Below are 230686 nucleotides of genomic sequence, written 5' to 3'. Positions count from 1 at the left end.
CCCGGCCCGCCGCCCCGGGCGTCCGGCGAAGCTTGATGCGGACGGGGATAATCAGCGTCAGGCGCTGCTGCAGGTCGCTTCGGCGCATTTCGCCCGGGCCGGCTTCGACGGCGCCTCGCTGCGCGCGATCGCCGACGAGGCCGCGCTCGCCCACGGATTGATCCGGCATTATTTCGGCAGCAAGGATGCGCTGTGGGAGGCGGCGGCCGACTTCCTATTCGGACAGGTGCACGCGGCCATGGCGGAAGCCATCGCCGAGGTCGATCTCAACGATGCCGTCGCCCGGCTGGACGCCCAGGTCCGCGCCACCGTGCGGACAGCAGCGCGGATACCCCACCTGGCCGGTTTCGTTATGCAGGCTGGGATCGCCGGCGGCCCGCGCTATGAGTGGATTGTCGAAAAGCATCTGCGCCCGGCCTACGCCTTCGCGCTGGAGCCTTTTCACCAGCTGACCCGGGAAAATCGGGCCGCGGGCATCGACGCGCATTTCGCCTTCATCCTGTCGACCAACGCCGCGCTGGGCCCGTTCGCGCAAAGCGCCAATTCGCGTGCGCTGGCAGGCATGGACATGGCCGATCCAGATATCGCCGACGCTTACGCCGACACCCTCATCGCCATCCTCAAGCACGGCGTGCTGCGCCAAAGCTGAAGCTCAAGACACAAGAGGCCTGCCATGCTGCCTGGCAACTATCGGATCTACGGCTGCGATCCGTCCTACTACACACGCATGGTGGAGGCGGCGATGCGCTATATGCGCGTGCCGCATCAGGCGCTGCAGAAATCACCGGACGTGCGTGATCGTTTGGAAGCGCGCGCCGGCACCCATCTCATGCCGGTGGTGGAGACGCCTGAAGGCTGGGTGATCCACGATTCCACCTACATCACCCAGCTGCTGGACATGCGCTTTCCCGGCCAGAGCGTGATCCCGCGCAGCCCGGTCCAGCGCATTCTGTGCCGCGTGCTGGACGACTGGATCGACGAGTGGTTCGTGCGCGCCGCCCTGCACCTGCGCTGGATCGACGACGCCGCGGCGCACGAAGCCGCACAGATGATCAGCCATGACATGGCCGGCGCACCCAAAGGCCGGAGCCCGAACGCCGAGGAGCAGGCCATGGTCGATGCGGTCGCCGGCATGGTGCTGCCCTGGGGCCGCAAGGCCATGGGCGTCATGGCCGCCGGAGCAGAGCATCAGGACGCAATCCGAGGCGAGTTCGCCCGCTTCATCAAAGCACTGGAGGCGCACTTCGCCCAAATGCCCGCCCTGTTCGGAGACCGTCTGAGCCTGGCCGATCTGAGCCTGCTGGGCGCCATGAAAGCCCATTTCGCCACGGACAGCCTGGCCCGCGACTTTGTTGCCAGCCACGCGCCGGGCCTGCTGACCTGGACCGAGACCAGCTGGGAGCGCCAGTGCGGGGACGAGACCTGGCTGGCCGACGACGCCATCCCCGCCAGCCTTGAGCCGCTGTTTGCGCTGATGCGGGAGGGGTATGGTCATTTCCTACCCGCCAATCGCAAAGCGGTGCAGGCGGACGAGAAATGGGTAGTGTTCACCGCCTATGATCAGGAGGTGCGCATGCTGGCGCGCAAGGGCGCCGAGCAAAGCCGGCAGGCGCTGCTGGCCGAGATCGCCGCCATGACGCCATCAGACGGCGACGCCGCCCGTCAGGCTTTGTCGGATCGCGGCCTGCTCACCGCTTATGAGGACTGAGACCATGATCGATCTCTATACCGCGCCCACGCCCAATGGCTGGAAAATCTCCATTGCTTTGGAGGAGCTTGGCCTGCCCTATACTGTTCATGTGCTGGATCTGCAGGCAGGCGGCCAGAAGGCCGCTGACTATCTGAAGATCAATCCCAACGGACGGATTCCGGCCATTATCGACCACGAGGCTGGCGGCCGGGCGGTGTTCGAATCCGGGGCGATCCTCTTGTATCTCGCCGAGAAGACCGGCCGGCTGATCGCCTCTGATGAGGACGGGCGCTGGCGCGCCATCCAGTGGCTGTTCTGGCAGGTGGGCGGGCTGGGGCCGATGCAGGGCCAGGCCAACGTGTTCTTCCGCTACCTGCCTGAAAAGATCGAACTGGCGATCCAGCGCTACCAGGGCGAGACACGCCGGCTTTACGAGGTGATGGACGCGCGCCTGAAAGAGACGCCCTATCTGGCGGGGGATGAGTATTCGGTCGCCGACATCGCCTGTTTTCCCTGGGTATTTGCTCACTTTTGGGCCGGCGTGCCGCTCGACGGGCTGGACGCGCTGAATGACTGGAAGTCGCGCCTGGAGCAGCGCCCGGCCGTGCTGAAAGGCCTCGGCATCCCACCCCTGCCAGACCTCTCCAAACTCGCCAGCGCCGGACGCAAGATGGTGACATGAAGCCCTCTGCGCGCAGCCTGATCCCGGCCCTGATCGCAAGCCGCCGCCTGCGCGCGGCGCAACGCGGGCTGTCCGGCCTGCGCCGGCGCCTGTCCGGGGCGAGGCCTGTGGTGCGCTATTTCCATCAATGCGATGACCCGTATTCATGGCTGGCGGCGCGCGCGCTGGGCCATCTGGCCGATTGCTACGGCGTCACCGTGCGCCCGTATCTGGTTCCACCACCTGACGCCGCCGCAGCGCCTGATCGCCAACGCCTGCAGGCCTGGTCCTTGCGCGATGCGCAAACGCTGGCCGCCGGTCTGCGCCTGGCGCCACCGCCCGCCACCGCCCTGACGCAGGACCGGATTCGCGCCGCCGAGGGCGCTCTGGCTGGAATAGTGGACCCGCATGCTTTCACGTCCGCTGCGGGTTCAATCGAACACGCGTGGGGTACATCGTCTGCCCTGCACGGTACGTCGGGCGACGCGGAGGCTACGCTCGCGCGCGGCGCGGCGGAGCGACAGCGCCTGGGCCATTATCTCGGTGCGACCTTCCATTTCGAGGGCGAATGGTATTGGGGGCCGGACCGGCTGGGGTATCTCGAGGCACGCCTCGCCAGGATTGCAGGCGTGGAAGACACGCCCTTCTTTCCGCGCCTCGAAGCCGGCCTAATCCCCCCTTCAAGACAGGCCCTGTCCACGCGCCCGCGTCTGGATGCCTTCGTGTCGCTGCGCAGCCCTTACACATGGCTCGCCATGGACCGCCTGACGGCGCTGGCGGAGGCGTACAACGCCGATCTGCACCTGCGGCCGGTCCTGCCCATGGTGATGCGCGGCCTGCCCGTGCCGCGCGCCAAGCGCCTCTACATCGTGCGCGACACCAAGCGCGAGGCCGAGCGGCTGGGCCTGCCCTTCGGACGCATTGCCGACCCGGTGGGACGCCCTGCCGAGCGGGGTCTGGCGGTCTTGTTTCACGCCATAACACTCGGACGCGGACCGGATTTTGCGCGCGCCTTCCTGAAGGGCGTGTTCGCCGACGGGATCGATGCCGGTACGGCGCGCGGCCTTGATCATCTGGGCGCGCAGGCTGGCCTGACCCCTGCCGACGTGCGGGCAGGTTTGAGCGATGACGCATGGCGCACGCAGGCTGAAGCCAATCGCGAAGCGATGCTGGCGCTCGGAATCTGGGGCGTGCCCGCCTTCCAGGTCAACGACCGGCCTGCCCATTGGGGCCAGGACAGGCTGTGGGCGGTGGAGGCCGATCTGCAGGCGGCGCACGGCGCGGCCAAGGGCGCCTGACCATGCAGCGAGGCCACGCACGCGCGCGCCTGTACACGGCGGCCTGTTGGGCCACGATGCTCATCGCGCTCGCCGCCTGCGGCGCGCCTGAAACCGAAGCGCCGCGCGCCTGCCTCGAAATCGCGAGGCCGGACCCGGACGCGCCGCAAGACGGCATGGTCTGGATCGCGCCGGGCGAGGTGGTGCTGGGTTCGCAGGACTTCTACCCCGAAGAGCGCCCGGTGCGCACGGTTGCTGTGGACGGGTTCTGGATCGCCGCCCATGCGGTGACCAATGGTGAGTTCATGGCGTTTGTGGCGGCCACCGGCTATGTCACGCTGGCCGAGCGCGCCGGGCCCCTTACGGGCGGCGGCGCGGTGTTCGGACCGGGGGTGCAGGTGCGCGACTGGTCGGATATCCGCGCCTGGTGGCGCTATGAGCCCGAGGCCAATTGGCGCCAGCCCACCGGCCCCGGAAGCTCGATCGATGGGCGCAGCGCCTTTCCGGTGGTGCAGATCGCTTATGAAGATGCGCTGGCCTATGCGCGCTGGCGCGGCCACGATCTGCCCAATGAATCCGAATGGGAGCGCGCGGCCCGCGGCGGGCTGGAGGGCGCGGCCTATGTCTGGGGCGACGAGACCCGCCCCGGCGGAGACTTCCGCGCCAATCACTGGCAGGGCGCATTTCCGTTCGAGAACAGCGGCGCAGACGGCTTCACCGGACTGGCGCCCGTGGGCTGCTACCCGCCCAATGATTTCGGCCTGTACGACATGGCGGGCAATGTCTGGGAATGGACCAGCAGCACGTGGGAGCGCGATGGCTTTCGCGTGATCAAGGGCGGGTCCTTCCTGTGTTCGGACACCTATTGCCACCGCTATCGCCCTGCGGCGCGCCAACCCGGCGACGAAACTTTCTCGACCGAGCATCTGGGCTTTCGCACAGTCTGGCGCGGACCGCCGCAGGAATAGGCCGGGCCGGCGGAGATCTAGGTGTCGAGGACCGCGTGAGGCGGCGTTCCGCTCACCGCGATCGGGGTCATCTCCCGCCATCGGTTCAGAGCTTTGGCGTCCCGGGCGGCGAGATGAATTTCGTCCGAGATCGACATGAGCGCCGCGCCTGCGTCTTGCAGCGTTCTGGTGAGGCTGGCCGTTGTGTGGAACGAGATGTGGCCGTTGCGCGCAGAGGCGTACCACCAGTCCGGCGCAAGGCTGGGCGGCTGCAGGAGGGTGGAGAAGATCAGGATCCCGCCCGGCTTCAGCAGGTCCAGCATGGCCGTAAACAATGCCCGTTGATCAGGCACGTGTTCGACGACTTCGAACGCGGTGACCCCATCGGCCCGCCAGTGCGGCAGGGTCTCATCCCCATAGAAGGGATCAAAGGATACAGCCTCAACACCTTGATCGCGCAGCCTTTGAGCCGTTCGTCCGTTGCCGCCGCCATAGTCGATCAGCCGTCTGCCCTGAAAATGAGGCGCCAGCCAGCGGGCGAGTCTTGCCGGCCGCTCGTCTTCAAATGGCGGATCGCAGCGTTGATAATCCTCATTGTAAATGCGCGCCTGAAACGTCTCCGGCGGCCAGGCGTGCATCTCAGGAAAGCGCGCAAAACCACACCCGCCGCACTGGGCCAGCGGGGTTTGGCCGGCGTCTTCCTTGTAGAGGCGCGCGCCTTCGAAATAGTCGGCGCAGGATATGTTTAGTTCTTTCTGGAGGACCACCGTCTCGCGGCAGCCGCATACCGGACATGTCGAGTCTTCCGGCGCCGGCATGAACACTCCATGTCATCTGGCTCTGCAGCCCGTTGGCGCGGCAGCCGCGGATCAGGCAATCAGGCCTTTGAGGTATCTTCCGTATTTGGATTTGCCCAGCCGCTTGGCTGCGTCCGCGAGTTGGCGTTCGTCAATCCACTGTTTCCTGAAGGCGATCTCCTCAAGGCAGGCGATCTGCAAGCCTTGGCGCGCTTCGAGCGTGGCCACAAACTGTGCCGCATCAATCAGCGCATCGGGCGTCCCGGTATCCAGCCACGCAAAGCCGCGGCCCAGCCGCTGCACCGTGAGGGCGCCGCGCTCAAGATAGGTCTGGTTGATGCTGGTGACTTCCAGCTCCCCTCGCCCAGAGGGGCTGACTGACGCCGCGATGTCGACAACACTATTGTCGTAGAAATACAGCCCGGTGACCGCGTAATGCGATTTGGGCCGTTTGGGCTTTTCTTCAATGGACACGGCATTGCCGGCCTCATCAAACTCCACCACGCCATATCGTTCAGGATCGTGAACCCGGTAGCCGAAGACCGTCGCGCCCGATGTACGCCTGACCGCCTCGGTGAGCATGGCCTCAAGGCCGTCCCCGTAGAAAATATTGTCCCCGAGGACCAGGCAAACACTGTCGGACCCGATGAAGTCGCGCCCGATGATGAAAGCTTCAGCCAGGCCTCGCGGCTCGGCTTGGACGGCGTAGGTGATCGAAATCCCCCACTGGCCGCCATCGCTCAGCAGCCTGCGGAATGCCGACTGATCTTCCGGAGTCGTGATTATGAGGATCTCGCGCAGGCCCGCCAGCATCAGCGTGGACAGCGGGTAATAGATCATGGGCTTGTCGTAGACCGGCAATAGCTGCTTGGAGGTCGCCAGCGTCATGGGCTGCAGCCGAGTGCCGTTGCCGCCCGCCAGAATGATGCCTTTCAAGCCCGTCCCCTTCGACTGCAGCCGCTGAGATTGTGCAGCATTCAGCCGCTCTGGAACCCGCCAGACCCCTTAGCTTACCTGTACGCAGGCCTGCAAGGGCACGGCGCCGGGCGCTGCAGCCGAACGTCCACCGCCTCCGGGCCTGGTTACGCGCGGCAAATGCCATGCCGCGTCACCTGTGCCCTTGTGGTCAGCAGCGTTCAGCGGAGGACTGGTCCTCAAATCAGCGCCCGGTTCTGGCCAGCAGGCGCGCGGCGGCTTCCGCGACGGCGTCCACCGTCAGATCCGTCATCAAACTCTTGGGGCGCCGCCGCCAGGATTTGACACCGCTTGTGATCTCCAGATGGCCGGCTGGGCCGCGCACCGCAGCACAATCGAGCCCGAACGGCCCGCGGCGCAGCTCGTCGGTCGGCCCGAACAGGCCAAGCGCCGGCGCACCCATAGCCGCCGCTACATGCAGCGGTCCGCAATCATTGCCGATGAAGAGGCGCAGGCGCGCCATGCAGGCGGCGATCTCGCTGAGGTTCGTCATATCCGTCAGGTCAAGTGCGCCGCCTTCCTTCAGCGTCTGCAGCATGGGCGCCCGATCGTGATCGCAGCCGGAGGGGCCAAACACGGCGATCACAGCGCCGTCCATAGGCCCGCCGGGCGAAGTCAGCCGCCGGGCCAGCTCGGCAAACCGGTCTTCGGGCCAGGCCGCGGCAGGATATCGCGCGGCCAGAGACACCCCCAGAATCGGGACGCCGGGTGGAAGCCGTGCATCGGCGCTATCGTGGGCGCCTCCCGGTATGTAGAGGCGCGGGGCGGGCGGAGGCTCCAGATGCAGCACGCCGGCGGCCTCGCGCACGGCGTGCGCGACAATTTTGCTGGCGCGCCGCCTTTCAACCTGCCGGGCCGGAATCATGCGGGTCAGAGGTAACCTCGCAAGGTCCACCATCAGATCCCAATGGCGAAACATGACACGGCGCAACAGGCCTGGCGCATGAAGCCCGAAAGGGCGCGGCCGCACGACAATCAGCCGTTCCAGCCGCGGCGTCTGCGCCATCAGCCCCTGCGCCTGCGGGCCGCAGACAAGGGTGAAGCGGGCTTCAGGGCGGGTGCGCACCAGGTGGTCCAGCACGCCGGAATTGAATACCGCGTGATCCAGTCTTGCGCCTGTGATGAACAGGATGCTCTCCATGCCGGTGGCATAGTCGAAAGCGTTGCGGTTGCCCAGAAGGCTGAGGCACAGCAGCCAGGCTCGCCAACCTGCGCTCCCGGGCTGCGCGCGCTGTCTCTGGACGCGCCGATATCCGGCATGCGCATTCGTTTCTCCTTTCAATTGCCCTGGGCGCGCGGTAGCACTGCCGCACACTAGGGGAATCTTCCGAAAACAACTTAGCGAAGGTGCGTCATGACCTCATCACGTGGGTTTGTCCGTGCAGCCATACTGGCCCTCATTGCTTCAGTGCTGTCGATTGGCAGCGCACTTGCTGCGCCGATCGAACTTTCTGAACAGACCGAGAGCCGGCTTGAACGAGGCGAGCGGATCCACGTGATCGTGATGTTCGACTTTTCCATGCCGCCGATGATTGATGGCAATCTGGCGCGCTACGAAGATGAGATCGGCGACCTGGCGCAATTTCGTGATGAGGCGATACGCGAGACCTTCGGCGTCTCTGCATCCGATCTGGCCAAGAATGCCGACGGCTCCGACGCGCCCCGCATCCTGCCGGGATATGACGGCAACCCTGGTTTCGTGATGACACCCGGCGCGGCGATGGTCCTCAACCGCGAAGAGATCGAACGCCTTGCCGCGTCTCCGCGCGTGGCCCGCATCATCGAAGACGAGCTGTCTGATCCGATCATGGCGGAATCTCTGCCCCTGACAGGCGCTACGGTTTTGCACAACGCCGGCACGACAGGCACAGGGGTCGGGGTCGCGATTCTCGATACAGGCGTGGATCACCAGCACCCCGCCTTCGCCGACCGCATCACGGGCTCGGTCTGCTTTTCGGTCACCAGTGCCGGCCAGAACGCAACGAGCTTCTGCCCGAATGGCGGTCCGATTGACACCGAAAGCGTCGATGCGGGTGACAATTGCGAGAACGAGGCTGATGCGCCGGGCGAAGGCGCCGCAGGCTGCTTCCACGGCACTCACGTGGCTGGCATCGCGTCTGGCGCCACATTCGAAGCCTCGAACGCCCCCGGCCTAAACCTGACCGGCATGGCGCCCGACTCCGACATCATCGCCGTGCAGGTGTTTACACGTTTCGACGATGCAGACATTTGCGGCTCCACGACCCCGCCCTGCACCCGGTCTTTCACCTCCAGCCAGGTCTCGGCGCTGGAATGGCTGTTCTCCAATCACGTCGCGCTGAACCTGCGGGTCATCAATATGAGCCTGGGTGGCGGCCGCTTCTATGACGCTTGTCCGGGCGACTCGCGAGCGACCGTGATCAATAATCTCAGAGACGCCGGGGTCGCGACTGTGATCGCATCTGGCAATGACGGTTTCTCCGACTCCATCGGCGCGCCGGCCTGTATCCCGGGGGCGATCGCAACAGGGTCGACGACCAAGACCGACAGCCTGTCCAGTTTCTCCAATTCGTCGCCTCTGGTCGCCTTGCTGGCGCCGGGGCAATCGATTGATGCGGCGACCCACAGCATCAACGATTCCGGCGAGGCGCGCGCCACGCGCGCCTCCGGGACGTCCATGGCCGCGCCGCATGCCGCGGGCGCCTTCGCGCTCCTGTTCGACGCCTTCCCTAGCGCCTCAGTGGGCGACGCGCTGGCCGCCCTGCAGGCGACCGGCACGCCGGTGACCAACCCGAGCAACAACATCACCCAACCGCGGATCCGGGTCGATCTGGCCGCCCAGATGCTGGAAGGCGGCGGGAACGCCGGGGTGATGGGCGTGACGCCGACAGACTTCTTCGTAACTGAAGGCGCGTTGGATGAACCAGGAAGTTTCGGGACCCGGACATACACCCTTCGCAATAATGGCGGTTCGACCCTGAACTGGACCGTCAGCAGCGATGCGGCCTTCCTGCAGTTCACCAGCCCGGCGCCCGCATCCGCATCCGGACTGGATGCGGCCCTGACCGCGAATGGCAGCCTGGCGCCCGGCGCTACCACCACGGTGCAAGTGTCCGTGAACGCAGCAGCCTTTGGCTCCGCAGGCGAGTATTTCGGCAATATTAACTTCACCACCGGTGGAGGCGACACGACTTCGCGCGCCGCGTACGTGACCGTCACGGCTCCGCCTCCCCCGCCTGTTCCGAATGATGACTTCGAAAACGCTTTCCACCTGAGCGGGCTGATGGTGCAGACGTCATTCAGTAATGAAGGCGCCAGCAAGGAACCAGGCGAGCCCAATCACGCAAACAATGCGGGCGGAGCGTCGGTCTGGTGGAGCTGGCGCGCGCCTGCAGACGGGACGATCCGCGTGGATACAGCGCGAGACCAGGTCGCCGACAATGATTTTGACACCACGCTTGCCGTCTATACAGGCTCAGACGTGGGCGGTCTGACGATGGTCGCACAGAATGACGACTGTCCGGATGCGGGTTCTGGTTTGTTTAGCTGCGTCCAGTTCACCGCCGAGGCAGGTGAAACCTATGCCATCGCTGTGGACGGGTATAACGGGGACACTGGCAATGCCGTTCTGAACCTCCTCCAGATGAGCGCACCGGCGAATGATAACATTGCTGACGCGGTCGAGGTGGTGATCAGCGCTGACGACCCGCTCGGCGGATCGTCGCTTTGGACCACTATCGGCGCCACAGCGGAATCGGGCGAACCGGCTCACGCCGGCTCGGCCGCATTTGCGTCCGTGTGGTTCCGCCTGAACTTCGAGATCAACTCCAGCGCCGTGATTGACACGACCGGGTCTCAGATACCCACGCGGATAGCCGTGTATTCAGGCGCCCCGGGCAATCTGACAGAAGTGGTTTCCGATGCGTCTGAGGAGGATTTCTCCGCTACCGACATGTCACCGCACCCACCGGCAGTGGTGCGTTTCGAGGGCCAGGCCGGGCAGACCTACTTCGTCGCATTTGACGGAGCCCAGGGCATGCTCCGGGCCAACTTCATGCTGGACGCGGTCGAAAACCACCGCCTGCGCGCCGCCGTGCTCCCAAATGCAAGATCCATTCGTATTGGAGACCAGGCGACGGCTTTCGCCACCATCATCAATCCGGCGAGCGCCAATCATGCAGGCGTCGACTGTCTTATTGCGCCTCCGTCAGGCTTCCCTGGCCTGTTCACCTATCGCGAGACAAACCCGTCGACAAACGAACCGGTTGGTCCAAATGATCCTGAGGTGCCGATCGCTCCGGGCGCCGCAAGAAGCTTTGTATTCGCTTTCGATCCGGGCGTGACCTTCAATGGCGAAGTGTTTGCCCCGGTGTTCACCTGCGCCAATATCGCGCCGGCTCTCACGGTCGAAGGCGTCAACACCATGGTGCTGACATCTGCCGCTGATGAAGTCCCCGATCTGATCTCGGTTGCCGCGACCATTGGCAGCCAACCCGGCGTCTCTGTGCTGCCTGCCGGTGGCGCGACGGCGTTTGCGGTTTCCGCGATCAATATCGGGGCGCCGTCGACCGCGGTTCAGGTCTCGCCGGAAGCCACTGTTAACGGCCTTCCGGTGAACCTGTCGATCTGCGAAACCAATCCGGACACGGGCGTCTGCCTCTCGCCCAGAACGGCCAGCGTGACTGCGCCCTTCGATCAAAATGCGATCCGAACCTTCTCTATCCGGGTCGAAGGCCAGGGTCAGGCCATCGCTTTCGCCCCGGCCACAAACCGGATCGAGGTCCGCTTCGTCGATACGGGTGGCAGCGGCGTCCTCGTCGGTGGCTCAAGCGTCGCGGTCCGTACGTCGGAGTAACTTTTCCGACTGACGCGGCCAGCGTCTCGCGTGTCAGCACAACCCGAAGCCCGTGGCCAAGGGTTGTGCTGGTCTCCGCGGACGCGCAACGGTCAGACGGACGACAGGCGGAACGGCGGGACATGGCCACAGGCTTGGCCGCTCGCGCCGGTTCGTTCAGGATAAGCGTCCATACTCAACGGGCGCCGAATTTGGTCAGTCACGTATCTGCTTGCGGGCTTTGGCTCCCTGCAGATCCAGTCGAGGGACTTGCACATGCTCAATTCAATCGCGACTGCCGGTGTGGTGCTGCTGCTGGCGGCTGCGCCGGCCCATGACGATATCCGCATTGAGCAGGCTGACGGCGTCTGGCGCGTGTCTGCAGACGATCAGCGCCTGGGTGACGTCCTGCATGGGTTGGGCGCTCAGGCCGGTTTCACGCTCACAGGCGCGGAGCGGTTTGCGAGCGAGCGGGTCTTCAATGTCGCTCTTGAAGGCTCCTTGGAACACGTGCTGCAGGCCCTGCTGCGTGATCGTGACTACGTGCTCGTCTATGACGAGACGGCCGCAGCGGACACGTCCGGTCAACGCCTGGTGCTTCTGTCCGGCCGCATGGGCGCGGACCCCACCCCGAGCCAGCGGCCCGAGCCCCAGCGCCTCGCCGACTCGTTCGAGGCCTCGCCTGAAGACACGGCCCGTCTGGCGGCCATGCTCCAAAATCAGGTCCAGCCCTATCTGTTCGCAGAGCAGGACGACACGCAGGATCGTGGCGCGGGGGCGCCTGTATCCGCCACCGGCGGTGCGGCCGGGGCGGCAGCGCCTGACCGCGGCCCCGCTGGCGACGCGGCCCAGCCCGAAGCGGCATCAGACGCACAAATGGCTGAAGCAACCCGACGCGCGCAGGCCGATCTCAGGGCGCTTGTGAACGCCCTGCGCCAGCACGAAAGCCAGTCCAGCGAAGGCTGACTGCCGCCCTTCCTGCGCCGGAGGGGGTTGGAACTGAAGACCCCTGCCAGGGCGGCCAGCCAGGCCTGAAGCCCTGTCTGAATACAAACAGGCTCGACGAGCGCGTCGACTGCGCCTTAATCGCTTTGCCCCACCGGCAAGCGCCATCGCGAATTGCCTTGGGTCACGATCACACTGTCTGCATTCACGCTGTCGATCCGCCAGCCATTGAAGGTTTCGCCGGCATAAATGCGGCGGCTTTCGCCCCCTTCGCGCACCAGCACCACCGTCAGGCCATCGGGACCGGAGATCACACCGGAAATCAGGAAGGACGGACGGACATCGTCCTGCGCACGCATCACCGGCGCAGGCATGGACGGCTCTTGCAGGGTCCGGGGCGGCGGACGGCGCGACGCCGCAAACAGCGGACGCTGATCGATCACATCAAAGGCCTCAAAGTCTGGAAGAAACGGGCCGGCGTCAGCCACCGGGGCGCCGTCGACGCGCGACGAAACAGCCGGCTGCTCCGGCTGCTCCCAGTACGACCGCCGCGCATAGTCCAGAGCGACGAGCACGGCGAGCAAGCCTGCAACGCCGAACAGAATGACCTGGCGGCGATTCATGGCGAAACCTGCGGGTATCGGCGTGCTTCCACCTGAGCGGTGAGGACGAGCCGGCCCCCCTCACCCGATGAGGCCAGCCGCATACGTGTGACGCCCACCGCAGGAGGCGCCGCCTCTACGGCGTGGATAAAGCGCGCCAGTTCGCCCAGCCCCCCTTCGGCTTCAACCTCCAGCGAAATGCGGATCGGCTCGCCGGCGTCCTCGGCGGAGAACCGCACCCGCGTCAGCGATGCGCCTGCCGACCGGGCGGCCACGGCCAGCCGGTCCTGGAGCTCCGCGCTGGCCTCGGCCCGCGTTGCGCCGCTGGCGAGAAAACGGGACGGGTCGGCCGATGCGGCTGATTGAGCACGTTGTTCGGTCGCCGAAAGCGCCGCCCTCGTCCCCATCCAGGCGCCCGCCGTAGCCCCGGCTGAACCCAGTGCGGCCACCACGATCACCGCGCAGGCGGTGACGGATAGCATCCGGCGCGTTGCAGGGGTCATGATTCTGCTCCGTCGCCGGGCCGATGAGACAGGACGATCTCGAACCGCTCCAGCCCATTGCCATCGTCGCGCACCGTGGCGCCGGCAAAGGCGGCGCCGTCAAACTCCGGCGATGCATCCAGCGCCCGCAACGCCGCCGCCGCGTCGGCGGCGAAGCCGTTGATCCGCAATACGCCATCGCGATAGTCGAGCGCGGTCAGATAGGCGCCGTCGGGCAGGCGGCGCGACAGGTCGGCAATCGCCGCGGTCGCCGATCCGGCTGACGCCTTGACCTGCGCCTGCGCATTGGCCGCCTCGGAGACAGGGCCGGCGATCAGACTGCCTCGCCGCTCATCCAGCTGCGGCTGCAGGCGCAGAGCCGTATCCGCCCAGCCTGCCGCCGACACGATCAAGGCCAGCGCGGCGATCCCCATGGCCCAACGGAACACGGACCGGTGGCCGCCCGCGCCTCTTTTGCCTGTCCGCAAATCATAATTGGGCGCCCCAAGCGGCGCGGCGCCCTCCAGATCGGTGGCAACCGGAGCCAATCCCAGCGAAGCTGCGCGTTGGAGCGAGGTTTCAAGCACATCCTTGCGCACGATGGCCAATTGCACCTGCAACCAGTTTTCGTTGTCGGGGTCGGACTGATGATGTTCGATGGCCAGCACCACATTGGCAGGCGGCAGCGGCGACAGGCGCGGCAAGGCCAGGCGGGCGGCGGCGTCGAGATGCGAGGCTGCGGCGACGGGGAACTTCGTCACCGTACGAAATCCGAGCGGCTGGGCGAAGCGAAGGACAAGGGGCCCGGACCGGGACAGGGCTGCGATGTGCGCCCGCGCTTCGCTGTCCGGCAGGTCATTGGGGATTTCCGCCTCAGCGCCGTGCGTATCGAGATAGCGCATGCCGCCGACTTCGACCCGCAAGATGCGCCACCGCCGTTCAAGGACCGTGCGAACCCGCGGCATGGCGAAGGCCGCCGAATCCACATCCTCCCGCCAGGCGGACAGCATCGAGGCCAATGGGGTCCCCAGCGTCGTCATAGGTCTGCATCCGCCTCCAGAACGCCCCCGGCCTCGCCCAACTTCATGGGCCTGCGCCAGGTTATCTGAAACTCCCCGTTCGCTCCCATCAAGGCAAGCCCGATTTCCCGGGCCATGGCGGCGCCCGACGGCGCCCGCGCCTCTGCGAACACAGCCACTTGCCCCCCGGTCACCGGCGTCTCGCCTTGGCTGGCGAGCCCGCCGCCCCCGCGCCGCGCCGCCAGAATTTGCCGCGTCCGGGACACAGGCAGATCGAGGGCCAGCAGCAGTTCGGGCGGCGCGAAGGCCGGCTCGGGCGCCGGGGCGCCAATCACAGTCAGATAAGGACGGGCAGCCTCGTAGAGCGCTCCGTCCACGCCGATAATGCGGCGGAATTCCTCTGGCGCCAGCAGAGGCCGGCGGCCGGGCTGCGCGAGGCCGGCGGCGGCATAGGCGGGATCAAAGCGCGCAACGGTGTCGAGCGATGGCGTGCGCCACGCCTGGAGCCCCTGAGCCACGCGAGACGCCTGGCGAAACTCGACCCCGAGCCGAACCAGCAAGGCCTGTAACACGCCGGGATCGCCCTGATTGAGATCAAACCGGCCGGTCTCGGCGATGACCCGGACTGTCACGTCTACATCGTCGATCCGGACCGTGTAGGCCCGTCCGTCAGGGACCCAGCGAGCGGCGTCATCTTCAAGCGTCAGGCCGACAGCCGCACGCGCCGCTGCGCTTTCCAGCGCCAGACGCAGCCGCGCCTGCTCATGATCGGCCAGCGAGCCGCGCAACGACACCTGCCCCGCCATCGCGGCCAGCGCTGCAACCACGGACAGTCCGCCCAGCAGGGCGACAATCGCCACCAGGATGACGCCGCGCCGCGCGGTCATTGCGGCCCCTCCGCTTCGGGTGGCGGCGGCGGCTGTTCAGCGTCACCGGCCTCGGCGGGCGCAGGCTCCGGCTGCGAGGGGGCGGCCGGCAGGCGGGCGATCATGATCGAGCCGTCCATGGTAATCCGCACAAGAGCCGGCAGAACCGGCTCATCACGCCATTCCTCACGCCAGGCGAGATCCGGTCCGGCGTACGCAAAGCGGGCCGCTGAATGGATGACGGCCAGCGGCCAGGTCTCGCGATCGCTGCCGTCTTCGTTGAACCCGGCCACATCGAGCAGAGGACGGCGCGTCAGGGTGAGCGTCAGCAGCCCGTCGGCGGACTCAACGGTGATGCGGTACTCATACAGCCCGGCGGTGGATGGATAGCCCGGGTCCGCCGCGACAAAAATCAGCCCATCAGCCACGCCATGAAACAGCGCCAGACGCGATGAATCAGCTGCCGGGCCTGGCCCCGTCAACGGCACAGCCCGCTCCAGCCGCTCGCGCGCCGCGCCCAGCCCGGCGGAAACCGCCTCGCGCTCAATACGGCCACGTTCAATGGCGCCATGCATCGTGAGCGCCCGGCGCACGCCCTCAGCGCAGATGCCCAGAGCAAGCGCGCTGACAAACAGCGCAACCAGCAGCTCGGCCAGTGTCAGGCCCGCACGCGTTGAGCCAGGATGCGCTTTTATCATTGCGGCGCCTGCGTGGTGGCGGCGCGCTCCACGGCCAGTGAAATCCGGCGTCCCGATGGCGCCAGCACCTCGGCCTCCAGGTTCAGCAGTTGGCGCTCATAGGGAGCCGGAGCCGGCGATGCATGGACCCGCCAGCGCCAGCCATCGGTCTCTCCGTCTTGAGCGTCTCCGGCGGCGAGCTGGACCTGCGCCAGCAACGCTTCGGCCAGACGCACGCCCTGAGCCACCTCGGTGGCGGCGCGCTCGCTGCGCGCGGCATTGGCATAGATCTGATAGATGGCCACGAATCCGGCCGCCGCGACGAGCATCGCCACCAGCGCTTCAACCAGCGTGAAGCCGGACCTATTGCGTCTGCTCAGCGGGCGCATGTCCAACCTTTCCGGTGATCCAGTCGACATTCACCGAGCCGCGCATGCGCCCGTGCTCGATGTCGAAACGGCCGCCGGTGGCGCCGCCGTCCGGCAGGAACCGCACCGCTGCCCGCCTGCCAACCAGTTCTGAATCGGCGACCCGGGCCTCGATTTCGACGGCGCCAGGCAAGGCCCTGACCTGTCCGCGCGGGGCGACTTCTACGGTGTGCGCGTCCAGATCGATGATTACGAGGGCGTCACGGCCGCTCATGCGCGCGTCGGCCCGGGCCATACGCGCCGCGGTGTCGATCATTGATGCCGCCTTGCGTATCTCGGCCGCGCTGGACGGCATGAAAAGTCTGGGCGCGACCAGCGCGACGATGAGCGCGACAATCGCCAGCACCACCGTCAGCTCGATCAGGGTATAGCCGCTGCGGCGGTGCTCCCTAGCAGGCGCTGCGCGCGATATCTTCATCTTCTCCCGTTCCGCCAGCGACGCCGTCGCGCCCGTAGGAGCGGATGACGAAGCAGTCCATCGAGGCGCGCTCGTAAACATAGGGGTTCCCCCAAGGATCATCCGGAATGCGCCCGCCGGGAAGATATGGTCCGGCCCAGTTACGCGCATCCGACGGAGCGGAAATCAGCGCCCCCAGTCCGGCGGCGGCGTTGGGATATTGCCCGACCTCCAGGCGGTACATTTCCAGGGCGCTGGCGAAATTGGCCATCTGCGCCTCGGCGGCCTGGACCCGGGCGCGGCCGACATAGCGAATGATGTTGGGCGTCACCAGGGCGATCAGGAGCGCCAGGATAAGCAACACAACCATAAGCTCGGTCAGCGTGAAGCCGGCTCGTGCGCGCCGGGCGCGCCGGCGATGATGCTTGTTCATGTCGGCTCCTTCAGAAGCTCACGGCGCTGACACTCACCAACGCCAGCAGAATCGATACGATAACGGCGCCGATGACAAGACCGGCCAGGATGATGACCAGAGGTCCGATCAGTTGTGCGGCGCGGCGCGCATCATTCTGAACGCGTGTTTCATAGAAGCGCGCAAGGCGTTCCGCAGCCGGCGCGAGATCACCCACCTCCTCGCCCACCGATAGCAGTTCGGCGGCGAGCATGGGCAGCACATCGCTGGCCTCGATCCGCTCGGCGAACCCGCGCCCTGCCCGCACCTCTGCGAGAGCCTCGGTGAGGCGATGGACCGCCCAGGTATTGCCGGCCGCCCGCGCAGCCAGCCGCAGCGCAGGTGCGGCGGACAACCCATTGCGCAGCAAAAGCGCGAGCACCCGGCAGAACTGGGCAGCCACCATCATGCGCGTGGCCAGCCGAATGACCGGCGTAGTGATCAGCCAGCGATCGAGCGCCAGGCGCACCCGCGGCCGGGACAGGCCAGCACGCAGCGCCAGGACGCCAAGGACCGCCGCCGCCAGCAAGACGGGCGCATAGGCCGTCAATCCGCCAGCGATGGCGAACACGGTGGCCGCTAGAGGCGGGACCGGAGCGCCCATATCGATGAACAGGCGCTCGAACGGTGGCAGGATGAAGACAATCAGGGCCGTCACAGACAGGCCGGTGAACACCAGCAGGAAGGCCGGGTAGATCAGCGAACCGCGAATCGAAGCGGACACCGCCTCCATCTCCTCGCGCGAATCTGCGAGCTCGCCCAGCGCCCGGCCCAATGCCCCGCCCGCCTCTCCGGCTTCCGCAATTTCGGGAAAGGGCGGGGGGAACAGCCCGGGACGCGCGCTGAACGCCTCGGACAGGGCCGCACCGCCGCGCACATCGTCCAAGAGACCTGTCGCAGCGGCTTTAAGCCGCCGGTCCCCGGCATGGCGCGTCAACGCCGCAAGCGCCGGCTCCACGCTGAGTCCCGCAGCTGTCAGAACAGATAATTCGCGCGCGACCCGGGTGGCGAGCTTGCGGTCGCGAGACGTCGTACGCGCCACGGGCCTCGCGGTGGCGAGGGCGACATTGAACGGCGTCAGACCGGCTGACGCCGCGGCGGCGACCGCCGCCGCTTCATCAGCCGCCTCGATCCGGGCGGTTTCCTCGGTTCCGTCCGGCCTCACCGCCTTGACCGCATAAACCGGCATCGCGATCAAACCTCGCCCAGAACGCGGAAAACTTCGGCTGGACTGGTGATTCCAGCCTCGATCTTGGCCCGCGCATCATCCAGTATCGAGCTTGCGCCGGCCGCCCTGGCCGCACGCTCAATCTCGCCCGCCGAAACGCCATCACGCAAAAGCTCGCGGACGTCGGCGCCCGTCTCTATGAATTCAAATACGCCGACCCGTCCGCGATAGCCGGTCTGCGAGCAGGACGGACAGCCCGCAGCGTCGAAAGCGCGCCTCAATCCCTTGGGCGGCTCCACCTCGACTTTGCACGACGTGCACAGCACGCGGACCAGACGCTGGGCGATCAGCAGGCGCAAGGTCGAGCGCAGAAGCGACGGATCCACGCCCATATCGATAAGACGCGGCCCCGCGCCAGCCGCTGTGTTCGCGTGGATCGTGGCGAGCACGAGATGTCCTGTGAGCGCGGCGTTGACAGCGATCTCTGCCGTCTCGCGGTCGCGCAGCTCCCCCACCACAATGACATCCGGGTCATGGCGCAGCACCGAGCGCAGCGCCGTGGCGAAGGTCAGCCCGATCACGGGATTGACGGCGATCTGGTTGACCCCGTCGATCTGGTACTCGACCGGGTCTTCAATCGAAACCAGTTTGCGGCCGGGAACATTCAGCCGGTCCAGCGCCGCAGCCAGCGTTGTGGTCTTGCCCGATCCGGTCGGTCCGGACACAAGGATCAGGCCATAGGGCGCATCAAGCTGCCGCTCGAACACCGGCCGGTGTCCTGGCGTGAGGCCGAGATCATCCAGCTTCACTTCACTGTCGCGGTCTTCCAAAAGGCGGATAACGACACTTTCGCCATGGGCGGTCGGAGCCGTGGCGACGCGCAGGTCGATCGCCCGCCCGCCCAGGGTCAGGCGCGCGCGGCCATCCTGAGGACGGCGGCGTTCGGCGATGTCCAACCCGGCCAGAATCTTGATCCGGCTGGCGACCAGTCGCGCCAGACCGGGAGGCGGCGCAGGCCGGTCATGCAGGACGCCGTCAATTCTGAAGCGCAGGCGCAACCGGTCCCGGAACGGTTCGATATGGATGTCGGAAGCGCGCCGTTCCTGGGCCTCGGCAACAATGTCCGACACCAGACGCACCACGGGCGCCTGGCTGGCGATATCCTTGAGCTGGTCGGTATCCGCCTCGCTCTCGCCGGCTGCGGCCGCAATGGCCGATTGCAGCCCGCCGCCCGGATCGGCGCCGCGCCAGCGGGCATGAGCCGCTTCAATATCGGCGACGCTGGCGACTTTGAGCAGGACCTGCTTGCCCGACGCCAACCGGACCCCGTCGGCGCCGGCCGGATCGGTCGGGTCTGCGACGGCCAGGGTGATCGTCGTCTCGTCCTCCAGGATCGGCGCCGCCAGCACCTCGGCCAGAAAGCGCGGCGCGGCGCCGCCTGCGGGCGGCGGTGAGGGCGGAAAGGCCTCAGCGTGCACGCGTTCAAGCCCGCAATGGGCCGCCAGCGCGTCCGCGATCGCAGCATCGGACGCCGCGCCCAGACGCCGCAGCGCGCGGGACAGGCGTTCCCCGGATTCAGCCGCCAGACGCCGCGCGCGCGCCTGATCCGCGACCGACAAGCCGAGCACGCGCTCCAGCCAATCGCGGGAATCGGGGGCGCCCGCCATCAGATCACACCACCCGATGCTTCAGAATGGCGCGCAGGTGGCGATCAACCAGCCCGGTGTCGTAGTCGCTCACCGAGCGCACGAAACGCTCCCATTCAAACAGGCGGGGCATGCCGATCGGGTTGGACGCCAGCACCTCTCTTTTGAGAAAGGGAAATCCGTCCAGGATCAGCCGGTCCCAGAAATAGTGGGTCGGGTTCATCGGCGCGCTGACATTGGCCAGATTGAGCATGGAATCGATCAGATTGCGCTCGGTTTGCGTCAGGCGGCTTTTTTTCATAGCCAGCACTTCAGCGGCCTCGCTGGCAAAGCCCTGCACGAGATCCCGGTAAGGGAAAAGCGCGGCGCAATTTAAGCCTGCCTTGTGGAGCACCGCCGTCAAACCGATCTCCCGGTTTCGGATCACCCAGGACTTCGAGTTCACGTGCTTCCACTGGCGCCACATGGTGCGGACATCGGGATGCTGCAGGGCGCGCCGGTGATACAGGATGAAATAGCTCTGCAGGTGCCAGCGCGTATCCCAACTATCCGTTAGCCCCCATACATCCGCCTCGTCCGGCTTCATCCGGTCCAGCATGGGCTTGAGCGGCTGGAACGGGCCATACACGCTGTCATTGGCGAAGATCACGCTGTCGAGACGATCATAGTCGGGGGCGAGCATCAGTCCGTCGCGCCAGGCGCCGAAATCGTAGCCATGGTTGTGACGCCACGCGACCAGTGCGCAATGCCTGGCCGCCTTCTCCTGCTCACGTACCGGGAAGACCGGGCTGTTGGAGACGAGGATCACCGTGCGCCCTGCCCGGGTGAGCGCATCCATCTGATGGATGAGGTAATCGTGCACCCGCCCTGTCTTGTCGAATGTCACCAGAATGGCAAGATCGGCTGCACCCTCAAGGGGGTGCGCACCGGGCAGCAAGGACCGTATGGTGGGACGGCCGCTGCGCAGCGCCGCAAGCCACCAGGAGAATGCCTGAGCGACATAGTCCTCCCGCCGGCGCTGAGCAAACAGCAGCCGGTACGGCCAGGCCAGTTTGCGTACCAATTTCGTCATCATTCTGAACGGTCCCCGGTCAGCGTCAGATCATCAATGAAATGCGGCCCACTTGTGAAAGAACGCATCAAGTCAAAACAACCCGCTCACAGCCACTAATCTGGTGCATCTTCACCCTGGAAAAAGGTTTGCCCGGCCTGTTTCAGCGCCAGTTTTTCATGTTCGCGCGCGACACCCGCTTCGGCATCGTCGCAAGCTAGCTCTGCCGCGCGCGCAAACCAAGCGGCCGCTGCGTCCGCCTGGCCCAGCGCATTCAGCATCCACAGCCCCATGGCGAAAGCGCTGGGCTGGGAGATCGCCGGATGATGATGGCCCGCAAGGCCCAGCCGCCGCGCCGGGCCGGCGCCCGCAACCATATCGTCCGACTGCATGGCCGCAATCAGCGCGGCGCCATCTTCGTCAATGCGGGACGTTTGAGCCTGTTGCGCGGCGGCGGCCCTGAACGCCTCGAACGCCGCCTGCTGATCGGGATCGGTCATCGCATCGCGCGCGGCGGCGAAGCGTCTTTCGGCCTCCTCCGGTGCGCCGTTTTGAAGCGAGAGCATGCCCATCGCCCCGATCGCCAGCCCATCGGTGACGCTGAGCGGATGCGCAGTCCGGATCGTGGCGTCCAACAGGGCGTGAACGTAAATCTCCAGCGGCGCTGCAGCGCTGTAGGAGCCCGTCAGCACGCTGCCGGAGAACACCCTCAGCACCGCCTCGCGCCATAGATCCTCGGGCAGGTGTGCGGCTTCGGGGACCAGTCCCAGGAGGTCGGCGCAGGCCTGGTCGGGCCGGCGCGGCGCCGCGAGGATCGCCGCATGCAAGATCGCGCGGCGCACGCAATCCTCGGTCTCCCGGCAGGGCGCAGCCAGCTCCTTGAACACCAGACCCGCCGACCGCCCGACGCGTACGCAGGCGCGATAGCAGATTTCAGCGTCGCCGGCGCGCCCCTGATGCTCGCGCAGACGCGCTGTGTAGAACAGCGCGATGGCCAGATTGAGCGGGTATTCGCTGGCGTAGCGGCGCACCGCACGGCGCGTCTTGCGCCATCCGGTCTCGAAGACCGGATGCAGCTGGGACGGATTGTTGAGATCGATCGCATATTCACGCCGCCAGCGCAGGGTCAGGGCCTCCTGCGCCTCGGCGGCGTCCTCGAAATCACCAGCATGAATGCATTCCTTGAGCAGGCGCACCGCGAAGCCGGCATAGAGCGCGGGATCGTCCGCCAGATCATCGCGGCGCGTGCGCAGATACTGGCGGAACAGGGCGCGCGGCGGGCGGGCGTCGAAATCCACCTCCACCGGCCGGCGCGCGGCGACCGCGAGCAAAGTCTGGTCCCGGCTCGTGACGTGAATATGCGTCAGCCCGGCCCGCACGAGCGCCGCCTTCAACCCTTCAGCGGTAAAGATGACGATGTGATGGCCGGCCACGACAATCTGGAGCAGGGCGATGTCCGGCAGGTCGGAAGACACTGCGGCGGCGTCAGGGGTTGTGAGCATCAGCACCCCGTCCTCGCTCGCCGCAGAAACCATGGCGGCCAGAAACGGGTCCGGGTCGCGAACATGCTCGATCACTTCGGAACTCAGCACGCAATCAAACGGGGCGCCCGGCGCCGGCTCGCTTGCCGACAGATAGCCACGCGTCAGATCGTAGCCGAGATCGGCCGCACCGACAGCGGCGATACTGGACGGGTCCATCCCTCTGGCCCGCCAGCCCAGGGCCCGCGCCGCAAAATCGACGGAAAACCCGTACCCGCCGCCCACTTCGAGATACGCCGTGGCATCCTCGTGGCTCACCCAGGCCAACGGCGCGAGCATGGCGTCGAGGCCGGCCCCGATTTCCAGATAGAATTTGCGCGACAGATCGGCGTCGCGCCGGGACTCGTACGCGATGGGTTGCGCATCGGGGTAATGCAGGCTGCCGCAGGCATCGCAGCGATACAGCGCATAACGCTTGCGAGGCTCGAACGGCGGGCTGGCGTCGATCACCTTGTCCATGACCGAGCGGGTCCGGCAGGCCGGGCAGACAAGATCGCGATAGCCGTCACCGCGCCACACGACCCAGGGCTCCGTCCAGAGATGTTCCTTCCTGGACCGCCGGAACGCGGTGCGTCTCGGCTTCAGAGACGCGCCAGGCAGCGCCATCATGACGGCCACACAATCAGGCCCGGCCATACGCCGGCCTGAACCGAGACGACAAGATGCGCTGCGAACGCAGCAAGTGCGAGACCCGGCCCGAACGGAACGGCCATATCCGCCGGGATGCGGGTCCCGGCCAGCCTGGCGATCCCAAGACCCAGCAAAGTCGCCGCCGCGGCGCCGGCGATGATCCACGGCAAGGCCAATGGCGCGGTCCACGCCCCTGCCGCCGCCAGCAGTTTGGCGTCGCCCATCCCCAGCCCTTCGCGCCCGCGGGTCCGCCGGTACAGCCAAGCCACGGCCCCAAGCGCGGCAAATCCCAGGACAGCGGCGGCCGCCCCCTGCACCGCCGCGTCAGGTCCGCCGCGCAGCAGCGCCGCGCCAAGGCCGGCCGGTATCAAACCAAGGGTCACCACGTCAGGCAGCTCCAGTGTGCGAATGTCGGCGAGCGCCGCAAACAGCAGCGCCCATCCGAACAGGGCGGCCAGCCAAGCGCCCGCACCGCTGGCGACGGTCACGCAAGCCGCCGCAATACCGATCGCCAGCAGCTCCCCGACAGGGTGCAGCGGCCAGATTGCGTGCGTTCCGCACCGGCAACGGCCACGCTGGGCGACATAGCCGATGACCGGGATCAGTTCACCGGCGGTCAGGATGCGGCCACACCCGTCGCAGGCGGAGCGGGCGGCCATCACACGGCTCCAGTCCGGCCAGGCGCGCGCGGCCATCGTGATGAAACTGCCAACGAAGGGACTCGCCGCAAGAAGAAAAATCTCTACCGGCAGGATATCCATATTACCCAATCAGCCTTCCGGACGCAGCAATTCCATCCGCCGGCGCAGGTCCTCCGTCGCCGAGGCGACGTCGTCGTCATTATAAATGACCCGGGGCGTCAGAAAGATCACCAGCTCGGTCCGGCTGGTCACGACCTCGGTTGAACTCAAGGCGTCACGCAGGCCCGGAATGCGATTGATCAGCGGAAGGCCGCGCCGGCCCGCGTCGCGATTTTCATCAATCAGACCGGCCAGCACGATGGTCTGACCGGAGTTTACGGACACGGTCGTGTCGACATTGCGCGTGGAAATCGTCGGTGTAAGGCCGGCGCCCGCAGCGGCGCGCGAGACGTTGGACACCTCCTGCGTCACGGTCAGCGTCACGCGCCCGGTGGAGCTTACCCGGGGTGAGACCACCAGGATGACGCCGGTATCTCGATACTCCACGGTGCTGACCAGGGGCGAGTCCGGATTGATGACGCTGGACGATGTGCGCGTGACCACCGGCACCTGATCGCCGACGCGGAACGAGGCCGTCTGGTTATCCAGCACCATCACCGACGGAGACGAGACGACGGTCAGGTCGGTGATGCGCGACAACGCGTCGAGCGTGAAGCGCGGGCCCCCTGCGCTTTCGATGACGAAGTTGAATCCCGGAAAGGTCGGGCTCGGCTGGAAGCTGTCGCCGGTCGAGAACCCGCCCCGGCTGGTGTCGCCCACGCGGTCAAGGCCGCCGCTCTCGAAATAGAACTGGACGCCGTATCTCAATGTATCGTTCAGCGTGACTTCCGCGATCACCGCATCGATCAACACCTGGGCGGGCGTCCGGTCGAGGGCCATCAGGGCGCGCTCGACCATGGCGTGGCCAGGCGCATCGGCGAGCACCAGAAGCGCGTTGTTGATGGGGTCGGCGATCACCCGGTAACCGCCCTCGCCCGCGGCGCCGGAGCTGGCGCGCGCCGGAGCGGTCCGGGCCGTCGCCTCGCCCAGATCAGGGGAGACGCCGCTGCTTATGGGCGCCCCGGCGCCCAGCAATTGATTGAGCAGGTCGGCCGTCTCCACAGCTTTCCCGTTTTCGAGAAAGTAAGACCGCAGAGTTGATCCCGACGCGCCACCCATATCGAGGCGCGCGGCCCACTCGCGCGCCCGGTCCAGCAATTGCGGGCTCGCCGCAACGGCCAGCACGGCGTTCAGCCTGTCAACCGACTGCAGGCGGAGCGAGCCGGCGCTGGCGCCGTCGCCGGACGACTGGAAGATCGCGTCCATTTCCGCAATCACGGTGTCCGGCGTGGCGTTGACCAGCGGAATGAGCGCAATGGACATGCCTGCCATCCAGTCGACATCAAACGCCGCAATGGCGTTGGCGGCGTTGCTGCGCTCCCCCGAACTGCCCACAATCAGGATGAGATTGCGCGCCGTGTCGGCCCGAACGGCGCCCGAACGGGTCACCACCGAGTCCAGCAATTGGCGCATATTGGACGCAGACACATAGCGCAACGGCACGACGCTGACGCCCCATCCCGGCCGACCGGGATCAGACAGCCGGCCAAGCCCGGAGGCCTGGGCCTCTCCCGCCGGCAAAATCCGGTAAACGCCGTCAGCGCGCACCAGAGAGGCGTTGTTCATCGCCAGCGTGGCCTCGAACAGCGCCAGCAGCGCGTCGCGCGACACTGGGCGCGGCGTGGACGCCGTAATCCTGCCCGTGACGCGAGGGTCGACCAGATAGGGCTCGTCGAGCAAATCCCCCAGAATGATCTGGGCGACCTCCTCAAGTTGCGCCTCTGAAAAGTTAATTGTGTAAGCGCCGCCCTCTACACGTTCTGCGTCAGGGCGAATGGCGCCGACGCGCGGCATGCGCCCGTAGCTGACCTGTTCTTGTACACTATCGGCCGCCGAAGCGCTCTCGGCGGCAGGCCTGACCGGCGGCGTCTGGATACGCGTCTGTTGGCTTTGAGCCGGGGGAAGCCTGGCCAGTGGATCAATCACGACATCGCGCGGGCCGGGGCTTTCGCAACCGGCCAGGGTCACAATGGCTGCGGCGATGACCAGCCGAGTTACAGGCACCATCGATTCGATCCCGTTGGTCGGAAATTTCCCCTCACGCGCCAATTAAGCACATGTGGCGCAGCGGCCCAAGCGGTTGGGTGCGGACGGCGAATCCGCCGGATTGGCGCCGCCGCCCACCGGACCGGCGCAACTGCGGATTCCAACCTTCTTGGCAGCGGCCAATCTCTGAATTTCGACCCGCCCTCTGTATAGTCGGATTTCAAGGCGGCGGGCCGCAGACTGCGTGTCACGCGCGACGTTCGCCGATCCCGCCGCTCGCGAGCAGATCTGGAGTTTTGAGAGATGTACGAGCGCACTGACCCCCTTGTGATCATCGGGCCGGAACCGGCGGGTCCCGGACGGGGGATACTGGTGTTCGGCGCGCCGCGCGGGGGCACCTCGATGACGGCGGGCGTCATGCGCATCATCGGCGTGGATATGGGCGCCCGGCAGAGCGAGGCCAATAACGAGGATCTCGATATCCAGGAGGCGCGCGGTCCGGTCGAGTGGCTGGCCGATCCGGCCTCGCTCGACTACGCCGCAGCCTTGGCTCACATGCGCCCGGTGATCGAGCGGCGGGCCCGCGGCGGCAATGTGTGGGGCTGGAAAGATCCGCACGGCGCGCTGTACGCCCGCGACGTTGTGCCCATGCTGCCCACCGCCAGAATGGTCATCGTGATGCGCGACCCGGCGGCGGCGGCGATGCGCACGTCGATGCTGACCGGTACGCCGGTGACCACAGCGCTGACCGACGTGCTGGCGCTCCTGACGCGGGCGCTGGATGTCCTTGCCGACCCGCCCTGCCCGGTCGCGCTGGTGAGCTACGAAAAAGCCCTTGTGCGTCCCGAACGGTTCGTGGAGCAGATCGCCGCGTTCTGCGGGCTGGAGCCCGGCCCGGAGCAGGCGCGTGAAGCGCAGGCGTTCATTTCACCTGAACGCGGACATGGCGCAACCAAGCTCCCCGGGTGGCCGCGCCAGGGCGCGCTATAGGCCAGACAGCACAAGGGGCCCGCTTGCGCGGGCCCCTCGGCAGGTCTGGACTGGAAGCGATCAGTCGTCGTGTTCAGGCAAGGCTTCCAGCTCGGCGCGCGCCATGGGGACCTGGACACGACCTATGCGCCAGTGATCGCGCTGTTTTCGCTGGCTGCGCTGATGGCGCTGGCGGTGGGCTGGAGCACGGGCGGGCCGCTTTTGCATGTGCTGACCGTGGAGCGCTTCATCGCCATCTCCATGGTGCTGCTCGGCCTGCAGAAGCTGACCAATGTCGACGCCTTCGCCACCATGTTTCTCAATTACGATCTGCTGGCGCGGCGCTGGGTCCCCTATGGGCGGATCTATCCGTTCGCCGAGGCCGGGGCGGGCGTGCTGATGCTGGCAGGCTCCCTCATCTGGATCGCCTCGCCCGTGGCGCTGTTTATCGGGACCATCGGCGCAGTCTCGGTGTTCAAGGCCGTCTATATCGACAGGCGCGAGCTGAAATGCGCCTGCATGGGCGGCGACAGCCGGGTGCCGCTGGGCTTCATCTCGCTGACTGAAAACCTGATCATGATCGCCATGGCGATCTGGATGCCGCTGCGCATGTATGGGTTGATGTGACGGGTGGCGGAGGGGATGGCGCCGCTTTGAGTTCGCGGTGAATTTGCCTATCCTCACCGGCACGACGGATCATCAGGAAAGCGACAGACATGGCCAGACAGGGTGTGAGCAGGCGCGACTGGCTTCGCGGATCGGCGGCCGCCATCGGCGCCGCGGGCGCCATGGGCGCGGGCGCGCAGGCGCTGGGCCAGGAGGGCGGGTCCGAGCCGTCGCTGGCGGGCCAGACCATCCTGATCACAGGGTCATCCTCCGGCTTCGGGCGGCTAGGTCGTGGACTCATAAGCTCTGATCCAGAGTCTTGCTGATGCGAGTGCGATGGCGGCCAGGAAGTTTCTGGCCAGCTTTTCGAATCGTGTGGCGCATCGTCTGAAGTGCTTGAGTTTGCAGAAGTAGCGCTCGACGAGATTGCGTTGGCGATAGATGTGCGGCGCGACCGATCGCTGGACCTTGCAGTTTTTCTGGGTCGGGATGTGAGCTGTGGCGCCCATGGCTTCGATCTGCTCCACAAGGGCGCGGGCGTCGTAGCCGCGGTCGGCCACCACATGGCGGGCGCGGCGCAGGGTGGATATCAGCTCGGCGCCGGCGCTCTTGTCACCAGCCTGGCCTTGAGACAGGGCCAGGCGGATGGGCAGACCCTGATCGTCCACGATGGCGTGGATCTTGGTGCTCAGTCCCCCGCGAGAGAGACCGATGGCGTGATCCGGACCCCCTTTTTTCCGCCTGCGGCGTGCTGGTGGGCGCGGATGATGGAGCTGTCGATAAAGGTCATCGACTCTGGAGACTGGTCGGCCAGAGCATTGAAAACACTCACCCATACCCCCGCCTTGGCCCACCGGTTGAAGCGGTTGTAGACCGTCGTGTACGGGCCGTAGCGCTCCGGCAGATCGCGCCAGGGCGATCCCGTCCGCAATATATAGAAAATCCCGTTCAGCACACGCCGGTCGTCCGTGCGCGGCACACCGCGCGGCTTGTTCGGCAGGAGCGGCGCGATGATCGACCACTCCGCATCACTCAAATCAAATCGGGCCATGACCAAACTCCCTTCAAGGAGCTTGAATCACGACCCAGCTGATTTGGGAATCCCGTTTATGGGTACAGAACCTAGGGGCGGAGCATTATGCGCGCCTTGGCGCGCGGGTGTTCGCCACCATGCGCCATCTGCCCCGGCCCGAGGCCGATGAGCTGACAGCTCTGGCCGAGGATGAAGGGCTCGCCATCGAAGTGGTGGAGATCGACGTCACGTCCGAGGACAGCGTGGCGCGCGGCGTCGCGGCGGTGCTGGAGCGCACGGGCGGCACGCTGGACGTGCTGATCAACAATGCCGGCATTGCGGTGAGCGGGCCCATCGAACTTCAGGACATGGAGGCCACGCGCCTCATGTTCGAGACCAACACCTATGGCCCCCACCGCATGGCGCGCGCGGTGCTGCCCGCCATGCGCGCGGCGGGTCACGGCCTGATCGTGCAGATATCCTCGCAGCTCGGCCGGGCGATCGCGCCGGGCCTGGGCCATTACTCGCCCACCAAGTTCGCGCTGGAAGCCATGAGCGAGGGCATGGCCTATGAGCTGGCGCCCCATGGCATCGACGTGACGATCATCCAGCCGGGCGGCTATCCCACGCAGATATGGGAAAATTCGAGCGTGCTGACCGGCGCGCTGCGCGAGCGGACGCCGGACGCGCTGATCGCGGCCTATCCCGAGCTGACCGCCGGCATGGGCGAAGTTCGCGGCGGGGGCGGCAGCACCGATCCCATGGATATCCCGGTCGCCATTGCGCGTGTCATCGCCAGCCCGCGCGGCGCCCGGCCCCTGCGCCTGGCGGTGCATCCGGGCGCCCGGCCCCAGCTCGCCATAAATGACGCAAGCCGCGACGCCCAGCTGGCCATGCTGGGCGCCTCGCCCTTCGGGCCCTGGGTGCGCGACGTGCTGGAGCGCTGAGGCGCCGCTTCTCTCCCATCAGAACGCCAGCGCGCTGACGATCCCTGACAGATCTTTCCCTATCCGTCCGTTCCGTCCGCGCCGGGGGTGCAATACGCGCCTGTGAACTTTGCGCTTGCGCGCCTGTGTGGCACACAGTACTGTGTCGCGCATGGTGAAATCTGATGACCCGTATCTGAAGCTTGAGCTGGAATTGCGCCGGGGCGCGATCGTGCTGGCCGCCTTGTCGCAACTGAGGCAGGCCCAGTACGGCTATTCCCTGCGTCAGGCGCTGGCGGCGCGGGGCATGGAGATCGAGGAAGGCACGCTCTACCCGCTGCTGCGGCGGCTGGAGACCCAGGGCCTGCTCACCAGCGAATGGCGCACACAGGACGGGTCGCACCGGCGCTATTACGTGCTGAGCCCGGATGGCGCGCAGCTCTACGCAAAGCTTTCAAACTCGTGGCGCGCGCTCAGCGCCGTCATGGATGGTCTGGTCAAGGACGGAGCGGGACAATGAACGCCCATGAGATGATTGCACGCTATGCCCACGCGGTGGCCCGGCGCCTGCCCCGGGCCATGCGCGCCGATGTCTGTGCGGAGCTGGAAGCGCTGCTGATCGACGAGCTGGAGGGCCGATCCGGCGGCGGCGAGCCGGATGAGGCGGCCGCGCGCGCCCTGCTGAGCGATTTCGGCGATCCCGCGACGGTGGCGCTGACCTATCACACGCCCGCCCCGGTGATTGACCCGCGCGATGCGCAGCTGTTCGGGAAAATCACGCTCGCCGGCCTGACCGCGCTGGCCGTCCTGGCGTTCAGTGTCGCCCTGTCCGATCCGGGCGCCGCCAGTGATCCCGGCGCATCCTCGCGCATCGCCGACGAGGCGGCGATGCTGGCGCTGCAGGGTCTGGGCGCTCTGCTCGCTGTGTTCTGGATCGTCGGCGCAGTGCGCCGGTGCATGCTGGAGCGCGCCTGGTCGCCGCGCACGCTGGCGCCGGTGCGTGACCCGGACGCGGTCAACCGGCCCCTGATGGCGCTCGCCGTCGGTTTCTGGAGCGCCGGGCTCGCCGTCCTGATCGCGGGGCCGGCGCAAGTCTTCGACCTGGCAACGGGCGGGGCGGCGCCGGCGGCGCTCATCGAGGCTTTCACCTATGATGCGGCGTTCGTAGCGGAGCGCGCGCCATTCCTGTGGTCGATGCTCGCCGCCGCCATCATTTTCACCGCCTGGCAGATTTTCGGCGGGCGCCGCACGCCCCTGTGGCGCCGCGTCGAAGCGGTGATCACAGTCTTGCTGTCCCTCATGCTGTTCCAGATCGTGCTGGCGGGCGACATCTTCGCCGCAGAACCGGCCAACCAGTACATGAAGCTTGCCATGGCGCTGTTTGGCGGCTGGGGGCTTATCGACGGAATCAGCGCCCTGCTGCGCGACTGGCGCGAGCGCCGCACAGGCGCTGGCGGCCCGGTCCCGTTCTGAGGCGGCCGCCTACCCCACTGACCGGTCGGCCTGCAGCACCAGCTTGCGGTAATCGTTCAGGTCGCCGTCATAGCGCGAGGCCTTGCCGTCCTTGACCAGCCAGAGCTGATCGGCGGTGCCTTCGGCCAGATAGACGTCGTGAGTGATCAGGACGACCGCGCCGTTATAGTCATTGAGCGCGTAGATCAGCGCTTCGCGGCTGTCGATGTCCAGGTGCGAGGTCGGCTCGTCCAGGATCAATATGTGCGGCTTCTCCATGGCCATCAGGCCCAGCAGCAGCCGCACCTTCTCGCCGCCCGACAGCTTCTCGATCTTGGTCTCCACCTTCTCGTGAGAGAAGCCCATGGCGGCGGCGGCAGCGCGCTGCCTGGCCGGCGGCGTGTCCTTGGGCAGGGCGTCGCGCACATGCTCCAGCACCGTTTCGCCCGGGTGCAGCTCATCCATCTGGTCTTGCGAGAAATAGCCGATGCGCAGCGAGCGCGGCGCCACCCGGTCGCCTGACAACAGCTCCAGCCGCTTGGCGATGGATTTGACCAAAGTGGTCTTGCCCTGACCATTGGCGCCGACAATGGCGATGCGGTCTTCGGGGTCGAGGCGCAGATCAATGCCCCTCAGGATCACCGCATCCTCGCCATAGCCCACGGACGCATCGCGCAGCTGCAGGAGCGGCGGGGACAGCTTGTCGGTGGAAGTGGGGAAGGAGAACGGCGTCGTGCGCTCTTCCAGCGGCACGGTGATCTCCTGCATTTTTTCCAGCATTTTGACGCGCGACTGGGCCTGGGTGGCCTTGGAGGCCTTGGCGCGGAAGCGGTCGATGAAGGCCTGCAGATGGGCGCGGTCGGCGTCCTGCTTGGCGCGCTGGCTCTCCAGCAAGGCCGTCTTGGCCGCGCGCAGCCTCAGCCAGGCGTCATAGCCGCCGGGCGAGACCGACAACTGCCTGTGCTCCAGCGCCATGGTGTGGGTGACGCAGCGATTGAGCATCTCCCGGTCGTGGGACACCATCAGCACGGTGTAGGGATATTTCTTCAGATAGGCCTCAAGCCAGGCCGCGCCTTCCAGATCGAGATAGTTGGTGGGCTCGTCCAGCAAAAGCAGGTCGGGTTCGGAGAACAATACGCCGGCAATGGCCGCGCGCATGCGCCAGCCGCCGGAAAACTCGCGCGTCGGGCGGTAGAGGTCGGCATTGGTGAAGCCCAGCCCCATCAGCACGTCGGCGGCGCGCGCCTCTGCGGACCAGGCGTCGATATCGGCCAGGCGCATATGGATCTCGCCGATCCGGTCGGGATCCATGGCCGTTTCGGCTTCCTGCATCAGGGCGTGGCGCTCGGCGTCGGTGGCCAGAACCACCTCCAGGATCGTGTCGTCGGACGGCTCGACCTCCTGCGCGACCCAGCCCATGCGCGCGCCCTTGTTGAGGCGGATCGCGGAATCGGGCGACGGGGTCTCGATCTCCTCGCGGATCAGTTTGAGCAGCGTGGACTTGCCCGTACCGTTGCGGCCGACCAGGCCGACCTTCCAGCCGCTGGAAATCTGCGCGGACGCATTCTCGAACAGAGAGCGCGCTCCAATGCGGTAATCGAGATTTGTGATCGTGAGCATGGGTGCGGTTTAGCCATGCCAGCGCGCGGCGCAATGGGGCGGCGCGGGCGCAGTGCACCTGACAGGCGGCGGAGGCGGCTTTTTCGCCAGCCCGCAACATTTATGTTGCGCTTTTCGCACCGGCCCGCCAACATGCAACTTATTTGTTGCATAATGGAGGCGTTCATGGACGATTCGATCATCAAGCAGATTCACCTGGCCGCCCCGCCTGAGCGCGTATGGCGCGCTTTGAGCGATGCTGCCGAGTTCGGCCAGTGGTTCCGCGCCGAGGTGACCGGCGAGATGCGTGAGGGCGCCACGGTCCGTTGCCGCGGCCTCTATCCGGGTACGGAGCATATGCATTGGGACATGCGCATCATCACGATGGAGCCTTTGCGGCGTCTGGTCTGGGAGTGGCCGGCCTTCTATCCTGCAGACTTTCCCGACGATCCGGAGAGCGATGCGATGCTGACGGTGGAGATCGCCCTTGCGCCGTCCGGCGCGGGCACGCAGCTGACGCTCACCGAAAGCGGATTCGCCGGACTGCCCGGTGATCACCGCATGACGGCGTGGCGGCGCAATGAGGATGGCTGGGGGGTGCAGATGACCAATATTGCTGACCATGTTGCGCGCTGACCCCCGATCCGGCGCTGTCGCGCCCCTGTTCGCGGCGCTGGGCGATCCCACGCGGGCGGCCATTATCGGGCGTCTGGCGCGCGAGGGCAGCCTGTCGCTCACCGATCTGGCGCGCGGCGCCCCGATCAGCCGCCAGGCGGTCAGCCGCCATGTCGGCGTGCTCAGCGAGGCCGGTCTGGTAAGCGCCCAGAAACAGGGCCGCGAGCTGCGCCTGTCTGTGCGGCGCGAGGCGCTGGACCCGGCGGCGGCCTGGCTGTCAGACATCTCGGCGGCCTGGGACGACACGCTGGCGCGCCTGGCGGCCCATATCGAGGAGAAGCCCTGAGGGGCGGCGATTGCAGAACCGCAACAGGATCTATGGCCGCCAAGCCAGTCAGACGAGCGCGACTGTCGAGGCGGGTTCGACCGCGTGCAGCTGGCCGAGGTGATCCGGGTCTGCCGGACCAGCGCATCCATGAGCGCCAGCGGCAGCGCCCTGTGCGCCGCCTCGCGCTCGAGGAAGCAGGGCGCCAACAATGCTGACCGTTTGCGCAAATATCTCGACCGGTTCGGACTGAACTGGATCGATCTGACCGGCCCGGATCGGTCTGGCGGTGAGTCCGGCCGGAACGCACTGGCGGCGCGCGGCGTTGGACATTCGAGGCGCGCCACGACCGCCGCGCCGAGCAGGCAACGCCAGAGAGTTCATGGATGAAGGACGCACCCGAGAGCCGAGGCGATATGGCTGCGGGGCATGCGCCGTCCGGCGGCGCGAGGGCAGCCGGATTGCAGCCATTCGTGATCCGGGTCGCGGTGGTCGCTGGCGCCATCGCGCTCCTGTTCCTGGCGTGGCAAGGGCGCCAGGCCTTGATGCTCACCTTCGCTGCCGTGGTGGTCGCGGTCATCTTCCACGCCGCCGCCTGGCCGTTCGAGAACTGGGCCCGCCTGCCCCGGCGCTGGGCGCTGGCCGCTGGCGCGCTCGCCATCGCCCTGGCCATGGGATTGATCGGCTGGCTGGTCGGATCGCGCATCTCAGAGCAGTTCGGCGAGCTCGGCTCGGCCTTGCGCAACGCCGAGCCGACGATCCGCGGCTGGATCGGCCTTGATGCGTCCGGCGGCGGCGGTGGCGATGACGGATCGGGCCAGAACGGGGGAAACAGCGGAGGGGTAGCGCTTGAGCCCTATATCGATTGGGCAATCAATGCGACCTCATGGGGTATCGGCGCGGCGGGCGCGCTGGCCCTGCTCGTCCTGGTGATCGTGGCGGGCTATTTTCTGGCCTCCGAACCCGGCCTCTATCAGCGCGGGACGGCGCTGATGTTTCCCAAGGGCCAGCAGGACCGGGTCGAAGACGCGCTTGAACTCAGCGGCATCGGCCTGTTCCGGTGGGTGCAGGGTCAGGTCATCTCCATGACCATTGTCGGGATGCTGATCGGTCTGGGCGCCTGGGCCATCGGCCTGCCGGCGCCCATTGCGCTGGGCCTGTTCGCCGGGCTCGCCGCCTTTGTGCCCATGATCGGACCCGTTGTGGGCGCGGCGCCGGCGCTCGCCCTCGCCGCGACAGAAGGCGGCGCGGCATTGCTGTGGGCCGCAGGGCTGATCCTGGTGGTGCAGCAGGTTGAATCCAACATGATCATGCCGATGGTCGAGCGCCGCACCGTGCATATCCCGCCCGCCCTGCTGTTGCTGAACGTGTTTTTGTTCGGCGCAGTGTTCGGCGGCGTGGGCGTGATCGTGGCCGCGCCGCTGACGGTGGTGGTCTTCGTACTTGTCAAAAAGCTCTACGTGACCGACGCGCTTGGACATAGCGTCGAGCTGCCTGATCGGCCATAAGCCTGCACTATCCCACTGAGTGGTCACGGCAACCAATGGCGCCCCGGCGCGTTGTTCAGGCTATGCCTCAGGCTGACGGAGTGACCATGGCGCGCGCGCTGCACCTTCTTGTGAACCGGAATGCAGGCGCGTTCACCCGCGGCCTCACGATCGAAGAGGTCGTGACGGGGCTTGAAAGCGCGGGCTGGTCCCCGGTCACCGCCGCTGACATCACCGGCGATGTCGGGGCGGGAATCGAGATCGCAATCAAGGCAAATCACGACTACCTGGCCATTGCCGCAGGCGACGGCTCGGTCGCGGCTCTCGCCACGGCGCTGTGCGCCCTCGATGATCCACCGCCTCTGCTTGTGCTGCCCGCCGGCACCGCCAATCTGCTCGCCCGGCGGCTGTGCGGCGAGGCGGACATGGCCTCGGTCGTCGCCGCATCGGCGGACTGGACGCCGCGCCGGATTCCGTTTGGCCGCGTGGATGGCCGTGTCTTCATGATCGCTGCCGCCGTCGGCATCACGCCCGCCTTCGCCCGCGCGCGCGAACTGCTGCGCGAGCCGCCCCATGATGGCCGCCTGACCGCCATCTGGCGCCAGGTGCAGGCGGGGATGCGCACCCTGTCCACGCGCTATATCGGCTTTCTGATCAATGATGAAACGCAATACCGCCCGGCCAAGGCGGCCTATATTTCGGTGGGGCGCATGGGCGACGCCCATGCGCGCGACGGCCAGTCGGAGTTTGAGCCGATGCTGGAGATCTATGCCGGGCGGCCGTTCGGCGTGATCGACATGACGGTCATGGTGGCGCGGGCCGCCTTCAATGATTTTGAAAACCAGCCCCGCGCCTGGCGCACCAGCGCGATGAGGATCGAAGCCCACGCCAAGCGGCGCATCCCGCTCATCGTGGACGGCGAGCCGATCCACGCCCGGGCGCCGGTGGTGTTCGAGTTGATCGAAGATGGCCTGTGTGTCATGTCCCCCAAGGTATGACCCGTCTCCTGCACATGGCCGATTTGCATTTCGGCGACGAAAGCCAGCCTCTGGTCGATTCCCTGAGGGAATACTGCCAGGCTGATCCGCCCGACGCGGTAATCGCCACAGGCGACTTCACCCAGGCCGGGCGCCGCGTCGAGTTCGACAAGGCGCGCGGCTTCTTTGAGTCCCTCAATGTCCCTGTTGTCGGCGCGCCGGGCAATCACGATGTGCCGGTCTACGCGCTCGATCACCGCTTCATGACGCCCTGGCAGCGCTTTCACCGCCTGGTGGGGCCGGTCGTCTCGCCGCGTCTGAAGACGGACGCTTTCCATGTGGAGACCCTGCACACGGCGCGGCGCGCACAATCGCGCCTGGACTGGTCGCTGGGGCGCGTGGCGCATCGTGACGTGAAAGCGCTGGTCGACCGGTTCGATCCGCAGGACGGCGCGATCCGCATCGCCGCCTGTCATCACCCGCTGATCACACCGGAGGAGTCAGGCCGCGGGCGCACCCGCCGCGGGCCGGAAACGGCGACCGAACTAGCGCGCCATTGCAGCCTCGTGCTGACGGGGCATCTGCACCGCACATTCGCCGTCCCGATTGAGCATGACGGAAGCAATTGCTGGTTTGTGGGCGCCTCCACCGCCTTTTCCGGGCGCACCCGGATTGAACCGGCGGGGTTCAACGAGATTGTCCTTGAGGCTGATACAATCCGCCTGGTCCACTACGAAGCGGATCAGGCCGGCCGGTTTCATCCCGCCCGCGAGCAGGTTCTTCCACGAACACGCTAGTGATGGCGCAGGGCGTGGATCAGCTCGGCCTTGGTCATGCCGGAGCGTCCGTCAATGCCGATCTCTTTGGCGCGGTCATAGAGCGCATCCTTGGACCAGTCTTCATAGGGGGAGGCCTGACCGCCCTTTATCGACGGCTCGCCGCCGGCCGCCCGGGCGTTGGCGATGCGCGCGGCCTTCTCTTTGCTCGCGCCGTCCTCGCGCAAGGCTTTGTAAGTCGCTTCGTCCTTGATGGAATTGCGTTCCTTGCCAGCCATGGTCAGCCTCCTTCGTCAGCGTGATCAGACGCCGGGCGCACGGGCGGAGCAGCCATGGCGCGCCGTTCGAGGTGGCGGCGGAGCAGCGCCACATTGCGGTTATTGGCCTTGAAGCCGACGTCAAAAAGGTCGCCCACCAACGGGATCGCTCCGATCAGAAAATCGATGGCGATATTGACGATCATCCGTATCCGCAGCGACACCGGAACGCCCATGCGGCGGGCCTCGAACAGAATGTACAGCGCGGGCAGCGCGGCGGCCGCGTCACCAAGGCCGGGCACGAGGCCAAGAATGGGATCGAGCCCGAAGCGGATGCCGGTGCCCGGAATGCGGAACCGGCTGTCCATCAGCCGCGCCAGCTGCTCCAGCCGCTCCAGCGCCCGCATGTGTTCCATAGGAGCCTAGCGCCGCGCGATGATCCAGACCGCATGCACGATGCCGGGGATATAGCCCAGCAGCGTCAGCAGAATGTTGATCCAGAACTGAACGCCGATGCCGACCTGCAGGAACACGCCCAGCGGCGGCAACAGAATGGCGGCGATGATGCGGACAATATCCATGAAAATTCCTCTTTGGCGTGGCGGCGCGGTGCGCGCCTTCGCGCAGGACTAACGTCTGGCCGGCGGGGCAGTTCCGCCACTGCCTGCCGAAGGCGGCGCCCGGCGGGTGCGATCCGGACCCGGGACCGGGCTCGAAACCGGCGGTCAGGCGGCGCGCCTCAGCGGTCCCGGCTCCCCGCGTCTGTCTCGCGCAACGGGCGGGCGATGCAATCGGGCGCCTTGTCTTCTATCGCGCACAGCCACCGATCAAGCTTTGGATTCTTGACACGCCGCCGGTGAAGCCAGTGCCTGGTGCTTTGCGACGCCGTCACGATCATCGCGGCGCCCAGAGCGATCAACACAATCCCGAACGGAATGGGGGTCCATGACAGAGCCAGCCCCGTCAGCATGATGATAATGGCGAGCGTCTTGATGAAAACTGACATGGCAAGTCATGGCGGCTGCGCTGATATCCAGCGGACTCAACCCGCCCCGGCGCCGCCGGTTCCGGTCTTGCCGGTGGCGCGGCCGATGGTGTCGGCCATGGTCGCGCCCCGCCGTCCCATGGGGCGGTCAGGGGGCGCGGTGGAATCGCGGGCCGTCTGGTGCTCCAGCTCGGCGTTCAGCTGGGCGCCCAGCAGGACGATGATGGATGAAATCCACAGCCAGATCATGAGGCCGATGCCGGCCCCGAACGATCCATAAGTGACATCATACCGGCCAAAATTTTCGACATACCAGGACACGCTGAACGCTGCGATCATCCACAAAAGCGTGGCCAGAAACCCGCCCGGCGTCACCCAGCGCCAGCGCGCCCGGCGCCGGCTCGGCCCCCAGCGGTAGGCGATGGACAGGCCCAGCGCCAAGATCACGAAGAGTGCGGGCCATCGCGCCAGCAAGAGCCAGCCTTCCCACGCGCCCAGACCGAGGAATCCCAGAATGATGGGCAGGATGATGATCAGCGCAATGACGATTCCGGCGAACATCAGCAAGCAGACGGTGAAGGCGAGCGACACGAGGGTCATGCGGATGATGCCGCGTGTTTCCTTTTCCTCGTAGACGATGTTCAGGGCGTTGAAGAGATTGCGCATCCCGGCATTGGCCGTCCACAGGGCGATCGCAAGACCCGTCGCCAGTCCGAGTGTCAGCGCCCCGTCGCTGCGCGAGGCGATGGCGGTCATCTGGGAGGAGAGCATGTCAAGGGCGCCGCCCGGCAGGAACCCCTCAAGCAAGGAGATCTGCTCTGCAATGCTGGCCGGGTCTGTGAACAGTCCGTATACCGAGACAATGGCGGCCAGCGCCGGGAAAATGCCCAGAAGCGCGAAGAAGGTCAGACCCGCCGCGATCAGCATCAGCCGGTGGCCCAGAAAATTCTCCCCTGCCCGCTGCAGAATATCCCGCCATCCGCGCACAGGCATGTCTGTTGGCGCCGCTGCATCGCGCCCGCGCCCTGTTTGGCGGGCCTGTTTCCGGTCCGGGTGCAACAGTCTGCAGCGCGGGCGGGAGCTGGCGATGCGTGAGGCCAGCGTACCTGGCGTCTTGCGCAGGTACGGCGGAGGTTGGCGGCGGGTCAGGACAGGGCTCCGTCAACGGCTATGACAGGCAAACGCCTGCGCAGGCCGGTCTGTTCCTACTATCGCCCGGGGCCCTGATGCAAATCTGCGCGGGCCGGGCCCGGCCAGGCGGGACGCGGATTATTCAGCTCGTCCGGCCTGGCGGGACACATCGGCGTCCGGGGCTTGCGGCGCGGCCATCTCTTCATCCTGGCGCTGCAGGAAGCCGACCAGGTCGATGAGACTGATCGGACGGCACAGGCCAAAGCCCTGCGCGCTGTCGCAGCCGAGCAGTTTGAGGACATTGAGCGTCTGGTTGTCTTCGACCCCTTCGGCCGTCAGGCGCAGCCCCAGATTATGCGCCAGGTCGACCGTGGACCGGACCAGCGTGCGGTCCTTGCTGCTATTGGCCACATCCTTGACGAAAGCCCGGTCCAGCTTCAGCTCCTGCACCGGCAGGCGTTTCAGATAAACCAGCGAGGACTGGCCCGTGCCGTAATCGTCAATCGCCACCTTGGCGCCGGCCTTGGACCAGAGCTCAAGCGAGCGGATCGCCTTATCGATATCGTGCATCACCGCGCTTTCGGTCACTTCGTAGATCAGGCCGGAGGAGGACTGGCCCGCAAACCTGACCGCCTTGGCGACAAAATCATCGTCCGTGCACAGAACGCTGGAGATATTGACCGCAATCGACATTGGAAAGCCGGCCTTGCTCAGCGCCATCTGATCGACCAGCGCGCGCATCAGGGACCATTCGGTCAGCTCGCGGATATGGCCTGTCTGCTCGGCGAACGGAATATAGGCGTCCGGCGGAACATAGCCGCGCTCGGGGTCGGTCCAGCGCATCAGCGCCTCGGCGCTGTCATAGCGGCCTGTGCGCAGATTGAGCTTGGGCTGGTAATGCAGCGTCACATCCCCGCTCGAGATCGCCGAGTGCAGGCGGCTCATCAAGGTGAGGTTCTGCGCCGGATCGCCGAAGAGGATCGGATCATACATGGCGAAGGGCCGGCGCGCCGTCTGAGCCTGGTCCAGGGCAATCACAGCGCGGCGGAAGGCGGACTCTTCGTGCTTGTCCAGGCTGTGAAGCGCCGCACCACAGGTCGTCGTGACATCCACATCGATCTCGCCGACCCGCACCGGCGCGGCCAGGCGGGTTCTGAGCCGTTCGACCAGCGCCCCCAGCGTGTCGCCGCCGGCATCGTCGTTCGCGTCGTGAATCGCGTCGGCGTCGAGCAGCACGCCCAGAACACCCGGCGCGATGATGCCGACATGACCGGGTATGTACTCCTTGCGCAGGTGTTCGGCGAGTGATCGCAGAAGCGTCGCAAACGCGGCGAAGCCAAGGGCGGCGCGCAGGTGCTCGTGGCGGTTCACCTCGATGGCCAGCACATAGCTGGGCCGGCCTTCGGCCTCGAGCTGCTCGACGGCGCGCTCAAGGGCGGTGCGCGACGGCAGCTGGGTTTCTGCGTCATTGTAGAGCGCCGCCGCCAGCGATTGCTTGCGGGCGCGCTCGGCGCGAAAGCGCGTGTACCCCATCCGGCCATGAAGGGAATGGCTTGAAAGCCAACCCGATCCGCTAATAAAGCGACGGGTGTATGGCGGAGGGAGAGGAACATGCACCCAACCCTCTCTGAGTAGGGAAGCTATTTCCAAAGCAAGCGTGAGCGACCGGCAGCGAATGTGCGCTCCTGCAGAGTTTCGCGCCGCCTGCCAGTTCGCGCGTGCCTGACAGTATCGACGGCTTGCCTCGCCTGCGCGATCACCCTCGCAAGTCCGCCCTGACATCAGGCAGGCGTCAGGACCGCAAACGGGCTTGGGTGGCCGGCAGGCGATTGTCGCAAAACGATACACGGCAGGCGGGCATGTGCCAGATCGCAGCTGAAAAGTCCGGCCGCGCAGTAAGACTAATTGCCAATTTACGCTCGGTTTTCCTTTGTGTAAGCATTTACTTTTATTTAATAATTAATTACGTTGAGCCAATATTTGGCTTTCAAATTGCGACGTCTCCTCTGTCCGCCATGTCCGGCGGCGTGACGAACAAGAGGAGACAACCATGTATCGTCAGATGATGACCGCGGGCCTTCTGGCTTCGGTGTCCATGCTGGGTCTCGCCGCCACTGCGGAAGCCCAGACCAACAATGTGCGCAACAACCAGAACAACTGGGCCCAGACGCGCGCGCAGCTCAATGCCGACATCAACTCGGTGAGCGAGTCGGTGAGCCTGACCTCGGCGGCGATCAGCAACTCGTTCAGCGCCGAGCTGGGTGGTGTGACCACGCTGAACAATGTCCAGCGCGCCGACAACAACGCCTCGGCCAGTGCCTATATCAACGCTCATGACGCTCTGGGCGGGCTTAACGCCACGGTGGCCACCATCGGCAACTCGGCGTCCATCGAGGTCGATGCCCTGGGCGCCTCGGGCCTGAGCACCGTCAACAACGACCAGCGCGCGGTGTGGAACCGTCAGTTCCATTCCGACCTGACCATTGACGCCTCCGACATCCAGGCCCCCGACGCCAGCGATGTAGCCATCGACGGCACGGTGGCGTCCATCGCCAACTCGCTCTCGGTCACCGGGAGCGGCAATATGGAGGCCACCAACTTCCAGCACTTCCACGGCGATGTTCAGTCCTTCCTGAACGCCGACCTTAACAATGTCACCGGCTCGGTGAACTTCACCTCCGCCGCCATCGCCAACTCGGCGTCCTATGATATCGGCGATTCATCCCAGTTCAGCCTGACCAACACCCAGTGGGCCAATTATGACCCGCAGGCCTGGTCGAATGTGAACGTGGGCGACATCAACGGCGATTTCAGCTCGACCACGGCGGCGATCTCCAACTCGCTGAGCGTGTCTACCCTGCCGGAAACCGCCTCGCTGAACATCAACAGCCAGCAGATGAACAACGCCTATACCGGCGCCACCGCCAATATCCAGCTGGGCGATGTGACCGGAGCCGTGTCGCTGACCACCGCGGCCATCGGCAACTCGGTGAGCATCAACAACCTGCCGCGCTAAGCGGAACCGGAAACCGGGCGGCGCATCAAGTCCGTCGCCCGGCTTTCCCCAAACCTGACAATCGGATGCGGAGACGGGCTGTGATCTCGCTGAAAAGGTCAGAGGTTTTCACCTGCCACCACGCCTGGTTCGGGGACCTGCCAGCGTGTGCGGGGGTGGTCCGTTTGCTCGCTGAAGCCCGCGAGGGTGCGCCGTTGCTCAAATATGTCGCCTGCCGCTGCATTCGATCCGAGATCGAGCTGGCTCAGATGGAGATTGAAGAGAGCGGCGTCATCGTCATGGGCGCACAGTACAGCATCAGCCTGATCCCGCATGAGCTGACACATCAGCTGATCGAGCAGCAAAGGCACGGCTTCAGCCGCCCGCCCCGCTTCAACACGCAATGGAAAGCTTTTTGTCCTAAATGGGACCCGTCGGATGCAAGGGAATGACCAAGATGAACATTCGCAGCTCAACGCGACGCGCCAAATCGGCATTCGGTTCAGCGCTCGCAGCATTGAGCCTGTCGGCCTGCGCCACATCTGGTATGTCTGAGCCTGTCCAGCCACTGCGGGGGCCGGCGGAAGTTGTGCTTGAGACGCAATACACCGATGCCCTGCAGTGCCTTGCGGTCCATGCCCGCACGCAAGCCTTCCCGCCCCCGCGCATCGCGGTCGGTCACATCACGGATTTCACGGGAGCGAACGACTATTTTTCCGGGCGCCGGCTGACCCAGGGCGCCGCCCTGATGGCCATGACCGCGCTCGCGGACGCCGGCATGAGGGTCGTAGAACGCTTCGATATGGGCGTGATTCAAGCCGAGCTAGGATACACCCAGAGCGGGCTTGTCCGGGACAGCGAGACACAGTTGCGTGAGGTTCAACTCGGGCAGATGCAGGGCGCTGACCTCTACATCGTGGGCGGTTTGACCGAGTTCAACCCCAATATCCGCTCGCGGGGCGCGAACGTTTTTGTGGGTAGCGATTCCGCCGCGGGCGGCGCAGGAGCCCTTGGGGTCAATAACTTCGTTATCGATGTCGGCATAGATCTGCGGCTTATCGACGTGCGCTCAAGTGATGTGCTGTCCGTGCGCGCCTTCCGAAAACAGATTGTTGGCCGGGAGGTGGAGAGCGGCGTCTTCCAGTTCCTCACCGGGGGCGTGATCGACATCAATGCCGGCGGCCGCTCCCTTGAGCCCGTCCAGACCGCAGTCAGGAGCATGATTGATCGCGCCGTGTTCGAGTTCGTGGCCGCTCTCTACAATCTCGATCCGGTCGACTGTCTGGGTGAAGAGGTCGCCCGCGCCATCGCCGCCAGCGGCACGTTCGAGCGGCGCGGCGCAGACGCCCAGGCCATGACCGCCCAGGCCGCCCCACCAGTCAGCGCGCCGCCGGCCCAAACTCCGGCCGAAGCCCAGCCCACGGCTGCGGTGAACGCGCAGACACCTGCCCCGGCGGCACCAGCGACCCATCTCTATTCGGTGCACCTGGAATCCTATCGCCGCCGTGAGCAGATGGGCGCGGGCTGGGCCGCCCTGATGCAGGCGTATGGGCCCTTGCTTGCGGGTTTGAGCCCCGGGGTAGACGAGGTGGAATTACGCGGTGCCAGTTCCCAGGGGCAGTTCTTCCGCCTGATTGCAGGCCCGTTGCCCGATGAGCACGCCGCGCGCGAGTTGTGTGAGCAGCTATCGGCCCGCGATCAGTATTGCCGCCCGTACAGGCTGGCGGTATCGCGCTGACCAGCGCCCGCCTATCCGCAACCGGCCGACGCGCGGCAAGGCAGGACCCGGTGCCTTCCGGACCAAGAGGCGCGCCCGACTTGCAGCGGCACCGCGCCAGCGCCCGGGCCGCGGGGTGGTGAGGGTTCTGAAAGATTCATGCGGCATGATGACTGAACCCGGGCGCGCCGCCCGACGGTGACAGGTCCGCAGCCATCATCTTCAAGTGTCAGCCATGAATGCACCTGCACTCTCTAGCCGCTGCCCTGAGTGCACGCGGCGCAACCCGCGCTTATCCTGCGCACACCCTCTGCGAACCTCGGCAGACACCCGGTGCCCGGCCCGAAGGCCGCAGCCGTGCGCCCGCATCCGCCCCGTTGGCTTGACGACAGTGCAGGCGTCACAGTCCCGCCTTGGCCGGGAGGCATGGTTTCAATGAGTGGCTTTCGCAATCCCGGCGTCCGGTCCCTGTTGCATGCGCGTCTGTATGGCTCGACCAGCCGCATTCTGGATATTCCGCGCCTGATCGAGCGCTTCCAGGAGACTGGCCAGAATCCATCTGCGTCCGCAGGCATTTTCCAGACACGCATGCTCAACCGCGCCTTCATCATAAAGCACTCGATCCGCGCCTATGAGCGCGATATTTTTGATCATCAGAATGGCTCATCAACCAAACTGGTGTTTCCTTTTGCGGCATCTGATCTTAACCAGGGCGGCGCATCGATTTTCGTGGACGAGCGCTATTTTACAGAGAAAATAACGAAGTTTATCGGACTGAGCTCAATAGACGATGCCTATGCCCGCGATGAGAAACTTCTGTTCATCCTCAATGACATTCCCTCCTTCGATCCGTTCCTGATCTCCGAGCGCGCGCGATTTGACGGCATCGAGCTGCCGGTGGGTCTGGTCGACCTTTCCGATCGCGACCTGAGGGAATTGCGCGAAATGGTCGCCAAATCTCTCTCCCAGATCACCGCCCTGGCCCTGCCAGAAGGAGCAGCCGAAGCGTCGTCACGGCTTGCCAGCGCTTTCCTGGCCAGCCGTGACGACAAGCGGCTCGACCCGCTGCGCGAGGCGATGAGCATGAGCAAGGGCGATTTCCAGGAAGCCATCTTCGCCTGGAAGGGCATATTGTACTATCAGTGGAAGCTGGAGGAATCCTCCGGCTTTTTCTCCGACATCGTGTCCACCCTGTCCCAGATCAAGCCCATCGACCGGGGTCCCGATATCATGCGCACGGTTCGCCTGCGCTCACACCACATCGTGCGCACCCTTAATCATTCGATGATCGCGCTGGCTGAGGCTTTGATGGGCTATCAAGAGGTGATCCGCAAACTCACCGAAGACCGCGATCCAAGGCATCTGGGAAACTTCCTCAGGAACGCCCAGTCCATGTTCGTCCAGGTCGGCGAGAACGCCAGCATCATCAATCACTGCACGGACTTCTGGGCCTATGCCATGCGCGGCGTCAACTGGAGCCTGCTACCATCAGAAAAAGCCCTCGAAATCCTCAACTCGCTGGCCGCAAGCCTGCCCGAGGACGAGGTGAAGGTTTAGCTTTGAGCATTTGATCCGGAGCGCCGCTTGTCCGAAGACCGGTGCCCGGTTTCTGGATTGCGCTCTTGCCGCCCTGCGGTGCAGCGCGCGCGTGCAGGCGCGCGCATCCGGCTCAAGGGGCTGTGCCAAAAACACTCACCTATTGAGCGCCCGCACCACGACGATTAATTCTGGCAATCCCGCCCGTTATCATTAAAGCCGCATTAAGAACATAATTAATTGAAAAATATTATTATAATATTATAAATGATTAATATCCAACCATTGCAAACTGGCTGCTATCTTGCGGCGTCTCCTCTGCCCGCCATCTCCGGCGGTGTGACGAACAAGAGGAGACAACCATGTATCGTCAGATGATGACCGCGGGCCTTCTGGCTTCGGTGTCCATGCTGGGTCTCGCCGCAGCTGCGGAAGCCCAGACCAACAACGTGCGTAACGAGCAGCGCAACTGGGCCCAGACCCGCGCCCAGCTCAATGCCGACATCAACTCGGTGAGCGAGACTGTAAGCCTGACCTCGGCGGCGATCGGCAACTCGTTCAGCGCCGAGCTAGGCGGCGTGACCTCGTTGCAGAACATTCAGCGCAACGACGTCAATGTTCAGGCCAGCGCCTATATCAATGCCCATGATGCCCTGGGCGGGCTGAACGCCACGGTTGCGGCGATAGGCAACTCGGCTTCAGTGGAGGTCGATGCGCTGGGTGCCAGCGGCGTGAGCCGGCTGAACAACCAGCAGGACATTTTCGGCAATCGCCAAGTCTATTCCTACCTGACGATTGACGCGTCCGACATCCAGGCCCCCGACGCCAGCGATGTGGCGATCGATGGCACCGTAGCCTCCATCGCCAACTCGCTCTCGGTCACAGGAAGCGGCAATATCGAGGCGAGAAACCTGCAGCGTTTCCGCGGGGACTCCCAGTCCTTTCTGAACGCTGATCTCAATGACGTCACCGGCTCGGTGAACTTCACCTCGGCGGCCATGGGCAACTCTGCGTCCTACGATATTTCGGACTCGGCGCGCTTCGGCCTGAACAACACCCAGTTTGCTGACTGGGATCCGCAGGCCTGGTCGAATGTGGGCGTCGGCGACATCAATGGCGATTTCAGCTCGACCACGGCGGCGATCTCCAACTCGCTGAGCGTGTCTACCCTGCCGGAAACGGCCTCTCTGAACATCAACAGCAACCAGGTCAACAACGCCTATACCGGCGCAACCGCCAACATCAGCATGGGCAATGTCACCGGTGCGGTCGCCATCACGACCGCTGCCATCAGCAACTCGGTGAGCATCAACAACCTGCCGCGTTAAGCGGGCACGGAAACCGGGCGGTGCGCCACACGCGCCGCCCGGTATTTTTCCTTACCTTCCATTAGACCAAATTTAACCCGCCTAGCCTAATCTGCACCAGTGAGCACGCAGGCGCACCGCTTTGCAGGGATGGGCCATGACGATCGAGCTTTATCGCAGCGATAGCGCTGGTGGCGCTACGCCGGCTGAACCCACCCCGAAATCCCCGCCATTGATCGGCCTAAGGGTGCTGCTGGCCGAGGATGATCCGCTAAATGCCATGGTCGTGAGGCTGATCCTCACGCGCAATGGCGCCAGCGTGCACCATGTCCCCGATGGTGCCCAGGCTGTCCGGCTTGCGGCCGAGGCCCGCTTCGACTGTGCTGTTTTTGACGTGCGCATGCCGCACCTGACCGGTCCGCAGGCAGCGGCGGCGATCAGGCGCAACCCAGCCGCGCCCGACGACCTGCCCATCATCGCCCTCACAGCCAATAACAGCCCTGCAGACCGCGACCACTGCCTCGCTGCGGGCATGGATGTGTTCCTCACCAAGCCGGTGTGCGAAACCACACTGCTCGAGGCGATCGTGCAGTTATGTGCCGCAACGGCACACCGGTCTAGCGTCAGCGGGCGGGGCACGGACCTTTCCAGTACAGGCTGATCGTCTAGAAGCAACTGTCCGCGCCAGGGGCCGGTCGCCTCAGGGACCCGGCACTGGCCGGCCTGATTGCCACAGTGTGCCTCCCCGGCCCGGCCTTGGCACACGGCTTGCGAGCACTTCCTCTATCAAAGAGGATAACTCGCATGCGAATGTTCACAGCCCTTTCTGCAATCGCCCTCGCGCTGGTATCGGCCAGCGTCAGCCATGCGCAACAGGGCGACCCGATGCTCCAGCCCTACGGGATGGCACCCGGCAGCATGAGCACCCATTATACCCCGCCGGCGCGCGACCAGCAGGGTAATCGCGTCGTCGTCAACGGGCAGATTGTGGACATGAGCGGGCGGCGCGCAGCGCCCTCGAGCTCGGCGGCGAGTTTCTCTGGCGGCGTTGCGGCCATGGGCCCCTCCTCCTTGCGCCAGACCACGCTCAATGCCGTAGCGATCGGCAACTTCGTCGAGATTTCCGGCGCGCGCAACTCAACCTTTGTCATCAACCAGCGCAATTATGGTCGCCAAATCGCCACGGCCAGCGTTGGCGGCTCGGGAGGGACGGCTTCGGCTGGCACCGCGCCACAGCAAGCCAACGGATGGCCGCTCCTCGATACCCAAGACGGGCAGCCTCCTGGGCCGCATTCGTCGTCGATCAATCAGCGTAACTCCGGCACGCAGGCTGCTTTGACCCACGGGCGTTAGGGCATATGTTTTGCTCTGGTGCCTTTTCAGTAAATGTAGGCGTTGTCTCGCGTCTCAAAACGGCAACAATTTAGATAACTTGACCCAGCCCCGTGAATTCCGGCCATTGAATGGTAGAGTCCATCGAGGAGAGGATGGACCATGCGAAAGAGCCGTTATTCGGAAGAGCAGATTATCGGCATGCTGCGCGAGCACGACGCCGGTGTGAGCACGAAGGAGGTCTGCCGCAAGTACGGCATCTCCGACGCAACCTTTTACAAATACAAGGCCAAGTTCGGCGGGATGTCGGTGTCCGATGCCCAGCGTCTGAAGGTGCTGGAGCTGGAGAACAGCCGGCTGAAGCGGCTTCTGGCCGATGCCATGCTGGACAATGCAGCACTGAAGGACATCGCAGCAAAAAACTTCTGACGCCCGACGTTAAGCGCCAGGCCGTGCACCACATGGTGACCCGGCACGGTCTGAGCGAACGTCGGGCCTGCGCCCTTGCAGAGCTGGACCGATCGACCTTCCAGTATCAGAAGCGCTCAAGCGACGATGACGTCTTGCGCACGCGCCTGCGAGATATCGCCGGCGAGCGTCGCCGGTTCGGCTATCGCCGGCTGGGCATACTGCTCGAGCGCGAGGGCCTTTATGCGAACCACAAGAAGATCTACCGGCTCTACCGAGAGGAAGGGCTGGCGGTCCGGCGGCGGCGTGGCCGCAAGCGGGCCGTGGGAACCCGGCGCCCGATCCTGTTGCCCGTGGCGGCGAACCATCGCTGGAGCCTGGACTTCGTCTCTGACGCGCTGTCAGACGGGCGGCGCTTCCGGACGCTATGCGTGGTCGACGACTTTACGCGGGAGGCCTTGGCCGTCGTGGTCGATACCTCGCTGTCTGGGATGCGCGTGGCCCGTGAGCTTGATCGTCTGATCGAGCAGCGAGGAACGCCGCGCATGATCGTGAGCGACAACGGCACCGAACTGACCAGTCACGCGCTTCTGCGCTGGCAGAAAGAGAGCGGCGTGGAATGGCACTATATCGCACCTGGAAAGCCTACCCAGAATGCCTTCGTGGAGAGCTTCAACGGTCGGTTCCGCGATGAGTGCCTGAACGAGCACCTGTTCTCGTCGCTACACGAAGCACGCGGCCTGATCGAGGCGTGGAGGATCGACTACAACACCCAGCGTCCGCACACCGCGCTTGGTGGGCTTGCGCCCTGTGTCTACGCCGAGCGAACCCGTCACCCCCGGCCCGGCTCGCTTGAGCTACGCGCAAGCTCCGCTCACCGGGCCTTGACCAACCACATCAACCCAGAAAGAAAGGCGAACAGACTCTACTAACTCACGGCCCGGATCAGGGGGCTGGGTCATTTGCTCTGGTGCCTTTTCAGTAAATGTAGGCGTTGTCTCGCGTCTCAAAACGGCAACAATTTAGATAACTAACTCTGGAAACGCGGCAGACCGGATTGCGATCAGGGTTCCTGTGAACCCAGGGTCACTACCGAGTGGCCACCAAGTTGCAAACGCTTTGCACCAGAAAATCGGCGATGACAGGCTTCGTTATAAAAGCATCCATACCCGCCGCCACGCACATCTTCCGTTCGATTTCTGCCTGATTGGCGGTCAGCCCGATGATCGGCACCCGGCCCGCCGGCCCGTCATGAGCACGCACACGCCGCGCCGCCTCCACGCCGCCCATGACAGGCATCTTCATGTCGAATATGGCGCAATCTACCACCAGCAATGGATTGCCGATAATGTCGAGGGCGGCCTTGCCGTTCTCAACTATCAAGACCTCCGCACCATGCCGACGCAGGATAAAGCCGATGATCTTGGCATTAACCGGGTCATCTTCGGCGACGAGAATTCTCATCCCCTTCAGCAGAGTCTCCGCGCCAGTCTGGATTCGGACGGCCAGACCGGGTTCGCCCGGCGACACCGCCAGCAGCACTTTGCTCAGCGATGTTGGCCTCAGAGGCGACGTTAGCCACTTGAAAGCGCCTCCGGCCGCCTCTGATTTGATGTTACCCTTACTATGGGTAATGATCATGAAGCGACTGAGCCGATCGGCAAAGTCATCCTTGATTGACTCCATATAGATTTCTGAAGCGATGACGGAGGCGTTCTCCTGCGACAGCGCTTCATCGAGGGATTTGAAATTGATGATCTTGGCACGCCCGTTCATTTGTTCGATCGTTCTTTGCAGCGCATAGCCCTGCAGGTGATTGGCCGGCAGGATCACGCACCCCATCTGGCTTAGGGCCGCATCTTCCTGCATCAGCTCCTGTGCCGGGGCGGGAAGGGTAATCTGAAACTCGGCCCCTTTCCCGAGCGAAGATCGGACATTGATCGTGCCGCCCGCACCTGTCACCAGACGCTGCACAATGGCCAGACCCAGTCCAGATCCGGGGACCGCCGACCGCTCGGCAGCGCCACGTTCAAACGGGATGAACAGCCGAGCCTGGTCTGTTGGTGAAATACCCGGCCCCGTATCGATAATGGAGAATTTCAGCTCGCCCGTGTCATAGGTCACATGGATCAGCACGCCACCATCTTCGGTAAACTTGACGGCGTTGCCGGCGACATTGAAGAGGATTTGCTTGAGTCGCTTTTCGTCCGACTCGATGATTTTAGGCACCGATGTTTCAACGACATAATCTAGGGTCAGTCGCTTGTCCGAGGCTTTAAATCCAAGGATCTCGATCGTGCTCTCGATTAACCCGCGGATGTCGACTGGCTCTTTCAGAAAGCCGATCTCACCCGCTTCAATGCGGGCCAGATCCAGAATATCATCAATGATACCCAACGCGTGCTCTGAAGCCTTTTGGATTAACTCAACATAATTTTTTTGGTCACTGGCAAGAGAAGTTTCCATTAACAGGTTTGATGCACCAATCAGCCCCGACAACGGTGTGCGCAACTCATGCGTTACCGAGGCAAGGATGATTTCACGGGCGCGAACGAGGCTCGGATCGCTCAATTCTGATTCGGACATGTCTGGGTTTGGGACGAAGCGTTTGACGCAAATGCCCGCTTCATCATGGCAGGTCTCCCATGTCATCTCCTGTTTGCTCAGGCTTTCCGTGTTGCGCCGGCCAAGGGCCAATGCGAGCTCGCCAGCGAAGGGCTCAAACTTGCCCCCACGGAACTCATGCACCCGCTCCCCCAGAAATCTATCGAAATAATCGCAGATATATATAATGCGACCGTGGTTTAATAGAACAATTCCGCCAGCATCAGAGTTTTTCATTTAATAGTTTCACTTTATTATTCCAAATTCTGGATAGCGCCAAATGATTGATTTTTGATAAATGGCGCATTGAGACCAGGCGCTGAATCGCCAGACTTGATCGGTGCCCTTCGCGAGGAGGGCGCAGCCGCATGTGGGATTGCGGCGGTCACGGCGGCCGGCGCGTTCGACCCGCTCCGGGCGGCCCTCTCGAATTGGGAGCCGAGGGTCGCAGCGCTGGCGCAGGCGCCGCGCGGGGCGCTGCCATTGAGCACCCTTGGGTGGAGCGGAACCTGAACGCGAACTTCACCCTGGCCTGCCACTCTCCGGCATAAGGCTCGTCGATCACCTTGCCGCGTGTCGTATGGGCGCGGAGGAGATCGGGATGGCCAAGTTGATGGATAAGTTGAGCGTCAGCTAAGTTTCAGCTGAAAGACTGGCTGGGGATAAAGGCCTCAGCCGCCCCGGCGTGAACCCGCTGATATTGATGGAGTCAAAGAGCGCCAGGCTGTTGGACAGGAGACCGACCTGAGCGTTCATGATGCCGGTCTGCGTCTGCATCATGGCCTGGGCCAGCTGGGTGCGTACCTGGGACGCCACCTGGAGCGCCCCCACCCGCTCGATATCGCGATTGACCAGCCGCGCCACGCCTGCGTCGATGATGTCGGTCATGCGCTGCTGCATACCCAGCCGGGCCGTGATGGAGCGCGATGCGCCGCCATATTGCTGCGCGACCTGCCGGGCATTGCCCAGCGACTGGTCAAGGGCTGCCATCTTTGAGGCCCAATCCGCCGTGGTGATCTCTGGGCGCCAGTTATGCACCCCCCGCTTCATGGCATTTGCTGCCTGCGCCACCTCCTGACCATCCAGAACCCGGTCCCACACTGCGAGATCGCTAAAGCGGCCATTGTGCAGCCTGATGACTCCATCCTCTATTTGGGTTGGAAGCGGTGCATTGATGCTCGCAATCAGCGCCCCATCAAAGTAGAGCTTTAGATCTCCACGCGTTTCACCCTCACCACTTTGGGTGAAGGTGAGATTGGCCCAATCACCAGGCTTGAGTGTGCCACCTGTTGAAAAGACGAACTCTTGCGCCCCCACCATTAGTAAAATATGGCCGGTCTTTTTTTGCGTCATTAATCCAACGTATCTAGCAGATCCATCTGTCCAATTATACCTAGAATAAATAAAATTTGTTATATCCGATTCATCGTCTATTAAATCAATCGTTAAATTGACCGACATAGTTCGATTTAAATAATGAGGAATCGAATAAGAATTATTTGCATAAATTAATGGCCCTTCTGTATTGGCGGACTGATCTTTATTTGGCCCGTCAAAAGAAAAATTAGCGCTTCCATTCAAGGGCTGCAAAACCGCGCCGCCAAAACCACTCGTCCAGGCCACAGGGTTAAGGCTGCCTTCGAAGTCAAAGGCAGCGCGCAGGTTTTCCAGCGCAGGCGGGACCAGAATATCGATATCGCTGATCGCGCCTGTAATACCTGGCCGCAAATCCACAGCGTTGATGCTCATCCCGCCTTGCACGATGACATCGCCTGACTGGCTGGCCGCTTGCGGGTTGAGGAGATTGCGCCCGCCGAATGTCGCCATTTCGGTGATCTGGTTGATGCGCGGGATGAGCGCGCCATACTCCTGTGCCAGCTTGGCGCGATGATCCTCTGACAGGCTTGCGTCCTGCAGGCGCACCGACAGCGCCTTCATCTCCATGAGCGTGTCCTCGATGGCCTCTACGGCGGCGAGGGATACGTTGACGAGACCGTCAGCGCGTTCCAGCGCACGGATCTGGTTGAGATGGTTGAGGCGCTGGCTGAGCGCGTTGGTCACCTGGATGGCCGAAACGGCATCCATGGAAAAGGACAGGCGCTGGCCATAGGAGGTCGATGCCGCAACCGCGGACGATTGCGAGGCCTGTGCACTCGACACGGCACCAAGAGGCGCGGCATAGGCCGACACCGAGGTCATGACCGCTCCCTTCTAGAGCCATTGCGCAAAGGAGCGCTTCATTTAACTGTTTAGCTTTACTGGCAATTTCCTAAGAAGCAGTGTCTATAAACGGGCTCCGGCACCCTCATGGGTCAAGCGCTCCACTAGAGCTAGCGCGCGTATCCGGCCTATCAAAAAAGCGAAGAGGTTGGCCTGCGAGCCTAAGCCAGCGCGCCCGATGTCCGCGCCAGGACCGGCCGATATCTGGCCCTCTATTGCAGCCGGTGCCAGCACTCATCGCTTGACTAGAAAACCCGCGATCAGGCCCACTTCAACCAGTCGATGCTCGAAGCGATTACAGCGCGACCCAGGCGGGCAAACACTTTGGAAACGCCCGGGAACTGTTCAGATCAACCGAGCGACCTCTAGCAGCGCACAAGTTTTCCAGCGCAGACGGCACTAGGACATCAATATCGCCGATGTTCCTGGCGCAGGATTGAGAGGCTGAGGCACCGGCACAGCGGCTGGTCGCCCGGCCGCCTGATACCTCCACCAATCAATAGGACGCAGCCGCCTTACTTGGGCACCGTTATCGAAGGGTTGGAGCCACAGGCAGCCCCTGGGCGAGATCGCAGAGGCCTAGATGGCTGCCGGACAGAACCATGCACGACCATCATCGCCGACGATCTAATAGCCTTCGCGGTTGGTGCGTTAATGCCTCCGGGTCGCGACGCCACATTTCGTGCGCCCGAAACTCCGTCCGGGTACCAGCTCATGCCGCCCGTGGACATGCCGCAATCGCGAGCGCCAGCCGTATCATCCATTACTTTATCGCATAGCCAGGTGGAGAGGGGGCTTGCACCCGACTTTCACTGAGCGGGGCAACTGCTTCCCGAGCGCGCGCGAGCAACCGGGAGCGAAACTGCGCTTGAGCGGAGTTGCGCCCCCCGGCCCGTTCGCGCTGAGCCGACACAATCTACGGCTTGCCCGGCCAGAGGGCGATTGTCGCAAGATGAGACAAAACCGGGGGGCATGCGCCAGATTGCATCGGGGAATTCAGGCGGTGAAATAAGACTAATCGCCAATTTACTCTCGGTCTCCTTTGGTGCTAACATTAGTTTTTCTTTTACCATTAATTATGCCATGAAAATCACTGGCTTCGATATTGCGGCGTTTTCCTTACCCACCGCGTCCGGCGGCGTGACAGACAAGAGGAAACAACAATGTATATTCAAATGATGTCCGCAGGCCCGATGAAGTCCGGGTGCCGCGTCCACTTCAGACGATCAAGCTGTCAGGCTATGAAAGGAGCATGGGTTTCGGGGAAGCGGCATCGCTTCATCCCGCAGATAGCCGTCACCATGGCTCTGGTGCCATGGGACACCCCAAAACCGGCTCGCTCAGTCAGAACGCCCTTCCGGAGACAAAAACCGGATAATGCATCACTTGAGCCACAAATGCTTTCTTCACCCACAAATATTTTATGGCTGATCCGAATATGGTGCCTTTTCGTAACAACATTCGCGAAGAGGAGGCGGCATGCGAACGACTGTCATTCACTGAAAAATTTTTGGGCAAACCAATACGTGCCCCTATATTTCAAATACAATGACAGACGACAAGTTTATTTTTGAAGCATTTTAGGAAATTCGAGATGGACCTGAAAAAACTCCGGCATTTTAATAGCGCTGTCAAAGCCGGCTCGATATCCGCTGCTGCGCAGGCCGTCGGCGTCACGCAGCAGGCCCTGTCCCGGTCGATCACCCTCCTCGAAGAGGAAGTGGGTGTGGAGCTGCTAGAAAGAACGAGGACAGGCGTTAGCCCGACGCCTCGCGGCAATGACTTTTACAAGCTTTCCAGCCGCCTGGTGAGCGAGTTTGATAATGAAATGGCGAACTTCCTTGGATCGGTTTCGCTCCGCAAGGTCATTGAGTTCGGCATTTCAGACGCGTGCATGATCGGACCTGGCATCACACCCTTCCTGAAAGCCCTCGAGCGGGTCGGCATCAGAGGCGCAAACCACAGCATGGTATTGAACTCAAAGATTGGACAGAAACTCCACTCGGCGCAATTTGACTTTGCTGTTGCGGCATATCATGAAAGTGAAATCCAAAAAAATCTTTTTACAAAAATTGGAAATCTTAGACTGTTTGTTGTTTCGTATTGCAGCGAAATTTCCAGTCAGATCGCAGCTAGCGCCGTTTTGAGATCGGGCGTTACAATAATTGGAAATCAAGAATACTCCGTTGCCGACAGGATTCTTTATGAGAGCTTTATTGATGCAACTGCAACATATCCGGATATTGGCTACAGGAGCAACTGTGCGGCATCAATCCGCGATGTTTTAAAGAGTATTAAATCTGCTTACTTTTTTCTCTGCACTGACGCCAAGGTTGCTGAAGATTTTTGGGGTGGCCATTGTCGTGAGGTTAGCTGGGCAAAGGAAACAGTGCCATACGGCCTTCTGACCAATCGGACATCGCCTGTATCGCTGGACTGGCCCACATTCAGCGAATACAGCGCTCGATATTGCGGGCAAATACATACTCGATAGGCGGTTTCATCGCGTACTTCTGCATCCTGTTCTCCGGCGATCGCACACGGAAAGGCTCAATCCCATGCCTTGCGCCGCTCCGGCTCATGACCCCACGGGCATTGGGGTTCCGCAGCAGCCCGCAAGGGCCAAGCGCTGCGGAGCGCGCATTCGGGCCTGCCGGTGCGCTTCAGTCGACACAGCCGGCTGCACAGCCTTGAACAGCCGGACTCCTGATGTCATGATCTTCACTGATCGCGGCTGGAAGCGGGGGCGACCCGGTGCGGATAATCATTAGAGACGGGTGTAGCGTGGGGTTGTAGGCAGGTGCCGCTAAAAACAGGGGGGCCATCGCTTTGAGAATTTTATTTAAAGGCTTTTCGTGTTCAACCGGCTTTAGGCGCGAAGAGGCCAGCTTGATTTAATTTGGTTCACAAAGGTAACATGCATCTTTGATCATTGATAGCGGGGCTCATTTGGATATCAATTGCATTCAAGGACTTATCGATATTCTGCCACAGGGCGCTGTTGTGCACGCGCCGGATGGGCAGATCGTAGCGGCCAACACATCTGCCTGCGATTTGCTTGGCTTGAGTCATGACGTTTTGCTGGGTCGTGATTCCATGGACCCCAGATGGCAGGCGCTGCATCCGGATGGGACCGCGTTCGCTGGTCCCCGCCACCCAGCCATGCTGGCGATTGAAACCGGGCTTCCGGTTCCGCCCACCCCTATGGGCGTATCCATTCCTGATGCAGGCATAACCTGGCTTTCAGTGTCTGCGGCGCCCTTGAAGTGGTCAGACGGGGCAACTGAATTAGGCAGCATCGCGCTGTTTGTGCGCCAAAGCAGCGCTCTTCATCAGTTTGATCCGAACAAGCTCGATGAGATCCCGAGATTGAATATTTATCAGTTCATGAAGCTGCACTTTACGCGCCTTCGCGTCGCTGTCATGGCTCTCGAACGAGCCGCTCCAATGGAGAATCTGGGCGAAATTGTTGCCACCAGCCAAGTCTCCCTGCAAGCGCTGCATCAGATTGATCGCTGGGTCAGGGCGTACGAGGCCGCGACAATAGCCAATGAGGCCCCTGCCACAACACAAGGTGAGCTTGTCGCCCGCATGACACGCGCGCACGCTCAGAGCACGCAGATATCCTTCGGCCTTAGAGCGTCCGATCATCCGAATGTCATTGGTCAGCTTTCATTCGCAGCGACGATGATCGACATCATGAGCGCGCTGCTCGGCCCCGCAGACAGCATTGCCATATCGGACCATTCCTCTGGAAACGGGCCCGTGACCGCGATCAAGGTGACGACGTCCTACAATTATGTCCATTGTGAAAACTATTTTAAGGGCAACCTCAATGAAATCGCCGCAGGCTTGAGAACAGCATTCAGAGAACAGCTTTGTCTGAAAGAGATTTTGTCTTATTTGATGAGTCGTTATAATTCCAGTATTTACTTTGAGACCAATAACCAGTTATTTTCAATAATAATCCTACAGAACGAGCAAGCGGGCGGCTCCTGATTTGCGATATAGGAATAAATTCTATTACAGGGAGTTCATCCGCCTAAAATTATTAACAGCGCAATGATCACGCATACAACAAAAAATATTTTTCCAGCTTGGTCTCTCATTGCCAAACTCCAAAAATGAATATTTTGTTTGTATATTTTATGCTGCGAAAATCACGGCGTTAAACATAATCAATTTGTATGAACAAGCGCTTCGGGCCACCAGACAATTGGACCAGGAGATGCCGCCGGGGTGGGGCCTGGCGGGCTCGGTAGTGCAGGGTCAATCAGCCTGTCAGGCCTGCGCTCAATGCGGTGCCTTGCGGCCAGTGGCACCGGGAGCAAGGCCGTCGTGGCGCTGCAGGAAGCCAACCAGATTAATCGACTGCACAGGGCGGCACAGTCCGTAACCCTGAGCGTGGTCTGCGCCGAGCAATCTGACGATCTTGAGCGTCTCCTCATCCTCAATGCCCTCGGTGGTCAATTTGAGGCCAAGGTGGTGAGCCAGATCTATCGTTGACTTGACCAGCAAGCGGTCTCGGGGTTGCGTATGCAGATCTTTGACAAAGGCTCTGTCAAGTTTGAGTTCATCGGCGGGGATGCGCTTGAGATAGGCAAGAGAGGATTGCCCCGTCCCATAATCGTCAATCGAAATTTTTGCACCCGATTGGCGCCATGTTTCAATCGATTCCAACGCAGCTTCCAGATCATGCATAATCGCACTTTCGGTAACTTCAAATATGAGGCCTCCGGACGATTGCTTTGCTATTTTGGCAGCAAAGTTGACAAAATTCGGATCATTGCAAAGAGCGCCTGAGATATTGACTGCGATTGCAATAGGGTGCCCCGCATCCCTGAAATTTGCTTGATCGTTGAGGGCTTGTTTCAGAGACCATTCTGTCAGCTTGCGAATCTGTCCGGTTTCTTCGCAGAGCGGGATGTAGACGTCAGGAGAAATATAGCCATGGCTCGGGTCGGTCCAGCGCATGAGCGCTTCTGCGCTATCGAAGCGCCCCGTGTGCAGATTAAACTTTGGCTGATAGTGAAGCTTTATGTCTCCGCTCGAGAGGCTGGAGCCCAGGCGGCTCAGAATAGTGAGGTTCTGCAAGGAGGCGTGCTGGCCGACCGGATCATGGATCACAAACAAGCGGCGCTCTTGCTCTGCCTTTGTAGCAGCGGCTAGCGCATGCCGGAAATCCCCTACCGATAGAGTACCCGCAGTGTTTGCGGCCGCGCCGAACGTCAAGTTGATATCAATCACGATACCGGCAACTTCGACCGCGTCGCTCAGGAGGTTCTTGATCCTGGCTATGTCAGCATTCAGCGTTTGATGATCGACCGCACCGCCGTGCCCGCCATCCAGGATCACACACAGTGTCCCCGGGGCGATCACACCGATTTGATCACGCCTGTAATGCGTCCACAAACGCTCGCTCAAGATCGGGAGCAGGCCAGCTGCAGGCAGAGTGCCGAGTGCAGACTGTCCCCCGTCAGCACCTATGGCACAGGTTTGGGGTTGTGATTTAAGGAGGATTTGGGTCTCGTCGCAGTGACGAAGGAACGAAGATGAGATCCAAATCCACAAAGCCCAAAGCCCCTGCTGCAACCGTTGTGAAGGACATTCGCCGAGCGACCCGGCGACACTTCTCGGCTGAAGACAAGATCCGCATTGTTCTGGAAGGCCTGCGCGGTGACGACAGCATCGCCGAGCTGTGCCGCAAGGAAGGCATAGCCCAGAGCCTTTATTATACTTGGTCGAAGGAGTTCATGGAGGCTGGCAAGCGCCGACTGGCGGGCGACACGGCACGTGCTGCCACCAGTGACGAGGTCAAGAACCTGCGCCATCAGGCGCGTGACCTGAAAGAATGCGTGGCTGATCTGACCTTGGAGAACCGTCTGCTCAAAAAAAGCATGATCGCGGATGGGGAGGACGACGCATGAGGCACCCCGCATCCGAGAAGCTCGAGATCATCAGGATCGTCGAGCAGTCGCACCTGCCTGCCAAGGTCACGCTCGACAAGCTGGGTATAGCCCGTCGGACCTTTTATCGCTGGTATGACCGGTATCTGGAAGGCGGACCTGAAGCGCTAGAGGACCGGCCATCAGCGCCAAGCAGGGTGTGGAACCGCATCCCCGCCGAGGTGCATGACCAGATTATCGAACTGGCGCTGGAGCAGTCCGAGCTGAGCCCGCGCGAGCTGGCTGTGCGGTTCACCGACGAGACGCGTTACTTCGTGTCGGAGGCGACGGTCTATCGCCTTCTGAAGGCCCATGATCTGATCACCAGCCCGGCCTATGTCGTGATCAAGGCCGCCGACCAGTTCCACACCAAGACCACCCGGCCGAACGAGATGTGGCAGACCGACTTTACCTACTTCAAGATCATCGGCTGGGGCTGGATGTATCTGTCAACCGTGCTCGACGACTTCTCGCGCTACATCATCGCCTGGAAGCTTTGCACCAATATGCGGGCCGAGGACGTGACCGACACGCTGGACCTCGCTCTCGCGGCTTCCGGCTGCGACCAGGTGAACGTCCATCACAAGCCGCGCCTGCTGTCGGATAATGGCCCTTGTTACATCGCCGGCGAGCTCGCCGAATACATCGAGGCCCAGCGTATGAGCCATGTGCGCGGTGCGCCGTTCCATCCCCAGACGCAGGGCAAGATCGAGCGCTGGCACCAGACCATGAAGAACCGCATCCTGCTGGAAAACTACTTCCTGCCCGGCGATCTTGAGACCCAGATCGAAGCGTTCGTCGAACATTACAATCACCAACGCTACCACGAGAGCCTGAACAACGTGACGCCCGCCGACGCCTACTTCGGCAGGGCCCCAGCCATCATCAAAGAGCGTGAAAAGATCAAGCGACAGACCATCGAACATCGACGCTTGCAACACCGAAAGCACGCCGCCTAATATCAACCAACCAGACGAGGCCGATGCTCCACTAATCTACGATGCCATCTGTGCCAAATGTTCTGACGACGGACACTCGGCGATCATGCGCGCGGAGTCCCTTTTGAACTGCGTCAAAGGGGTGATGTCCTTGGTGATGTTCATACGCAAGCTCCCGACGCGCACCGAATTAGGTGCTAACGTAATGCCATATTCAATGCGCGTCGAGAGGCCCCTACGTCAGGCGATGTGATAGCAGCGCCCGCGTCCCTCAACCTTCTGCGACGTGATCGTCAGGCCGAGCTTCTTCTTGAGCGCGCCAGACATCGCTCCGCGCACAATGTGCGGCTGCCATCCGGTGGCGGCTACGATCTCCCCGATGGTTGCGCCCGCCGGTGCGCGCAGCATGGCGATCAGCGTGGCCTGCTTGATACCCTCACTCAGCTTGGATGGCCCAGGAGCCACATGCGCTGCTTCGGGTCCATTCGCCACCTGGATGCCTTCGAATGGGGCGCTGGCGCGCTTTGCGCCGCCCATATAGGTAGCCGTCATGCGCCGCAGGCAATCGGCCATTGGCGGTGCTGTGAGACTTTGGTGCTTTGCTTCCGACTTGAGAATCACGGCGTGCATGCTGGATAGCTCGTTCACGGGTCGCCTCCTTATCGGGACGGTCACACGTTTTTCAGCCAACGAGGCTCTGCCCAATAGACATTTTACGACACCATCTTGGCGTGGCGTGATCAGCGTGGCCTCTGGCAATGAGATGCCTCAGTTTGATCAAGCGACGCCGATGCGAGGTGGTCCGCCCCTATGGGATGCCGAAGGGCCAAAGGCCCGGTTCAGCGTCTGGGTGGAGTCCGCCGCCAGATCGATGGCGCCGGTCAGATGGTCAAGTATCTTGATGTTGTTGGCGAGTACGTGGAGCGCCTCAGGACGCATGTCACCGGTAAGCTTGGCGCACCGCGTAATGACCTCGGAGCGCAGCGCTGTGAGTATCTCCTCAGGCTTGAGGCCGGCGGGATTGTCTTCGGAAGCCAGAAAACGTGTCATGGTCATGCCTCTGAAACTCAAACAGGCCTCAAGCATGGCATGCAATGCTGATGATGGTGTAAACACCAGCTCCTTCTAGCTCACTATCTGCGCCATGCCCTTTTGTGGCGCTTCGGATACGCCGTGTCCAGAAATCAACCTACGCCAGCGCGACGGTTGGCGGCCTTGACCATTTCCGGCCGCATTGCGTCAGCCTCCCCTGGGACGTAGACCCGCCCGGCCTGTCAATCTGCACTGTCGTGATCGTCAGGCAGGGCGTCGTCTTCGGCGCTCCAGGCTTGGGCCGCGCCCGGTGTCGGACTGCCAGCCGGTTCAGGGCATCAATTTCTGCCCGCCCGCATGGGCTTCGATCCGGAGCCTGGTCCCTTTGCCCTTGTTGTGGGCACACAAATTTTCTGAACCAGACCACCGATTGCGAGCGCGGCGAACAAGCGTACCACCGGATTAACCATACAAGAATGCCGCACCCGTCCGATCCGCGGATCGCATTCGCTGCACAATGCGTTGGATGGGGCGCGTCGGTTCCGCCCCGGAGGCATGGTTTCAATGAGTGGCTTTCGCAATCCCGGCGTCCGGTCCCTGTTGCATGCGCGTCTGTATGGCTCGACCAGCCGCATTCTGGATATTCCGCGCCTGATCGAGCGCTTCCAGGAGACTGGCCAGAATCCATCTGCGTCCGCAGGCATTTTCCAGACACGCATGCTCAACCGCGCCTTCATCATAAAGCACTCGATCCGCGCCTATGAGCGCGATATTTTTGATCATCAGAATGCGTCCTCGACCAAAATGATCTTTCCGTTCGCCGCCTCTGACCTGAACCAGGGCGGCGCATCCCTTTTTGTGGACGAGCGCTATTTCACGGAAAAGATGCTCAAGTTCTGCGGGCTGAACATGATCGACGACGCCTATGCGCGCGATGAGAAGCTCCTGTTCATCCTCAATGACATTCCCTCATTCGATCCGTTCCTGATTTCCGAGCGTGCGCGATTTGACGGCATCGAGCTGCCGGTGGGCCTGATCGACCTGTCCGATCACGATCTGACGCAATTGCGCGAAATGGTCGCCAAATCCCTCTCCCAGATCACCGCCCTGGCCCTGCCAGAAGGAGCAGCCGAAGCGTCGTCACGGCTTGCCAGCGCCTTCCTGGCCAGCCGTGACGACAAGCGGCTCGACCCGCTGCGCGAGGCGATGAGCATGAGCAAGGGCGATTTTCAGGAAGCCATCTTCGCCTGGAAGGGCATATTGTACTACCAGTGGAAGCTGGAGGAATCCTCCGGCTTTTTCTCCGACATCGTCTCCACCCTGTCCCAGATCAAGCCCATCGACCGGGGGCCTGACATCATGCGCACGGTCCGCCTGCGCTCGCACCACATCGTGCGCGCCCTTAATCATTCAATGATCGCGCTGGCTGAGGCTTTGATGGGCTATCAGGAGGTGATCCGAAAACTCACCGAAGACCGCGATCCAAGGCATCTGGGAAACTTCCTCAGGGACGCCAAGTCCATGTTCGCCCAGGTCGGCGAAAATTCCAGCATCATCAGTCACTGCACCGACTTCTGGTCCTATGCCATGCGCGGCGTCAACTGGAACCTGCTGCCATCGGAAAAGGCCCTCGAAATCCTCAACTCCCTGTCTGCCAGCCTGCCCGCAGACGGCGATCCCAAAAACGCCGCGGCCCGTTAGAGTGCAGTCCAAACCCCGGTCTGCGTCTTCGCCGATGCCTCCTTTGAGGTGGGGGCCCGTGCGAATGGCGGCCGTCGACGGTCTGTCACGCAAATATCGTGGTCCCAGCCTGATCAATTCTCATCAGCATCGCGTTCCCAGATGAATATGACCGGATACAATAGGATGATCAACAAACCGATTACGCCCCAGGGGCCAAATTCAAAATCGAGAATGCCGTCTTGTGTCTTGAACAGGCCGATCCAGGAGCCAAGTATATTTACAATAAGGCCCCTTTCGTCTACGAACAAATCGCGCTCCCCAATCCCCCATAATATGAGAGATTGGGCGTGATCGGTGTCTAAAACAACAAAATCCATGCCGAACAGATATCGTCCCAACAGGTAGACCGAGAAGAGAATGATCAATTGGGGCAGTTTGCTTGTGATCAGCATAACGCGCGTCCGAACGTGATTCCAATGCTTGTGGTTTTTGGCTTCTGTGGCGCACATTGGCGCTGTCCGCCTGGCGGGTTCTGGAGGCTGGCCCGGATCCGTACCGGCGAGACAGGTATTATACGACGCCCACATCTGACGCTGATTTCTCTTGCGGCATAAAGGGGGCAGTCTTGCGCTGGTGTGCGCGCCAGGCTGGGCACGACCGTGTCAAGGTCAGGCCCGCCCTCGCTTGCGGCGCACGCTCGTGGCAAGGCTGAAACAAGCTTGAATGCAGCCGGCATTCAGACCTCCTCGTACTCGGGAAGGCAGTCTGTTAAACCGTTCAGCATGTTGATCGTATGATCGATCTTCATTGAACGAAATTCCGAGCTCTTAAACGCGAATTTCATGTAATCATGCGCATGACTCAATATTCCCGAGTGCTCACCGAGGACCGAAAAAAGCGCGTTTGATTTTTTCAAAAATTTTATGATAATAGCTGGCTCTTTGACAGAAATGAATTGCTCTATTGTTGAATCATGCTCTTCAAGTGCCATTTTTAATTGAAAAAGCGATACGTTCACGGATTTTATTACGTGTCGGCACCTTTGTTTAATTATATAGTCGGTGTTTGGATCAACAAACGACGGCTTTATTTGCTTAACGATGTCAACAATGTCTTCATATGAGCTCTGGGCAGAGCGCATCTTCCATCTGTAGAACAAGATACCTTTCCACGCATAAATCGCCTCGCGAAACTCCGCCCGGTCCATGCGCAGGGCGCTGCGCAGGGGCGCGAGGCTTTCGTCATCGCCACCACTGAGAAAGGCGGCTGCGAACCGTTGGGTCGCCGCGACTGAAGCGTTACCCTCCATCATCAAAGACGTGATCTGTGACAGCGAGTCTGACGTGGAACGCTTGAGCTGGAGCAGGTCAAATGCAGATATATCAACGATGCCCTTCGGCAACAAGAAGCCATCTAATGCAGCGCGCTCGGAAATCAAAAACGGATCAAAAGACGGAATCGAGTTCAATAGCGATATAAATTTGAGATCCCGTTGTATAAGCTCATTTCCATCTTTCGATTCGATATACCTAAATAAACGATCTTCAAAATATTTCTCTCCAAGCATTAATGATACGCCGCCTTTAGAAAGGTCGCCACCAGAAAATGGGAAGACAATTTTCACTGTCGATATCGGAGGCCTTTCAAAGTACATCGCCTCATGCGCTCGTATTGCGTGCTTTATAATAATCGATCTATTGAGCATGGAGTTCGCGAAGATGCGCTCGGCTGAATCACCATGGGACGCATTGTAGCGCTGGATCAATGTTGGGATATCGATGATGCGGCTGGTTGCGCCATATTGTCTGGCGTGCATCAGGGAGCGAATGCCAAGTTGATTGGAGCTGCTCATCAATGTCTCTTCGCGGTCCCGGGGAATCGGCTTGAAGGCGGGCCTGTTCATGTTTTTGGAGCAGATTGTCACGGCGCGTCGCGCCCACGAGGGTCGCGCAGGGCGAACCGCCCGCCTGTCATGTACTGGTAGCTGGGTGAACAGGATGAGGCGGCCCCTTCTCGTTACGGAGCGTTAAAAGCGGGATAAGGTATTGAGTTTCCCTGAACAAAAGAAGAAAAGTAATTGTAGATACAAGCCCCTATTGTTGGCTCGGTCAGTGATGGCGCGCAATAGCCTAGATTAGGTATATGCTCTCCCCTGGGGTCCGGATGTGTGGGTGATCCAGATTGTGGCACCCGGGTCACCCGTCTTTGCGCAGAACCCTTTTGATGAAAGTAGCGCGCTCGCCGAGACTTTCCGCCCGGTGAGCCCGATCAGAAGCATGGGCCCCGGTGCGAAAGAGTTTTGTCACGCGGGTCCGTAAGCCGGGGCGTGTGCCCGACGCGCGCTCGAGGGATGCGCTTTGCGTTCAAGACCCTCGCCGGTTCCTTGATTTAGGCCTTTGACGGCATTTACGTCTTTATCAACAATTCATGTCATGCTGCTCAACTCTGTATAAATAAAAGGGACTTTCATGACTCGTTTTCTGGCTTCCGAAGACAACCCCGCCGGCCTCAGGCCTGAGGACATACTCACAGCGCTGCGCTCCGAGGTCATTACGCGGTGCGTCAAGCTAACAAGCGATGCGCGCCCAGAGGCGCTCCATGTGCTCGCCAATAACATCAAGATCCTTGATCATCTGACAGCCGCAATCGATCTGGCGATGGACTCCACTCAGACACTGAACCGCGCATTTGGCCCCTCCGCATCCCATAAGGGCGGACCGCCTCGCATCGGCGTCGCCTGATCAAACCCGGATACCTCAATATCAGACGCCGCGTCGATTGGGCACCTTGCGGTGGGTTGCCGATGCCCATGGAGAATGCGAGCGATGGCGCAGACACCACAATACCCAGCGTCCGTACAGCGCCATCGCCGACCGAACGCCTGCGGAGGGACGAAAAGCGCCAGGACTCATGCCGCCCGCCATTGCACCGTGACGCGTGGATCTTCCAACTCCCCGTGGTCCGAAAACGGGTTCAGGCGCACTGTGGCGATCCCTGAGTATGAGTGCGTTTACCTGCATGCCCGGGAGACCGGTTTGCAGGCGAAGGCGTGCGTGGGGGCATGGATGAACTTCTACAATCACCGGCACCTGCACACCGCTCATGCCCCCCGCCATAATCTACTGGCAGTTGGGCCAAACCTATCAACCTGATCAGAGGGAGCTCAGAGTAGCTTAAAAACCGTCAGAAACTGCCCAACGAATAGGGAGCATCCCACAGATTTGGCGATTTCGGGTGAGGAAGCGAAATATTCCCTACTCTATATTAACAAATCACCCCGAGGCCGAACAGCTGATTTAGAGGCATTGCGTTACATATGCCATTTGTGGCTACAACAATAAAATCTTAAATCAATAATAGTTTATTCATTATTTAATCCGATGTTCAGTTATATATTAATCTCTTGTTTTGGTCGGCCGATATAATAGCGTCAGAGTAATTTTATGTAGAATGCAAAATGGTGGAGCAATGATATTTCTGGAAATAAATAACCAGGGGCAATGATCTCCCAGCGGAGCCGAAATCATGTTCATAACCGCATGAATTCCGGGTTCAACCTCGCATCAGCCAAAGATAATGGCGGCATGTTCGCCATCGCTCAGAATATGCGCTCCGAGGTAAGTGGCCCGCGCGCCGTCAACGAATGGGTGGATCTGGCTCAATCGGTCCCCGACGTGACCGCCGCCGCTGGCTCGGCAATCTCTACTCTACCGATCGAAATGAAAGAAAAGACGCTCGCTGCGTCAGACAGGCTCTCGGCCTCAACAGCATTGTGAGGGAGAAAAAATGTATCAACCGTCGCAAAGCCTTCACAGACTTGTCGCCCTGTCACAGGAAACATCACCTGAATCCAGGCGACAGGTACTCAGAGACGTAACAGACCTCTTCCTTGAAGAACCCCCGTCTCAAAATTCTACTGTGTATGCCGAGTTCGACGCGCTCTTGCAGTCTCTTGCCAAAAAGGTCACCGAGCATGCCCGAGCGACGCTATCCGAACGCTTGGCCGATTGCGCCCAAGCGCCACATGAACTTATTTCGCAACTGGCAATGGATGCCATTGAGGTGGCGGGACCAATACTGCTTCGGTCTCCAGTTATAAATGATGTCGATCTTGTTAATATCGTTGAAAGCCAAACTCAGGAGCACATTCGCGCCATTGCCGAGCGCAAAAGCGTATCCGAGAAGGTTTCAAGAGCAATCGCTGTCAAAGGCGATGATACAAGTCTGGCTCGCCTCATACTGAATGAGGGCGCAAAAGTTGACCGGGTCACCTTCGAAATAGCGACGGAGCGCGCCGAGCGCAGCCCCATGATCCAGGGCTCATTGGTGCGCCGCTCCAATACGCCTGCCGATCTTCTGGCGGACCTCATTACCATCGTGGAAAGCACTTTGCGCGAGCAGATCATTGCACGCTTTGAAGGTCTTAACCCGGTAGTCCTCGAAGCTGCCCTGGCGGCGTCACACGAGCGCCTGGCCAAGCGTCTCCTCGTGGAATCTGAGACGGAAGCCGCGCGCAAGCATCTTGATGTCACTCGGGTACGCCACGCGCTTAACGCCTCACTTTTGATATCACTGTTGAAAAAAGACAAGATTATTGAATTTCAGGTTGCTTTTGCGGAACTGGCCAATGTCAGCACACATGTCGTGAAGCGAGCCATGAACCACGAAAGTCCTGATGGATTGTTATTGTTATGCATGGCCACCGGAATTAAGAAAGCGGATTTCCTCATGATTGTCGGCCTGACGAAACAGGCTGCGCCCGTCAAAAATGCTGTACATGAGGACCTGAACTCAAGATTCAACGCAATCAGAGACATGGCGCGCGTTTATGATAATATGACCGTTGAATCTGCTCAACGCGCCATTCGATTTATGAAAGTTCGTGGTCATGTTGCTCATCATGCAGACAAAGGCGCAGTAGCTTTATTATAATTAAATAATGACGTATTTTAGTAATCGCATGCGATAAATCAAAACCAGAAAAAATTTTGTCGACGTTAAGCTGCTTGCATCCGCAATCAGTAAATTATCAGGTTTTCAATAGATCCGCACTCATGACAGCACTCTACCTATCGCCGAGGGTAGCTGATGCTGTCATGGGCAGACTGATCGAGCACATCGGCGAGGCACACCACAAGCCCAACGCAGTCAACGCCGCAGCGAGTGCTTCCCTGGTGGCCCCAGGGCACGCCCAGCCAGCCGCGTGCCTCGGCGATGATGCCCTCAGAGGTGACGATCTCATCGGGCATGGGAATAGCTCATCAGGGCGTCCCGCCTCGGCACGTACGGCTCACCGTGGAAGTTCAGAACATTGATGAAGCGGGTGATAGGTCTCGAGACCCTTGTCGCAGCCGAGATGTATAGCGAACGCCTCGCGAGGTTCGATCGCGTAGCCCATGGGCAGGAACAGCTCGATCGCGCCGTTCGACTGCGCACAGGCTTCGACCTTGATGGAGCCCCCGGCATTCGAGCCCGCCCTACCAGGTGAGCACGCGTCCCGCGACCGGTCGTTCGCGGCGTCCGGAGCGTCCACCTGCACGATAACCTGCGAGCGCGAGGTGACAGCAAGAACGGTTCCAGGCTGCGTCCTTGCCGAGCCGGTGATCGCCAAGGCCTGCCCGGCATTGGGCTTTCTCACGAATAGGAGCTTCGGAAAATGCTGGGGCGGTTCAAGGGGTCAAATTTGACTGCGGATTCACACGCTACATTTGGTTGAGCGAAAACAATTTTGCCAATACAAAATGTGAATTTGTCTCTACAAATATTATTCTCAATCTGTTCAGCAAAATTCAGTGTTCTGCCCTCACTCTGAGCTTCTGCCAGCACCGATAAGGACGCCATTTTTGATCCCAATCTCAGCGCGTGCCAAGCTTAAGCGTAGCAGGAGCCGACCCGCGCGGGCGGAGCGCGATGCACCCCTGTACCATGACTGCGTGAACTGGCGTCCTTCCGAACCAGCATCAGCCCACCCATCCCGCAACAAACAATTCAAGATTTGATCTGATGGCCGCAGTTCCAGCCCGCTTTCGATCACTTATTCACTTCGTTCGTGACCGGTGTGGCGTGTCTGCAGTCGAGTTCGCACTAATCGCGCCGATGATGATTGCTATGTACATTGGTATCGCTCATCTCAGTTTGGTGCTGAGCGCCGACCGCAAGGTCTCCAGTGCCGCGCTTGTGGTGGCTGACCTGACCACCCAACAAGCTACAGTGACCCGGGCTGATCTCGCCGATTTTCTTGCGGCTGGGCGAATCATGACTGCGCCCCTCAACGGCGCCGACATGGGGTTACGCGTGAGATCGGTACGCATGTGCGAAAACGGGACGACATATGTCAGCTGGAGCGAAGCTGACGCCATGAGCGCCGAAAACGGTGTTCCCGAACTGCCAGAGGGGCTTCTGACGCCGGGCGGATCGGTGATTTTGGTTGATACTGAAATGCCCTTGGTCACCTCGTTCAGCGACCTGTTCGGAGGACCGGTGACATCGCGAGGCACTGCAATCATGCGGCCTCGCCGCTCAAATGAAGTCTCCCTATCTCCTGCATTGCCTCGAGCACGAACTGCAGGTCGCCCTCCCCCGCCATACCCGCCTAGGTGCTGTTGACAAAGTACCGGAACCACAGGCGGATTGAAGCGAGATGGATGAAGCCGAGATAGCTGTCGGCGGTCTTGTCGTAGCGTGTGGCGAGGCGGCGTGAGCAGCGCAGCTTGTTGAAGCACCGCTCGATGCGGTTTCTCAGCCCATAGACGAAGTCGTCGATCTGGACGGGGTTCTTGCGGTTTCGGCGCGCCGGGATCATCGGCACGGCGCCGGCGGCTTCCAGCGATGTTCGGATATTGTCGCTGTCATAGCCTTTGTCGGCCAGCAGGACGCGCGGGACTGGGCCATGCGCGGCCATCACCGCCTCATAACCTTTGTAGTCGGAGACTTCACCGCCGGTGATCTCAGCGGCTATGGGCAGCCCTTCAGCGTTGGTGCGAAGGTGTATTTTGGTCGTGAAGCCACCTTTTGAGCGCCCAAAACCCTGTTTTTGAGTCCCCCTTTAGCGCCCGCAGCCTGATGGTGCGCGCGAACGATAGTGGAATCGACCATTTGAAGACTGTCGGGTACGGCCCCGCTCTCGCCCAGCGCTTCCAACATCACCTCCCACACGCCTGACAGCGTCCAGCGGCGGAACTGGCGGTAGACCCGCGTCCACGGACCGAAATAGTCGTGAAGATCACGCCAGGGCGCGCCGGTGCGCGCGATCCAGAACACGCCGTCCAGCACGCGGCGATGATCAGAAGGCGGGCGGCCCCGCTTGCCTCCGGTCGCCACCACGAAAGGCGCAAAGAACGCCCACTCCTCGTCCGTCATCAAACCGCGAACCAAGACCACCTCCCAAAAGCCAGTCTTGAATCACGCTTCGGGCGGGTTGGGAATCCACTTCGTCAACAGGTCCTAATCATCCCTGCGCACCTCCGCCCCCACCCCCCCCTACCAGCCCGATCGAGAGGCCGAATTGAATTTTTTGAGCAAGGCGAATGGCTCCGGGCTTTCCCGAAGCTCCTACTTGTGAGAAGGAGCTGTTGGGGGCCAGCCTTATTCGTATCCAAAAGGCGACGAGGATGGCGAGGGCTGAGCCACTCTCTGATAACCCGGAAACCCTCACGCCGGTCCGCGCTGACCTCCTTATCAGCGGGCCTCCCGCACAGTCAGGCCGAGCAGATCGGCACCGCTGGAGCCTTCAGGCCCACTGTGAGTTATAGCGCGAAACGGGACACGATCGGACGTTCGTCAAAGTCGCTTGAGTCCCAACCCATTTGACCGTTTAATATAAGCAAATTTCATTCTAAAAGGAGTATGCATGAAGCGTTTTTTCCAGATGCGACCCGTGAAATTGGTTGGTTTTTTAGCGTCAGTCCTGTCACTTGCTTGCACAACGATCATCCCGGCATCCGCATGCACTGGCATCTCGCTTCGGGCGTCAGACGGCAGCCGGATTGTCGCCCGTACCGTCGAGTGGGCTCTTAGCGATGCAGACCACGACACGCTTGTCCTGTTTCCGCGCGATCATCAGTTTACAGCCCAGACCCCGGAGGGTTTTAACGGACTCTCCTGGACGGGGCGCTACGGTTTCATTTCGCTGGGCGCTTATGGGGAGCCGTACGGGCCTGACGGCATGAACGAAGCCGGTCTGTACGTGGGAATGTACTATTTTCCTGAGTACGCGAGTTTTGCGCCTTACGAGTCATCACAGGCAGCGCGATCCCTCAGCGTCGGCGACCTGATGCGGTGGATTCTATCGTCCTTCGCGACTGTTGACGAGGTGCGCGTCAATATTGAGGCGGTGCGCGTTGTAAATGTCGAAGATCCGCGTTTCGGCGGTGCCCCTTTGCCCTTCCATTGGAAAATTGAAGACCCGAGTGGTGCCAGCATTGTTATCGAGATTGTCAATGGAGGGAATGTGCAAATCCATGAAAGCTTCATGGGTGTTATAACCAACTCCCCCGATTACGGCTGGCATTTGACTAATTTGCGAAACTATCTTGGCCTGTCACCTGTGGCGGAGCTTCCGGTCGAAATCGCTGGGGAGACCTTTGCGCCGTTTGGGGCGGGCACCGGGCTTCGGGGCCTGCCCGGTGATTTTACCCCCCCTTCCAGATTTGTGCGCGCGGTAGCGCTAAGCGCCTCTGCCAGACCACTTGAGACCGGCAATGAAGCGGTTTTCGAGGCGTTTCGCATCCTAGACAGCTTCAACATCCCCGTCGGTGCAACGGGGCCGACCGACACCATCGCCGCCGACATTGAGAGCGCCACCCAGATAACGACCGCATGGGATCTAACCGCCCGCAGAATGTTCTTTCACACGATGTCTGATCGCGAGGTTCGCACCATCGACCTGAACCGTATCGACTTCGACACTCCGGGCATGCGGATAATCACTGAGGGGGCAAGCGCACGTCAGACAGTACGGGACATCACGCCTTGATCTACGGCAGCCGTCCAATCTCCATGTGGCGATTCCTGCCATTAGAGCGTGATCCAGCCTGATTGAACCGGATTTGGGATCCACGTGAGGTGCGAACTCTGAATCACACTGTCTGCCGGGGCGGGAGGCCGGAGGACATGTCCAAGGCTTTATCTGCTGACCTTCGCAGCGGTGACGGCGGAAACGAACCACCGCGAGGCGGCTGAGCAATTTAGTGCCAGCGCAGCCGGTGTCAGCCGCTGGCGCGGGCTGGATCGCAATAAACGCATTTGGGTGGGCGGCTATGTGCCGCTCGGCTACGACGTGCGCGAGCGCAAGCTGGTGATCAACCAGGCCGAAGCCGCGTCGGTCCACGCGGTCTTCGAGCGCTTCGTCGAGACCAGTTCTGCAACCGTGCTGGCGCGCGAGCTGCGGCGCCAGGATTTCCGAAGCAAGCAGGGCAGCCTGATCGACAAGGGCTATGTCTACCGCCTCCTGCACAACCGGGTCTATCGCGGCGAGGCCGTCCACACCGGCCATGATCTGCGAGCCTGAGCCGCAGAACGGCTCGTAGCAGAGACCGCCGCGGGCCACGTGCTGGCGCATCGGGATCCCGAACGCGTCCAGGGGTTTCGGGGTCGGATGGTCCGGGCGGTCGTCCTTGGCGAAGCTCGCCAGCGGCCATGTGGAGGGCAGCGTCTCCTCGGCAACTTTTGGCGGACGGTTCGGACGGCGCCACCCCATGAAGCAGGGCTCGTGCTTCCACAGGTAATGGGAGCGGGTCAGGACACCGCGGTCCTTTACCCAGATGATCTGCTGGTGAACGAACGCGCCGGCTTTTTCCCAGCAGGCCTCCAGCATCGCCTGGCGGCGCGAGGCGTGCCAGCAATACCAGGCCGCATCCTCGGTAATGGCTTCAGCCACAGCCGCGGCGATGAACCCGTCATAGAGCTCGGCGCCCTGCGAGCTGTCGTCCCAGGTAACGCCGTAGGATTGGCTCCAGTCCTTGTTGCGCGTCGGGTGGTTCGAGCCGTCATAGTCCACGAGATACGGCGGATCGGTTGCGAACAGGATCGCCCGCTCGCCATTCATCAGACGGCGGACATCGGCATGGTTCGTGCTGTCGCCGCAGAGCAGCCGATGGTCACCGAGTATCCACAGATCGCCGGTGCGCGAGGCCGGGTTGCGGGGAGGTTCGGGGATGGTCACCGGCGGCACGCAGCCGCCGCCACCGCCCTCACCCTCCGGCACGAAGGCCAGCAGCTTGTCCAGCTCCCCGTCGGAGAACCCGACCAGCGACAGTTCGAACTCCTCTGCCAGGAGGTCATTCAGTTCGGCCGAGAGCAGCGCCTCGTCCCAGGTTCCGAGCTCCGTCAGCTTGTTGTCGGCGATGCGGTAGGCCCGTCGCTGCGCTTCCGTCAGATGCCCCAGCACGATCACCGGAGCCTCGGTCAGTCCGAGCTGGGCAGCCGCCAGCACCCGGCCATGACCTGCGATCAGTTCGCCGTCCTCGGCTACGAGGCAGGGCACGGTCCAGCCGAACTCGGCCATGCTGGCGGCGATCCTGGCGACCTGGTCGGCGCCATGGACCTTGGCGTTCCTCGCATAGGGCTGCAGGCGCGCAAGCGGCCAGTGCTCGATCCGCTCGGGCGCGAAGGCGAGGGTCATGACGGTGATCCTGTGGGCTGGCGGGGGTGGATTCCGGCAGGTGGATTCCAGTGGCTTCCCGGGTGGACTCCGTTCGGGGTCCAGCGGTCACCATTGGTGTCCAGATGAAAAGGCTCGTGTTTTCTGGGGATTAGGCAGGATGCGGGTGGATCCGGCTTCCGGGTGGCTTCCCAGAAATCCGGCCCTGTCGCTAGCGATATGGCGCGCTTGGCCCCCCAGCATACGATTTCGGCCAGGAAGGAACCGGAAACTCGTCTGAAAGCGGGACAAAGACCGCGACGCGCGCCTCTCCCGAGGATAGGCAGAAACTACCCGAGAACCGGGCTTTTCGTCTCTTCGAAAAATGTCCGGCGGACGGTTTTCGCCTTGTTTCGCCAGATTGCGGTCACTCCCCGAGGAGCGCCCGCAGATCTTTCATCAACAGGAACAGATGATAGGCGTCGGTCGGACTCGGTTCGAAGTCGAATTGCTCGTACCAGGCGCGCGCTTCATCGTCCTTGGCATGAACGAGCAGTGCCCGGATGCCCGCGATGTCGGCCGCCTGGGCCGTGGGCAGCAGTGCATCCTTGAGCAAAGCCCTGCCGAGCCCCTTTCCCTGCTCGGACCGGTCGATGGCAAGACGGGCAAGGAGCATTACCGGGATCGGATGGCGGGCAAGCCCTTTGCCGACACGACCCGGAGCGTCGGCATGTTCGACGGCGCCGACCGCGAGGCTGTAATAGCCTACGATACGCAGGTCCCCGCGGCAGACGACATAGGTCTGAGCGCTGCCCGCTTTCTGGTTGACCAGAGCGTGGCGTTGCAGGAAACGGTCGAGGGGTTCCTTGCCACAATCAAACGCGTCGACGTCGTGGGAGGCATCGAGCTTTCGCACGGCAGAGAACGCCTGGTTCTCCGCCGTCACTCAAGCACGCTCTTCTCGGCGAGCAGTCGGGCGAGGCGCGGCTTGCTCTGGACGGGACGGTCGAGAACATCCTGGAAGGCTTGCCACTGGGCGTCGTCCAGCCGGAACATGCGTCGATCAACGAGCGCTTCCTCAGCGGCATGGATGCCCGCCTCAAGCAGGAACTCCGTCACGTTCTTGTGCGAAAACGCGGCTGCACGCTGCAGCAGCGCCTTCATCGTCGGCGTGGTGCGCACTTCGATACGTTCGGACTTGGCTTCGGCTACGGGCATGGCTGTTCTCCTATCCCAGCCTCCATATCATACGGACAACGTACGGACAAGGAGTTAACTGGTATGGCTGGCCGGGTCCTCGCAAGCGCCCTTGACCATTTCAATCACATAGCGCCGCGATCGGAGCCGGGGGACTTTACGGCGGTTCAGCCGCCACGCGATGACGCAGAGCGCGTAGAGCCAGTGCTCGTGAGCGGCGGAGCGCTGCAAGCCGACCGTCCAGCAGATCGTTTTCCAGCGCGCTCCATGGGCGCGCATCCAGATGATCTTGCCGTCTACGGGATCGAGCCCCACCGTCCAGCCTAGCGTCTCCTCCATCCGGCTGATGGCGGCGGGAGACGGCAGCACCCGCATGGGCCTCGCTTCCTGCTCGGCCTTGTCAGCGAAGCTGTGGACGATCTCGGGCCAGGTGTTGAAGTAGCCCTGGCGCCGGGGCGCGGGCAGGCGATCGAGCACGAGAGCGGCTTCGGCAAAACGTTCCTCGACGAGGCTGGGTGTCCAATGGGTCATCGGCGCATATCCCTGTTCTGGGGGCCATAGAGCTTCTCGCCCAGCTGGCGCACGAGCTCGCGCTCGGGCCAGGTCAGGCGATCATCATCGAGTGAGACCGCGAGGACGCGTTGCTCGCGCCAGCCCTCGCGCTTGACCTCTTCGGGGCTGCGGCGCTGGCCGCCGTATCCGCGCGGCGCCCACCTCACAGCACACCTCCCCGGGTCTCGATGGCCCACAGAAGGATGGCGATGGCGTCGGCCTCATTGTCATCGGCGGGTGAGAACCCGCGCGCGCGAACCGCTGCGATCATGGCGTCCTTGGGCGCATTGCCCTTGCCGGTGGCGAAGCGCTTGATCGTGCCCACCGGAACGCCCTGATAGGCGACGCTCTCGCGCTCGCACCATGCGGTCAGTGTCGCCAGGAAGCCGCCATAGATGTGGGCGGCGTCGGTACCGGCGTGGCGGCGCACCTCCTCGAACCAGATGGCCGAGATGGGACCGGAGAACCGGTCGAGCTCGGCGAGCCAGCCCGAGAAGCGGAGATATCGCATGCCCCCACCGTCATAGCGGCTGGGCCGCAGCGAGAGCGTGCCGCTGGTAATCAGACCATCCGCGGTGCGCAGCGCCCAGCCGGTGGATGTGCCCAGATCGAGCGCCAGCATGGTGCGGTGCGCACCTGCGCCCGGCGGCAGTTGCGGGGTTGCGCCACGCGCGGCGCTGGACACAGTCAGGTCAGCCATGAGCGGTCTCCTTTGTGGTGGCTGGTCTTGGTGGAAGGCGGCGGCGGCCTGGTGCTTGGCGGTACGGGGCCGCCGCCGTCGGATCGGGGTGTGTGCGCCTCATGGATCGAGCTCGCGCAGCCAGTCGGGCAGGTGTGAGCCTTGGGAACCTGCGTTTGGAGGTTCCCCCGGAGGTTCCCCTGCACAACCGGCTGATTTATTTGGGATTTGGGAACCTGGGGAACCTGGGGAACCTTTTGCGGTATTCTCTATCGCATGCGCGCGCGTGCGCGTGTGCGTAAGGGTGGGGAGAGGTTCCCCAGGTTCCCCAGGTTCCCCTTTTCCATTTTTTTCAATAGGTTGCTGAGGGGAACCTTCTCTTTGGAGGTTCCCCTTACTTGCTGGAGGTTCCCCAACCTTGGGCTGATCCAGAGAGAACATGCTCGTTTTCTTATCATTGAGCTTCAGCTGCCAGCGTGCGGCCTTGTGCTCGACTCCTGCATGGACCAGTCGAACCTCGACTTCGCCGAACCCCGGCGTCGGAGCATAGAGAAGCCGCGCATCGGGATGATAGCCCGGCGTGGTCAGCAGCGTGCCCGCCCGGCCAAAGACCGGCGTATTGACGATCCCCACCAGAACAGGCAGCGCCGGGTCGGGCGTGGCCAGCACGGATTTGACGACGGCGACCGGGGGCGGGGCTGCAACCAGCTCGCCCCTGGCGTTCAGCTTCTTCCAGTGGGCCAGGCGCGCCAGCATGTGCCGCAGACGCTCTTCAGTGATCCCGGCGGCGACCGGGCGGCCCTCGTCGTCGGGGACCACCCATGTGGGCTGACCTGCAAAACGGAACACCCACGGCGTGCTGTTGGAGGCCATGAGGAGGCTCCAGACCCGCTCGACCGAGCGTGCCAGATCGCCCTCATCGGCGCGCAGTGTGGGGACGGCCTCGCCGCTGCCGCGATAGTTGACCGGGCGGTGCTGGCCGATCTGCATCACGGTCCCTGTCTCGACAACCGATTGCGCCGCGCCGATCACGCGCTCCACGGCCTCAGGCCCCTCGCCCAGCAGGAGGTCGTTGAAGTCCTGGCCTTCTTCGGGGGGCACGGCGATGGCGACATCGCGCCCCTGCGCGCGCAGGCGCCGGGCGGCGGCGTCCGCGGCGCGCAGACCGGCCCCCGAGGCGTCATTATCGGCCAGGATGAGCACGCGCCGGGCTGCGGCCGGCAGATCGACCTGCTCGAGCCCGGACGTGGACAGCGTCGCCCAGACCGGCAGGCCGGGGCAGGCCGTCATCACCGCAAGCCCGGTCTCGACGCCTTCCGATAGCGCCAGCCTGTCGTCATCGCCGAGCGGCCCAAGGCGCACCGCGCCGCCAGCGATGCGGCCAAGCATCATTTTCGGCTTGGCGACCGGCGCCTTGCGCACCTGGCCGCCGTCTTCAACGAGATAGGTGCGGTGGAGCCCGATCACCTCCCCTTGGCGATCACGCACCTGGCCCAGAAGCGCTGGATAGCCGGTTCTGGTCTCCCAGTGCGTGAGGTCGCGATGGAAGAGCAGATCGGCCTCGGCGGCGATTGCGAGACCGCGGCCCGTAAGGTAGCGCGCCGCTTGCGTGCCCGCGAGCGGCTCGCCAATGCGGCTGGCGCCGAGATAATCGCGCGGCCGCTGGCTCTCGCGCTCGGCCACGAGCGCGTCATCGATGAGCGTGTTGATCCGCGCGCCCGGCGGTGCGGGGGCGTCGGCACGGCCATAGACGAAGCCCGAGCGATGGTTGAGGTCGATCATGGGTGCGCGCCTATCAGAACGGCAGATCGCCGGCGTCTGACTGGCGCTGCATGGAGGCCTGGAACCCGTCCACGCATGCCTCGATCACCCGGTCGATGTCTGCAGCCGGGCGCGCAAAAAAGGGCTCCATCAGCCCCAGCTCGCTCAGCGTCTCGGCCAGCGCGCGGCGCGCCTCGCGAATGGCGCGCGCTTCCATCTCCGTCCTGTCGATCATGGCGTCATGCTCCTGGAAGAGGCGCACGCCCGCGTCCTGACAGACGCGCGAGCAGAAGCGCCAGCGTGGATGAAGATCGGGGCGAAGGTCGCGGCAGAAGCCGTATCCGCGCTCCTGACGGCCGCACACGGCGCACAGGCCTACCCCTTCAGGAAACCGTCCAGGGCCCCGCGCGCGCTCGAACAGGCCCCCTCGCTCATGTCCTGCGGGTCCAGACCGAGCGCGCTGTCGATCATGGCGCGAAACACCCCCTTGGAGATCTTCCAGCCGATGGACTGGCCCTGCTCGTCGAGCTTGCCGCCCTGGACGGTGAAATTCTGCCAGAACTTGCGCCTCGCGAACGGGCCTTCGGCCACGGTGAACTCGGCATCAAGCATCAAGACGTCACTGCCGGGCTGGTTGGAGGGCTTGAGGAGCCCGCGATCCACCTCGCCTGCCCCGTCCGCGCCGCCCTTGCGGATGGACATGGTCACCCTGGCGAACGTGCCGTCCGCAATGAGATCGCCCGACTGCTGGGGCTCCACATCATTCATGTCGAAGGTCATCTGGGTTATCCTTTTGCGGGTTGATTGATCTTGGAGAGGAGCGCGCCGAGATCGGCTGGCTCGGTCAGGTCGAGGCGGCCTGAACGGTCCTTGGCCGGCAGGCCCCAGGGGTTGCCCGAACGGCACACGAGGCGGCGCTGGTCGCCCTTGTCGGGGTCATGGCGCCACGCGCTGGCGCCCTCCTGGCCGGTCTCGGGGCTAAACAGGCTCAGCGTGAGCACCTGATCGACAATGCCAGGCAGCTCGCGCGCGACCTTGCCCCCGTCCATCTGGGGCTGCCAGGTCACCCGGTTCATGTCGTCGACGACCTTTTCCAGGATGCCCACGAAAATGACCGTGCGCCCGGGCGCATGCTGGAGGTGCTTCAACAGCCCGATCACCTCGCGCGCCAGAAGCCCGTAGGCGCCGCGCGTGTCCGGCTTGCCGGTGCGCTCCGACAGCGCCTCGGGCCGGGTCTTGGCCCATGCCATGGCCTGACGGGTGAGATCGGTAATGCTGTCGACAAAGATGATGCGCTTGGCGTCGATCTTCGTCGCCAGCTCGGGGTGCTGGGCGCGCAGATGCGCGTTATGGGCCTGCGAGAAATGTTCGTCGGGCTGGGCGGCCGGATTGGCGCCGCCGATCAGGCAAGCGACGATGACGTCTTGCGCACGCGCCTGCGAGATATCGCCGGCGAGCGTCGCCGGTTCGGCTATCGCCGGCTGGGCATACTGCTCGAGCGCGAGGGCCTTTATGCGAACCACAAGAAGATCTACCGGCTCTACCGAGAGGAAGGGCTGGCGGTCCGGCGGCGGCGTGGCCGCAAGCGGGCCGTGGGAACCCGGCGCCCGATCCTGTTGCCCGTGGCGGCGAACCATCGCTGGAGCCTGGACTTCGTCTCTGACGCGCTGTCAGACGGGCGGCGCTTCCGGACGCTATGCGTGGTCGACGACTTTACGCGGGAGGCCTTGGCCGTCGTGGTCGATACCTCGCTGTCTGGGATGCGCGTGGCCCGTGAGCTTGATCGTCTGATCGAGMARCGAGGAAMGCCGCGCATGATCGTKAGCGACAACGGCACCGAACTGACCAGTCACGCGCTTCTGCGCTGGCAGAAAGAGAGCGGCGTGGAATGGCACTATATCGCACCTGGAAAGCCTACCCAGAAYGCCTTCGTGGAGAGCTTCAACGGTCGGTTCCGCGATGAGTGCCTGAACGAGCACCTGTTCTCGTCGCTRCAYGAAGCRCGCGGCCTGATCGAGGCGTGGAGGATCGACTACAACACCCAGCGTCCGCACACCGCGCTTGGTGGGCTTGCGCCCTGTGTCTACGCCGAGCGAACCCGTCACCCCCGGCCCGGCTCGCTTGAGCTACGCGCAAGCTCCGCTCACCGGGCCTTGACCAACCACATCAACCCAGAAAGAAAGGCGAACAGACTCTACTAACTCACGGCCCGGATCAGGGGGCTGGGTCAACTCGCTCGCGATAAAGTCTTGTTGAAGAGAGGCTTGGCGCATAGGGTGTGGCACCGTAGCGCTTTCAGGCCCCTCTAACCCGTTCAGAATGAAGGCCAGACACGCTGCCCCAAACAGCTGTATCTGGCCTCGCCGCCTCCCCGACTGGTCCAGCTATCCTGCCAGCACTCAGCGCATGTGAAATAGTGCGCTTAGCTGATTAGGCAAACTGAGATGGCGATCGCCTGATACGATTTATAGTTGTTAGCAAAGATTATATTTGTGCCATCACGATTCAGCCGCACCTTCGGGATTGGGAGTTACTGCAGATGGATGTGGCGGCTTCATGCCGGTCTTGTCATCAGCGCTTAAAGGAACTGGCTGAGTTCGAGAGCGTCTTTGATTGGCGCCACTGCCTGAAGCGTCAACCACCATCGCCTCAATGTCAGCCTCGTTAAACTCAGTCATCACAGCCTCTATCGCCCCTGGCGGCGTCTCAATGCTGAATGTGGTGACCGGCTCTGGAATTGGGTCTGGCTGGACCGCGGAATATCCGCTCGAGCTGGTTTCCAGAGAGGCAAATCGACTGTCCCCATCCGAAACACGCCGGCAGCGCCCCTCAAGGAAAGCACCCATTTCGACCTTTAACGCCGCATGGACGATCTCACCTTGGACTGACGCGCTCGATGCGAGTGCCACGGTTTGTGATTTCAACTGGCCCTCGAGACGGCCGCGCACCAAGGCTTCTTTAAGCGCTAAGGCTTCACCTTTGATAAAACCGTCTGGACCAATGTCTAACAATCCAGCCTGCACTCTCCCCTCCACCCTTCCATCGATCTGCACATCACCATGTGAAGAGATCGAGCCGACAACCACCATGTCAGCGGCGAGGATAGAAAGCATCTTGCTGGATTTCATCGTTCTGCCTCAACTTGCTCTGAATCGACTACGTAGCATAGTTTAATCTGACGCTTTATAAATCTAAGAACCTCAAGCTGCATTAAAATGCTGTATATATGAGATTCAGTTTAAATAATTTAATGATGAAGGGCAATACAATTACAAACATCATATCAATACGCACTGTGGGCTCATTCGTCTGCTGCTCGCCGCTGAAGCGGTGCTTGGCAGTCGGCAAGGAAGCTCTCCAGGACGGGGTCATTGGGTTTGGTTGGCGAGCGCTTCAGGACACGTATGTAAAAATGCGTCAGCGCAGCGCGCCAGGCTGCCATTGGCTCCTCGCCCGGCCCCTCGCAGACCTCAAGCGCATGATCATACAGGCGAGCGAGCCATGCGAGCGTGCTGTAAACCTCATCGAGACGGCCACCAGCAGGCGCACGCATTCCAGATCTCTGCCCGCCCTCGCGCAAAGCAGCCAAGTGGAAGCGGCTGATGTTAACACTGGCCTGGTCTGCAGCGACCTGGCCAGGCTTTGGCGTTGCCTCGATGAGAGCAGCAATTAGGTTTCTAGCTTGGCGCAAATCTCGCCGAGTTCGCGGCAACATCCCCGGCTGAAAGTGCAGCCTGCGACGATCCAGATATGTTCTGCCAGCGTCCTCAATAACATTTGTAAGTGTAAGTCTTTCAGAAACTGGTATTTCATATTTCTGACATAGACAATCTATGTCACTATTTTCATAAAGCCCGCTCTCATCAATATAGATCAGATTCATGAGCTGCGATCAATATGCTGCCAAGATGCCAAGTGACTTTCAGAGTATCTGACCTTACGGGCTTATGGTTAATATCACCTACAAAAAAATTAATGCTCTTTATACGGATTGTTGTAGGCTGCGTGCAAAATCAAATAGCATTTCTCTTGAACGGCCATGATTTCTCTATAACGATGTATTTACAATAAAAGTCGCCTTGCAAGGCTATTTTGATAGCCGCGAGGCGTCGTTATAAACTGTCCGTCGTCAGAACATTTGGCACAGATGGCATCGTAGATTAGTGGAGCATCGGCCTCGTCTGGTTGGTTGATATTAGGCGGCGTGCTTTCGGTGTTGCAAGCGTCGATGTTCGATGGTCTGTCGCTTGATCTTTTCACGCTCTTTGATGATGGCTGGGGCCCTGCCGAAGTAGGCGTCGGCGGGCGTCACGTTGTTCAGGCTCTCGTGGTAGCGTTGGTGATTGTAATGTTCGACGAACGCTTCGATACTTCTCGGCTGAAGACAAGATCCGCATTGTTCTGGAAGGCCTGCGCGGTGACGACAGCATCGCCGAGCTGTGCCGCAAGGAAGGCATAGACCAGAGCCTTTATTATACTTGGTCGAAGGAGTTCATGGAGGCTGGCAAGCGCCGACTGGCGGGCGACACGGCACGTGCTGCCACCAGTGACGAGGTCAAGAACCTGCGCCATCAGGCGCGTGACCTGAAAGAATGCGTGGCTGATCTGACCTTGGAGAACCGTCTGCTCAAAAAAAGCATGATCGCGGATGGGGAGGACGACGCATGAGGCACCCCGCATCCGAGAAGCTCGAGATCATCAGGATCGTCGAGCAGTCGCACCTGCCTGCCAAGGTCACGCTCGACAAGCTGGGTATAGCCCGTCGGACCTTTTATCGCTGGTATGACCGGTATCTGGAAGGCGGACCTGAAGCGCTAGAGGACCGGCCATCAGCGCCAAGCAGGGTGTGGAACCGCATCCCCGCCGAGGTGCATGACCAGATTATCGAACTGGCGCTGGAGCAGTCCGAGCTGAGCCCGCGCGAGCTGGCTGTGCGGTTCACCGACGAGACGCGTTACTTCGTGTCGGAGGCGACGGTCTATCGCCTTCTGAAGGCCCATGATCTGATCACCAGCCCGGCCTATGTCGTGATCAAGGCCGCCGACCAGTTCCACACCAAGACCACCCGGCCGAACGAGATGTGGCAGACCGACTTTACCTACTTCAAGATCATCGGCTGGGGCTGGATGTATCTGTCAACCGTGCTCGACGACTTCTCGCGCTACATCATCGCCTGGAAGCTTTGCACCAATATGCGGGCCGAGGACGTGACCGACACGCTGGACCTCGCTCTCGCGGCTTCCGGCTGCGACCAGGTGAACGTCCATCACAAGCCGCGCCTGCTGTCGGATAATGGCCCTTGTTACATCGCCGGCGAGCTCGCCGAATACATCGAGGCCCAGCGTATGAGCCATGTGCGCGGTGCGCCGTTCCATCCCCAGACGCAGGGCAAGATCGAGCGCTGGCACCAGACCATGAAGAACCGCATCCTGCTGGAAAACTACTTCCTGCCCGGCGATCTTGAGACCCAGATCGAAGCGTTCGTCGAACATTACAATCACCAACGCTACCACGAGAGCCTGAACAACGTGACGCCCGCCGACGCCTACTTCGGCAGGGCCCCAGCCATCATCAAAGAGCGTGAAAAGATCAAGCGACAGACCATCGAACATCGACGCTTGCAACACCGAAAGCACGCCGCCTAATATCAACCAACCAGACGAGGCCGATGCTCCACTAATCTACGATGCCATCTGTGCCAAATGTTCTGACGACGGACATTCGGCCGTGATGCGCTGGGGCAGGTGAACAGCCCTGACGCATAACCCTCGAAAACAACGGGAAAATCCGGCCGCAGCGGGATGGGGAGACACGATTCCCCAAGGGCTGTGGCGGTGAGGGTGGGATTCGAACCCACGAGACAGTTTCCCGCCTACACGCTTTCCAAGCGTGCGCCATCGACCACTCGGCCACCTCACCCATAAGGGCGCGGAACCTAGCCGATCTGGCGGGCCGGTCAAGCGGGTGAGCCATGGCCAAATGCGCGGCTGCAGGCGGGGTCCCGCGCCCTTGTGCAGTCCGGCGCCCGTGACGTAGACGCCAGGCGCGCCTATCTTGGCTGCAACGGCGCAGTCACGCGCCTTGACCCGAGCTTTGGAGACCGTCCATGCGCCTGCGCAGCGACAGCCAATTCAAGACCAATCTGGTGCCCGCCGATCAGGCTCTGCCCGGGCGCTTCCAGTCGGTTCCCACCGCCGAAACCCATTTCACACTGGGCGGCGCGCTGAAAGCCGAAGTCCCCGCCGGCGCGCAAGAGATCATCCTGGCCATGGGCTGTTTCTGGGGCGTGGAGCGGGTGTTCTGGCGCCTGCCGGGCGTGATCAGCACAGCGGCGGGCTATGCGGGCGGCATCACCCCCAATCCCACCTATGAGGAAGTGTGCTCAGGGCGCACCGGCCATACCGAAGTGGTGCGGGTGGTGTTCGACCCGGCACAGATCAGCCTGGATGAGATCCTCAAAGCCTTCTGGGAAGGTCATGACCCGACGCAGGGCATGCGCCAGGGCAATGATGTGGGCACGCAATACCGCTCCGCCATCTACTGGACCAGCGAAGCCCAGCGCGAGGCCGTCGAGGCGAGCGAGGCCGTCTATGGCGAAGCGCTGCGCGCAGCAGGCCGCGGCGCCATCACCACCGAGATCCGCGAGGCCGGGCCGTTCTATTTTGCCGAAGCCTATCACCAGCAATATCTGGCCAAGAACCGGGACGGGTATTGCGGCATTGGCGGCACCGGCGTGACCTGTCCCATCGGGACGGGGATCAGCGCGGCGAGTTGAGGCGGGGCGTGACCCGGCTTGTCGTCTTTGACGTGGATTCCACGCTGCTGGCTGTGGAGAGCCTGGATTTCGCCGTGGCGCGCGCGCTGCTGTCCACACCCGACGGGGCGGAGCGCGCCGCGCGCCTGTCGGCGATCACCGATCAGGGCATGGCCGGCACGCTGGATTTTCGCGCTTCGCTCGAGCAGCGCATCGCCATCGCCGGCCTGACCCGGCGGACGGTTGACGCGGCCAGCAAGGCGCTGCGTGAGAAGCTGACTCCGGGCATGGCCGGACTGCTGGAGCGCTTGCGCGCGCGCGCCCCGGTGGCGGCGGTGTCGGGCGGGTTTGTGGATCTGATCGCGCCGGCGCTGTTCGATCTGGGGTTTGCGGAAAGCGATATTCGCGCCAATCAATTCACCTTCGACGGCTCCGGACCGGATGCGGCCGTCAACGGCTTTGACCGGGACAATCCGCTGTCGCGCTCGGGCGGCAAGGCGGTGGTGGTGCGCGCCCTGAAAGGCGACACCGGCGCGGCGGAAGCGGTTATGGTCGGCGACGGCATGACCGACTATGAAGCCTATGCGGCAGGCGCCGCTGACAGCTTCATCGGGTTTGGCGGGGTGACCGAGCGGGCGCCTGTGCGCGAGAAAGCGCCGGCCTGGGCGGGCGATGTGGAGACGCTGGCGCGCCTGCTGCAGGCATGACAGGAGGCCGGCCATGCTGCTGATCGCGATCCCGAAAAGCGCCAGCACCGCGCTGATGGAGACGCTGGCGCGCGCCCATGGCCTGCGCTGCGACATGTGGCGCAAATGGCCTGGCGAATGCTCACGCGAGTTTCCTGACTTCCATATGCAGCACAGCTATGGCTGGGAACTCGATGCAGAGACCGCACGCGAGTTGGTGCAGTCGTCAACGCTGTTCAAGCTGCACGTCCTGCCCAGCACGAACAACCAGGCTCTGCTGCACGCCCTGCCCAAGGTGATCCTGCTGCGCCATGCCGATGACATAGTGCGCGCCTACAGGCGGGGTCAGGAGACCGGCGTCTACCGCCAGAAGACGGCGGCGTTTGACGGCTGCGTCACCGATGATGACTGGATCGCGCGCGCCAAAGAGGTCGGCCTGCATCAGGATCTGACCGCGTTCCGGGACCGCTGGGTGGCCCATCCGGGCGACAAGCACATCGTCCATTATGAGGATCTGGTGCGCGATCCGGCCGGCGTGCTGGCCGGCGTGGAGCGCTACTGGTCCCTGCCGGCCAGCGGCGTGACGGAGCTGCTCAAACGTAAATATACCCGTCTGGGCGATCAGTCGCTGGCCGAGCACGAGGCCACCAAGGCGTTGTGGAAAGAGACCGGGCGAGACGGGGACTAAATTGGGGAGCGAAGCGCTCAACGACCCATGCGCCGGGCGCGCCGCGCCGCATATGACCAGCGCCGCGCCCACAGGATGAACCCGCCCGCCGTGACAAACATCAGCAATCCATAGACGGCGGCCGGGACAGCGTAGGCGAGATCGCCCAGCAGCGACACCGACACCACGATGGCGAGCGTTGCATTCTGCAAGCCGCACTCCAGCGTCAGGGCGATGCGCTGGCGCATGCGCAGGGCCAGCACGCTGGTTACCGCGAAGGCGAGCCCCATGGCGGCGAGATTGAGCGCCAGCGAGACCAGTCCGGCTTCGGCGAAACGCTGAACTGTGACCGCGATTCCATCCGCCATCACCGTGGCGGCGACCACGGCGATGAACACGGCGCCCGACAGGAAACGCGAGCGCTTTTCGATTGCTGCCGCCAGTTTTGGCGCCACACGGCGAACGCCCATGCCGATCAAGACCGGGATCACGGTCAGGGCGAAGATCACAAGCCCCGTGGTCACCAGCCCGACATCGGGCGCATCCGGTCCCATGAACAGCGCCAGCGCGATCATCAGCACCAGCGGCACGGTCACAACGGACAACAGACTGGCCAGCGCCGTCAGGGAGATCGACAGCGCCACATCGCCGCGCGCCATGTGGGTGAGGAGGTTGGAGGTGGTCCCGCCCGGACAGGCGGCCAGCAGCACGATGCCCACTTTGAGCGCGGGCGGCGCCGGAATCAGCGCCACAATGGCGATGGCCAGCACTGGCAGGGTGACGAATTGCAGCACCGCGCCGGTTAGGAAGGCCTTGGGCTGGGCGAAGATCCGCCGGAAATCGGCCGGCGTCAGCCCCACGCCCAGCGCCAGCATGATGAAGGCCAGCGCGAGCGGCAGAAGTATCTGGGCGAAGATTGAATCCATGATGCCCGATCACGTCAGGGATTCGAATGCTGCCGCAACCGTCCTGCCGGGAGAATTGCGGCGCCGCGTGCTTGACCGATAGACACCCGTGGGGCGGAGTGACGCCCATCGCAGACCCGGGAATGGACATGGATAGGCGCGCCTTCTTGACCCTCGCAGCCGCAGGGGGCGGCGCACTGGCCCTGCCCCCGGCTTCATGGGCGCGGTCCGGACCGCCGGTTCTGGAGCGCCTCAACACCGATCCCACCCGCATCATCCGCACGGAGGCGGGCCTGCGCCCTTTCCGGCCCACGGGCTATGTGGTGCAGGCCGAGCGCTTCAGCCGGCGCCAGACGCTGGTGCATCATTATGGCCATGGCGGCGCCGGCGTGACCACGAGCTGGGGCACCACAGCCGAGGCGGTGCAGGCGCTGGAGACGGCGACGAACGAACGCAGCTGCGCGGTGATCGGCAGCGGGGTCATCGGCCTGACCACCGGGCTGGAGCTGGTGCGGCGCGGGCATGACGTCACGATCTATGCCGACGCTCTGCCGCCCTACACCACCTCCAACATCGCGGGCGCCTATTGGGGCATCGCCGGATTGTACCGGCGCACCGATGTGGACGCGCCCTTCCTGGAGCGCATGAGCGTTGCAGCACTGCGCTCGCACCGGGCTTTTCAGCATTTGGCCAATGATCCGCGCTATGGCGTGTATTGGGTGCGCGCGTTCGATCTGTTCCACCGGCCGCCGAGCGATCCCACAGGGACGCCGGACATGCCCTGGCTTTATCCCGGCTTCCGGCGGCGCGCCGGCGCGGATGCGTGGTGGGGCTATCAGGGCGTCGACCAGTTCCACCAGCTGATGATCGATCCGGACATTTATCTGCGCGCGCTGACAGCCGATTTTGAACGGGCGGGCGGACGCATCCGCATGGCGCGGTTCGAGACCCAGCGCGACCTGTCGCGCCTGCGCGAGCGGGTGATCGTCAACTGCACCGGGCTGGGTGCACGCGCCCTGTTCGGCGATGAGGCGCTGGAGCCGGTGCGCGGCCAGCTCACCATCCTCCTGCCCCAGCCGGGCATCGACTACGCCTACACCACCAGTTTCGAGGGCGCGTCGCTCTACATGTTCCCGCGCCGCGGGGCGATCGTGCTGGGCGGATCGCACGGGCGCGGGGATTGGTCGCTGGATATCGATTCCACCGAGCAGGACCGACAGCTACGCGGTCACGCCGAGCTGGCGCAGCGCATCGCGGGAGAGATTTAGGTCAGGGCCTCGAAACAGGCCGCGACCCGGTCCGGATTGGTCATGAAGCCGTTGCGCGCCACGTCCAGTTCAATGAAATTCCAGCCCGGCCCCCGGCCCGGCCCGATCATCGCTTCGGAGCTTGGCGCAAAGACCTGACCCGCCGCATGGATGCAAGTGCGTGACAGCGGCTCCCAGCCGCCGTTTTCCAGCGTCAGCTCGTCCAGCCAGGTCTTCATCGGGTGCCAGGTCAGGCGGCGCTCCAGCCAGGCGATATTGGCCGCATCATCTTCCGGGACCAGCATTCTGGCCGGGTAGTGATCCCAGAACACCATCTTGTAGCCGTCACGGAAATCGGCGGTGCGCGCGATCCACCAGTCCGGGTAGGCGCCCGTGCCAGGATCGCGCATCACCCCGGCCCGGCGGGCGTCGGTGGGGATGAGCGCGTCGAAATAGGCGATGTGGGCGATGCGCCCGGGCAGCCGGTCGGCGGCGCCGGTGATGGCGATGCCGGTGAAGGAATGACCGACCAGGATCACGTCGTCGAGCTCTTCGGCTTCGATGGCGCCCACGATGTCGTTGATATGCGTATCGAGCCCGGTCTGGGGGCTGATCAGATGGGCGCGCTCGCCGCACCCTGTCAGTGTCGGTGTGATGACCGTGTGTCCCGCCGCGCGCAGCCGGGCGGCCACATGGACCCAGCACCAGCCACCATGCCAGGTGCCGTGAACGAGGCAGAAGCTCTTGCGGTCACGCTGGCGCGAGTATGCAGGCGCGGCTCCGGCGGCGGCGGCCAGCGCAGCGGCGCCGGTGGCAAGCGAACGGCGGGTCAGTCCGGTCATGAGGGCTCCTCAGAGGTCTTCCAGCGCACTTAATGATAGCCTGTCCGGACAAATGAGCCAGAGCGCACAGCCCAAAGCCTTCGCACGCCTTGACCGGATGGCGCCGGAGCGCTACCGCCGCATGTTGCGCGCGCACGCGCGCCTCCCCTCTCCTCGCCCCGTCCCTAAACGGTGATTGGCGCGAGGACACGCCTTAATGAGGACGATCATGGCCGAGACCCGAGCGACGGCGCCAGACCGCCGGTTTCCTGAAGCGCGCAGCCCGGCGGACCTGCCGGCGGTGGATCAGGAGATTCTGGCGTTCTGGAAGGCTGACGCCACGTTCCAGGCCTCCATCGACCAGCGGCCTGAAGACAATCAGTTCGTCTTCTTTGACGGCCCGCCTTTCGCCAACGGCCTGCCCCATTACGGGCATTTGCTGACCGGCTTCGCCAAGGATGTGATCCCGCGCTACCAGACCATGAAGGGCCGCCGGGTGGAGCGCCGCTTCGGCTGGGACACCCATGGCCTGCCAGCTGAACTGGCGGCGGAAAAGGCGCTGGGCATTTCCGGGCGCAAGGCGGTGATGGAGCTGGGCATCGACACCTTCAACGCGGCGGCGCGCTCCGAGGTGATGAAATACGCCGGCGAGTGGGAGACCTATGTCACCCGCCAGGCGCGCTGGGTGGATTTCGAGAAGGACTACAAGACGCTCGATACCGGCTTCATGGAAAGCTGCCTGTGGGCGTTCAAACAGCTCTGGGACAAGGGTCATGTCTATCGCGACTACCGCGTGGTGCCGTACTCGTGGGCGGTGGAAAGCCCGCTGTCAAATTTCGAAACGCGACTGGACAATTCCTACCGGAACCGGACCGATCCGGCGGTCACCGTGGGGTTCCGCATCCGGGACGGTCAGGGCGAACTGTCCGGCGCGCAGCTCCTGATCTGGACCACCACGCCCTGGACCCTGCCGTCAAACCTGGCCGCCGCAGCCGGGGCGGATATCGATTACGCCGTCATGGCCAAGGATGGCGAGCGCTATATCCTGTCGGCCAATGCGCTGGAAAAATACAAAAAACAGCTCGAAGGAGCCGAACGCATCGCGACCGTGAAGGGCGCGGCGCTGGAGAACCTCACCTACCACCCGCCTTTTGACTATTTCGAAGGCCACGAGAATGCCTTCCGTATCCTGATCGAGGACTTCGTCACCGACGAGGACGGCACGGGCGTGGTGCACATGGCGCCGGGCTTTGGCGAGGATGATTTGAAGGCCTGCCGCCGGGCGGGCATCGCCGTGGTGGTTCCGGTCGATCAGGCAGGCCGCTATACGCGCGAGATCCCCGACTATGAAGGCATGCTGGTGTTTGACGCCAACAAGCCGATCACCCAGCGCCTGAAGGAAGAGGGCAAGCTCTTCCGCCACGACACCTATGACCACAATTATCCCCATTGCTGGCGCACGGACGAGCCGCTGATCTACAAGGCGGTGGACAGCTGGTATCTGCGCGTCTCCGACTTCCGTGAGCGCATGGTGGAGCTGAACCAGCGCATCAACTGGGCGCCCGCCCACGTGAAGGACGGGATTTTCGGCAACTGGCTGGCCGGGGCGCAGGACTGGAATATCTCGCGCTCACGCTTCTGGGGCACGCCCATCCCGGTCTGGGTCAGCGATGATCCCAATTATCCGCGCACTGAAGTCTACGGCTCCATCGAAGAGCTGGAAGCCGCGTTCGGCGTAACGGTCACCGATCTGCACCGTCCCTTCATCGACCATCTGACCCGGCCCAACCCCGACGACCCCACGGGCAAATCGAAAATGGTCCGGGTGGAGGATGTGTTCGATGTCTGGTTTGATTCCGGCTCGATGCCCTTTGCCAGCGTGCACTATCCGTTCGAGAACAAGGACTGGTTCGAGGCCAATTTCCCCGCCGACTTCATCGTGGAATACGTCGCCCAGACGCGCGGCTGGTTCTATACGCTGATGGTGCTGGGCACGATGCTGTTCGACCAGCCGCCCTTCCTCAACGCCATCTGTCACGGCGTGGTGCTGGATGAGAACCGCCAGAAACTGTCCAAGCGCCTGCGCAATTATCCCGATCCGCTGGAGTTTTTCGACAAGGCCGGATCGGATGTGATGCGCTGGTTCCTGATCGCCTCGCCGGTGCTCAATGGCGGCGATTTGCTGGTGCCCAAGGAGGCGCGCGACATTGCGGCGGTCCAGCGCGAGGCCATTGCGCCCCTGATGAACGCCTATGCCTTCTTCTCGCTGTACGCCAATCTGGAGGCGCGTGCCCCGCAGATCATCCGCGATGCGTCCGATCCGCTGGACCGCTATATTTTGACCAAGACCGGCGAACTGGCCGCGGCGGTGGAGACGGCGCTGGACGGATTCGACATACCGCGCGCCTGCAAGGCGGCGACGGCCTATTTCGACGCCCTGACCAACTGGTATATCCGCCGTTCGCGTGCCCGCTTCTGGGGCTCCACCGACGCCGCGTCGCGCGATGCCGCCTTTGATACGCTGTATACGGTGCTGACCCAAGTCTGCCGCGTGCTCGCACCGCTCCTGCCAATCGTGACGGAGAAGCTGTACAAGTCGCTGACCGGTGATCGCTCGGTCCATCTCACGCTCTGGCCGGCATCGGACGAGTTCGCCCACGATCACGATCTGGCCCGCGCCATGGATCTGGTACGCGAAGCCTGCTCGGCGGCGCTGTCGGTGCGCGAACGTCACCGTCTGCGCGTACGCCTGCCGCTGAAATCGCTCACCATCGTCCACGCCGACGCCCCGGCCCTGGCGCCTTATATCGGCCTGATCGCTGAAGAGCTGAATGTGCGCGATGTGGCCCTGTCCACCGATCTCGACGCTTTCGGCTCGGTGGAGCTGAAAGTGAACCCGCAAATCGGCAAGCGTCTGGGCGGGAAGATGAAAGAGGTGATGGCCGCCGCACGCGCGGGCGCTTTCACGCTGACACCCGACGGCTCGGCGGAAGTGGCGGGTGAAACTCTGTCCCCGGACGAGTTCACCCTGCGCATGGTCGCCGCCGAGGGCAGCGCCGCCGAACCCTTCGCCGGCACCGGCGCGGTGGTGCTGGACATCTCCGTGGACGCCGATCAGGAATGCGAGGGCCTCGCCCGCGACCTGGTGCGCGCCGTGCAGTCCGCGCGCAAGGAAGCCGGACTGGAAGTCTCCGACCGCATCGCGCTGGGGATCGCCGGCGGGCCGGACATCGCTGCGGCGATGGAAGCCCATGGCGACTTCATCAAGGCGGAAACGCTGGCGGTCTCCCTCACCTCGGCGGATATCCCCGGCGCGGCGGTGAGCGAAGCCGATATTCTCGGCGACGCGGTGCGTATCAGCGTGGCCAAAGCCGGTTAGACGACAGAACAATCGCCCGGGCCGCGTCTTTAGGTGAAGGCGCAGACCGGGCCCCTCACGGAATGCGATTCATGACCGACCAGACCGCCTATGATTTCACCGCCCTGGAAGCCAAATGGCGCCAGGTCTGGGACACGCTGGGCGTCAACCGCACGCCGCATCCGAGGCCAGGCGACAAGACCTTCTACGTGCTGGACATGTTCCCCTACCCGTCCGGGGCGGGCCTGCATGTGGGTCACCCGGTGGGCTATCTCGCGACCGACATCGTGGCCCGCTACAAGAAGATGCAGGGCTTCACCGTGCTGCACCCCATGGGCTGGGACAGTTTTGGTCTGCCTGCGGAGCAATACGCCGTACGCACCGGCGTGCACCCGGCTGTGTCCACCGCAGAAAACATCGCCAATTACAAGCGCCAGATGGCGCTCTTGGGTCTTGGCTATGACTGGGATCGCGAGATCGCGACCTCCAGCCCGGACTATTACAAGTGGACCCAGTATATCTTCATCCGGCTCTATAACGCCTGGTATGACGCCGACGCCGGACGCGCGCGCCCGATCGAGGAACTGCCCTTACCGGATGATGTACGCGCCGCGGGCAAGCTGGCGGTACAGGCGTTCCAGGACACCCGCCGTCTTGTCTATTTCGACACTGCGCCAGTGAACTGGTGCCCGGAACTGGGCACGATCCTGGCCAATGAAGAGGTGTATGACGGCAAGTCCGAGCAGGGCCATGAGGTGGTGCGCATCCCGCTGCGCCAGGTCAAGATGCGCATTACGGCGTATGCGGAGCGCCTGCTGGCCGATCTCGACAGCCTGGACTGGCCCGAGGGCATCAAGGACTCCCAGCGCAACTGGATCGGCCGGTCCCAGGGCGTGTCCCTGTGCTTCGCTGTCGATGGCCACGAAGCGGGAATCGAGACATTCACCACCCGCGTGGATACGCTGGGCGGCGTGACCTTCCTGGCGCTGGCGCCGGAGCACCCTCTGGTCGATACGATCACCACGCCGGACATGCGCGCAGCCGTGACCGCCTATGTGGAAGCGGCGGCGCGGAAATCCGATCTCGACCGCACCGTCGACGCCGAGAAGACCGGCGTGCTCACGGGCGCCGAGGCGATCAATCCGGTCACGGGGCGCAAGGTCCCGATCTTCGTCGCGGATTATGTCCTGCCCGATTACGGCACGGGCGCGGTGATGGGCGTGCCCGCCCATGACGAGCGCGATTTCGCTTTCGCCAGAAGCTATGGCCTCGACATCGTCCCTGTAATCGATCCGGGTGCGGATAACCCGGCGCGCGGCGCCGTGCTGGCAGGCGAGGCCTGCTGGACAGAGGACGGCGTGATGCTGGCCGCGCCCGAGGATAGCGGGCTGTACCAGGCCGGCGTGCGCTGGCGCGATGCGCGCGAGCAGGTCGCCGACCTTCTGGAAGCGCGCGGCATGGGCCGGCGCGTGACCAGCTATAATCTGCGCGACTGGACCTTTGCACGCCAGCGCTATTGGGGCGAGCCCATACCGATCATTCATTGGGAAGACGGCACGCGCACCACGCTGGACCTCGACGAGCTGCCCCTTACCCTGCCTCATATCGAGAGCTACAAGCCGACGGGTCAGGCCGAAAGCCCGCTGGCGCGCGCCGGCGACTGGCTGGAGGTGGCCGACCCGAAGTCCGGCCTCAAGGGCCGGCGCGAGACCTCCACCATGCCGCAATGGGCCGGGTCGTGCTGGTATTATCTGCGCTTCAAGGACCCGCGGAATGACGCGGCGCTGGTGGACCCGGAGGTCGAGCGCGCCTGGGGATCGGTGGACCTGTACGTGGGCGGCGCCGAGCACGCCACACTGCATCTTCTCTATGCGCGCTTCTGGCACAAAGTCCTGTTCGATCTGGGGCTGGCCGCCACGAAAGAGCCGTTCCAGAAGCTGGTCAATCAGGGCCTGCTCACCAGCCACGCCTTCAAGAACGCCCGCGGGATCGTCCTGCCCGTCGACGAGGTGGAGGCGCGCGAGGACGGATCCTTCGTACACGCCCCGACTGGCGAGCCGGTGGAGCGCGTGGGCGCGAAAATGTCGAAATCCCTGCGCAATGTGGTCACGCCCGACCATGTGGTGGAGCGCTTCGGAGCCGACGCCTTCCGTGTACACATGATGTTTATGGGTCCGGTTGAGGCCATGCGGCAGTGGGACACGGACGCTGTCGCCGCCGCCCTGAAATTCCTCCGACGGATGTGGCGCTACGCCACCGGCGCCATCGCCGCGCCTGCGAGCGAGGAGCCCAAGGCGGTGACGCTAGCGGCGGCCAAGCTCGTTATGGCGGTGACCGAGGATCTGGAGAATCTGCGCCTCAACACCGCCATCGCCGAGCTGATGAAGTATCTCAACGCCGCCGAAGGCGAGCCCGTCACGCGCGAGACGCTGCACGCGGTGATCCGGGTGCTGGCGCCCTTTGCGCCCTTCATGGCCGAGGAGTTGTGGGAGATGGCGGGCGGGCAGCCCAGCGTGTTCCAGGCTAAGTGGCCGAAGGCCGACGCCGCCATGCTCAGCGCCGCCATCGAGACGGTGGAGCTGGTGGTGCAGGAGGGCGGCAAGCGCCGCGCCTCTATCCCGGTCGCTCCGGATGCCGATGACGAGACGATCCGCGAAACCGCCTTCGCCCGCCTGCGCGAGATGGGCAAGGAGACCGAGGGGGCCGATCTGTCGCGGGTAATCATCGTGCGCGACAAGAAGACCGGCCATCCGCGCCTGATCAATATTCCCAAGCTGGGCGAATGAAGACGCCGGCGCCCGGCAAAAAGCGGCCCGCCAAGCGCCGCGCCCCCGGCCTGGCCCGCGAGCAGGCCGAGGAGGTGTATGCGCGCCTGGCCGAGATCCGGCCGGAGCCGCGCACCGAGCTGGATTATGTCAATCCGTATACGCTGGTGGTGGCGGTGGCGCTGTCCGCCCAGGCCACCGATGTGGGCGTTAACAAGGCCACGCGCGGCCTGTTCGCGGTGGCGGACAACCCTCACGCAATGCTGGCGCTGGGCGAAGACGGGGTGCGCGAGCACATCAAGACGATCGGCCTGTTTCGCAACAAGGCCAAGAACGTCATCGCCCTGTCGCGCCTGATCATCGAGGAGTTCGGCGGCGAGGTGCCGCGCACGCGCGAGGATCTGATGCGCCTGCCGGGCGTGGGCCGCAAGACCGCCAACGTGGTGCTGAACGAGGCGTTCGGCGAGCCGACCATCGCGGTCGACACCCATATCTTCCGGGTCGCCAACCGCACCGGGCTCGGACCGGGCAAAAACCCCGACGCGGTGGAGGTGCGGCTCGAAGCCATCACGCCGGCGGCCTATCTCAAGGGCGCGCATCACTGGCTGATCCTGCACGGACGCTATGTGTGCAAGGCGCGCAAACCCGAATGCTGGCGCTGCGCGATCGCTGATATCTGCCGGTTCAAGGACAAGACGCCCGCGCCGTGAGGGCGCGGGCGTTTGCAATACCTATTCCGCCGGGAGTTCGTTGGCCGGGCTCTGGGTCAGGCGCTTGTCGAACAGACCCCACACCCCGTCATCGCCGTGCCATGCGCCCTTGGTGGCGCCCTTGGAGTATTCGGTGGCGCGCGCCTCGAAGAAGTTGGCGTGCTCGACCCCGTTGAGGATCTCGCTCAGCCACGGGATCGGGTGCGCCTTGACGCCATAGATGGGCTTCAGCTTCAGCTGGCCCATGCGCCAGTCGGCGATATAGCGGATGTACTGCTTGATATCGTGCGGCGTCATGCCCTCAACCTCGCCGGCCTCGAATGCCAGCTCGATGAATTTGTCTTCCAGCGCCACCACGGTCTTGCAGCAATCGGCGATGTCGTCCTTCACGCCCTGCGTCAGCGCGCCGGTTTCCTCGGCGAAGGTGTGGAACAGCTTCATCATGCCCTCGCAGTGCAGCGACTCGTCGCGCACCGACCAGGACACGATCTGGCCCATCCCCTTCATCTTGTTGAAGCGCGGGAAGTTCATCAGCATGGCGAAGCTGGCGAACAGCTGCAGGCCTTCGGTGAAGCCGCCGAACACCGCCATGGAGGTGAGAATGTCCTTCTCGGTCTCCACGCCGAACTTGCCCAGATAATCGTGCTTGGCCGCCATTTCCTGGTACTCCATGAAGGCGGAGAACTCGGAATCGGGCATGCCGATGGTTTCCAGCAGCAGGGCGTAGGCGGCGATATGCACCGTCTCCATGTTGGAGAAGGAGGCCAGCATCATGCGCACTTCAACCGGTTTGAAGAGCGGCATGTAGTTTTCCATGTAGTTGGCGCCCACTTCCACATCCGACTGGGTGAAGAAGCGGAAAATCTGGGTCAGCAGATTGCGCTCGCGGTCATCCAGACGCGTCGCCCAATCCTTGCAGTCCTCGCCCAACGGCACTTCCTCGGGCAGCCAGTGGACCTGCTGCTGGATTTTCCAGAAATCATAGGCCCACGGATACCGGAAGGGTTTGTAGGAATGGCTCGAGGTGAGCAGACCCGGGCGGTCACTGGATGGGGTCAGGAGGGTCATGGCGTCTCAGGCGTCCTTCATCGACGGGGGTGACTCGCGCAGAATGGCGCAATCACGATAGCAATATATTGTGGTGAAGGACCGCTTAACGTCCACCCCTTGTGTGCGCCCTGCGGCGTTTTCCCACAGCCCGTCCACAGGAAAAGACGGCGAGGCTATCTGACGACCGAGATCGAGAACGATCCGAAGCGATGTTGCTCGCGTTGAGTCGTGAACTGGTCAGACCTCACAATATGGGTGTAGCTGACCCGCACATGCTCCCATTGCACCGCAATGCCAGCCTGGGCGGACCACACCACATCATGCTTGTCGACGGAGCGCGATGATCGAAACGTGTTCCCGTCCAGAAAAATGTCCCGTCCCACCCAGGTCCCAGCAATTCCGCCAAACATGTAGGTGCTGTTGACAAAGTACCGGAACCACAGGCGGATTGAAGCGAGATGGATGAAGCCGAGATAGCTGTCGGCGGTCTTGTCGTAGCGTGTGGCGAGGCGGCGTGAGCAGCGCAGCTTGTTGAAGCACCGCTCGATGCGGTTTCTCAGCCCATAGACGAAGTCGTCGATCTGGACGGGGTTCTTGCGGTTTCGGCGCGCCGGGATCATCGGCACGGCGCCGGCGGCTTCCAGCGATGTTCGGATATTGTCGCTGTCATAGCCTTTGTCGGCCAGCAGGACGCGCGGGACTGGGCCATGCGCGGCCATCACCGCCTCATAACCTTTGTAGTCGGAGACTTCACCGCCGGTGATCTCAGCGGCTATGGGCAGCCCTTCAGCGTTGGTGCGAAGGTGTATTTTGGTCGTGAAGCCACCTTTTGAGCGCCCAAAACCCTGTTTTTGAGTCCCCCTTTAGCGCCCGCAGCCTGATGGTGCGCGCGAACGATAGTGGAATCGACCATTTGAAGACTGTCGGGTACGGCCCCGCTCTCGCCCAGCGCTTCCAACATCACCTCCCACACGCCTGACAGCGTCCAGCGGCGGAACTGGCGGTAGACCCGCGTCCACGGACCGAAATAGTCGTGAAGATCACGCCAGGGCGCGCCGGTGCGCGCGATCCAGAACACGCCGTCCAGCACGCGGCGATGATCAGAAGGCGGGCGGCCCCGCTTGCCTCCGGTCGCCACCACGAAAGGCGCAAAGAACGCCCACTCCTCGTCCGTCATCAAACCGCGAACCAAGACCACCTCCCAAAAGCCAGTCTTGAATCACGCTTCGGGCGGGTTGGGAATCCACTTCGTCAACAGGTCCTAGGCATTCCAGCCGTCAATTCTGGCCACATAGCTTGAGGCGCTGATCGCTGGCCGGATGCGAGGGGGTGCAGCGACCCCAGACGGAATGTCACCCAGCCACCACCGTGTGAAAAATCCGGCCGAGAGGTCTGTTCTGACCGTGCCCAATGTCGCGCCAACATGGGTGTAGGCATCGGTGTTCCATCGCTGCGAGCTTAGGACGTCCCAGCGCCGCAGTCTTTGCAGGGCAACGGCGAACACCACCTCGTCATGAAGCTGGGTCGACCAGCCCGCCGGATCAATCGCTTCATGCAAGACATGCTGATGCCAATTGCGCTGAACAAACTCGCCCTGGGCTGACGGACCGATCAGACCGAGTTCGAGACTGAGGGTGTTCTCGCTATTGTCCTGGATGGCGGTGGAGAAAACACTCAGCGCCAGATATCCCGCATATGGGTGATCATCTTCAGGCGGGTTCTCCAGGGAAATGTCGCTTGCGGTATAAAGCAGGTGCGATAGCGACCAACCGCGCCTGTACCTGGCGTCGGGCCCGATCCCGGAGAACGGTACAATTCTCGCCGCATTGGAAACGAACGCGAACGGCGCGCCGGCAGGGGCCATCGATTCTAGGCGTATTCCATTGGTATACTGACGATCACTGCCGGCAAACAGGTCGTTTTCCAGAACCAGCGTGTATACGCCGCCGTCGGATGGGCGCGGCGGCGACGCATCTGGCTCCCTGCTCGAGTCGATCAGGACGGAGGCCAGCACAGTCGACCACACCAATGCCAGCATGTCGGCCTCCTGCCACGCATCTTCACACCGTCGTTTGACAAGGCGCCCCCTGTCAAACGAAAGCTGCGCCCGGTTTCACGCTTGGGTGCAAGCCTGTTCCTGCGCGATAAGGCCCCGCCCGCCGGGGAGGAGGCGGGCGGGGCCTCCCCTCTACCAGGCGCCGGTCCAGGTGAGGTCGATGCGCAGCGTGCGGCCAGGCTCGGACACGCCGACGAAGACGCGCTCGTAATCGCGGTCGAAGACGTTCTCCACGCCCACATCCACACGGACATCGCGCGCAAATCCGGGCCGCCAGCCGGCGGACAGATCGAGCACGCCATAGCCGCCGCGATCCTCGGCCGGGCTGGCGCCCTGATCAAAGTCACCGGCGAAGCGCAGCCGTCCGCCCGCGTCCAGGCCCCACGCCTCGAAGCGGTAGCGGGCGCTGACCTGGCCATTGACCGGCTGCAGGGCGCCCAGAGGCGCGCCGGTGGCGCGGTCCTCGCCATCCACTTTCGACACCGAGCCGGACAGGCTGAGCGGGCCGGATGTGTAGGCGCCCGCAATCTCGAACCCGGTCAGTTCGGCGTCGGCGACGTTTTCAGAGAAAGACGTGCCCGCCGAGCAGGGCTGGAAGAAGGGCGGCGCAAAGCAGGTGGGCGAGAAGGCGAAATCGACCCCCAGATTGATCAAATCATCGGCCCGGGTCTGGAACCAGGCGCCCTTCACCTCCAGCCGGTCATCAGGCGTGATCAGGCCCTGGCGGATGAAGGCGGCGCCAATCTCTGCGGTGGTGCTGGTTTCGGGGCGCAGATCGGGATTGGGGATGAAGGCGTTGGTGATGAACACAGGCGGGCCCAGAACCGGGTGCGGCAGGGAGAAGTGCGTTCCGGACAGATACAGCTCATTGAGCGACGGCGCGCGGAAGCTTTCAGACCAGCTGGCGAACAGGCGCACGGACTCTGCAGGCGCCCAGCTGGCGGCGAAGCGGGAGGACACCTGTTCGTCAGACGTTGACGGCGAGCCGTCGGTCTCTGTCTCGAACCGGTCAAAGCGCACGCCCGGCAGCAGGGTCAGCGCGCCTGCGCCGCCCAGATTCAGCGTGGTTTCCAACTGCGCCCATGCCCCGGTAAATTCTGCCCTTCCGGTGGGCACGCCGCCGCGCTCATTGTCCGGCGTATTTGAATCAAACCCCGCCTGCCGGTCACGATACCACTCCGCCCCGGTCACCAGCGCCAGTTCTGTTGCGCCGAGGGTGAACGCGGCGCGGTTCTCGGCGCGCAGGCCGGTGGTGGAAAGATCACGGCCCACCACCCGGCCGCTGACCTGCTCTGTCTCGTCCACCGACGCTTCGTTGCGATAGAGTGTGACGTCCATCGCGATCAGCGGCGTCTCGGGCTCGAACAGGGCGCGGGAGCGCCATGTATCGGCGCTGATATCCTTGTCCACCAGCGGGTTGAGCGAATCCACCACGGACAGGTCCTGACCGTTATTGGGCTCCACCGCACTGTTGCGGAAGCCCAGCCAGCCAGCCTCCAACCGCAAGCCGCCGCCAAGATCCACGCCGCCGGATATCAACCCCGAGGCAGTGCTGTCATCGGCCGGCAGGTCCTGCCCCGAGCCCAGCGCGATATCGCCCGACTCCCGCAGGCTGATCGCCGCCATGCCGTCGAACACGCCCGAGCGCCCGAACAGGGCGGCGGACCCGCGCGTTTCCTCATTGCCTGAACGGTAGCCCGCCGAGGCGCGGGCGCCAAAGTCACGGCCATCGGGCAGGATGTCGTCGGCGCGCAGCGTCTCGAACGCGATCACGCCGCCCGACGCGCCCGATCCGTACAGAGCGGAGGCGCCGCCGCGCAGCGTCTCCACCCGGCGCAGCAGGCCCGGATCAAGGAACAGCACGCCGTCATGGGCGGAGCTGAAATTCTGGCGGGCGCCATCCACCAGTAGGGTCACGTTCTCCCGCCCGAAGCTGCGCAGACGAATCGTCTGGCCGGTTCGGCGGGGCCCGCCTGCCACCTCCACGCCCGGCATGTCGCGCAAGAGTTCAACGAGGTCGATAGGCCGCACCTGCTCCAGCGTCTCCAGCGTCATCGCGCTGGCCATGCCCGGATAGTCGAAATTGGACAGCTGGGTGCGCGTTGTGGTGACGACGATGACATCGCTGCCCTCGGCGCCGGGAGAGGCGTCAGTCTCTGCCTCGGCGAACGCCGGAACCGCCAGCGCCAGCGGCGCAACGGCGGCGCCCGCCGCCAGCCATGCGCGCATCGATCTCGTGAATGACATGAGCAGCCTCCTCTTGCAAATCATTCTCAGTCGCTGTTTGATGACTCAGATGATTTGCATTTGCAAGTCAGACTCGTTCGCAATATGCAGTTGGTGGATCACGACTGAGGCGGCGCATCGCCGCCCGCACCCGGGAGACAGAGCAATGGGACTGAATGTCTGGAATGGTATCGCCGCGGCCGGACTGGCGGTGGTGATGTCGGCGTCGGCGGCGCTGGCCGATACGCCGCAATCGGGCCTGGAGCAGGATCGCGCGGCGATCCTGGCCATGGCCGGCGAATACGATGTGACCTTCGATTTTCGCGAGCACCTGCCGATAGAGGCGGCTTACGAACTGCATGAGGCGGAAGTCACGCCGGCGCGCGAAGTGGTCTATGTGATCGCGGACGAGCGCGATTTCATCTCGCTCCAGCACCTGCTTCTGGTCGGTCCGCCCGACGCGCCCATCGTGATCAAGCACTGGCGCCAGGACTGGGCCTACGAGCCGGCGCGTGTGATGCGCTATCAGGGCTTCAACACTTGGGACTTCGCCGACCTGTCCACGGACCAGTCGACCGGCGCCTGGTCGCAAACCGTCTATCAGGTTGACGACAGCCCCCGCTATGCCGGGCTGGCGCGCTGGACCCACGGCGTGAATGCGTCGACCTGGGAGCCTGACGTCAGCTGGCGTCCCCTCCCCCGGCGCGACGGCACCACGCGCGATGACTATGATGTGATCGAGGCGGTCAACCGCCACACCATCACCGCCTGGGGCTGGACCCATGAGCAGGACAATACCAAGCTGGTGCTGCGCGATGGCGAGCAGCGCGCTCTGGTGCGCGAGCACGGCATCAACACCTACCGGCGCACCGAGCTGGCCGGCGTTGAGGCCGCCGAGCAGTACTGGGCGCAGACCGGCGACTATTGGGCGCTCATCCGCGCGGCCTGGGACAGCGTGTTCGAGGCCGCCGGCGAGTTTACCGTGGATGACGATGCGGACGGCACGCGCGTCTACACCCCCCTCCTGTCGGCGGGCCAGGACGTGGTCGATGGAGCGGCGAATACGCAGGAAGCCTATCGCGCCGCTGCAGCGGTGATGGCGGCCCAGGTCCGCGTGAACGGCGCCGCGCCACAACTGCCGGGCCTGACGGATTCCTGATCGACTTTGGCTACCCCCCGGGCGCCGGATTTGTTAACGTCCCGCTAACGGTGTCCGGCCTCCGGGGGAGCGAGTCGCATGGGGTGGGTGAAGGGTCTAATCGCCGCGATCGCAGCCTCTGCGCTATGCGCCACGCTGGCGGCCACGGCCCTCGCTCAGTCCTGGAATGCGCCGTGGCGCGAATCGGAAATCGCCGACCTGTCTGGCGCCCTGTCGGAGGCTTGGACCCATGGGCTCGATCCGGCGCGCTATCCCGATCCTGACGCCTTGCGCGCCATGGCGCCGGGGCCGGAGCGGGACGAGATGGCGCGCAATGCCTGGCTCCGGCTCGCGGCGGACCTGGTTTTTGGCCAGGTGGATCCGCGCCGCCTGAACCCGGACTGGAGCGCGCCGCGACGCGACGCCGATCTGCTCACCGAGTACGCCCAGGCGCGCGAACGCGGGGCCATCGCCGCCACGCTGGATGCGCTGGCCCCCGTTCATCCCGACTACCAGGCGCTGCGCCGGGAACTGATCCGGCGCACGGTCTCCCCCACCGCGCCGGTCCCGGTGGCGGAGGGTCCACGCCTGCGCCGGGGTGATAGCGGCGCGCGCATCGACGCATTGCGCGCCCGCCTGCATCAGCTGGGACTGCTGGAGCATCCCGGAGCCGCCGGTGATGCGTTCGACGCCCGGCTGGAAACCGCGCTTATGCGCTTTCAGGCCCGGCACAACCTCGCCGCCGATGGCGTACTGGGCGCCGACACGGTGCGCGAGCTCAACACCGGCAATGGCCAGCGCGTCGACCAGTTGCGGGCCAATCTGGAGCGCTGGCGCTGGCTGCCGGAAGATCTGGGCGCGCGCCATATCCGGGTGAACATCGCCGATTACCGCCTGGAAGCCTGGGCCGATGGCGTGGTGGAGCGCGTGCACCAGGCCCAGATCGGCGCGCGCCTGACATCGACGCCGATATTTTCTGAAGAGATGCAGATCGTCGAGATTAATCCGTGGTGGTACACCCCCATGAGCCTGGGCGAGCCCTGGCTGCGCCGGTTCCGCACCAACCCGGGCTGGGCCTATGCCAACGGTTATCATCTGGTGGACCTCAATACCGGCCGGCGCGTCAACGCCGCCGATGCCGACTGGGCCAACCGGCGCTACCGTGTGATCCAGCAGCCCGGGCCCAACAATGCCATGGGCCAGGTCAAATTCCTGTTTCCCAATGTGCACAATGTCTACATCCACGACACGCCCCACCAGGGCCGGTTCCTGGACACCCAGCGCGATGACTCAGCTGGTTGCGTGCGCGTGCGTGACCCCATTGAGCTGGCGATCTGGGTGCTGGAGGCGGAGGGCTGGAGCCCGGCGGACGTGCGCGCCGCTTTCGACTCGCGCCAGACGCGCCGGGTCCGGCTGCAGAACCGCATCCCGGTGCACATCCTATATTTCACCGCCGTGTCCGACCGGTTCGGGCAAGTGCGCTATGTCCACGATGTCTACCGGCGTGACGCGGCGCTGATCCGCGCGCTGAACGGCGATCTGCCGCCCTTGCCGACGGCGCCGTCCGTTCCGGTCGAGATCGACGAGAACGCGCAGGTGGACTGAGGGGCTTTGCCGCTGAGACATGAAAAAACCCCTCGCCCGGGGGCGAGGGGTCTAATTCAGACGTTCATATATTTCCGTATCCGGATCAGTCCTCGAACATATCCGCAAAGCGGCGGCGCGGCCGGGTTTTCCAGGCGCCGCGGTGGAACACGTCTGACACGATGACGGGCGCCACAGTGGTGGCTTCGGCGAACACCATCTGCTCCAGCGTCACGTCCACCTTGCCCCACGAGCACGCTTCTTTCAGCGTCGAGGAGGAGCAGGCGCCGTCGCGCACGTCGGCCACGGTGATCTGCACGGCGTATTCGTGCATCGGCACTTCGTGGCCGAGGATTTCAGCGCACACCACCGTATCCTGGGCGAAGTTCTTCGGCACGCCGCCGCCGACCATGAAGAGGCCGGTCTTGCCCGCCTTGATCTTGATATCTGTCAGTTCCCGGAAATCGGCCACTGCGTCGATGGAGAGATAGGGCTTGCCCGCCTTCATCCGCTCGACCTGGTGCTTCACCAGGCCAAAGCCCGCCGAGCAGTCGGCGAACGCCGGCACAAAGATCGGCACGCCGTGCTTGTAGCATTCCTCGATGAGGGAGCCTTCCTTCTTGGCGTTGCCGTCAGCCAGCCACTTGCCCATCGCCTTGATGAAGCCGCGGCTGGAGATCGGTTTGGCCGGCAGGGAATTGGCGATGTCGCCGATCGTGTGATCGGTGGTCTGCAGCTCTTCTTCGTCGATATAGGTGTCGTAGATGCGGTCGATATAGAGCTCGCGCAGGATCCGGTCGTCGGGAATTTCGTGGGCCTGATAGTGCTTGAAGCCCAGCGCCTCGAAGAAATCCATGTCCACGATGGACGCGCCGGTGGCGACGATGGCGTCGACCATGTTGTGGCGGATCATGTCACGCCAGACATGCATGCAGCCGCCCGCCGAGGTCGACCCGGCCAGGGTGAGGATCACCGAACAGTCGGGATCCGCCACGGCGGCCCCGAGGATGCGGGCGGCGCGCGCAGCATCACGCGAGGAGAAGCTCATCTTCTCCCACGCATCAATGATCACGCGCCCATCGAACGAGGCGATGTCGATATGCTCGACCGGGCTGGCGAGCAGCTCGGCCTTGCGTTGGGAATTTTCGGTCATCAGCGCCTCTTCATCATTCGGTTTTTCATCAGGCGATGGCGTCTGCGGCGCAGTCCGCGTGCAAACGGCACGACGCGCCCGCCTTCATCGCCCGCGGCCGGAGCAGCCTCGGAAGTCTCGGTTTCATCATACATGGACCGCCAGGGGAAGTCGGCGACCTCGACAGTCTCCACATCCCCGAAGCCGTTGAACCGCGTCGCCATGGCGGTGCCATAGGCGCCCAGCATGCCGAACTCGATGACATCGCCTTCCATGAGATCCGCCGGCAGTGCATAGGGCCCCGGCATGGAATCGATGGAATCACACGTCGGCCCGTACAGCTTGAACAGCCCGGCCTCTTCGGACGGCGTTCCGTGACGGCGGTGCACGCGGATCGGGAAGGGCCATTTGGCGTGAACGATGTCGAACAGACAGCCATAGGAGCCGTCATTCATGTACACAGCGTCGCCCTTGACCAGCTCCACGCGGGTCAGGATTGACACGGCCTCGGCGATCAGCGCCCGGCCCGGCTCGCACCACAGATCGGCGTTGGACAGGACCATCATGTCCTCGAACGCGCTGCGGATCGCGCCGATGAACTCGCTCATCGGCGGCGGCGTCATGCCCGGATAGATCGCCGGGAAGCCACCGCCCACATCCACGATGTCCACCGTCACGCCCGCTTTCACGATCAGGCGCGACGCCTCCATCATCGCCGAGCGATAGGCGCTGGGCGCCATGCACTGGCTGCCGACATGGAAGCTGACGCCCAGCTCGGCCGCATGGGCGCGGGCGCGCCTGATCAGGTCGGGCGCTTCAGCCTCGCCTGCCCCGAACTTGCCCGCCAGCGGCAGAGTGGCCCCGTCATTGGAGACCGCCAGGCGCACCACCAGTGTGAGATCGGACGCATTGCCGGTCTCGGCGAGAATCTTCTCAAGCTCGGCTTCGCAGTCGAGCACGAAAATCTTCACGCCATGATCGAAATACGCCGTGCGGATGGCATGGCGGCTTTTGACCGGGTGCATGAACGCCATGGTCGCGCCCGGGCAACGGGCGGCGATCAGCTCGACTTCCGGCAGGGACGCGACGTCAAACCAGCGGATGCCGGCCGCGTACAGGGTGTCGATCACCCACGCGGATGGGTTGGCCTTGACGGCGTAGAGAACCTCGCCGGGAAAATTGTCCTGGAACCAGGAAGCTGCGGCTGTCAGCCGGTCCGGACGCGCGCAGGCGACCGGGCCTTCAACAGGCCGAGAGCGGACCAGGTCCAGGGGCGTATGGTATTGTGCCAACGCACGTGACCCCCTGATTGCAGTTAACCCAATCCGGCATCGTCACCTCCGCCGGGATGCGCGAGATATGCGCATTGCTTGGCCATGTAAAGGAAAATTGCATGCGCCATCGGTGAAATCTTTCACATGAAAGCCTGCGCGTAAAGGCGGTGGGCCGCGCAGCGCCCATGCAGTCGCAAAAACTTCATGCGCGCGGGCCCCGGTTCACCTTGCCAGCAAGGGCGCCACGCAGGCATACCCTTGGGACATCCGGGCGCGCGCCGCGCGCTCCATGCGAATGCAGGGATGACACACATCATGACCCGTCTTTTTCACCTGTCCGCCGGCGCCGCCGCGCTGGCGCTTCTGGCCGCCTGCGGCGAGCCGCGCGAAGCCATCACGCTGGGCGACGAGACCACCGAAACCACCGAAACCACGGATCAGGCCGAGGCCGCTCCGGGTACGGACGGCGCCGCCCGGCGCGGCGGAGGCCGCCAGGGCCTGCGCATCGTGGGCTCGTCCACCGTGTTCCCGTTCACCACAGCCGTGGCTGAAAACTTCGGCGCCAAGACCGAGTTTCCGACCCCGGTTGTGGAATCGGTCGGCACGGGCGGGGGCATGAGCCTGTTCTGCGCCGGCGTCGGGCTGGACTATCCCGACATGACCGGCGCCTCGCGCCGCATGCTGGCCACAGAGTTCCAGCTGTGCCGTGACAATGGCGTGACCGCGATCACCGAAATCCGCATCGGGTTTGACGGCATTGTTGTGGCCAACTCGACCAATGCCGACCCGGTCAATTTCGATCTGGAAGACATTTACCTGGCCCTGGCTGCGGAAATCCCGATGCCGGTGACCGGCGATGGCGAAGCGATGTTCTCTGCAGACGGCCTGCTGCGCGACGGCGTCAGCCACGCCGATGTGGCCGGCCATGACTGCATGACCTTCATCGCCAACCCTTACCGGCGCTGGTCGGAAATCGATTCCAACCTGCCGGCCGAACGCATCGAGGTGTTCGGCCCGCCGCCCACGTCCGGCACGCGCGACGCCTGGATCGAGCTCGGCATCAATGCCGGCGCCCGCCAGATCGCCTGCATGGACGAGCTGCGCGCCAGCGACCGGGTGCGCTTCAACACGCTGGCCAGCCGGCTGCGTGAAGACGGCGCCTGGATTGATGGCGGCGAGGACGACAATGTCATCCTGCGCACCGTCAACAACACGCCGGGCATGTTCGGCGTGTTTGGATACTCCTATCTCGAACAGAATGCCGACCGGGTGCAGGGCGCCGAAATCGACGGCGTGACCCCGGCCTATGACATGATCTCGTCGGGCGAATACCCGATCTCGCGCTCCATGTATGTCTATGTGAAGAACCAGCATGACGGCATCGTGCCGGGCCTGCGCGCGTTCATCGAGGAGCTCACCGATGACGAGGCATGGGGGCCGTTCGGCTATCTCGGAGATCGCGGCCTGATCGCCCTGCCCGAAGAGCGCCGCGCCAGCGAGGCCGAGCGCGCCCGCGCACTGACCCCGATGGGCTCGCCGGAATAGCCGGCGCTGCTCCGGCAATGAAAAAGCCCCGGCGCAGCGCGCCGGGGCTTTTTTGTTCTGACTCGACCAGCGCTTAACGCGTGGAGCGCTCGCACAGGCGCATGAAGCGCTCGCGCAGTTCCGGGTTCGCCTTGAACTCGCCAGTGAAGCTCGTGGTGATCGTGGACACGTTCGGATGATGCACGCCGCGCGTGGTCATGCACTGGTGCTTGGCGTCGACGAAGATCGCCACGCCGCGCGGGTTCATGGCCTCGGTGATCGCGTCGGCGATCTGGGCGGTCATGGTCTCCTGGGTCTGCAGGCGCTTTGAGAACGCCTCGACCACCTTGGCTATCTTGGAGATCCCCACCACGGCGCGGTCCGGCAAATAGGCCACGCACGCCGTGCCGATGATCGGCGCGATGTGGTGCTCGCAGTGCGATTCCACGTCGATATGAGTGAGCATGACCATGTCGTCATAGCCCTGCACGTCCTCGAAGCGCTTGCCGAGAATCTCCACCGGGTTCTCGCCATAGCCGCGGAACCATTCCTCATAGGCCTTGGCCACGCGCTTGGGCGTTTCGATCAGGCCTTCGCGGCGCGGATCATCGCCGGCCCAGCGAATGAGCGTGCGCACGGCTTCTTCAGCCTCGGCACGGGTCGGGCGGGCGAGATCGGCTGGCGCAGCGTCCAGGTTCGTCTTGTCAGTCATGGCGTCCATGGAACGCGGATCCTTTCGTTGACGGGCGGACAGGACGGGCCTGCCCGAAGTACCGGTTTCCGGATCCAGCGAAGGCAGCGAACAGGTCCGCTGGGCTTGCGCCGGGTCAGTGGCGTATATCCGGAGCGCGTGGCTATCCCCATTGCGCCCGGCGGTAAAGTAGGCGCCCGATTGGAGAATCCAATGCGGCCTTCCCCCTTTTTTGTGCACAAGGCACAGTGTAGACCCCTTGAGAGCGCTGCGCCAGCGGGGCTGCGCCCCGTTCCCTCCGGCCACATCACAGTGACGTCATGACCGCCTTGCGCCTCTACGACACCGCCGCACGCCGCAAGCGGGACTTTGTCCCGCAAGACCCGTCCCGGGTGACGATGTATGTGTGCGGACCCACCGTGTACGCGCCAGCGCACGTGGGCAATTTCCGCCCCGAAGTGGTGTTTGACGTCCTGTTCAGGGTGTTGCGCCATCTCTACGGCGACCAGGCGGTCCTGTTCTCGCGCAACTTCACCGACGTGGATGACAAGATCAACGCCAAGGCCGCTGCGGAGGGCGTGGGGATCGAGGTGATCACCGGCCGGTACACGACCATCTATCTCGAGGACGCTGCGGCGCTGAATGTCCTGCCCAAGACGTTCGAGCCGACCGCCACCGGCGCCATGGCCGAAATCATCGCCTTCATCGCACGCCTCATTGCCCAGGGCCACGCCTATGCGGCGCAGGGCCATGTCCTGTTTTCGGTGACGGCCTATGAGGCCTATGGCGATTTTTCCAGGCGCTCGCTGGATGACATGCTCGCCGGCGCGCGGGTCGAAGTGGCGCCCTACAAGCAAAACCCCGGCGACTTTGTGCTGTGGAAGCCGGCCAGGCCCGAAGATCCGGGTTGGGACAGTCCGTGGGGACGCGGCCGGCCGGGCTGGCATATCGAATGCTCGGCCATGATCGAGACCTCGCTGGGCGAGACCATCGATATTCATGGCGGCGGCATCGATCTGGTGTTTCCCCACCACGAGAACGAGATCGCCCAGTCGGCTTGCGCCCATGGCGGCAAGCCGCTGGCCAATTACTGGCTCCATAACGGCTTCCTCTCCATGGACGCCGAGAAGATGAGCAAGTCGCAGGGCAATGTGGTCACCGTCCACGCCATGCTCGCCGAGGGCGTGCGCGGCGAGGTGATCCGTTATGCGCTGCTGTCCGGTCAGTACCGCGCCCCGCTGGACTGGACCGGCAAGCTCATCGAGCAGAGCCGCAAGAGCCTGGACCGGCTCTATGGCGTGCTGCGGCGTCTGAAATCCGTGGAGGCGGCCGACACGCCCCCGCCCGCCGCCGTGCTCGACGCGCTCTACGATGATCTCAACACGCCCAAGGCGCTCGCCGCCCTGTTCGAGATCGCCGGACGCGCCAATAAGGCCGAAACAGATGCCGAGCGCGCACAGGCCAAGGGCGAGCTGCTGGCTGCCGGCATGCTTCTGGGCCTGTTCGGGAATGAACCGGACGCCTGGTTCGGCATTGATGCTCTGGGCGAGGACGAAACCGCCGCCATCGAAGCCCTTCTGGCCCAGCGCCTCGCTGCACGCCAGGCCAGGGATTTCGAGGCGGCCGATGCTATTCGTGAGCAGCTGACGCTGATGGATGTCAGTGTGGACGACACACCCGAAGGCCAGATCTGGCGCATAAAAAAATGACGACTGATCCGTACTCACCTGACCTGATCGCCCTCGCAGCGGACATTCCCCATATCGGGCGCCTAGCTGCGCCCCACGGGCGTGCGCGCAAGGTGTCGCGCATTTGCGGGTCTGAGCTGGATCTGGATCTGTGCGTTGAAGAGGACCGGATAAGCGCGCTCGGCCTTGAAGTGCGCGCCTGCGCGCTGGGACAGGCGAGCGCCTCGGTGTTCGCACGGGCGGCTCTGGGCGCCACGCTGGAAGAGGTCCTCGCGGCGCGTGACGGCCTCAGGGCCATGCTCCAGGACGGCGCCGCCCCGCCTGAAGGCCGATTCGCCGCACTGGCGGTGCTGGAAGGCGCGCGCGCCTACCGCCAGCGCCACGGGTCCATCCTGCTGGTGTTTGACGCCGCCGCCGAGGCCATGGAGGCGGCCCGTGTGCGCGCCGCGTGAAAATTCGCGCTGCGAACTGCACCGGGAGGGTGGACAGCCCTTCTCGCACGGGGCGATAAGGGCGCGATCTGAAGGACATGGCTCGTTCATTCTGTCCTTGCCGGCGCGCGCCGGATTGTTGATGATCGGCGCGTATAAGGTGATAGTATCGCCGGTGTTCTATGCTCTGGGTGTCCGGTGCCGGCACGAGCCGACATGCTCGTCCTACGCAGCTGACGCGATCCGGGCGCAGGGTCTTTGGCGAGGGGGCTGGCTGACCTTGGGCCGGATTTTGCGATGCCGGCCGGGCGGCAGCTGGGGTGTGGATCCGGCGCCGCAGGAGCATAATGGCGCACCGTGGTGGCGGGTCTGGTCATTCAGACCGCCGCATGAGGGGAATGAGGGGAAAACGTGACGGCCCCAAACCAACCGCTTGCGGTGACGCCCGGCGCCGCTGTTGATGCGGCCGCTCCGGCTGAGACCACCGCGAAGAGCCCGGCTGAAATGCGGGCCCTGACCCGGCCGCTGTCGGTGATCATGGTCAGTTACCGCACCGGGCCATCTCTGTTTCTGGCGATCGACGCAGTGATGACCGCCCATGAGGTGGCCGAGCTGGTGCTGGTCAATCACGACAACCCGCGCGAAACCGTTCTGCGGCTCGACGCGCTTGCGCGCACCCGGCCCAAGCTGCGGCTGATTCATTCAGGCGGAAATCTGGGCTTCGCGCGCGGCTGCAACATGGGGGCGGCGCAGGCGCGCGGCGATGTGTTCCTGTTCCTCAATCCGGACGCGGTTCTGTCGCCGGGCGCTGCGGCGCAGATGATGGCGACGCTCGGCGATTTGCCCGAACCGGGGATTGTCGGCGCGCGTCTGATGGACACCACCGGACGCGAGCAGCGCGGCGCGCGGCGCGGGGAGCTGACCATTGGCTCGGCCCTGTCCGGCTTCCTGGGCTTGCCGCGCCTTCTGCCCTTCATGCGCGATGTTCACCGCGAGAACGAGCCGCTTCCGGGCGACGCCGACCCGTCGCCCGTGGTGTCCGGCGCCGCCATGATGATGACCCGCGCCGGGTTTGAGACGCTGGGCGGGTTTGACGAGGGCTACTTCCTTCATGTGGAGGATATCGATATCTGCCGGCGGGCCCGCGATGCGGGCGGCGCGGTGATGTTCGAACCACGCGCGGTGATCCTGCATTACGGCTCCACCAGCAAGGCCAGCCTGTTCATGGTGGAAACCTGGAAGGCGCAAGGGCTGACGCGCTATTTCCGCACCCATTGCGGGCTGCATGGACGCGTAATCGGCCCGATTCTTGGCCCCGTGCTTTGGCTGGCGCTGATGGCGCGCGCCGGCATGGTGCGGACCCGTCAGCAGGTGGGCGGCAAGCTGCGCCGTCTGGCCGCCTGGCGCCGGCTCTTGCGCATCCGCCGCAAAAACTGAGCGCTCAGCCGCGCGGGCCGGGAAATCCGCCGGCCCTGGCCACCATGGACGCGATGGGGTGGCGCAGCGCCACCATCTCCAGCCAGCGCGCCGTCTCAATCATCTTTTCAAGGTCGATCCCGGTCTCGATGCCGCCGCGCTGGAGCATGTAGACCACGTCTTCGGTCGCCACATTGCCCGTGGCGCGCGGCGCGAACGGGCACCCGCCAATGCCGCCTGCCGACGCGTCGATGACGCCCACGCCCGCCTCCACCGCCGCATAGACATTGGCCAGAGCGGTGTTGCGGGTGTTGTGAAAATGCAGACGCAGCCGCGGGCCGGGCGCGGCCTCGCGCACCGCCGCCACCATGGCGCGCACGTCCCAGGGACTGGCGACGCCAATCGTGTCGCCCAGCGCAATTTCCATCACGCCAGCCGCCGCCGCCCGGCGCGCCAGGGCGGCGACGCGCGCCACGTCTACCTCGCCGTCGAACGGGTCGCCGAACGCCACCGAAATGGTCGCCGCCAGCTGGATTCTGGCGTCATGGGCCAGCACCGCGATGCGTTCGAGCAGATCGGCGGTCTCCTCCGGCGTGGCGTTCTGATTGGCCTTGCCGAACCCTTCAGAGGCCACCATCACGAAATTGATCTCGTCACATCCCGCATCAATGGCGCGGCGCAGGCCCCGCTCGTTGAGCGCCAGACCGATATAGGTGACGCCCTGTCCGCGCGGCACCCCGGCCATGACCGCATCGCCATCGGCCATGGCCGGCACAAGCTTCGGGTTGACGAAGCTCGCCGCCTCCAGACGGCGCACGCCCGCCTCGATCAGACGGTTGATGAATTCCAGCTTCACACCGGTATCGATGAGAGTCGGATCATTCTGCAGCCCGTCGCGCGGCCCGACCTCGACAATCTCCACGGCCTGCCGAGCGGCGGGGTCCGGCCTGATTGTACGGTCAGGGCGTTCTGATGTCGCAGTCATGTCGCTCTCCTCAGCCGCAAGGGCCAGTGCGGTGCAGGGTCAGGCGCACTTGGCGCCCGCGTGAATAGTTATAGCCCTGCACCTCGCCAGAGCGGCAGGCCTCGGTCTGCAGCAAGGCAATCAGCGCCTGCGCCCGCGCCGCCCCCTCGCCCTCTTGCGGCGCACGGCTGTGATCGATGATGACCAGCGCCGGGCCCTGGGTCTGGAATTGCGGCGACAGCGCGAAGTCGGCATCGCCCGACGGCGCCAGCCAGGCCTCCGCCAGATCATCGATATCGGCAAGCTGGACCGCGCCCCCGAGACTGAATACCAGCGACGGTTCGGTATAGGTGGAGATGAGAGGCGCGTTTGCCGGGCGCAAGTCCAGTTCGGCTGTGATCCGGGCCGCAGACTGCGACGGCGAGAGATCCGTCCCCGGGGCGATCAGCCCCCTGCCCGCGCCATGCCAGACCAGCCCCAGCGCCACCGCCGCAAGGACCGCGCCCGCCGCCCGGCGCCGGAACGCGGCCAGGCTCTGAACCGCCGCCAGCACCGCGATCACTGCGAGGACCAGCGCCAGGATCACGACGGGGCTGTGATGGACAAAGGTGAGCCAGGCGAAGGCTGCGCTCCAGACCGCCAGGCCCATAAGGCTCAACGCCAGGCCCACGCCCTTCCAGACCACGCGGGTGCGGTCCCACTCCATCGCGCCCCAGGCGCACAGCGCCATGATGGCGGGGAAGGCGGGCAGCACATAGTGGGGCAGTTTGGTGGGCAGAAGCTCGAACATGAGCCAGACGGGCAGGGAGAAGGCGATCAACACCCGTGCGGCCAGCGCCGCATCACCGCCTGTTCGCAGCGCCCGGCGCGCCGCCGCGAGACCGGCCGGCAGGAAGAGCGCGGCGGGAAACAGGGTCAGCGGCAGCAGGAGGATGTGATATCCGGGCAGTCCGCCATGGCCCTCATCGCCGCTGACCAGCTTGGGTCCCAGGTCATCGCCCAGCGCCTCGCGCAGAAAGGCCCCATCCGTGGCGATCTGCACCGAGATCAGCCAGGGCACAACGATCAGGGCCGCCAGCACCGGTCCCGGCCAGAAGGCGAGGGGTTTGAGCCAGGCCATGGACCGCATGAGCGCGGCGGCGGCGCCGCCCTCGGTGCGCGAAGACCACGCGTCCAGCATCACCAGGGCCCCGGCGCTGACGCCCAGCACAAATGGCGCAACCGGTCCCTTGATCAACACGCCCAACCCCAGAAGCGCCCAGACCGCCAACGCCCAGGTCCGGCGCGTCCGCCGGTCATCCGGGCTGGCGAGGCACAGACGCAGCAGGCCATACAGCGCCAGCCCCGTCGCGCCGGCCAGCATGGCGTCGGTCTTGGCGATCCCGGCCTCGGCCCCCATCAACACACTGGCGCCCAGAAGCGCGCCTGCATAAAGGCCTGCGCGCCCGCCCAGCAGGCGGCCGGCGATCAGCGCTGCGGCGAGGGCCGCCAGCATCGCCCCGAGGACGGACGGCAAGCGGTAGGCCCAGATGGCGCGCGCCGCCTCGCCCGTTGTCGCCGCCACGGCGGCGCTTTGCAGCCAGTGTATGCCCACCGGCTTCTTGTTGCGGTCTTCGTCGAGGAAAGTGATGCGCACGAAGTCGCCGGTCTGGAGCATCTGCGCGGTGGCCTGGGCGTAGCGCGCTTCATCCCGGTCCAGCACCGGCAGGGTGAAGACGCCCAGCAATCCGGCGACAGCCGCTACAGCTGCAGCGATGAGCGCTGTGCGCCAACCCCCTGAAAGTTTTTCCAGAATCTGCATCGTCTGCCTGATCCGAACGGACGGCGGAAATTTCCACGGGCGCCAGCGTACGGAACCCGGTATGTAACGGCCCGCCGCAAACCGCAAGCCGGGCTCTCGCCCCGGGGGATGTTCATGACCGCCACGCCGCCTGACCTGTCCATAATCACCCCGATGCACAATGAGGCGGGCAACGCCGCCGACCTGGTGCGCGAGATTCACGCAGCGCTGGACGGGCGCCGGTTCGAGATCATCTGCGTGAATGACGCCAGCACCGATACGACGCTGGAGGAGCTGACAGCGCTGAAGGCTGACATCGCCCAGCTGCGCATCCTGTCCCACCGGCGCAATGCCGGCCAGTCACGCGCCCTGCGCACCGGCGTGCTGGCAGCCCGCGCGCCGGTCATCTGCACCCTCGATGGGGACGGTCAGAACCCGCCGGCCGACATCCCGGCGCTGGTCGACGCCTTGACCCGGCGGAATGCGCCGGCGGCGCTGGGACTGGTGGGCGGGCGGCGCACCAAGCGCCAGGACAGCGGCTGGAAAAAACTCGCCTCGCGGGTCGGCAATGGCGTGCGCAAACGGCTGCTGAAGGACGAGGCGGACGATACCGGGTGCGGGCTCAAGGCGTTCCGGCGCGACGCCTATCTTCTTCTGCCCTACTTCGACCATCAGCACCGCTTCATTCCCGCGCTGATGAAGCGAGAGGGCTTCGCCATGGAATTCATAGACGTGGGCCACAGGCCACGCCTCGCGGGAAAATCGAAGTACACCAATCTTGGCCGCCTTTTCGCCTCTTTAAGCGATATGCTAGGTATCATATGGCTCAACAGCCGGGCGCGTCAGTCCGGCGGTTGGGACGAGGCCTGAACGCAGCTTCCGAGGGGGCGGCTGCGGTGTCAGGCCCCAGCGCAAGGGAGCGGGACGATGTCAGGGGCAGTTGGAGCGGGTGTGGCCAAAGGATATGCGGCCGGACGCAATGGTGAAGGCGGAGGCGGAGAGCGGCTTTCAATGTTTACGATTTTTCCGAAAATGGCCCTCGCGGTCCTGATTTACGCGGCGATCGCGCTGTTTGTGGCGCTCACGTCCAGTGACGGCGCCAGCAGCTTTGTCGGCACGCTCGACCGGTTCCAGGCCGGGCAGTGCGCGGGCATGGCGAGCGCCGCGGCGGACGCCGGGGCCTGCTATGTCGGCACGCTGAATTCCAAACTGCTGTCGATGACCCTGCCCTCAGGCAACTGGGTGATCACCACCGCGGACCTGATCTTGATGTTCGCATTGATCATGCTGTTCATGGAGATGATCAAGGCAGCGAGCTCGGGCACCAGCTCGCTCATCAATCACGGCCTGTCCATGGCCACGTTCCTGGTGTCGATGCTTCTGTTCCTGCTGACGCCGCTGTTCGGCACCTCGACCTTCTTCCTCATCACCCTGATGAGTCTGGTGAATGTGATCGCCGGCTTCACCATCACGGCGATCGCCGCACGCCGCGACCTGCAGGGATAAGCTCTCTAGAGGATCGCCGGCACGACCGAAAAGCCCCGGGGCATCGCTCCGGGGCTTTTTCACGGTCAGAGGAAGACGAAATACAGCGCCAGCAGCCAGGCCCCGTCCGCCATTGTCATGCGGCGCAAGTAATCCTGCCTCATGCCGCCCGCTCCTGACGCGGGCGCGAAGGCGCGCCCAGATGCATCGAAGCGGCATAGGCGGCGTGATAGCGCTGGCGCTCACAGGCGTCGGCGCGCAGGCCGCGGCGAACCGGACCGGTCTGCAGGCAGGCGACGCCCTCGGGGCTCAGCGGTGCTGAAGTCTGCGGACGGGCGCCGGAGCGGCGTTGTGCGTCTGCACGGCCGCGCGGCTCGTCGCGCACATCAGCAGAATGAGGAGCAGGCTCGACGCGCGCCGTCCGGCGGGCCGGGACAAGAGCGCCGGAATGGCGCGCGGGGATGGGAACGAGACCGCTCATGCGCCCCACCCCGCAAATCCCGGACCAGTCTTTACGCCTTGTTTACACCTGTTGATGACCCGTTAACGGTCAGACGTCCGCCAACATGGGTCATTCCGGCACAGATCAGGTGTCGCCTGCCAGCCGGTCGAGGCGCTTGCGCATGGCGTCCAGCTCGGCGCGCAAGGCGTCCACGTCGCCCTTGGACATGTCCGATGGCTGATCCGCGCGCGCCCCCGGGGCGGCGGTCAGGCCGGGCGTGAACATTTTCATCGCCTGTTCGAACATCGCCATATTGCGCCGGGTCTGTTCCTCGATCAGGGCCATGGAGGCGGCGGGCGACCCGATGGCGCTGGCCATCTTTTCGCGCAGCTCGGCTTGCTGGCTGGAGAAATTGTCCATGCTCAGGCGCAGATAGCCCGGCACCATGGTCTGCATGGAATCCCCGTAGAATGAGATCAGCTGGCGCAGAAACTCCACAGGCAGAAGCGTCTCGCCCTTGGATTCCTCTTCAAAGATGATCTGGGCCAGCACGCCGCGGGTCAGGTCTTCGCCGCTCTTGGCGTCCTGCACCTTGAAATTCTTTCCCTGTTTGACGAGTTCGCGCAGGTGATCGAGGGTGACATACCGGCTCGCTGACGTGTCGTACAGGCGGCGGTTGGCGTACTTTTTGATGATGATCGTGTCGGCGGCTTCAGATTGCGTCACGACAGGCTCCTTCCTGACCGCCCCGCGGGGCGGCGCGCCGGCCGGGCTGAGGCTTTCATTCCCGGAGCGGCGCGATTAACTTTCACATTCAAACAAAGCGCTGGCGTCAGCGCCTGCCCCCGCTATGCTGCGGCGGATGCTGCAGGTGCGGGTGTCGATTGCTGCGCAGCATAAGCACACTTCGCAGTCAGGGACAGGGAGTATTTCTTTATGGCGAGAACGGCGCTTGTGACCGGGGGAACGCGCGGGATCGGCAAGGCCATCAGCGTGGCGCTGAAAGCGGCCGGATATGAGGTGGCGGCCAATTACGCCGGCAATGACGAGGCCGCCAAGACCTTCACCGGCGAGACCGGGATCAAGGCCTATAAATGGTCGGTGGGCGACTATGAGGCCTGCCGCGACGGCGTGGCGGCGGTCGAGGCCGCGCACGGCGCCGTGGACATCCTGGTCAACAATGCCGGGATCACGCGGGATGCGCCGTTCCACAAGATGACCCCGCAGCAATGGAGCGAGGTGATCGACACCAATCTGACTGGCGTGTTCAACATGACGCACAATGTGTGGAACGGCATGCGCGATCGCGGGTTCGGGCGCATCGTCACCATCTCCTCCATCAATGGACAGAAGGGCCAGTTTGCGCAGGCCAACTACTCCGCCGCCAAGGCGGGCGATCTGGGCTTCACCCGGGCTCTGGCCCAGGAAGGCGCCCGGCGCAACATCACCGTCAACGCGATCTGCCCCGGCTATATCGCCACCGACATGGTCATGGCCGTCCCCGAAGCGGTGCGCGAACAGATCGTGGGCTCCATCCCGGTGGGACGCCTCGGCGCAGCGGAAGAGATCGCGCGCTGCGTGAGCTTTCTGGTGAGCGATGAGGCGGGTTTCATCACCGGCGCCACCCTGTCGGCCAATGGCGGGCAGTACATGGCCGGATAGCGCGGAATTTTCCGTGCAGCGCCTGCCTGAAAATCGCCCATATGCGCTTGCAGCTTCCCCTCCATGTTCAGGGGAATGATCCTCCTGTTCGCTGTGAGCGCCGGGGCTTGGGCGCTTTTCCCAGCGGACGGGGCCGCACAATCGAATCCGTTTGACCGCCTGGTCTCGTCACAGACCGGACGCGCGGAACCGTCGCTCTGGTATGAGCGCACGGACGGGCGCGGCCGTTTCGTGTTCGACCGGTCCGCCGAACCTGCCCTGATCTGGGTGGAGGGCGCGCAGGAAGTCTTCGCCGTGCAGCGCACCAGCGCATCCGGCGGCGGCGATGTCTGGATCACCGATACCGAGACTGTCCTGCTGCGCGTCTCTCGCATTGGCGGCTGGACGTATTTCCCCGATGACCGGCCCGACGGCGTGGCGGTGGAGCCCATGGGCCGCGCCCATACGCTGGTCGCTGCGCCCGCCAGCAATGCCCAGCTCCAGGGCGCCGCGCGCGACATGGCCGACCGGCTGGCGCGCCTGTCGCGTCAGAATGTGCGCGCCGAGCTGGCCGCGCCGGCGCCCGACCAGAACGCCTATATCATCGACACCATGGTGATGGTCACTCTGGCCGCCGAGCAGGCCTCGCGCCGTTCTCTGCGGGATCTGAAGACCGTGCGCATCGGCGTCGGTGAGACACCACGCGCGGACTATGACGGAAGCACGCTGGACATCTCGGTGAATACGGCCATGGGTTATGGCGGCCGGCCCAGCGCCGCCTATATCCGCCGCACGCTGGAACAAGGCGGCCGCTGAACCTCAGGCGGGGTCTCAGGCGCGGCCTGAAGTGCGGGGCGGCGGCCCGTCCGGACCCGGGCGCCAATGCGGCGGCGCCAGTTCAAAACCTTCAAACCGGAAGCCCGGCGCGACCACGCAGCTGACCAGCGTCCACGCGCCCAGCGATTCGGCCGCCTGCCACGCGCCGGCGGGCACCACCGCCTGGGGCCGTTCGCCGCCGCGCAGGTCCGGCCCCAGCCGCACGGCCCGCGCGCTGACGCCGTCCTCACTCACCGTCAGGACCAGCGGCGCGCCGGCATGCCACAGCCAGACTTCCACCGCGTCCACCACATGCCAGGCGGACACCTGGTCGGCGGCCAGCAGGAAGTAGATGGCGGTGGCCGCTTCGCGGGCGCCGTCCGGCCCGGGCCCGGCCCGGAACGTCTCGCCATACCATCCGCCTTCTGGATGAGGCTGGAGCCCCAGCATCCGCACGATTTCCTGGACGCCCAAATCGCCGCTGATCGCCATCATGGCCCGCCTCCCGCCGGTTAACCCTGCGCTCACACAGGCTTGCTAGGACTGGTTTCTTCACTGGTTCTAGCGGCCCCGGTCACATGGCGAAAGACGGCTATGGCAAGTTAAGTCTGCTCAAGCGCGGCGGCTCGACGAGCCGCGTGATCGATCTGGTATCGATCCGCGAGCGCCATTGCCATGAGCCGGACTGGGCGAAGAACCCCATGTTCCGCAATGCGCGGCTGAACCGGGCCTTCATCGTCAAGCACACCTTGCGCGCCTGGGAGCGCGAGGAGCTGGGCGGATCGCGCACATCGGCCACCAAGGTCATCGTGCCGATCAGCGACCGCGATCTGGACATGGGCGGCCATTCCATTTTCGTCGAACACCCGCGATTTGAGACCCAGCTGGCCCAGCATCTGGGCGTGGGGCCGGGCGAGACGGCGTTCGCCGCGGATGTGGCGCGCCTGCGCGCGCTGGCGCTTCTGCCATCCTTTGATCCCTATCTTCTGCATGAGTATTTCCGGCGCAGTGGCGAGACCGTGGCGTCCTGCTATTTCGCCATTTCGGATGACGAGCTGCGCCAGATCACTGAATTTGTCGCCAGCCAGATCGATCTTCTGGTGCGCAAGGCCATGGGCAAGGCCTCCATGGATTCCCTCGACAAATCGCGCCGCCTGGCCAAAGTCCTGTTCGAGGATGAAGATTCGCCGCAGCTGGCCGTCCTGCGCGATGCGCTGCGCATGACCGCCCGCGAATACCGCGAAGGCGTGTTCGGCTGGAAGGGCACGCTCTATTACAGCTGGCGCGCCGGCGAGTGCTATGCGGATCTCGCCGCCTTCATCAAGGATATCAAGGGCGTGCGGATACCCGGCCTGTCTCCGGCGGACCGTGCCGAGCTGCACGGCGTGATCGAGTCCATCACCCAGCTCTCCGCCCGGCGCTGGGCCCGCCTGAAATCACGCCTGGGCGAATACAATGACGAGTTCACGCGTTTCGTGGAGCGCGGCGACCCGGCGGCGCTCAAAGCCTTTATGGCGCGCGCGCCGCGCCTGTTCGTGGAGATGGGCGAGGATATCGGCCGCATCCAGCACGTCTCGTCCTACTGGCGCTTCTGGACCCGCGGCCGGCGCCACAATGTGATGACGGCGCCGGAGGCGTTCGACCTCCTGCCCGATTTCGAAGCCGCCCTGATGGTCACCGATCTGGAGACGGAGGGTTAGGAGGCGGGTATTACGCCCCGCCCAACGGCCGCTTTTCAGATCAATGAGGCGCGGATATTGTGGCCGCATGGCCGAGTACATCGCCCTCATCCACAAGGACGACGACAGCGATTTCGGGGTGTCCTTCCCGGATTTTCCCGGCTGCATTGCGGCTGGCGCGACGCTTGATAAGGCCCGGGCCATGGCGCAGGAAGCCCTGGCGTTTCACGTCGAAGGGCTGCTGGAAGACGGTTGGGCGATGCCGGAGCCTTCAAACCTGAGCGGGATGACCGGCGCGAAAATCGGCAACGGCCTCGCGGTGTACATCACGCTTCAGGCCGGCAGCACCTAATGGTCCTGGAACTCGCGCGCGGCGTCTTCCGAGCTCACCTCGTCGGGACGAGTGATCGCTTCGTTCTCCTGCTGCACGATGCGCAGGATGCGGGCGATGAATTCCTGATTCCACGCGCCGCGTTCATCAGCCTCGGCCTTGGTGGGCGTGAAGGCCTCGATATCGGCGCGGGTGATGACGCCGCGCGTCTCCAGAAGCCGCTCCACTGTGTCGAGGCGCTGGCGCATCACCGAGACTTCCTGGGCCAGCGCCATGACGATGTTCATGACGCGCTCGGCGTCCTGACTTTCCAGAAACCAGGGCCGCTTGCCGCGTGCCTTGGCGCCGGCCTGAGAGAGGGGGTCAAACGTCATTACGCGGCTTCCTTCTTGGCGCCGATGACATGCCAGGCGGCCTTGCGCCCGTAGTCCTCGACGGCGTCCTCGCCCGATGACGGGAACAGCTTGGCGTCCACCACCGCGGCCACGCCGCCATGGAGCACGCTGTCATCCTTGAAGCCGGCGCGGATCATCAGGTCATCGAGATCGATCTCGTGCATGGTCGTCCAGAACGGCTCGTTATTGTAGAACGCATCCCAGTCGCGGATCGCCTGCTCATAGAGCGGCATCGCGTCGGTGTATTGCGGCTGCTCGACGTGCAGCACGATGCCGCCGGGTTTGAGCACCCGGCGTGTCTCGGCGAAAATGCGCTCCATGGCGCTCTTGCTGGTTTCGTGCAGGAACATGGTGGTCTGCACCCAGTCAAAGCTGTCATCGGCGAAGCGTGAGAGATCCTCGGCGTCGGCCTGGATGAAGCGGACATTCTCCACCCCCATCGCCTTGGCGCGCGCCAGCCCGTAGCGCAGCATGGGCGCGCCGGAATCCACGCCAACCACTTCCGCGTCCGGGAAGGCTTCAGCCAGCGGCAGCACGTTATGGCCAAGCCCGCAGCCCAGATCGAGAATGCGTCTGGGCTTGAAGTCCGGCAAATTCTTCTTCACCCAGGCCGCCACCGCCTGGCCGCCGCCATCATTATACCGGCCCAGCGCCCCGCCCGTGGTGGCGAACAGGCCGCAATCATAATTGGCCGCGCCGGTGATATCGCCGGGCACGATTTCGGTGTGATAGCTGCCGGGCATGCAGTGATGGTCCACCGCCGCCAGATAGCGCGGAGTCTCGAAGGCCGCGTCCAGCTCGAGCCGGTCATCGCCATCGGTCAGCTCCGCGGCGCGGGCGTTGAGCGCCTCGCCCTGGCGCAGCGTGACCCAGCGCCCGGCCTGCTGGCGCTGTTCCATGGTGGCGCGGCGCAGGGCCGACCATATCTGGAAGGCCGGATCGGCGGTGAGCGCCTTGCGCACGTCGTGGCGGGATTTGAACGGACCCTCTTTACGCGTGCGCGCCGGTTCGACCCGCGCCTCGAACGCATCCTTCACGCCGGGCAGCACGCGGCTGGCCAGATGGCGGTTCATGTGGGCGAGGAAATTGAAGCGCTCGGTCTCGTCATGACTGGTGTGGGGAAACATGCCGTGACGCCCCACCAGGCGGTAATCGGGCGGGCCGTCATAGGCCGGCGCATCGGCCAGAATGGGCTTGGAGCGGTCTTCGGGCATGACGGTTCACCTCTGTCTCGGCTGGCGGCGGTGTAATTCTTTAGCATACTGACTTGGCAAAGCCGCCGATTTCAAATGATATACCATTTATAGCCGATCGCCGCCAATATGGCCTGCGCTTATGCGCCGCTTTGCCGCAAGCCGCCGGACCCATCCGGGGAGGAGACCCAGCCATGACCACACGAATCATCGCCCTGTTCAATCTGAAACCCGGCGTCACCGCCGCCGATTACGAAGCCTGGGCCAAGGCAAAAGACCTGCCGACGGTGAACGGCCTCAAATCGGTGGACAGCTTCGAGGTGTTCAAATCGGCCGGCCTGCTCGGCTCCGACGCCAAACCGCCCTATGCCTATATCGAGATCATCGACGTGAACGACATGGAGACATTCGGCGGCGAGGTTTCGACCGAGACCATGCAGAAAATCGCCGGCGAGTTTCAGGCCATGGCCGACGATCTCTCCTTCATCCTGACCGACAAGCTGGGCTGAGGCAGGCGCATCATGGGACGCTTTACCGGCAAGACCGCCGTCGTCACCGGCTCCGGCCGTCGCAAGGGGCTGGGCGAGGCCATCGCCCTGCGTCTGGCGTCCGAAGGCGCGGCGGTGGTGATTTCCGACATCGTTCAGGCCGCCGACCCGGCCACCCCGGCGCAGCATATCGGCGCGACCGACGAGATGGAGGCCATCGCGGCGGACATCCGCGCGGCGGGCGGCCAGGCGTCAACCTGCGTGTGCGATGTGCGCGATCTCGAACAGATGCGCGCGCTGGCCCACCATGCCCGCGACACCCATGGCTCGCTGGACATCTGGGTGAACAATGCCGGCATCGGCTATATCATGAAGCCTTTGCTGGACGTCACCGCCAATGACTGGCGCGCGGTGATCGATGTGAATCTGACCGGGTGCTTTTTCGGCATCAAGGCCGCCGCCGAAGTGATGGTGGAACAGGGCAAGGGCGGACGCATCATCAATATCGCCAGCCAGGCGGCGAAATCCGGCTTCCCCCACGCCCAGGCCTATACCAGCTCCAAGCACGGCCTCGTGGGTCTCGTGCGCTCTGCCGCCATCGAGCTGGGGCCGCACCAGATCACCGTCAATAATGTTTGCCCCAACCACGTCACCACGGGGCTGGGCGCCTGGCAGAACGAGTATTTCTCCAAGGTGGTCGGCGCGGCCAGCGTTGAGGATTACCTCAAGGCCATGGCCGACCGCATCCCGCTCAAACGCCCCGGCAAACCCGAAGACACCGCCAAGGCGGTCGCCTTCCTGTGCTCGGATGAAGCTGAATACATCACGGCGGAAAGCATGAATGTGTCGGGCGGCGAGGAGCCGCATTGATGACCCGCACCCCTCCCCCCGGCTTCACCTGGCCCAATGGCGCCAGGCTCGCCCTCTCCATCGTCGTCAATGTCGAGGAGGGCGCCGAGCGCAATATCCGTGACGGCGACAAGGGTCCCGAACCGGTGGACGAGCTGGGCGTGACGCTCAAGGCACCGATCCGGGTGCATGGCAACGAGACCAATTATCAGTACGGGATCAATCGCGGCGCAGGGCGGGTGCTTAAACTGCTCGATCGGTACAGAACGCCCGCCACCTGGACGGTGTGCGCCCAGGCGCTGGAGCGCGCGCCGTGGATCGCCAAGGCCCTGATGGCGCGTGGTGACGAGCCGTGCAGCCATGGCTGGCGATGGCAGTTCCAGGCCTTCATGGACGAGGAGAAAGAGCGCGCCTTCATCGACCGCGCCGGAACGTCCATTGAGGCGACCTGCGGCCGGCGCCCGGCGGGCTGGCTGTCGCGCTATCTGCATACGGACATCACGCGCGGCCTGCTGGCGCAGGCCGGATATCTCTATCACATGGACGATTACTCGGACGATTTTCCCTTCTGGGATGTCGTGGATCTGCCCGGCGGCGCTGGGGCCAAGCCGATCATCGTCCTGCCCTACGCGCTCGACACCAATGACATGAAATTCTGGCTCGACCCGTCCCTGACCGCGAAGGACTGGCTGACCTATGCCTGCGACACGTTCGACTGGCTCCGCAAAGAGTCCGCCGAGGAGGGTGCGCGCATAATGAGCCTGGGCCTGCATCTTCGCATCATCGGCCGGCCCGGCCGGATCGGCGCGTTCGAAGCCTTCCTGGAGTACGTGACCTCCAAAACCGGCGTCTGGATCGCCACCCGCGAAGACATCGCCAAAGCCTTCGCCGCCGCCGTGCCGGCGCCCGAAGCCTGACAGGAGACACGCCATGCGTATGCTGATCGCCGCACTGTGCCTTTGCCTCACCGCGCCCTGGGCCGCCTCCGCGGAGCCGGACGATGAGCCGGGTTATCCCGGCGCCAACGAGCTGGCGGGCCTGCTGATCGGGTCTTTCTCCACCCTTGAACAGTCGCGTACCGAGGGCTGGGGCTATGTGGAAAGCGAGACGGTGCGCATCTGGCCCGATCGCGAGGACGGCATCTGGCTCTATCAGGAAAACGCTTTCCTGGGCTCCAGCCCGGACGATTTTGACCCCGAGATCAAGCAACGCCCCTATTTCCAGCGCATCATCCGCATCTGGGAGCTGAATAACCGCCTGGTCCTGCGCACCATCTACAGCCTCAATGATCCGGCCAGCGTGGTGGGGGCCTACGCCGATCCGGCGCGCATCGCCGAAGACCAGCTGGGCGCGGTGAGCTGCTCGGGCGAGGTGCACCGCATCGCCCACGGCTATTGGCAGTCGAATTTCGACACCTGTCCGTCGGGCCTGCGCGGCGCGGTGCGCACAGTGTCGCGCTCCATCCACACCCCCCAGGGACACGCCAACTGGGACCGCGGCTTCGACGCCGAGGGCACGCTGATCTGGGGCCCGGCGCGGGGCGGCTATGTGTTTGACAGGGTGGACTGATGTCCACGCCAAAGGGGGTTGCCATGAAAACGCTGTCCATCATCACCGCAGGGCTCGCCGCCCTGTCGCTTTCCGCCTGCAATGAAGCGCCGCCAGCGGGCGCGGTGGAAACACCGGTCCCGCCAGCCGCCGCCGCCGAGCGCAATCCGCTGGATTTGCGCCGCACCACCCTGCTGGTGCGCGATCTGGAGGCCTCGCTGGCGCTCTATCGCGACGCGCTTGGAATGACCGTCAGCTATGACCAGATGATCACCAGCCGGGACGGGTCCAGCCAGTCGCGCCTGGTGCTCCTGAAAGCCAATGACGACCAGATCGGCATGCTCGGCCTGTGGCAGCTGGCCAATGCCGGCGACGCGCCGCCGCCCGACGTGCCGGAAACCGGTTTTGAGACCGGCGATGTCGTGCTGTTGTTCAACACAAGCGAGCTGGACACGGTCTTCCCAGCTGCCGCAGAGGTCCCCGGCGTGCGGGTGATGAGCGAGCCGACCCTGCGCGAATATCCCGGCGACGGCGTGACCTATCAGGTCATGGTGTCGATGCTCCGCGATCCCGACGGCCATATCGTGGAGCTCAACCGCCGCGTCCATCCGCCGCTGGACTGGGACTGAGGCGCATTCAGAGCGAGCTGGAACCGGCGGGGTGATGCTCCGCCGGTTCCCCGCGAACGCTAGCTCACGATCTCGTCTTTTAGCGTGCGCGCCGCCATGAAGAAGGCGCCCGCCGAGGCCAGCGCCACAACGCCGAAAATCACCATGGACCAGCGCAGGCCTTCAGCCTCCCCCATGGACACAGCCAGCATATCGCTGACCAGACCCACGCTGACGGGACCGAGTCCCAGCCCCACCAGATTGATGATGAACAAGAGCACCGCCGCCGCCGTGGCGCGGGTGTGCGGCGCCACCAGGCTCTGGGCGCTGGCGAAGACCGGTCCGTACCAGATGGCGCCCAGGAAGACCGGGATGGCCAGCAGAATGAATGAATGGCCGACATCAGGGACCAGCATGGCCGCCACGAAGGGTGGCACGGTGAGCGCGGTGGCGATGCCCGGCACGATGGCGTAGCCCGCCGGATTGAGACGCGCTGACCGGTCGGCGAGTATCCCGCCCAGATACGTGCCTGCTGCGCCGCAAATGCCGATCAACAGACCCAGCGTCGTGCCGAGAAAGCCGATGGGCCCGAAGCCGGTGCCCAGCACGGCATTCACCTGCTCGGCCATGGCGGCGAGCCCTTCGGCGTGATTCCTGAAATAGAATGAGCCGTAGAAGGTGATGTGGCCGTAGCCGATCATCGCCGCGAGGGCGGCGGCGGCCGAGATCCACCAGAAGGATTTTTTCGATCGCAGCTCTGTGGCGGCCTGGGACAGGCTGGGCCGGCTGGCCGCCGATGCGGCCGTCATGCTGCGCATGCCCTTGCGGCGCGGCTCGGGCAGGGTCAGCCAGGTGATCAGGGCCAGCACCAGCCCCGGCGCGCCGGCCACAAAGAACGCCACACGCCAGCCATAGGCGTCGGCGATCAGGCCGCCGACCACCATGCCGGCCAGCGATCCCAGCGGAATGCCCATGGAATAGAGCGCCAGCGCGGAGGCGCGTTTCTCCTTGGGCGTATAGTCGCTGATCAGCGAATGGGCCGGCGGCGAACAGCCTGCCTCGCCCACGCCCACCCCGATGCGCGCGGCCAGAAGCTGGACAAAATTGCCCGCAAACCCACACAGGATGGTGAAGGCGCTCCACACCGCCACAGCGGCGGAAATGATCTTCACCCGGTCGGCCCGCTCGGCGTATCGCGCGATGGGTATGCCCAGCACCGTGTAGAAGATCGCGAACGCGAAGCCCGCCATCACCCCGAGTTGCCAGTCGGCAAGGCCCAGATCATTCTTTATCGGCTCGGCGAGGATGTTGACGATCTGGCGATCAAGAAAATTGAAGATGTAGATGACCAGCAAAACGCCCAGCGCATAGGCGCGGGCGGGTTTGGCCAGCGGCGCAGGTGCGCTGGCCGGCGCGTCTGTTTCAGCCGTCACAGACAAGTCCTCCCCTTGTAGGCCAGCCTCTTTGAGGGCCGGTCGCGTGGACATGAGGTTAGTGCGCGCGCGCCCGGTGTGAACCGTTTTTCGTCGGCTGCTGGAGCGTTTTGCGCTTCGGGCCAGGCAGACGCGCCAACTTCCGTCTGCGCAATGGGGTTGGAAAGCCGCCCGGGCGGCGCTCATATTTGCGCGGGCCGGCTGGGGAGTTTTGATCAGGATGGGCGCGTTGGCGGAGCAGACCGGACGCGGCGCGCGGCGTTTCTGGCCATTCCTGTTATGGCTGGCCGCCTTTTACATCAGCTGGTTGCTGATCGTGTCGCTCAACGGCCTTTGGCCGGTTGTGCGCGACCACTGGCCCATCGCCGCGGCCATGGCCGCCGGCTCCTACTTCGCCGGCTCCACCCCGATGGGCGGCGGCACTGTCGGATTTCCCGTCCTGGTGCTCCTGTTCGACCTGCCCGCCACGCTGGGGCGCAATTTCGGACTGGCGGTCCAGTCCATCGGCATGGTCTCGGCCAGCATCTACATCCTGACCGCGCGGCGCACGCTGGACTGGGCGCTGCTGCGTCCGGCGCTGCTGGGCGCGCTGATCGGCACGCCGCTGGGCGCCGCGTTCATCGCGCCCTACGCATCGGACCTGCTGGTCAAGCTGGTGTTCGCCGTCACCTGGGCGAGTTTCGGGATCATACACTGGCTCAAGCTGAACGAGATCGTGAAGCCAGAGGGTCCGCGCCATCCCCATGACCGGCTGGACACGCCAATCGGCCTTGCGGTCGGCCTGACCGGCGGCGTGGTGGCGTCGCTCACCGGCATCGGCATCGACATGATGATCTATACCGTGCTGGTGCTGTTCTACCGGGCGGACCTGAAAATGGCGATCCCGACATCGGTGCTGCTCATGGCCTTCACCTCGCTGGTGGGCATTTCATCCAATGCCCTGCTCGGTCAGGTCAACCCGGCGCTTTATGCGATTGATCCGGCGGTCTTCCGTAACTGGCTCGCCGCGGCGCCGGTCGTGGCGCTCGGCGCGCCGCTGGGCGCGGTGGTCGTCAACTATCTGCCGCGCAAACCGACCCTGCTCATCGTGTCGACGCTGTGTCTGGGCCAGTTCATCTGGACGCTGTTCAAAGAAGGCGTGACGGGCTGGTTATTGCTTCTGGTGCTGACCGCGCTGGGCCTTCTGTGCGCGGGATTTCTGTGGCTGTTCCGCGCCGGCGCATCCAATGGAGAGCCCGGCTCGACGCGATAAAGGCGCACCGTGCGACCTTAAAGGCCGGCATGTCTTGGCCGCCGCCGGGGAACCGAACTGGGCGCTTTGGTGTTGTCCGTCCAGGCCGGACGTCAGGGTTCACGCCTTGGCGACGGTCAATCGGGGGGACCATGATTTGCCGCCATGTTGCCGGTCATGCGACTCTCGGTCCTGGCAATGCAGCTTGAAATGGGAAATCATGAGAGACTCAAAACCCGTCGTGTATATCATCCTTGCAGTGGCGCTGGTCGTCATTGGCGCGGTCGGATACGCCATCTGGCGCGACAGCCAGACCAACACGCTCGAAATGAATATTGGCGACGAAACCCTCCGGATCGAAACCGAAGGCTGACCCCTTCCCCGGCCCCAAAAACTGGTGCACAAGGGACACAGTGCGGCACGGTTTTGTGCAGCGCTGCATAGAATGGGTTAAAGCTGTCACATAACCGCGCGATAAGGTGCGTGAGTTCAATCTCTATGAAGGATCCAAGGCATGAAAACCTATCTGCTTTCTGCTGCGGCTTTGGGACTGGTTCTCGGCGCGCCGTCCATGGCGGCCGCCGATGAGGGCTGGTATCTGAGCGGTGCAATTGGTTATGGCACGCCGGAATCGACGACGGTCAGCGGCGCCCTCGGCGGCGCCCCGAACGGCGGCACGATCAACGGTGGCAGCGACTGGCGTCAGAAGCTGGCGCTCGGCTATCATCTGGCCGACAACTGGCGCATCGAGGGCGAAGTCGCCCACCGCTACAACCGCACCGGCGCGATCGGCAATTACGAGGACAGCCGCTCCTCGTTCCATGCTTGGACCGCCATGCTGAACGTGCTCTATGAGTTCGATTTTGCGACCGAATGGCGTCCGTACTTCGGCGCCGGCATCGGCTTCGCCCAGTCTTACGGCTCGCTGTCGGGCTGGAACACGGGCACGCGTCCGGTCGGCTCGATCATCCCGGGTGATCCGCGCTATATCGAAGTGCGCGACCAGGATCTGTCTGTGGCCTATCAGGGCATCGCGGGCATCGCGTGGCCGATCACCGAGCGGATCGTTCTCGACACCGAGTACCGCTATTTCGGCTACGGCTCGACGCGCTATGACGGCGTGAACGTGGGCAATCTGTCCGGCCACGAACTGTGGGCCGGCCTGCGTTACAGCTTCGGCGCGCCGCCGGCTCCGCCGCCGCCGCCGCCCCCGCCTCCGCCTCCGCCGCCGCCTCCCCCGCCGCCCCCGCCTCCGCCGCCTCCGCCGTCGTGTGAGGATGCCGAGTTCGTGGTGTACTTCGAGTGGGATCGCTCCAACGTCACCGACCAGTCGCGCAACGTCATCAACAGCGCCATCAGCACCGCCCGCAATTGCGGCGTCGCTGCGGTCCGCATCGATGGCCACGCCGACCGCTCCGGTTCGGCCGCCTACAACGTCGGCCTGTCCGAGCGCCGCGCCCGTGCGGTGCGTGACGAGCTGGTCCGTCTCGGCGTTCCCGCCGGTGCGGTGTCGATCAACGCCTACGGCGAATCCCGCCCGGCCGTTGCGACCCCGGACGGCGTGCGCGAGCCGCTGAACCGGCGCGTGGAAGTCCTGATCAACCTGAACTAAGTCCAGGTCAGTCAGTCTCAAATCAGACGGCCCGCCGGAGCAATCCGGCGGGCCGTTCTGCGTTCAGTGTGCAGACGTGATGACTGCGTGCGTTCCGGTGCTAGTAGGCCGCGATCTCCACCTTGAATCCGGCGCCTTTCACGGCGGCGAGGATGCGCTCCATATGGGCGCGGTCATGGGCCTCCACCGAGATGTCGATATAGGTGACCTTGGCCGGCAGGTCGGAGAACACCCGGTGATAGGCCACGTCGATCACATTGCCCTGTTCCTGTGCGATCACCGTGGACACCTTCACCAGCTGGCCCGGCACATCGATCAGCTCGATGCGCAGGCGCGCCATGCGCCCTGACCGGACCAGGCCGCGCAGCAGGATGGAGGACAGCAGCCGCGTATCGATATTGCCGCCGCACAGCACGGTGGCGACCTTGCGCCCGGCGAACCGGTCAGGCTGTTCCAGCACCCCGGCCAGACCTGCAGCGCCCGCGCCTTCAGCCAGCACCTTCATTTCAGTGAGATAGAGATACAGCGCGCGCTCCAGCGCCGGCTCGCCAACCAGAATGAGATCAACGGCCATAGCCGACAACAGCGCCGCCGTGATCCCGCCCGGCGCCTTGACCGCAATGCCTTCGGCCAGCGTGCTGCCGCCAATGGGGCGCGCAAGGCCCTGCAGCCGGTTGGCCATGGAGGGGTAAAGCTCCGCCTGCACCCCGATAATCTCGATGTCCGGATGCGTCTCGCGCGCCGCCAGCGCCAGGCCTGACAACAGGCCGCCGCCGCCCACCGGTGCGATCATCACATCGAGATCGCCCTGCTCTGCCAGCATTTCGCGCGCGATCGTGCTCTGGCCTGCGATCACCCACGGGTCATCGAACGGATGGATCAGGGTCAGGCCCTGCTCCCCCGCCAGCCGCTCGGCGCGCGCCTGCGCCTCGTCATAGCTGTCGCCGGCGATCACCACCTCGGCGCCCATGCCTTCGGTCTTCTGGATTTTTACAATGGGCGTGCCGCGCGGCATCACGATCACGGCGCGAATGCCCAGTCGGGCGGCATGGCGGGCCACGCCCTGGGCGTGATTGCCGGCCGACGCCGCCACCACACCGGCCTCGCGCTCGGGCCTGGTCAGGCTCATCAGCCGCGCCAGCGCCCCACGCTCCTTGAAAGATCCGGTGTGCTGGAGCGTCTCCAGCTTGACCCACAGCTCGCACCCCAAAGCCTCGCCGATCCGGTCGGCGCGCAGGAAGGGCGTGCGCACAATCCCCTCCAGCCCCGCATCATGCCAGCGCCAGACCTGGGCCAGGGCCGCTTCAAGCGCGGGTGAGATGGGAGGGGCGGACAAGGACATGGGCGTGGCTTTCGGGCGGGAAAACCTCAGTGTGCGGCAGTGCAGCACGCATGCGCAAACGGAAAACCGGCGGCAGGCGCGTTCCCGGCCCGCCCCGCCTGTGCTAGGAGGCGCTGACGACACAGGATGAGGGACGCTCCGCCATGCGCATCAGGCTATCGGTCATCGCCGCCGCACTCTGGCTCTCCGCTTGCAGCGCGCCGGACCCGCAAAGCCCTGCCGCCGGCGAGGCCGAGCCGTATACGCTGACCATCCTGCACATCAATGATCATCACAGCCATCTCGAGCCACGCACGCTGGATTTCGATGTCAGCGATCTGGCGCTGGAGGCGGCGGCGCCGGCGGACGGGCGCCTGCCGGTGGCCTATGGCGGATATCCCCTGCTGACCACGCTGATCGAAGCGCGCGCCGCGGCGGGCGATCCAGTGCTGACCCTGCATGCCGGCGACGCCATCACGGGTACGCTCTACTACACCCTGTTCGAGGGCGAGGCCGATGCGGCGATGATGAACCGCATCTGTTTTGACGCTTTTGCTGTGGGCAATCACGAGTTCGACCACGGCGATGCCGGACTGGCGCAATTCCTCGACTTCCTGACGGGCGGCGACTGCGGGACCGCCGTGCTGGGCGCCAATGTGGCGCCTCATGACGCCTCGCCTTTGGTGGACCGCCTCCAGCCTTCGGCGGTTTTCGAGCGGGGCGGGCGGCGCGTCGGCGTGATCGGGCTGGTGATCGCGGAGAAGACCCGGGTCTCCTCCTCGCCCGATCCTGACACGCGCTTCCTCGACGAAACGGAGACGGCGCAAAGCGAGATCGACCGGCTGCGCGCAGGCGGCGTGGAACAGATCATCCTGCTGACCCACCTGCAATACGCCAATGATCTGGCGCTGGCGCGCGCGCTGACCGGCGTGGATGTCATTGTGGGCGGCGATTCCCATACCCTGCTGGGCGATCGCGGCGTCCTGGCGCCGCTGGGCTTCACGCCGGAGGGGCCCTATCCGACCATGGAGACCAATGCCGACGGCGATCCGGTGTGCGTGGTCCACGCCTTCGACAATGCGCAGGTGCTGGGCGAGCTGCGCGTCAGCTTTGATGAGGCGGGCCGCGTGATCGCCTGCTCGGGCGCGCCGATGTTTCCCGCCGCCGCCAGCGGCTATGCGTACAGCCAAGATGACGCTGACATCGCTCTGTCCGATGCAGACGCCGCCCTTGTGCGCGCCGCGCTGGAGGATCACCCCGCGCTGCACCCGGTCGATGCCGACTCGGAAAGCGAGACGCTGCTGGCCGGCTTCACCGCCCAGCTGGCTGATCTGCGCACCACCATTATCGGCGAGGCCGCCGAGACGCTGTGCATGGTGCGCCTGCCCGGCGAAGGGCGCGCCGAGCCGCTGTGTTCACGCGAGGAGACCTATGAACACGGCGCCCATATCTCCGCTCTGGTGGCGCAGGCTTTTCTGGAGCGTGAAGGCAGCGCTGACATCGCCATCCAGAATGCGGGCGGCGTGCGCACCAGCATCCCGGCCGGCCCGGTTACCATCGCCGACGCCTTCACCGTCCTGCCCTTCGCCAACACGCTGCACGTGCTGACCCTGTCAGGCGCGGAAATCATCGCGACGCTGGAAGAGGCCGTGGCCGCCAGCGCCAGCGGCGGCGGCGCCTATCCGTATGCGGCCGGTTTGCGCTTTGCAGTGGATCTGTCCGCTGAGCCCGGCGCGCGCATCAGCGCGGTGGAGGTCAATTCACGCCTCGCCGGAGATTGGACGCCCATCAATCCGAATGCGGAGTACAAGGTGGTCACCAATTCCTTCACCGCCGGGGGCGGTGACGGATACACAGTCTTAGCCCGCGCCAGCGCAGAGGGACGCGTCACCGACACCTTCGCCGAATATGCCCAGAGCTTCGTCAATCACGTGCGCGCCCGGGCCGAGGCCGGCGAGATGCTGTCGCGTCCGGACCCGGAGATGATGAGTACGCAGCGCTTCATCAACGCGGAGGGATGTGACCATTCACAGCGGGCTGACTGCGGCTGAGGCGACGCAAGCGCCCTAATAGGCGCGCTCCACCACGAACTCGGCGAGAGCGGCCAGCGACTGGCTCCACACATTGTCCGGCGCAGCGTCCAGCGCTTCGACTGCCCGCGCGGCATGGCCGCGCGCGGCCTCCAGCGTGGCATCCAGCGCGCCGTGGCGCTTGAGGATCTCCACAGCCCGGTCAAAATCGTCCGGAGACTGACGGCCATCGGCCATGGTGCGCACCCAGAATCCGCGCTCGTCCGCGCCGCCCGCTTCCAAAGCCAGCGCGACGGGCAGGGTGATCTTGCCTTCGCGGAAATCATCGCCGGTATTCTTGCCCAGCTCCACGGCGAGCCCGCCATAGTCGAGCGCGTCATCCACCAGCTGGAAGGCCAGGCCCAGCTCGCGGCCATACGTCTCCATGGCCGTTTCGACCTGCTTGGACGCGCCAGCCAGGATGGGAGACACCTGGGCGGAGGCGGCGAACAGGGCCGCGGTCTTGGCGGCGATAATGTCCATGTATTCTGCCCGCGTGGTGGCGACCTGCCGGGCGGCGGCCAGCTGGCGCACTTCGCCCTCGGCGATCACAGCCGCCGCGCGCGACAGCACGTGGAGCGCATCCATGGAGCCCGCGTCCACCATCAGCATGAAGGCGCGCGCAAACAGGAAATCGCCTACCAGCACGGACTGGGGATTGCCCCAGACCTTGTTGGCGGGCCGCTTGCCCCGGCGCAGATCGCTGTCATCGACCACATCATCATGCAGGAGCGTGGCCGAATGGATGAACTCCACCGCCGCCGCCAGCGGCAGATGGCCCCGCCCGTCATAGCCCAGCATGCGCACGGTCGCGACAGTGATGAGGGGGCGGATGCGCTTGCCGCCGGCGTCGAGCAGGTAGTGCGCAATAGCGGGGATCACCGCCGTGGCGCTGGACGCCCGGTCGGCGATCAGCGCTTCCACGCCCGCCATATCGGTGCTGGCCAGAGCCGCCAGGCGAACCGCCGGGTTTACCGGGGCCGCCTCGTAGTCCGGCAGGGGAAGTCCGTTCACGCGCCTTGCCTCTTGCAGTCAGATCATTTGCGCCTGCAGAATAGGTAGCCCCGGCGCCTCCGGCAAGCTGACCAGACTGCGTGACAGGGACGCAGGCTGGTTCTGGCGCCACACCCGCCGCCGGGCAAGCAGGGAGATGCGTGCGATGATGATCGAGGTGCTGTCCACCAACGATCCGGTGAAGCTGAACTTCGCCGAGGCGGTCCTGCGCGATTGCGGGATCGAGCCGGTGACGCTGGACGCCCACACCGCCGCAACCTTCGGCGGCGCCCTACCCTGGATCCGCCGCCGGGTTCTGGTGCCGGAAGACGTCGCGGACAAGGCGCGCCGCGCCCTGGCCGAGGCCATGCCTGCGGACGAATGACGAAGGACTCCCGACTGACGCAAGACCGCATTCTGGGCGGTCAGCTGATCCTGACCCAGACCGCTGACGGCTATCGCGCCGGCCTCGACGCGATCCTGCTGGCGGCCTCGGTCCGCCTGGCGGCCGGCGCACGGGCAGCCGAGTTCGGCTGCGGCACGGGCGCTGCGATTCTGTCGGTGGCCCATGCCCACAAGGACGCCCGGCTGACCGGCGTGGAGCTGGACGCGGGCGCCGCTGAGCTGGCCCGGCACAACGCAGCAGCGAACGCGCTGGAGGACCGGGTCGCCATTGTCGAGGCGGAAGCGCTGGCCTGGCGCCCCGATGCGGCGCTGGATGCGGTGTTTTTCAACCCGCCCTATTTCGATGATCCGGCCTCGCTGCGCGCGCCCAAACCCGGCAAACAGGCGGCCTGGATCAGCGCCGCTCCCCTGGCGGACTGGATCACAGCGGGGCTCAAACGCCTTAAACCCGGCGGGTCACTGGTGTTCATCCACCGGGCAGACCGGCTGGGTGAGGCGCTCAGCGCGCTGCAGGGCAAGGCGAGCGCCGTAATCCTGCCCGTCCACCCACGCGCTGAGGCGCCGGCCAAGCGCATTCTGGTTGAAGCGCGCGCGGGCGGGCGCGCGCCTCTGGTGCTGATGGCGCCTCTGGTGCTGCATGAGGACGCCAGCGGAGCGTGGACACCAAGGGCGGATGCCGTGCTGCGCGGGGCGGCGCGCCTTGAACTGGCGGGCTGAACACGCCAAGTCTGAAGGTTCATTCTGCGACTGGAGCCGCCATGTCTGTCATCCGCGACGAATTCGACCGCGCCACGCGCGCCCTGCGCAAGGTGTTCGGGGCCGACGCGCCGAGCGTGCCGCTGATCCGGCTGGAAGGCATGATCGCAGCCGGCGGGCGCAATTCCAGCGCGCTGTCCCTGAGCCGGCTGGAAAAGCTGCTGGACAAGGCTTTCGCCGACACGAGCGCCGCCGCCGTGGCGATCAGCGTCAATTCGCCCGGCGGCAGCCCGGTGCAATCGCGCCTGATCCATGACCGCATTCGCGCCCTGGCGGCGGAGAAGGACAAACCGGTTCTGGTGTTCTGCGAGGATGTGGCCGCATCCGGCGGCTACTGGATCGCGTGCGCGGGCGATGAGATTTTCGCCGATCCGGCGTCCATCGTCGGCTCCATCGGCGTGATCAGCGCCGGCTTCGGCTTCACCGGCGCCATGGACCGGCTTGGCGTCGAACGCCGGGTGAAGACTGCGGGCAAATCGAAACTGCTGGCCGATCCCTTCGGTCCGGAGACCAAGGAGCAGGCCGCCACGATCACCCGCCTGATGGAGGCAATGCACGCCCAGTTCATCGACCACGTCAAAGCCCGGCGCGGCGAGAAGCTCAAAGACGGGGCCGAGCTGTTTGACGGCTCGGTCTATACCGGCGCCGAGGCGCTGGATCTGGGCCTGATCGACGGGCTGGGCGAGGCGCGCAGCGAGCTCAAGCGCCGGTTCGGCGACAAGGTGCGCATCCGTCCGCTGGCCCCGGCGCGCCCGGGCGTTTTGTCGCGCTTCATGGGCGCAGCGCTGGATCAGGTGGAGCTGCGCGCGGTGTGGAGCCGGTTCGGGCTCTAAAGAAGCATTTTCAGCGAAAGTGGACACCGGTTTCGCGGTTCGAAAATGCGATAAATCAGGAGTCCGTCACCGCGCGCTTCAGCCCCGGCAGGCCCACCGCCAATGTGGTCGCCCGCGCGATGTAATAGCTCAGAAACGCCAGCCACAGCCCCGTCACGCCGAAGGCCGGGCGCAAGGTGAGGTCCAGCGCCAGATAGATCACCAGAGCGGCGATCATGGCGTTGCGCATCAGCGCGCCGCGCGTGGTCCCGATCATCAGCCCGTCCAGCTGCCAGCTCGGCGCGCCGATCAGCGGGACCAGCGCACAGAAGACCAGAGCGCCGAGCGCCGACTCCCGCGCCGCCGGGTCGGTCGTCATGGCCAGGATGAACGCCTCCCCGAACAACAGGAAGGCAAGCGTCAGCAGCAATGCCCCGCCCAGGGCCATCTCGCTGGTCAGGCGGAAGGCGCGTTTCAGCCTGTCCCAGTCGCGCGCGCCTGCGGCCCGGCCGGTTTCCGCCTCGGCCACATGGGCGAAGGCGTCCAGCACAAAGGCGCTGATGGCGATGAATTGCAAGAGAATGGCGTTGCCCGCCAGCACGTCCGGGCCCTCGCGCAGGCTCGCCTCGTTGAACCAGTAGAAGCCCGCCAGCAAAGCCAGCGTGCGCACGAACAGATCGCGATTGACCGCGAACAGGCGCATCAGGCCCTGCCGCTCGAACACGCGCTCGGATGAGGCGCGGCCACGGGCGCGCAGCACGCCGGCGATCACCACAGCCGCCAGCCCCAGATGCAGCCATTGCGCCAGCGCGCTGGCGCCCGCCACCCCTGCCACGCCCCAGTCCAGCCCGAAGACGAACCAGAGCGACAGGCCCGCATTGGCGAGATTGAGCGCGATCTGCAGCACCAGCGCCCGGCCGGTCAGGCCCAGCCCGATCAGCCAGCCATAAACTGCAAATCCTGCCAGCGCCGCAGGCGCGCCCCAGATGCGCGCATCGATATAGGCCCGGGTATCGGCGGCCACGTCCGGCCCGGCGCTGAACAGGGCGAGCGCGGCTTCGCGCAGCGGCCATTGCGCCGCGATGAAGATCAGCCCGAAGCCGCCGGCCAGAAGGAGCGCGCGATAGAGCACCGCGCGCACCGCGCCAGGCTGGCCGGCCCCATCGGCTTGCGCCGCCAGCGCCGTCGCGCCCATGCGCAGAAAGCCCAGCGACCAGTAAAGCATGTTGAAGACGAGCGTGCCCAGCGCCACCGCCGCGATGGCGGCGGTCTCGCCGGTATTGCCGATCACCGCCAGATCAACAAGGCCCACGAGGGGCGCAGCCACATTGGCGCCCATGATCGGCAGAGTGCGCGCGAACAGGGCGCGGCGGGTGAGGTGAGATTCGCTCATGCGCCCCCCTTACCCGGTTCGGGCACCGCCGGGCAGCCCCGAAACGACAACCCCCGCCCGGACAGGGTCCGGACGGGGGCGGTTCGTCTGGCGCGGTTCCGGCAGGCGGACCGCTATATGATTACCAGGACACGCTCACGCGGCCATAGACATAGCGGCCATTGAAGCCCGCCGGAGAGAAGGCGTTGTAAATGAAGGGCGTCGGGCCCGTCGCCGCGTTGAATTGCGGGTTCTGGGTCGGGTAGCTGTCGAACACATTATTGGCGCCCAGCGCAAACCGCGTGTTCTCCAGCAGCTGGACCGAGGCTTCCACGTCCACGACCCATTGCGGCTCGATCGTCCAGTCCAGCGCCGGATTGTTGGACAGCACCTGCACGTCACCAAAGCGGGTGGCGCGGATCAGGCCGCCGAGGTTCTCGCGGTTCCAGTCGAGTCCGAAAATATACTTGTTTTTCGGCGAGCCCGTTTCCTGGCGCCCGATATTGACCCGTGCAAACAGGGTCGGCGGCGGGGTCAGGGCCGACAATACGCCGGTCGACTGGATATTGCTGAGCTCGGTATTGGTGAAGTTGGCCGCCGCCGTGGCGCGGAAGCTGCCGAGCGTGTCGGTGTCCCAGGAATAATTGGCGACGATGTCGACGCCCTCGGTCACCGAGTCAGCCGCGTTCAGGAAGAAGCGGGCCGCGCCGACGCCGGCGGGCAGCAACGCCACCACATTGGCCTGGTTCAGGTTTTCCGACAGCAGGATGCGGTCATCGATCTCGATGCGGAAACCGTCAATGGTCAGCACAAAGCCGCCACTCTGGAAGACCGCGCCCAGCGAGTAGTTGACCGAGGTTTCCGGCTCCAGGTCCTGTGAACCCAGTGCGCGGGCGATGGGGCTGTCCACCGCGAACGTGCCGGTTTCGGTGGCGACGTTGTTGATGAACACCGTGGAGGTGGCCGTGTAGTGGCTCTGGTGCAGCGACGGCGCGCGGAAGCCGGTGCTGATCGAGCCGCGCAGCGCGGCATTTTCAGTCATGTCAAACCGGCCCGCGATCTTGGCGTTGAGCGCGTCGCCGAAGTCGGAATAGTGCTCATAGCGCACCGCGCCCGACACCGTCACGCGGTCGGTGACATCGGCTTCAAGGTCGACATACCCGCCCCATGAATCGCGGCTTTCATCCACTTCGTTCTGCGGCTGGAAGCCCGGGAACACCTGGCTGCCAGCAGCCAGGCCCGGCACGCCGAAATAGGAATCGGGCTCGCCCGCGCCAATCTCGAAATTCTCCCGGCGGTATTCAGCGCCATAGGCGACGTTGAGCGGGCCGGCGAGGCCACCCAGCGCCACAGACTGGACGAAGTCGGCATTGACCACGGTCTGGCTGAACTGCAGCTGGCCGGCGAAGAACTCGGTCGGGCTCGTGGCGCCGAGAGAGCGGTTCAGCGTGTTGCGGATGTTGAAATCAACCGTGTTGCGTCCGTGGACGACGCTGAAGTCATAGGCCACGGCGCCGGCATCGCCGCGCACGCCGCCGCCGACCGACCAATCGGTCACGTCCGGGTGGATTTCCGGCAGGAAGCCGTCGGGATAGATGGACTCGACATTGCGGGCGTCGCGCGCGCGGCGATAGAAGCCGAACGAGCGCGCTTCGCGGTCCTGATAGCTGGCGAAACCATAGAGCTCCGCGCCATTGTCCAGCGGCAGGCCGGCATTGGCCAGCACGCTGACATCGCGCACATCGCCATTGCCGTGATTCCAGTTGAGCCGGTCAAAGGTCAGCTCGCGCGGATCCGGCTGCCCGCCGATCAGATTGTAGTTATTGACCGTGTCCACGTCGGCGCGATTGGTGCGCTGACGGTCACGGTACTCGGCCGACACCGTCAGGAAGCCATTTTCAGCCAGCGGGAAACCCGCCCAGCCCGAAATGGTCAACGTCTCGCCATCGCGCACATTGCGGCTCGATCGCGGAAGGTCGACATTGGTGGCGTGCTCGCCATAGGTCACGGTCACCGCGCCGCCTTCGCTGGCTTCGCGCAGGCGCACGTTGATCACGCCGGCGATGGCGTCCGAACCGTATTGCGCCGAGGCGCCGTCACGCAGCACTTCCACCGCGCCGATGGCCGACGTCGGGATGGTGTTGAGGTCCACCGCCGCCGCGCCGCGGCCCACCGTGTTGAGGTTCAGCAAAGCGCTGACATGGCGGCGCTTGCCGTTGACCAGCATGAGGGTCTGATCCGGCGCCAGGCCGCGCAGCTGGGCCGGGCGGATGGAGTCGGTGCCGTCCGAGATAGCGGGAAGCGGGAAGTTGAAGGACGGCAGCGAATAGGCCAGCGCCTGATTGAGCTCGGTGGTGCCGTGGGCCGTCAGGTCATCGGCGGAGATCACATCCACCGGGGCCAGCGACTGGGTGATGGTGCGCCCTTCGGTGCGCGTGCCAGTGACGATGATCACATCGCTGGTCGCACGCGGCGGCGGCGCGTCCTGCGCCATGGCGGCGCCGGCGGCGAGGACAGCGAGCGAAACGCCCGCTAGGAAGAAGGTGGATTGTTTGATGCGCATGAAATGGGAACTCCCCTGAGTGAGGCCGCGCGGCGCGACCTTGCGATGAAGGGTGCGCGTGTTGCGGCTGCTAACTGATGGTTTAGGTGTGGCGGCGAGGTGAAAGTTCCAGTGGCGCGCCTCCGTACTTGCCGCCCTTTTGTGACGGGTGTGGCAGATTCGTGACACTGGCCAAGGCAGGGTGCGTCAACACATCATCGCTTAGCTTTCCTTCAACGGCTCGGATCAGCCGCGCCCTCACGCCCGCGCTGAGCGTGCTTGCAGGCCGGTTCGCAGGCGGTTAAAGCTGAAGGCCGTCGCGGCGAACAAGGAAGACGCTCTCGTGGGTCCGTCAGATATTCTAAACATTGACAGGCCGGAGGCGCGGCCCGTCGAGCCCCTGCTGCCGCTCAATGCGTTGCGGGCCTTCGAAGCTGTGGCCCGGCGCGGCAGCGTTGCTGCAGCTGCGAGGGAGCTGGGCGTGACGCCCGGCGCGGTGTCCCAACAGATTCGCCTCCTGGAAGATGTCCTCAAAGTGCGCCTGCTGGAGCGTCAGGGCCGCGGCGTGTCGCTGACCGTGGGCGCAGCCGGGGCGGCGCCGGCGCTGAACGAGGCTTTCGCCCGCCTGTCCGAAGCCAGCCGTCTGCTGCGCCAGGAATCCGGCGTCAGCGCCCGCGTGCGTCTGGGTGCGCCGGGCGCGCTGGCCGCGGGCTGGCTAGCGTCACGCCTGGCCGGTGCAGACATAGACCTCATCGCCGACCCGGCGCCCGAAGACCTGGACCGGTTCCGCCTCGATCTGGATATCCGCTATGGCCCCGGCCCCTGGCCCGGCCACCGGGCGGTGCGGCTGCTGACCGAAAGCGTGGCCCCCGCCGCTTCGCCGGTCCTGCTGGCGCCCTTTGGCGGGGACTGGCGCGCGGCGCTGACCGCCCTGCCCCTGATCCACGACATGAGCCCGGGACGCGATCCCGCGCAGCCCGACTGGCGCACCTGGCTGGAGCGCCGGCGCCTGGCGCGGGCCGATCTGGCCGCCGGGGATCATTACGCGCGGCCCGAGCATGTGGTCGCCGCCGCCGCGTCTGGACGCGGCGCGGCTCTGGTGCGCCGCAGCCTGGCCGATGGAGCCATCGCACGCGGTGAGCTGATCAGCCTGGTGGCCGACGGGGTGACGGCGCTGGACTGGGGCTATTATATCCTGTCGCCTGAGACCCGCCCCTTGCCGCGCGCGGCGCGCGCCGTCATCGATACCCTGAAAGACCTCGCCGAGCCCTTCGAGGCCGCCGGCGTCTAGACCTGAATTTCCCCTGCGTTGAAAGGACTTGCCATGCGTCACCTGACCCGCTTCGCCGCCCTCGCCGGCACGGCCCTGTGGCTGACCGCCTGCGGCGCGCCGGACTCACGTGCGCCTGACACGGCGCAAGCGCCAGAACCCGCCGCCGCGCCTGCGGCTGCGCCGGTCGAAGCCATGGTCGCCGCTGCGCATCCCGATGCGGTCGAAGCCGGATTGGAAGCACTGCGCCAGGGCGGCGACGCGGTGGATGCGGCCATCGCGGTGCAGGTGGTTCTGGGTCTGGTCGAGCCGCAAAGTTCCGGAATCGCCGGGGGCGCCTTCATGGTGCGCTATGACGCCGCGACGGGTGAAACCATCGTCTATGACGGGCGCGAGACGGCGCCTGCCAGCGTCACCGAAGACCATTGGCTGAACGCGGACGGCGAACCGCTGGGCTTTATCGAGGCCTGGCAGAGCGGACGCTCCACCGGCGTGCCGGGCGCCATCGCCATGCTGGCCATGGCCCATGACGAGCATGGCCGGCTGGACTGGGCCGACGGGTTCGACGCCGGCATTGCGCTGGCGCGCGACGGGTTCGAGGTCTCGCCGCGCCTGTCCTCTCTGGCCCAGCGCGTGCGGCAAATCTCCTCGCTGGCACGACGCGAGCAGTCGCGCGATTATTTCTATGATCCCGACGGCAATGCCTGGCCCGCTGGTCATGTGCTGACCAATCCGGGCTATGCCGCGACGCTGACGGCTGTGGCGGCGGACTGGCGCAATTTCTACACCGGCGAGATCGCGCAGCAGATTATCGATGCCGCCGCTGAAGAGCCCCTGCCCGGAACGATCACGCTGGAGGATCTCGCCGGCTACGAGCCGGTGCGGCGCGCGGCGCTGTGCGCGCCCTACCGCGTCTATCTCGTTTGCTCGGCGCCGCCGCCCTCGTCCGGCGCTGTTGCGGTCGGGGCGATTTTGACGATTCTGGAAGGCTTCGACATGAGCGCTCACGGCCCCGACACGGTGGAGGGCTGGCGCCTGTTCATCGAGGCGAGCCGCCTGGCCTATGCCGACCGCGACCAATATGTCGGCGATGCCGACTTCGCGCATGTGCCGGTGGCCGGGCTGCTGGACCGTGATTATCTCGCTGCGCGCCGCGATCTGATCGATCCGGAACTGGCGATCCCGGCCATCAGCCATGGCATGCCGCCGGGCGCGCAGCCGGCCGGGCCCGACACCACGCCGGACAATCGAGGCACCACGCATTTCGTGATCCGCGACACATTCGGCAATGTGGTCTCCATGACCACCACGGTTGAATCGGGCTTTGGCAATAACCGGATGACCGAAGGCGGGTTCCTCTTGAACAACCAGCTCACCGATTTTGCTTTCGTCCCGCGTGACCAGGAAGGCCGCCTGCACCCCAACGCGCCGGAAGCGGGCAAGCGTCCGCGCTCGTCCATGTCGCCGACCATTGTGTTTGATACGGACGGGGATTTCGTGCTGGCCACCGGCTCGCCGGGCGGCAATTCGATCATCGCCTACACCGCCAAGACGCTGGTGGGCATGCTGGACTGGGGGCTGAGCGCGCAGGCGGCGGCCGATCTGCCCAATGTCGTGGCGCGCGGCGATGTGGTGAATATCGAGCGCGGCTTCAATGCGGACATCCTTGAGGCCCTGCGCGAGCGCGGCTTCGAGATTGACGGCGAGCGGGGCGAAAACTCCGGCATCCACATCATCCGCGTGCTGGACGACGGCACGCTGGAAGGCGCCGCCGATCCGCGCCGCGACGGGATTGTCGGCCGGCCCTAAAGGCCGCGCCTACCGCGTGTAACGGCGTTTCAGCCCGAACAGCAGGGCGATGGCGCCGAAATACAGGAACGGGCGCAGCGTGGCGGCGAGCCCGGCCATGTCCATGCGCGTGAAGGCGAGCTGCAGTGCGAAATTGGCCGGCATGTCCCCGGCGCTGGCGTATTCCAGCGCGAAGCGCAGCACCACGTCCACGGCGTAAGCCAGCAGCGCCGCGCCCGTGATCTGCGACCAGCGCCGCATCACCAGCGCCGACACGATGGAGGCCATGGCGATGAAGGACACGTCAAAAAAGGTGAAGCCTGCCAGGAGCAGCGTGACCGGGTCCGCGCCCATCGCCTACTCCCCTGCGTCCGTGATCAGGCCGGCATAGTCCTCACAGATCAGGCTGGCGAGCGCCTGTCCGCCCTCCAGCGTCACCGCCAGATAGACCGCGCCATCATCGGTTTCGTGGAAGGGCGCGTCGGTCGGCGCGATATCGCTGCCTGCGCCCAGAAGCGCGGCGGCGGCGTCCACGGCCGCGGCGCCATCGCCGCCCGGATTGCATCCGGTGGCGCTGTCCACGGCCCCGAACAGCCAGGCCAGCCGGTCACGCGCTGCGGACAGGCCCTGAGGCGACGGGAATCGCGCAGTGACGTTGAAGACAGGCTCTACACAGAAATCTGCGGCGATAACCACGACCGATCCGTCGGCGAACACGGCCGCGTCGGCGCGCGCATCGGGGCTTTCCAGCGCCGGGGCGGCGAGCACGGCGCCCGCTTCGAACAGATCAAAGCTGAAGGCGGTGAAGTCGATGCAGGCATCGGCCTGATCCTCGAACCCGGCTTCGCCTTCCTGCGCGTGGGCGGTCCCGCATGACCCGGCGACGAGGCCGGCCAGCGCCGCCAGAAATCCAAAGCGAATCATGACGCCCCCCCTGAAATTTGAGAGAGCAGTCTATCCCGGCTCGACCCCGCGCTCCAGCGCGCGCGCAAGGGCGCTGGCGTCGCGCGCCGCATCCGTGCCGGGAAAGCGCTGGTCCAGCGCGGTCTGGGCGCGGATGGCGCCGGGCACATGGGGGTCGCGCCGGATGATCCCGGCCAGCAGCGGGCGGAAGCCCAGAAAGCTCTCGCATGTGCGCGCGAACATGGCGTAGGCGTTTTGCGCCGACGCCTTGTCGGGTGCGTTATTGACCACCACGAAGGGCGCGGCCCCCTCGTCGCGCATGCGCAGGGTTTTCACAAAGGCGTAGGCGTCGGTCAGCGAGGTGGGTTCGTCATTGATGACCACCAGCACATCGTCGGCGGCGACGGCCAGGCGGATATTGGCCCGCTCGGCCCCGGCGGCCAGATCAATCAGCGTACGGTCATAGCCCATGGACGCCGCGGCGAGGCCCGCCGCCAGCCGCCCCACGGCGCCGATATCGAGCCCCGCCAGCGACGCCGACCCGGACGGTCCGGCGATCACATCGAACCCGCCAGCCTTGTGCGATCCGCCACAGGCGGGCGCCACCGCCTCGGCCAGGGTCAGGCGCCCGGCCACTACGGCGCCGAGATCGCCCGGCGGGTTGAGTCCCAGCTGCACGTCGATATTGGCCATGCCCAGATCGGCGTCCACCACCAGCGTGCGCGCCTTGCGCTGGGAGAAGGCCCGCGCCAGCGCGAGCGTCAGCGCGGTCTTGCCCACACCGCCCTTTCCCGAAGCGATGGCGATGACCGGCCCGGCGCGGCGCGGCGCGCGCGCGGCCTCATGGGCTTCTGCGGCAAGCGTGGTCATGAATGATCCTCCTCGCCAGCGTCGTCTTCAAGCAGCGCGCGCGCCAGTCTCAACGGTGTGGCGGGCGCCAGGCCTGAACCGATAAAGGGCGAGGCCGCCACATGAGCATAGGCCAGACCCGCCTCGCCCGGCGCCAGCAGCGCTCCGCGCCGGCGCGCGGCGTCCAGCTTGGTGATGATCGCCCGGCCCGCGCCGATGGCGGCGAGCAGGGCCGCGATGTCTTCCGCGTCGCCCGGGCTGAGCCCCGCCTCCATCACCGCGACAATCTCCGCGTCGGCGGCATAGGCGAGATCAGCCAGATCATCGAGATCATCGAGCTCGAACGGATTGATGCCCGGCGCATCGATGATCGCGGCTTGAGGCGCGGCGCGGGTCAGCACGGCGGACAGCTCGCGCGGGCCCTCCACCGCTTCAAACTCCAAATCCAGCGCCCTGGCGTAGGCGGCCAGCTGCTCGCGCGCGCCCGCCCGGGCGTCGGCGCTGATCAGAACCGGGCGCACGCCATGGCGCACAGCCCGCGCCGCCAAGCGCGCTGCGCAGGAGGATTTGCCCGCCCCTGCACCACCCGCCAGCAATATGGGGCGTCCGGGATCGGCCTCGATGGGGTGCACGCCGTAGCGCTGGTCCAGCGCCCGCGCCAGCGTGGCCGTGGCTTCGCCGTCCTGCATCGCCATGGCCGATGTCATCAGCGCTTCGGCGGGCTCGGACGTGACCTGATGCCAGCTCAACGCCCGGGCGATGCGGGTCAGGCCGGCGCTGGAATCGCCGCGCTCGCGGGTGCGCTCGGCGTCGCGGCGGGCGAGCGCGGTCACGCTGTCCTCGGCCTTGGTCCCCATGGCGCCGCGCTCGGCCGCTGCGCGCACTTCCACGCCGCCGCCCGGCGCATCGCCCGAGGTGATGATCACCGCGTCCGGCCCCAGTTCGCGGCGCACCTCGGCCATGACGGCGCTGAGACTGTCTCCGGTGAAGGTGCGCATGCGCATGGCGGCGCCTTTCTAGATCTGCCCGACGGTCTTGAGCCGGGCGCTGGGGTGGATCTCGTTCTGGCTGATCACCACGGTCTGGGGCCGGAAGCGTTCGGCCAGCGAGCGTACATAGGGACGCGCCTGCGGGCTGGTCAGCAGCACCGGCACGTCGCCCGACGCGCCCGCCCGGTCAAAGCCCTCTCGGACCCGGGCCACGAAGTCGCGCAGCGAGGACGGGGCGAGGGCGAGCTGGCGCCGCTCGCCATCGCCGATCATGGCTTCAGCAAACGCCTGCTCCCATTGCGGGCTCAGCGACAAAACCGGCAGCGTCCCGTCGGGACCCTTGTTGGAATAGCAGATCTGGCGCGCCAGGCGCGTGCGCACATGCTCGGTGACGGCGTCGAGATTCTGGGTCGCCGACGAGGCTTCGGCGATGGCCTCCACGATGGTGGGCAGATCGCGGATGGAGACGCGTTCTTTCAGGAGGTTCTGCAGGATGCGCTGGATGCCGGCGCGGGTGATCTGGGACGGGGTGATGTCGTCCACCAGCTTGCGGTGCTCTTTGGACAGCGCTTCGAGCAATTTCTCGGTCTCCGCGTACGAGAGCAGGTCGGCCATGTTCTCGCGCAGAATCTCGGTGAGGTGCGTGACCAGCACGGCAGCCGGGTCCACCAGCGTATAGCCGCGGAAGGTGGCCTCCTCGCGCAGGCCTTCATCGATCCAGGTGGCGGGCAGGCCGAAGGCCGGCTCCTTCACATGGGTGCCGGGCAGCTCGACCTGCTGGCCGGTCGGGTCCATGGCCAGCAGCGAGCGCATTTTCAGCTCGCCAAACCCCGCCTCCATCTCCTTGACGCGTATCATGTAATGCTCGCCGGGGCTCTGCATGTTGTCGATGATGCGCACCGACGGCAGGACGAAACCGGTCTCCTGCGCCAGATTGCGGCGCAGCGCCTTGATCTGGTCGGTGAGGCGGCGCCCCTCCACATCATTGATGAGCGGCAGCAGCGCATAGCCGAGCTCGATCTTCAGCTCGTCGATATGCAGCGTGTCCTCAATCGGCGGCTCTGCAGTGGCGGCCTCGGACGCGGCCTGATCGGCCGCATCGGTCTGCCTGTTGACGATGTCGTCAGCGCGCTTGTCCCGCCGCCGTCCGGACATGACCGCGCCGGTCCCCGCCGCTGCGGCCAGTATGGCGAACGGGATCAGCGGCATGCCCGGCAGAAGACCGATGGCCAGCGCCGACCCGGCCACCATGCCCAGCGAGGCCGGATTGGCCGAGAGCTGGCCGAACACCGCCTTGTCCGCCTCGCCGTCCACGCCCGCCTTGGACACCAGAAGGCCCGCGGCCAGCGACACGATCAGCGCCGGGATTTGCGACACCAGACCGTCGCCGACGGTCAGGGTGGAATACGTGCTGGCCGCATCGCCGAACGCCATGCCGGACTGGGCCACGCCGATGATCATGCCGCCAATGAGATTGATCGAGGTGATCAGAATGCCCGCCACCGCGTCGCCGCGCACGAATTTCGAGGCGCCGTCCATGGCCCCGAAGAAGTTGGACTTGTCCTCCAGCTCCTTGCGGCGGTCCTTGGCTTCCTGCTCGGTGATGAGGCCCGCCGACAGATCGGCGTCGATGGCCATCTGTTTGCCGGGCATGGCGTCCAGGGTGAAGCGCGCGGCCACCTCGGCGATTCGTCCCGAACCTTTGGTGATAACCACGAAGTTCACGATCACCAGAATGATGAACACGATAATGCCGATGATGATGCTGCCCTGCATCACAAAGGCCCCGAAGGCCTGAATGATGTCGCCCGCCGCCGCCGTGCCTTCATGGCCTTCAGCCAGGATCAGCCGGGTCGAGGCGATGTTCAGGGCCAGGCGCAGCATGGTCGCGATCAGCAGGATGGCCGGGAAGGCGGTGAATTCCAGCGGCGTGCGGATGAACAGCGCCGTCATCAGGATCAGCACGGAAAAACATATGGACACCGCCAGCGCCACGTCCAGCAGGACGCGCGGCAGCGGCAGAAGCAGCATCACCAGCAGGCTGAGAACGCCCACCGCCATGATGATGTCGCCACGCGCCAGGCGGCGGCCAAAGGCCGCCCAGTCAAAACCGGCAGGCCTGGAAGCGGGAGCGTCAGCCATCAGCGGTCTTTATTCTCCTCAGGCCGCGCCGGCGCGGGTTTCGCCCGGCGCCGGAATCTCTGCGCCGGAATCGGCATAGAGCTTGAGCTTGTTGCGCAGGGTGCGGATCGAGATGCCCAGGATCGTCGCGGCATGGGTGCGATTGCCCAGGCAATGATCCAGCGTGTCCAGGATCAGGTCCTGCTCCACCTCGGCCACCGTGCGCCCGACGCGGTTGGTCGCCTCGTCGGCGGCTTCGGCGGCCCGGCGCGCAATCGTCCCGCCATAGGCGGTGAAGGGCGAGCCGTCTGGCGAGCGGATGGCTTCAGGCGTGATCTGGTCCCCGTGGGCCAGCAGCACGGCGCGGTGCATGGCGTTTTCCAGCTCACGCACATTGCCCGGCCATTCGCGTGTGGTGATCTGCGCCTTGGCCGCTTCGGACAGCGGGCGGTAGGCCACGCCATTGGCCTTGGCGTATTTGCGCAGGAAATGATCGGCCAGCGCCACGGCGTCCTCGGGCCGGGCGCGCAGGGGCGGCACCGCCAGATTGACGACATTGAGCCGGAACAGAAGGTCCTCGCGGAACACGCCATCGCGTACGGCCTGGGCCAGATCGCGGTTGGAGGTGGCGATGATGCGGATATTCACCTTCACCGGCTTGCCGCCGCCGACCCGGTCAATCTCGCGCTCCTGCAGGGCGCGCAGCAGCTTGGCCTGCAGGCGGACATCCATTTCGGAAATTTCGTCCAGCAGCAGCGTGCCACCGTCGGCCTCTTCAAACTTGCCGATGCGCCGGGCTACCGCGCCGGTGAAGGCGCCCTTCTCGTGACCGAAAAGCTCTGATTCCAGGAGGTTTTCCGGGATCGCCGCGCAATTGACCGAGATGAAGGGTTTGGAGGTCCGCTTCGACATTTTGTGGACATGACGGGCCATCACCTCCTTGCCGACGCCGCTTTCGCCGGTGATCAGCACGGACGCCTCCGACGGCGCGATGCGCTCGGCCAGCGCCACCACGCTCAGCATGGCCGGATCGCGCGCCACCAGCGGGCGGTCATCATCAGACACCGCCGCCAGAACCGCCCCGATCAGATCGGGATCGGGCGGCAGATGGATGAATTCCTTGGCGCCGGCGCGGATCGCGCCTGCAGCGGCCTCGGGGCGCACATTTACACCACACGCCACGACCGGAACGATGATCCGCTCCAGCTCGTTGGCGGCGATCAATGCGCCGATATCCAACGACACGTCCACCATCATCAGATCCGCCCCGCGCCCGGCGCGCAGATAGGCGGTCGCCTGCTCGATGGTGTCCACCTGCGCGACCTTCGCGCCGCGGTCCATGGCGATCTTGGTCGCGATGGTCGATTGCCCGCCCAGCGAGCCTACGATCAGAACGCGCATCGTGCAGCTCCTTCAGATACAGCTTCAGTCCGGGTCATGCGCCGTCACCATCCTTGATGATTTCCGTCATGGTCACGCCCAGCCGGTCCTCGACCACTACCACCTCGCCGCGGGCGACCAGGCGGTTATTGACGTAGATGTCGATGGCCTCGCCCACCTTGCGGTCCAGCTCCAGCACCGAGCCGGCGGTAAGCTTGAGCAGCGAGTTGACGTCGATATGCGCCTTGCCCAGCACGGCGGAGATATTGACCGGCACGTCGAACACCGGCGCCAGGTCGACAGCCGTGCGCACCTCGTCCTCGATCAGCGACTGGCCTGCGCCGCCGCTATGCGTCAGCCCGCCATGCGCGGCTTTCGAGCCGGCGAGGTCCTGAAGCTTCAAATCGTCCTGGCTCATCATCGTCTCCTTCAGGCGGCCTGGCCGCCAGCGTCTGCGCCGGATGCCGCAGCATCGCCGCCCGCCGGCGCGGCGAGCCATTTGCGGGCGGTGTCTTCAAGGCGCTGTTCGATATCGGCGGCGGTGTGCTCCACGGCGCCGGCGCGCCATTCCAGCACCACATCGCCCGGACCCACCTCTTCATCGGCGCGCACGATCACTGCGCCCTCGAACCCCATGCGCGCCGCTTCGCTGTCCAGGCGCTCGGCGATCTCTTCCACCAGCTCGGGCGCGACCCGCACCGCCAGGCGCGGCTCGGCGCGCAGCTCTGCCAGCGCCTCGCGGGCGCAGGCTTCGATGGTGTCGGCGCCATAGCGGTCCAGCGCCGCGCCGGCGATGGCGCGGGCGGCGGCCATCGCCAGACGCACGGCGTCGGCGCGCATCGCCTCGGACTCGCTATCCATGCGCGCCAGCACCGCCTGCATCCGCCCGGAAATCTGGCGCAGGGTTTCGGCCATCCTGGCGGCATCGCCTTCAGCGGCCTTGCTGGCCGCTGCGTCAGCCATGGCGCGCGCCTCGTCTTCGGTGAAGACGCGCCGCACGCGCTCGCCATCACGCAGCACAGTGCCGTCCGCAGCGTATTCGCGGTCGAAGGCGAACCGTCTGAATGATGTCGTCATATCCGCCTCCCTAGTAAATCAGCTCGTCATCGCCGCCGCCGTCGGCGATCAGGATTTCGCCTTTGGCGGCCAGATCCTTGGCGAGATTGACCATGGCCTGCTGGGCCTGATCCACGTCTTTCAGGCGCACCGGCCCCATCGCCGCCATGTCCTCGCGCAGGATTTTCGCCGCGCGTTCGGACATGTTGGAGAAGAACAGATCGCGCAGCGTGTCCGAGGCGCCCTTCAGCGCCAGGCCCATCTGGTCCTTGGGCACCGAGCGCATCAGCGTCTGCACGCCTTGGGGATCGAGCTTGCCCAGGTCTTCGAACACGAACATCAGCGAGCGGATTTTCTCTGCGCTGTCGCGGTTGCGCTCTTCCAGATTGGCCAGGAAGCGGTTCTCGGTCTGGCGGTCGAAATTATTGAAAATGTCCGCCATCAGCTCGTGGCTGTCCTGCTTGGAGGTGCGCGCCAGATTGCTCATGAATTCATTGCGCAGCGTCTCCTCGATCTTGTCGAGGATTTCGCGCTGCACCGGCTCCATGCGCAGCATGCGCATCACCACTTCCAGCGCGAAGTCTTCTGGCAGGGCTCCGAGCACGCGCGAGGCGTGCTCGGGCCTGATCTTTGACAGCACCACCGCGACGGTCTGGGGGTATTCGTTCTTAAAGTAGTTGGCGAGCACGACCTCGTTCACATTCGCCAGCTTGTCCCACATGGTCCGCCCGGCCGGACCACGCAGCTCCTCCATGATCGAGTCCACCTTCCCGGAGGGAAGGAAGGCGGAGAGCACCCGGTGCGCCTGCGCGACCGAACCTGTGATGGAACCAGTCGACGACATGGAGCTTACAAAGTCCATGATCAGCTTTTCTACAGCACTGGCGGTGACATTGCCGAGCCCGACGATGGCCTGGGAAACGACGCGAATCTCCTCGTCATCCATCATTTCCCATAGGCGGCGCTGCTCGTCGCCAAGCGCTAGGAGAAGAACAGCCGCTTTCTCTGGCCCGGCGAGGCTGGCGGGATCATCAATCTTGCGAAGCCCCCCTGAATTGCTTGCCATCACGCGCTCTCATGCATCCAGGTGCGCAGAATGCTCATGGTCTCGTCAGGGTGCTGCTCGACCAGGGACGCCACCTTGCGCACCGAGGATTTCTTCACCTGGCCGTCGATATGGGCGACGTCGATGCGCTCCTCGTCGTCCTCGTCCTCGGGCAGCAGGGCGCGGTCCGAGCCCGGCTGGGCGGCGATCTGGGCCTGGCCGGGGCGGGCCGGAAGCGCGGCGCCAGACGCCGGCGCCGGCAGGGCGGGGCCGCCGCCAACCGCGCCGCGCACCAGCGGCCGCGCCACCAGGAAGATGATCAACAGGCCCATTAGCGCGATCACGGCGAGCTCGGCGGCGCGCATGATGTCGGCGCGCTCCATGCGGAAGCCCTCGGGCGCGGGCGTGCCCGCCGTCAGGTCGGGCCGGGAAAAGCGCATCTGCGCCACTTCCAGCACATGGCGCTCGCCATCAATGGCGCGCACATCCATGCCCGCCGCCGCGGCGACCAGCGCGCGGATGCGGTCCATTTCCTCTGCGGTGCGCGGCTCGAACACCAGCGATCCGTCCTCTCCGCGCGCCGTGCGCTCGTCAACCACCACCGACACGGCCAGTCTCTGCAGCTCGCCCGCCTGCACCACGCGCGTACTGGTGGTGCGCGAGTTTTCAAAATTGCGCACATTGGTGCTGCGCCGCGACGTGGACATCTCGCCCGGCCCGCCGGCACCCTGCTCTTCTGCTCCGGGCTGGTTTTCGGTGGCCGACACGGCGCCCTGGCGCCCGGCGGGCTCGCTGGATTCCTCGCTCTGAACCTCGCGGCTCACTTCCACCTGAAGATTGGGATCAAATTCCAGCCGGGTCTCGGTCAGGCTTTCGCGGTTCACTTCCGCCGTGACCACCACACGCGCGGCGCCGGGGCCCACCACGCCTTCGACCACGTCCAGAATGCGCTGGCGCAGCGCGGCTTCCAGACCGGTGCGGCGCTCCTCGATGGCGGCGCCGCCGGGATTATCGCCCTCTGACGGGCTGGCCAGCAGGCGGCCCTGATCATCGGCAATGGTGATGCGCGTCGGCGACAGTCCCGGCACGGCCGTGGCGATCAGATTGGAGATGGTGGAGACCTGGCCCGAGGACAGCTGCCCGCGCACGCTGATCACCACAGACGCCGACGGCTCCTGCTGCTCGCGAGAGAACAGGCGGCGCTCGGGCAGCACGAGGTGCACCCGCGCGCCCGACACCGCGTTGATGGCGTTGATGGAGCGCGCCAGCTCGCCTTCCAGCGCCCGGCGCGCATTGACGTTCTGGACAAAGCTGGTGGCGCCGATGCCATCATTGGAATCGAAGATTTCGTAGCCCACAGAGCCAAAGCTCAGCGCGCCGCCCGACGCCACGCGCAGGCGGGCCTGGTCGACCTGCGCGGCGGGCACATAGATCGCCGAGCCGCCGTCACGCAGCTCATAGGGGATGCCGGCGCCGTCGAGGCGCTCGGCCACTGACGCGGCGTCGCGCGTCTCAAGACCGGAGTACAAGAGCGCCTGCGACCCACTGCCCGGATTGACCAGCAACAGGATCAGCGCCAGCGCCACGCCTGCGGTGAGCCCGAAAATCAGGCTCAGCCGGCCAATTCCCAATCGGGAAAGCTGTTCAAAAAACGCCGTCACGTGTGATGGGCCCCGCCTGAAACACAGTCCAGAGGCGCTTTTGGCCCCCGGCTAGGCAAGTTTTTCCCACTGCCCGCGTAAACGAGGGCTTAACAGCTTGAATCAGAATGCACTGCGGGCGCGCGCCGGGGAGGCGCACGCCCGCAGGAATTGCGTGTTGCAGACCGGCTATTGGCGGTAGTGCTGGATCCGCGTGGTGCGCAGGCCGGCCAGGCCATGGCGGTCGATCGCGCGCTGCCAGGAGAGGAATTCCTCCACTGTCAGGCGGTAGCGATCACACGCCTCGTCCAGGCTCAGGAGCCCGCCACGGACCGCCGCGACCACTTCAGCCTTGCGCCGGATCACCCAGCGCTGGGTCTCCGGGTTCGGCAGATCGGCCACTGTGAGCGGGCTGCCATCCGGCCCGATCACATAGTTTTCCTTCTTCGCTCGACGTTCCATCCGACCCATCCTTGTCAACAGGCGCGTCTGTCGCGCGCCCTTTTGATGGGTGTGTTATACCCCAAGCGTCTTTCCGAACCTCTAAAGCCCAAGGTAAACGTCTGGCTAATCAGATATTTAGAAAAAATTCACCCCGGCGCTTGCGCGCCGGGGCGAGGGAACGCCGGTGGGACGGCGGGAAAGGGGTCAGGTCTAGCGCTTCATCTGGATGGCTTCGGCGAGCATTTCGTCCGCCGTTGTGATGATGCGCGAGGAGGCCGAATAGGCCCGCTGGGTGATGATCAGATTGGAGAACTCGGTGGCGATATCGACATTGGAGTTTTCCACCGAGTTGGCGGCGACACTTCCGGCAGCGCCGCGGCCGGGGGCATTCATGGTGAAGGCGCCGGAGTTCTCGGTCACCTGGAACGAAGCCACGCCAACGCTGGCCATCCCGTTGGGATTGGCCACCGTGGCGATGGGTATCTGGTAGATCTGGCGGACGACGCCGTTGGAGAAGCGCGCCGAGACAAATCCGTCCGGACCCACTTCCACCCCGGCGAAGGCGCCGAAGATGGCCCCGTCCACAGTGGTGGAGTTCAGCGTCGAGGGGCTGTCGAACTGGGTGATGCCCCCCGGCGCGCCCGCCGTGCCGAGATCCAGGCTCACCGCCTGCGCGCCTACGCCTGTGCCGCCCGCCCACTGAACCTGGTTGGCGCCCAGCGCGCCGCCAAAGTCAGAGGACAGGAAGTTCAGCGTGGTCGGCAGGGTCGAGGCGCCGGGATTGATCTGGCCATTGGTGTCGAACGCCACGACGCCGGTGGCGATCTGGCCGTTGTTGAGGCCAGCCCCGGTGGCGACGTCGCTGGCGGGCTCTACGTGCAGCTCGGTGAACCACTCGTTGGCCGTGGGCGATTTCAACATGGACATGGTGATCGACCGCACCCCGCCCTGGCTGTCATACACTTGGATGGTGCGCTGGAAGTCCGGGGTCACCGAGCCCGACGCCATGTTGTTGGCGGGATCGGCGGAGTCATAGGTCGCCGCCGCAGGCGATACGGCCTGACTGGCCTGCAGATTGGCGTTGATGCGGATCGAGTTGGTGGCTTCCGCCGCGCCGCCGATATTGGACAGGTTGATCGCTTCCAGCTCGTCCAGATTGGACGGGTTCTGGCTGACGCTGCCGTCCGACCCTACTGGCCAGCCATAGAGATACATCCCCACATCATTGCGCAGGAACCCCGAATTGTCGGTCTGGAACGCCCCCGAGCGGGTGAACAGCACTGAATCCGTGCCTGCTGTGGAAGTTGACGACGGGCGCACGACGAAGAAGCCGTTGCCGTCAATGGCCAGATCCGTGGGCGAGGCGCTCGGATTGAGGATGCCCGCCGAGTTCACATCAAGGCGCGAGTTGGAGGTGACGCCTGCGGAGCTGTAACGCGCCTCGCCGCCGCCGCCGATCTTGTAGTTGGGCGTGAACACGGTGTTCACCCGCTTGTAGCCGGTGGTGTTCACATTCGCGATATTGTCCGAGATCGCCGCCAGCGCCGAAGAATTGGCGAGCAGGCCCGACGCCCCCGCAATCATGGCTGAATTGATAGACATGCTTTCAGTCTCCCACGTCCTGCCCGGATGCCGGGGGCTTTTGCCCCGGCTCCAAGTGTTTTGTCAGGGCGCCTTCAGGCGCCCGGGTTCTGATCAGCCGCGCGCTTCACGCACCGCGATGACATTGGCGAAGGGCGCGCTCACCGCGCCCAGTTCAACACGGACCTCGTCACCGGACAGGTCCACGCCGGTGACCCGGCCGGACACCCGCACCGGCGCCGCAATGCGTTCGCCCTGCGCGTCACGCGCCACGACTTCCAGCTGGTAGAGGCCGGGCGCCATGACGTTGCCGGCCATGTCGCGGCCATCCCAGACCAGATCATGACCGCCCGAACCGGTTTCGCCCGGCAGGGTCGCCACCACGCGTCCATTGAGATCGCTGACCACCAGGTCAGCAGTTTGCGCATTGCGATCGAGGCTGTAGCTCCAGCGCGCCTCGCCCCCGGCCAGCTCAGCCGTATCGGTGGCCAGCGTCACATCCCGGCCGACATAGCCGGACGCCGACATCACCGCGCTGGCGCTCTGCATGGCCAGCAGGGCGTCGAGCGAGCGGGTCTGGGCGATCTGTTGCTCCACCGAGGAGAATTGCACCAGCTGATTGACGAATTCCTGTGAATCCATCGGGTTGAGCGGGTCCTGGTTCTGCAGCTGCTGGGTCAGCAGGCGCAGAAACGTGTCGAAATTGTCCGCCAGATTGCCCGCAGCCAGACCGCTGTCGGACGCCCCGTTCATGCCGGGCAGAATCTGGCCGATCGGGTTGAGATCAAGCGCCATGGCGATGCGTCCTCATGCGTGTCATGCCTGAATGTCCAGACCCGCGGCGCGGGCCAGAGCGAAACCGTAAAGCGCGGTCATCGGCGCGCCGGGCCGGGCCACATCTATTTCCACGACGCTGCGCGCACCGCGCGGCGTCTCAAACCCGGGCGCATCGCGTTCGCCGCGTTCGCCGCCGAGGGTGAAGGACAGCCCGTTCTCGGCCAGATCCAGCCCGGCCTCGTTGAGCGCCCGCTCCAGATCACGCGCCGTACGCTGCAATTCCTGGAGCGTGTCCGGGCGTTCGGCGGTCAGCATGGCCTTGACCATCTGGTCCTTGCCCATTTCCAGGCGCACGCCGACCCGTCCCAGTTCGGGCGGGTCCAGGCGGATATCGAACACCCGCCCGCCTTCGCTCTGCCGGCGCACGATCTGGGCGGCCAGGGTCTGGACGGTCTGCGGCGCAAAGCGCGGCGCGGCGCCCGGCGGCATCGGTGCGGAGCTGCGCAGCACCTCAGCGGCGCGATCGGGCGCGCTGCGCATTCCGGTGTCGCCGGACGGGTCCAGCGGCATGTCGCCGGCGCGCGGCGCTGCGGCCTCGGCGGATGGCCGGCCCTGGGCCTGAAGCAGCGCCTGGAACGCATCGGCGCTGCGTGCAGCCGCCGGCAGGTCCGGCGCTGGCGTCTTGGCCGGGGCGCTGGCGGGGGCGGGCGTTGCGCTTTGATCCTGCGCTTTCTCGCCTGCCGGTCCCGGCTTGGCGGGCTCGTCGCCTGCCTTGCCCGCCTGGCTGCCCGGCGCGACGCGGCGCGCTTCAGCGTCACGCCGCACCGACGCTGCGTTGGCCGGAAGGGTCACGTCCGGCGCCGCCACAGGCGCGGCGGGCTGAGCGGTGGAGTTGGCCTCAGCGCCTGGCGAAGGCGTTTGCTGAGATGCAGACACCGGCGCGTCCGGTTCCTGTAAATCAGTCTCGACCGGTGAGGAATCCAGGACCGGGCCCGGCGCGCCCTTGACCGGTGCGCCCGCCTCTTCCGTCCCCGGCTCCACCGGCGTGGAATCAAGCGACGGTCCCGGCGTATCCTTGACCGGCGCGCCCGGCGTGGTGCGGTCAGGCTGGACCGGTGAGGAATCCAGACCCGGCCGCAGCGCGCCCTTGACCGGCGCACCCGTCTCTTCAGTCCCCGGCTCCACCGGAGAGGAATCCAGCGACGGTCCCGGCGCATCCTTGACCGGCGCCCCCGGCGCGGCCCGATCCGGCTGAACCGGCGAGGAATCGAGCGAGGGAAGCGGCGCGCCCTTGACCGGCGCACCCGTCTCTTCTGTCCCCGGCTCCACCGGCGTGGAATCCAGCCACGGTCCGCGTGCATCCTTCACCGGCGCGCCTGGCGCGCTCGTGTCCGGCTGGACCGGTGAAGAATCCAGACCGGGCCGCGGCGCGCCCTTGACCGGCCCGCCGGCTTCTTCGGATCCAGGCTCCACCGGCGTGGAATCCAGCGAAGGCCCCCGCGTGTCCTTATTACCGGCGCCCGGCCATTCGGCGTCCGGCTCGACCGGCATGGAATCGGGTGACCAGCCGGTCACGCCCTTGACCGGCGCGCCTGGCGGCTGTGTATCGGGCGCGCCGGGGGCGCGGTCCGGAGTGCCGGTCTCGCCTCCCGGGGCGGGACGCTGGCGCGCAGCGCCGGTCATCAGGGTTTGGCGCAGCCGGTCATCCGCCCCGCCGCCCGCCATGCGCGCATCCGCAGACACGGCTTCGCCCAGCAGCGCATCAAACACGCCAGCGGTCGCTGTATGGTCAGACGCGGCCCCGCCGCCGGTACGGATCTCAGCCGCGCCGGGGACCAGGCCTGGGATGATGGCAGCCGCAAGCGGCATGATGACAAACCCTGATGTTCATGGGGTGCGCCGCCTTTTGCCGCGAACTGATCAGCCCGCGCGCTTTGGGCGCAGGCATACGCAACCCCACAAGCAAGCGCCGCGCCAGCCCAGCCCACCGCTTACAATTCAATAAAATCATATACTTAAAATGATCATGGTCCCTGGCATATGGCGCCGCCCGGCAGATTCTGACGGGTCAACAGGGGCGATTCCTGCCGCCCTGGGGCCGTCTGGCGCGTTGGCCCGCACCTTGCGCTGTACTCAGGCCATACAGGCGCGCACATCTCGCCGACATGAGCAGGGTCATGACAGATAGGGCATTAAAAACAATCTGTTGCTTTGATTTCGCTGCTGCGGGGCGTGAGAACGTGCGCGCCTCCGACCCGGCAGGTCTTGCCGTTCGCCCGGCAAATCCCGCCCCTTTCGCCCGCAAACCTGCCCTCTTTCCTTTCAAACCTGAAGGAGCGGGCTGATGTCGCTCAACGGGATCATCGGCAGCGCGCTCAGCGGCCTGCAGGCTGCACAGCTGGGCATGCGCACCGCCTCGAACAATGTCTCCAACGTCAATACGCCGGGCTATGCACGCACCGAGCTGTTGCAGTCCTCGCGCAGCTCCGGCGGCATGGGCGCAGGCGTGACTGTCCAGGGGATCAACCGGGTCTCCGACATCTATCTCACCGGCGCCGCCATGCGCGCCTCGTCCGATGCGGCGGCGTCCAAAGCGGTCGCGGCGGCGCTTGACCGGCTGCAATCGCAGTTTGGCGCCACCGATGACGCGGGCTCGCTGTTCGGGCGGATGAACCAGATCATGGCCTCGCTGGGCGCCGCCGCCGCCGACAGCGCCGACCGGGTGTCGCGCCTGAGCGCAGCGTCGGACCTGCAGAGCTTTTTCGACGAAGCGTCGCGCCTGTCCGCCGAAGTGCGCGTCATGCGTGACGAATCCGACCAGCGCATCGGCACGGGCGTGCACCGCGCCAACGAGATCCTGCGCGAGCTGGAGACCCTCAATTCACAAGCCCAGACCCTCACTGCGAACGCATCTGACGTCACCGGCACGCTGAACCGGCAGTCCGAGCTGATGGACGAATTGTCAGAGCTGATGGATGTGCGCGGCGAGCGCCAGCCGGACGGGCGCCTGTTCGTGCGCACCCAGGACGGGGTCGGCCTGATCGACAATGCCCGCCTGACGCTGGACTACACGCCCGCCGGGACCGGCGCCTATGGCGTGGAGTACGGGCGCATCACCGCCCGGGTGTCCACCTCCGGCGCCATCGTGGACATCACGCCGTCCATCCGGTCGGGCGAGCTGCGCGGGCTGATCGACCTGCGCGACAAGGAATTGCCGTCGATCGCCGGGGCGCTGGCCGAAATGGCCGCCGGCGCCGCCGATGCGCTGAACGCCGCTCATAACGATTCAGCCGCCTATCCGCCGCCCAACCTGCTGGAGGGGCGCAATACCGGGCTGCTCGCCAGCGATATCGTCACCGGGTCCGGACAGGCCGAGCTGGCCGTCGTCACCAGCGACGGCGCGCTGGTCCAGCGCGTCAGCGTGGGCGTCACCGCGACCGGTTTCACAGTCAATGGCGCGCCCGCCGCCAGCGTGGGTGATTTCGTCAACGCGCTCAACGCCGCCTTTGGCGGGAATGCGACCGCCAGCTTCACCGATGGACGCCTGAGCATCAGCGCCACAGACCCGTCTCACGGACTGGCGGCGCTGCAAGACGCCGCCGATCCCGCCTCCATCGGCGGGCGGGGCCTGTCGCACTTCTTCGGCCTCAACGACCTGGTCGACGCGCCCCGGCCCGGCTTTTTCGAAACCGGTCTGACCGGCGCCAGCGCCCATGGCCTCGCGCCCGGTGGGGAGCTTGGCTTCTCCGTCATGACGCCGGACGGGCGGCGCGCGGCGCAGATCGCGGTTCCGGTCACCGGCGCCAGCCTTCAGGATCAGATCAATGCCCTCAACAGTCCCGCCACGGGTCTTGGCCAATACGGCCAGTTCAGCCTGGACGGCGATGGCCGGCTGAGCTTCCAGTCCTCGCCGGGCTATCAGAATTTCACCATCGACGTGACCCGCGATTCCACCCAGCGCGCCGCCACCGGCCTGTCCTTCTCCCAGCTGTTTGGCCTGGGCGACGCAGCGCGCATGACCCGGGCTGAAAGCTTCTCGGTCAATCCGGCCATGCGCTCGGATTCCACCCGCCTCGCCTTCGCCAAACTCGACCTCGACGCCGGCACGGCGCCCGGCGATCTGGTGCTCAGCCAGGGCGACAGCCGGGGCGGCCAGGCCCTGTTCAACGCCCTCACCGACAAGCGCCGCTATGCCGGCGCGGGCGGTCTGGTGGGCGGCATGGCCAGTCCGGTGGAGTACGCCGCGCGTCTGGCCGGCGATGTGGGCGCCCGCGCCGCGCGCGCCGAGCGCAATGAGACGGCAGCAGGCGCTGTGAAACAGGCCGCTGACGCCAAACGCTCGGATGTGGAGGGCGTCAATCTCGATGAAGAGCTCGCCCGCATGACGCTCTACCAGCAGGCCTATAACGCCGCGGCGCGCCTGATGCAGGCGTCCAAGGAAATGACCGACACGCTTCTGAACATGGTCTAGAGGACCGAACGATGCGCATCTCAACCCAGGCCGCCTCCCAGTCCGCCCTCATGGACCTCATGCGCGCCCAGCGCGAGGCGTTTGACGCGCGCGAGCAGCTCTCCACCGGGCGCAAGGCGCCGGACCTCAAAGGCTATGGCAACAGCGCCGAAGCCATCATCTCCGCACGCTCGGCCCAGGTCCGCGTGGACAATTATGTCAGCGCCAACACCCGCCTGGGCAACCGGCTGGAGGTTCAGGATCTGGCCTATCGCGAGCTGTCAGACTCGGTGTCGGAGCTGCGCGAGACGCTGACCACCTCGGACGGCACCTTCCTGATGAACAAGGTCCAGGAATCCTTTGACCGGGTCGTGATCGCGCTGAACACACGGTTCAACGGCTCCCACGTCTTCGCCGGCGTGCGCACCGATGCGCAGCCCATGACCGTCTCCACCATCGGCCAGCTGCAGGCGCTGGGCGATCCCATGGACGCGTTCGACAACGCTTCGCGCCGCCAGAGCACCCAGATCGACGATAATCTGGCGGTGGATGTGAACGCCACCGCGTCGGAAGTCGCAGGCGATCTGATGGGCGTGTTCCGCCGGCTCGCGGACTTCAATGACGGGCCGGACGGTCCGTTCAACGGCCCCATGACCGCCGCCCAACAGGCCTTCATCCAGACCGAGATCACCAATGTGATCGCCGCCTTCGAGCATGTGAACGAGGCCATGGGCGAGAACGGCGCCCGCCAGGCCAAGGTGGAGGCGTCGGTGCGCGGACACGAGGCGCGCGCCGACTATCTCACCCGCATGCTGGCCGATCTGGAAGACGCCGACATGGCCCAGGCCGCCACGCGCCTCACCCAGGCCCAGACCGCCGTGGAAGTCTCGGCCGCCACCTTCTCCATCCTCAATCAGGCGAGCCTGTTGCCGTTTTTGAGATAGGCGTGATTTGACACCTGGCCCGGGCTGGCGCGAGATTAGCGCGAGAACACAACACGATACCGGGGAGGGTTTCATGATCCGTCTGTTCGCTGCGCTGGCGGCTGCGTGCGCGCTGGCCGCGCCATCGGCCGCCGACTCGCCCGTCACCATCATCCATGCCGGAACCCTGATCGCGGCGCCGGGCGACGCAAACCCGCGCGCCAACGCCTCCATCATTGTAGAGGACGGGCGCATTACGGCGGTGGAGGACGGCTTCATCACCCGCGAGGGCGCGGAGATCATCGACCTCTCCAGCCGCTGGGTGCTGCCGGGCTTCATTGATTCCCACGTTCACATCACCTCCCAGCAGGGGCCGGACCGGCGCCTGGCGACCTTCACTGAGTCCAGCGCCGACCGCGCGCTGCAGGGCGCGGAGTATGCCCGGCGCACGCTGATGGCCGGCTTCACCACGCTTCAGGATGTGGGCGCGGACATGGAGGCGGTGCGCGCGCTGCAAAGGGCTATCAACCAGAACATGGTCCCCGGCCCGCGCCTGCGCATTTCCGGCGGCGCCGTGACGCCCACCGGCGGGCATGGCGACATCAATGGTTGGAGCGTGGAGGTTATGCGCGCCAATGGCAGTCCCTATGCCTGCAATGGCGCGGCCGATTGCGCGCGCGCCGTGCGCCAGCTGGTCCAGGAAGGCGCGGACATGATCAAGATCACCGCCACGGGCGGGGTTCTGTCCTCCACCGGCGCAGGCGTGGAGGTGCAGTTCTTCGAAGAGGAGCTGCGCGCCATCGTTGAAGCAGCGACCATGATGGGCCGGCGCGTCACCGCCCACGCCCATGGCGTGAGCGGCATCAACGCCTTCCTGCGCGCGGGCGGCCATTCCATCGAGCACGGGACGTTTCTGGACGCCGAATCCATCCGCCTGTTCCGCAGCAACAACGCCGTCCTGGTCCCCACCGTCATGGCGGGCGAATGGGTGACGCAGCAGGCCGATGCAGGCTGGATGACGCCCTTCCAGCGCGCCAAGGCGCTGGATGTGGGTCCGCGCATGCTGGACATGCTGCGCCAAGCCCATCGCGGCGGCGTGACCATCGCCTTCGGCACAGACTCAGGCGTCTCGGCCCATGGCGACAATGCCCGCGAGTTCGAGCTCTATGTGGAAGCGGGCCTGACGCCCATGGAGGCGCTGCGCACAGCCACCATCACGGCGGCGCGCCATCTGGGGCTGGAGAATGAGACCGGGCGCATCGCGCCGGGCCTGTCGGCCGACATCATCGCGCTGGACGCCGATCCGCTGGAAGACATCTCGGCGGTCTGGCAGGTGGGCTTCGTGATGGCGCGCGGGCAGGTTCACAAGGCGCCCTGACCGGCGCGAGCCGGCTGCGCGGCGTGCGCGGGCGCGCTATCCTCATTCCATGATCACCCGCACGATTCGTCTGGGCGAGCGCGAGCTCGCCTACACACTCGACCGCTCGGCGCGCCGGCGCACGATCGGGCTGAAAGTGGGCCCGGACGGCCTCAGCGTCGTGCTGCCCCAGCGCGCCAGCGCCTCGGAGGCCGACCGGGCCGTGCGCGAGCGGGCGGGCTGGATCCTCGACCGGCTGGACAAGCAGGCAAGACGCGTCATCGCCCCGCCGCTTCACGGCGTGGACGGCGAGAAGATTGGCTGGCTCGGAGGCGTGCTGACCCTGCGGGTCACGCCCCATGACCGCGCCCGCACAGCCCTGACCCGCGACGGCGATTATCTGGACGTGCGGGTAGATGCGGGGCTGGAGCCGTCACTTTGCGCCGCCACCATCCGCCGGGCGCTGTCACGCTGGCGGCGCGAGCAGGCGCTGGCGGTGATGGCCCCGAAAGTGGCCGGCTATGCGCAGGCGCTCAGCGCGCCCCGGCCCACTGTGCGGGTGCGTGAGCAGGCCTCGCGTTGGGGCAGTTGTTCCGCCGACGGCTCGATCCGGATGAATGCGCGCCTGATCGCCTATGACGAGGCGCTGATCGACTATGTGTGCGCCCACGAGGCGTGTCATCTGCTGGAGATGAATCACTCGCGGCGCTTCTACAGCCTGCTCGATCAGATCATGCCCGATCACCGCGCGCGCCGCACACGCCTGCGCGAGACAGACCCGCCGGGAGCGGCTTACTAGGCCGGTTCGGCTGATTGCCCCGGCGCAGCCAGCGCAAACGCGACCCCGCCCGCCAGACCCGGCCAGGTGAAGGCCACCGCCTGGGCGAACGCGCCGTCCAGCAGACAGGCGGCCCCCGCAGCAAGACCGCCCATGGCGGCCAGTCCCGCAGCACTCAACAGAATGAAACGTACGCTCGGCATGCGCTCATGCTCCAGCCAGTGATGGGCCGGATCATGGCGCAAATGGGCTAATTCCGGGTTCAAAAACACGGTTAACGCCGCGTAAACCCTAGGCCGCGGTGAGAAGCGCCCCGCGCACGCCGTCAAAAATGAACTGCGCCGCCAGCGCCGCGAGGATGACGCCAAGGATGCGCGTGATCATCGCCGCGATCGTATCACCCATCAGCTTCATGACCGGCCCGATCATCAGAAACACGATCAGGCAGATCACCAGATTGGCGCCCAGACCGATCAGCACGGACACTTGCGCGCCCACCGAGCCGGAGGCCTGAGACATGAACAGCATGATCGAAGCGATGGCGCCGGGACCAGCGATCATCGGGATCGCCATGGGGAACACGGAAATGTCTTCGTGCTCGGTATGCGGGTCAGTCTCGTCAGACACCTTCTCGGCGCGCTCTTCGCGGCGCTTGGTGCGCTTTTCAAAAATCATGTCCAGCGCGATCAGGAACAGCAGCACGCCGCCCGCGGCGCGGAACGCATCCAGGCTGATATGCAGCGCCCCCAGCAGCCATTCCCCGCCATAGGCGAAGCCCACCAGCACCAGCGTGGCGATGGCCACAGACTTGAACGCCATCTTGGCGCGGTGCGCCGCGCTGGTGCCGTCCGTGAGGCCCGCGAAGATCGGCGCCACGCCGGGCACGTCGATCACCACAAAGAAGGTAACGAAGGCGCCGGTCAGCAAGGTGATGTCGAGAAAGTCCATGGACGAAAGTCTCCTGCGCTATGGCGGCGCATGTAACAGAGCCGCCGCCCGAAGGCGAGCGGGGACTTTGCAGGTCCAGTCTGCGTAATTGTGGGCGCCGCGACGCTAGAAGGGCTCGTCCGCCGAGGGCGGCGGCGCCATGGGAGGCGGGGCGGAGACCGGCTCCTCCACCTTCTTCAGCGGAAACCGGGTCTTGAGTTCACCGCTGACCAGAGTGTGATCGAAGCGGAAATCCTCCACCCGCTCACGCAATTCGCGCGGCGCCCGCCCGTCCTTGCTCGCATCGATAGCGCGGTAGAGGGCGTATAGCCGCAGATAGCCCTTGTCGTCGCGCGACAGGCTGGTCTCGTCCAGCCCGTCACACGCCGCGATCAGCTTGTCCAGACCGGCGCGGCGCTTGCCGGACATGACATCCAGGACAGCGGCCGCCAGCAAGGGCTTCCAGCCGCCATCGGCGAAGGTGATTTTCTTGGGGACCATGTCCAGCTCGCGCCGGGCGCGCGTCAGATCACCCGCCGCCAGCGCCTCAAGCGCGTGATCAGCGGCCTCGCTGGCCTGGCGCATCTCGTCGCGGCGGCGGTTGGCCGCCTTGTCTCCGCCGAACATGGCGCAGATCCTTCCGGCTGGGGGTCAGGGCTGCGCACCCTAAAGCCAAACCGGCCGCTGCAAAAACCCTTTTGCATGCGGGCGGGGCCTGATCGGGGCTTACAGATTCTGGTGATTGAGCACGGCGGGTCCTCCGATCACCAGGAACAGGACCGGCAGGAAGAACACGATCATCGGCACGGTGAGCTTGGCGGGCAGAGCCGCCGCCTTCTTCTCGGCCGAGCTCATGCGCATATCGCGGTTTTCCTTGGCCATCACCCGCAGCGCAGAGCCCAGAGGCGTGCCGTAGCGTTCGGCCTGGATCAGCGCCGTGGCCACCGATTTGACGCCGGGATGGCCGGTGCGCGCGGAGAGGTTTTCGTACGCCATGCGCCGCTCCTGCAGATAGGCGAGCTCGGCGGTGGTCTGGGATAATTCCTCGGCCAGATCGATGGAGCTGGAGCCGATTTCCGACGCGACCTTCTGGAACGCCGCCTCTATAGACATGCCCGCTTCCACGCAGATCAGGAGGAGGTCCAGCGCGTCGGGAAAGGCCTGCATGATCGATTCACGCCGCTTGGCGCCGACATTGGAGAGGTACAGCGCGGGTGCATAATAGCCCAGCACCGCCGCCCCCATGGCCGCCGTCAGGCGCTGCATGCCCGACAGGCCGAAATCATTGATGGTCCACAGATACAGCGCCACGGCGGCGAATAGCAGGAAGGGCGCCACGAAGCGCGCGAAATAGAAGGCGAAGATCGGGCCCTGGCCACGCATGCCGGCCTGGACCAGCTTGGTTTTCAGATTGGGGTCTTCCAGCAATTTCTGGAGGTTCAGCCCTTCGACCACCTTGCGGAACGGGCTGCGCGTGTCCTTGCCGCGAAGCCCGCTGGTCTTCTCGCGCTCCATCGCTTCGCGCGATTTGCGGCGCAATTCCTCGCGCCGGTTGGCGACCTGCTTCATGCGCCGCGACAGATTGTCATTGCGCATGGACGAGCCCGACAGGGTCAGCGCCGTGGCGAAGACCAGGATGGCCGCGAGCGCCGCGAAGAAATTCTCCGGCTGCGTGATCCAGGTGGCGAATGCTGTCATGACGGCCTCCGCCTACATTTTGAAATTGATCATGCCGCGCATGATCACGATGCCGATGCCCATCCACAGCGCGCCGCCCATCAGCATCATCTGACCCAGCGGCGTGTTGAACAGTGGCTCCATGTAGGCCGGCGACATGATCGACACCATGATCGCCACGCCCGGCGGCAGGGAGCCGATGATGAAAGCCGACGCCTTCGCTTCAGAGGACAGGGCCTGGACCTTCTCGCGCATCATCTTGCGCGCGCGCAGCACGCCCGACAGATTGTTCAGCGCCTCGGACAGGTTGCCGCCGGTCTTTTGCTGGATGACCAGAACGATCATGAAAAAGGACAGCTCTGACAACGGCATGCGGCCCGTCATCCGGCGCAGGCCCTCGTCCAGATCGACGCCGACCGACAGGCCCTCCACCAGCAGCTCGAACTCCTGACGCACCGGGGCCTCGGATTCGCGCGCGATCACTTTCAAGCATTCGCTCAGCGGCAGGCCGGACTTGATGCCGCGCACGATGATGTCCAGCGCATCGGCGAAATGGGATGTGAACTTGGCCTGGCGGCGCTTGCGCATCACGCCCAGCACCCAGCGCGGCAGGCCGAGACCGGCCACGATGGCAGCGGCGGCGGCGATGGCGGGATGCAGACCCGTCGCCATCACGCCCAGCAGGGCGATCGCGGCGAGGCCGCCCGACGCGATCCAGAAATGCAAAGGCGTGGCCTTCAGACCCGCCTGCTCCAGGCGGCCTTTCAGGGTCAGGGATTTCTTGCGCTCGGCCTTCTGACGCGCTTCGAGGTCTTTCAGGGTTTCCTGGATCTGGCGGCGCTTCTGGGCGGCGGCGTCGAGGGCGGCGACCTTGCGCTGCCCGCGCTGGACCGGCTGGCCGACGGCCACTGCCACACGGGTCTTGCGCGTGCGTCCGCCATCGCTCGGTGCCAGCGCCAGGCCTGCCGCCGCCACAGCGACGAAGGCGCAGACCGCGGCGAGGATATAGACCATGTCACCGGCCATGGCGTCAGGCCTCCGACGCGTCGAGCGCCTCGGCGAGCGCCTGCTCCAGCCCGAAATAACGCGCGCGATCCCAGAATTTCGGACGCGCAATGCCGGTTGAGACATGGCGGCCCAGAATATTGCCGTCCGCGTCCTCGCCGGTGATTTCGTACAGGAACAGATCCTGGGTGATAATCACATCGCCTTCCATGCCCAGCACTTCGGTGATGTGCGTGATCTTGCGCGTCCCGTCGCGCAGACGCGCAGCCTGGATGACCACATCGATGGAGCCGGAGATCATCTCCCGGATGGTTTTGGTGGGCAGGTTGTAGCCGCCCATGGTGATCATGGACTCCAGCCGCGACAGACCCTCGCGCGGGCTGTTGGCGTGCAGCGTGCCCATGGAGCCGTCATGACCGGTATTCATGGCCTGCAACAGATCGAACGCTTCAGGGCCGCGCACCTCGCCGACGATGATGCGCTCGGGGCGCATGCGCAGGCAGTTCTTGACCAGATCGCGCATGGTCACCTGGCCCGAGCCCTCCAGATTGGGCGGGCGGGTCTCCAGGCGCACCACATGGGGCTGCTGCAGCTGAAGTTCGGCGGCGTCTTCGCAGGTGATGATGCGCTCGTCCTCGCCGATGAAGCCGGTGAGGCAGTTGAGAAGCGTCGTCTTGCCCGAGCCGGTACCGCCGGAGATCAGCACGTTTGCCCGGCAGGCGCCGATGATCTCCAGAATCCGGGCACCTTCCGGCGAGATGGAGCCGAAGCCCACCAGATTGGAGAGCTTGAGCTTGTCCTTCTTGAATTTGCGAATGGTCAGGGTCGGCCCGTCCAGCGCCAGCGGCGGCGCGATGACGTTGACGCGGCTGCCATCGGCCAGGCGCGCGTCGCAGATCGGGCTGGATTCATCCACGCGCCGGCCCACCTGGGACACGATGCGCTGACAGATATTCATCAGCTGGGCGTTGTCACGGAACTTGATATTGGTCTTGCGCACCCGCCCTTCGACTTCAATGAAGACGTGGCCGGCACCGTTGACCATGATGTCGGCAATGTCGTCGCGCGCCAGCAGCGGTTCCAACGGGCCATAGCCCAGAACGTCATTGCAGATGTCCTGCAGGAGCTGTTCCTGCTCGGCGATGGACATCGCCACGTTCTTGATCGAAATGATCTCGGTGACGATGTCGCGGATTTCATCGGCCGCGGTTTCATTGTCCAGGCGCGAAAGCTGGCCCAGATCAATGGTGTCGATCAGCGCGTTGAAGATTGTGGTCTTGATCGCATAATATTCCGCCGATCGCTCAGCACCGACGCGTTCAGGCTCCTGCGCCTTGCGGCGGGCCGGCGCGGCTTTCATCTCGCCTGCAGACCGCGAGGCAGGGGCTGGTGCCGGAGCGGGGGTGGCGGGCCGGGGCGCAGCCGGTTTGGGCCGCTCGCGCACGGCCACGCTCGCCGCTTCGGGCGCACCGGAAGGCGCCGCGCCGAACGTGCGCGAACCATCAGGCGAACCGGGCGGGCGTTTGCCAAACATCAGAGCTGCTTTCAGCCTTTCGAGAACAGGGAGCCGAACAGGGATTTGCGCCTTGCTGGCGGCGCAGCGCGTCCGGCCAGAACGCTCGCCAGATGAGCAAAACCTTCAGCGGGCCGGGATTTGGCGTCGACCTCAGCGATCATCTGGCCGTTATTGGCCGCCTTGCCGAACAGGGCCGGATCAAACGGCAGCACCAGGAGCGGCGCGGCACCCAGCGCATCGGCGAAGTCCTTCAGCGGGATGTCCGGCTTTTTCGGGCAGCCGGCCATGTTGACGACCACTTTGGGCGGCTCGTCATTGGGCCGGGCCTGACGCACCAGATCAAACAGGTTTTTGGCGTTGCGCAGGCAGGCCAGGTCCGGGGTGACAGTCACCACCACCTGATCGGCCGACAAAATCGTCCGGCGCACCCAGGGGCTCCAGACGTGGGGCACGTCCAGTGCGATGAAGGGCGCCTGGCGGCGTACCTTTTCGAGCACCACGTCGAAGCTTTCCGCGTCGAAATCCCAGTCGCTTTCCAGCGTGGCGGGCGCGGAGAACAACGACAGGCGCTCGGTGCATTTGACCAGCAACCGGTCCAGCAGCGCATCGTCCAGCCGGTCGGGCTGGGCCAGCGCTTCGGCGATGGTCCGTGCCGGATCCTGATTGAAATCGAGCCCGGCGGTCCCGAAGGACAGATCAAGATCGACCAGCACCGCGTCGGTGCGCAGGGATTCAGTGATGTGCCAGGCCACGTTATGGGCCACGGTGGATGATCCCACCCCGCCCTTGGCCCCGACGAACGCCATGGTGCGGCCCGCGAACGGCGCATCCGGGTCCAGGAACAGGCCGGAAATGGTCTTGATCAGGTGCAGCGGCGTCATGGGCGGCACGAGATATTCGCTCACCCCGCGCCGGATCAGCTCGCGATACAGCGTGATGTCATTGGCCGCGCCGATGATCACCACCTTGGTCTCGGCGTCGCACACCCCCGCCAGCTCCTCGAGCTGGGCGAACAGCTCGCGCCCGCGCATGCCGGTCTCGATGATCAGAAGCTCGGGCGTCTGGGCGTCATGGAAGCGCTCTATGGCCGCCGCCAGACCACCCAGCTCCACCGTCAGATGGGCGCGCGACAGACGCCGGTCCGCGCCGGCGTGATGGATCAGCTGCCCGGTCTCGGGCCGCTCGCAGAAGGCCTGGATCGCGATGCGCGGCACGGGCTGATTGATCAACGCGTCATCCTCATCGCCGCCAACCTCGCCATAAAGCCCGTCCACTGGCGCCAGCGGCGCCACAGGACGCGCGGCGGCCGGCGCGGGGTGCGCAGGCGCGGTTTTGGCGGCAGACGCCTGGCGCGCTGGCGCGAAGTCCGGTTCGGGCGCCTGATTGGCTTCGGCCAGGCGCGCGCCGAACGGGCGCAGGCCGGCGGGATCCGGCGCGGCTTTCGACGCAGACGGGTCAGGCTCGCCCAGCATGCGCCGCTCGACGGCGGAGGCGTCGAGGAACGGATCGGACACCGGCGTCATGGCCGCATCGTCGAGGAAGCTGTCCTCGGCGTCGAAGCTGTCATCCTGGAAAGCGTCTGCGTGTTTGGCCATGTGCGCTCTCCTAATCGCCCACGGCAGTGGACACGGTACCGCTCTCATCCGCCGTGCGCTGGCTGGATGTCGGCAGGCCCTGACGATAGCGCTCCAGAACCGCGGCGCGGCGCGCGCCGTCGGACGGGTCCAGCGTCCCGGCCGTCAGCAGATCGCGCGGATCGGCCACCTGGACGGCCAGATTCGTTGCGGTGGCGCAGCCAAATTGCGGCCAGGCCTCGCCAGGGCGGGCATGGGTCAGGTCTGGCCAGCTGCGGTCGCAGGCCGGCGCAACTGCGCGGTAGCGGTTGAACGAGAAAATGATCGGCGCTCCGGGGCGGCCGCCGGCGTCATAGGCGCCGCCGCCAATGGCGCGCCAGTCCAGACCGTGGGCGAAGAGCTGGGCGCGTGCATCGGCGATGACGCCAATGGCCGCATCCGAGCCGTGAGAATCCTGGGGATAGGAAATCACCAGCGGCCCATGGCCGCGTGCCTTGTACTCGGCGGCCACCGACGCAATCAGATCGAGCTGACGCCAGGTCAGGCCGTTATCGCGCATGTCATAAGCCATCTCCACGCGCACGGTTTCGGGCGCGGCGGTCGCCTGCGGCAGGGGTTGGGGCGCGTGGGCCGAGCAGGCCGCCAGCAGCGCGGCGCCAGCCAGGGCCAGACACAGATGCTTGATAGCCATCACGATTACTCCAGCACAAAGCCGACAGGGCCCGTCCAGCCACGCCCCTCCACCCGCGCACCAGGCGCGGCGTAGACACGGTTGAGACGGCCCAGCACGATGTTTGACGCCATGGAGGCGGCCACGAAGCCCTCGCCCGGCTCCTCCAGCGCGCCCGGATTGGCGGGGTCGACCAGATAGGGCGTGACCAGCACGACCAGCTCGGTCTCGTTATTGGTGAAGTCGCGCGACCGGAACAGCGCGCCCAGAACCGGCAGGCGGTCGATGCCGGGCACCGAGTCCATGGCTTGGCGGGTTTCTTCCTGGATCAGGCCGGCGATCACCAGACTGCCACCCGAGGGCAGCTCGACCGTGGTCTGGGTGCGATTGACACTGAGCGCCGGGATGGTCAGCCCGCCCGTCGTGCCGACAACATTGCCCTGGCCGTCAAATTGCGGCGTCCCGCCCAGCGAGATGGCGCCCTCATTGGACAGTTCCGACACTTCGGTGGAGATGCGCAGTGAGATGCGCCCCTCTGACAGCACGACCGGCGTAAAGCCCAGCCCAACGCCGAAGGGCTTGAACTCGATGGTGACATTGCCGTCTCGGTCGCGCCCGACCGGCACAGGAAATTCCCCGCCTGCCAGAAACTGCGCGGATTCACCCGAGATTGCCGTGATATTGGGTTCGGCCAGCGTGCGCACCAGACCGATGCGTTCCAGCGCGTTCAGGGTGGCACCCAGGCGCGTGCCCGGCCCCAGCGCATTGAGCAGGTCCATCTGGCCGGTCAGCCCGCCCAGCGCCGACCCGGCAATGCCGAATGCATTCTCGGTATTGATCCGGTTGATCGTGGGCGTGTTTCCGCCCGTGGCCAGATCACCCGAAAGATTGACGCCCAGCTGGCGTACGATGGTGCGGCGCATTTCCACGATCCGCACGCGCAGCATCACCTGATCGCGGCCCTCGATGGCGAGGAAGGATACCACCTGTTCGGGATCATCGGCCCAGCGGCGCGCCACCTGCATGGCCGCATCGGCGGCCGCGGCGGACGGCACGGCGCCCGACAGCACGATATTGGAATTCATGCTTTCCGCCTCGATGCGCGCGCCTGGCACGAAGCGGGCCAGCGCCTCGCGCAAACCGTCCATGTCGCGCTCCACGCGCACGTCCAGATCGAGGATCAGCTGACCGTCAGCATCAAAGAAAAAGATATTCGTACGGCCCACCGACTGGCCCAGCAACAGGGCCCGGCGCGGCGTCCTCACCACGGCGTCGGCGACCGCATCATTGGCGACCATCACTTCGACGGTATCCACCGGCAAATGCAGAATGGCGGCCTGGCCCAGAGGCAGGTTCAGCCGCTCGGACACCCGGCCCTCGCCCGGCGCACGGATCACCACCTGCATGGTGTTGGTGCGCTCAAGATCAGGCTGGGCGTCAGCCGCGCCACAGACCGTGGCGGTGAGAGCGGCGGCAGCCAGGCAGAGATTTCGGAACAAAGCGATCATCATGGGGCGCCGCCTCCCAGCGCGACACGCTGCTCTTCGCCATAGCGGAACACGCGCACGACACTGGCCGTGCCGGTTTCGTCCGCGCCATCGGGCAGGCGCGCGCCGCCTTCGGTGTCCGCGATAGAGCGCAGCGCCAGCGATACGGTGCCCGACGCCACCGCCATGGATACGGCGCGCGCCTGGGACGGGCTCAGCTCCAGCGTCGCCGTGGCGCCCACCAAAGCGCCTTCGCGCGATTCGGCGTGGCTCTGGTCGATGGCGAGGACGCGCACATTCTCCACCACATTGCGCGTGGCGAAATTCTCGTTGGCCGACAGGGTCAGGAGGATGTCCACCCGGTCATTGGGCAGGATGAACCCGCCCGCGCCTGACCGTGCAGAGATCGGCACGGCGACCGCGCGCATGCCCGGTTCGATGACAGCGGCCATGAATCCCGCCTGGCCAGGCTGGACCAGGCGCGGCTCCAGAATCGGTTCGCCCGCCACCATGGCGGTGCGCGCCACAGCTCCGGACAGGCGCTCCATGGCGTCAGCGTTGCGCGACTGCACCAGATATCCTGAAATCACGGCTTCGTCCGGCCAGTGGGCCCAGCGGAACGCGCCCGCACTGACCCGCTCGCCGGCGGCGATGTCGCGGGCGGCGACCAGCACGCGGGCGGTGACCGGTTCGGGCGCCGCAACCGGCGCCGCTTCACTGGAGACTTGCACAGGCGCAGGAGGCTGCATGGCGCCACGCACCAGCACGGCCGCACCGATGGCGGCGACTCCCGCGACGGCGAGCACGATCAGACGCACAGCATTCATGGCGGTCAGGGCCCCTTCAGACGTCCGGCGCGCGCAATGGCGCACCCTGGGCCTGATGTGACCGCGAAAACCTCAAGGCCGCGTTAATGCTTCAGCCGATCGGGGGCAGAGTGAACAGGCGGTTTACATCGCTCGCTGCGCGCCGGGATCACCGACGTCTCAGGCGGGCGTCAGCGATAACCGCCGACGCCGCCATCGAGCATCAGGGTCATCGAGGACGCCTCGGCGACCATGCTGGAGCGCTCCACCGTCTCGCTGTAATGCTCTTCCCAGCGCATATAGACCATCTTCATGCCCGGCCCGTGCAGGCGCAGGAGCGAACGTTCATTGCAGTCACGCTGGGGCGTTTGGCGGGCGCAGAATACCTCGCCGCCGGGGCCGTGTCGCAGGGCCTCGCCCTTTTCACACATGATGGTCTCGCCGCCCTCGAACATGTCCATGCCGTCAGTGCGCCAGCCCAGCGTCGCCTGAAGGGCGGTGCCGGTGACACAGCGGAACAGCTCGCCCTCAAAGCCCGGGTCCACGCGCTCGGACGGATCAGGACGGGCCGCCGGGTGGGGCGTCCCGCGATCGTCGATGCAGATCGCGCGAATCAGGCGCCATTCCTCGCGGATGCGTGTGCGCTCTTCATGGACGCGCTCGGTCATGCCCGCGAGCCGCAGGCCCGTCAGGGCTGTCGCGCCCGGCGCCGTCCCGCCGGCCACATAGCCGCCGCCGGCATAGACGAAGGTGGACGCGCCCGCGCCGGCCTGGCCGGTCGCCGTGGCGATGGCGCTGGCCGAGGCGCTGGCCTGGACATTGACATTTACATTGACCGAGTTGTGCACGCCCACATGGATATTGGGACCGCGCACATGAATGTTCGGGCCGCCGATATGGATGGACGGGGGCCGGATGTTCGGGCCGCCCGGATGGGCGCAGCACGGATGGTGCGAGCCCGGCGGCGGCGAAGGCGGCGTCAACGACCACGAGGGGGCGCTGGCGGCGATGACGCCGGCGGCGACGGCGGTGATCAGGGCTGCGTGCCGGGATGATACGCGCATGACGGTCTCCGAATCTGTTCTCTCCCCCCTCATGCAAGCGCGGGGCCGGTTTGGCGCAAGCGGGTGTGCGCGAGAGTGCATCGGGCAGGCCGGTGATCAATTCGGCGCCCCGGCGCCTGACCGACCCGTCACACCCGGCCACCCCCGCGCCAGGCGGCTGTCTTTATAGTGGGGCCGATCCGAAACCTTTGAAAACACATCACGAGGCGCGACTGGCAAGCCGCTTGCAGACGGAGCGCCAAGGCTGCACCCGCGCCGTTTCATAGCGGGCCTGCCGCCGGTGAGGGGTTTACAGAAGGACGCGGGCTCGTGCGGCATCCCAATTCAAGAACTCTGCATGCCTATTGGGATGCGAGACGGCGCGGCGGCTCGGCGCCAGCGCGCGCCGACATTGCGCCTCAGGATCTGGGCGCGCTGTTGTCGCATCTGTTTCTGTTGCGGCGCATGGATCAGGATCATCACGTCTTCCGGCTCGCCGGGACCGGCCTGTGCCGCCTGCATCAGCGCGAGTTTCGCGACCAGAATTTCCTCAGCCTGTGGACCGGTCAGGACCGGCCCATGATGAGCGCGCTGCTGGAAGGCGCGCTGGGCGCGCCCGCCCCTGCGACCGCCATGGCCGACGCCATCACGCTGGACGGCCGCGCCTGCGCGGTCGAGGTGACGCTGCTGCCCCTGCGCGGACCTGAAGGTCAGGTGGACCGGGCGCTGGGCCTGTATCAGCCGCTGGACGCCAGCCGGCTGGGCGGACGCCCGGTGGTGCGCCACCGCCTGGCGGTGCTCAATCCCGCCCGCCTGCCCGACCCCAGCCTGTCGCTGTTCGCCGCGCGCGAGCGCACGCCGCGCCGGGCGCTGGCGGCCAATGACGGCTGATATAGCGAATTCTTAAACCTCCCGCGCCAGACTGCCCCCTTGTGTTTCACAGCGGCGTGCCATGGCGCAGATCACGGACATCACCAGCCGGCTGGACCGGCGCAAGATCAAGATAGCCGCGCGCGGCGCTGAAGAGCGCCGCCGGCATCGCCGTGTGCGCCTGGCCATTCCGGGCCGCGCCCTGTGCGCCAGCCAGGGCGAGTTCATATGTCAGCTGGTCGATGTGTCGCCCGGCGGTGTACGCGTGACCACCGCCACGCCGCCCAAGCGGGGCGAGCGCGTGGTCATGCTGTTTGACGGTCTGGGACGGGTCGAGGGCGAGGTGGTGCGCGCGGGCCAGTCCGGTTTCGCCGCCCGCCTGGCCGCCACCCAGCGCAAGCGTGACCGTTTGGCCGACGCCATCACCTGGCGTTTCAATATGGAGCGCCTGGGTCTCAAAGAGGACCGCGCTGCGCCGCGCAAGCCCGGCCGGGGACGCGCCAGCGTCTATCTGCGTGACGGCGTGGTGATCCAGGCTGATGTGCTCGACGTATCGGTTACAGGCGCCGGGTTCGCCTGCCTGGAGCGTCCGCGCATCGGCGAACAGGTGCGGGTGGGCGGCATGACCGGCCAGGTGGCGCGCTGGCTGGAGAATGGGTTTGCGGTCCGGTTCGACCCGCCACCTGACGAGACGGCGCCGGACGAGCCTGCCGCCTGAAATCCGGCCCTCCCGCGCATGCAGACGTCACGCATGGCGCCCATAAAACAGGAACGGCCTGAATCTTGCCTCTAATGGAGGTGAAGCTGGCCCATCTGAGGGATTTTGGGCCGGGAGGTTGAAGCAATGCCGCGCGACGACGGAATCATCATGTCCTGGTTTGTTAAAGTCGAAGGCCGCGTTTACGGCCCCTATACCGGCGCCCAGATGCGCGCCTTCATCGGCGAGGGGCGCGTTGCCGCGCACTCATCGGTATCGGACAAGCGCGAAGACGGTTTCAAATCGGCTCAGGATATCGCCCAGCTGAAGACCTGGCTGGATGAAGCCCGGCGCAGCCCCGGAGAGAAGCGTCCGGCGCCGGCCGATGCGCGCACCGCCAATTTCATTATCGTCGCCGAGCTGGCTGGGCCCAGCGCCGCAGGCTTTGAGGCCGCGCTCGCCGATCACGGCGATGTGGAGCCCATTACGCCCGGCGTCTGGATCCTGCGCGGCGCGTCCAGCGCGTCTCATCTGCGCAATGAGCTGAGCCATTTGCTGGCCCGCGAGGACAAGCTGCTGGTGGTGGACGCCTCGCGCGACCGCACCGCCTGGTTCAATCTGGGCCGCGACGCCGACGAGCGCATCCGCAATCTGTGGGGCCGGCGCGTCTGACCCCGGCCCGTCTCAGGACGCGGCGGCGGCGCGCGGCCGCATCTGGCGCCAGCCGACATATGCCGCCGCCACAAGAACGGCGGCGATCAGCCCGCCGGGCAGGCCGCCCAGGATCAGCCCCCCTATTGTGATGACGAGGCCGGCCACTGCCCACAGGGCCGCGCCGGGCCGCGCGCGCATATCGTCCACGACGATCACAAAGGCTGGCAGCAACAGCAAAATGGCGATGGAGGCGAAGATCAGCCCCACGCCCAGGCTGACCACCATGGGCACCAGAAACTGCGCCTGCGGGCTGGATTCAGACATGATCGGCAACAGGCCCAGCGCGGTCGTCGCCGTGGTGATCAGCACCGGGCGGAAGCGGCGCGCGCAGGCTTCGGCGATGGCCTCGCGCGGATCACCGCCATTCGCCACGGTGCGGTTATACCGGTCGATCAGCACGATGGAGGCGTTCACCACCACGCCTGACAGCGCCACCATCCCGAAAATCGACGGAAACGACAGGTCAAACCCGAGCAATAGATGGCCCAGGATCGCGCCGGCCACCCCGTAGGGAATGGCGATCAGAATGATCAGCGGCTGGACATAGCTGCGCAGCTGGGTGGCCAGCAGCGCATACATGATGATCACCGCAAACAGCAGCCCGATCAGAAGACTGGCGAAATCCTCCGCCTGCTCGCGCCCGGCGCCGGCCAGCGCGAAGGTTAGGCCGGGATAGCGCTCCACCAGTTCGGGCAGGAAGGCTTCCACCTGCTCGCGCGCCGCGCCCGGGGTGATCACGGCGGTGTCCACATTGGCCGTCACCTCGATGATCCGGCGGCCATCGATGCGTTCGATGCGGGTATAGCTGCGGGTTTCGGTGATCTCGGCCGCGGCGCTGAGCGGCAGGGCGCTGCCATCGCGCGTGCGCACGCGCAGGTCTGACAGGCCGGCCAGATCGCGCCTGTCTGACAAAGGATAGCGCACGAACACCCGCACCTCGTCGCGTCCGCGCTGGATGCGCTGCACCTCTTCGCCAAAGAAAGCCTGGCGGACCTGGCGCGCTATATCGCCCGGTGTCAGCCCGGCGGCTTCACCGGCGGGTGTAAGGGTGAAGTTGAGCTGGCGCTTGCCCAGATCGAAGCCGTTATTAATGTCGCGCGAGCCTTCAATCGCGCCGATATACTCGGCCAGCTCCAGCACCGCGCGCTCCAGCACCCGATCGTCGGGATGGGTCATCTCATAGGCAATGTCCGCGTCCTGGGGCCCGGCGGTGGAGATGACGGTCAGGCGCTCCAGCCCGGCCAGCGGCTCGAAGCCCTGGCGCCACAGCGCCTCGATTTCGCTGGAGCGGATTGAACGGCTGGAGGCGGGCTCCAGCACCAGTTCTATCTGCGCCAGATTGCCCGCCACGCTGGTGCTCACCGACGATCCCGGACCGCCAAACTGGCTGGTGCGCCCGCCAATGGTGGCGGTGATAGTGCGGATCACCGGCTCGCCGCGCTCGGCATATTCAAACTGGATGGCTTCGGCCGCGGCGATCATGGCTTCGGCTGCGGCGCGGGTTTCCTCGAACGGCGCCCCTTCGGGCAGGCGCAGATCGGCGCTGATAAGCTCGGACTCGATGGCGGGGAAGAAGACAAAGCGCACCAGGCCGGACACCGGGATCGCCATGATCGCAATCAGCATCGCGATCCCCGCCGCGCTGACCAGCCAGCGCCGCCGCGCCGCGAACAGCGCCCAGCTCGCCACCGGTCCGTCGGCGAAGTTCTGCATATGACGCTGCACCGCGCCCTGCGCCCGCGCCAGCGGGCCTCGCGACCAGTCCGAGCCTGACGACAGCTGCGAGGGCAGGATGAGGAAGGCCGCGAACAGCGAGACAGCCAGAATGGACACCACCACGATGGGGATAGGCCGTGTGATTTCGCCAAACGTGCCGCCGGTAAAGATCAGCGGCCCGAACGCGGCGATGGTGGTCAGCACGCCCACCAGCACCGGCGCGGCGACGCCGGTGACGCCCGCAAGGGCCGCATCCTGGCCCCGCCGGCCCTTGGACCGCTCGCGGTCGGTGTTCTCGCCCACGACGATGGCGGCGTCCACGACGATGCCGAGCACGATGATCAGGCCAAACGTGGTGATGAAATTCATCGTCACGCCCGCCGCGCCGAACACGGCAAACCCGCCCAGGAAGGCGATGGGCACGCTCATCGACACCCAGAAGGCCAGGCGCAGATCGAGCATCAGCACCAGAAAAACAAACACCAGGGTGAAGCCCAGAATGGCGTTGCGGGTGATCAGCGCAATGCGGTCGGCGAAGATCACGCTCTGATCGACCACCACCGACACATCAATGCCGGGCGCCAGGGCGGCGGTCTCCAGCCAGTCATCGACCACCCGGCGCACGGTCAGCAAGTCCTCGCCGGGGCGGTTGAGCACGTCGAGAAACACCGCCGGACGGCCCTGATGCAGCGAGATCAGCGGGTCTTCGCGAAAGCCGTCGGTGACCGTGGCCACATCGCTCAGACGCACCCGTGCGCCCGACGCGTCCGAGCGGATGATGATGGACTGGAACGCCTCGCCCGTGACCCGGCGCGCATCGGTGCGCAAGAGGATATCGCCGCCCGCGGTGCGGATCTCGCCGCCTGACAGATCCACTGATCCGGCGCGCACCGCGTCAGCGACTTCGGAGAAGCTGATATTGAAGCGGCGCAGCGCGTCTTCGCTGACCGAGATGGCGATCTCGTACTCGCGCACGCCGCGCAAAAGCGCTGTGGAGATGCCGTCCAGCGCCAGCAATTCGTTCTCCGCCTGCTCGCCCGCCCGGCGCAGCGCGGCTTCACCCACCGGCCCGCTCAGGGCCAGGGTCAGCACCGTGGTGGTAGGCACCGGCACCCGGATTTCGGGCTGTTCGGCGTTTTGCGGCGGGAAGCCGGCGATGCCGTTCACGGCGGTCTCCACATCGGTCTTGACCACCTGGGCGTCGGCAAAATCGCGCAGGATCACCGTGACCGTCCCGCGCCCTTCCGCCGCCACCGAGCGCACGCGCTCCACGCCGTCGAGGCCGCGCACGGCTTCTTCGACGCGCCGCGTGACGCTTTCCTCTACCTCGCCCGGCGTGGCGCCGGGATAGATCACCGCAATCTGGACGGTGCGCGGCGACAGGCTGGGGAAGACCTCGGTGGGCAGGGTCGCGGCGGTCAGCGCTCCGCCCAGCAGGAACAGGATCATCAACAGGTTCGCCGCCACGGGATTGCGCACGAACCAGGTCGTCAGCCCCTTGCCCGGCCAGTCCTCGATCAGCGAGGGCGGGATGTCATCGGGGTCGCTCATGACCGCTCCGGCGGCGGTGCGACGATCTCCGCGCGGCGGCCCAGCAGGATGTCCGGCACCGGCGAGACGATGACGCCCTCGCCCGCATCAAACGGCGCGGCGAACACATGATCTGCGGTGCGCGCGCGCACGGTGATGCGGGTGCGCTCGATGCGCCCGTCTGCAACGCGGTGAATGGTGTCGAGGCCCGACACCGCGGCGACCGGCAGGCGCATCACGTCATCAAGCTCGGGACCGTCCAGCGTGATCGTGGCGAACAGGCCGGGGCGCAGCTCCGGCAGCGCATCGGCCTCGGGCGCGATGAAGACATCGACCAGGCGCGTGCGCGGGTCCACCCGCGCGCCGACCCGGGCGACGCGTCCGGGAACCGGCGCCGCGCGGCCCTCGATCATGATCTGCGCCGCGCGCCCGTCCGCGCCCTCAAGCCGGGCCAGATCAGCGGGCGACGCGGGCGCCACCAGCTCGATCTGCTCGGCGGCATAGACCTGGCCATAGGGCTGACCCGGCGCCACCAGCAGGCCGAGCTCGATCCGGCTTTCGGTCACGGCCCCGGCGAAGGGGAAGCTGACGCGGGTGCGCTCCAGATTGAGCCGCGCCTGGGCGAGTTCGGCTTCGGCCGCCAGCAGGCGGGCACGGGCGGCCTCCAGCTGCGGCGCGCGGGCGGCCAGCGGCGTGATTTCACGCTCGGGATACATCCGCTCCCATTCGCGCCGGGCGATCGCCGCTTCGGCGTCGAGCTGATTGAGCGCGCTGCGCGCATCCGCGATCCCGGCGCGCGCGCGGGTTTCGGCGATCTCGTAATCGCGACGGTCGACTTCAAACAGAGTCTCACCGGCCTCGAACGCCCCGCCGGCGCGCACGGCGGGGGAGACGGCGGTGATCCGTCCGCCCACTTGCGGCGCCATGTCGATGAAGGCGCTGGCCGTCACGGTCCCCGTCAGCGCGACCTGCACGCGGTGGCTGACGGTCTCGGGCTGGATGACGCGCACAGGCGCGGCGGCGCGCGCCTCGGGCGGCGTCCCGCCGGTTTCACCACTGCTCATAAGCGCAAAAGTTGCAGCGATCGCCGCCAGCACCACCAGCGCCACGGCGGCGATCTGCAGCCACCCGGCCAACTCCCGCCCCGAACCGCCCTGCGAAGTCCCGTCTGCGGACATGTGACTGCGCCCTGATCACCTGCAGACGCCAACGCGCCCGCCCCGTGTGCAAACTAATGCCTGCGACGGGTCAGACCAGCAGTTTCACGCGCAGCGCGCCAGTTTTTGCACACGCAGCGCGGCTCGCGCCTCGCGCACAGGCGGGCGCACCGCTAGTGTAGCGCCGGGGGGTAACAACGCGCCCGGTGCTGACCACGTGATTTTTCGCGCTATACGATTTCTGTCCGCCATGCTGGCGGCACTTTGGCTCGGGCTTGCCGCGGCGATGGCCGAGCCGCTGGCGCGAATCGAAGGCGTGGAAGACGCCGCCCTGGCGCGTGCCCTGTCACGGGCGGTGGGCGAGGCAGACGCGCGGCCATCCGGTGAACCCGATGCGCCGTGGCGCGCCAGGGCGCGGGCGCGCGAAGCCAGCGACATCCTTGAACGCTACCTCAATTCCCAGGGCTATTACGGCGCCGTCGTCGATCCGCGCGTGGCTGAGGACGGGCAGGCGGTGGTGCGGGTGCGCACAGGCGAGCGCTTCGTGTTCGACGCCATCGCCATTGACTGGGTGGACGCCGATGCGCCCGGCGCGCCCGGCGGCGAGGCGCAGGACGCGCTGGAGCTGGCCGTTGGCGATCCGGTGGTCTCCGCCGACGTCATCGAGGCGCGCGGACGCGTCGTGACGCTGCTGCACGAGAACGGCTATCTTGAAGCGCGCGAGGGCGAGCACGACATCATCGTCGATCACGCCACCCGGAGCGCCGACGCCGCCTTCCGCTTCCACCCCGGCCCCTTCATCCGTCTGGGCGCGCCGCAATTCGCCGGCGGTCTGGCCGATCTGCGCCCCGGCTTCATCGAACGCCTGGCGCCGTACGAGATCGGCGATCCCGCCAACCGCAGCGCGCTCAATGAGTACAGCCGCCGCCTGCAGGTCCTGCAATCAGTCTCGGTGGCCGATGTGCGCCTGGCGCCCGATGACGAGGACGGGTTGCGCCCGGTGGACGTGCGCGCCGATCCCACGCCGCGCCACCGCATCGAAGGCGCCGTGCGCTGGTCCACCTCCGAAGGCGCGGGCGCAGAGGCCGCCTGGACCCGGCGCAACATGTTCCGCGGCGACGAGACGCTGCTGATCAGCGGTCAGGCCGCCGAGCTGGTGCAGGGCTTCGTCACCCGCCTCACCGTGCCCCATTGGCGCCGCTATGGTCAGGACCTGACCCTCAGCGCCGAGCTTCTGGCCGAGCGCACTGACGCCTTTGATCAGGATGTGTTTCGCGTATCGGCATCCGTCGCCCGGCAGGTCACGGACCGGCTGAGCGTCACCGCCGGGACGCGGCTCCAGACCGCCCGGGTGACCGATGTGCTGGGCACGCGGTCAGCGACCACGCTCTCACTGCCCAGCGGGGTGATCTGGGACGGGCGCGACAGTCTTTTGGACCCCCAGCGCGGCATTTATCTGAACGCCACCGCCGCGCCGGGCTGGTCCATCGGCAGCCAGGAGACGCGCTATATCCGCGTGGAAAGCGGCATGCGCGCCTATTATCCGCTGAGCGACACGCTGGTGCTGGCCGCGCGCGTGCGCGCCGGGGCCATTCTTGGCACGTCCCCGGACGCCCTGCCCGCTGACGAGCGCTTCTATGCCGGCGGCGGCGGGTCGGTGCGCGGTTACGACTTCCAGTCGCTCTCGCCCCGGCGCTTCAATCCCGACACCGGCGAGGACGAGGTGTTCGGCGGACGGTCGCTGGCCGAGTTCAGCGCCGAGGCGCGCTGGCGCCGGTCGGAACGCCTGGGCTTCACCGCCTTCATCGATGGCGGAGCGGCCGGGCCGGAGCTCAGCCCGAACCTGGGCGATATCCGCTACGGGGCGGGGCTGGGCGTGCGCTATTATCCCGGCTTCGGCCCGCTGCGCTTTGACATCGCCACGCCGCTGGACCGGCGCCCGGACGAGGACTGGATACAGATCTACATCTCCATCGGACAGGCCTTCTGATGGCGGACATGACACCCGCCTCCCCCGCCCCGAAGCGGCGGCGCCGCTGGCGCGGCTGGGCCATCGGCGTTGGCGCGACGCTCACCACGCTGCTGGTTATTCTGGCGGTGGTGATCGTGTCCGGCTTGCTGCTGCTCAGCGGCCCCTTCGGGCGCGAGCTGGTGCGCGAGACCGTCAACGGGCGCGAGATCGCGGGCTATGGCGAGGTGGAGATCGGCGCGGTCAGCGGCAATGTGCTGGGCCGTTTCGAGATTGACCGCATCCGGGTGCGCGATGCCGACGGCGTGTGGCTCGACGCGCGCGACGTAACCATTGCCTGGTCGCCCTGGACTCTGCGCCGTTACGTGCTGCGCATCGAGACGTTCACGGTGAGCGAGGTGGCGATGTCGCGCCGTCCCGTGCGCGCCGAGCGGCCACCTTCTGACGGCGGGTTTGATCTGTCCCGCCTGCCAGGCATTCGCGTGGGCGAAGCGCGCTTTGACGCCATCCGCCTGGCCGAAGGCGTCGCCGGTCCGGCCGCCGTCTACGCCCTGTCGGGCGATTTGCGCCATGATGGCGGACGCTGGCTCGGCGAACTGGACGCCCAGCGCACTGACGCTGTGGGCGACCGCCTGCTCGCCGAGATCGATTTTTCCGACACGATCATACTGGACGCCCGCTTCGACGCGCCGCCGGGCGGCCTGCTGTCGCGCCTGCTCGACGCTGAAACCCAGGGCGCCACCGGCGTCGTCACCGCGTCCGGCACGCTGGATGAAGGGGCGGGCGACGCCGAGATCTATATCGGCGATGACCTGGCCGTAGACGCGCGCCTGACCTGGGCGAACCGTGTGGCGCAGGCGTCTGGTCAGGTCCGGCCCGACGCCTGGAGCCGGCTGGCGCGCATCTCGCAGCTCCTCGGCGGCACGCTGAGCGTGGAGGCGCGCGCGCCTTTGGGCCGCGAAGGCATCACCGCGCCCGATATCAGCGGGCTCACTGCGCTGATCGAAGCGCCCAACGCCCGGCTCCAGGTGGCCATGACCGCTCCGCGCATCGGCCAGATTGAGCTGGAGGCGCGCAGCGCGCTGGTGGCGCTGGCCACCAATGACGCGGTACAGGCCGAGCATCTGGCCATTGACGGCGTGGCGGACCTGTCAGGCGAGAATCCGGTCTTCACCGGCGAGATCGCCGGACGCGCCGTCACCCTGCCCGGCGGCATAAGGATGGGCGCTGTCAGCGGTCCGGTGTCCACGCAAGGCGGGCTGGATGCGCCGCGCATCAATACCGAGCTCGCCGTCACCGGCGCGTCCTACGATGTCGATGCGCTCGACCGCCTGATCGGCCAGACGCCACAAATCGCCGCCGACTTCACCTTCGTGCGCGAGGACACCAGCATCGAGATGCACAGCTATGTGGCGCGCCTGCCCACCGGGGTCTTCTCCGGATCAGGCGGCGTGTCGGTGCCTGAGCGCCGCTGGCGCATGGCGGCGCAATCGGACCGCGCCCGGTTCAATCGTCTCGTTGACCTGATCGAGGGCGAGGGGGCCATCGCGCTCAACGCGGCAGGCGATTTCGCCGGCGCGCTGAATTTTGACGCGCAGCTGGACGGCTTCACGCCGGCGGGCGAACTGGCCGAACGCCTGGAAGCGCCCTTGTCCGCCGCCGTGTCGGGCCGGCGCGAGGCGGGCAGCGGGCTGTATCTGGATGTGGTCAGCGCTGAAGGTCCGCAATTCGTGCTCGAGGCGCGCGGCGAGCAGGCGGGCGATGACTGGCGCTTCAACGGAGATCTGGCCTGGTCAGGCTCATCACCCCTGGCCGCCCTGACTCTCGAAGGCGCGCTGGAAGCGGCGTTCAAGGCGCAATATGGCCCCGAAGGCCTCGACGTGCGGCTGGATGCGACGGCGGGCGCGCTCAGCGCCGGTCCGCTGGGCATTACCGGCGCGCGCCTGCGCGTCGAAGCCTCGGGTCCGCTGGACGCGCTGTCCGGCGCCGGGCGCCTGACCGGCGCCAGCGACCGCGGACCGGTGGATGTGGGCGCGCAGTTCGCCCGCGACGGCGAAACCCTTCAGCTCAGCCGGCTGGACGGCCAGCTGGCGGCCGTACGTATTGACGGCACGGCTTCAGTGGGACCGGAGATTATCGGCGCCGATCTGATCGTCAGCCCGGTCAGCGGGTTTGGCGAGATGTCGCTTCAGGCCGAACTTCGCGAAGGCATGATCGCCGTGCGCGCCGAGGCGGAAGACATTGTGGGCGAGGATCTGGCCTATCTCGACCGCTTCCTCCTGACCCTCAACGGACCGCTCGACGCCGTCGCCATACGCCTGGAGGCCGACGGCGCCTATGGGGCCGCGTTCAACGCTGAAGCCGACGGCGTCCTGCGGCTGACCGGCGAGCCGGGCGCTCAAGTGACGCTGGACGGACGTTACGGCCCCTTCGCCATCGCCACGCTGGAACCCATGGAGGTGCAGGCCGGTCCCGTCCCGTCCCTCGATCTGGCTCTGCGCATCGGCAATGGCGAGCTGCGCGCGAGCGGCGCCGGGGGCGAGACGCCCACCCTCACGGCGAGCCTGGACTCGGTTCCGGCGGGCATTCTGTCCCTGCGCCGGGCGCGCAGCCCGGTCATCGGCCTGCTCACCGGCGATCTGACCGCGACCCGGACCGATGGCGTCTGGCGCGCGGACGCCACCCTGTCAGGCTCCGGCCTGCGCCCGCTCGAAGCGCCCGACGCCGAAGACCTGGCCGGTGAGGTGCGCCTGGTCCTCGACGAAACCGGCCTCACGCTGACTGCCAGCGCCGAAGGCGTCGGCCTGACGGCCCGCGCCAACGGGCAGATCGCCAGCGGGCCTGTGGGCGGGCCCGATGATCTGATGCGTCCCGGGGCTGCCTTGTCCGGCGAGGCTCTGGTGGAAGGCGAGATCGGGGCGCTGGCCGCCTTCCATCTGGCCGCCGCCCAGACCCTCTCTGGAGAGGCGAATGTCTCTGCGCGCCTGACCGGCACGGTCGGTACGCCGCGCTTTGAGGGCAGTCTGGGGCTGGAGGACGGCGTCTTCCGGGACGGCCGCGCCGGGCTGGCAGTGGAGGCGATCTCCCTGCTCGCCCGTTTCAGCGAGTCCAGCCTGATCGTGGAGCGCCTCACCGCAACCGATGGCGATGCCGGCACGCTGAGCGGCGCAGGCGAGGTGAGCATCGGGCCGGAGGGTCTGGGCATGCTGGAAGCCGATCTCAATGTCGATTTCCGCCGCTTCCGCCTGGCCGGCAGCCCGGATCTGGAAGCCATCGGCACGGGCGATGTGCGCTTTCAGTTTGCCGATGAAGAAGGCCTGATCACCGGCGCCGCCGTAATTGACCGCGCCGAGATTCGCCCGCCGGAAGCCTCGCGGCCCTCCATCCCCTACATCACCGTGACCGAGATCAACGCCCCGGGCGGCAATCGCGAAGCCCGGGAGCGCGCCACCCCGATCCGGCTGAACTACGCCGTCAGCGCCCCGGCGCGCATCTTCGTGCGCGGACCCAATTTCGACACCGAGTGGTCGATGAATCTGGAGATCACCGGCACGCTGGACGCCCCCCATGTCAGCGGCGTGATCAATGCCGAGCGCGGCCGGGCGGACATGCTGGGCCGGGTGTTCCAGCTGGAGGCCGGGCGCGTCACCCTCAATGGCGATCCGGGCGAAGCCCAGCTCGACATCTCGCTGGCGCGCGAGGCCCGCGACATCACCGCGCGCGTGCGCGTGCGGGGCACGGCGCGCGATCCGCGCATCGCGCTGGCCTCGACGCCCGCCCTGCCAGAAGACGAGATCGCCGCCCGGCTGGTGTTCGGCGAGGGCGCAGCCAATCTCAGCGCGGTGGAGTACGCCCAGCTCGCCGCATCTCTGGCGTCGCTGTCGGGCGGATCGGCCTTTGATCCGCTGGGCGCCCTGCGCCAGGCCACCGGGCTCGACACGTTCGGGGTACGCACCGATTCGGGCGGTCAGACCGTGGTGGCCGGCGGGCGCTATCTCACCGACACGGTGTATCTGGAGCTGGAAAGCGCCGGGTCCGATGGCGGTCCGACCACGCAGATCGAGTGGGCGCTGACGCGCTCGATCTCGCTCCTGTCGCGCCTGCGCGGCGATGGCGACGCGTCGGTGGCGGTGAGCTGGCGCACAGAGTACGACTGAGGCTACCCGCAATAAATTTGTCCGAACAAAGTTGACGAGGCCCGCCGCGGGCGCTTTGGTGCGCGCCGGACACACCGGCGGAGGGACGCACCATGATCAGCGCAGACTGGATCTACAACGCGCTGGTGTTCAGCCATATCGTTCTGTTCGCCGTCTGGCTGGGTGGCGATATCGGCGTGTTCATCCTGGGCCAGCACTTCCGCAAGCGCCGCTATCCGCTGGAGACCCGCCTGCATTTCCTGAAGCTCCTGGTGCTCAACGATATGGGACCGCGGACCGCCTGGGCGCTGATGGTTCCGGTGTCGATCTCCATGATCGCGGTGAGCTGGGCGCCCCTGCCGGGCTGGCTCGTGGCGCTGAGCTGGGCGGTGGGGTTCATCTGGCTGGGACTGGTATGGGGCGCCTATCTCAACGCCGAGACGCCGCTGGCAGCGCGTCTGAAAACAATCGAGTTCTGGCTGAAGATCGCCCTCACGCTGGGCTTCGTGGCGCTGACGCTCGCCGGGCCCGCCGGCTGGCTGGACCTGCCGGGCTGGCTGGCGCTGAAAGCGGGGCTGTTCACCGCCATCTTCGCCATCGCGATCATGATTGACGTGAGCTACACGCCCGTCGGCCCGCTCCTGAAGCGGCTGATCACGGACGGCTCCAGCGACGCGACCGAAGTCCCGCTCCTGCGCGCCATGAACCGCACGCGGCTGTGGGTGCTGGGCCTCTACGCCCTCTTGATCGTCATCGGCGCGGTAGGCGTCTTCAAGCCGGCCTTCTGACCGGCGCTCTAGCCAAACAGCGCCTGGATCATGTCCGGGAACTGGCCCGTCGCCATGAAGGGCAGCATGAGCGCCAGCGTCACCGACACCGCCAGACCGATCCCGGCGCGGCCGATATCGGCGGCCACGTCCTTCACGGCGGCGCCGCGCGGCTGCAGTCGGGTCATAAAGGTGATCGCGATCTCCCGGCCCGCCAGCAGGCCCAGGAAGACATAGGTGGTGCTCATCGGGATATCGTTGAGCTCCTTGAAATACATCAGGATCAACCCGTAGAGGAAGTCCACCACCGTGGCCGAGCGCACGTCCACCGTGTTGGTCTTGCGCAGGACGATCTTCTGAATTTCGCCCCCGCGCGCGGCGAAGATGATGGCGTGCAGACCGACCATCAGCAGGGTGGTGAAAATCAACAAGCCGATGGAGAAGGTGACCTGCACGCTGCCATCGGGCAGCAATGTGGTCTCGCGCGGCAGGTAGATGAAAATATTGGCCAGATCCTGCATCAGCCATTGCGACCACAGGAACCCCGTGGACAGCCATTGCAGCACATACCAGGTGTTGAAGCGCCGTGTGAAGACCGCCACGAGCACCGCGAACGCGACCACCGCCCCGGCGCCGATCATGTTGAGATTGTCCGCGCCCGGCAGGGTGGGGCCGTTGACCAGCAGATAGACCAGCACGCAGATCAGCAACGCGACGGCGGGGATGGTCCACCAGGGATGGCTGTCCTCCTCCACCTCGGTGCGCGCCACCCATTTTTCAAACGCGTGGGCGATCACCACGAAGATGATCCCGCCCGTGGCGAACGCCACGCCGTATCCGATCAGGCTCTTGATCATCATGTCGCCCAGCACGCCTGCGGTGGCGGCGCCGCCGGTCAGCGTGAAGATCGTCAGTACAAGGAAGGTCGTGGAGACCGGGATGCCGAACCGGGTCAGCACCAAGAGGGCCAGCGGCGGCAGCACGTGCCACCACTGGATGCCGGTATCCGGGAACGGGATGCGGTTGAGGCGCCCGTAGGCGATGTCCCCATCATAGGCGAAATACCCATACACCATCACGATCACGATGATGGTCGAGGCGAACGCCCAAAGGATCAGCCAGGGCCGTTTGGCGTTGGAGGCGAGGAAGGTCCCCAGGGTCTGGATCACGTCGTTGGCGACGATGGCGTACGCCGCAAACAGGAAACCGATGAGCGCCCAGAGCGGCACGCCCAATATCGCGACTGAAGCCAGATCCGGCATCACCATCCCCGTTCCGCTGGCGCGCAGCGCCCCTCCGCGCCCGGATACCGCGCCGGGCGCACGCGGCAAAGCAATTCCTGCGGCTGGAATCGCAATTTCAAGGAAATGTCATACAGCGCGGGCCCGGCTGGCCTCCCGGATATGGCGAAAATTTCATGCGCCGCGTCTTGAACCGTCCGTCTGGACGGTCTAGATAAAAACCGACCAGACGGTATAGATGCACTGCAGCAATCCCCGGACCCCTCCATGGCTGACACCCGTTCCTCCACCGACGCCAGCGCTGACACCGTCCGGCCAGCCACGCGTGATGTGATCCTGGACGCGGCCGAACGCGTGGTATCGCGCGAAGGATCGGGACGTCTCACCATAGACGCCGTGGTGCGCGAAAGCGGCTTCTCCAAGGGCGGCGTGCTCTACAATTTCCCATCCAAGCAGGCGCTGATCGAAGGCATGGTCTCGCGCCTGATCGCCCAGGCCAAACATGATTGCGAAGCCGCGCTGGAAGGCGCCGAAGCCAGCGGCGCCAATCCTGTGGCGGCCTTGCTGCAGGCCCTGCTGACCTTCAAGCACGCCAATCGCGACGTCGCGATGGCCCTGCTCGCCGCTGCGGCGGAATCGCCCGAACTGCTCGATCCGGTGCGCGAGATGATGACGCGCATCCGCGAAGACGTGATCGGGCGCGCGCCCGATCCGGTCATGGCGCGCATCGCGCTTCTGGCCGCTGACGGCATTCATCTGGCCGACCTGCTCGGCCTCGACATGATCACCCCTGATGAGCAAGAGGCCGTTGAAGCCCGGCTCATCCAGCTGGTTTCGGAGCCCTCCCCAAAATGACCCGCGCCGCCGCCATGGTCTCTCTGGCCGTCATGCTGATCATCGCCGCCTGCAGCCCGCCGCCGGTGGAGACAGAACCCGTCCCGCGCCTGGCGCGGGTCGAGACGGTGAGCAGCGGCGACGCCGCCGCCTTGCGCGAATTTGTCGGCCGCGTGGAGCCGCGCCTGAGTGTCGATCTCGCCTTCCAGGTGGGCGGGCGCCTGGCGGACTTTCCCGTCGTGGAAGGCCAGATCCTCCCCGAAGGCGAGGTGGTCGCAAGGCTGGACGCGGCGGATTTCGCCCGCGCGGTGCGTCAGGCCGAAGTGCAGCGCCAGCAGGCCAGCCAGAATCTGGAACGCCAGCGCACGCTGAATGAGCGCGGCATCGCGTCAGACGCGGCGCTGGAACAGGCCCAGACCGAATTTGATCTGCAAAGCGTGTCATTGGAGACCGCGCGTCAGAACCTGCGCTACGCCACCATCAACGCGCCGTTTCAGGGTCTGGTTTCGCGCCGTCTGGTGGACAATTTCACCACTGTGGCCGCCGGCCAGCCGGTGGCGCGCCTGCAGGACATGAGCGAGCTGCGCGTGGCGATCCAGATCCCCGAAAGCATCGTGGCGGTGGTCGACCAGAACCAGCCCGCCGAGCTGGTCGCGCGCTTCCCCTTCCTGCCCGGGGAGACCTTCCCGCTGACCTTCCGCGAGCTGGGCGCCGAGCCGGAACCAGCCTCGCGCACCTATACGGCGGTGTTCGCCCTGCCGCCGGACCTGCCGGGCAATATCCTGCCGGGCATGACCGCCACGGTGATGGTCTCGCTTGAGGCCCTGACCGGGTCCGAACCGGCGCTGGTGCGCGTGGCGGCCGGCGCGCTCAGCGCCGCGCCGGACGGGGGTTTCCGCGTCTGGGTCTATGACCCGGAGGCGGGACAGGTGCGTGCCCGTGACGTCGAGGTCGGCCCCATGGGCGGCGACACGGTGGTGATCCGCCACGGGCTGGAGCCGGGCGAGCAGATCGTCACCACCGGCGTCAGCGCCCTGTTCGACGGCATGCCTATCCGCCCCATGCAGGGGCGCAACGGTCTTGCTTCCGGCCGCTAGGGTTCGCTGACACTCACTCGGGATATTCGCCATGGCGGACATAAAGACCAACGCCGCCATGTCTGTGGCGCGCCTGTCCATCGAAAAGCCGGTGCTGACCTGGATGGTCATCCTGGCCTGTTTCTTTGGGGGGATTTACGGGATCAACACGGTCGCCCAGCTGGAAGATCCGGCCTTCACCATCAAGCAGGCGCTGGTCTACACCGCCTATCCCGGCGCGTCCGCTGAAGAGGTGGAGCGCGAGGTGACCGAGCGGCTGGAAACCGCCATCCAGCAAATGCCGCAGCTGGAAGCGGTCTATTCCAAGAGCCAGCCCGGGATCAGCGAGATCACGGTGGAGATCGCCGACCGGTATGACTCCGGTGACCTCACCCAGATCTGGGACGAGCTGCGCAAGCGCCTGAGCGACGCGGCCCCCGGCCTGCCCCCGGGCGCGGGCGAGCCGCAGGTGATTGATGATTTCGGCGACGTCTATGGCATCTTCTATGCCGTCACCGCGCCGGGCTATACCGACGCCGAAGTGCGCGACATCGCCGCGCTGCTGCGCCGCGAGCTTCTGGTCACCGATGGCGTATCGAAAGTCTCCACCGACGGCGTGCCCGAAGAGCGCATCTATATCGAAATCCCGCAGGAAAACCTGGTCCGGCTCGGCCTGCCCGTGGGCCAGGTGCTCGAAACCCTCTCCAGTGAGAATGTGGTGGTGTCCGCCGGCGAGGTGACCGCCGGCGATCTGCGGGTGCGCGTGGACATGCCCGGCTCCATCGGCGGGGTGGAATCCATTTCCAACCTGCTCATCTCGCCGCGCGATTCCGGCCAGACCCTGCGCCTGTCCGATCTGGGCGACGTGATCCGCGCGCCCGTGGAGCGCGCCGAAGTCTATATCTTCCACAATGGCGAGGCGGCGTTCACGCTGGGCGTGTCCGGCCTGCCCACCGCCAATATCGTGGATGTGGGCCGCGCGGTCGAAGCGCGCCTGGCGCTGATCGCGCAGGAGCTGCCGCTGGGCGTGGAGATCGCCCCGATCTACCAGCAGCACCGGGTGGTCGATAGCTCCATCAACAACTTCCTCATTTCGCTGACCCTGTCGGTGGGCATCGTGATCGGCGTGCTGTGCCTGACCATGGGCTGGCGCGCGGGCGTCGCCGTGGGCTCGGTGCTGCTGCTCACCGTCATGGGCACTTTGTTCTTCATGTCGGTGTTCGGCATCACCATGCAGCGCATCTCGCTGGGCGCGCTGATCATCGCCATGGGCATGCTGGTCGATAACGCCCTGGTGGTGACCGAAAACATGCAGGTCGCCGTGCAGCGCGGGGTCAAGCGCCTGAAGGCCGCCGAGGACGCCGCCGCGAATACCCAATGGCCGCTCCTGGGCGCGACCGTGATCGGCATCATGGCGTTTTCCGGCATCGGCCTGTCGCCGGACTCAACCGGCGAGTTTCTGTTTTCGCTGTTCGCCGTGATCGCCATCTCGCTGATGCTCAGCTGGGTGCTGGCGCTCACCGTGGGTCCGATGATCGCCTATCATCTGTTCAAGTCCGAACGCGGGACCGTCGCGGACCCCTATTCCGGGCGGCTTTATCGCGGCTATGGCGCGATCCTGACCGGCGCGCTGAAACGCCGCTGGATCACCATGGGCGTGCTCGCCGCCATCACCGTGACCAGCTATTGGGGCTTCGGCTTCGTCAAGGCGTCCTTCTTTCCCAATTCCAACACGCCGATGTTCTTCGTCAGCCTGACCCAGGCCCAGGGCACGGACGTGCTCGCTTCGCGCGATCTCGCCCGGGATCTGGCGCGCTGGGCCGGCGGACAGCCGGGCGTCACCCAGGTGGACGCGTTTGCGGGCCGCGGCGCCACGCGCTTCATGCTGACCTATAACACCGAGCAACCCAACGCCGCCTTCGCCCAGCTCATCGTCCAGACCGAAGACATGAGCGATATTCCGGACGTGGAAGCGCGCATTCTGGACTACCTGGCGCAGGACTATCCCCATGTGCAGGCGCGTTCGGACCGCATCGTGTTCGGCCCGCCGTCGGGCGCCCAGCTGGAGGCGCGCTTCCAGGGTCCTGATTCCCATGTCCTGCGCGAGCTGGGCGAAACGGCGATCGTACGCCTGCGCGAGGAGGCGGACGTGCGCGATCTGCGCACCAACTGGCGCAATCAGGCGCTGATCCTGACGCCGCAGATCATCGAGGCGCGCACGCGCACGGTGGGCGTCACACGCGGCGATATCGGCGAGGCGCTGCGCCTGGCCACAGACGGCGACCAGATCGGCGTCTACCGCGAAGGCATCGACCTCATCCCCATTGTGGCGCGCGCGCCGGCCAGCGAACGCGCCCAGCCGGACAATCTGTCCGACCGGTTGATCTGGAGCCCGGCGCAGTACGCCTATGTGCCCATGAGCCAGGTGGTGTCGGGCTTCACGCTGGAAGCCGAAGAGACGCTGATCCTGCGCCGCGACAAGGTGCGCACCCTGACCGTCCAGGCCAATCCCCGGCCCGGCGAGACGGCGGCCCAGGCCTTCGCCCGCTTCTCAGCCGTGGTGACCGCCATGGATCTGCCCCGCGGCTATAGCGTGGAATGGGGCGGCGAGTATGAAGCCAACCAGATGGCGAATGAATCGCTGGGCGGGGTGCTGCCCATCAGCTTCCTGGTCATGCTGGCGGTAAGCTTCCTGTTGTTCATGACCGTGCGCCAGCCGCTCATCGTCTGGCTGATCGTGCCCATGTCCATCGTGGGCGTGACGGCGGGCCTGCTCGCGACCGGGATCGCTTTTTCCTTCACCGCGCTTCTGGGCCTTCTGTCCCTGTCAGGCATGCTGATCAAGAACGCCATCGTGCTGATCGACGAGATCGACCGGCGCATCCGCGAGGGCGAAGCGCCCTGGGGCGCGCTGGTGGATGGCTCGGTCAGCCGTCTGCGGCCGGTCCTGTTGGCGGCGGGGACCACCATTCTGGGCATGACGCCGCTTCTGGGCGACGCCTTCTTCCAGGGCATGGCGATGACCATCATCTCCGGCCTGGCCTTCGCCAGCATCATCACGCTGGTGGCGGTGCCGGTGATCTACGCGCTGTTCTTCGCGATCCGCGCGCCGAAGTCTGACGCCCGGTCTGAGGCCGGCCCTGACTCCGCCCGGCTTCAGTAGCGCGGGCGGTTCAGGCGCACATCGATCCACTCCAGCGACCGGCTCACGCCCATCAGCGAGAAGGTCGCCAGCCGGTCCTGGCCGCGCGTGTCGACATATTGGACGGTGAGACGGCCGCCGCGGCGCATGGCGGTGATCAGGCGGGAGGTGGAATCGGGATCAGACAGCACGAACGCGCCCGACGCATCGGCCGAGTAGTGGGTCTGGGGCCGGAACACCACCGGGTTGCGGCCATCGACGCGCACCGAAATGGCGCGCGCGCCGTCTACCGGGTGCTGGTCCGAGGTGAACACGATGTCATAGCCCTGACCCGTCGGCCGGGCGCGCAGCTCCAGCCGGTGATCGGACTGGCCGCTTCCGCCCGCCGTGGTATGGGCGCCGCACATCCCGCCGCGCCGGCAGCTGGCCGTCCATTGCTGGAAGCGCTCGGTCTCCACCGCGCAGAACGGACCCTCGCACTGGGTGGGGTCTGTGGGCCATCCCGGCTGTCCCGGTTGGCCCGGCTGTCCGGGATTGGTCGGCTGTCCTGGCTGGACATGGCCCGCATCGATCTGGCCGGCGAGCTCGGCCAGGCGTGCGCGCTGGGAGCGCAGCAAGGACACACGGCAGGACGTCGCCTGCAGATTCCGCTCGGCATAGGTATGGCCCAGCATCGCGCCTTCAAAATCGCACTGGAAATCGAGATAGCTGCGCCAGGTTTCGCGCGCAAAGCGCAGCGCCTCGGCCTCGGTGGCGCGCTGGAAGCTGTCCTCGCGCCCGGTGACCATGGAGATCAGGCGCTGATAGGTGATGTCGTAATGGCTTTCGGCTTCAAGCAGCAGGCGCGACAGGCAGGCGCGCATTTCCAGCTCGCCCCCGGCCGAGCGGCGGCATTCGTCCAGCGGCGTCGCGGCGTAATAGCCGCCCCATCCGCTTTGCTGGGCCGACGCCCAGCGCGCGTTATCGGCGATAGCGGGGGCCGCAATGAAGACTGCGGCGATGGCGAACACTTTGGCGGCGGCGGATAACGACATGGCGAACCCCTTCGAGACTGGAGCCGGCGCCTCCCCCTTGATGCCGCCAACCCGCGATTCTGATCACTATAGCGCGTGAATAGCGGCGAGCATAAGGCTTCGTTAACCATTTTTTTCCTCCCGCGCGGAAGTCCCTGCTGCGCCTGCCGATTGATCGCACCCGGCGGTAGCCGTCCGGTGTGCGCCCGTCTAAGCTGAACACGCTGAAGCTACTGGAGACGCGCCCGATGACCGAAGAAACGACCAAGACCGACGCCCGCCAGGGCGTGCGCAAGCCGGGGCAGGAACGCGTGCTGCGCCGGTCGCTGATCTTCTCGGCGATCGCCCTGGTCGTCGCGCTGGCCGCCGTACTGATCTGGCGTGCGCTCTGACCTGGGGACGCCGGCACTGAACGCCGTGACCGCCTGCCTATAAAGGCGATTGCGCGCGCCAATAGGCGTGATAATGTCCGCCTCGCTCCGGAGCCGCTGTCGAGGACAGTGCGCTGATGGCCGGAGCTACCCGGATGAAAATCGTCATGAAGAGTGTTCTCTTTGGCGCTGCGTCAGCCCTGCTGCTGGCGTCGGCCTCCTTTGCGTCGCCCGCCGGTCAGGTGTTCGAAGTGACCGAACCCGAGGCCGTGTTCACGATCGCCTTCGATGCCGAAGGCGCCTATGTCATCGAAGCTGGCGAAACAACCAGCGCCGGGACCTAGACCCTGGAAGACGGCGTCCTGTGCCTGACCGGCGCCGAAAGCGAGGAGCCGTCGTGCGGAACCTGGACCGATCTTGAAGTCGGCGAGTCGAACGTGACCACCGAATGGTCGCAAGACGGCGTGGAAGTCACGATCCTGCGAGTCGAATAACCCGCCCTGCCGTCTGCCCCGGGCCCCGCGCCGCACCCCGGCGCGGGGCTTTTTTGCGCCAATTGCAACTTGGCCCGCCTCTTGCGTCCCGCCTCGCGATGGTGAAGTCTGCCGATTGGCGCGATCGTGGGGGGGTGTAGGGCCATGAGACGTTTAGTGAAAACCATGCTGACCGCGACGCTGGCGCTGCCCGCCGGGGCCGCCCTGATGATGTCCGCGCCGGCGTCTGCGCAGGCCCAGTCCGCACTGGGGCCGGAGGGACGCGTCTACGCGGTCGAGACCCGGCAGGGGCGCTACACAGCCCAGTTCCGCCGCGGAGGCAGTTATCAGGATTCCCGGCCGCGCTCGGGCTCCTGGCAGTTTGACGGCCGCACGCTGTGCGTCCTGTTCCAGGCCGCCTCACGCACCGAGCCGGAATACGAGATTTGCAAGCCCTATCGCGAACTGGCGGTGGGCGAGAGCTATGAGACCAATGCCTGGACAGCCGACGGCAGCGCCGCGCGCATCACGCGGGTGGAATAGCGCGCGGCGGCGCGCGCGCCAGGGCAGGGCAAGGCTGGCGAGACGCGCCGCGCGCGGTCTGCTAAACTGGCCCGCATGGCATGACCGGGTCCGAGGGGGCCCGCGATGATTTGAGGGAGTCTGCCCATGGGCCTTCTGGGTCAATTGACCGGCCGGTCGCTGCGCCTGAGCATTACGCTCTTTCTGGCGTTTGTTCTGTCCTATCTGATCCTTGGCGTTCTGGCCTTCCAGTTTCCCGACGTCCTGCAGGTCATGCTGCGATGGGCGTCCGACGTGGAGCGCTATATGACGGGCACGGGCCTGCCGGCGCGATACAATAACTTCCTCGAGATTTTCGTGAACAAGGCCACCATCCTTCTGGTGTTCCTGACGGTGATCTCCAGGATCCTGATCGCGATCATCGGAACGATCGTCAGCGAGTCGGTGCGCAGCCTGAACCCGCCATCGCCCAAGCACGCCGCGCCGCGCAAGATGGCCCAGGCGCGCTAGGACACGCCCGGCTGACCGGACCCGATCTTCCGCCAACCGCGCTGGCGCGCAGCCATTGGCGCAATGCGCGCGCTGAGGCATGATCACGCCATGACCGCGGCGCGCCATGTCTGAACCCCGCCCCCACCACGTGCTGGTCGTCGATGACGATGACCGCATCCGCGAGCTGCTGGCGCGCTTTCTGCGCGAGAAGGGCCTGCGGGTGTCCCCCGCGCCCGACGGCGCGCGCGCCCTGGCCCTGATGGAGCAGATCAGCTTCGATCTGGTGATTCTCGACGTGATGATGCCAGGCCTGGACGGGTTCGAGGTGACGCGGCGCGTGCGTGAACGCGCCGCCACGCCGATCCTCCTCCTGACCGCGCGCGGCGAGCCGGAAGACCGCATTCGCGGCCTGTCGCTGGGTGCGGATGATTATCTGGCCAAACCGTTCGAGCCCGAAGAGCTGGTGCTGCGCGTGCAGGCGATCCTGCGCCGCTCCCTGCCCCGCAAGCTCGGCCCCGCCCGGGTCAGCTTCGGCGAGTGGATGTTCGAGATGACGACGTTGCGCCTGACGCGCGACGGCCAGCCGGTGCGCCTGACCGGCGGGGAAGCCGCGCTGCTGCATGCGTTGGCCGCCCAGCCGGGCGAGCCGGTCAGCCGCGCGACCCTGTCAGAACGCGCCGCCGCCGGCGCGGGCGAGCGGGCGGTGGATGTCCAGATCACCCGCCTGCGCCGCAAGGTGGAGGCCGACCCCAAGGCGCCCGTCTGGGTCCAGACCGTGCGCGGCGAGGGCTATCGCCTGGTGGCCGAGCCGGTCTATGCGCCCATGACCTCCGTCACGCCTGTGCACGGGTGAGGCCGGTCATGCGCTTTCGCTTGCGGTCCATCATGCCCAAGGGCCTGTTCGCCCGCTCGCTGCTGATCATCGTGCTGCCTGTGGCGCTGATGCAGGGCGCGGTGACCTGGGCGTTTTTCGAACAGCACTGGCGGTCCACCACAGCGCGCCTGTCGGAAAATATCGCCGGCGACGTGGCGATGATCGTGGAGATGCATGCGCGCTCCAGCGATGAGGATTTCGAGCCTATCGCCGACCTCGCCTTCTCCACCCTGGGCCTCAGCGTTGAGTTCCACCCCGCCGACGCCCTGCCCACCAGCCGGCGCACCGCCTTTTTCCGGGTCCTGGACCGCACCTTGCGCCGCGCGCTGGCAGGCCAGCTCACCGAGCCGTTCTGGTTCGACACCACGCGCTATCCCAATTATGTCGACATCCGCGTCGAGGCGGGCGGCGGCGTCTTGCGCTTCATCGCCGCACGCGATCAGGTCTTCGCCACCACGGGCCATATCTTCGTCATCTGGCTGAGCGGCGCGACGCTGCTCCTGATGACCGTCGCCATCCTGTTCATCCGCAACCAGGTCAAACCCATCCGGCAGCTGGCCGAGGCCGCCGAGGCGTTCGGGCGCGGTCAGGACGTGGAGCGCTTCAAGCCCGCCGGCGCGCGCGAGGTGCGCCAGGCCGCCAGCGCCTTCCTGGATATGCGCGCCCGCCTGAAGCGCCATATGGAGCAGCGCACCCAGCTGCTGGCCGGGGTCAGCCATGATCTGCGCACGCCGCTGACCCGCCTGCGCCTGCAGCTCGCCCTGATGCCCGACAGTCCCGAGCGCGAGGCCGCCCGCAGCGACATCGCCGACATGGAGGCGGCGCTCGAGGAGTATCTGGCCTTTGCGCGCGGCCAGGCGGGTGAAGAGCCCGGACTGCTGGACCTCACCGCCCTGTGCGAGACACTGGGCGATGATGCGGCCCGGCAGGGCGTGGATCTGCGCCTTGATCTGGAAGAGGATCTCATTGTCCAGGCCCGAGAAGGCGCCCTGAAGCGCGCCCTGGTCAATCTGGTGCAGAACGCCGCCGCCCATGGGCAGGACGTGGCGCTGAGCGCACGGCGGCAGGGACCGCGCATCGAGGTGGTCATCGATGATGACGGCCCGGGCATTGCGCCGGACCTGCGCGAGGACGCCTTCCGCCCGTTCAACCGGCTGGATGATTCGCGCAACGCCAACCGGACCGGCGTGGGGCTGGGCCTGGCCATCGCGCGTGATACCGTGCGCGCCCATGGCGGAGAGTTGCGCCTGGAGGACTCGCCTCTGGGCGGCTTGCGCGCGCGCATCTCGCTGCCGGCGTGACCGGTGCAGCGCCCGCGGCCTTGACCGCGCCATGATCGTCGCGTGTTCTCCCCCTGACGCCCCGCAAACGGAGATCTCTCATGGCTGGCACTGCACTCATCGCTTGGACGGGCGCCGCCATGCTGGCCGCAGCCGGTGCGCAGCCCGCCGGGCCCCACCTGCAGGGCGAGGCCTATCTGGATGCCCGCAGCGCGCCGTTCGAGACTCTGGCCGACACGGTCTGGACCCGCACCCGCACGCCGCTTGCCGGCGAAGGCGCCGGAACCAGCGTTCAGGTCGCTGCGCGCCTTGGGCCGGACTGGGCCGGATGGCGCGTCGAGGGCGGCGCGGAGTCGCTGGCCGACTGGCGCACCCGCCGACTGCTCACCCTGTCCGCCGACGGGCGGACGCTGACAAACGCCAGCCTGTATGGCGAGACACGCCGCCGTCTCGACACTTATGTGGCGCTGTCAGGCGCGGGCGCACGCGAGGAGATCGCCTTCGGGGCTGCCGGTACATTCCACCGCATCTGGCTGGAAGCGGCCATGGGCATAGCCGCAACCGACGACACGCTGAGCTTTGAAGACACCCCCGCCGGCTTCGACGCCAGTTTTGAAGACGACCGCCTGTTCCGCGCCGATTTCGGCGGCGAAGACGGCAGCTGGTGCGAGGCCGCGCCTCTGGACGGCGACGCCGCGCGCTCGGCGCGGGGCTGGCTGCGTCACGCCGCGCCGGTGCATCCTGACGTGATGACCCGGCTGGAGGCCGAGCCGCGTTTTCCCTGCGCCTTCGAGCTGACCGTCTACAGCCCTGAAAGCCCGCAAGGGCGCCGCGAGCGCTGGGTGATGCAGACCGGTCCGGATGGCGAACCGGCCGAGGCGGCACAGGCGGATGAGCCGGCGCAGCAGGCCAGCGCCCCTGCGGCGCCGCCGGCCGGGGATGCGCCGCCCACCCTGGCCGAACTTCTGGCCATGTTTGACGAAGCGGGAGATGAGGGGGTCGACGCCGAGCTGGTGATGCGCGCCCTGTCCGCCTCGAATTCCACCCCCTCCCGTCCCGCAGCCTCCAGCCCGGCGCCGGCGCCGGCCGCGTCTGCGTCAACCCGCCGCCCGGTCAGTTCCGCGGCAACCGACGGCCCGCTGGGCCTGCGCCTGCCCGGCGGCGTGCGTGGCGCGCGCCTGACCTTGAAGGGCGACGAGTATCTGGAGGCCGCCGGCGCGGCGGCGCTGGCGGCTGTGACCGGACCGGCGGCCCGCGCGCCGGACCATGCCGATTTCTACGAAGCCTTTGAGCGGGCGCGCAGTACCGGTCACCTGGCCGAGGCGCTGCTGATCAGCGTTCAGGAGACCCATCATTTCGGGCCCTGCCCGGAAGATTCCATGGTTGGCGGCGCGCGGCTGACCTGCGCCCTGGTGATGGACCTGTCGCGCAGCGGGATCGGCGATGCGCAGTTTGAGCGCGCTGCGCAGGGTCTGGATGCGGCGCTGGAAGGCGCCCATCGCGTGGCGGTGGACTCGCTGTCCAACTTTATCGACAGCGGCGAGTACGCCGCGCCCGCCGCCCGGTTGCTCACCGCAAGCGCCCTGATCGGCTGGGGGCCTGAAGGCCTCGCCGCCCGACCTGATCTCGACCCGGCCGGTCTGTTGCTGGAAGCGATTGAGACCGATCCATACGCCCCGGAAGCCTACTGGCGCCTGGGTCAGCGCTTCATGGAAGCGGGCTCGGCCGAGACCGCTTGGACGCTGTTCGATCTGGGCCGCAGCCTGCCCGGCCGCGAGCCCGGACTGGGCCTGGAACAGGTCGGCGTGATCGAGGCGCGCCTGGCCGAACTGGCCCCCCACTGGCTGCCCGCCACCGGCGAGTAATCGCCCGCGGCGCACCACCCGGTCACGATTTGCTAACCGTGTCTTTTGACCGGGTATTAAGCGCGCTCGGTTAAAGCTGCCCGCATGAGTGAACCTGTGCGCCAACAGGCGGGCCGCCGCCATTTGCTGACCCTGCGCTTTATCAAGGCGCGCGAGGGCGCAACGGCTGTCGAGTTCGCGCTGATCGCCGGACCGTTCTTCCTTCTGCTCATGGGCGTGATCGAGATCGCCCTGTTCTTCTTCGCCTCCACCATGATCGAAACCGCCACCGCCGAAGCCGCGCGCGATATCCGCACCGGCGAGGTCATTGTGGCCGGGGACGGGCCGGGCGAGTTCCGCGACCGCATCTGTGCACGCGCTGGCGGAATCGTGGACTGCGCGCGTCTGCAAGTGGATGTGCGCCGGGTCGACAGTTTCAGCGCCGCCCAGCTGGGAGCGCTGGTGGGCGAAGACGGGGTGGATTCCTCCGGTTTTGACTTCGATCCGGGCGGGCCGGGCGAGATCGTCGTCGTCCGCGCGGTCTATGAATGGCCGCTGATCGCGCCGGGCCAGTTCAATGGGCTGGCCAATCTGCCCGGCAACAAGCGCCTGATCGTCGCTTCGGCGGCCTTCCGCAACGAACAGTTCGGGACCTGATCCATGATCGCGCGTCTGGCCCGCTTGGTGTCTCTGGCCCGCTTCGCCCGCGACCGGCGCGGCGTGTCGGCGGTGGAGTTTGCGCTGATCGCACCGATCCTGATCGCGTTGTATCTGGGCGCGGCCCAGCTCAGCCTGGCGCTCAGCGCCGACCGCAAGGTGTCCAGCGCTGCGCTGGTGGTGGCCGATCTGACGGCCCAGCGCGACACCGTCAACAATGCCGAGCTTGCCGATTATTTCGCCGCGGGCCGCGCCATGGCGGCGCCCTTCAACGCGGCGGGCCTTGCGCTGCGCGTCTCTTCGGTGCGCATGCATGATGACGGCACGATTTTCCTGGCCTGGAGCCAGGCCGATGGCATGGAGCCCGCCGCCGCGGCCCCGGTCCTGCCCGCCGGCCTTTTGGTCCCGGGCGGTTCGGTGATCGTGGTGGACGCCGAGATGGCGTTCACCACCTCGTTCGGCGAGTTGTTCGGCGGCGCCGTCACCTTGAGCGATTCCGCCTTGCTGCGTCCGCGCCGGTCGGGTCATGTGAATAATGCCAGCGAGCCCAATGGCGGGCTGGAAGCCCCGCCGGTGGAGCTGGTTCCGGATCCTGAGCCGGAACCCGAACCGGAGCCTGAACCCGAGCCCGAACCCGAGCCTGAACCGGAGCCCGTCGCCCCGACGCCGCCGCCCAGCTGCCACTGGCTCGCGCGTCTGCTGCGCCTGTGCTGATCGCTAGGACCTGTTGACGAAGTGGATTCCCAACCCGCCCGAAGCGTGATTCAAGACTGGCTTTTGGGAGGTGGTCTTGGTTCGCGGTTTGATGACGGACGAGGAGTGGGCGTTCTTTGCGCCTTTCGTGGTGGCGACCGGAGGCAAGCGGGGCCGCCCGCCTTCTGATCATCGCCGCGTGCTGGACGGCGTGTTCTGGATCGCGCGCACCGGCGCGCCCTGGCGTGATCTTCACGACTATTTCGGTCCGTGGACGCGGGTCTACCGCCAGTTCCGCCGCTGGACGCTGTCAGGCGTGTGGGAGGTGATGTTGGAAGCGCTGGGCGAGAGCGGGGCCGTACCCGACAGTCTTCAAATGGTCGATTCCACTATCGTTCGCGCGCACCATCAGGCTGCGGGCGCTAAAGGGGGACTCAAAAACAGGGTTTTGGGCGCTCAAAAGGTGGCTTCACGACCAAAATACACCTTCGCACCAACGCTGAAGGGCTGCCCATAGCCGCTGAGATCACCGGCGGTGAAGTCTCCGACTACAAAGGTTATGAGGCGGTGATGGCCGCGCATGGCCCAGTCCCGCGCGTCCTGCTGGCCGACAAAGGCTATGACAGCGACAATATCCGAACATCGCTGGAAGCCGCCGGCGCCGTGCCGATGATCCCGGCGCGCCGAAACCGCAAGAACCCCGTCCAGATCGACGACTTCGTCTATGGGCTGAGAAACCGCATCGAGCGGTGCTTCAACAAGCTGCGCTGCTCACGCCGCCTCGCCACACGCTACGACAAGACCGCCGACAGCTATCTCGGCTTCATCCATCTCGCTTCAATCCGCCTGTGGTTCCGGTACTTTGTCAACAGCACCTAGAGGCTGAAGGTCGGTGACGAGCGGATGAAGGCGGCGAGCATCAGGCTGAGCATGGCGCCCGCCGTCAGCAGCAGCCGCAGCGGCAGATACCAGCCGGGAAAGGTCGCCCCGCGCACCGCCGAGCGGTCCCACAAATATTGCAGCGCGAAGCCGAAGATCAGCACGCCCCAGCCCGCCAGTTCCATGTCCAGCGGCAGGCCGGGCCGGGCCCAGACCTGCATCAGCACCGCCAGCCAGCCCGCCAGCGCCACGCTCACCGCCAGAATGAGCACGCCCGGCCGCGGCGCGTCGGCGCGGATCACCAGCTCCGCCGCCCAGCGCCCGCCCGCCAGGAAGGACAGGATCACCGCGCCATAGACCGGCAGGGCGTTCGCCGCCTGCAGCGCGATCTGCCCGCCCAGCGCCAGCCCCAGCGCGCCACCGACAAAGGGAATGAGCCCGGCGAAGCCGAGCACCACAGGCAGAAGCGGGGCATCACTGAGGCGTTTCATCACGGTCCTCCGGGGCGGTCAGGTGCGGCGCATCACGAAGGCGGCCAGCCATCCAGCGAACACCGCGAGCAGCACGGACAACAGGCCATAGGCGAGCGGGCGTTCATGGGCAAGGTCGTAGATGGCCCGCTCGGTCCCGCCCTTGACCACCTCCAGCGAGGTGCGCCGCACCGCGATGGGCACGCCGTCGCGAAACAGATAGACGTCAGCGTCATACACGCCCGTGGGCGTCGCCGGCGGCAGCACCACCCGCGCGCGGAACAGCCCGGCCTCCAGGATCTCCACCCCGTCAGGCGCTTCCACATACAGCGCGTCGCGCGCCTTGTTGCGCACCAGCGCCGTGCGGTAATCGACAATCGCCGCGCCGATATCGGACACCACCACGCCGGCCACGCCGAAGCGGGTCTCGATGCGCTCGCTGTCCGGCGCGGACAGGCGCACATGGTCCATCCCGATGCGGTTGCGGCGCAGCGAGGAGAAGGTCGCGAACTCCGCCAGGGGCCGTGTCGACGCCACGGCGTAATATCCCGCCACTTCTTCAAAAATCACCGGATCGGCATTGACCCAGACGCCCATCACGCGCTGGCGGCGCATCACGCGCAGATCGCGCACCGGGCCGCGCACCACCACCGCAATGTCATCGCCCTCGGTCAGCCCCACCGCAGCGCCATAAAGCACCAGTTCCGCGCCGGAGAAGTTGGAGCGGATCTCCACCACATTCTCCGTCAGCGCCGCCGCGATCTGGGGTTCAGGGTCCACAGTCCCGGCCTGCCCGAACGACGGCGCGCCAGCGGCGGCCAGCCCCGCCGCCAGCCCTGCGATCAGGATCAGCCGCGCGGTCATGGCAGCCCCCTGAGCTCGATAAGCACATAAAGGTCGGACGGCTCGGCGGTGAGGTCCCAGGCGAGCTTCAGGCACACGGCGACGACGATCAGGGCGAGGCCCGCGCGCAATTCCTCCGCTCTCACTTTCGCCCCGTAGCGCGCACCGATCTGGGCGCCCACCACGCCGCCCACGATCAGGATCGCGGCCAGCACGATGTCCACGGTCTGGTTCTGCGCCGCGTGCAGCACTGTGGTCAGGGCGGTCACGAACAGGATCTGGAACAGCGAGGTGCCGATGACGACATTGGTCGGCATGCGCAACAGATAGATCATGGCCGGCACGGCGATGAAGCCGCCGCCCACGCCCATCAGCGCCGCCAGGACGCCGACCAGAAAGCCCAGCGCCAGCGGCGGGATCACGCTCATATAGAGCCCCGACACCGCAAACCGCGTCTTGAACGGCAGGGCGTCGATCAGCGTGCGCTTGCGCCGGGCGGGGCGCGCCGGGGCGATATTGCGCGAGCGGCGGATAATCGCCCCGACGCTTTCAAACAGCATCAGCGAGCCGATGACGCCGAGAAATCCGACATAGCAAAGCGCGATCACCAGATCGATCTGACCGGTGGCCTGCAGCAGCGCGAAAATCTGCACGCCCGCCACGGATCCGGCGGCGCCGCCAATGATCAGGATGATCCCCATCTTGATGTCCAGCGAGCGGCGCCGGAAATGCGCGATCGCGCCGGACATGGACGAGGCGACGATCTGGTTGATCTGGGTGGACACCGCCACGGCAGGCGGCACGCCCATGAACATCAGGATCGGGGTCATCAGAAATCCCCCGCCCACGCCGAACAGGCCGGACAGGAACCCGACGCCAAGACCCAGAGCAAGCAGGACGAAGAGGTTGAGAGAGACTTCCGCGATCGGCAGGTAGATCAGCACGGCCCTAGCCGGCCGCTTGCCAGGGCTGGCGCGGATAGCGGCCCTGGGCGCGCGGGTCGGCGGGTCGCGGCGTGAAGCTTTCGGCCACGCCATCGGCGGCGGCGCGCTGTTCGGGGCTGAGATCGCGGCGCAGCGTGGCGGCGCGCGCGCCCGCATCCTCATCGCCGGCATTGGCCGCAATGCGCAGCCAGGCATAGGCGTCCGCCGGGCTTTGCGGCACGCCGAAGCCTTCCTGGAACAGGAGCGCGATATTGAACTGGCTGTCGCGATTGCCGTGCAGCGCCGCCTGCTGGAACCAGCGCGCCGCGGCCGCCTGATTGTCCGGCGTGTCGTCAGCCGCGATGAACAATCCGCCCGCTTCAAACATGGCCAGCACATTGCCGGCTTCCGCCGCGCGCACCATCCACAGGCGGGCGCTTTCCGGATCGGCGGTGACGCCCTGACCGCGCTGCAGCATGCCGGCATAGCGGCGCATGGCGTCGGGCACGCCCTGTTCGGCGGCGCGGCGCATCAGGGCGGCGCCGTCACTGACTGCGCCCGCGTCCATCCGCTCCAGCGCCAGCTGATAACGCGCCACCGGATCGCCGTTCGCCGCCGCGCGCTCCAGCGTCATGGGTTCGGGAGCGGGCTCCGGAGCAGGTGTCGGTGCGGGCGTTTGCGCCGGTGTCTCGGCGCGCGGCTCGGGCTGAGCAGGGACGGGGTCCGCGCGCTGCACGGGCGCCGGCTCAGGCAAAGCCGGGGCGGGTGTGGAGTCTGCGGCGGGCGATGTCTCAGCGTCAGCCTGTGCGTCTGCGTCAGTCGTTTGCGCCTCGTCCGCAGGCGATTCAGATGTCCCGGTCACGGCGGGCGCGGGCTCGGACACGCGCGCGCGCACATCCGGTCCGCTGGCGTCGGCGAACAGCGTGGTCAGGGTCTCTGCCGGATCCGCCGAGGCGGTCACCGGGCGCTCGCCGCCGCCAAAGGCGTCCAGAGCGAGCATGCCCGCCGCAGCGGCCACAGCCGCGAAGCCGAGCACGCTGGCGGCCACCAGCATAACACGGGTGCGGCCCGAACCCGGCTCGGCGGGCGGGCTCCAGTCGGCGCTGGTGGAGCGGTTGGCGCGCACGGTCTTGCGCGCGGCGGCCAGGAAATCGGCGTCGGCGGTGGCGCCCAGACGCGCCGGTCGCGCAGGCTGGGACGGACGGGACGGCGCAGGCTCGGGCGCACGCTCGGTCCAGGCCGGGGCTCCGTATTCGCCCGTAGCGAAGTCCGGCTCGTCCGGCTCGCCTGCGGCGATGTCGAAACTGTCATCCTCGCCAATCGGGTCCTGCAGGCCCGGCGCCTGAGGCAAGGGCGCATCAAAATCCACAGACGCCGACGCGGTCTCGAATGTGTCAAGGGCCACCGCGCGCGGGCGCGCGGGCTGGTCGTCATCACCGCCATCGCCGCCATCATCCCCGCCGCCGCCGCCACGCCGGCGCACAGGAGATTCGGCAGAGTGGCCCTCGATGGCGGGCGCCTTGGCGCCGCCCCGGCGCTCGATGGCTTCCAGCCGGTCAGCCAGCGCCGTCATGGCGCGCTGGACCGGGGACAACACGTCGGCGGTTTCGCTGCGCGCCTGATCGAGGCGCTGATACACCCCGTCCATGGCGTCGGTGATGCGCTGGGCGGTGCGTTCTTCCGAGGCGCGGATGCGCGCATCCAGATCGGCTTCCGGCGCGCGGGCGCGCGCCTGTTCGATGCGTTCGACTACCTGGGCCATGCGTTCGCCTGCCGCCTCGACCGCCTGGGCCGAGCGTTCCTCGGCCTTCTGCACGCGCTCTGCGAGGGTTTCGCCCAGCCGGGCGACCTCTTCGCCGATCCGGCGCACAGCGGCGGTGTTTTCGGCCCGAACCGTGTCGAGCCGGGATTCCAGTCCGGTGTGGTCCTCGCGGGCCCGGCGCGCGCGCTCGGTCTCGCTGAAGCGATGCTCAAGGCGCTGCTCGGCGGCCTCGATGCGCCGGTCGACAGCGCGCGACACGCGCCCGACCTCTTGAGCAATGCGATTGAGCGCGTCGGCCTGGCGCGCCTCCGCCGCGGACAGGCGGCCCTCGGCGGCTTCCAGCGCCCGCTCCAGCCGGCCCGAGCCCGCGCCCGCGCCGTCCAGCGAAGCGATCTGGCGCGCACAGTCCTCGCGGGTCTCGCGAATGATGGCGGCAAGCTCCCGGCCCAGCACCTCGAACCGGCGATTGATCTCGTCGGCGCCCACAGATGACCCCTGACGCGCTTCCAGCTCGCGCAGCCGCGCGTCCAGCGCCTGCTGGGAGCCGGCCAGCGCCTCGGCGGCGCTATGGGTGGCGTTCTCGGCGGCGATGATGCGGCTTTGCAGGCGCCGAGCGATGTCCTCGACGCCGCGCAGGGTTTCGCCCACGCGCTGGGTCTGCGCCTCCACCTGATCGCGCAGCGCCCTCTGGTCATCGCGCAGGCGCGTCTCGGTCTCGTCCAGCCGCGCGCCCAGCGCCTTGGCGGCGCGCTCCGCCCCGTCGCGGCGGCGTTCGTCCTTGTGGGTGAGATTATCCAGCTCGGCGCGCACATCGCGCTCGGTCTCGTACAGGCGCGCAGCGAGCTTGCCCACCGTGGTCTCGACCGCTTTCAGCGCCGCCGGGTCCGCCCAGCCACCCGGCCCGGCCCGCTCCAGACGGCGCAGGCGCTCGAGCAATTCGTCATGGCGCGCGCGGGTGCGCGCCAGCGCCTCTTCAACCTCGCCCTCGTCTTCGTCGCGGGTCTCTTCCAGCGCTTCGAGGCGGCGCGACAGCGCCAGCACCGACTGGTCCACACCGGTCAGGGCCAGGGTCGAGCGCTGTTCGGAGGCCTCCAGCCGGTCGGTCAGCCGGCGAATGACCGCGCGCAGGGCGTCATCGTCATCGCCGTCCCCGCCGCCGCCGCCAAATCCGGGATAGCCCGACAGGCGCTCTTCCCAGTCGGCAGCGCCGGCCTGAGGCCCGTCATCCAGGATCACGCGGTTGAGCCAGTCGCCCAGAGTCATGCCTTCCCGGCGCGCCGCCGTCTTGGCGATCGCGCGGGCGCGGGGGTCAATGCCCTTCACACTCCAAGGCGCCCCGGACGGCATGCCGAATCAACTCCCAAAAACCCATGCTGACGGTAACTGACCCGTTAGTCTTGTGTAAACCAGATGCAAGACCGCAATATCTGGTATCCACACACAATCGGGACGCCGCCGCCGCAGCACACACCATTGCAGAGCTATCAAGAGCGGGCGTTGCGGTTAACGCCGCGTAAAACTGTGTAAACATCCGCCCGATGCAGCGCAGCCGCCACAGCGCGCCGCGCGCCAGGTCAATCAGGACCCAAAAAACAAAACGGGGCGCCCCATGGGGACGCCCCGTCTGAACCATCGCGCAAGCCTTGCGTCAGGCCGCCGGCGCTTGCGGCGGCGGCAGGTCGCGGCGATTGCGCTGCTCGTCGCGCACCCGGTCGATGAAGGCGTCCACGCTCATCACGCCCAGATCGCCGTGATCGCGGTGGCGCACCGATACGGTGCCCGCCTCGGCTTCAGCATCGCCGGCCACCAGCATGTAGGGTATTTTGCGGTTCTGGGCGTTGCGGATTTTCTTCTGCATGCGCTCGGACCCGATATCGGCCTCGACGCGGATGCCGCCATTGACCGTGTCCACATCGCTGCCGAACAGGCGCTCGCGCACCTTGTTGACGTATTCATCGTGACGGTCAGCGATGGGGATGACCACCGCCTGCACTGGCGAGATCCACACCGGGAATTTGCCGGCGTAATGCTCGATCAGGAAGGCGGTGAAGCGCTCATGGCTGCCCAGCGGCGCGCGGTGGATCACATAGACCGGCTGCTTGGAGCCGTCCTCGGCGGTATATTCGAGATCGAAGCGCTTGGCCGCCATGAAGTCGAGCTGGTTGGTGGAGATGGCGTACTCGGTGCCCACCACCGATTTGACCATGAAGTCCACCTTGGGGCCGTAGAAGGCCGCTTCGCCCTCGATCTCCCGGTAGGGATAGCCGGACTCGTCCATGGCCGCTTTCAGGATCGACAGGGCGCGCTTCCACCCCTCCGCATCGTCGACATATTTGTCGAGATTGTCGAAATCGGGCAGGGACAGGCGCATCCAGAAATCGGTGATCCCGAACAGATGATAATAGTGCGCATGCATGTGCATGACGGCCAAAAACTCGTCCTTGGCCTGATCTTCGCGGCAATAGATATGCGCGTCATTCTGGCAGAAGCCGCGCACGCGCATCAGGCCGGACAGGCCGCCCGACGCCTCGAAGCGGTAGACCTGTCCGTATTCTGACAGACGCACCGGCATGTCGCGATAGGACCACTGGTCGTGGCTGTAGATCATGTGGTGGTGCGGGCAGTTCATCGGGCGCAGATAGTATTCCTGCTCGTCGATGATGATCGGCGCATACATATCGTCCGCATAGTAGGGCAGATGCCCGGAGCGGTGATACAGATCGCCCTTGGTGATGTGAGGGGTGGAGACGCGCTGATAGCCCGCCTTGTGCTCGGTCTTGCGCGCCAGCAGCTCCAGCTCGTCGCGGATCACATTGCCCGCCGGCAGCCACAGGGGCAGGCCGGAGCCGACCTCGTCGGCGATGGTGAACAGGCCCAGCTCCTTGCCGATCTTGCGGTGATCGCGCTTGGCCTGCTCCTCCAGGCGCAGAACCTCCGCGTCCAGTTCTTCCTTGGACAGGAAAGCCAGGGCGTGAATGCGCTGGAGCTGGGCGTTGTTCTGGTCGCCGCGCCAATAGGCGCCGGCGATGGAGCGCAGCTTGAAATGGCCCACCTGGCCGGTGTGATCCACGTGCGGACCGCGGCACAGATCGACGAAATCGCCGGTGCGGAAGAAGGTCACAGTCTCTGCGCCCTCGCCCACAACGGACTCGTCGCCGGTCTCTTTCGCGATGGCCGTCGAGCCCTTGTCGCGCAGGAGCTTCAAGAGCTCCACTTTCAGCGGCTGGTTCTGGCGCTCCATATAGGCGATGGCGTCGGCGATAGGCAGCTCTTCACAGACGAAGCGATGCTTGTCCGACCGCATTTCCTTCATGCGCTTTTCAATCTTCGGCAGATCGTCCAGCGTCAGAGGCTCAGGCAGGGTGATGTCATAGAAGAACCCGGTCGCTGTCGCCGGCCCCACGCCAAACTGCGCGTCCGGATACAAATCCTTGATCGCGGCGGCCATCAGGTGCGCGGCCGAATGGCGGCGCGTCTCGACGGGGAAGGCGTCTTGCGACATGGGAGCGGGCTTTCAGATCAGGTCCGGACCAAAACAGCGATGTCCCCCTCGCGCCGGACACGCGAAGGGGAATGGCTGATTTAAGCAATCGCCCCGGACCTGTCCACGCGGGGCGCGCGCGCAGGTGCAGCATGGGTCTGGCGCCTTACAGAGTCAGCGCCCGCTCCAGTGCTTGCGCCACGCGCGCGGGATCCTCGTCGGCCATGCCCGGCCAGAGCGGCAGCGAGAGCGTGCGCTCATAATGGGCCTCGGCGCCGGGCAGCGGTCCGGCGGTGTGGCGGGGGGCGTGGAAGGGCTGGCGGTAGAGCGGAATATAATGAACCTGCGTGCCGATCCCGTCGGCTTTGAGGTGCGCCATCACGTCGGCGCGCGTCACGCCGGCCGCCTGAAAATCGATGCGCACATTATAGAGATGCCGGCACGGATCGCCGGGCGCGTGCGCGGGCGTGCGCACCAGCGGGGCGAGGCCGGACAGCGCGCTCTCATACCGCGCCGCCAGCGCGCGCCGGCGCGCCGCGAAGACCGGCAGGCGCGCAAGCTGCGACCGGCCCAGCGCGGCGTTGATGTCGGGCATGCGGTAATTCCAGCCCAGCTGGACCATTTCATACCACCAGGGCTCGGCCACGCCCTCGCGGCGCTGGAAATGGTCTGGCGAACGCTCCACGCCATGGGACCGCGCGCGGCGCATATGATCGGCCAGCCTGGCCGAGCGCGTCGTGACCATGCCGCCCTCGCCGCACGCCAGCGTCTTGACCGGGTGAAAGGAGAAGGTGGACGCATCGCTGTGATCGCAGGCGCCGGCGGGCCGTCCCTGGCCATCCATCGAACCCAGCGCGTGGCAGCTGTCCTCCACCACCGCCAGCCCGGCCTCACGCGCGGCCTTGCTCAAGGCCTTCATGTCGCACATCGCCCCGGCCAGATGCACCGGCAGCACGGCGCGCGCCGCCGGCCCGGCGCGGCTCAGCGCCTCGGCCAGCGTATCGGGCGTCATCAGGCCCGTGTCAGCGTCCACGTCGGCGAAGATGACTTCGGCCCCGCAATACAACGCCGCATTGGCCGTCGCCAGAAACGTGACGGCCGGCACGATGCACACATCGCCCGGACCCAGATCCAGCCCGTCCAGCGCCAGGTGCAGCGCCGCCGTGGCGCTGTTGCAGGCCACAGCGAAAGGCGCGTCCACGGCGTTCGCAAATTCGGTCTCGAACGCCTCGATCTCCGGGCCCGAGGTCAGGAAATCACTGCGCAGCACGCGCGTGACCGCCTCGATATCGCTGTCGTCAATGGACTGGCGCCCGTAGGGCAGGTCGATCATGGCGCGGCGCTCCAGCTGATCCAGGAAACCTCGTCTGAGTCTCGCGCAAACGAAAACCGCCCGGCGCGTCAGCGCCAGGCGGCTTCTGGTGCGGCGGGCGGGACAGCCTACCGGTTGAACAGCGACAGGATGATCTGCGGCTCGGAGTTGGCGATGGACAGCGCCTGAACCCCCAGCTGCTGCTTGACCTGCAGGGCCTGAAGGCGCGCGCCTTCCTTGGCGAGGTCTGCGTCCACCAGATTGCCCACGCCCTTGGTCAGGGCATCGGTCAGCTTGCCCACAAAGGTGCGGTGCGCCTCCAGCTTCTTGCCGTCAGAGCCCAGATTGGCCAGCGCCTGGTTCACATTATCGAGGCTTTCCGAGATTGCGCTGACCACCTGGCCGGCCAGCGTGACCGTGCCCAGGCTCGCCGTGCTGGAAATGGTCATGATGGCGCCGGAGAAGGACATGTCGTGGGCGGACAGGTTGATGGTGCGGGCCGCATCGGCGTCGGCCAGGAAGTCGATGCCGTTGGTCAGGCTGCCGTTGAGGATGTTCGCGCCGTCGAACTCGGCATTGGAGATGATCACATTGACCTGCTCCATCAGCGCCTTGAAGTCGCCGTCATAGGCCTGGCGTGCGAACGCGTCGATGGACGGGTCCATGGCGGCGGTGGCTTTCTCGCGCATCTCAATCAGGAGATCGGAGATCGCCTCGGCGGCGGCGATGCCCACATCGGTGATGGACACCGCGCGGTCCAGCGAGCCCTGCACTGATCCCAGCGCGCCAATGTCAGAGCGCATGCCCTGCGCGACGGCGAAAACGGCTGAATTGTCCTTGGCGCCCGACACGCGGAAGCCGGTGTTGATCCGGTTCTGGACCCCGTTCATGTCCTGATTGGTCTTGTTCAGGTTCTGCAGGGCGATCATCGCCGAAGTGTTGGTGTGGACGCTCAACGCCATAGGTCTTCTCCTGTATCCCGCCGCCGCATTCCGCAGCGCTGTCGCACGAACAGGAGCAAGGCCCGGACCACATGGCGGGCCAGACTCAGAACCTATTTAAATCATGGGGTTATGGCGATGACGCCGTCGCCCGGTCCGGCCGGACGCGCATGGGTGTGGTTAATTTCTGCCGGGCGGGCCGGTCAGTCTTGCCGGGCGATCAGGCCCGCTGGTCGAGCAATCCGCCCTGTCCGTCGCGCAGATACGCGATCAGATCGAGATAACCCTCCGGCGGCCACTGGCGCATGGTTTCGCCGGTATCGGGATTGAGGATGCGGTAGATGAAGCGGCCGGCGCGGTCCTCGCGGTCTATGAGCAGGCGGGATCGCCCGCTGACATCGAGCTGGGCGCGCATCGCCTCGATCTTGTCCACGGTTTTCGGCAAGGCCTTGCCGGCGGCGGGCTTTGCAGCCGCCACGACCGGTTCGTCCCCTTTGAGGCCGCGCTGAGCGGAGCGGGTCACCGCCACTTCAGCGTTTGCGGCCCATTCAGGGGAGGACATGGCCGTCCCTGACATGAGCGTCGCAATATCTGTCATGTGTCCTGCACGAGACGCCGTTTGCGCGTCTGGCGCCTCCCTGGTTGCACGCCGCCTCCCGGATCGGGAGACATCTGGGTTGTCTTGGCGCCTCCCGGATCGGGAGGCCGGTGAGGACGGCCGGAGGGAACCCCCGTTCGGCTCCGGCCGTCATCCCCGGTCAGGCTCGTCCTAGCGGAAGAAGCCCAGGATCGTGCTCGGCGCCGAGTTGGCGATCGAGAGCGCCTGGATGCCCAGCTGCTGCTTGACCTGCAGCGACTGGAGACGGGCGGACTCTTTGGCCAGATCAGCGTCGACGAGATTGCCGATGCCTTTTTCAAGGGTGTCGGACAGCTTGCCCACGAAGGTCTTGTGGATCTCGAGCGCTTTGGACGACGTCCCCAGCCGGGCCAGCGAAGAGTTGATGGCCGTCAGGGAGTCTTCGATATCGCTCACGATGTCGGACGCCTCGGTAGCGGTCGCAAACGATGCGGTCGCCGCCAGGGCCACGATGGACCCGCCCAGGCTCATGTCCTCGTCCACGACCGAGATCGTGTTGGAGCCGTCAGCATTGGCCAGAGCCGAGATGCCGCCGGTGACCGAGCCGTCGATCAGGTTGACGCCGTTGAACTCGGCGTTCTCCACGATCGTGCCGATCTGATCGCGAAGCGCGGTGAAGTCCTCGTTCAGGGCCGTACGCGACGCCGTGTCCAGCGAGGTGTCGGAAGCGGCCAGCGCCTTTTCCTTCATCTCGATCAGGAGGTCGGAGATCGCTTCACCGGCGGCCAGCGCCACATCGGTGACCGACACGGCCAGATCCAGCGACTGGTTGACGGCGCGCAGGCCGCCCACTTCAGAGCGCATGTTCTGGGCGATGGCGAAAATACCGCCATTGTCCTTGGCGGAGGAGACCGCAAGACCGGTATTGATCCGGTTCTGGACCTGCATCAGGTCCTTGTTGGTCTGGTTCAGGTTCTGCAGGGCGATCATCGCGCCCGGATTGGTATTGATCGTCGCCATTTCTTGGCTCCTTTCGAGGGTCCGTTTCTACGGTTGGACGCGCACATTTTGTGCGCCGTGTCCGGCACCGGTCCGGCGTTCTGCCGTCCCGGCGCCGAATTCAGTCAGGCCTTTTCCTAGCGGAAGAAGCCCAGGATCGTGCTCGGCGCCGAGTTGGCGATGGAGAGCGCCTGGATGCCCAGCTGCTGCTTGACCTGCAGCGACTGGAGCCGGGCAGATTCTTTGGCCAGATCGGCGTCGACCAGATTGCCGATGCCCTTTTCAAGGGTGTCGGAGAGCTTGCCCACGAACGTCTTGTGGATCTCCAGCGACTTGGACGAAGTGCCCAGACGCGCCAGAGCCGAGTTAATGTTGGTGAGTGAGGTCTCGAGAGCCGTGGCCGCCGCCGCAGCATTGGTCGTGGTGTCGATTTCAGTGCCGGCGGTGATGGTGAGGGTCGTGCCGGTGAGGCTCATGTCCTCGGCCGCGACGGTGATGGTGTTCGAGCCGTCAGCATTGGCCAGAGCCGAAATCGCATCGGCACCGTTATTGATCAGGTTGATGCCGTTGAACTCGGCGTTCTCCACGATCGTACCGATCTGATCGCGCAGGGCGGAGAAGTCTTCGTTCAGTGCATCACGCGACGCCGTGTCCAGCGAGGTGTCGGAAGCGGCCAAAGCCTTTTCCTTCATCTCGATCAGCAGGTCGGAGATGGCTTCGCCGGCCGCCAGGCCGACATCGGTGACCGAGACGGCCAGATCCAGCGACTGGTTGACGGCGCGAAGGCCGGCCACTTCGCTGCGCATGCCCTGGGCGATGGCGAAAATGCCGCCATTGTCTTTGGCGGAGGAGACCGCAAGACCGGTATTGATCCGGTTCTGGACCTGCATCAGGTCGCGGTTGGTCTGGTTGAGGTTCTGCAGGGCGATCATCGCGCCCGGATTCGTATTGATCGTCGCCATTTCTTGGCTCCTACGTTTCTACGTGTGAACGCACGCATTTTGCGGGCGGGGCCTTCTGGCCCGCAGGAGCAACAGCAAGCCCGGGGCCAATTGGCGGCCCATGGATGATGATTTTTCAGGTCTTTGTTTTTTATGAGGATTTTTCGGAAGGGCAGCGCGAGGCCGGACGGCATGCGGCAGTTTTTGCCCGGTAAAGCCGCGAGACGCCCGGCAATTTCTACCCGCCGGGCATAATCTGCCGGGTGATTCGGGCGGGGCTGGCGGCGCGACCCGCCGCAGGGTTAATCAAGGGTTAACGCGTTTCGAAGCCAAAGAAAAACCGGGACCGCCATGCGGCGGCCCCGGCACCTTCCCTAGCGGAAGAAGGACAGGACAGACTGCGGCGACGCATTGGCGATGGAGAGCGCCTGGATTCCCAGCTGCTGCTTGACCTGCAGCGACTGGAGCCGGGCGGACTCCTTGGCCAAATCTGCGTCGACGAGATTGCCGATGCCTTTCTCCAGCGTGTCCGACAGCTTGGTCACGAACGTGGAGTGGATCTCCAGCGCCTTCGACTTGGTCCCGAGCCGGGCCAGCGACTCGTTGACCGCATCCAGCGAGGAGGCGATCTGAGAGGCGATGTCCGAGGCCTGGGTGGCGGTCGCAAACGAGGCGGCGGCGCCCACCGTCACAACGGCACCCGACAGGGACATGTCCTCTGAGGGCACTGTGATGGTGTTCGAGCCGTCCTGGTTTGCCAGCGCAACGAAAGCGTCTGTCGAGCCGTCGATCAGGTTCACGCCGTTGAATTCCGCGTTCTCCACAATCGTCGAGATCTGGTTGCGCAGCGCCATGAAATCTTCGTTCAAAGCGCTCCGGCTGGCCGTATCCAGCGATGTGTCAGCGGCAGCGAGAGCCTTTTCCTTCATCTCGATCAGGAGATCCGAGATCGCTTCACCCGCGGCCAGCGACACATCAAGCGTCGCGTTGCCACGGTCCAGAGACTGCTGAACAACCCCATAGCCCGACACCTCGGCGCGCATACGCTGGGCGATGGCGAAAATGCCGCCATTATCCTTCGCACCCGCGATATTGAGGCCCGTATTGATACGGTTCTGCACCTGTTGCAGCTCCATATTGGACTTGTTCAGATTCTGGAGCGCGATCATCGCTCCGGGGTTCGTATTCACCGAGTTTGTCATGGGGGGTTCCTCCGTTCTGGAAGCGAACGGCCGTTTTGGCCGGCGGACATTTTGTCCCGCCGGGGCCAGCGCAAGCCTTGTGCCGCCAGGCGGCTGCAATTCCCGGGCAAATCACATCGGCTTTTCAAGGCATTACCGCGGCCTTACCCATCCGCGCAGGCCCGCGCGCCGATACCGGCCCGGCAAGATCGGGCCCCCCGGCAGGAAGTGCCCGGCGCCTTGCCGTGCGGGGCGCGCCGGGTCATGCTCGACGCCATCGCCGCCAGGGAGGCAGGGTATGGCGCGCTTCAAACCGGTTCTGGCCGCCCTGGCGGCGGCCCTTCTCGTCAGCGCCTGCGAGCCGGGCGCCGCGCCGCCCGCCGCAACCGCTTCGGATGCAATTTCGCCCGTCCTGCTGACCGTCACGGGCGCAGGCGGCCGCCAGCCCGTAGAGGGCGGCCTGTTCGAGCGTTTCGGCGTCACCGGGACCGCCCACACCTTCACCTTCGCCGATATCGCCCTTCTGCCCCATCACGAGATCGCGGCCGGCTATCCGCTGGGCGAGGCCGCCCGCACCTGGCGCGGCGTGCGCCTGAGCGATGTGCTGGACGCGGCCGGCGCCGCGGGCGCCGGCGCGCGCATCACCTGTCTGGACGGCTATCAGGTTGAGATCGACGCCGCCATGATCGCCGCCCACGAGCCAGTCCTGGCCCATTCCGTGGACGGAGAGGCGCTGGTGCTGGGCGAGCTCGGCCCCTTCCTGCTGGTCTGGCCGCGCGACACCGCGCTGGATCTGTCTGACATGACCGATGATCTGTGGGCCTGGGGCGTATTCGCGATTGAGGCGATGTAGCGGCCCGCGCACGGCGCCCACGCGGGCAGGCGCGATGGAAAATCACGCCGTCAGTTGCACGCGGGGACTTCCCGACACGGCTCAGTCTGCCTAGGGTCTCGATAAATCAGGAAATTGCGGGGAACTGGAATGGACAATTTCTTCGACAGCGTCACGATCTTCAGTGACTTTCTGTGGGGCGGCACCTGGGGCGAACAACGCATCCTGCCGGTGGGGATCATCACCATCGCCCTTCTGGGCACCGGCGTGATCATGATGGTGCTGCTGGGCGGGCGTCCGCTCAAGCGGCTCATCCCCGCCTTCGCCGAGCTGTGGGCCGGCCGCAAGAGCGGCGGCGAGGGCGAGATCACGCCCTGGCAGGCCCTGTCCACCGCCCTCTCGGGCCAGGTCGGCACCGGCAATCTGGCGGGCGTGGCCACGGCCATCACGCTGGGCGGGCCGGGCGCGATTTTCTGGATGTGGGTGACGGCCATCTTCGGCATGGCGCTGGCCTATGCCGAATCCTCGCTGGCCGTGCGCTACCGCGAGAAGCATGCCGATGGCAGCTTCCATGGCGGACCGATGTACTACATTCAGAACGGGCTGGGCAAAAACTGGAAATGGCTCGCCATTTTCTTCTGCATCGGCACGATCTGCTCGGCCCTCGTGACCGGCGGCGCACTGCAGGCCAACTCCGTCACCCAGTCCGCCCTCGAGGCGAGCCTCTCGCTCGGCATCGACCTGCCGCGCTGGGTTGTCGGGGCGGTTCTGGCCTTCCTGGTCTTCGTCGTGATCGTGGGCGGCATCAAATCCATCGGCGTGGTCGCCGGACGCGTCGTGCCCTTCATGGCCGTCGCCTACATTCTGGTCGGATTGGTCATTCTGGCCACCCACGCCAGCGAGATTCCCGGCGCCTTCGCCCTGATCTTCACCGAGGCCTTCGGCTTCCGCGAGGCGGCGGGCGGGTTCGCGGGCTATGTGATCATGGCCGCTGTGCGGGCCGGCGTGGCGCGCGGCCTGTTCTCCAACGAGGCCGGTCAGGGGTCCGCCCCGATCGCCCACGCCGCCGCCCAGACCAGCAACCCGGTCAAACAGGGCGAGATCGCCATGCTGGGCGTGTTCATCGACACCATGATCATCTGCACCATGACGGCGCTGGTGATCCTGACCGTGTCGGGCAGCTACGCCAATCTGGACGGGTCCATCGTGGAGTTCGCCTGGCAGTCCGACGCCCTGTCGGCTTCGGCCGTGACAACAGCAGCGTTCGCGGAAGGCATCTACGCGGGGGCCTGGATCATCCTGGCGGCGCAGGGCCTGTTCGCGTTCACCACCATCATCGGCTGGTCCTACTACGCCGAGACGTCGGCCACCTATATCGTCGGCGACTGGGCGGCGCGTCCGTTCCGCTTCATGTGGGTGGGCGTGGCCTTCCTGGGCACGCTGGTGGTCAATGTGGACGGGCTGTGGCGGTTTGGCGACGTGGCCAACTCCATGATGCTGTTCCCGAACGTCATCGCCATCCTGCTGCTGGCCGGCGTCGTACTGCGCTACACCCATGATTACGACCGCAAGGGCATTGTCCCGCCGGCCTGGTACGGCGCCGACGCCGTGCCGTTGAACGCGGCGGCCGTTTCGTCCGGCGCCGATGACCGCCCCGCCCCGAAAGCCAAGGCCGAGCCCGACGCACCGGACGCGCCGGACGGCGGCGGCGGCGATGGCGGTGGCGGCGGCGACTGACGCCGGCCCCTTCAGCCTGAATTGAAGCCCCGGCCCGCCAGCACATGCTGGCGGGCCGGTGTCGTTTTGCGGCTCTACAAATCCGCGAACACCGCCTGCGCATGGCGCTCCAGCGCCGCCCAGCCCTTGTAGGCGCGCCCTTCCGCACCCAGCCCCCGCCAAGCCACAGCCAGCGCGGCGATCTCGTCAGGCTTGAGCGACGCCACCCGATCAAGACACACCCGAATGGTGAACAGCACCGCGCCGGTCTCGGGCAATTTGATGATCGTCTGGCGCTCCACGCGCACATGGAGATGCTCGCACGCCTGGCTCACCGGCGCAGCGGCGGCCGCCGCGCGCAAGGGGACGGCGTCCGGGGTGAAACGCGCATCGCCCCACTGAAGCGTCCAGTTGAAGCGTCCCAGCACCTGGCCCGGCCGCACGGCGTCAAACACCCGCGCAATGCGCGCCGCCAGCGCCTGCCCGTCTGGCACCGGGCCGTGCAGCGCTGTCAGATCGCGCCCGAAGGCGTGATCGACGCTGAAAAATGTGGGCGCGCTCAGCACGATGGCGCCGGTCAGCCAGCGCCCGTCATCGCCGCGCGTCATCACCACCAGATCATCACTGACGAGGCGCGCCGCCGCGATCAAATCGCCTGCGGGCGCGCCGGCTTCAGCGCACACCATGGCGGCGGCCTCGTCCGCCGCTGGGGCCGCATCCGGCGCCTGTCGCCACACCTCTTGGGGCCGCGCCAGCAGGCCCGCCTTCCACTCCAGCACATGCGCCTCGCTGTCGGGAAACAGCCAGCTTGCGGGATCGATGGGCCGCAAGCCCACTGTGAAGCGCGGCGGTCCGGCGCGCCAGGGCGCGTGGGCCGGGCGGCTCACGGATGGATGTCCATACGCCGGCCGGCCCACGCCACGGCCGCCGCCACGACGAGGCCGGCGATGATCCCCACACCATTGGCGCCCAGATCATAGGGCGAGGCCGAGCGGTTGAGCGCCTCGATTGCCTGCAACAGCTCGATGGCGATGCCGAAGCCCGTCAGACCCAGCGCCAGCCAGACCCGCGCCAGCGCCGGAAACGCAAACCGCCCCAGCACCGCCAGCGTGGCAAACGCGCTCATGTGCTCCAGCTTGTCCCAGCCAAACAGGCGCGGCGCGCCCCCCTGGCCCGGCCACAGCGCCAGTCCCAGCACCACAACAGCCGTGAACCAGAACGCCAGCGGCCCCAGCGGCCGCACCCGCGCCATGAGGCGCCCTGCGGCTTGCCGCCAGGTGTCTGGATTCCTAGGGTGCGGGACCGATTGATCATCACGAGGCGTCATGACCCATCTTCTAGACGATATCGCTGCCCTGACAGAACCCCGCAACAACTGGACCCGCGACGAGGTGCAGGCGATCCACGACGCCCCGTTCAATGATCTCGTCTTCGCCGCCCAGAGCCTGCACCGGCGCGTGCATCAGCCCAATGCCGTTCAGAAATCGCGCCTCCTCTCGATCAAGACCGGCGGCTGCGCTGAGGATTGCGGCTATTGCAATCAGTCCGCCCATTTCGACACCGGGCTGAAAGCCTCGAAACTGATGGACCCCGATGCCGTCGAGGCCCGCGCCCGCGAAGCCAAGGAGGGCGGCGCCACCCGTTTCTGCATGGGCGCGGCCTGGCGCGAGCTGAAACCGCGCGACGAGCCGGCCATTGCCGAAATGATCACCCGCGTGAAGGCTCTGGGGATGGAGACCTGCATGACGCTGGGCATGCTCTCCGACGGCCAGGCCGAGCGCCTGAAGGATGCAGGGCTCGATTTCTACAATCACAATCTCGACACCTCGCCGGAATACTACCAGCGCATCATCACCACCCGCACCTGGCAGGACCGGATCGATACGCTGGCGCGCGTGCGCGCCGCCGGCATCCAGGTCTGCTGCGGCGGCATTATCGGCATGGGTGAAGGCCGCGAGGACCGCATCGGCCTCCTCACCGAGCTCGCCCGCCTGACCCCGCATCCTGAAAGTGTGCCGGTCAATCACCTGGTCGACGTGGCCGGCACGCCGCTGTCGGGCTCCGCGCCGCTGGACGGGCTCGATTTCGTGCGCGCCATCGCCACCGCCCGCCTGATCATGCCGCGCAGCGTGGTGCGCCTCAGCGCAGGGCGCGAAACCATGAGCCGCGAGCTGCAGGCGCTCTGCTTCCTGGCCGGCGCCGCGTCGATCTTCATCGGCGAGGAGCTCCTCACCACGCCCAACCCGGACCTCCACGCGGACACAGCCCTGCTGGCCGATCTGGGGATCGAGGCTGCGGAGGCGGGTGCAGCGCGCAGGGCGCGGGTGGGGGCGGCGGAGTAGCTAAGCCCTGCGCGTTCCAGCCAGTTTGCAACGCCGCAATTGCACGAATTGCATAAATTGCGTAATTTGCATAGAATGTGCAATTGACTTGCACTGGCCGAGGATCCGCCATGACCCGCAACGCCGTCATCCCTGAAGAGGGCCGCCCCGTTTACAGCGCCACCGAAGCGCGGCGCGAGTTCGCCAATCTGATGGACGAGGCCGTCCATAACGGCCCGGTCTTCGTCCGCCGGCGCAATCAGGAAGCCGTGCTGCTGTCGCGCGCGTCCTATGACCATCTGGTTGCGGTGGAGTTGGCCAAGGATATCGAAGACGCCAAGTCGGCGCTGGACGACTACAAGCAAAATGGCGGCGTCACGCTTGAAGACCTCAAGGCTGAACTCGGGTTTGAGTAGGCCCGGATGTCTGGGAGGGTGGAATGACGCTCCAGATCGTCATCGCCAAGGCCGCCGCCAAAGAGCTCAGACAGCTCGATCGCTCCACGCAGGCGCGCATGATTCAGGCCCTGGAACGCCTTCAGAGGGATCCCCGCCCACGTGGCGCGAAGAAGCTCAAGGGCGAAGACGGCCTGCTTCGGCTGCGCGTCGGCGATTTCCGTGTGATCTATCACGTGTATGAGGAGCGGGTGATCATTGTGCTCCTGATCAAGAATCGCAAGCACGCCTACGACACCCACACCCTGCAATCGCTCGAGGCCAGACTTGACCGCACAGTGGCGGACAATGTCGTGTCGTTGAAACGTCCTCCAGGCCGGCGCCCGTCCGGCTCAGAATAGCCCCCCTCACCGCGCCCCCGGCCTGTAAACCTGCACCGCCGCCGCGCGCACTTCGTCCTCGCCCATGGGCACCCTGCGCCATTCGTGGGCGGCGAACATGGCCATCTGGTCGTCATAGTGGACGTGGCCGGGGCGGTTGGAGGCGCCGAACTGGTGGACGGCCCACAGGGCGAATTCGCCATCGGGCAGCCATTCGGCCAGGAAGGTGAGGCCATCGCCCGCCACCATGCGGTAAGTCCCGTCATCCTGCGGTGCGGGATAGACCGCGCGCAGCACGTCCGGCCCGCCGGAGACCGGCAGGCTCGCATCGCCGCGCACCAGCCGGTTCACCGCGCCCCATTCCGGCTCCAGCGTGCCGAAATGCGTCATCAGGCGCTCGATGGCGGCCGGAACCGTTTCGCTCAGCGGCGGGGGTTCGATTCCCAGCAGCGGCGCGGTGGTGATGGGGGCGAAGGCCTTGATGGCCAGCGCCGCCTGGCGGTTTTCCATATTGGTGCGCCCGTCCCAGGCCTCCAGCACGCGCGCGGCCTCGTCCATCGCCGGGTCATCGCCATGATCCATGGCGAGCCACTGCGCGCGCAGGGCCATCATCTCGCTATCGGGGTGGTAGGCATCGTCAAACTTCACCGCCAGCAGCGCCTCGCGCGACACCGTCTCCAGCGCCGCCATCAGGTCCACCGCCTGCAGGCCGCGATTGGTCATGCGGGTCTCGATCCCGAAGCTCGCCGGGAAGGCGGCGGGGTCCGGGTCCTCATCCGTGCCCGTCACGCGGAAGGGCGAGTGATTGGCCTCCAGCACATAGCCCGACGCCGGATCGATCATGTTGGGCAGGGCGCTCACCGGCGCAAACTCGCTCCAGATCAGGTCTGACCGGTCGCCGGGCAGGACGCCCGACCAGTCGAGGCCTGCCTCCTCCATCCGGAGCGGCAGGCGGGCGCCGTAATAGCGCGCGATGCGGCCGTCGGCGTCGGCCACCACCCGGTTGGTGCTGCCCATGGCGAGCATGTCCATCACGGTCTGATACTCGGACAGATCGCGCGCATGCATGGAGCGCCAGGCCTGCTCCACCGAGCGGATATCGTCATGGGTGGCGTGGCGCAGGGCGAACGCGCCGCGATCATTGCGGATCACCGGACCGTGGGCGGTGCGCTCCACCGGCATCGTCACCTGCCAGGCGAACGGCCCCCACAGATGCACCAGCATGCGCGCCGGGCGGGTCTCCAGATCCACCCACTCGCCGTCGAGCCGGTATTGCGAACCATCATCCGAAAGCGTGATCTCATAAAGGTCGATCAGGTCGGGCGCATTCACCGTCGCCGCATACCCCAGATCCGGGCTCGACCCCACATGCATCACCGGCGAGCCGGGAAATGTGCCTCCAGCGAAGTTCAGCCGCCCGTCGCGGCTGATCATATGGGCTTCATACCAGGCCACCGGGCCTTCCACCGGCTGGTGGGAGTTGATGATGAGGCGCGTGGCGCCGTCATCGGACCTGGCCGGCGCCACGGCGAAGGCGTTGGAGCCGAGCTCGCTGTCGGAAGTTTCCTCCAGCCAGAACACCTGCAGCTCCTGACCCCGCCCCGCCTCGCGTGGGCGCTCGGGCGCAATCAGGTCAGCCAGCACCCGGCCGAGCCCGTAGAACATCGGGCTGTAAAAAGCCGACAGGCCGGCCACGTCCTGCCCGGTCAGCGGATACAAATCGGGCGCGCGCTCGTCCGGGTGCAGGGCGGCATAGTAATTGAGGCCCGCCGCATAGCCCTCCAGCGCCGTGCGCATCTCCACGCTCAGCTGGGTCTCATATTCAGCGCGCACAAGATCGGGCACGCCCAGCGCCTGCACCAGCCAGGCGGTGCGCGCCTCGCTCTCGTCGGCGGCCAGCATTTCACGGCCCAGCGCCTGGCGCAGTGCATCCTGCACCGTCCCAAAATCATCCTCGGCATGGGCGAAGGCCAGCGCGAACGCGGCGTCGGCGCCCGTGGCCCCGATCACCCGGGGCACGCCCCACTCATCGCGGGTGATCTCGGCATCATAGGCCTCAGCCGCCAAAATCGCCGCATCCGGGTCGAAGGATCGCAGCTCCAGCGGGGTCAGGCGCAGCCCGAACACAAAAGCGCCGGCGATTGTCACCACAAGCACCGCCGACAACCCCACAGCGGCCAGTTTTGTCACCCGATTCATGGATTTTGTTCCCCGCTATCCCCTCACTATCCTCACCCTGCCCGGCGGATAAGGCGCGCGCAAGCGGCTGGACCGGGCCGCGCCCGGGCTATATCGCCATGACATGATCCGGCCAGCTGATCTCTTGCGCGAAACGCCTCAAGGCCTGTGGTGCGAACCGGGCGGGTTTTTCATTGATCCGGTGCGCCCTTCAGACCGGGCCCTCATCACCCACGGCCATGCCGACCACGCCCGCGCCGGTCACGGCGCGGTGGCCGCGACGCCGGAAACCCTCGCCATCATGGCGGCCCGCTATGGCGCTGAATTTACTGAAACAAGACAATCGCTTGCCTTTGGCGAGACGGTGCGCATGGGCGAGGTGTCGGTCAGTCTCCATCCCGCCGGCCACGTGCTGGGCAGCGCCCAGGCGCGGCTGGAATGGCGGGGCCTGGTGATCACGGTATCGGGCGATTACAAGCGCCGCCGCGACCCCACCTGCGCCCGTTTCGAGCCGGTCCCCTCTCACATCTATGTATCTGAAGCGACATTCGGTTTGCCGGTTTTCCGCCACCCGGACGATGGGGGCGAGATCGCCCGCCTGCTGGCCAGCGTCGCGGCCAATCCGGGCCGGGCGCATCTGGTCGGCGCCTACGCGCTGGGCAAGGCCCAGCGGGTGATCGCCCTGATCCGGGAGGCGGGATATGACGCCCCGCTCTACATCCATGGCGCCTTGGCCACACTGTGTGATCTTTACCGCGATCATGGCGTGGAGCTGGGTGATCTCAGACCCGCGACCGTGAAGGATGAGGGCGGCGAAAAGACTGATTTTGCTGGCCAGATCATCCTCGCCCCGCCTTCCGCCTTCCAGACGCCCTGGGCGCGGCGCTTCCCTGACCCAGTAATCGCCTTTGCATCCGGTTGGATGGGTGTGCGCGCCCGCGCCCGCCAGCGCGGGGCGGAACTGCCGCTGGTCATTTCCGACCATGCCGACTGGGACGAGCTGACCGCCACTATTCAAGAATGCGCGCGCGAGGCGGTGTGGATCACCCACGGGCGCGAGGATGCGTTGATGCGCTGGGCGCAGCTGCAAGGCCTTGAAGCCAGACCCCTTTCGCTCGCCGGCTATGACGAGGACGGCGAATGAGCGGGCCCACCGGAGAGACCCTGGCGCCGGTCATCACAGTCAATGGCGCACGCCTGCAACCGGATGTGTCGGGCGCCGCGCTGGATCTCGCGAGCAACACGCTGCTGTGTGCGGACCTGCATCTGGAGAAAGGCAGCGCCTTCGCCGCCCGTGGCCAGATGCTGCCGCCCTACGACACCCGCGCGACCCTGACGCGCCTCGCCGGCGCAATCGCCCGCCTCAAACCTGCCTGCGTCATCGCGCTGGGCGACAGCTTTCATGATCTGGGCGCGGACAGACGGATGCATGAGGGTGACGCCAAAGCCCTCACAGCGCTTGTGAATTCCGTCGCGCGCTGGATCTGGATCGAGGGCAATCACGATCCCGTTCCGCCCGCCCGCTTCGGCGGCGAGCGTATGGCCGGGCTGCAGCTGGGCTCGCTGGTGCTGCGCCATGAACCGCAGGCGGGGCCCGCGCCGGGCGAGGTGGCGGGCCATCTCCACCCCTGTGCGCGCATCAACGGAACCGGCCGTTCGGTGCGCCGGCGCTGTTTCGCGACGGATGGAACCCGGCTCGTGCTGCCGGCCTTCGGGGCCTATGCGGGCGGGCTCAATGTGCGTGACGCAGCCTTCACCGCCCTGTTTGCCCGCACGCCCGACGCCGTGGTGATCGGGACGGGCCGGGTCTATCCGGTGCCGGCCGCCCGTCTGCGGCCCGATTGAGACACATGTCTGACGCACCAGCCCGATTGCCAGCGCCCGCAGTCGCGGGCAGGATCGCCCGGCGTTCGTGACCGGCGTGACAATCCGGTTTTTAGGGAGGCCAACGCGTGCTGCTTATGGTCACCGCCGCGCTGCTGGCCGCAACGCCGCCGCCCATGGTTCACCGGCCCGCGCCGCCGCCTCCGCCCCTCGTGTGCGATCTCATCAGGACACCTGACGCCGCCACCCTGACCGCAAGCTGCCCGGATGCACCTGACGCGCAGGCTCTCGTGCAGGCAAGCCTCGACGCGATCCGCCTGCCGGACGGAGTCTGGATCGCCGCGGGCGCGGTGACTGTCTTGCCCGCCGACACGCCGTCAGGCTGGAGCCTGCCTGCGCAGAGGCTCGTGCACCGCCAGCCGGACTTTCCGCCGCGGGCTCTGGCGCGCGGCGACGAGGGACACTGCCTCACGGGCGGTGCGGTAGGCGCCGATGGCGCCCTGATCAACCCGCGCAGCGCCTGCAACACCACGGGGGATGACGAGGTGCGTCAAGCCTTTGTGTATGAAGTACAACGCGCCGCCCTCACGGTGCGCGTGATCGGGGCGCATAATGGCCGTTGCATCGTGCTGCCCATGATATTCAGTATCGGGGGCGATCGCGCACCCCTTCCCGCGCCCGAGAGCAACGAGGTCTGCCCGCCTGAGGAACCGGCGCCTGCCGCCGCACCCTGATCGCCCGCCCCGCCCTTGCACGCGCGGGCGCGCTGGCCCATACACCGCGCGCCATGAGCTTCACCGCCACAGTCCTGACCCTCTACCCGGAAGCCTTCCCGGGACCCTTGGGCGTGTCACTGCTCGACACCGCCCGGCGCAACGGACTCTGGGCGCTAGAGACGGTGGACATACGAACATTTTCCCGTCATAAGCACGCCTCCGTTGACGACACGCCAGCTGGCGGCGGCCCAGGCATGGTGCTGCGCCCCGACGTGTCGGCAGCGGCGATCGACAGTGTGTCCCGTGGGGACAGGCCGTTGATCCACATGACACCGCGCGGCGCGCCGCTCTCCCAGACCATGGTCCGGGACTGGGCGGCCGGGCCGGGCGTTGTCGTGTTTTGCGGCCGCTTCGAAGGCCTCGACCAAAGGGTCGTCGAAGCGCGCGGCATGATTGAGGTAAGCGTCGGCGACGCCGTGCTTGCCGGGGGCGAAGCGCCCGCCATGGTCCTCATAGAGGCCTGCGTGCGGCTGATCCCCGGCGTGCTCGGCAAGATCGAGTCGACGGTAGACGAGAGTTTTGAAGGGGACCTGCTCGAATACCCCCACTACACCCGTCCGCGGGTCTGGGAGGAGCGGGACATCCCGGAAGTATTGCTGTCAGGCGATCATGGCCGGATCGCCCGGTGGCGCAAGGAAATGGCCGAAGAGATAACGCGCGTGCGCCGACCCGATCTCTGGCAGAGATATCAGCGGCGCAAGGGAGAATGACCATGAACCTGATCCAGCAGCTCGAGCAGGAAGAAGCCGTCCGCGTCCTTGGCGAGAAAGTCATTCCTGACTTCTCCGCCGGCGATACGCTGTCGGTCAATGTCTGGATCCGCGAAGGCGAACGCCAGCGCGTGCAGCGCTTTGAAGGCGTGTGCATCGGGCGCGCCGGCGGCGGCCTGAACGAGAACTTCACTGTGCGCAAGATTTCCTTCGGCGAAGGCGTCGAGCGCGTGTGGCCGGTCCACTCCCCGCTGATCGAGTCCATCGAGGTCAAGCGCAAGGGTAAAGTGCGCCGCGCCAAGCTGTACTATCTGCGCGACCGCCGCGGCAAATCGGCCCGGATCACCGAGCGCACCACGGGCCGCGGCATCGAAGCCCGCCCCGCCAAGGGCGCAGCCAAGAAAGCCAAGGTTCAGGTTCCCGGCGAGGAATAGCGCCTTCGCGCGTTGACTCCTCGCGGGGCTTGCCGTAGCAACCGCGCTCACATTTTTTCACCGGCGCCTGGCGCTGGCAAAGCGAGACGAGACGATGAAAATCCGCAGCTCCCTTCGCTCCCTCAAGGGACGCCACCGCGACTGCCAGATCGTGCGCCGCCGCGGCAAGGTCTATGTGATCAACAAGACCGACCCGCGTTTCAAAGCGCGCGCCGGCTAAGCGACGCGCCGTGCCCGGCGCGCGTGCGGTCCTGTGGGATATCGGCAATGTGCTTGCCGACTGGAATCCGCGCCGGCTCTACACCAAACTTCTGACCTCTGACGCCGCCGTGGATGACTTCCTCGGCGGCGTTTGTACGATGGCTTGGCATCAGGCGCATGATCGCGGCGTGCCCATGGCCGAAAACCGCCTTGCGCTCATCGAGGCCCATCCCGAAAAAGCGGAACTGATCGAGGCGTGGGAAACCCGCTGGCCGGAGATGTTCGACGGCTGGATCACCGGCATGAAGGCGCTGGTGGGTGAGCTGGAAACAGCCTGCATCGCGCAATACGCGCTGACGAATTATCCGGCCGAGAAAATCCCGCACCTCTATGACACCTTCCCGTCCATCGCACGTTTTCGCGATGTGATCGTCTCTGGCGATGAAGGCGTGGTGAAGCCTGATCCGGCGATCTACGCCATTGCGCGCGCCCGTATCGGGCTCGACCCGGCCCAGGTGGTTTTCCTCGACGACCGCCAAGAGAATGTGGCCGCAGCGCGCGCCGCCGGCTTCCAGGCCGAGCTGTTCACCGGCGAATCCGCCGCCCGCGCCGCCTTGCGCACCCGCGGTCTGCCGGTCTGACAATGCCCCCTGCCAGCGCGCGCCGCGCCTGATACTCTCCCCTGCGTGCGGCCGGTCACGGTCGCCGGGGAGGGTTATGCATGACACGCTGGTTGATCCGCGGCGCCATCGCGCTCGCCGCGCTGGCCGTATTCACTCTGGCGGGCCTGAGCGCCTATGTGGTGGAGCGTTTCCACGCCTCCAAACCGGTTGAGACCGGCACGCTGATGCTGGACGGTCTGTCCGGCACAGCGCGGGTGGTGCGTGATGCCGACGGCGTAGCGCATATCTTCGCGGACGAAGACAGCGACGTTTATTTCGCCCTCGGCTTCACTCATGCCTCCGAGCGCTTTTTTCAGATGGATCTGGCCCGCCGTTTTGTGCGCGGGCGCCTGTCCGAACTGCTGGGTCCCGACCTCCTCACCGCCGATGTCCGCACGCGCACGCTGGGCTATGAGCGCCTGACCCAGGACATCGCGCAGCGAGTCTCGCCAGAGACACGGTTCGCTGTGGAAGCCTATACCGCCGGCGTCAATGCGCGCCTGGCGCAAGGCGCACCGGCGCCCGAATACATCCTCCTGCGCGCCCGGCCCGAGCCATGGACGCCGGAAGATTCCGCGGCGATGGTGGCCTATCTCGCTCATGATCTGGCCAGCGGCGCCGAGCAGGACCTGGCGCGGGTGCGCCTTGAAAGCGTGCTCGACGCCCAGCGCCTGGCCGAGTTCTTGGCGCCCTATCCCGACTGGGCCCCGACAACGCTGCAGGACGAGGATGTCCGCGACGCCTTCGGCCCGGTGCAGGTCCGCCCCCTCCCGGCGCCCGGCGCGCAATCCCAGCCGGACGCCATGCCCGGCTCCAACGCCTGGGTGGTGTCGGGCGCGCAGTCGCGCACAGGCCGGCCCCTGCTGGCCAATGATCCGCATCTGGGCCTGTCGGCGCCGTCGATCTGGTATCTGGTGCGTCTTGATCTCTCCTTCGGTCCGGTCATCGGCGCCAGCCTGCCCGGCGCGCCCTTTGTGGTGCTGGGCCGCAACGCCCATGGCGCGTGGGGTTTCACCAATACCGGGTTTGACGTCATTGATCTGGTGGCGCGTGATCGCGAGGCGCTGGACATCACCACTCGCACCGAAGCCATCACTGTACGCGGGCGCCGGACGCCCGTGGATATCGTGGTGGAGGATACGGCCGAAGGACCCATCCTGGATCCCGACTGGTTTGATCTGGCGGGCTTTCCCGCCGACGCCGCCGTGGTGCGCCGCTCCACCGTCACCCACCCGGAAAACCGCGTCGCCGACGGTGTGTTCGCCATCATGCGCTCTGAGGGCTGGGACGAATTCGTCGAGGCGGGACGCGGTTGGACCGCGCCCATGCAGAACATGCTCTATGCCGGCGTCGACGGGACCATCGGCTACACCACGGCGGGCCTGATGCCCTTGCGTGACGAGGCCGGCGACTGGACCGGCTTCATCGCGTTCGACGATCTGCCCCGCATCGTCAATCCGCGCGGCGGACGGATCGTGTCGGGCA

At 65.5% G+C, this 230686-nt stretch carries 215 protein-coding genes, 1 tRNA gene and 5 pseudogenes (2 of these 221 only partly in view); 107 read left to right on the top strand and 114 right to left on the bottom strand.

Annotated elements, in window-relative coordinates:
• The 5 genes in view from L2D01_03945 to L2D01_03925 are tightly spaced (at most 24 nt apart) and all read left to right on the top strand, a layout consistent with a single transcriptional unit that may run on beyond the window.
• Positions 1-649: the 3' portion of a TetR/AcrR family transcriptional regulator gene (locus L2D01_03945; protein WBQ10938.1), read on the top strand. It extends 29 nt beyond the left edge of the window; only the last 649 of its 678 coding nucleotides appear in the window; its start codon lies beyond the left edge, outside the window; it ends in the stop codon at positions 647-649.
• Between the two features lie 24 nt (positions 650-673).
• On the top strand, positions 674-1708 hold the full coding sequence (locus tag L2D01_03940; GenBank protein WBQ10937.1) for a glutathione S-transferase C-terminal domain-containing protein: 1035 nt from the start codon (positions 674-676) through the stop codon (positions 1706-1708).
• A 4-nt stretch (positions 1709-1712) separates the two neighbouring features.
• Positions 1713-2372, top strand: a complete 660-nt coding sequence (locus L2D01_03935; GenBank protein WBQ10936.1) for a glutathione S-transferase N-terminal domain-containing protein — start codon at positions 1713-1715, stop codon at positions 2370-2372.
• Complete coding sequence (locus tag L2D01_03930; protein WBQ10935.1) at positions 2369-3649, top strand: DsbA family protein; 1281 nt, start codon at positions 2369-2371, stop codon at positions 3647-3649. The genes L2D01_03935 and L2D01_03930 overlap by 4 nt, the downstream gene beginning before the upstream one ends.
• Before the next feature lie 2 nt (positions 3650-3651).
• Positions 3652-4596 (top strand): formylglycine-generating enzyme family protein, encoded by a 945-nt coding sequence (locus tag L2D01_03925; GenBank protein ID WBQ10934.1) that lies wholly within the window; start codon positions 3652-3654, stop codon positions 4594-4596.
• A 17-nt stretch (positions 4597-4613) separates the two neighbouring features.
• On the opposite strand, the gene L2D01_03920 is transcribed toward L2D01_03925, so the two are convergent.
• The 3 genes from L2D01_03920 to L2D01_03910 all read right to left on the bottom strand — a co-directional run bounded on the left by L2D01_03920 (position 4614) and on the right by L2D01_03910 (position 7488).
• Positions 4614-5393, bottom strand: coding sequence for a class I SAM-dependent methyltransferase (locus tag L2D01_03920; GenBank protein ID WBQ10933.1), 780 nt, complete (start codon positions 5391-5393; stop codon positions 4614-4616).
• Between the two features lie 51 nt (positions 5394-5444).
• Entirely contained in the window at positions 5445-6308 is an 864-nt protein-coding gene (gene rfbA / locus L2D01_03915; protein ID WBQ10932.1) for a glucose-1-phosphate thymidylyltransferase RfbA, read from the bottom strand.
• 223 nt (positions 6309-6531) lie between these two features.
• Entirely contained in the window at positions 6532-7488 is a 957-nt protein-coding gene (locus L2D01_03910) for a glycosyltransferase family 9 protein (GenBank protein ID WBQ10931.1), read from the bottom strand.
• 213 nt (positions 7489-7701) lie between these two features.
• Here L2D01_03910 and L2D01_03905 point away from each other — a divergent pair, with 213 nt between their 5' ends.
• Together L2D01_03905 and L2D01_03900 are read left to right on the top strand one after the other, a co-directional pair.
• Positions 7702-11181 (top strand): S8 family serine peptidase, encoded by a 3480-nt coding sequence (locus L2D01_03905; GenBank protein WBQ10930.1) that lies wholly within the window; start codon positions 7702-7704, stop codon positions 11179-11181.
• Between the two features lie 255 nt (positions 11182-11436).
• A complete protein-coding gene (locus L2D01_03900) occupies positions 11437-12126 on the top strand; it encodes a hypothetical protein (GenBank protein WBQ10929.1) in 690 nt (229 codons plus the stop codon).
• Positions 12127-12242: 116 nt separating this feature from the next.
• On the opposite strand, the gene L2D01_03895 is transcribed toward L2D01_03900, so the two are convergent.
• The 14 genes from L2D01_03895 to gspD form a co-directional block, all read right to left on the bottom strand.
• Positions 12243-12728: a hypothetical protein gene (locus L2D01_03895; protein WBQ10928.1), complete on the bottom strand. Its 486-nt coding sequence runs from the start codon at positions 12726-12728 to the stop codon at positions 12243-12245.
• Entirely contained in the window at positions 12725-13210 is a 486-nt protein-coding gene (locus L2D01_03890; GenBank protein WBQ10927.1) for a type II secretion system protein M, read from the bottom strand. The genes L2D01_03895 and L2D01_03890 overlap by 4 nt, the downstream gene beginning before the upstream one ends.
• Positions 13207-14229: a PilN domain-containing protein gene (locus L2D01_03885; protein WBQ10926.1), complete on the bottom strand. Its 1023-nt coding sequence runs from the start codon at positions 14227-14229 to the stop codon at positions 13207-13209. Before L2D01_03885 ends, L2D01_03890 begins: the two co-directional genes overlap by 4 nt.
• A complete protein-coding gene (locus L2D01_03880) occupies positions 14226-15095 on the bottom strand; it encodes a general secretion pathway protein GspK (protein WBQ10925.1) in 870 nt (289 codons plus the stop codon). The genes L2D01_03885 and L2D01_03880 overlap by 4 nt, the downstream gene beginning before the upstream one ends.
• A complete protein-coding gene (locus tag L2D01_03875) occupies positions 15092-15772 on the bottom strand; it encodes a hypothetical protein (GenBank protein ID WBQ10924.1) in 681 nt (226 codons plus the stop codon). The genes L2D01_03880 and L2D01_03875 overlap by 4 nt, the downstream gene beginning before the upstream one ends.
• On the bottom strand, positions 15769-16140 hold the full coding sequence (locus tag L2D01_03870; protein WBQ10923.1) for a prepilin-type N-terminal cleavage/methylation domain-containing protein: 372 nt from the start codon (positions 16138-16140) through the stop codon (positions 15769-15771). Before L2D01_03870 ends, L2D01_03875 begins: the two co-directional genes overlap by 4 nt.
• A complete protein-coding gene (locus tag L2D01_03865) occupies positions 16115-16597 on the bottom strand; it encodes a prepilin-type N-terminal cleavage/methylation domain-containing protein (protein ID WBQ10922.1) in 483 nt (160 codons plus the stop codon). The genes L2D01_03870 and L2D01_03865 overlap by 26 nt, the downstream gene beginning before the upstream one ends.
• A complete protein-coding gene (gspG, locus tag L2D01_03860) occupies positions 16569-17009 on the bottom strand; it encodes a type II secretion system major pseudopilin GspG (GenBank protein WBQ10921.1) in 441 nt (146 codons plus the stop codon). Before gspG ends, L2D01_03865 begins: the two co-directional genes overlap by 29 nt.
• Positions 17010-17019: 10 nt before the next feature.
• Positions 17020-18216, bottom strand: coding sequence for a type II secretion system F family protein (locus tag L2D01_03855; protein WBQ10920.1), 1197 nt, complete (start codon positions 18214-18216; stop codon positions 17020-17022).
• 5 nt (positions 18217-18221) lie between these two features.
• Entirely contained in the window at positions 18222-19862 is a 1641-nt protein-coding gene (locus L2D01_03850; protein ID WBQ10919.1) for a GspE/PulE family protein, read from the bottom strand.
• A gap of 4 nt (positions 19863-19866) precedes the next feature.
• A complete protein-coding gene (locus L2D01_03845) occupies positions 19867-20916 on the bottom strand; it encodes a rhamnan synthesis F family protein (protein ID WBQ10918.1) in 1050 nt (349 codons plus the stop codon).
• Positions 20917-21008: 92 nt separating this feature from the next.
• Positions 21009-22952, bottom strand: coding sequence for a class I SAM-dependent methyltransferase (locus L2D01_03840; protein ID WBQ10917.1), 1944 nt, complete (start codon positions 22950-22952; stop codon positions 21009-21011).
• Between the two features lie 86 nt (positions 22953-23038).
• Complete coding sequence (locus tag L2D01_03835; protein WBQ10916.1) at positions 23039-23722, bottom strand: A24 family peptidase; 684 nt, start codon at positions 23720-23722, stop codon at positions 23039-23041.
• A gap of 111 nt (positions 23723-23833) precedes the next feature.
• Complete coding sequence (gene gspD / locus L2D01_03830; GenBank protein WBQ10915.1) at positions 23834-25870, bottom strand: type II secretion system secretin GspD; 2037 nt, start codon at positions 25868-25870, stop codon at positions 23834-23836.
• A gap of 282 nt (positions 25871-26152) precedes the next feature.
• Between gspD and L2D01_03825 the strand changes: the two genes are divergently transcribed.
• On the top strand, positions 26153-26839 hold the full coding sequence (locus L2D01_03825) for a sulfotransferase (GenBank protein ID WBQ10914.1): 687 nt from the start codon (positions 26153-26155) through the stop codon (positions 26837-26839).
• A 69-nt stretch (positions 26840-26908) separates the two neighbouring features.
• Entirely contained in the window at positions 26909-27445 is a 537-nt protein-coding gene (locus L2D01_03820) for a hypothetical protein (protein WBQ10913.1), read from the top strand.
• Between the two features lie 263 nt (positions 27446-27708).
• Here the strand turns inward: L2D01_03820 and L2D01_03815 are convergent.
• Positions 27709-28475, bottom strand: a protein-coding gene (locus tag L2D01_03815) for an IS5 family transposase (GenBank protein ID WBQ10912.1) whose coding sequence is annotated in 2 segments (ribosomal slippage) — positions 27709-28166 and positions 28166-28475 — 768 coding nt in all. Because the reading frame shifts where the segments join, the coding sequence is not laid out codon by codon here.
• Between the two features lie 119 nt (positions 28476-28594).
• On the opposite strand from L2D01_03815, the gene L2D01_03810 reads away from it, so the two are divergent.
• The 3 genes from L2D01_03810 to L2D01_03800 all read left to right on the top strand — a co-directional run bounded on the left by L2D01_03810 (position 28595) and on the right by L2D01_03800 (position 30835).
• Positions 28595-29383, top strand: a complete 789-nt coding sequence (locus L2D01_03810) for an SDR family NAD(P)-dependent oxidoreductase (protein ID WBQ10911.1) — start codon at positions 28595-28597, stop codon at positions 29381-29383.
• A gap of 151 nt (positions 29384-29534) precedes the next feature.
• Positions 29535-29882 carry a PadR family transcriptional regulator gene (locus tag L2D01_03805; protein WBQ10910.1) on the top strand — a complete coding sequence of 116 codons (348 nt, stop codon included), beginning with the start codon at positions 29535-29537 and terminating at the stop codon, positions 29880-29882.
• Positions 29879-30835, top strand: coding sequence for a hypothetical protein (locus tag L2D01_03800; protein WBQ10909.1), 957 nt, complete (start codon positions 29879-29881; stop codon positions 30833-30835). The genes L2D01_03805 and L2D01_03800 overlap by 4 nt, the downstream gene beginning before the upstream one ends.
• Before the next feature lie 9 nt (positions 30836-30844).
• Here L2D01_03800 and L2D01_03795 read toward each other — a convergent pair whose 3' ends face one another.
• Entirely contained in the window at positions 30845-32434 is a 1590-nt protein-coding gene (locus tag L2D01_03795; GenBank protein WBQ10908.1) for an ATP-binding cassette domain-containing protein, read from the bottom strand.
• A 165-nt stretch (positions 32435-32599) separates the two neighbouring features.
• Between L2D01_03795 and L2D01_03790 the strand changes: the two genes are divergently transcribed.
• The 5 genes from L2D01_03790 to L2D01_03770 all read left to right on the top strand — a co-directional run bounded on the left by L2D01_03790 (position 32600) and on the right by L2D01_03770 (position 36614).
• Positions 32600-33049, top strand: coding sequence for an SRPBCC family protein (locus L2D01_03790; GenBank protein ID WBQ10907.1), 450 nt, complete (start codon positions 32600-32602; stop codon positions 33047-33049).
• A complete protein-coding gene (locus tag L2D01_03785) occupies positions 33036-33374 on the top strand; it encodes a metalloregulator ArsR/SmtB family transcription factor (GenBank protein WBQ10906.1) in 339 nt (112 codons plus the stop codon). Before L2D01_03790 ends, L2D01_03785 begins: the two co-directional genes overlap by 14 nt.
• Positions 33375-33739: 365 nt before the next feature.
• Complete coding sequence (locus L2D01_03780) at positions 33740-34861, top strand: AI-2E family transporter (protein WBQ10905.1); 1122 nt, start codon at positions 33740-33742, stop codon at positions 34859-34861.
• 86 nt (positions 34862-34947) lie between these two features.
• Positions 34948-35838 (top strand): hypothetical protein, encoded by an 891-nt coding sequence (locus tag L2D01_03775; GenBank protein ID WBQ10904.1) that lies wholly within the window; start codon positions 34948-34950, stop codon positions 35836-35838.
• Positions 35835-36614 (top strand): metallophosphoesterase, encoded by a 780-nt coding sequence (locus tag L2D01_03770; GenBank protein ID WBQ10903.1) that lies wholly within the window; start codon positions 35835-35837, stop codon positions 36612-36614. Before L2D01_03775 ends, L2D01_03770 begins: the two co-directional genes overlap by 4 nt.
• Here the strand turns inward: L2D01_03770 and L2D01_03765 are convergent.
• The 6 genes from L2D01_03765 to L2D01_03740 all read right to left on the bottom strand — a co-directional run bounded on the left by L2D01_03765 (position 36611) and on the right by L2D01_03740 (position 40499).
• Positions 36611-36871 carry a Rho termination factor gene (locus L2D01_03765; GenBank protein ID WBQ10902.1) on the bottom strand — a complete coding sequence of 87 codons (261 nt, stop codon included), beginning with the start codon at positions 36869-36871 and terminating at the stop codon, positions 36611-36613. The genes L2D01_03770 and L2D01_03765 overlap by 4 nt on opposite strands.
• 2 nt (positions 36872-36873) lie before the next feature.
• Entirely contained in the window at positions 36874-37257 is a 384-nt protein-coding gene (locus tag L2D01_03760; protein ID WBQ10901.1) for a DUF4112 domain-containing protein, read from the bottom strand.
• Positions 37258-37272: 15 nt separating this feature from the next.
• A complete protein-coding gene (locus L2D01_03755; protein ID WBQ10900.1) occupies positions 37273-37431 on the bottom strand; it encodes a YqaE/Pmp3 family membrane protein in 159 nt (52 codons plus the stop codon).
• 158 nt (positions 37432-37589) lie between these two features.
• Complete coding sequence (locus L2D01_03750; protein ID WBQ10899.1) at positions 37590-37856, bottom strand: hypothetical protein; 267 nt, start codon at positions 37854-37856, stop codon at positions 37590-37592.
• A 36-nt stretch (positions 37857-37892) separates the two neighbouring features.
• Positions 37893-38828 carry a YihY/virulence factor BrkB family protein gene (locus L2D01_03745; GenBank protein WBQ10898.1) on the bottom strand — a complete coding sequence of 312 codons (936 nt, stop codon included), beginning with the start codon at positions 38826-38828 and terminating at the stop codon, positions 37893-37895.
• A gap of 276 nt (positions 38829-39104) precedes the next feature.
• A complete protein-coding gene (locus tag L2D01_03740; GenBank protein WBQ10897.1) occupies positions 39105-40499 on the bottom strand; it encodes a GGDEF domain-containing phosphodiesterase in 1395 nt (464 codons plus the stop codon).
• A gap of 517 nt (positions 40500-41016) precedes the next feature.
• Here L2D01_03740 and L2D01_03735 point away from each other — a divergent pair.
• The 8 genes from L2D01_03735 to L2D01_03700 all read left to right on the top strand — a co-directional run bounded on the left by L2D01_03735 (position 41017) and on the right by L2D01_03700 (position 49193).
• Positions 41017-41982, top strand: coding sequence for a hypothetical protein (locus L2D01_03735; GenBank protein WBQ10896.1), 966 nt, complete (start codon positions 41017-41019; stop codon positions 41980-41982).
• Between the two features lie 80 nt (positions 41983-42062).
• Positions 42063-42413: a hypothetical protein gene (locus tag L2D01_03730; GenBank protein ID WBQ10895.1), complete on the top strand. Its 351-nt coding sequence runs from the start codon at positions 42063-42065 to the stop codon at positions 42411-42413.
• The gene (locus L2D01_03725) at positions 42410-43699 is read left to right on the top strand and encodes a hypothetical protein (protein ID WBQ10894.1); all 1290 of its coding nucleotides are present in this window, start codon (positions 42410-42412) and stop codon (positions 43697-43699) included. The genes L2D01_03730 and L2D01_03725 overlap by 4 nt, the downstream gene beginning before the upstream one ends.
• Positions 43700-44113: 414 nt before the next feature.
• Complete coding sequence (locus L2D01_03720) at positions 44114-45235, top strand: hypothetical protein (protein WBQ10893.1); 1122 nt, start codon at positions 44114-44116, stop codon at positions 45233-45235.
• Positions 45236-45576: 341 nt separating this feature from the next.
• Positions 45577-46542: a hypothetical protein gene (locus tag L2D01_03715; GenBank protein WBQ10892.1), complete on the top strand. Its 966-nt coding sequence runs from the start codon at positions 45577-45579 to the stop codon at positions 46540-46542.
• 136 nt (positions 46543-46678) lie between these two features.
• Positions 46679-47182, top strand: a complete 504-nt coding sequence (locus L2D01_03710) for a response regulator (protein ID WBQ10891.1) — start codon at positions 46679-46681, stop codon at positions 47180-47182.
• Between the two features lie 143 nt (positions 47183-47325).
• Entirely contained in the window at positions 47326-47874 is a 549-nt protein-coding gene (locus tag L2D01_03705) for a hypothetical protein (GenBank protein ID WBQ10890.1), read from the top strand.
• A 141-nt stretch (positions 47875-48015) separates the two neighbouring features.
• Positions 48016-49193 (top strand): IS3 family transposase gene (locus tag L2D01_03700; GenBank protein WBQ10889.1). Its coding sequence is split into 2 segments (ribosomal slippage): positions 48016-48265 and positions 48265-49193, totalling 1179 coding nucleotides; the frame shifts between segments, so codons are not numbered across the junction.
• A gap of 157 nt (positions 49194-49350) precedes the next feature.
• Here the strand turns inward: L2D01_03700 and L2D01_03695 are convergent.
• Together L2D01_03695 and L2D01_03690 are read right to left on the bottom strand one after the other, a co-directional pair.
• The gene (locus L2D01_03695; GenBank protein WBQ10888.1) at positions 49351-51102 is read right to left on the bottom strand and encodes an ATP-binding protein; all 1752 of its coding nucleotides are present in this window, start codon (positions 51100-51102) and stop codon (positions 49351-49353) included.
• Positions 51103-51498: 396 nt separating this feature from the next.
• Positions 51499-53064 (bottom strand): hypothetical protein, encoded by a 1566-nt coding sequence (locus L2D01_03690; protein WBQ10887.1) that lies wholly within the window; start codon positions 53062-53064, stop codon positions 51499-51501.
• Between the two features lie 993 nt (positions 53065-54057).
• Between L2D01_03690 and L2D01_03685 the strand changes: the two genes are divergently transcribed.
• The 3 genes from L2D01_03685 (at position 54058) to L2D01_03675 (ending at position 57084) form a co-directional block, all read left to right on the top strand.
• Positions 54058-54264 carry a hypothetical protein gene (locus tag L2D01_03685; GenBank protein WBQ10886.1) on the top strand — a complete coding sequence of 69 codons (207 nt, stop codon included), beginning with the start codon at positions 54058-54060 and terminating at the stop codon, positions 54262-54264.
• A gap of 415 nt (positions 54265-54679) precedes the next feature.
• A complete protein-coding gene (locus tag L2D01_03680; protein WBQ10885.1) occupies positions 54680-55579 on the top strand; it encodes a LysR family transcriptional regulator in 900 nt (299 codons plus the stop codon).
• Positions 55580-56010: 431 nt separating this feature from the next.
• Complete coding sequence (locus tag L2D01_03675; GenBank protein WBQ10884.1) at positions 56011-57084, top strand: hypothetical protein; 1074 nt, start codon at positions 56011-56013, stop codon at positions 57082-57084.
• Positions 57085-57378: 294 nt separating this feature from the next.
• On the opposite strand, the gene L2D01_03670 is transcribed toward L2D01_03675, so the two are convergent.
• The gene (locus L2D01_03670; GenBank protein ID WBQ10883.1) at positions 57379-58440 is read right to left on the bottom strand and encodes an EAL domain-containing protein; all 1062 of its coding nucleotides are present in this window, start codon (positions 58438-58440) and stop codon (positions 57379-57381) included.
• 197 nt (positions 58441-58637) lie between these two features.
• On the opposite strand from L2D01_03670, the gene L2D01_03665 reads away from it, so the two are divergent.
• A protein-coding gene (locus L2D01_03665) for an IS3 family transposase (protein WBQ10882.1) occupies positions 58638-59989 on the top strand; the annotation gives its coding sequence in 2 pieces (ribosomal slippage) (positions 58638-58974 and positions 58974-59989; 1353 coding nt in all).
• Between the two features lie 219 nt (positions 59990-60208).
• On the opposite strand, the gene L2D01_03660 is transcribed toward L2D01_03665, so the two are convergent.
• Together L2D01_03660 and L2D01_03655 are read right to left on the bottom strand one after the other, a co-directional pair.
• A complete protein-coding gene (locus tag L2D01_03660; GenBank protein WBQ10881.1) occupies positions 60209-60616 on the bottom strand; it encodes a DUF3489 domain-containing protein in 408 nt (135 codons plus the stop codon).
• Between the two features lie 129 nt (positions 60617-60745).
• The gene (locus L2D01_03655; GenBank protein ID WBQ10880.1) at positions 60746-61018 is read right to left on the bottom strand and encodes a hypothetical protein; all 273 of its coding nucleotides are present in this window, start codon (positions 61016-61018) and stop codon (positions 60746-60748) included.
• A 546-nt stretch (positions 61019-61564) separates the two neighbouring features.
• Between L2D01_03655 and L2D01_03650 the strand changes: the two genes are divergently transcribed.
• A complete protein-coding gene (locus tag L2D01_03650; protein ID WBQ10879.1) occupies positions 61565-62701 on the top strand; it encodes a hypothetical protein in 1137 nt (378 codons plus the stop codon).
• Between the two features lie 113 nt (positions 62702-62814).
• Here L2D01_03650 and L2D01_03645 read toward each other — a convergent pair whose 3' ends face one another.
• A complete protein-coding gene (locus L2D01_03645) occupies positions 62815-63135 on the bottom strand; it encodes a hypothetical protein (GenBank protein WBQ10878.1) in 321 nt (106 codons plus the stop codon).
• 284 nt (positions 63136-63419) lie between these two features.
• A complete protein-coding gene (locus L2D01_03640; protein ID WBQ10877.1) occupies positions 63420-64535 on the bottom strand; it encodes a hypothetical protein in 1116 nt (371 codons plus the stop codon).
• Between the two features lie 616 nt (positions 64536-65151).
• Here L2D01_03640 and L2D01_03635 point away from each other — a divergent pair.
• The 3 genes from L2D01_03635 to L2D01_03625 all read left to right on the top strand — a co-directional run bounded on the left by L2D01_03635 (position 65152) and on the right by L2D01_03625 (position 67615).
• Positions 65152-65424: a hypothetical protein gene (locus L2D01_03635; protein ID WBQ10876.1), complete on the top strand. Its 273-nt coding sequence runs from the start codon at positions 65152-65154 to the stop codon at positions 65422-65424.
• Positions 65425-66222: 798 nt separating this feature from the next.
• Positions 66223-66459 carry a hypothetical protein gene (locus L2D01_03630; protein WBQ10875.1) on the top strand — a complete coding sequence of 79 codons (237 nt, stop codon included), beginning with the start codon at positions 66223-66225 and terminating at the stop codon, positions 66457-66459.
• Between the two features lie 10 nt (positions 66460-66469).
• Positions 66470-67615 (top strand): DUF2336 domain-containing protein, encoded by a 1146-nt coding sequence (locus tag L2D01_03625; protein WBQ10874.1) that lies wholly within the window; start codon positions 66470-66472, stop codon positions 67613-67615.
• Between the two features lie 137 nt (positions 67616-67752).
• On the opposite strand, the gene L2D01_03620 is transcribed toward L2D01_03625, so the two are convergent.
• Together L2D01_03620 and L2D01_03615 are read right to left on the bottom strand one after the other, a co-directional pair.
• Positions 67753-67932 (bottom strand): hypothetical protein, encoded by a 180-nt coding sequence (locus L2D01_03620; GenBank protein WBQ10873.1) that lies wholly within the window; start codon positions 67930-67932, stop codon positions 67753-67755.
• Between the two features lie 41 nt (positions 67933-67973).
• Positions 67974-68321: a phage BR0599 family protein gene (locus tag L2D01_03615; GenBank protein WBQ10872.1), complete on the bottom strand. Its 348-nt coding sequence runs from the start codon at positions 68319-68321 to the stop codon at positions 67974-67976.
• A 365-nt stretch (positions 68322-68686) separates the two neighbouring features.
• On the opposite strand from L2D01_03615, the gene L2D01_03610 reads away from it, so the two are divergent.
• The gene (locus L2D01_03610; GenBank protein ID WBQ10871.1) at positions 68687-69289 is read left to right on the top strand and encodes a pilus assembly protein; all 603 of its coding nucleotides are present in this window, start codon (positions 68687-68689) and stop codon (positions 69287-69289) included.
• Here L2D01_03610 and L2D01_03605 read toward each other — a convergent pair.
• Positions 69276-70063 (bottom strand): IS5 family transposase gene (locus L2D01_03605; protein WBQ10870.1). Its coding sequence is split into 2 segments (ribosomal slippage): positions 69276-69730 and positions 69730-70063, totalling 789 coding nucleotides; the frame shifts between segments, so codons are not numbered across the junction. The genes L2D01_03610 and L2D01_03605 overlap by 14 nt on opposite strands.
• A 469-nt stretch (positions 70064-70532) precedes the next feature.
• Here L2D01_03605 and L2D01_03600 point away from each other — a divergent pair.
• A complete protein-coding gene (locus L2D01_03600; protein ID WBQ10869.1) occupies positions 70533-71657 on the top strand; it encodes a choloylglycine hydrolase family protein in 1125 nt (374 codons plus the stop codon).
• A gap of 1425 nt (positions 71658-73082) precedes the next feature.
• On the opposite strand, the pseudogene L2D01_03595 reads toward L2D01_03600, so the two are convergent.
• The 10 genes and pseudogenes from L2D01_03595 to L2D01_03550 all read right to left on the bottom strand — a co-directional run bounded on the left by L2D01_03595 (position 73083) and on the right by L2D01_03550 (position 78974).
• Positions 73083-73304 (bottom strand): annotated as a pseudogene (locus tag L2D01_03595) (ParB/Srx family N-terminal domain-containing protein).
• A 385-nt stretch (positions 73305-73689) separates the two neighbouring features.
• A complete protein-coding gene (locus tag L2D01_03590; GenBank protein ID WBQ10868.1) occupies positions 73690-74208 on the bottom strand; it encodes a GNAT family N-acetyltransferase in 519 nt (172 codons plus the stop codon).
• A complete protein-coding gene (locus L2D01_03585; GenBank protein ID WBQ10867.1) occupies positions 74205-74480 on the bottom strand; it encodes a DUF1778 domain-containing protein in 276 nt (91 codons plus the stop codon). The genes L2D01_03590 and L2D01_03585 overlap by 4 nt, the downstream gene beginning before the upstream one ends.
• Positions 74481-74534: 54 nt before the next feature.
• Positions 74535-74990, bottom strand: coding sequence for a DUF6362 family protein (locus L2D01_03580; protein WBQ10866.1), 456 nt, complete (start codon positions 74988-74990; stop codon positions 74535-74537).
• Positions 74987-75178 carry a hypothetical protein gene (locus L2D01_03575; protein WBQ10865.1) on the bottom strand — a complete coding sequence of 64 codons (192 nt, stop codon included), beginning with the start codon at positions 75176-75178 and terminating at the stop codon, positions 74987-74989. Before L2D01_03575 ends, L2D01_03580 begins: the two co-directional genes overlap by 4 nt.
• Entirely contained in the window at positions 75175-75711 is a 537-nt protein-coding gene (locus L2D01_03570) for a hypothetical protein (protein ID WBQ10864.1), read from the bottom strand. The genes L2D01_03575 and L2D01_03570 overlap by 4 nt, the downstream gene beginning before the upstream one ends.
• Before the next feature lie 99 nt (positions 75712-75810).
• Complete coding sequence (locus L2D01_03565; GenBank protein WBQ10863.1) at positions 75811-77472, bottom strand: toprim domain-containing protein; 1662 nt, start codon at positions 77470-77472, stop codon at positions 75811-75813.
• A 13-nt stretch (positions 77473-77485) separates the two neighbouring features.
• On the bottom strand, positions 77486-77686 hold the full coding sequence (locus L2D01_03560; GenBank protein WBQ10862.1) for a DUF6511 domain-containing protein: 201 nt from the start codon (positions 77684-77686) through the stop codon (positions 77486-77488).
• A gap of 140 nt (positions 77687-77826) precedes the next feature.
• A complete protein-coding gene (locus tag L2D01_03555) occupies positions 77827-78231 on the bottom strand; it encodes a hypothetical protein (protein WBQ10861.1) in 405 nt (134 codons plus the stop codon).
• 5 nt (positions 78232-78236) lie between these two features.
• Positions 78237-78974, bottom strand: coding sequence for an ATP-binding protein (locus L2D01_03550; protein WBQ10860.1), 738 nt, complete (start codon positions 78972-78974; stop codon positions 78237-78239).
• Here L2D01_03550 and L2D01_03545 point away from each other — a divergent pair.
• A pseudogene (locus L2D01_03545) lies at positions 78864-79652 on the top strand (IS3 family transposase). The gene L2D01_03550 and the pseudogene L2D01_03545 overlap by 111 nt on opposite strands.
• Before the next feature lie 297 nt (positions 79653-79949).
• Here the strand turns inward: L2D01_03545 and L2D01_03540 are convergent.
• The 3 genes and pseudogenes from L2D01_03540 to L2D01_03530 all read right to left on the bottom strand — a co-directional run bounded on the left by L2D01_03540 (position 79950) and on the right by L2D01_03530 (position 81820).
• The gene (locus L2D01_03540) at positions 79950-80579 is read right to left on the bottom strand and encodes a polymer-forming cytoskeletal protein (protein WBQ10859.1); all 630 of its coding nucleotides are present in this window, start codon (positions 80577-80579) and stop codon (positions 79950-79952) included.
• 173 nt (positions 80580-80752) lie between these two features.
• Positions 80753-81334 (bottom strand): hypothetical protein, encoded by a 582-nt coding sequence (locus tag L2D01_03535; protein WBQ10858.1) that lies wholly within the window; start codon positions 81332-81334, stop codon positions 80753-80755.
• Positions 81335-81646: 312 nt separating this feature from the next.
• Positions 81647-81820, bottom strand: a pseudogene (locus tag L2D01_03530) (integrase core domain-containing protein).
• On the opposite strand from L2D01_03530, the pseudogene L2D01_03525 reads away from it, so the two are divergent.
• Positions 81817-83096, top strand: a pseudogene (locus tag L2D01_03525) (IS3 family transposase). The pseudogenes L2D01_03530 and L2D01_03525 sit on opposite strands and share 4 nt — an antisense overlap.
• 184 nt (positions 83097-83280) lie before the next feature.
• Here L2D01_03525 and L2D01_03520 read toward each other — a convergent pair.
• Positions 83281-83370 (bottom strand) — tRNA-Ser (locus L2D01_03520).
• 187 nt (positions 83371-83557) lie between these two features.
• Between L2D01_03520 and msrA the strand changes: the two genes are divergently transcribed.
• The 3 genes from msrA to L2D01_03505 are packed head-to-tail and all read left to right on the top strand — an operon-like array spanning position 83558 to position 85579.
• Positions 83558-84226: a peptide-methionine (S)-S-oxide reductase MsrA gene (msrA, locus tag L2D01_03515; GenBank protein WBQ10857.1), complete on the top strand. Its 669-nt coding sequence runs from the start codon at positions 83558-83560 to the stop codon at positions 84224-84226.
• A gap of 8 nt (positions 84227-84234) precedes the next feature.
• Entirely contained in the window at positions 84235-84912 is a 678-nt protein-coding gene (locus tag L2D01_03510) for a haloacid dehalogenase-like hydrolase (protein WBQ10856.1), read from the top strand.
• Positions 84913-84925: 13 nt separating this feature from the next.
• A complete protein-coding gene (locus L2D01_03505; protein WBQ10855.1) occupies positions 84926-85579 on the top strand; it encodes a sulfotransferase in 654 nt (217 codons plus the stop codon).
• Between the two features lie 17 nt (positions 85580-85596).
• Here the strand turns inward: L2D01_03505 and L2D01_03500 are convergent, their stop codons facing one another.
• Positions 85597-86484, bottom strand: coding sequence for a bile acid:sodium symporter (locus tag L2D01_03500; GenBank protein WBQ10854.1), 888 nt, complete (start codon positions 86482-86484; stop codon positions 85597-85599).
• A 146-nt stretch (positions 86485-86630) separates the two neighbouring features.
• Here L2D01_03500 and L2D01_03495 point away from each other — a divergent pair, with 146 nt between their 5' ends.
• Positions 86631-87731, top strand: coding sequence for an FAD-binding oxidoreductase (locus tag L2D01_03495; protein ID WBQ10853.1), 1101 nt, complete (start codon positions 86631-86633; stop codon positions 87729-87731).
• Here the strand turns inward: L2D01_03495 and L2D01_03490 are convergent.
• Positions 87728-88552, bottom strand: a complete 825-nt coding sequence (locus L2D01_03490; GenBank protein ID WBQ10852.1) for an alpha/beta fold hydrolase — start codon at positions 88550-88552, stop codon at positions 87728-87730. The two genes, L2D01_03495 and L2D01_03490, sit on opposite strands and share 4 nt — an antisense overlap.
• 208 nt (positions 88553-88760) lie before the next feature.
• On the opposite strand from L2D01_03490, the gene ileS reads away from it, so the two are divergent.
• The 3 genes from ileS (at position 88761) to nth (ending at position 95364) form a co-directional block, all read left to right on the top strand.
• Positions 88761-91910 carry an isoleucine--tRNA ligase gene (gene ileS, locus L2D01_03485; GenBank protein WBQ10851.1) on the top strand — a complete coding sequence of 1050 codons (3150 nt, stop codon included), beginning with the start codon at positions 88761-88763 and terminating at the stop codon, positions 91908-91910.
• A gap of 71 nt (positions 91911-91981) precedes the next feature.
• Positions 91982-94675, top strand: coding sequence for a leucine--tRNA ligase (gene leuS, locus L2D01_03480; GenBank protein WBQ10850.1), 2694 nt, complete (start codon positions 91982-91984; stop codon positions 94673-94675).
• Positions 94672-95364: an endonuclease III gene (gene nth, locus L2D01_03475; GenBank protein ID WBQ10849.1), complete on the top strand. Its 693-nt coding sequence runs from the start codon at positions 94672-94674 to the stop codon at positions 95362-95364. The genes leuS and nth overlap by 4 nt, the downstream gene beginning before the upstream one ends.
• A 21-nt stretch (positions 95365-95385) precedes the next feature.
• Here the strand turns inward: nth and L2D01_03470 are convergent, their stop codons facing one another.
• From L2D01_03470 to L2D01_03450, 5 genes and pseudogenes are all read right to left on the bottom strand, one after another.
• Entirely contained in the window at positions 95386-96432 is a 1047-nt protein-coding gene (locus L2D01_03470; GenBank protein WBQ10848.1) for a ribonucleotide-diphosphate reductase subunit beta, read from the bottom strand.
• Positions 96433-96587: 155 nt separating this feature from the next.
• On the bottom strand, positions 96588-96824 hold the full coding sequence (locus L2D01_03465) for a lipid A deacylase LpxR family protein (protein ID WBQ11615.1): 237 nt from the start codon (positions 96822-96824) through the stop codon (positions 96588-96590).
• A gap of 18 nt (positions 96825-96842) precedes the next feature.
• Positions 96843-97612 (bottom strand): annotated as a pseudogene (locus L2D01_03460) (IS5 family transposase).
• Between the two features lie 63 nt (positions 97613-97675).
• Entirely contained in the window at positions 97676-98452 is a 777-nt protein-coding gene (locus tag L2D01_03455) for a lipid A deacylase LpxR family protein (GenBank protein ID WBQ10847.1), read from the bottom strand.
• A gap of 150 nt (positions 98453-98602) precedes the next feature.
• Positions 98603-100717 (bottom strand): TonB-dependent receptor, encoded by a 2115-nt coding sequence (locus L2D01_03450; GenBank protein ID WBQ10846.1) that lies wholly within the window; start codon positions 100715-100717, stop codon positions 98603-98605.
• A 145-nt stretch (positions 100718-100862) separates the two neighbouring features.
• Between L2D01_03450 and L2D01_03445 the strand changes: the two genes are divergently transcribed.
• Positions 100863-101855 (top strand): hypothetical protein, encoded by a 993-nt coding sequence (locus tag L2D01_03445; GenBank protein ID WBQ10845.1) that lies wholly within the window; start codon positions 100863-100865, stop codon positions 101853-101855.
• 78 nt (positions 101856-101933) lie between these two features.
• Entirely contained in the window at positions 101934-103439 is a 1506-nt protein-coding gene (locus tag L2D01_03440) for a L,D-transpeptidase family protein (GenBank protein WBQ10844.1), read from the top strand.
• 85 nt (positions 103440-103524) lie between these two features.
• Here L2D01_03440 and L2D01_03435 read toward each other — a convergent pair whose 3' ends face one another.
• Entirely contained in the window at positions 103525-104571 is a 1047-nt protein-coding gene (locus tag L2D01_03435) for a deoxyhypusine synthase (GenBank protein ID WBQ10843.1), read from the bottom strand.
• Entirely contained in the window at positions 104571-105842 is a 1272-nt protein-coding gene (locus L2D01_03430) for a type III PLP-dependent enzyme (GenBank protein ID WBQ10842.1), read from the bottom strand. Before L2D01_03430 ends, L2D01_03435 begins: the two co-directional genes overlap by 1 nt.
• A 297-nt stretch (positions 105843-106139) precedes the next feature.
• On the opposite strand from L2D01_03430, the gene L2D01_03425 reads away from it, so the two are divergent.
• Complete coding sequence (locus tag L2D01_03425) at positions 106140-107369, top strand: substrate-binding domain-containing protein (GenBank protein ID WBQ10841.1); 1230 nt, start codon at positions 106140-106142, stop codon at positions 107367-107369.
• A gap of 73 nt (positions 107370-107442) precedes the next feature.
• On the opposite strand, the gene folE is transcribed toward L2D01_03425, so the two are convergent.
• On the bottom strand, positions 107443-108069 hold the full coding sequence (folE, locus tag L2D01_03420) for a GTP cyclohydrolase I FolE (GenBank protein WBQ10840.1): 627 nt from the start codon (positions 108067-108069) through the stop codon (positions 107443-107445).
• A 290-nt stretch (positions 108070-108359) separates the two neighbouring features.
• On the opposite strand from folE, the gene cysS reads away from it, so the two are divergent.
• The 4 genes from cysS to L2D01_03400 all read left to right on the top strand — a co-directional run bounded on the left by cysS (position 108360) and on the right by L2D01_03400 (position 111595).
• Positions 108360-109748 carry a cysteine--tRNA ligase gene (gene cysS / locus L2D01_03415; protein WBQ10839.1) on the top strand — a complete coding sequence of 463 codons (1389 nt, stop codon included), beginning with the start codon at positions 108360-108362 and terminating at the stop codon, positions 109746-109748.
• A complete protein-coding gene (locus L2D01_03410; protein WBQ10838.1) occupies positions 109745-110179 on the top strand; it encodes an iron-sulfur cluster assembly scaffold protein in 435 nt (144 codons plus the stop codon). The genes cysS and L2D01_03410 overlap by 4 nt, the downstream gene beginning before the upstream one ends.
• A gap of 121 nt (positions 110180-110300) precedes the next feature.
• Positions 110301-110573 carry a membrane protein insertion efficiency factor YidD gene (yidD, locus tag L2D01_03405; protein WBQ10837.1) on the top strand — a complete coding sequence of 91 codons (273 nt, stop codon included), beginning with the start codon at positions 110301-110303 and terminating at the stop codon, positions 110571-110573.
• Positions 110570-111595, top strand: coding sequence for a glycosyltransferase family 2 protein (locus tag L2D01_03400; protein ID WBQ10836.1), 1026 nt, complete (start codon positions 110570-110572; stop codon positions 111593-111595). The genes yidD and L2D01_03400 overlap by 4 nt, the downstream gene beginning before the upstream one ends.
• 4 nt (positions 111596-111599) lie before the next feature.
• Here L2D01_03400 and L2D01_03395 read toward each other — a convergent pair whose 3' ends face one another.
• Together L2D01_03395 and L2D01_03390 are read right to left on the bottom strand one after the other, a co-directional pair.
• Positions 111600-112559: a hydroxymethylglutaryl-CoA lyase gene (locus L2D01_03395; protein WBQ10835.1), complete on the bottom strand. Its 960-nt coding sequence runs from the start codon at positions 112557-112559 to the stop codon at positions 111600-111602.
• Positions 112560-112569: 10 nt separating this feature from the next.
• Positions 112570-114339 (bottom strand): glycosyltransferase family 39 protein, encoded by a 1770-nt coding sequence (locus L2D01_03390; protein ID WBQ10834.1) that lies wholly within the window; start codon positions 114337-114339, stop codon positions 112570-112572.
• A 114-nt stretch (positions 114340-114453) separates the two neighbouring features.
• Here L2D01_03390 and L2D01_03385 point away from each other — a divergent pair, with 114 nt between their 5' ends.
• Together L2D01_03385 and L2D01_03380 are read left to right on the top strand one after the other, a co-directional pair.
• Positions 114454-115188, top strand: a complete 735-nt coding sequence (locus L2D01_03385) for a glycosyltransferase family 2 protein (protein WBQ10833.1) — start codon at positions 114454-114456, stop codon at positions 115186-115188.
• A gap of 162 nt (positions 115189-115350) precedes the next feature.
• Entirely contained in the window at positions 115351-115824 is a 474-nt protein-coding gene (locus L2D01_03380) for a hypothetical protein (protein ID WBQ10832.1), read from the top strand.
• A gap of 139 nt (positions 115825-115963) precedes the next feature.
• Here the strand turns inward: L2D01_03380 and L2D01_03375 are convergent, their stop codons facing one another.
• Both L2D01_03375 and phaR read right to left on the bottom strand, forming a co-directional pair.
• Positions 115964-116284, bottom strand: coding sequence for a hypothetical protein (locus tag L2D01_03375; protein ID WBQ10831.1), 321 nt, complete (start codon positions 116282-116284; stop codon positions 115964-115966).
• A 105-nt stretch (positions 116285-116389) separates the two neighbouring features.
• On the bottom strand, positions 116390-116971 hold the full coding sequence (gene phaR / locus L2D01_03370) for a polyhydroxyalkanoate synthesis repressor PhaR (GenBank protein WBQ10830.1): 582 nt from the start codon (positions 116969-116971) through the stop codon (positions 116390-116392).
• Positions 116972-117181: 210 nt separating this feature from the next.
• On the opposite strand from phaR, the gene phbB reads away from it, so the two are divergent.
• Both phbB and L2D01_03360 read left to right on the top strand, forming a co-directional pair.
• Positions 117182-117907, top strand: coding sequence for an acetoacetyl-CoA reductase (gene phbB / locus L2D01_03365; GenBank protein WBQ10829.1), 726 nt, complete (start codon positions 117182-117184; stop codon positions 117905-117907).
• Positions 117908-117982: 75 nt separating this feature from the next.
• A complete protein-coding gene (locus tag L2D01_03360) occupies positions 117983-118702 on the top strand; it encodes a DUF4908 domain-containing protein (GenBank protein WBQ10828.1) in 720 nt (239 codons plus the stop codon).
• Between the two features lie 15 nt (positions 118703-118717).
• On the opposite strand, the gene L2D01_03355 is transcribed toward L2D01_03360, so the two are convergent.
• Positions 118718-119197: a cupin domain-containing protein gene (locus tag L2D01_03355; protein ID WBQ10827.1), complete on the bottom strand. Its 480-nt coding sequence runs from the start codon at positions 119195-119197 to the stop codon at positions 118718-118720.
• Positions 119198-119280: 83 nt separating this feature from the next.
• Between L2D01_03355 and L2D01_03350 the strand changes: the two genes are divergently transcribed.
• The gene (locus L2D01_03350; GenBank protein WBQ10826.1) at positions 119281-120402 is read left to right on the top strand and encodes a hypothetical protein; all 1122 of its coding nucleotides are present in this window, start codon (positions 119281-119283) and stop codon (positions 120400-120402) included.
• A 67-nt stretch (positions 120403-120469) separates the two neighbouring features.
• Positions 120470-120733: a type II toxin-antitoxin system HicB family antitoxin gene (locus L2D01_03345; GenBank protein ID WBQ10825.1), complete on the top strand. Its 264-nt coding sequence runs from the start codon at positions 120470-120472 to the stop codon at positions 120731-120733.
• Here L2D01_03345 and L2D01_03340 read toward each other — a convergent pair.
• Positions 120730-121086 (bottom strand): hypothetical protein, encoded by a 357-nt coding sequence (locus L2D01_03340; GenBank protein WBQ10824.1) that lies wholly within the window; start codon positions 121084-121086, stop codon positions 120730-120732. The two genes, L2D01_03345 and L2D01_03340, sit on opposite strands and share 4 nt — an antisense overlap.
• On the bottom strand, positions 121086-122321 hold the full coding sequence (locus tag L2D01_03335) for a class I SAM-dependent methyltransferase (protein ID WBQ10823.1): 1236 nt from the start codon (positions 122319-122321) through the stop codon (positions 121086-121088). The genes L2D01_03340 and L2D01_03335 overlap by 1 nt, the downstream gene beginning before the upstream one ends.
• A gap of 173 nt (positions 122322-122494) precedes the next feature.
• Between L2D01_03335 and L2D01_03330 the strand changes: the two genes are divergently transcribed.
• The 5 genes from L2D01_03330 to L2D01_03310 are packed head-to-tail and all read left to right on the top strand — an operon-like array spanning position 122495 to position 125814.
• The gene (locus tag L2D01_03330) at positions 122495-122809 is read left to right on the top strand and encodes an REDY-like protein HapK (GenBank protein WBQ10822.1); all 315 of its coding nucleotides are present in this window, start codon (positions 122495-122497) and stop codon (positions 122807-122809) included.
• Between the two features lie 12 nt (positions 122810-122821).
• Entirely contained in the window at positions 122822-123658 is an 837-nt protein-coding gene (locus tag L2D01_03325) for an SDR family oxidoreductase (protein ID WBQ10821.1), read from the top strand.
• A complete protein-coding gene (locus L2D01_03320) occupies positions 123658-124554 on the top strand; it encodes a polysaccharide deacetylase family protein (GenBank protein ID WBQ10820.1) in 897 nt (298 codons plus the stop codon). The genes L2D01_03325 and L2D01_03320 overlap by 1 nt, the downstream gene beginning before the upstream one ends.
• 13 nt (positions 124555-124567) lie before the next feature.
• Entirely contained in the window at positions 124568-125206 is a 639-nt protein-coding gene (locus L2D01_03315) for a chromophore lyase CpcT/CpeT (GenBank protein ID WBQ10819.1), read from the top strand.
• A gap of 23 nt (positions 125207-125229) precedes the next feature.
• Complete coding sequence (locus L2D01_03310; GenBank protein ID WBQ10818.1) at positions 125230-125814, top strand: VOC family protein; 585 nt, start codon at positions 125230-125232, stop codon at positions 125812-125814.
• A 59-nt stretch (positions 125815-125873) separates the two neighbouring features.
• Here L2D01_03310 and L2D01_03305 read toward each other — a convergent pair whose 3' ends face one another.
• Positions 125874-127226 carry an MFS transporter gene (locus L2D01_03305; protein WBQ10817.1) on the bottom strand — a complete coding sequence of 451 codons (1353 nt, stop codon included), beginning with the start codon at positions 127224-127226 and terminating at the stop codon, positions 125874-125876.
• A 220-nt stretch (positions 127227-127446) separates the two neighbouring features.
• Between L2D01_03305 and L2D01_03300 the strand changes: the two genes are divergently transcribed.
• The 3 genes from L2D01_03300 (at position 127447) to L2D01_03290 (ending at position 130069) form a co-directional block, all read left to right on the top strand.
• The gene (locus tag L2D01_03300; GenBank protein WBQ10816.1) at positions 127447-128478 is read left to right on the top strand and encodes a sulfite exporter TauE/SafE family protein; all 1032 of its coding nucleotides are present in this window, start codon (positions 127447-127449) and stop codon (positions 128476-128478) included.
• Between the two features lie 199 nt (positions 128479-128677).
• Positions 128678-128830, top strand: coding sequence for a hypothetical protein (locus tag L2D01_03295; protein ID WBQ10815.1), 153 nt, complete (start codon positions 128678-128680; stop codon positions 128828-128830).
• 141 nt (positions 128831-128971) lie between these two features.
• On the top strand, positions 128972-130069 hold the full coding sequence (locus L2D01_03290) for an OmpA family protein (protein ID WBQ10814.1): 1098 nt from the start codon (positions 128972-128974) through the stop codon (positions 130067-130069).
• A 100-nt stretch (positions 130070-130169) separates the two neighbouring features.
• Here the strand turns inward: L2D01_03290 and L2D01_03285 are convergent, their stop codons facing one another.
• Complete coding sequence (locus L2D01_03285) at positions 130170-131411, bottom strand: threonine ammonia-lyase (GenBank protein WBQ10813.1); 1242 nt, start codon at positions 131409-131411, stop codon at positions 130170-130172.
• A gap of 143 nt (positions 131412-131554) precedes the next feature.
• Here L2D01_03285 and L2D01_03280 point away from each other — a divergent pair, with 143 nt between their 5' ends.
• Positions 131555-133441: a 5'-nucleotidase C-terminal domain-containing protein gene (locus tag L2D01_03280; GenBank protein WBQ10812.1), complete on the top strand. Its 1887-nt coding sequence runs from the start codon at positions 131555-131557 to the stop codon at positions 133439-133441.
• Between the two features lie 15 nt (positions 133442-133456).
• Here the strand turns inward: L2D01_03280 and L2D01_03275 are convergent, their stop codons facing one another.
• Positions 133457-134473, bottom strand: a complete 1017-nt coding sequence (locus L2D01_03275; protein ID WBQ10811.1) for a polyprenyl synthetase family protein — start codon at positions 134471-134473, stop codon at positions 133457-133459.
• A 145-nt stretch (positions 134474-134618) separates the two neighbouring features.
• Here L2D01_03275 and L2D01_03270 point away from each other — a divergent pair, with 145 nt between their 5' ends.
• From L2D01_03270 to L2D01_03260, 3 genes are read left to right on the top strand one after another with little or no spacing between them, the layout of a single operon-like run.
• Complete coding sequence (locus L2D01_03270; protein WBQ10810.1) at positions 134619-134837, top strand: DUF2007 domain-containing protein; 219 nt, start codon at positions 134619-134621, stop codon at positions 134835-134837.
• Positions 134834-135574, top strand: coding sequence for a methyltransferase (locus L2D01_03265; GenBank protein ID WBQ10809.1), 741 nt, complete (start codon positions 134834-134836; stop codon positions 135572-135574). Before L2D01_03270 ends, L2D01_03265 begins: the two co-directional genes overlap by 4 nt.
• A 41-nt stretch (positions 135575-135615) precedes the next feature.
• Complete coding sequence (locus L2D01_03260) at positions 135616-136446, top strand: S49 family peptidase (GenBank protein ID WBQ10808.1); 831 nt, start codon at positions 135616-135618, stop codon at positions 136444-136446.
• Between the two features lie 55 nt (positions 136447-136501).
• Here L2D01_03260 and L2D01_03255 read toward each other — a convergent pair whose 3' ends face one another.
• Entirely contained in the window at positions 136502-137818 is a 1317-nt protein-coding gene (locus L2D01_03255) for an MATE family efflux transporter (GenBank protein ID WBQ10807.1), read from the bottom strand.
• Positions 137819-137939: 121 nt separating this feature from the next.
• Positions 137940-140360 carry a TonB-dependent receptor gene (locus L2D01_03250; GenBank protein WBQ10806.1) on the bottom strand — a complete coding sequence of 807 codons (2421 nt, stop codon included), beginning with the start codon at positions 140358-140360 and terminating at the stop codon, positions 137940-137942.
• 322 nt (positions 140361-140682) lie between these two features.
• Here L2D01_03250 and L2D01_03245 point away from each other — a divergent pair, with 322 nt between their 5' ends.
• Together L2D01_03245 and ggt are read left to right on the top strand one after the other, a co-directional pair.
• Positions 140683-141630 (top strand): LysR family transcriptional regulator, encoded by a 948-nt coding sequence (locus tag L2D01_03245; protein WBQ10805.1) that lies wholly within the window; start codon positions 140683-140685, stop codon positions 141628-141630.
• 33 nt (positions 141631-141663) lie between these two features.
• A complete protein-coding gene (gene ggt, locus L2D01_03240) occupies positions 141664-143418 on the top strand; it encodes a gamma-glutamyltransferase (protein ID WBQ10804.1) in 1755 nt (584 codons plus the stop codon).
• A gap of 9 nt (positions 143419-143427) precedes the next feature.
• Here the strand turns inward: ggt and L2D01_03235 are convergent, their stop codons facing one another.
• The 14 genes from L2D01_03235 to L2D01_03170 form a co-directional block, all read right to left on the bottom strand.
• A complete protein-coding gene (locus L2D01_03235) occupies positions 143428-143751 on the bottom strand; it encodes a hypothetical protein (protein ID WBQ10803.1) in 324 nt (107 codons plus the stop codon).
• A gap of 3 nt (positions 143752-143754) precedes the next feature.
• Positions 143755-144321: a hypothetical protein gene (locus L2D01_03230; protein ID WBQ10802.1), complete on the bottom strand. Its 567-nt coding sequence runs from the start codon at positions 144319-144321 to the stop codon at positions 143755-143757.
• Positions 144322-144351: 30 nt separating this feature from the next.
• Complete coding sequence (locus L2D01_03225; GenBank protein WBQ10801.1) at positions 144352-145170, bottom strand: AAA family ATPase; 819 nt, start codon at positions 145168-145170, stop codon at positions 144352-144354.
• Positions 145167-146153: a hypothetical protein gene (locus L2D01_03220; protein ID WBQ10800.1), complete on the bottom strand. Its 987-nt coding sequence runs from the start codon at positions 146151-146153 to the stop codon at positions 145167-145169. The genes L2D01_03225 and L2D01_03220 overlap by 4 nt, the downstream gene beginning before the upstream one ends.
• A gap of 12 nt (positions 146154-146165) precedes the next feature.
• Entirely contained in the window at positions 146166-148280 is a 2115-nt protein-coding gene (flhA, locus tag L2D01_03215; protein WBQ10799.1) for a flagellar biosynthesis protein FlhA, read from the bottom strand.
• Between the two features lie 18 nt (positions 148281-148298).
• On the bottom strand, positions 148299-149660 hold the full coding sequence (locus tag L2D01_03210) for a sigma-54 dependent transcriptional regulator (GenBank protein WBQ10798.1): 1362 nt from the start codon (positions 149658-149660) through the stop codon (positions 148299-148301).
• 34 nt (positions 149661-149694) lie between these two features.
• Positions 149695-150057, bottom strand: coding sequence for a flagellar motor switch protein FliN (gene fliN / locus L2D01_03205; GenBank protein ID WBQ10797.1), 363 nt, complete (start codon positions 150055-150057; stop codon positions 149695-149697).
• An 11-nt stretch (positions 150058-150068) separates the two neighbouring features.
• A complete protein-coding gene (locus L2D01_03200; protein WBQ10796.1) occupies positions 150069-150716 on the bottom strand; it encodes a hypothetical protein in 648 nt (215 codons plus the stop codon).
• Between the two features lie 10 nt (positions 150717-150726).
• On the bottom strand, positions 150727-151761 hold the full coding sequence (gene fliG, locus L2D01_03195; GenBank protein WBQ10795.1) for a flagellar motor switch protein FliG: 1035 nt from the start codon (positions 151759-151761) through the stop codon (positions 150727-150729).
• Positions 151761-153401 carry a flagellar M-ring protein FliF gene (gene fliF, locus L2D01_03190; GenBank protein WBQ10794.1) on the bottom strand — a complete coding sequence of 547 codons (1641 nt, stop codon included), beginning with the start codon at positions 153399-153401 and terminating at the stop codon, positions 151761-151763. The genes fliG and fliF overlap by 1 nt, the downstream gene beginning before the upstream one ends.
• A gap of 168 nt (positions 153402-153569) precedes the next feature.
• Positions 153570-153842, bottom strand: a complete 273-nt coding sequence (locus L2D01_03185; protein WBQ10793.1) for a DUF1153 domain-containing protein — start codon at positions 153840-153842, stop codon at positions 153570-153572.
• A gap of 192 nt (positions 153843-154034) precedes the next feature.
• Positions 154035-155426, bottom strand: coding sequence for a flagellar hook-basal body complex protein (locus tag L2D01_03180; GenBank protein ID WBQ10792.1), 1392 nt, complete (start codon positions 155424-155426; stop codon positions 154035-154037).
• A 93-nt stretch (positions 155427-155519) separates the two neighbouring features.
• Entirely contained in the window at positions 155520-156200 is a 681-nt protein-coding gene (locus L2D01_03175; protein WBQ10791.1) for a flagellar hook assembly protein FlgD, read from the bottom strand.
• Positions 156201-156221: 21 nt separating this feature from the next.
• Entirely contained in the window at positions 156222-158051 is a 1830-nt protein-coding gene (locus L2D01_03170; GenBank protein ID WBQ10790.1) for a flagellar hook-length control protein FliK, read from the bottom strand.
• Positions 158052-158526: 475 nt separating this feature from the next.
• On the opposite strand from L2D01_03170, the gene flgK reads away from it, so the two are divergent.
• The 4 genes from flgK to L2D01_03150 all read left to right on the top strand — a co-directional run bounded on the left by flgK (position 158527) and on the right by L2D01_03150 (position 163711).
• Positions 158527-160653 (top strand): flagellar hook-associated protein FlgK, encoded by a 2127-nt coding sequence (gene flgK / locus L2D01_03165; GenBank protein WBQ10789.1) that lies wholly within the window; start codon positions 158527-158529, stop codon positions 160651-160653.
• Between the two features lie 11 nt (positions 160654-160664).
• Entirely contained in the window at positions 160665-161576 is a 912-nt protein-coding gene (locus L2D01_03160) for a hypothetical protein (GenBank protein WBQ10788.1), read from the top strand.
• Positions 161577-161649: 73 nt separating this feature from the next.
• A complete protein-coding gene (locus tag L2D01_03155) occupies positions 161650-162933 on the top strand; it encodes an amidohydrolase family protein (protein ID WBQ10787.1) in 1284 nt (427 codons plus the stop codon).
• 49 nt (positions 162934-162982) lie between these two features.
• The gene (locus L2D01_03150; protein WBQ10786.1) at positions 162983-163711 is read left to right on the top strand and encodes a M48 family metallopeptidase; all 729 of its coding nucleotides are present in this window, start codon (positions 162983-162985) and stop codon (positions 163709-163711) included.
• Here L2D01_03150 and L2D01_03145 read toward each other — a convergent pair.
• From L2D01_03145 to L2D01_03095, 11 genes are all read right to left on the bottom strand, one after another.
• The gene (locus L2D01_03145; protein WBQ10785.1) at positions 163708-163956 is read right to left on the bottom strand and encodes a hypothetical protein; all 249 of its coding nucleotides are present in this window, start codon (positions 163954-163956) and stop codon (positions 163708-163710) included. The genes L2D01_03150 and L2D01_03145 overlap by 4 nt on opposite strands.
• A gap of 25 nt (positions 163957-163981) precedes the next feature.
• Positions 163982-164638, bottom strand: a complete 657-nt coding sequence (locus L2D01_03140) for a MarC family protein (GenBank protein WBQ10784.1) — start codon at positions 164636-164638, stop codon at positions 163982-163984.
• A gap of 105 nt (positions 164639-164743) precedes the next feature.
• A complete protein-coding gene (locus tag L2D01_03135; protein ID WBQ10783.1) occupies positions 164744-165244 on the bottom strand; it encodes a hypothetical protein in 501 nt (166 codons plus the stop codon).
• Between the two features lie 99 nt (positions 165245-165343).
• Positions 165344-166315 carry a type II secretion system F family protein gene (locus L2D01_03130; protein WBQ10782.1) on the bottom strand — a complete coding sequence of 324 codons (972 nt, stop codon included), beginning with the start codon at positions 166313-166315 and terminating at the stop codon, positions 165344-165346.
• 12 nt (positions 166316-166327) lie between these two features.
• Complete coding sequence (locus tag L2D01_03125) at positions 166328-167320, bottom strand: type II secretion system F family protein (protein WBQ10781.1); 993 nt, start codon at positions 167318-167320, stop codon at positions 166328-166330.
• Positions 167321-167324: 4 nt separating this feature from the next.
• Complete coding sequence (locus L2D01_03120) at positions 167325-168833, bottom strand: CpaF family protein (GenBank protein ID WBQ10780.1); 1509 nt, start codon at positions 168831-168833, stop codon at positions 167325-167327.
• A gap of 11 nt (positions 168834-168844) precedes the next feature.
• Entirely contained in the window at positions 168845-170410 is a 1566-nt protein-coding gene (locus L2D01_03115; GenBank protein WBQ10779.1) for an AAA family ATPase, read from the bottom strand.
• Between the two features lie 10 nt (positions 170411-170420).
• Complete coding sequence (locus L2D01_03110; protein WBQ10778.1) at positions 170421-171080, bottom strand: CpaD family pilus assembly protein; 660 nt, start codon at positions 171078-171080, stop codon at positions 170421-170423.
• Positions 171081-171085: 5 nt separating this feature from the next.
• On the bottom strand, positions 171086-172570 hold the full coding sequence (locus L2D01_03105) for a type II and III secretion system protein family protein (protein WBQ10777.1): 1485 nt from the start codon (positions 172568-172570) through the stop codon (positions 171086-171088).
• Positions 172567-173373, bottom strand: coding sequence for a Flp pilus assembly protein CpaB (gene cpaB / locus L2D01_03100; protein ID WBQ10776.1), 807 nt, complete (start codon positions 173371-173373; stop codon positions 172567-172569). The genes L2D01_03105 and cpaB overlap by 4 nt, the downstream gene beginning before the upstream one ends.
• A gap of 170 nt (positions 173374-173543) precedes the next feature.
• On the bottom strand, positions 173544-174416 hold the full coding sequence (locus L2D01_03095) for a hypothetical protein (protein ID WBQ10775.1): 873 nt from the start codon (positions 174414-174416) through the stop codon (positions 173544-173546).
• Positions 174417-174725: 309 nt separating this feature from the next.
• On the opposite strand from L2D01_03095, the gene L2D01_03090 reads away from it, so the two are divergent.
• From L2D01_03090 to L2D01_03080, 3 genes are all read left to right on the top strand, one after another.
• Entirely contained in the window at positions 174726-175286 is a 561-nt protein-coding gene (locus L2D01_03090; GenBank protein WBQ10774.1) for a PAS domain-containing protein, read from the top strand.
• A gap of 61 nt (positions 175287-175347) precedes the next feature.
• Positions 175348-175983, top strand: a complete 636-nt coding sequence (locus tag L2D01_03085; protein ID WBQ10773.1) for a PilZ domain-containing protein — start codon at positions 175348-175350, stop codon at positions 175981-175983.
• 150 nt (positions 175984-176133) lie between these two features.
• On the top strand, positions 176134-176634 hold the full coding sequence (locus L2D01_03080; protein WBQ10772.1) for a DUF4339 domain-containing protein: 501 nt from the start codon (positions 176134-176136) through the stop codon (positions 176632-176634).
• 12 nt (positions 176635-176646) lie between these two features.
• On the opposite strand, the gene L2D01_03075 is transcribed toward L2D01_03080, so the two are convergent.
• The gene (locus tag L2D01_03075; protein ID WBQ10771.1) at positions 176647-179943 is read right to left on the bottom strand and encodes an efflux RND transporter permease subunit; all 3297 of its coding nucleotides are present in this window, start codon (positions 179941-179943) and stop codon (positions 176647-176649) included.
• Positions 179940-181100 (bottom strand): efflux RND transporter periplasmic adaptor subunit, encoded by a 1161-nt coding sequence (locus L2D01_03070; GenBank protein WBQ10770.1) that lies wholly within the window; start codon positions 181098-181100, stop codon positions 179940-179942. Before L2D01_03070 ends, L2D01_03075 begins: the two co-directional genes overlap by 4 nt.
• A gap of 229 nt (positions 181101-181329) precedes the next feature.
• Between L2D01_03070 and L2D01_03065 the strand changes: the two genes are divergently transcribed.
• The 3 genes from L2D01_03065 (at position 181330) to L2D01_03055 (ending at position 187972) form a co-directional block, all read left to right on the top strand.
• Positions 181330-183069, top strand: a complete 1740-nt coding sequence (locus L2D01_03065; protein ID WBQ10769.1) for a BamA/TamA family outer membrane protein — start codon at positions 181330-181332, stop codon at positions 183067-183069.
• Between the two features lie 8 nt (positions 183070-183077).
• Complete coding sequence (locus tag L2D01_03060; GenBank protein ID WBQ10768.1) at positions 183078-187205, top strand: translocation/assembly module TamB domain-containing protein; 4128 nt, start codon at positions 183078-183080, stop codon at positions 187203-187205.
• 92 nt (positions 187206-187297) lie between these two features.
• Positions 187298-187972, top strand: a complete 675-nt coding sequence (locus L2D01_03055) for a hypothetical protein (protein ID WBQ10767.1) — start codon at positions 187298-187300, stop codon at positions 187970-187972.
• An 8-nt stretch (positions 187973-187980) separates the two neighbouring features.
• Here the strand turns inward: L2D01_03055 and L2D01_03050 are convergent, their stop codons facing one another.
• Entirely contained in the window at positions 187981-189213 is a 1233-nt protein-coding gene (locus L2D01_03050; GenBank protein ID WBQ10766.1) for a hypothetical protein, read from the bottom strand.
• 246 nt (positions 189214-189459) lie between these two features.
• On the opposite strand from L2D01_03050, the gene L2D01_03045 reads away from it, so the two are divergent.
• Genes L2D01_03045 through L2D01_03035 form a run of 3 tightly spaced genes read left to right on the top strand, consistent with a single transcriptional unit; the run spans position 189460 to position 194265 of the window.
• A complete protein-coding gene (locus L2D01_03045; protein ID WBQ10765.1) occupies positions 189460-190047 on the top strand; it encodes a TetR/AcrR family transcriptional regulator in 588 nt (195 codons plus the stop codon).
• A complete protein-coding gene (locus L2D01_03040) occupies positions 190044-191123 on the top strand; it encodes an efflux RND transporter periplasmic adaptor subunit (GenBank protein ID WBQ10764.1) in 1080 nt (359 codons plus the stop codon). The genes L2D01_03045 and L2D01_03040 overlap by 4 nt, the downstream gene beginning before the upstream one ends.
• Before the next feature lie 31 nt (positions 191124-191154).
• Positions 191155-194265 carry an efflux RND transporter permease subunit gene (locus L2D01_03035; protein ID WBQ10763.1) on the top strand — a complete coding sequence of 1037 codons (3111 nt, stop codon included), beginning with the start codon at positions 191155-191157 and terminating at the stop codon, positions 194263-194265.
• On the opposite strand, the gene L2D01_03030 is transcribed toward L2D01_03035, so the two are convergent.
• The gene (locus L2D01_03030) at positions 194259-195278 is read right to left on the bottom strand and encodes a DUF1311 domain-containing protein (protein WBQ10762.1); all 1020 of its coding nucleotides are present in this window, start codon (positions 195276-195278) and stop codon (positions 194259-194261) included. The two genes, L2D01_03035 and L2D01_03030, sit on opposite strands and share 7 nt — an antisense overlap.
• Positions 195279-195505: 227 nt before the next feature.
• Here L2D01_03030 and L2D01_03025 point away from each other — a divergent pair, with 227 nt between their 5' ends.
• From L2D01_03025 to L2D01_02980, 10 genes are all read left to right on the top strand, one after another.
• A complete protein-coding gene (locus L2D01_03025; protein ID WBQ10761.1) occupies positions 195506-195649 on the top strand; it encodes a hypothetical protein in 144 nt (47 codons plus the stop codon).
• A gap of 146 nt (positions 195650-195795) precedes the next feature.
• Positions 195796-195972, top strand: coding sequence for a hypothetical protein (locus L2D01_03020; protein WBQ10760.1), 177 nt, complete (start codon positions 195796-195798; stop codon positions 195970-195972).
• A gap of 294 nt (positions 195973-196266) precedes the next feature.
• On the top strand, positions 196267-196644 hold the full coding sequence (locus L2D01_03015; protein WBQ10759.1) for a hypothetical protein: 378 nt from the start codon (positions 196267-196269) through the stop codon (positions 196642-196644).
• Between the two features lie 126 nt (positions 196645-196770).
• Positions 196771-197133 carry a hypothetical protein gene (locus L2D01_03010; GenBank protein WBQ10758.1) on the top strand — a complete coding sequence of 121 codons (363 nt, stop codon included), beginning with the start codon at positions 196771-196773 and terminating at the stop codon, positions 197131-197133.
• 106 nt (positions 197134-197239) lie between these two features.
• On the top strand, positions 197240-197968 hold the full coding sequence (locus L2D01_03005; GenBank protein WBQ10757.1) for a response regulator transcription factor: 729 nt from the start codon (positions 197240-197242) through the stop codon (positions 197966-197968).
• A gap of 8 nt (positions 197969-197976) precedes the next feature.
• Positions 197977-199290, top strand: coding sequence for an ATP-binding protein (locus L2D01_03000; GenBank protein ID WBQ10756.1), 1314 nt, complete (start codon positions 197977-197979; stop codon positions 199288-199290).
• 80 nt (positions 199291-199370) lie between these two features.
• A complete protein-coding gene (locus L2D01_02995; GenBank protein ID WBQ10755.1) occupies positions 199371-201134 on the top strand; it encodes a hypothetical protein in 1764 nt (587 codons plus the stop codon).
• Between the two features lie 84 nt (positions 201135-201218).
• Positions 201219-201770 (top strand): pilus assembly protein, encoded by a 552-nt coding sequence (locus L2D01_02990; GenBank protein WBQ10754.1) that lies wholly within the window; start codon positions 201219-201221, stop codon positions 201768-201770.
• 3 nt (positions 201771-201773) lie between these two features.
• Positions 201774-202484: a pilus assembly protein gene (locus L2D01_02985; protein WBQ10753.1), complete on the top strand. Its 711-nt coding sequence runs from the start codon at positions 201774-201776 to the stop codon at positions 202482-202484.
• 70 nt (positions 202485-202554) lie between these two features.
• A protein-coding gene (locus L2D01_02980) for an IS5 family transposase (protein ID WBQ10752.1) occupies positions 202555-203342 on the top strand; the annotation gives its coding sequence in 2 pieces (ribosomal slippage) (positions 202555-202888 and positions 202888-203342; 789 coding nt in all).
• Here L2D01_02980 and L2D01_02975 read toward each other — a convergent pair.
• The 11 genes from L2D01_02975 to L2D01_02925 all read right to left on the bottom strand — a co-directional run bounded on the left by L2D01_02975 (position 203339) and on the right by L2D01_02925 (position 216793).
• Positions 203339-203833 (bottom strand): DUF3429 domain-containing protein, encoded by a 495-nt coding sequence (locus tag L2D01_02975; GenBank protein WBQ10751.1) that lies wholly within the window; start codon positions 203831-203833, stop codon positions 203339-203341. The genes L2D01_02980 and L2D01_02975 overlap by 4 nt on opposite strands.
• A gap of 18 nt (positions 203834-203851) precedes the next feature.
• Positions 203852-204676: a TIGR02186 family protein gene (locus L2D01_02970; GenBank protein ID WBQ10750.1), complete on the bottom strand. Its 825-nt coding sequence runs from the start codon at positions 204674-204676 to the stop codon at positions 203852-203854.
• Complete coding sequence (locus L2D01_02965; protein WBQ10749.1) at positions 204673-205599, bottom strand: sulfite exporter TauE/SafE family protein; 927 nt, start codon at positions 205597-205599, stop codon at positions 204673-204675. The genes L2D01_02970 and L2D01_02965 overlap by 4 nt, the downstream gene beginning before the upstream one ends.
• Before the next feature lie 4 nt (positions 205600-205603).
• Positions 205604-208663 carry a hypothetical protein gene (locus L2D01_02960; GenBank protein ID WBQ10748.1) on the bottom strand — a complete coding sequence of 1020 codons (3060 nt, stop codon included), beginning with the start codon at positions 208661-208663 and terminating at the stop codon, positions 205604-205606.
• A 325-nt stretch (positions 208664-208988) separates the two neighbouring features.
• Positions 208989-210842 (bottom strand): threonine--tRNA ligase, encoded by a 1854-nt coding sequence (gene thrS, locus L2D01_02955; GenBank protein ID WBQ10747.1) that lies wholly within the window; start codon positions 210840-210842, stop codon positions 208989-208991.
• 145 nt (positions 210843-210987) lie between these two features.
• Entirely contained in the window at positions 210988-212154 is a 1167-nt protein-coding gene (gene pseC / locus L2D01_02950; protein ID WBQ10746.1) for a UDP-4-amino-4,6-dideoxy-N-acetyl-beta-L-altrosamine transaminase, read from the bottom strand.
• 107 nt (positions 212155-212261) lie between these two features.
• Entirely contained in the window at positions 212262-213095 is an 834-nt protein-coding gene (locus L2D01_02945; protein WBQ10745.1) for a flagellin, read from the bottom strand.
• 199 nt (positions 213096-213294) lie between these two features.
• Positions 213295-213636, bottom strand: coding sequence for a flagellar protein FlaG (locus L2D01_02940; protein WBQ10744.1), 342 nt, complete (start codon positions 213634-213636; stop codon positions 213295-213297).
• 207 nt (positions 213637-213843) lie between these two features.
• Complete coding sequence (locus tag L2D01_02935; GenBank protein WBQ10743.1) at positions 213844-214671, bottom strand: flagellin; 828 nt, start codon at positions 214669-214671, stop codon at positions 213844-213846.
• A gap of 116 nt (positions 214672-214787) precedes the next feature.
• Complete coding sequence (locus L2D01_02930; protein WBQ10742.1) at positions 214788-215612, bottom strand: flagellin; 825 nt, start codon at positions 215610-215612, stop codon at positions 214788-214790.
• Positions 215613-215965: 353 nt separating this feature from the next.
• The gene (locus L2D01_02925) at positions 215966-216793 is read right to left on the bottom strand and encodes a flagellin (GenBank protein WBQ10741.1); all 828 of its coding nucleotides are present in this window, start codon (positions 216791-216793) and stop codon (positions 215966-215968) included.
• A gap of 277 nt (positions 216794-217070) precedes the next feature.
• On the opposite strand from L2D01_02925, the gene L2D01_02920 reads away from it, so the two are divergent.
• Both L2D01_02920 and L2D01_02915 read left to right on the top strand, forming a co-directional pair.
• Complete coding sequence (locus L2D01_02920) at positions 217071-217625, top strand: molybdopterin-dependent oxidoreductase (protein WBQ10740.1); 555 nt, start codon at positions 217071-217073, stop codon at positions 217623-217625.
• Positions 217626-217754: 129 nt separating this feature from the next.
• Entirely contained in the window at positions 217755-219341 is a 1587-nt protein-coding gene (locus L2D01_02915) for an alanine:cation symporter family protein (protein WBQ10739.1), read from the top strand.
• Positions 219342-219415: 74 nt separating this feature from the next.
• Here the strand turns inward: L2D01_02915 and L2D01_02910 are convergent, their stop codons facing one another.
• Positions 219416-220207, bottom strand: coding sequence for a DUF3445 domain-containing protein (locus tag L2D01_02910; GenBank protein ID WBQ10738.1), 792 nt, complete (start codon positions 220205-220207; stop codon positions 219416-219418).
• Entirely contained in the window at positions 220204-220572 is a 369-nt protein-coding gene (locus tag L2D01_02905) for a hypothetical protein (protein WBQ10737.1), read from the bottom strand. The genes L2D01_02910 and L2D01_02905 overlap by 4 nt, the downstream gene beginning before the upstream one ends.
• Positions 220573-220645: 73 nt before the next feature.
• Here L2D01_02905 and bioB point away from each other — a divergent pair, with 73 nt between their 5' ends.
• The 3 genes from bioB to L2D01_02890 all read left to right on the top strand — a co-directional run bounded on the left by bioB (position 220646) and on the right by L2D01_02890 (position 222437).
• The gene (gene bioB / locus L2D01_02900) at positions 220646-221662 is read left to right on the top strand and encodes a biotin synthase BioB (protein WBQ10736.1); all 1017 of its coding nucleotides are present in this window, start codon (positions 220646-220648) and stop codon (positions 221660-221662) included.
• Between the two features lie 110 nt (positions 221663-221772).
• On the top strand, positions 221773-222057 hold the full coding sequence (locus L2D01_02895) for a type II toxin-antitoxin system prevent-host-death family antitoxin (protein ID WBQ10735.1): 285 nt from the start codon (positions 221773-221775) through the stop codon (positions 222055-222057).
• Between the two features lie 23 nt (positions 222058-222080).
• Positions 222081-222437, top strand: coding sequence for a type II toxin-antitoxin system RelE/ParE family toxin (locus L2D01_02890; protein ID WBQ10734.1), 357 nt, complete (start codon positions 222081-222083; stop codon positions 222435-222437).
• 6 nt (positions 222438-222443) lie between these two features.
• On the opposite strand, the gene L2D01_02885 is transcribed toward L2D01_02890, so the two are convergent.
• Positions 222444-224615 (bottom strand): penicillin acylase family protein, encoded by a 2172-nt coding sequence (locus L2D01_02885; GenBank protein ID WBQ10733.1) that lies wholly within the window; start codon positions 224613-224615, stop codon positions 222444-222446.
• A 103-nt stretch (positions 224616-224718) separates the two neighbouring features.
• On the opposite strand from L2D01_02885, the gene L2D01_02880 reads away from it, so the two are divergent.
• The 8 genes from L2D01_02880 to L2D01_02845 form a co-directional block, all read left to right on the top strand.
• On the top strand, positions 224719-225738 hold the full coding sequence (locus tag L2D01_02880) for a ligase-associated DNA damage response exonuclease (protein WBQ10732.1): 1020 nt from the start codon (positions 224719-224721) through the stop codon (positions 225736-225738).
• The gene (gene pdeM / locus L2D01_02875; GenBank protein ID WBQ10731.1) at positions 225735-226439 is read left to right on the top strand and encodes a ligase-associated DNA damage response endonuclease PdeM; all 705 of its coding nucleotides are present in this window, start codon (positions 225735-225737) and stop codon (positions 226437-226439) included. Before L2D01_02880 ends, pdeM begins: the two co-directional genes overlap by 4 nt.
• A gap of 107 nt (positions 226440-226546) precedes the next feature.
• Positions 226547-227152 carry a hypothetical protein gene (locus L2D01_02870; protein ID WBQ10730.1) on the top strand — a complete coding sequence of 202 codons (606 nt, stop codon included), beginning with the start codon at positions 226547-226549 and terminating at the stop codon, positions 227150-227152.
• A 53-nt stretch (positions 227153-227205) separates the two neighbouring features.
• On the top strand, positions 227206-227904 hold the full coding sequence (gene trmD, locus L2D01_02865; protein ID WBQ10729.1) for a tRNA (guanosine(37)-N1)-methyltransferase TrmD: 699 nt from the start codon (positions 227206-227208) through the stop codon (positions 227902-227904).
• Positions 227905-227906: 2 nt separating this feature from the next.
• Complete coding sequence (gene rplS / locus L2D01_02860) at positions 227907-228338, top strand: 50S ribosomal protein L19 (GenBank protein WBQ10728.1); 432 nt, start codon at positions 227907-227909, stop codon at positions 228336-228338.
• A 94-nt stretch (positions 228339-228432) separates the two neighbouring features.
• Entirely contained in the window at positions 228433-228558 is a 126-nt protein-coding gene (gene ykgO / locus L2D01_02855; GenBank protein WBQ10727.1) for a type B 50S ribosomal protein L36, read from the top strand.
• A gap of 10 nt (positions 228559-228568) precedes the next feature.
• Positions 228569-229180 carry an HAD-IA family hydrolase gene (locus tag L2D01_02850; protein WBQ10726.1) on the top strand — a complete coding sequence of 204 codons (612 nt, stop codon included), beginning with the start codon at positions 228569-228571 and terminating at the stop codon, positions 229178-229180.
• Between the two features lie 80 nt (positions 229181-229260).
• Positions 229261-230686, top strand: partial view of a penicillin acylase family protein gene (locus L2D01_02845; protein ID WBQ10725.1) — the 5' portion only. It continues 887 nt past the right edge of the window; only the first 1426 of its 2313 coding nucleotides appear in the window; it begins with the start codon at positions 229261-229263; the stop codon falls past the right edge of the window.

This window comes from Hyphomonadaceae bacterium ML37, assembly GCA_027627685.1.
Classification (GTDB): domain Bacteria; phylum Pseudomonadota; class Alphaproteobacteria; order Caulobacterales; family Maricaulaceae; genus Oceanicaulis.
Note: the sequence above shows the minus strand (reverse complement) of the source record. Positions and strands in the feature narration are given on the sequence as shown.

Excerpts from the sequence above, each read along its gene's own strand:
- L2D01_03095 (WBQ10775.1), bottom strand. The coding sequence starts at position 174,416 with ATGCGCGTATCATCCCGGCACGCAGCCCTGATCACCGCCGTCGCCGCC.
- L2D01_03505 (WBQ10855.1), top strand. The coding sequence starts at position 84,926 with ATGCTGCTGATCGCGATCCCGAAAAGCGCCAGCACCGCGCTGATGGAG.
- L2D01_03490 (WBQ10852.1), bottom strand. The coding sequence starts at position 88,552 with ATGACCGGACTGACCCGCCGTTCGCTTGCCACCGGCGCCGCTGCGCTG.
- L2D01_03385 (WBQ10833.1), top strand. The coding sequence starts at position 114,454 with ATGACCGCCACGCCGCCTGACCTGTCCATAATCACCCCGATGCACAAT.
- ggt (WBQ10804.1), top strand. The coding sequence starts at position 141,664 with ATGCGTCACCTGACCCGCTTCGCCGCCCTCGCCGGCACGGCCCTGTGG.
- L2D01_03295 (WBQ10815.1), top strand. The coding sequence starts at position 128,678 with ATGAGAGACTCAAAACCCGTCGTGTATATCATCCTTGCAGTGGCGCTG.
- L2D01_03140 (WBQ10784.1), bottom strand. The coding sequence starts at position 164,638 with ATGGACTTTCTCGACATCACCTTGCTGACCGGCGCCTTCGTTACCTTC.
- L2D01_03450 (WBQ10846.1), bottom strand. The coding sequence starts at position 100,717 with ATGTCATTCACGAGATCGATGCGCGCATGGCTGGCGGCGGGCGCCGCC.
- L2D01_03175 (WBQ10791.1), bottom strand. The coding sequence starts at position 156,200 with ATGGCGCTTGATCTCAACCCGATCGGCCAGATTCTGCCCGGCATGAAC.
- L2D01_03135 (WBQ10783.1), bottom strand. The coding sequence starts at position 165,244 with ATGTTCGGCGGAGACAAGGCGGCCAACCGCCGCCGCGACGAGATGCGC.
- msrA (WBQ10857.1), top strand. The coding sequence starts at position 83,558 with ATGCGCCTGCGCAGCGACAGCCAATTCAAGACCAATCTGGTGCCCGCC.
- L2D01_03105 (WBQ10777.1), bottom strand. The coding sequence starts at position 172,570 with ATGATGATCGCTTTGTTCCGAAATCTCTGCCTGGCTGCCGCCGCTCTC.
- L2D01_03930 (WBQ10935.1), top strand. The coding sequence starts at position 2,369 with ATGAAGCCCTCTGCGCGCAGCCTGATCCCGGCCCTGATCGCAAGCCGC.
- L2D01_03065 (WBQ10769.1), top strand. The coding sequence starts at position 181,330 with ATGCTGGCGGCACTTTGGCTCGGGCTTGCCGCGGCGATGGCCGAGCCG.
- L2D01_03655 (WBQ10880.1), bottom strand. The coding sequence starts at position 61,018 with ATGACACGTTTTCTGGCTTCCGAAGACAATCCCGCCGGCCTCAAGCCT.
- L2D01_03310 (WBQ10818.1), top strand. The coding sequence starts at position 125,230 with ATGAAAACGCTGTCCATCATCACCGCAGGGCTCGCCGCCCTGTCGCTT.
- L2D01_03680 (WBQ10885.1), top strand. The coding sequence starts at position 54,680 with ATGGACCTGAAAAAACTCCGGCATTTTAATAGCGCTGTCAAAGCCGGC.
- ykgO (WBQ10727.1), top strand. The coding sequence starts at position 228,433 with ATGAAAATCCGCAGCTCCCTTCGCTCCCTCAAGGGACGCCACCGCGAC.
- L2D01_03020 (WBQ10760.1), top strand. The coding sequence starts at position 195,796 with ATGAAGAGTGTTCTCTTTGGCGCTGCGTCAGCCCTGCTGCTGGCGTCG.
- L2D01_03880 (WBQ10925.1), bottom strand. The coding sequence starts at position 15,095 with ATGACCGCGCGGCGCGGCGTCATCCTGGTGGCGATTGTCGCCCTGCTG.
- phbB (WBQ10829.1), top strand. The coding sequence starts at position 117,182 with ATGGCGAGAACGGCGCTTGTGACCGGGGGAACGCGCGGGATCGGCAAG.
- L2D01_03375 (WBQ10831.1), bottom strand. The coding sequence starts at position 116,284 with ATGAGCGGTCTCGTTCCCATCCCCGCGCGCCATTCCGGCGCTCTTGTC.
- L2D01_03070 (WBQ10770.1), bottom strand. The coding sequence starts at position 181,100 with ATGTCCGCAGACGGGACTTCGCAGGGCGGTTCGGGGCGGGAGTTGGCC.
- L2D01_03635 (WBQ10876.1), top strand. The coding sequence starts at position 65,152 with ATGACTCGTTTTCTGGCTTCCGAAGACAACCCCGCCGGCCTCAGGCCT.
- L2D01_03685 (WBQ10886.1), top strand. The coding sequence starts at position 54,058 with ATGCGCCAGATTGCATCGGGGAATTCAGGCGGTGAAATAAGACTAATC.
- L2D01_03055 (WBQ10767.1), top strand. The coding sequence starts at position 187,298 with ATGATCAGCGCAGACTGGATCTACAACGCGCTGGTGTTCAGCCATATC.
- L2D01_03335 (WBQ10823.1), bottom strand. The coding sequence starts at position 122,321 with ATGCCCGAAGACCGCTCCAAGCCCATTCTGGCCGATGCGCCGGCCTAT.
- L2D01_03825 (WBQ10914.1), top strand. The coding sequence starts at position 26,153 with ATGTACGAGCGCACTGACCCCCTTGTGATCATCGGGCCGGAACCGGCG.
- L2D01_03390 (WBQ10834.1), bottom strand. The coding sequence starts at position 114,339 with ATGCAGATTCTGGAAAAACTTTCAGGGGGTTGGCGCACAGCGCTCATC.
- L2D01_03160 (WBQ10788.1), top strand. The coding sequence starts at position 160,665 with ATGCGCATCTCAACCCAGGCCGCCTCCCAGTCCGCCCTCATGGACCTC.
- L2D01_03440 (WBQ10844.1), top strand. The coding sequence starts at position 101,934 with ATGGGGTGGGTGAAGGGTCTAATCGCCGCGATCGCAGCCTCTGCGCTA.
- L2D01_03425 (WBQ10841.1), top strand. The coding sequence starts at position 106,140 with ATGACCCGTCTTTTTCACCTGTCCGCCGGCGCCGCCGCGCTGGCGCTT.
- L2D01_03080 (WBQ10772.1), top strand. The coding sequence starts at position 176,134 with ATGTCCTGGTTTGTTAAAGTCGAAGGCCGCGTTTACGGCCCCTATACC.
- L2D01_03005 (WBQ10757.1), top strand. The coding sequence starts at position 197,240 with ATGTCTGAACCCCGCCCCCACCACGTGCTGGTCGTCGATGACGATGAC.
- L2D01_03540 (WBQ10859.1), bottom strand. The coding sequence starts at position 80,579 with ATGAAATCCAGCAAGATGCTTTCTATCCTCGCCGCTGACATGGTGGTT.
- L2D01_03645 (WBQ10878.1), bottom strand. The coding sequence starts at position 63,135 with ATGCTGATCACAAGCAAACTGCCCCAATTGATCATTCTCTTCTCGGTC.
- L2D01_03025 (WBQ10761.1), top strand. The coding sequence starts at position 195,506 with ATGACCGAAGAAACGACCAAGACCGACGCCCGCCAGGGCGTGCGCAAG.
- L2D01_03210 (WBQ10798.1), bottom strand. The coding sequence starts at position 149,660 with ATGCGCGTTCTGATCGTAGGCTCGCTGGGCGGGCAATCGACCATCGCG.
- L2D01_03035 (WBQ10763.1), top strand. The coding sequence starts at position 191,155 with ATGGCGGACATAAAGACCAACGCCGCCATGTCTGTGGCGCGCCTGTCC.
- L2D01_03800 (WBQ10909.1), top strand. The coding sequence starts at position 29,879 with ATGAACGCCCATGAGATGATTGCACGCTATGCCCACGCGGTGGCCCGG.
- trmD (WBQ10729.1), top strand. The coding sequence starts at position 227,206 with ATGAGCTTCACCGCCACAGTCCTGACCCTCTACCCGGAAGCCTTCCCG.
- L2D01_03920 (WBQ10933.1), bottom strand. The coding sequence starts at position 5,393 with ATGCCGGCGCCGGAAGACTCGACATGTCCGGTATGCGGCTGCCGCGAG.
- yidD (WBQ10837.1), top strand. The coding sequence starts at position 110,301 with ATGATCGGCGCGTATAAGGTGATAGTATCGCCGGTGTTCTATGCTCTG.
- L2D01_03780 (WBQ10905.1), top strand. The coding sequence starts at position 33,740 with ATGAAGGACGCACCCGAGAGCCGAGGCGATATGGCTGCGGGGCATGCG.
- L2D01_03325 (WBQ10821.1), top strand. The coding sequence starts at position 122,822 with ATGGGACGCTTTACCGGCAAGACCGCCGTCGTCACCGGCTCCGGCCGT.
- L2D01_03050 (WBQ10766.1), bottom strand. The coding sequence starts at position 189,213 with ATGCCGGATCTGGCTTCAGTCGCGATATTGGGCGTGCCGCTCTGGGCG.
- L2D01_03845 (WBQ10918.1), bottom strand. The coding sequence starts at position 20,916 with ATGATGACGAAATTGGTACGCAAACTGGCCTGGCCGTACCGGCTGCTG.
- L2D01_03740 (WBQ10897.1), bottom strand. The coding sequence starts at position 40,499 with ATGGGGTACACGCGCTTTCGCGCCGAGCGCGCCCGCAAGCAATCGCTG.
- L2D01_03130 (WBQ10782.1), bottom strand. The coding sequence starts at position 166,315 with ATGACAGCATTCGCCACCTGGATCACGCAGCCGGAGAATTTCTTCGCG.
- pseC (WBQ10746.1), bottom strand. The coding sequence starts at position 212,154 with ATGATCGACCTGCCCTACGGGCGCCAGTCCATTGACGACAGCGATATC.
- L2D01_03725 (WBQ10894.1), top strand. The coding sequence starts at position 42,410 with ATGACCAAGATGAACATTCGCAGCTCAACGCGACGCGCCAAATCGGCA.
- L2D01_02935 (WBQ10743.1), bottom strand. The coding sequence starts at position 214,671 with ATGGCGACGATCAATACCAATCCGGGCGCGATGATCGCCCTGCAGAAC.
- L2D01_03115 (WBQ10779.1), bottom strand. The coding sequence starts at position 170,410 with ATGGCCAAACACGCAGACGCTTTCCAGGATGACAGCTTCGACGCCGAG.
- L2D01_03750 (WBQ10899.1), bottom strand. The coding sequence starts at position 37,856 with ATGTCAGTTTTCATCAAGACGCTCGCCATTATCATCATGCTGACGGGG.
- L2D01_03015 (WBQ10759.1), top strand. The coding sequence starts at position 196,267 with ATGAGACGTTTAGTGAAAACCATGCTGACCGCGACGCTGGCGCTGCCC.
- L2D01_02890 (WBQ10734.1), top strand. The coding sequence starts at position 222,081 with ATGACGCTCCAGATCGTCATCGCCAAGGCCGCCGCCAAAGAGCTCAGA.
- L2D01_02925 (WBQ10741.1), bottom strand. The coding sequence starts at position 216,793 with ATGACAAACTCGGTGAATACGAACCCCGGAGCGATGATCGCGCTCCAG.
- L2D01_03580 (WBQ10866.1), bottom strand. The coding sequence starts at position 74,990 with ATGACCCATTGGACACCCAGCCTCGTCGAGGAACGTTTTGCCGAAGCC.
- L2D01_03715 (WBQ10892.1), top strand. The coding sequence starts at position 45,577 with ATGTATCGTCAGATGATGACCGCGGGCCTTCTGGCTTCGGTGTCCATG.
- L2D01_03200 (WBQ10796.1), bottom strand. The coding sequence starts at position 150,716 with ATGACGACATCATTCAGACGGTTCGCCTTCGACCGCGAATACGCTGCG.
- L2D01_02945 (WBQ10745.1), bottom strand. The coding sequence starts at position 213,095 with ATGGCGTTGAGCGTCCACACCAACACTTCGGCGATGATCGCCCTGCAG.
- L2D01_02905 (WBQ10737.1), bottom strand. The coding sequence starts at position 220,572 with ATGGCGCGGGTGCGGCCGCTGGGGCCGCTGGCGTTCTGGTTCACGGCT.
- L2D01_03110 (WBQ10778.1), bottom strand. The coding sequence starts at position 171,080 with ATGGCTATCAAGCATCTGTGTCTGGCCCTGGCTGGCGCCGCGCTGCTG.
- L2D01_03290 (WBQ10814.1), top strand. The coding sequence starts at position 128,972 with ATGAAAACCTATCTGCTTTCTGCTGCGGCTTTGGGACTGGTTCTCGGC.
- L2D01_02940 (WBQ10744.1), bottom strand. The coding sequence starts at position 213,636 with ATGTCCTCCCCTGAATGGGCCGCAAACGCTGAAGTGGCGGTGACCCGC.
- L2D01_03125 (WBQ10781.1), bottom strand. The coding sequence starts at position 167,320 with ATGGCCGGTGACATGGTCTATATCCTCGCCGCGGTCTGCGCCTTCGTC.
- L2D01_03320 (WBQ10820.1), top strand. The coding sequence starts at position 123,658 with ATGACCCGCACCCCTCCCCCCGGCTTCACCTGGCCCAATGGCGCCAGG.
- rplS (WBQ10728.1), top strand. The coding sequence starts at position 227,907 with ATGAACCTGATCCAGCAGCTCGAGCAGGAAGAAGCCGTCCGCGTCCTT.
- L2D01_03250 (WBQ10806.1), bottom strand. The coding sequence starts at position 140,360 with ATGCGCATCAAACAATCCACCTTCTTCCTAGCGGGCGTTTCGCTCGCT.
- L2D01_03040 (WBQ10764.1), top strand. The coding sequence starts at position 190,044 with ATGACCCGCGCCGCCGCCATGGTCTCTCTGGCCGTCATGCTGATCATC.
- L2D01_03380 (WBQ10832.1), top strand. The coding sequence starts at position 115,351 with ATGGCCCTCGCGGTCCTGATTTACGCGGCGATCGCGCTGTTTGTGGCG.
- L2D01_02995 (WBQ10755.1), top strand. The coding sequence starts at position 199,371 with ATGGCTGGCACTGCACTCATCGCTTGGACGGGCGCCGCCATGCTGGCC.
- L2D01_03075 (WBQ10771.1), bottom strand. The coding sequence starts at position 179,943 with ATGAGCGACCCCGATGACATCCCGCCCTCGCTGATCGAGGACTGGCCG.
- L2D01_03340 (WBQ10824.1), bottom strand. The coding sequence starts at position 121,086 with ATGACGTTTGACCCCCTCTCTCAGGCCGGCGCCAAGGCACGCGGCAAG.
- L2D01_03650 (WBQ10879.1), top strand. The coding sequence starts at position 61,565 with ATGAGTGGCTTTCGCAATCCCGGCGTCCGGTCCCTGTTGCATGCGCGT.
- L2D01_03865 (WBQ10922.1), bottom strand. The coding sequence starts at position 16,597 with ATGAAGATATCGCGCGCAGCGCCTGCTAGGGAGCACCGCCGCAGCGGC.
- L2D01_03905 (WBQ10930.1), top strand. The coding sequence starts at position 7,702 with ATGACCTCATCACGTGGGTTTGTCCGTGCAGCCATACTGGCCCTCATT.
- L2D01_03445 (WBQ10845.1), top strand. The coding sequence starts at position 100,863 with ATGGGACTGAATGTCTGGAATGGTATCGCCGCGGCCGGACTGGCGGTG.
- L2D01_03610 (WBQ10871.1), top strand. The coding sequence starts at position 68,687 with ATGGCCGCAGTTCCAGCCCGCTTTCGATCACTTATTCACTTCGTTCGT.
- L2D01_03745 (WBQ10898.1), bottom strand. The coding sequence starts at position 38,828 with ATGCCTGTGCGCGGATGGCGGGATATTCTGCAGCGGGCAGGGGAGAAT.
- L2D01_03360 (WBQ10828.1), top strand. The coding sequence starts at position 117,983 with ATGATCCTCCTGTTCGCTGTGAGCGCCGGGGCTTGGGCGCTTTTCCCA.
- L2D01_03235 (WBQ10803.1), bottom strand. The coding sequence starts at position 143,751 with ATGGGCGCGGACCCGGTCACGCTGCTCCTGGCAGGCTTCACCTTTTTT.
- L2D01_02970 (WBQ10750.1), bottom strand. The coding sequence starts at position 204,676 with ATGACCGCGCGGCTGATCCTGATCGCAGGGCTGGCGGCGGGGCTGGCC.
- L2D01_03355 (WBQ10827.1), bottom strand. The coding sequence starts at position 119,197 with ATGATGGCGATCAGCGGCGATTTGGGCGTCCAGGAAATCGTGCGGATG.
- L2D01_03850 (WBQ10919.1), bottom strand. The coding sequence starts at position 19,862 with ATGGCGGGCGCCCCCGATTCCCGCGATTGGCTGGAGCGCGTGCTCGGC.
- L2D01_03870 (WBQ10923.1), bottom strand. The coding sequence starts at position 16,140 with ATGCGCCCGCTGAGCAGACGCAATAGGTCCGGCTTCACGCTGGTTGAA.
- L2D01_03570 (WBQ10864.1), bottom strand. The coding sequence starts at position 75,711 with ATGGCTGACCTGACTGTGTCCAGCGCCGCGCGTGGCGCAACCCCGCAA.
- L2D01_02985 (WBQ10753.1), top strand. The coding sequence starts at position 201,774 with ATGATCGCGCGTCTGGCCCGCTTGGTGTCTCTGGCCCGCTTCGCCCGC.
- L2D01_03330 (WBQ10822.1), top strand. The coding sequence starts at position 122,495 with ATGACCACACGAATCATCGCCCTGTTCAATCTGAAACCCGGCGTCACC.
- L2D01_03735 (WBQ10896.1), top strand. The coding sequence starts at position 41,017 with ATGTATCGTCAGATGATGACCGCGGGCCTTCTGGCTTCGGTGTCCATG.
- L2D01_03150 (WBQ10786.1), top strand. The coding sequence starts at position 162,983 with ATGATCACCCGCACGATTCGTCTGGGCGAGCGCGAGCTCGCCTACACA.
- L2D01_03155 (WBQ10787.1), top strand. The coding sequence starts at position 161,650 with ATGATCCGTCTGTTCGCTGCGCTGGCGGCTGCGTGCGCGCTGGCCGCG.
- L2D01_03695 (WBQ10888.1), bottom strand. The coding sequence starts at position 51,102 with ATGAAAAACTCTGATGCTGGCGGAATTGTTCTATTAAACCACGGTCGC.
- L2D01_03270 (WBQ10810.1), top strand. The coding sequence starts at position 134,619 with ATGATGATCGAGGTGCTGTCCACCAACGATCCGGTGAAGCTGAACTTC.
- L2D01_03875 (WBQ10924.1), bottom strand. The coding sequence starts at position 15,772 with ATGATAAAAGCGCATCCTGGCTCAACGCGTGCGGGCCTGACACTGGCC.
- L2D01_03760 (WBQ10901.1), bottom strand. The coding sequence starts at position 37,257 with ATGCGGGCGCTGGAGCGGCTGGAGCAGCTGGCGCGGCTGATGGACAGC.
- L2D01_03060 (WBQ10768.1), top strand. The coding sequence starts at position 183,078 with ATGACACCCGCCTCCCCCGCCCCGAAGCGGCGGCGCCGCTGGCGCGGC.
- L2D01_03285 (WBQ10813.1), bottom strand. The coding sequence starts at position 131,411 with ATGTCCTTGTCCGCCCCTCCCATCTCACCCGCGCTTGAAGCGGCCCTG.
- L2D01_02885 (WBQ10733.1), bottom strand. The coding sequence starts at position 224,615 with ATGAATCGGGTGACAAAACTGGCCGCTGTGGGGTTGTCGGCGGTGCTT.
- L2D01_03765 (WBQ10902.1), bottom strand. The coding sequence starts at position 36,871 with ATGGCTGGCAAGGAACGCAATTCCATCAAGGACGAAGCGACTTACAAA.
- L2D01_03805 (WBQ10910.1), top strand. The coding sequence starts at position 29,535 with ATGGTGAAATCTGATGACCCGTATCTGAAGCTTGAGCTGGAATTGCGC.
- L2D01_03690 (WBQ10887.1), bottom strand. The coding sequence starts at position 53,064 with ATGACCTCGGTGTCGGCCTATGCCGCGCCTCTTGGTGCCGTGTCGAGT.
- L2D01_03640 (WBQ10877.1), bottom strand. The coding sequence starts at position 64,535 with ATGAGCAGCTCCAATCAACTTGGCATTCGCTCCCTGATGCACGCCAGA.
- L2D01_03770 (WBQ10903.1), top strand. The coding sequence starts at position 35,835 with ATGACCCGTCTCCTGCACATGGCCGATTTGCATTTCGGCGACGAAAGC.
- L2D01_03265 (WBQ10809.1), top strand. The coding sequence starts at position 134,834 with ATGACGAAGGACTCCCGACTGACGCAAGACCGCATTCTGGGCGGTCAG.
- L2D01_03300 (WBQ10816.1), top strand. The coding sequence starts at position 127,447 with ATGGGCGCGTTGGCGGAGCAGACCGGACGCGGCGCGCGGCGTTTCTGG.
- L2D01_03755 (WBQ10900.1), bottom strand. The coding sequence starts at position 37,431 with ATGGATATTGTCCGCATCATCGCCGCCATTCTGTTGCCGCCGCTGGGC.
- L2D01_03710 (WBQ10891.1), top strand. The coding sequence starts at position 46,679 with ATGACGATCGAGCTTTATCGCAGCGATAGCGCTGGTGGCGCTACGCCG.
- L2D01_03170 (WBQ10790.1), bottom strand. The coding sequence starts at position 158,051 with ATGCCGCTTGCGGCTGCCATCATCCCAGGCCTGGTCCCCGGCGCGGCT.
- L2D01_02990 (WBQ10754.1), top strand. The coding sequence starts at position 201,219 with ATGAGTGAACCTGTGCGCCAACAGGCGGGCCGCCGCCATTTGCTGACC.
- L2D01_02930 (WBQ10742.1), bottom strand. The coding sequence starts at position 215,612 with ATGGCGACGATCAATACGAATCCGGGCGCGATGATCGCCCTGCAGAAC.
- L2D01_02920 (WBQ10740.1), top strand. The coding sequence starts at position 217,071 with ATGGCGCGCTTCAAACCGGTTCTGGCCGCCCTGGCGGCGGCCCTTCTC.
- L2D01_03435 (WBQ10843.1), bottom strand. The coding sequence starts at position 104,571 with ATGACCGAAAATTCCCAACGCAAGGCCGAGCTGCTCGCCAGCCCGGTC.
- L2D01_03855 (WBQ10920.1), bottom strand. The coding sequence starts at position 18,216 with ATGCCGGTTTATGCGGTCAAGGCGGTGAGGCCGGACGGAACCGAGGAA.
- L2D01_03180 (WBQ10792.1), bottom strand. The coding sequence starts at position 155,426 with ATGTCTATCAATTCAGCCATGATTGCGGGGGCGTCGGGCCTGCTCGCC.
- L2D01_03910 (WBQ10931.1), bottom strand. The coding sequence starts at position 7,488 with ATGGAGAGCATCCTGTTCATCACAGGCGCAAGACTGGATCACGCGGTA.
- L2D01_03085 (WBQ10773.1), top strand. The coding sequence starts at position 175,348 with ATGGCGCAGATCACGGACATCACCAGCCGGCTGGACCGGCGCAAGATC.
- L2D01_03895 (WBQ10928.1), bottom strand. The coding sequence starts at position 12,728 with ATGAATCGCCGCCAGGTCATTCTGTTCGGCGTTGCAGGCTTGCTCGCC.
- L2D01_03535 (WBQ10858.1), bottom strand. The coding sequence starts at position 81,334 with ATGAATCTGATCTATATTGATGAGAGCGGGCTTTATGAAAATAGTGAC.
- L2D01_03565 (WBQ10863.1), bottom strand. The coding sequence starts at position 77,472 with ATGATCGACCTCAACCATCGCTCGGGCTTCGTCTATGGCCGTGCCGAC.
- L2D01_03185 (WBQ10793.1), bottom strand. The coding sequence starts at position 153,842 with ATGGAACGTCGAGCGAAGAAGGAAAACTATGTGATCGGGCCGGATGGC.
- L2D01_03600 (WBQ10869.1), top strand. The coding sequence starts at position 70,533 with ATGAAGCGTTTTTTCCAGATGCGACCCGTGAAATTGGTTGGTTTTTTA.
- L2D01_03885 (WBQ10926.1), bottom strand. The coding sequence starts at position 14,229 with ATGACGACGCTGGGGACCCCATTGGCCTCGATGCTGTCCGCCTGGCGG.
- cpaB (WBQ10776.1), bottom strand. The coding sequence starts at position 173,373 with ATGAATGCTGTGCGTCTGATCGTGCTCGCCGTCGCGGGAGTCGCCGCC.
- L2D01_03500 (WBQ10854.1), bottom strand. The coding sequence starts at position 86,484 with ATGGATTCAATCTTCGCCCAGATACTTCTGCCGCTCGCGCTGGCCTTC.
- flgK (WBQ10789.1), top strand. The coding sequence starts at position 158,527 with ATGTCGCTCAACGGGATCATCGGCAGCGCGCTCAGCGGCCTGCAGGCT.
- L2D01_03555 (WBQ10861.1), bottom strand. The coding sequence starts at position 78,231 with ATGACCTTCGACATGAATGATGTGGAGCCCCAGCAGTCGGGCGATCTC.
- cysS (WBQ10839.1), top strand. The coding sequence starts at position 108,360 with ATGACCGCCTTGCGCCTCTACGACACCGCCGCACGCCGCAAGCGGGAC.
- fliG (WBQ10795.1), bottom strand. The coding sequence starts at position 151,761 with ATGGCAAGCAATTCAGGGGGGCTTCGCAAGATTGATGATCCCGCCAGC.
- thrS (WBQ10747.1), bottom strand. The coding sequence starts at position 210,842 with ATGTCGCAAGACGCCTTCCCCGTCGAGACGCGCCGCCATTCGGCCGCG.
- L2D01_03940 (WBQ10937.1), top strand. The coding sequence starts at position 674 with ATGCTGCCTGGCAACTATCGGATCTACGGCTGCGATCCGTCCTACTAC.
- L2D01_03810 (WBQ10911.1), top strand. The coding sequence starts at position 28,595 with ATGCGCCATCTGCCCCGGCCCGAGGCCGATGAGCTGACAGCTCTGGCC.
- L2D01_03120 (WBQ10780.1), bottom strand. The coding sequence starts at position 168,833 with ATGTTTGGCAAACGCCCGCCCGGTTCGCCTGATGGTTCGCGCACGTTC.
- L2D01_03720 (WBQ10893.1), top strand. The coding sequence starts at position 44,114 with ATGAGTGGCTTTCGCAATCCCGGCGTCCGGTCCCTGTTGCATGCGCGT.
- L2D01_03260 (WBQ10808.1), top strand. The coding sequence starts at position 135,616 with ATGTCTGTCATCCGCGACGAATTCGACCGCGCCACGCGCGCCCTGCGC.
- L2D01_03835 (WBQ10916.1), bottom strand. The coding sequence starts at position 23,722 with ATGGCCGCCCGCTCCGCCTGCGACGGGTGTGGCCGCATCCTGACCGCC.
- L2D01_03030 (WBQ10762.1), bottom strand. The coding sequence starts at position 195,278 with ATGTCGTTATCCGCCGCCGCCAAAGTGTTCGCCATCGCCGCAGTCTTC.
- folE (WBQ10840.1), bottom strand. The coding sequence starts at position 108,069 with ATGGACGCCATGACTGACAAGACGAACCTGGACGCTGCGCCAGCCGAT.
- gspG (WBQ10921.1), bottom strand. The coding sequence starts at position 17,009 with ATGAACAAGCATCATCGCCGGCGCGCCCGGCGCGCACGAGCCGGCTTC.
- nth (WBQ10849.1), top strand. The coding sequence starts at position 94,672 with ATGAAGACGCCGGCGCCCGGCAAAAAGCGGCCCGCCAAGCGCCGCGCC.
- L2D01_03890 (WBQ10927.1), bottom strand. The coding sequence starts at position 13,210 with ATGACCCCTGCAACGCGCCGGATGCTATCCGTCACCGCCTGCGCGGTG.
- L2D01_03790 (WBQ10907.1), top strand. The coding sequence starts at position 32,600 with ATGGACGATTCGATCATCAAGCAGATTCACCTGGCCGCCCCGCCTGAG.
- bioB (WBQ10736.1), top strand. The coding sequence starts at position 220,646 with ATGACCCATCTTCTAGACGATATCGCTGCCCTGACAGAACCCCGCAAC.
- L2D01_03560 (WBQ10862.1), bottom strand. The coding sequence starts at position 77,686 with ATGATCGACAGGACGGAGATGGAAGCGCGCGCCATTCGCGAGGCGCGC.
- L2D01_03625 (WBQ10874.1), top strand. The coding sequence starts at position 66,470 with ATGTATCAACCGTCGCAAAGCCTTCACAGACTTGTCGCCCTGTCACAG.
- L2D01_02895 (WBQ10735.1), top strand. The coding sequence starts at position 221,773 with ATGACCCGCAACGCCGTCATCCCTGAAGAGGGCCGCCCCGTTTACAGC.
- flhA (WBQ10799.1), bottom strand. The coding sequence starts at position 148,280 with ATGGCTGACGCTCCCGCTTCCAGGCCTGCCGGTTTTGACTGGGCGGCC.
- fliN (WBQ10797.1), bottom strand. The coding sequence starts at position 150,057 with ATGAGCCAGGACGATTTGAAGCTTCAGGACCTCGCCGGCTCGAAAGCC.
- L2D01_03620 (WBQ10873.1), bottom strand. The coding sequence starts at position 67,932 with ATGCCCGATGAGATCGTCACCTCTGAGGGCATCATCGCCGAGGCACGC.
- L2D01_03230 (WBQ10802.1), bottom strand. The coding sequence starts at position 144,321 with ATGATTCGCTTTGGATTTCTGGCGGCGCTGGCCGGCCTCGTCGCCGGG.
- L2D01_03705 (WBQ10890.1), top strand. The coding sequence starts at position 47,326 with ATGCGAATGTTCACAGCCCTTTCTGCAATCGCCCTCGCGCTGGTATCG.
- L2D01_02975 (WBQ10751.1), bottom strand. The coding sequence starts at position 203,833 with ATGAAACGCCTCAGTGATGCCCCGCTTCTGCCTGTGGTGCTCGGCTTC.
- L2D01_03785 (WBQ10906.1), top strand. The coding sequence starts at position 33,036 with ATGTTGCGCGCTGACCCCCGATCCGGCGCTGTCGCGCCCCTGTTCGCG.
- L2D01_03465 (WBQ11615.1), bottom strand. The coding sequence starts at position 96,824 with ATGTTTGGCGGAATTGCTGGGACCTGGGTGGGACGGGACATTTTTCTG.
- gspD (WBQ10915.1), bottom strand. The coding sequence starts at position 25,870 with ATGGTGCCTGTAACTCGGCTGGTCATCGCCGCAGCCATTGTGACCCTG.
- L2D01_03630 (WBQ10875.1), top strand. The coding sequence starts at position 66,223 with ATGAATTCCGGGTTCAACCTCGCATCAGCCAAAGATAATGGCGGCATG.
- L2D01_03345 (WBQ10825.1), top strand. The coding sequence starts at position 120,470 with ATGGCCGAGTACATCGCCCTCATCCACAAGGACGACGACAGCGATTTC.
- L2D01_03350 (WBQ10826.1), top strand. The coding sequence starts at position 119,281 with ATGGCGAAAGACGGCTATGGCAAGTTAAGTCTGCTCAAGCGCGGCGGC.
- L2D01_02880 (WBQ10732.1), top strand. The coding sequence starts at position 224,719 with ATGATCCGGCCAGCTGATCTCTTGCGCGAAACGCCTCAAGGCCTGTGG.
- L2D01_03315 (WBQ10819.1), top strand. The coding sequence starts at position 124,568 with ATGCGTATGCTGATCGCCGCACTGTGCCTTTGCCTCACCGCGCCCTGG.
- L2D01_03775 (WBQ10904.1), top strand. The coding sequence starts at position 34,948 with ATGGCGCGCGCGCTGCACCTTCTTGTGAACCGGAATGCAGGCGCGTTC.
- L2D01_03280 (WBQ10812.1), top strand. The coding sequence starts at position 131,555 with ATGCGCATCAGGCTATCGGTCATCGCCGCCGCACTCTGGCTCTCCGCT.
- L2D01_03410 (WBQ10838.1), top strand. The coding sequence starts at position 109,745 with ATGACGACTGATCCGTACTCACCTGACCTGATCGCCCTCGCAGCGGAC.
- pdeM (WBQ10731.1), top strand. The coding sequence starts at position 225,735 with ATGAGCGGGCCCACCGGAGAGACCCTGGCGCCGGTCATCACAGTCAAT.
- L2D01_03900 (WBQ10929.1), top strand. The coding sequence starts at position 11,437 with ATGCTCAATTCAATCGCGACTGCCGGTGTGGTGCTGCTGCTGGCGGCT.
- L2D01_03255 (WBQ10807.1), bottom strand. The coding sequence starts at position 137,818 with ATGAGCGAATCTCACCTCACCCGCCGCGCCCTGTTCGCGCGCACTCTG.
- L2D01_03795 (WBQ10908.1), bottom strand. The coding sequence starts at position 32,434 with ATGCTCACGATCACAAATCTCGATTACCGCATTGGAGCGCGCTCTCTG.
- L2D01_03045 (WBQ10765.1), top strand. The coding sequence starts at position 189,460 with ATGGCTGACACCCGTTCCTCCACCGACGCCAGCGCTGACACCGTCCGG.
- L2D01_03225 (WBQ10801.1), bottom strand. The coding sequence starts at position 145,170 with ATGACCACGCTTGCCGCAGAAGCCCATGAGGCCGCGCGCGCGCCGCGC.
- L2D01_03455 (WBQ10847.1), bottom strand. The coding sequence starts at position 98,452 with ATGCTGGCATTGGTGTGGTCGACTGTGCTGGCCTCCGTCCTGATCGAC.
- L2D01_03925 (WBQ10934.1), top strand. The coding sequence starts at position 3,652 with ATGCAGCGAGGCCACGCACGCGCGCGCCTGTACACGGCGGCCTGTTGG.
- L2D01_02915 (WBQ10739.1), top strand. The coding sequence starts at position 217,755 with ATGGACAATTTCTTCGACAGCGTCACGATCTTCAGTGACTTTCTGTGG.
- L2D01_03220 (WBQ10800.1), bottom strand. The coding sequence starts at position 146,153 with ATGCGCATGCGCACCTTCACCGGAGACAGTCTCAGCGCCGTCATGGCC.
- L2D01_03585 (WBQ10867.1), bottom strand. The coding sequence starts at position 74,480 with ATGCCCGTAGCCGAAGCCAAGTCCGAACGTATCGAAGTGCGCACCACG.
- L2D01_03935 (WBQ10936.1), top strand. The coding sequence starts at position 1,713 with ATGATCGATCTCTATACCGCGCCCACGCCCAATGGCTGGAAAATCTCC.
- L2D01_03010 (WBQ10758.1), top strand. The coding sequence starts at position 196,771 with ATGGGCCTTCTGGGTCAATTGACCGGCCGGTCGCTGCGCCTGAGCATT.
- L2D01_03000 (WBQ10756.1), top strand. The coding sequence starts at position 197,977 with ATGCGCTTTCGCTTGCGGTCCATCATGCCCAAGGGCCTGTTCGCCCGC.
- ileS (WBQ10851.1), top strand. The coding sequence starts at position 88,761 with ATGGCCGAGACCCGAGCGACGGCGCCAGACCGCCGGTTTCCTGAAGCG.
- L2D01_03395 (WBQ10835.1), bottom strand. The coding sequence starts at position 112,559 with ATGACTGCGACATCAGAACGCCCTGACCGTACAATCAGGCCGGACCCC.
- L2D01_03470 (WBQ10848.1), bottom strand. The coding sequence starts at position 96,432 with ATGACCCTCCTGACCCCATCCAGTGACCGCCCGGGTCTGCTCACCTCG.
- leuS (WBQ10850.1), top strand. The coding sequence starts at position 91,982 with ATGACCGACCAGACCGCCTATGATTTCACCGCCCTGGAAGCCAAATGG.